Consider the following 223,304-nt stretch of genomic DNA (forward strand, 5'->3'; position numbering starts at 1 on the left):
GCTGTTCCAGAAATAGCCGGCGTCGACATAGTCCTGCGCCGTTGCGCGGTCCGGCTTTTCGACGAAAGCGTCGAGCTTGTAGACCTCGCAACACGACTCAAGCGGCGCGCCGGGGCGCAGATAGCCGTATCCCGTCGCGGGGCCGTCGGGCTTGACGCCGAGCGTGACGATATAGCCTTGCGCCGCCGCGGCGCTCGCGCGCTTGCACAGATCGACGAGGCCCGCCGTGTCGCGAACGACATGGTCGGCGGCGAGCACGACGACGACTGTGTCGGGCGCGCGGCGCGCGGCGAGGCCCGCCGCGACGGCGACCGCCGGACCCGAGTCGCGGCGCGACGGCTCCAGCACGACGTCGGCTTGCGCGCCGATCTCGCGCAGCTGGTCGGCGATGAGGAAGCGGTAGTCGAAATTAGAGACGACGATCGGCCGCTCGAACGCCGGGTCGGCCAGCATCGCCATCGTCGTCTGGAAGGTGGAGCGCTCGCCAATGAGCGGAATAAACTGCTTGGGAAGCGTCTCGCGCGACTCGGGCCACACCCGCGTCCCCGATCCGCCGCACATAATAACGGGCAATATCTTCTTCATAAGCCCCTCTCGCACTCGGCCGCGCCCGCCCCCGGGCAGCCATAATTGTCCGCCCGACTATTGGCAATACGATGGCGAAGCTGAGGGCAGAAGCGCAAGCGCCGCTATTTGCCCTTCTTCTCAAGTTCGGCCTTAAGCGCCGCAAGCTTGGCGAAAGGCGAATCCGGGTCGGGCTGGCGCTCGCGCCGTTCGGGCGCGGCGAATCCTCCCGGGCGACGGGGGCGGGCGTCATCGCGCGGCGGACGGCCCTCGAAACGCGGCTTTCCAGCAGGACGCCCCTCCTTGCCCGGAGCGTTGCCGGGCCGCTGGTCGCGGCGCGGCGGCCGCTGCTGCTGCTTGTCCTCAGCGCCCTGACCGTGCGCTTGCCGATGCGCGCCGGCCTCGCGGGGGCGCGGACCGGAATGCACGTGGCGCTGTGGACGCCAGATCTCGATGGAGTCCGGCTCGGTCGGCGCGGCTTTGGCCGGCGCAGCCTCCGAGGCGGGCTCTTCCTGCGCTTGGGCCGCTGTCGCCTCTTCTTCGCGCGCCTCTGCACCCGCTTCCACGGCGACGGACGCTGGCGCCTCTGTCGTCGGCCCTTCGGCGGCGAGCTCCTCTGCCGGCGCTTCCTCCGAGGCAGAGGGCTGCGGCTCGACAGACGGCTCCGCTTCCGCGGCGGCAGGCGCCTCGGCGGCGGTTTCGGCCTGAATGTCCTCGCTCGCGGCTTCCGCTAGCTTGGCCGCGGTCTTTGGCGTCACGGGCTCCATTGCAGCCGCCGGCACGATCGCAACGGTGATGGCCGGTCCTGGACGCTGCGTCGAAGCATAGCCGAGCGACTTCAGGATCGAGGAAAAAGCCTCGCCGGAACAGCCCGTGAGCGAGGTCATCGCGACGGTGACGACGAAGCCGTCGGCGTCGGCCGCGCCAGGCGGCGGCTCGCCCGCGGTGAGCCCCGGGCGGTAGGCGATCGCCGGCCGAATGAGATCGGCGAGACGTTCAAGAATATCGACGCGAACGACGCGCTCGCCGCAGACTCGAAAGCCGGCTGCGCGATAAAAACCTTTCGGGATCGATGCGTCGGCGGTGAAGGAGGTGCGTCCAGAGGCCGCCAGATGCGGCACGTCCTCAAGCCCCTTCACGTTCTCAAGACCGCCGTGATGCAGCGCCCAAAGCAGCGCCGAAAGCGCGCGCGGCGCCGGCTTGAGAAGCGCGGGCGCATAGATGTGATAGGCCCCGAATCGCACGCCGAGCTTGCGCAGCGCGGCGCGGTCCTCCTGGGAGAACGCCTTCACGTCCTTGGCGACGCGCGCGCGGTCCAGCACGCCCAATTCTTCGGCGAGCTGGAAGGCGACGCCGCGCGTCACCCCCTCCAAACCTTCGCCCTTCTCCAGCTGCTCGAGCGGCCCAAGAAGCTTCTTGACGTGTTGCGCGAGCCAGAGGTCGAGGCGTTGCTTGACCTTCTCCAGAGCCGGTCCTGTCAGCTGCTCGTCGGCAAGCACGCGCGTCGTCGGCGCCAGCGCGCCGGCGCCGGAGGCGATTTTCCCCACAGGTTCGCCGAGCCAGCGAATCAGCCCGTCATTGCCGAGCGCGAAGGCGTCGTCGACCGCGTCGAAGACGCGGGTCGCCCGCGCCTCGAATTCTCCAGCGAGCGCCTTCTGCGCCGCCGCGTTCAACGTCTTGGCCGCTTCGCCTGCCGCGCCGGGGTCCGGCGTGAAGCGAAATCCCTGAAGGCTTCCGACATGCTGGCCTTCGACCAGAACGTCGCCGGCGGCGTTGATTTCGGCTTCAAGCATCGCATTCTCTCTTAAGCGGCGCGCCAGCACGCTGGTGCGGCGGTCGACGAAACGCTGCGTCAGTCGGTCGTGCAACGCGTCGGATATGCTGTCCTCTACCCGACGCGCGACGCTCTGCCAATGCTGAGTGTCGTCGAGCCAGCCGGATCGGTTGGCGATAAAACTTGCGGTACGCACTTGCGCGAGGCGATTCGACAGCGTCGCGATGTCGCCGTCGATGCGGTCCACCGCTTCGATCTGCCCCGCCATCCAGTCCTCGGGGATCTTGCCGCGCCGGGCGATGAACGCGAATATCGCCAGCGCGAGCTCGGCGTGCGCGGCAGGCGAGGTCTTGCGGTAATCGGGGATTTGGCAGGCTTCCCAGAGCCGCGCGACATCGGCTGTCGTCTTGGCGTTGCGCCGCGCGATTTCGTCACGGCTCGCGGCTTCAAGCGCCCTTTGATCGTCTGCGACCCGGGCGCGCACCAGATCCGGATGCGCCGGAACCTGGTCGAGAGAATGCATCAGCGCGTCGATCGAAGAAAAATCGAGGGCGCTGTTACGCCATTGCAGCGTCTTCACCGGATCGAAGCGGTGGTCCTCTAAAGCCTCGATCAATTCCTCGTCGAAGGGCGGGCAGCGGCCGGTCGCGCCAAAAAAGCCGTCGCTCATATGGCGCCCCGCTCTGCCGGCGATCTGCCCGAATTCCGCTGGCGTCAGTCCGCGATGGCGCAATCCGTCGAATTTGCGATCGGAGGCGAAGGCGACATGATCGACGTCGAGATTGAGCCCCATGCCGATGGCGTCCGTCGCGACAATGTAATCGACGTCGCCGCCCTGATAGAGTTCGATCTGTGCGTTGCGCGTGCGCGGCGACAGCACGCCGAGCACGACGGCCGCCCCGCCGCGCTGGCGCTTGATCAGTTCCGCGATCGCGTAAACCTCTTCGGCGGAAAAGGCGACGATGGCGCTGCGCGGCGGCAGCCTGGAGATCTTCTTGTCGCCGGCGAAGGAAAGTTTGGAAAGCCTCGGGCGGGTAAAGATCGGCGCGCCTGGAAAAAGTTCTGTAACGAGCGTCGCCATCGTCGCCGCGCCGATCAGGAGAGTCTCCTGGCGTCCGCGCCAGTGGAGTAGCCGGTCGGTGAAAATGTGGCCGCGGTCGAGATCGGCGGCGAGCTGGATCTCGTCGATCGCGACGAAATCCGCCTGGACGTCGCGCGGCATCGCTTCAACCGTCGCGACCCAATAGGCCGGCGCGCGGGGCTTAATCTTTTCCTCGCCGGTGATGAGCGCGACATTGTCCGCGCCGACGCGCTCGGCGACGCGATTGTAGACCTCACGGGCGAGCAGGCGCAGAGGCAGCCCAATGACGCCGGAGGGAAAGGACAGCATACGCTCGATGGCGTGATGCGTCTTGCCGGTGTTGGTGGGGCCGAGCACCGCCGCCACGCCCCTGTCGAACGGCCTTGCGCGAGGGGCGGCGCGGCTCGCCGGGTAAGACGGCGCGACTGTCATGTTCTTCTTTGCTGCCTGACGCGCGCCGCGGCGCGCCTTCGTTTCATATCGAAACTTCGAGCAGGGCGCGACTTTACCTTCTGAACAGCCTGGGAACGAATCGCGCCCGAATCGCTGACTCTCGCTGAGTCACGCTCTGTTCCAACAATATATGGACGCGCGGCCAAATCGAAACGCCAGAAGTTGCGAGAACGGCTCGTCGATGGCGTAGCGCGCGGCTTTGACGAAAGAGCCGCCGGCGGACTCCTTTCGGCGCTGCTGTCAACGGCCAAGATTAGGCGGTTCGGCGTCTTGCGGTTAAGCTTTGGGATCAACCGGGAACGCAGCAGGCACGAATCAGCGTTCGATCTCAGTTGGCATTGCGTTCCGGCGAATTTGCGCGACCCTCGAGCGCCTCATCCGCTGCGTCGACATGAGGAATGCGGCGCAAAAGAACAAGAACGGTTAACGCCGCGTCCTTCTCTGGGACGCTTGGACGAGGCGGCGCGGCGTTCGCGCGCGTGGCCTCTCGACGTTGCGGCGGCTTTGCGCGGCGCGCCTCTACGCGTAATTGGTAAACGGCAAGGTCGATTCGCGTCTTTGGCGAGACTCTGAAAACGGAGAGAACCGGCGATGCGCGTACGGGAATTCGGGGCCGGAGGAGGCTGCCGCGGCGGGCACGGCGCGGCCGAACGCAAACGAACAGGCGGGCCGCAATCGCTCGCGCTGAAGAAAGCTCACCGGAAGGGCTGGAGCGGGTGAAGGGAATCGAACCCTCGTATTCAGCTTGGAAGGCTGCTGCTCTACCATTGAGCTACACCCGCATGAGGGTGATTCTATGCCAATCTGCGCGGCGCTTGGCAATGGGCGCGCAGACAATGCATTTCCCATTTGACAGCGAGGCGGGACGCCACTAACCGGAGCGCCCAAACAGTCTCTCAATACAGGCGGGGCGTTCCCACGCTGCTTCTCGAGGACCAATCGACCGTGGCAAAACCCGAACTCGGCGCCAAACGCCAATGTCAGTCCTGCGGGACGAAGTTTTACGACTTTAAAAAAGATCCGATCGCCTGTCCGAAATGCGGCGCGATTTATCAGGTGGTGGCGCTGACGCGCGCGGCGGCGCGCGCGCAACAGGAAGAAGAGAGCGAACTCGAAAAGGAGAACCCTGAAACGGTGTCGCTCGAAGAAGTCGAGGAGACGGAGACCGTAGCGGAATCGATCGATGTCGAAGATGATGTGGAGATCGAGGGAGACGACGCCGAAGACGACACTTTCCTCGAGGAGGAAGAGTCTGACGACGATGTCTCCGGATTGATCGACGGCGACATTGAAACTGACGAAGAGACCTGAACCGTCGGGGCGTCACTGACCTGGCGCGATAGCGCGCGCCGCGGCTTTCAGGTCAATTGGAGAAGGCGGCCGTTTGGCCGCCTTTTATTTGCCGCGACGCCGGCGCTGCTGGCCGAGCCCCATCTGCTTGGCGAGATTAGACCGCGCCTTGGCGTAGTTGGGCGCAACCATGGGATAGTCGGCCGGAAGGCCCCACTTCTCGCGATAGTCTTCGGGCGACAGCCCATATTGCGTGCGCAGATGACGCTTCAGCGACTTGAACTTCTTCCCATCCTCAAGGCAGATGATGTAATCATTGGTCACCGAACGCTTGACGGGAATCGCCGGTTTCGGCGGCTCGGCGGGCGCCGCCGCGGAGCCCACGCCAACGCGCAACAGGGCGCTGTAGACTTCGCTGATAAGCCCGGGCAACTCTCCGGCGGGAACGGAGTTGTTGCTCACATAGGCGGAGACGATGTCAGCCGCGAGTTCAATGTTGTTGGCTTGATTCATCGGATTGCTCACCACTTCCTGTTGAGACGGACGCCGCCCCCGCCGCCCTTGATCAATGCTTTGATGCATAGAATCGTCGCCCTGCCGTTACTTGTTGACTGACTAACAGAATAGTGCGACTGCATCAAGAAATATTATGCACTATTGGCGCCGCCCAATTCTGCATAGTTGATCAATCAGAATTTCGCGCTTTACGGCCGTGACGGCCTCATGTTTTCTTATTTTTGTCTTTTTTTCTCCGCGAAAAAGCGCTGGTTTGGCGCAGCCAACGGCTGAGGCGCGGCCATATGACTGACTTCAGAGCCATTCGCATCGACAAAGACAATGACGGCCAACACGCCGATTACGTCATCATGCGTGAGCGCGACCTGATGGAGGGCGATGTCGACGTCGACGTCGCGTTCTCGGCGATCAACTACAAGGACGGTCTCGCCGTCACCGGGAAGGGACCGGTGGTGCGTCGCTTCCCAATGATTCCCGGCGTCGATCTCGCGGGTCGCGTCACGCGCTCCGCGCATCCGGAATTTGCGGCGGGCGACATTGTGGTTGCGACGGCGTGCGGCCTGGGCGAAGCGCATTATGGAGGCTTTGCGGAAAAGGCGCGGCTGTCGGGCGATTGGCTCGCGAAACTGCCGCCGGCGCTGACGCCGGCGCGCGCCATGGCGGTTGGCACCGCGGGACTGACCGCCATGTTCTGCGTGCTTGCGCTGGAGCGCCATGGCGCCCGGCCCGAGGACGGGCTCGCGGTGGTGACGGGCGCGACGGGTGGCGTCGGCTCTTTCGCCGTCGCATTGCTCGCCAAGGCTGGCTGGCGCGTGGCCGCCGTCACCGGACATGCGAGCGAAGACGCCTATCTCAAACGCCTGGGCGCGTCCGAAATCATCGGCCGCGACGAATTGTCCGCTCCAGGAAAGCCGCTGCAAAAGCAGCGCTTCGCCGTCGGCGTCGACACTGTCGGCGGCGTCACTCTCGCCAATCTTCTTGCGCAGACGCGCTTCGATGGCGCCGTCGCCGCCTGCGGTAATGTCGCCGGCATGGAGCTTCCGGCGACTGTCGCGCCTTTCATTCTGCGCGGCGTCTCGCTGCTCGGCGTCGAAAGCGTGCGCCCGCGCATCGGGCTGCGGCGGGCGGCATGGGCCCGAATTGCGCGGGACCTCGATTCCTCCGCGATCGACGCCATGAGCGAAATCATTTCCTTCGACGCGGCGCTGGATCGCGCCCGCTCGATCGTTGGAGGAAAGATTCGCGGACGCGTCGTCATCGACATGGGCCTGCATCTTCCGCTCTAAGATGCAGATTGGTAGGATCGTCGCTCGAACGACGAGGACCGCCCGCGTCGCGACCTCCCCTGCCGCCCTTCACGCTCGAAACCGCGACGCGGAAACCTCGGCCTTTGAGCCGCCAAGCTAAGCCTTCGTAAGCGCGCGCGAATCGTCGCATTGCGGCGTCAATTTCTCGACAAGCGCGCCCGTCTCGGCTCTAATGCCCACGACGACGGCCCGCTTGGGCCGATTATTTTTGTTAAGGACGCTCGCCGCATCGGCGCGGCGAACCAAAGGTCAAAAGCGCATGAGTTCGGCTTTTACGAAAGAACAGGACGACGACAATCCGCGCGAGGACCTGCCTGACCGGCCGGTCAGTCCGCATCGCAATCTGGTCACGCCCGAGGGCCTCGAACAGATTGAAGCCGAGCTTACGCGCCTGCAGAAGGAGATCGAACGCGCGACGGCGAGCGAAGACAATCACGCGCTCGCGCTGGCGCAACGCGATCTGCGCTATTGGTCGGCGCGTCGCGCCAGCGCCGAAGTCATCCGGGCGATCGCCGATCATTCGCATGTGCGATTCGGCCATCGCGTCGTCGTCGAACTCGAGGACGGCGAACGCCGCAGCTTCCGGCTCGTCGGCGAAGACGAAGCCGATCCGACCAAGGGACTCATACCCTATGTCGCTCCGCTCGCAACGGCGCTGATGGGCAAGTCCGTCGGCGACAAGGCGGAGGTTATCCACCACAGCGCGCGAATCGTGGAGATCGGTTAGCGCCCTGCTCTTGCGCGGCGCGGTTCTTTCGCGCGGTTCTCTCAGCTGACGATCAGGCGGCGTTCCTGACCGCCTTCGTCGATTTCGCTGGCGGCGTCTTCGCTGGCGCGATCTTGGCCGCGCTGGCCGGTTTTTTCAATCGGCGCTTGATCGAGGCCCAAAGCTCCCGCATCTCCTCCGCCGCGACGCCGTCGGGGTTATATTCGCCGACCCCGCGCCCGAGCCGCGCCGCTTCCTGATAATCGACGCGCGACGACACGAGCGGCGCGAGAAGACCGCCCATCGCCTGCAGCGCCTTGGCGCCGAGTTCGACGCGCGCGCTCTGTTGCGCGGGCGGACATTGGTTGAGCAGAAAGGCGTAATCCTTGCCTTTCTCCTTTACGCGCATGCGCGTGATTTCCGACGCCCAGAGATCGAAGGCGTTGGGACGCGCCGGAATGACGCAAAGATCGGCGGCGCGCACGGCCGCCGAAAAATAGTCGCCCTCCTGGCCCGGCGCATCAATAATGGCGAGCGTCACGCCCTTTGCGGCGAGCGCGGCAAGCGCCTTGCTCAGCTTCGCCGGCGGCACGTGTTCGACGGCGATGTCCGCGGCGCCGCGCGCTCGCGACCAATTGACGAGGGTTTGCAGCGGGTCGAGATCGATGATGAACACGCGTTCCCCAGCTTGGCGCGCGGCGACGGCGACGCTGCTGGCGAGCGTGCTCTTGCCGGCGCCGCCCTTCTGGGTGACGAAAGCGATTTTGCGCATGTGCGACGGTCCAGTTTTTGGTTGATATCGACGCTTTGCACGCGAAGCCTAACGAATGAGATCCCCGCCCCGAATTCATTCACGGAATCGTAATACTTGCGGCAAGGTTAATCGGCGGTTAACGGCTCCGCTTCAGTAGTCGAGAATCCGATCAGGACAGTCCTCGACGCTGTGATGACTGATCATCAAACTCGGGGGCCGGGAGCGTCCGAGCCATCCACGGCGCACGTTCCGCCCCGTTTGCGGCGCGCTCCCCTTTTCTTCGGCTCCAGAGATTCTCGCAAGCGAGCCGCCTCGCTATGTTAATCAGTAACCATGTCCGATCTGTTCCAAGCCGCGAAGCTCGAAAACGACGCGCCGCGTCCGCTCGCCGACAGGCTGCGGCCGACGCGCCTCGATGAGGTGGCGGGACAGGATCATCTGCTTGGACCGGAGGGCGCGCTGACGCGGCTCGTCCGCGCCGGCGCGCTGGGCTCGCTCATCTTCTGGGGTCCGCCCGGCACCGGCAAAACCACGGTCGCGCGGCTTCTCGCGCATGAAACCAAGCTCGCCTTCGTACAGATTTCGGCGATCTTTTCCGGCGTCGCCGATTTGAAGAAGACGTTCGAGGCGGCGCGCGCCAGACGCGCCGCCGGCCAGGGGACCCTGCTCTTCGTCGACGAGATTCACCGCTTCAATCGCGCGCAGCAGGATTCCTTCCTGCCGGTGATGGAGGACGGCACGATCACGCTCATCGGCGCAACGACCGAGAACCCCTCCTTTGAGCTTAACGCCGCGCTGCTCTCACGCGCGCGCGTGATGACCTTCAAGGCGCTCGACGAAGCGGCGATCGAACAGCTGCTCAAACGCGCCGAAAACGCCGAAGGCAAACCGCTGCCGCTCGAAGGCGACGCACGCGCCGCGCTGATCGGCATGGCCGACGGCGACGGCCGCGCGGCGTTGACGCTCGCCGAGGAAATCTGGCGCGCCGCGAAGCCCGGCGAGATCTTCGATCGGACGGGGCTCGTCGACATCGTGCAGCGCCGCGCGCCGATCTACGACAAGGCGCAGGAAGGCCACTACAATCTCATCAGCGCATTGCACAAATGCGTCCGCGGTTCGGACCCCGACGCCGCGCTCTACTACCTCGCGCGCATGCTCGCCGCCGGAGAAGATCCGCTGTTTCTCGCGCGCCGCATCGTGCGCATGGCGGTTGAAGACATCGGTCTTGCCGATCCGCAAGCGCTCGTCGTCGCCAACGCCGCCAAGGACGCCTATGATTTCCTCGGCAGCCCCGAGGGCGAACTCGCGCTGGCGCAGGCGGTGATCTATGTGGCGACCGCGCCCAAATCCAACGCCGCCTATGTCGCCTTCAAGCGCGCGCAGCGCGTCGCGGAGGAGAAGGGCTCGCTGATGCCGCCAAAGGTCATCCTCAACGCGCCGACGAAAATGATGCGCGAAGAGGGCTATGGCGCGAACTACGAATATGATCATGATTCGCCCGAAGCTTTCTCGGGCCAGAACTACTGGCCTGATTCGCTCTCGCGGCAGAAGTTCTACAGACCGGTCGAGCGCGGATTCGAGCGCGAGATCGCCAAACGCATCGACTATTGGGATCGACTGCGCAAAGAGCGCGGCGATTCATAGTTTGGTCGCGGCCGGCTTTTCTTTTTAAAAACTGCGGCATGTGCGAAAGGGCCGCGAACCGCCGCATGGACCGGGTCAGCCAACTCCTTTAAAGAAAATGAATCAACGCCGGACGCGCGATATCCCCCACTTGCGCCGCGGCGCCAATGGCTCGAGCGGCGCGCCAATGCTACTCCCTTCAGACCGCTCGTGACGGAGCTGACTGCGCGATCATGACCCGTTATAGGTCCGTTCTGGTTCTTGCCGTTCTCGCGAGCCTGGCGCTTGGCGCCGCGCTGCCGTCGCTCTTTAGCGCCCTGCGCAGCCGCATCGCGCCTGACCGCCAAAGCGAGGCGATCCAGCCCGGGCCCGCCGACGGCGAAGTCCGGCTTTCCGCCGCTCAGATCGAAGCCTCCAAGATCGCGACGGCGACGGTCGGCCCTGGCGTCGTTACGCGCCGAATCACGGCGCCTGCGGCCATCAAGCCCGATCCGGACAAAATCGCGCGCGTCGCCGCCAAGGTCGCAGGAGTCGTCGAAGAGATGCGCAAGCGCCTTGGAGACCAGGTCGCGCGCGGCGAAACCATCGCGATTATCGACTCCCGCGAAGTGGCGGAGGCGAAGAGCGAATACCTCGCGGCGCTGGCGAATTTCGACCTGCAGAATGTGCTCTTTCAGCGCGAAAAGGGACTCTTCGAGAAGAAAATCACCGCAGAGCAGCTGTTTCTGAAGGCCAAAGCGGTCTTCATGGAAGCGAAAGTGAAGCTCGATCTTGCGCGCCAGAAACTCGCCGCGCTGGACATGAGCGAGCAGGAGATCGCCGCCCTGCCCTCTCAGCCGATCGCCGATCTTCGCCGCAAGGAGATCCGCGCGCCGATCTCCGGGCGCGTCATCGAGCGTCTGGTCAGCGTCGGACAGCCGGTCGGCGGCGAGGGTCAGGCCAAGGAGCTCTACGTCATCTCCGATCTCTCTGTCGTAGAGGCCGAACTCGCCGTGCCCGCCGCCGATCTCGCCCTGTTGCGCGAGGGCCAGGAGGTCCGGATTTCGAACGCCGAAGGACGCGCCTTCGAGGGCAAGATCACCTACGTCAACGCAATGATCACCCGGGAGACGCGGTCGGGCCAGATTCTTGTGCGCTTTCCCAATCCGGATTTCTCGCTGCGTCCGGGCAGCCTCGTGGAGGCGGAAATCTCCCTCAAAGAGGCGCGGGTGAAACTCAAAATTCCACGCTCGGCGGTGATGGTCATCGACGGCAAGCCCAACGTCTTCGTTCGCACGCCAGAGGGCTTCACCAAGCGCGACGTCGAACTTGGACGGGGAGACGATAACTCGATTGAAGTCGTCTCCGGATTGCAGCAGGGAGAGCAGATCGCCGTCTCCAATGTCTTTTTGCTGAAGGCGGAGCTCGGCAAGCAGAGCATTCCGGAGGAATGATGCGCGGCGGCGGCTTTCCTTCCTCGACGTCATGGACGACGCTTCGACTCCGCCCCCAAACTGTCGTCTTGAGTGCGAGCGGCCGCCGATGATCAAGAATCTCATCGCCTTTTCGGTCCGAAGCCGTTGGCTCATCGTGTTGTTGACGGCGCTCGTCGTCCCGCTTGGCGTCTGGTCGCTGATGCGATTGCCGATCGACGCGGTGCCGGACATCACGAACAATCAGGTGCAGATCAACGCTTTCGCGCCGGCGCTTTCGGCCTTCGAGATCGAGAAACAGGTCACCTATCCAATCGAGAACGCCATCGCGGGAATTCCGGGGCTCGAATATACCCGCTCGCTTTCGCGCAACGGCTTCGCGCAGGTCACCGCCGTCTTCGCCGACAGCGTCGACATTTATTTCGCGCGCCAGCAGGTCGGCGAACGCCTGACGCTCGCCAAGGAGATTTTTCCGCCGGGCGTCGAATCGCATATGGGCCCGGTCGCCACGGGCCTTTCCGAAATCTACATGTGGTCGGTCGACTACGCGCCGCGCGGCAGCGAGAAGCCGGCGCCTGATGGGAAGCCTGGCTGGCAGCGCAACGGCGATTATCTCACGCCGGAAGGGCAGAGGCTGCGCAATTTGCTCGAACGGACCGCCTATCTGCGAACCGTGCAGGATTGGATCATCAAGCCGCAGCTGCGCACCGTGCCCGGAGTCGCCGGCGTCGACTCGCTTGGCGGCTACATTAAGGAATATCACGTTCAGCCGGACCCGGCGAAGATCTACGCTCTCGGACTGTCTTTCGCCGATCTCGCCGGCATTATCGAACGCAACAATATCAGCCGCGGCGCGGGCTATGTCGAACGCAACGGCGAGGGTCTCGTCGTGCGCAGCCCGGGACGGCTCGAGTCGATCGATGACATCGCTAAAGTCGTCGTGTCGACGCGCGGCGGCACGCCGGTGCGACTCGAAGACATCGCGGAGGTCGGCGTCGGACGCGAGCTGCGCATGGGCAGCGCCAGCATGAATGGCGAAGAGGTGGTGATCGGCACGGCGCTGATGCTGATCGGCGCCAACAGTCGCGAAGTCTCGAGCGCCGTCAATGCGAAGATGGACGAGATTCGCCGGCTGCTGCCGCCCGGCGTTGAAGTGCGCACGATCTTGAACCGCACCTTGCTCGTCAACGCCACGATCACCACCGTCGCCAAGAATCTCGTCGAGGGCGCGGCGCTCGTCATTCTCGTGCTCTTCGTCATGCTCGGCAATTTCCGCGCGGCGCTGGTGACGGCGATGGTCATACCGTTGACGATGCTGCTGCTGGGCGTCGGCATGCATGTCGGAAAGATCAGCGCCAATCTGATGAGTCTCGGCGCGCTCGATTTCGGATTGATCGCCGACGGCGCGATCATCGTCACCGAGAACTGCTTGCGTCGCCTGACGCAGCGTCAGAACGCCCTGGGACGCACGCTCACGCTGGAGGAACGGCTGACGACCGTCATCGACTCGGCGGTCGAGATGCGGCGGCCGACGGTCTACGGTCAGGCGATCATCATTCTCGTCTATGTGCCGATTCTGACCTTTTCCGGAGTGGAAGGGAAGATGTTCCATCCGATGGCGATGACCGTCATCATGGCGCTCGCTTCGGAATTCGTTCTGTCGCTAACATTCTTTCCTGCGATGATCGCCATCGCGCTTTCTGGCCGCGTGCGCGAATCCGAAAACATCGTCGTCGAAGGGCTCAAGCGCGCCTATGAGCCGATGTTAAAATGGGCGATGGCCGCGCCTTTGAAGCCGATCGCGCTTGGCGCGGGCGCCTTCATTCTCGCGGCGGGTCTCTATCTGACTTTGGGCGAAGAGTTCGTTCCGACGCTCGATGAAAAAAACCTCGCCATGCAGGCGAATCGCATCCCGAGCGCGTCGCTGACGCAGGCGCAGGCGATGCAATTCGACATCGAACGCACACTGCGCAGCTTTCCAGAGGTCGATTACGTCTTTTCCAAAACCGGCACGGCCGAGATCGCAACCGATCCGATGCCGCCGAACCTGACCGATACTTTTATTATGTTGAAGCCGCGCGACAAATGGCCCGACGCAGGCCTCGACAAGGCGGCGTTGATCGAAAAAATGGAGGCGCGGCTCGCGCAACTGCCGGGCAACGCCTATGAGTTCTCGCAGCCCATTCAACTGCGCTTCAATGAGCTGCTCGCCGGCGTGCGCGGCGATATCGCCGTCAAAGTGTTCGGCGAAAATTTTGACGTTTTGTTGAAGGCGGCCAATCAGATCGCCGGCGTTCTCAATACGGTCAAAGGCGCGAGCGATGTAAAGGTCGAACAGGTGGTTGGTCTCCCGATCCTCGACATCGCCGTCGATAAGGGCGCGATCGCGCGCCTTGGCCTCAGCGTCGCCGCGGTACAGGACGTGATCGGCGCCGCGATCGGCGGACAAAGGGCTGGAGTCGTGTTCGAGGGCGACCGCCGCTTCCCCATCGTCGTTCGTCTGCAGGACAATTTGCGCGAGGACGCGCAGGCTTTGGAATCGATTCCGGTCGCGCTTCCCTCGGCGGCGGGCAACACGCCCGTCGTGCTGCTGAAGCAGGTGGCGAAATTCTCCACCCTGGACGGCCAGAACCAGATTTCGAGGGAAAACGGCCATCGCCGCATCGTGGTCAGCGCCAATGTGCGCGGGCGTGACATTGCGTCGGTCGTTGACGAGGCGCGCGCGAAAATCGAGAAAAAGGTGACGCTGCCGCCCGGCTACTGGATTGCATGGGGCGGGCAATTCGAGAATCTCGCGGCGGCCCGGGCGCGGTTGATGATCGTCGTGCCGGCCTGCTTTTTCTTGATCTTTCTGCTGCTCTACTCGGCGCTCGGCGCGACGCGCGACGCGCTGCTGGTGTTCACTGCGGTGCCGCTGGCGCTATCGGGCGGCGTCGCCGCGCTGTGGCTGCGCGGCATGCCCATGTCCGTCTCGGCCGCCGTCGGCTTCATCGCGCTCTCGGGCGTCGCTGTGCTCAATGGCCTCGTCATGCGCACCTATATTTCCCAGTTGATCGCAGGCGGCATGGCCGAACGCCAGGCGATCTTCAAAGGCGCGATGACGCGACTGCGTCCTGTCGTGATGACGGCCCTCGTCGCGTCGCTCGGCTTCCTGCCGATGGCGCTCGCGACGGGCACCGGCGCCGAAGTGCAAAAGCCGATCGCGACGGTCGTCATCGGCGGCCTGATCAGCGCCACGGCTCTAACTCTTGTGGTCCTGCCTGCCCTCTACGCCTTCTTCTGTCGTTCGCCAGAGTCGACTACCGTGCAGCAAAGCGGAGGTTGACCGGTGAGCATGCGCGGCGTCGCCTCGGTCCTGATCTGCTTCTTTCTGAGCGGCGGCGCAGCGCATGCGGAAACCTTGGCGGGCGCGATGTGTCGCGCCTATAACGCCAACCCGCAGCTCAACGCCGGCAGAGCCGAACTGCGCGCCATCGACGAAAGAGTGCCGCAGGCGGAGGCCGGCATGAGGCCGCGCGTTTCGGGCGACGCCTATCTCGGCGTGCAGCACAATCGGCTTGTCACGAAGCAGCGCGACGTCAACGTCAACGACCCGACCGATACCTCGGTCACGAAGAACATTCAAAACGGCGGCAGCCTTCCCCGCTCCGCCCATCTGACATTCGAACAGCCGATATTCGACGGGTTCAAGACACAAAACCAAACGCGTGCGGCGGAATCGGGGGTCTTCGCCGGACGCGAGCGGCTGCGCCTGACCGAACAGCGCATATTATTCGACGCCGTCACCGCCTATATGAACGTCTTGCGCGACACGGCAGCGCTCAAACTTCAGGAAAGCAATGTCGCGGTCCTGAAGGAGCAATTGCGCCAGACGCGGGAGCGCTATCAATACGGACAGATCACCTTGACGGATGTCGCGCAGGTCGAGGCGCGGCTCGCGGGCGGCAAGTCTCTCGCCGGCGCCGCGCGCGCCACGCTTGACGCCAGCATCGGCGTCTATCGCAAGACGGTCGGCGTCGAGCCGACGAAGCTCGCGCCGGGCGCGCCGATCGACCGATTGCTGCCGAAGTCGCGCGAAGAAGCGGAACGCATCGCGCAAAACGAACATCCGTTCATCCTCGCGGCCCTTCACGAGGCCGACGTCGCCGATCTCGACATCAAGGCGCTCGAAGCCGACTTCATGCCCAAACTGTCGATCGTCGGCGACGTATTCACGCAGACCGATATTTCCGGCATCGGCAACCGCAACGTCGGCGCGAAAGTCCTCGGACATCTCAACGTGCCTATCTACGAGGGCGGGCTGACGTCCTCCCGCGTGCGGCAAGCGAAAGAAACCGCCGGGCAGCGACGGTTCGACGCCGACGTCGCGCGCGCCGAAATTCTCTCGCTGGTGCGCGCCTATTGGGGCGCGCTGCAGGCGGCGAAAACTCAGATTTCAGCCGCGCAAACGCAAATCGCCGCGGCCGAGCGCGCGCTTTACGGCATAAGAGAAGAAGCCAAGGCCGGTCAGCGGACGACGCTCGAAATTCTTATCGCGCAGCAAGAGCTGCTCTACGCCCGCATCGCGCTCGTCTTCGCTCAGCGCGACCGCGTCGTCGCCTCCTATGCCGTGCTCTCTTCGCTCGGGCGGCTTTCTTCGGGCTGGCTCGGTCTTACGCCCGGCGGCTATGATCCGGCGATCCACTTCGAGCAGGTGAAGGATCTCTGGGGCGACCCGACCACGCCCGACCGTTAGAGCAGGTTCCCAAAAAGTCGCATCGATCACATGATTCCATGTGATCGGGAGGCGCTCTTGGATTTGAGACGCGCCGCGATGCTGCGATAAGATGCTATAGTTTAAAAAAGACGCGCCGCCGGGCGCGAAATCATCAGGGCTGAGGGAGAGGACATCATGCGAGGCGCTTTCATCACATTCGCCGCTGCGATGCTGCTGGCGTTGCTTTCGGCGATCCCGGCAAATGCTTTTTGCATGTTCGGCTGCAATCCGACTGAAGCGCATGCGCGGCAGATTTTCGAGAACTTGCTGAAGCAGCGCGTCGACAAGCCGTTCAAGATCGTCGAGTTCAAACAGACGATGGCCGAGCGTCTCGAGATGCACGCCACCGGAGAAAAGGGCTACGAGATCTTCTTCAATGCGCGGGTCGAGTTCCCGGAAGGCGCCAATCTCGAATGCAAGCCCGAGGCCGGAAAATTTCCCGAAGGCTGTTCGCCGAGCAGTCATTTTGTGACTGCGCCGCGCAGTTCCGATCCGGCGGGCAAGCAATATATCGCGCCTGGGTCGACGGTTCTGTTCGACGAGGAATATCGCTTTTATGAAGCGGGCAGCGGCTGGAAAGGCCCAGACGGCAACGTCTATACGGCGGACTGACCAAAAAAACGGGCGCGCATTGAATGCGCGCCCCGTCTCAACCGACCTCACTCGCGAGGCTCGGCTTATTTATCCTTCGTGTTCTGCGGGCAGCCGCAGGCGGCGTCACAGGCCTTCTTATTGGCGCGGACTTCATCCTGGTTGGCGGCATAGTTCATCTTGCGGGCGAGGTACTCGTCGTCGCATTTCTCAGCGCATTTAGCCTGCTTGTCTTCGTCCGCTTTGTGGACGTCGCAATCCGCGAATGCCGGGCTGATCATGCCGGCGACAAGGAGAGCCGCCGTCATAATGGCGTATTTGTTCATTTGGTGGTTTCCTTCACTTGCCCGTTGGGCGTCTAGACTGCGCTTGCGCTCGACCCCTCCCGCCATGGAACAGCAACGGCGTCACATAACGCAATAAGCGGCCGGACGATGTCGTATGTGGCCGCCCATGTCAATTGCGAGTCACGGGCGCGACGTCTTGCGCCGCTTCGTCGGTCTGCGGCGCGGGTCGCGAAAAGCGTATTGTTTCCACGTTCTTGATGAACACGAAGACGCGGCGCGACGGCTGACTTACATTTGATCGGCGCAACGCGAAAAAGGGCGCGCGATGACGCGCGCCCTTACAGCTCGGGCTCAGACTGATGCGAGTCTTAAAGGCCCTTCGAGTTCTCCGGGCAACCGCACTTGTCGTCGCACGCTTTCTTGGCGGACTTGATCTTGCTCATGTCCGCCGTCCAGCCTTGCTGATCCTTGAGATAGGCGTCCTCGCACTTGCTGGCGCAAACGGCCTGATCGTCCTCGGCGTGCGTGTCGCAGCTGATGCGCGTCGCCTGGTTCGGAGCGCGCAGACCGACGCCGCCGTCGAAGGCGAACGACGGCGCGGTCGTCGCCAGGAACAGGGCGGCGACGGCCGTAAGGGCGTATTTATTCATATGTTGATTTCCTCTTCTTCGCGTCGTGAGTTTTTTGTTTTTGTAGAGCGCTGCGTTGAAGACATTGAGATCCGCAACGGCTCGAATTCAACGCAAAGCGCGGGCAACGCTGTCGGAGGACTCACTTTGAGTCAATGGTTTTTTTGGCGATATCTAAGGGACGAGTTGTCGCAACACGTAAGGAAGGATGCCGCCATTCTTGAAATATTCCAACTCGTCGAGCGTATCGATGCGCGCAAGCAACGGCACAGTCTTGGTGGACCCATCCGAGAACGAGATCGAAGCGACCAGAGTTTTGCGTGGCGCAAGTCCCTCGCGCAAGCCATGGATGGTTACGGTCTCATCGCCTTTGAGTCCGAGCGTGTCCCAACCTGTCCCCTCCGCAAAAGTGAGCGGCACGACGCCCATGCCGACGAGATTGGAGCGGTGGATGCGCTCGAAACTCTTGGCGATCACGGCGCGCACGCCGAGAAGCGCCGCGCCCTTGGCCGCCCAGTCGCGTGACGAGCCGTTGCCATATTCGGCGCCGGCCAAGACGACCAGCGGCGCGCCCTCGTCCCGGTAGCGCATGGCGGCGTCATAGATCGACATGATGTCGCCGCCCGGATAATGCTTGGTCAAGCCGCCTTCCGGCGTGAGGCCTTTCGCATCCCGCATGATGTGATTCTTGATGCGGATATTGGCGAAGGTGCCGCGCATCATCACTTCATGATTGCCGCGACGCGTGCCGTATTGATTGAAATCGGCCGGCGCGACGCCATGCTCCATCAGCCATTTGCCGGCGGGCGAAGCCGCCTTGATCGAGCCGGCGGGCGAGATGTGATCGGTGGTGATCTTGTCGCCAAAAAGCGCGAGGACGCGTGCGCCGACGATATCTTCCACAGGCTTGGGCTCGCGCTGCAGACCGACGAAATAGGGCGGGTCGCGCACATAGGTGGACTGACCGTCCCACGCGTAAGTCTCGCTGCTTGGCGCTTCGACTGCGCGCCAATGCGCGTCGCCCGAAAAGACGTTGGCGTAGGTCTCGCGAAACAGATTGCGCGTCACCTGATCGCGAACGAAGGTCGCGATTTCCGCATTCGGCGGCCAGATGTCGCGCAGATAAACCGGCGTCCCGGCGCTGTCATGTCCGAGAGGCTCCTTCGTCAGATCGATCGCCATCGTGCCCGCGAGCGCATAGGCGACGACGAGCGGCGGCGAGGCGAGGTAATTCGCCTGGACGTCGGGATTGACCCGGCCTTCGAAATTGCGATTTCCCGACAGCACCGAGGCCGCGACGAGGTCACGCTCATTGATGGTCTTCGAGATCGCCGGCGGCAGCGGCCCGGAGTTGCCGATGCAGGTCGTGCAGCCAAATCCCACAAGATTGAAGCCGAGATCGTCGAGATATTTCTGCAATCCGGACTTCGCGAGATATTGCGCGACGACCTGACTGCCCGGGGCGAGCGAGGTCTTCACCCAGGGTTTCGCCTTCAGTCCGCGCGCGGCGGCGTTGCGCGCCAGCAATCCCGCGCCGATGAGCACGCTGGGGTTGGACGTATTGGTGCAGGAGGTGATGGCGGCGATGACGACGTCGCCATGGCCGAGATCGAAATTTTCGCCCTCGACGCCATAGCGCTGCCCGAGTCCGTCTTCCTTCTTATATTCGGTCGCGAGCGCGCCGAGAAAGGCCGAGCCGACGTCGGAAAGCGCGGCGCGGCTCTCGGGACGCTTTGGGCCGGCGAGCGACGGCGTCACCTCCGCAAGATCGAGGCTCAGCGTATCGGTGAATTCGGGATCGGGAGCGCCGGACTCGCGCAGCATCCCTTGCGCCTGGGCATAGGCTTCGATCAGCGCGATACGGTCGTCGGCCCGCCCGGACATGCGCAAGTAAGCGAGCGTCTCCTGATCAATGGGGAAGAAGCCGCAGGTGGCGCCATATTCCGGCGCCATATTGGCGATGGTCGCGCGATCGGCGAGGCTGAGATGATCAAGCCCTTCGCCAAAGAACTCCACGAATTTTCCGACCACGCCTTTTTTGCGCAGCATTTGCGTGACGGTCAGGACGACGTCCGTCGCCGTCACGCCTTCCTTCGGCGCGCCGGTGAGCTTGAAGCCGATCACTTCCGGCGCGAGCATCGATAAAGGTTGGCCGAGCATGGCGGCCTCGGCCTCAATGCCGCCGACGCCCCAGCCAAGAACGGCGAGGCCATTGATCATGGTCGTATGCGAATCGGTGCCGACCAGCGTGTCGGGATAGGCGAGTTCGACCGTCTTGCCGTCGATGCGCTCGGTGCGCGTCCAGACGGTCTGCCCGAGATATTCCAGATTCACCTGATGGCAGATGCCGGTGCCGGGGGGCACGACGCGGAAATTGTCGAACGCCGACTGGCCCCATTTCAAAAATCGGTAGCGCTCGCCATTGCGCTCATATTCGAGTTCGACGTTGCGGGCGAAGGCCTGCGGCGTGCCGAAACTGTCGACGATCACTGAATGGTCGATGACAAGATCGACGGGAACCAGCGGATTGATCTTCTGCGCGGTCCCGCCGAGCGCGACGACGGCGTCGCGCATCGCCGCAAGATCGACGACCGCCGGCACGCCGGTAAAGTCCTGCATCAGCACGCGCGCCGGCCGAAAGGCGATTTCGCGCTCCGTCTTGCCTTTCTCCTCGAGCCATTTCGCGAAGGTTTCGATCGACTCCCTGGTGACCGAACGGCCGTCCTCGTTGCGCAGCAAATTTTCGAGAACGACCTTGAGCGAATAGGGCAGGCGGGAGACGTCTCGAAGCCCGTTTTGCTCCGCCGCCCTCAGAGAGAAATATTGATAGGACCGATTCCCGACGACGAGCGTCTGGCAGGCGTTGAAACTATTGAGCGAAGCCATGGAAAGGTCCTTGCGGCGCTGGAAGGCGGAATCTTTCTAGAAAATTCCATGCCATGGGGGCAAATAGAAAAGACGCGAGCAAAATCGACCGTCAGCTGCGTCGCTCGCCGCGCAGCGGCCGCTCCTCCATACGCGTGAGGAAAAGCAGGGACAGGCCCACGCAAACGGCAAGCGCCAGAAAAACGAGGCGAAAGCTCGAAAACAAAGCGGCGCCGTCGACGTCCGTCTTCATCTCCTCAAGCAATTGCGCGCGGCCGCCGCCAATCGCCAAGGCGGCGAAAAGCGCGACGGCCGCCCCGGCCGCGAGCTGCCGAAAGAATTGCATCGAGGCCGTCGCCGTCCCCAAATCGCGCGAATCGACCGCGTTCTGCACCGAAACGGTCGCGACAGGCAGCATCGCGCCGATCCCGAAGGTCGTGACGGTGAGCAGGGCGTTGAGCAAAAGCAGCGAGCGGCCCGAGCCCATCATCGCGGCCGCGCCCAGAGCGGCGAGAGCGCCGGCGCCGAGCCCGAGGAGCGGAGCGGTCTTATAATGCGTCAAACGCCCCATCAATCGTCCGGACACTGTGGCGCCGGCGACGGTGCCGACCATCAGGGGAATAAGCGTCAGCCCCGATTCGCTCGCATTCATCCCGCCGCAGATTTCGTAATAGATCGGCATCACGACCGAAAGTCCGACGAACCCGCCGAGCCCAAAGGAACTCGACAGAATGGCGTCGCGCACGATTCGAAGTCGGAGAATGCGCAGCGGAATGAGCGGCTCCTCGGCGCGCGCCGTGCGCCAGGCGAAAAGCGCCCAGGCGAGAGCGGAGGCGGCAAGGATCCCGACGATCGGAGCCGACCGCCATGGATAGCGCACGCCGCCCCAGCCAAGCGCCAGCACGAGAAGGCCGGATCCGGCGATCAGCAAAAACGCGCCCAGGTAATCGACGCGATGCGGATGGCGCCGCTCCGGCACCCGCTTCAACCTCGAATTGACGATCAGGAGCGCGGCGAGGCCCAGCGGCAGATTGATCCAGAAGATCAGCGACCAATGCCAATATTGCGCAAAAACCCCGCCGAGCGCCGGACCGGCGATGCTGGAGGTGATGAACACCGCGGCGAAATAGGACTGATACCGGCCGCGCTCGCGGGGCGAGACAAGATCGGCGACGATCGTCTGCGCGAGCGATATCAGGCCGCCGCCGCCAAGTCCCTGAATGACCCTCGCGCCGGCGAGCGCCGCCATGCTCGGGGCCAAAGCGCAAGCGACCGATCCGATCACGAAAGTGATCACCCCGACCAAAATGACGCGCCGCCGCCCGTAGACATCGGCGAATTTGCCGTAGAGCGGCGTCACCACCGTCGCCGCGATGAGATAGGCGGTCACGATCCAGGGCAGATCCTGAGGATCCCCGAGGTCCGCCGCAATGGTCGGCATGGCCGTGACCACAATCGTCTGGTCGAGGGCCGAGAGCAGCATCGCGAGGCCGAGCCCGAACATGACCTGTCGCAGTTCGGCGGCGTTTGGCGGCGGGTTAGCGGACATGGCCTCGAGGGAACAGCACGGGGAGCCCTAACTACAGTGTTGCGGCGCCGAACGAAACCCTCACGCCGGCTTTAGAGGGCTTCGCGGATCACCCGCAGCAGCGCCGCCGCGTCTTCGAGCCCCCGCAGCAGCGGGTCGTCGGCGCTGTGCGGCCTTTCGCGCGCGAGGGCGCGCAGCGCCTGTTCGGACGCCACAATTCGCGGCGCCAGCCGGCGCCGTTTTGCGATGGCGAGCCGCTCGGCCTCGAGCGCGCGCAGCAGACGCGCCTCGGCCACCGTCAGCGGCGGCTCCTCCTGCCGCCTCGGCGTGTCGATGTCGATCGGCGCAGGCGCGAGCTCAGGGAGATCGGCATCGTCTTCCGAAAGGTCGGCGCGCGCGGCGAAGCCGCTCGCGAGCGCGGCGCGCCAGCCGAGCGCGAATGATGACAAGCGCCGGGGCCACGCCATCGGTCCGCCGCGGCAATGGTCGCATCTCCCGCAGGGCCCGCTCTCTTCGCCGAATTCGGCGAGGAGGCGCTGAAAGCGGCAGCCCGGCGCCGCCGCGAGCCGCGCCATCGCCTGGCGTCTGGCGTAATCGCCGGCGGCCGCGTCGTCTTCTTGCGCCGCACCCGGAATGCGCCAGCGCAGCGCCAGCTCCGCGGGCGAGAACAGCGTCAGCGCGCGGGCCGGCGCGCCATCGCGCCCGGCCCGGCCGATCTCCTGATAATAGCCCTCGACCGAGGTCGGCAGATCGGCGTGAATGATGAAGCGCACGTCCGGCTTATCGACGCCCATGCCGAAGGCGATGGTCGCCACCATCACCGCGCCCTTGCGGGTAAAGAAAGCGTCCTGGCTCTCCGCGCGCGTGTGGGCGTCGAGCCCCGCGTGATAGGGAAGCGCGTCGAAGCCGAGCCGCGAGAGTTCGCGGGCGAGCGCGTCGGTCTTGTTGCGCGAGTTGCAATAAATGATGCCGCTTTCCTTCGCGCCGCCGCGGCCTTTGCGCGCGAATTCGACGATCTGCCGCAGGCCGGCGCGCTTCTGCGCGAAATCGAGCGCAAGATTGGGCCGCGCGAAGGAGCGCTGGAAGATCTGCGGGGGCCGCGCAAACAGCGTGCGGGCGATGTCCTCGCGGGTGCGCGGACCGGCCGTCGCGGTAACGGCGAGCATCGGCGGCGCGCCGAGCTTTCGCGCAATCTCGCCCAGCGCGCGATAGTCGGGGCGAAATTCATGGCCCCAATGCGAGACGCAATGCGCCTCATCGACCGCGAAGAGTTTTATGCGAATGCTGCGCAATAAATTCTGCGTTCCGTCCTGGGCAAGACGTTCGGGGGCGGCGTAAAGCAGCTTTGCCCGGCCCGACGCGATGGTGTCGATCGCGGCCGCCGCTTCATCGTCCTCCTGCATGGAGTGGAGCGCGACGGCCCCGACGCCCGAATCGGCGAGGGTTCGAAGCTGGTCGCGCATCAGCGCGATCAGCGGCGAGCAGACGAGAACGAGTCCGCCCCCCGGAGCTGCGGCCGGCAGCTGATAGAGGAGCGATTTGCCGGAGCCCGTCGGCATGATGGCGATGGCGTCGCGCCCCGCGAGCACGGCCTCGACGATCTCCGCCTGACCCGGCAGAAAGTCCGCAAAACCGAAAATGCTGCGCAGCAATTCTTGCGCGGACACCCCCGTCATGGCGCCGCTTGAGACAGCAGCGCTTCGGCGATTTCGCGCCATTCGTCTTCGAGCAGGCCTTTGTGGGGCTCTCGCCCGGCGCGGCGGTACCAATAGAAGGCGTTCGAGCGATCGCCCTCCTTGCGATGGAGAAAAGCGTGAACCCACATACTGTCGGGGTCGGATTTGTCGTCGACGCATTTATGCGCCGCGTTCCAGTCGCCTTTAGCGTCGAACCACAGCGCCCGCAGCGGCGGGGGGAGAGCCGGCGCCTCGGATGCCGAAAGCGATTCGAGAAAAGCGTTGAGGGTCATGAGTTCCAGCATAAAATATATCAAAGAGCGTCATGTTAGCCGCAAATACGCCCGACGTTGACTCCCGCGTGCGCCCCGCCTAAACATCGGCGCATATCTCGAAAGAGAACCCTAACACACGCCGAGCCGTCCGAGAGGCGGTAGGCCAACGCCCGGCAGCGCGATGCGCCCCCGGGCGCGTTTTGCTTTGGAGCCTTCGCGCTCGCGGGAGAACAGCATGTTCGAGAGCCTTTCCGATAAGCTCTCCGGCATTTTCGACAAGCTCACACGGCGCGGCGCGCTTTCCGAGGCCGACGTCAACGAGGCGCTGCGCGAAATCCGCCGCGCGCTGCTCGAGGCTGACGTCGCGCTCGACGTCGTGCGCTCCTTCACCGATAAGGTCCGCGACCGGGCGATCGGCGCCGGCGTCATCAAATCGGTGACGCCCGGCCAGATGGTCGTCAAGATCGTCAATGACGTGCTGATCGAGACGCTCGGCCAGGACGCGGAGCCGATCGATCTCGTCGCCGCGCCGCCGCTCGCCATCATGATGGTCGGCCTGCAAGGCGCCGGCAAAACCACAACCACCGCCAAGATCGCCAAAAGGCTCAAGGAGCGCCACGGCAAGCGCACGCTGATGGCCTCGCTCGACGTCAAGCGTCCGGCGGCCCAGGAACAGCTCGCCGTGCTCGGCCGGCAGGTCGAAGTCGACACGCTGCCGATCGTCGTCGGCCAGACGCCGGTGCAGATCGCCAAGCGCGCGATGGAGGCGGCGCGTTTGCAGGGCTACGACATCGTGTTGCTCGACACCGCCGGCCGCACGCATATCGACGAGCCGCTGATGGCCGAGATGGCGGAGATCAAGACCTCCTCCAACCCGCATGAAATCCTGCTCGTCGCCGATGCGCTCACCGGCCAGGACGCCGTCAATCTCGCCCAGAATTTCGATGAGCGGGTCGGGCTGACGGGCATTGTATTGACGCGTATGGACGGCGACGGCCGCGGCGGCGCGGCGCTCTCCATGCGCTATGTCACCGGCAAGCCGATCAAGCTCATCGGCGTCGGCGAAAAGATGGACGCGCTCGACGAATTCTCGCCGACGCGCATCGCCAACCGCATTCTCGGCATGGGCGACATTGTCGCGCTGGTCGAAAAAGCCGCCCAGGCGATCGACGCCGAACAGGCCCGCAAGGCCGCCGAGCGGATGGCCAAGGGCAAGTTCGATCTGCAGGACCTCTGCGATCAGCTCGCCCAGGTGGAAAAGATCGGCGGATTGGGCGGCATCATGGGTCTGCTGCCCGGCGTCGCCAAGATGAAGGATCAGATCGCCGCGTCCGGTTTCGACGACAAAATGGTGAAGCGCCAGCGCGCCATCATCCTCTCGATGACGCCCAGGGAGCGGCGTAATCCCGATCTGATGAAAGCCTCGCGAAAGAAGCGCATCGCCGCAGGCTCGGGCGTGAAGGTCGAGGAAGTCAACAAGCTCCTCAAGCAGCATCGGCAGATGGCCGATCTGATGAAGTCCTTCGGCGCCGGCAAGCGCGGCGGGGGCATGATGGGCAAGGCGGCGCAAATGATGGGGCTTGGCCCCGGCATGCCGACGCCCACCCAGGAAGAGCTGCAGAAACTGCAGGAGAAGCTCGGCGTGCCGCAGCCAAAGGCGTCACCCGGCGGCATTCCGGCGGCGCCGCCCCCCGATCTTCTCGCCAAGCCAAGCCTGCCGGGGCTCGGCGGCGGCTTGTTCAGCGGATTGAACCCCTTCGGGAAGAAGAAATAGCAAACCGGCGATTGTCGTCGCCGGTCCCCTCACTCACCTCAACGCAACAGGAACGAAAACATGTCCCTTAAAATTCGTCTCGCCCGCGGCGGCGCCAAGAAGCGTCCCTTCTATCGTGTCGTCGTCGCCGACTCGCGCTCGCCGCGCGACGGCCGCTACATCGAGAAGATCGGTTATTTCGATCCCTTGAAGGAGAAGGACGCGGCCGACCGCCTCGTGCTCGACACCGAAAAGGCGAAGGCCTGGATGGAGAAGGGCGCGCAGCCGACCGATCGCGTCGCGCGTCTGCTCGATGGTCTCGGCGTGATGAAGCGCGAAGCGCGCAGCAATCCGCAGAAGGCGCAGCCCAAGAAGAAGGCGCAGGAGCGCGCCGCCGCGGCGGCCGAGGCCGCGGGCGCGGCGGAAGCCCCGGCGGCGTAACTGGGGCGCATCTTTGCCTCGCCCTCGAGAGGGAGTTGGCGGAACGCCATGCGCGATATTTCATTCGCCCTCATGCTGAGGAGCGCCCAACGGGCGCGTCTCGAAGCACGAGGGCGGACAGCGCGTGCGGCGATTTCCTCGTCCTTCGAGACGCGTGCTGCGCACGCTCCTCAGGATGAGGAAATCGAATGAAAGGGCCTGCGAAAGGGCGCGTTCTTCTCGGCCGCTTCGGCGCAGCGCATGGCGTGCGCGGCGAGGTCCGACTGCAGAGCTTCACGAGCGATCCGCTGGCGATCGCAGCCTATGACGGCCTCACCGATAAAAGCGGGACGCGCAATTTCAGGCTGCGCGCCTTGCGCCGGCAGGGCAAGGACATGCTCGTCGCGCAAGTCGAGGGCGTCGACGACCGCGCCGGCGCCGAGGCGCTAAACCGCATCGAACTCTACGTCGCACGCGAGATGCTCCCCGCGCCGGAAGAGGACGAATTCTATATCGCCGATCTCATTGGCCTTCGCGCCGAAACGCCGGATGGCGAGGCGATCGGGGTCGTCGTCGCGGTGCGCAATTTCGGCGCGGGTGACATTCTCGAAATTGCGCCAGCCGCCGGCGGCGAATCGCTGCTTTACCCGTTCACCGGAGCCGTCGTTCCGGTAGTCGACATCGCTCAAGGGCGCGTGGTGATCACGCCGCCGGCGGAGGTCTCGGCCGAGCCGGATCTACACTAGGCCCCGCCGCGCATCTCTCGGCTTATTTCGGCGCCAAAAGGCGCAAGTCCTCCTCGCCATTCTTTACGTAAAAGTCCTTAACGTCGAACCACACCGTCTGCGGCCCGTTCGGCGTGTCGTAAACGATGACGTCATAAATTCCGCCCTCTTTGACGAAACGCCGCTCCTTTTTTCGCCAGCCGGGATGCTTCAGCTGGATCCAGAAATCCTCCGCCGGAACCCCTTCGAGGGAACTGGCCGCGCCCACGATCTTCACAGCCATTTCGCGGCTGTGGCCATCGCCGCCGTCGAAACTCACGAGCGGTTTTGATTTGAGCCTTTCGGCGAAGCTCTGTTTGTAACACTGAAGGAAGGCGGCGGCGCATTCCGACGGCGCCGAGTTCGCATTGGATTGGCTGCAGCTTCGCAGTTGCAGGAAGCACTTGAAGCACGCGTTCAAGCAGGTCAAAGTCAGTGAATCGCGCAGCGACTCGGAGCCCTTCGCGCCCTCGCGCACGGCCCAACAGGTTTTCTGACAACTGCCGTGCATCTGCCCGACCGTGAGCGTTGGCGGCGCGTCAATTGGCGTCGCGCGCGCCGCGAAGAGGCCGCCGAAAGCCCACAATAGAAAGCCTATTCGAAGAAAGAATTTCATCGTTGGCCCCAAGCTGTCGCAATGTCTGCGACACTATGGCCGAGGCTTGATCTCAGCAAGAATGAAACTGCTTCTCGCCTCCGCGCAGGCCATGCCATAACCGCTCCATGTTCCGCGCAACGGTCCTCACCCTTTTTCCCGAAATGTTTCCAGGTCCCCTGGGCCTGTCGCTCGCCGGCGACGCGCTTTCGCGTGGCATCTGGACGCTTGAGCCTCGTCAGATCCGCGAGCATGGGCTCGGCCGCCATCGCGCCGTCGACGACACGCCGGCCGGCGGCGGTCCCGGCATGGTGATGCGCGCCGACGTGCTGGCGGCGGCGATCGACGCCGCCGCGCCCAAGGACGATCCGCGCCCGCGCCTGCTGATGACCCCCCGCGGCGCGCCGCTGACGCAGGCGCGCGCACGCGCGCTCGCCCAAGGCCCCGGCGCGATCATTCTTTGCGCGCGGTTCGAAGGCGTCGACGAGCGCATCATCGACGCCCGCGCGCTCGAAGAAATGTCGGTCGGCGATTTCGTGCTTTCGGGCGGCGAGATCGCGGCGCTGGCGCTGATCGACGCCTGCGTGCGGCTCATTCCCGGCGTGATGGGCGAAGAAGCCTCAGGCGTCGAGGAAAGTTTTGAGGCCGGCCTCCTCGAATATCCGCATTACACGCGGCCCCGCGATTTCGAGGGACGCGACATCCCCGAGGCGCTGCTCTCCGGCGATCACGCCAGGATCGCCAAATGGCGCCATGAACAGGCGCTGGCGCTCACCCGCGCCCGACGCCCGGACCTCTTGGCGCCCCAGACAGGCGACGCCGTGCGACGCCGCTGACTCTCGGCGCGCTGCTCTATTTTTCATCTGGTCCGCCAAGGCGCGCGATCTAGCTATTGAGCAGCTCACCCGAGCTTGAGCCTGAAGCGAGGGCGCAAGGAGGTCCGCACATGCAGAAAACAAAAACGCCGATGAATCCCGACACAGAACGTTCGGCGCTGGATACGCCGACCGATCTTGAAAAGCAGTCGACGATGAAGATCGCCGCGGAAATCAACAAGCTCGTCGCCGACGCCCTTTCGCTTTATCTCAAGACCAAGAATTTCCACTGGCACATGAGCGGCCCGCATTTCCGCGACTACCACTTGCTGCTCGACGAGCAGGCGACACAGATCTACGCGACCGTCGACCCGTTGGCCGAACGGGTGCGCAAGCTTGGGCAACCGACGCTGCGCTCGATCGGGCAGATCGCGAAATTATCGCGCATCAAGGACAATAATGAGGAATTCGTTTCGCCTTTCGGCATGCTGTGCGAATTGCTCGACGACAACAAGGGGATGGCCGAGTCGCTGCGCAACGCCCATAAAGTCTGCGACGACAACGAAGACATCGCGACGGCGAGCCTTCTCGAAACTTTTCTCGACGAGACCGAGAAGCGAACCTGGTTCCTGTTCGAGGCGGCGCGCGGCGCCGGCCCCGGCGGCCACTGAGCGCGGACGCGCCTCTCTCGAGACGCTAGCGCGTCGGAACCGGCGTGCCGCTGCGATAATCATAGAAGCCGCGCTGAGTCTTTTTGCCGAGCCAGCCGGCTTCGACATATTTCACCAGCAGCGGGCAGGGGCGGTATTTTGAATCCGCCAGGCCCTCATGCAGCACCTGCATGACCGAAAGACAGGTGTCGAGGCCGATAAAATCGGCGAGCTGCAGCGGACCCATCGGGTGGTTGGCGCCGAGCTTCATCGCCGTGTCAATGGCGTCGACCGAGCCCACGCCTTCGTAGAGCGTGTAGATCGCCTCATTGATCATCGGCAGCAGAATGCGGTTGACGATGAAAGCGGGGAAGTCCTCCGAAACGCTGATCGTCTTGCCGAGCTTGGCGACAAACGCCTTCGTCTCCTCGAAAGTGACGTCATCGGTCGCGATGCCGCGAATGAGTTCGACAAGCTGCATGCGCGGCACCGGATTCATGAAATGAATGCCGATGAAGCGCTCCGGCCGACCGGTGACCGCGGCAAGGCGGGTGATCGAAATCGACGACGTATTGGAGCTGATGATCGCGCCGGGCTTTACGAACTGCGCGAGCTCCGTCAGAATTTTGCGCTTGAGGTCTTCGACCTCGGTCGCCGCCTCGATCAATAGGTCGGCGTCGGCGAAGTCGGCCATTTTTGGCGCGCCGGATATGCGCTCCAGCGCCGGTTCGACCGCCGCGGCGTCGATCTGGCCGCGCTCGACGGCGCGGCGCATCTGCGCGGCGACATCGGCGATGCCGGCGTCGATACGCTCCTGCGAAATGTCGTTCAGGGCGACGTCATAGCCGGCAAGCGCGCAGACATGGGCGATCCCCTTCCCCATCTGGCCCGCGCCGATGACGCCGATCTTGCGAATTTCGAAGCCCATTTTTTACCACCGTCAGCCAAGCTCGCGCCGGATAGCAAGCGGCCCGCCCGCGCTGAGTGCGTGCCGCAGTGCAATATAACTTGCGATCCTTCGCAAAGAAAACAAAGAAAAGAAACTGCGGAGCCCCGAGCGCCGACGCTCCGCCAAACTCACAGCCGCCGCGCCGGACCAAGTGGACCGAAGCGACGGCCGTTTTTCGCGGTCAGCGGCCGATCTTCGCCAGCTCGGCCTCGAGCTCCGGCAGGGCCGTGAAGAGGTCGGCGACGAGGCCATAGTCGGCGACCTGGAAAATGGGCGCCTCCTCGTCCTTGTTGATCGCCACGATCACCTTCGAATCCTTCATGCCGGCGAGATGCTGGATCGCCCCAGAAATGCCGGCGGCGATGTAGAGATCGGGCGCCACCGCCTTTCCGGTCTGCCCCACCTGCAGGTCGTTTGGCGCATAGCCGGCGTCGACCGCGGCGCGAGACGCCCCGATCGCGGCGTTAAGCCGCGTCGCGACCGGATCCAGCACCTTCTGGAAATTCTCCGCCGACCCGAGCGCCCGCCCCCCGGAAAGAATGATCCGCGCCGAGGTGAGCTCGGGGCGTTCGGACTTCGCCAGCTCTTCGCTCTTGAAGGCGGAAACGCCGGGATCGGCGGGCGCCGCAATCGCCTCTATGGGCGCCGAGCCGCCTTCGGGGGCCGCCGCGAAGGCGGTGGTCCGCACGGTGATCACTTTCTTTGCGTCCTTCGCGCGCACGGTCTGGATCGCATTGCCGGCGTAGATCGGCCGCTCAAAAGTGTCGGCCGACACGACCTTGATGATGTCCGAGACCTGCATCACGTCGAGCAGCGCCGCGACGCGCGGCAGCACATTCTTCGTCGCCGAGGTCGACGGCGCGATGATGAGGTCATAAGCGCCGGCGAGCGAGACGATCAGCGCGGCGACCGTCTCGGCCAGGACATGATCGAGCGACGCGTCTTCGGCGACGAGGACCTTCTCGACGCCGGCGAGCTTCGCCGCCTGCTCGGCCGCGCCCTTGAGGCCGGGCCCGACGATGAGGACATGAACGGGGCCGCCGATCTCCTTGGCGGCGGTGAGCGCCTTGGCGGTCGCCGGGGCGATCGCGTCGCCGGCGGTTTCGGCAAGAAGCAGAATCGTCATCTTCAAAGCACTCCCGCTTCCTTGAGCTTGCCAACGAGCTCGACGACAGAGCCGACCTTGACGCCCGCCTTGCGTTTCGCAGGCTCGGAGGTTTTCAACACTTCAAGGCGCGGCGAAATGTCGACGCCGTAATCGGCCGGCGACTTCACGGCGACTTCTTTCTTTTTTGCCTTGATGATGTTGGGCAGCGAGGCGTAGCGCGGCTCGTTAAGACGCAAATCCGTGGTGACGACCGCCGGCAGCTTCAAGCTGACGGTCTGCAGCCCGCCATCGATCTCGCGCGTCACGTCGACGGCGCCCTCAGCCATCTCGACCTTCGACGCGAAGGCGCCCTGGCCCCAGCCGAGCAGCGCCGCGAGCATCTGACCCGTCTGATTGCAATCGTCGTCGATCGCCTGCTTGCCCATGATGACGAGCTGCGGCTGTTCCTCGGCGACGATCTTGGCGAGGATCTTGGCGACGGCGAGCGGCTCGACGGTCTCGTCGGTCTTGACCAGAATGCCCCGGTCGGCGCCCATGGCGAGGCCGGTGCGCAAGGTCTCGTCGGCCTTGGCCGGACCGATCGTGACCACAATGACTTCCGTCGCCTTGCCGGCCTCTTTGAGCCGCAGCGCCTCTTCGACGGCGATCTCATCGAAGGGGTTCATCGACATTTTCACATTGGCGAGATCGACGCCCGAACCGTCCGCCTTCACCCTGATCTTGACGTTGTAATCGACGACCCGTTTGACGGGCACGAGAATCTTCATCGCGCGACCCCTTGGTCCTTCTGACCCCTTTGGCGAGACGGTGTCGGAGCGCCGCTTGCGCGCGCGCCACTCTGGCTAAAGCCGTCGCGCGGTCTGGTAGCGGGGGCGCGCGCGCAAGTCAAACAAAGCGACCGCGGCCCCGCGATTAGGGCCCGTCGTCGCCGGCGTCCGGCGCGCGCGGCGCGGGAGCGAGCGCGCCGCCCCGGTCAAAAAGCCTGTGCCGGCGGCGCTTGAAGATCGGCGTCAGCACCAGACCCGCGGCGATGCCGCCGACATGCGCCATCCAGGCGACCGCGCCACCCTCGCCCATAGAGGCGTTGATGAGCTGCATCAAAATCCAGGCGCCGACGAAGAGCCAGCCCGAGGCGACGAAGGAGAACAGCGGCGCCCGCAGCCCCAGGATCGACCTCGGCCGCGCCCCGGAGAGCCAGGCGCCGAGATAAATCGGCGCGAGCGCCAGCGAGAGCGGCGGAAAGATTCCCGCGACCGTCGCGCGCGGATGGAGCAGCAAAAAGGCCGCGCAGACGCCGGAGATCGCGCCCGACGCGCCGACGAGCGGCAAGATCGAATGCGGCGTGGCGTAGATGTAGAACACGCCGGAGGCGACGCCGCAGGAAAGATAAAACAGCAGATAGTGGAGCGACCCCATGGCGTCTTCGACATTGTCGCCAAAGACGTAAAGGAACAGCATGTTCGAGCCGAGGTGCACCACCGACGAATGAAAGAACAGCGCGGTGACAAGCGTCAGCGCAGCCGGCGGTCCGACAATCCAGTCGGCGAGCTGGGCCTCGCCGAAGAGCACGCGCGGGATGATCGCGAATCCGCGCACGACGGTCAGCGGATCGCCGAAAATCTCGCTCTGCACCACCAGGAATATGACGACGTTGAGCGCGATCAGCATCCAATTCACGATCGGCCGCCGCAAATAGCGCAGCGGCGCGTCGTCATAGATCGGCATCACCATGGCGCGCTCCTTATCAATCGCTAGCCTAACATATGGCGACGCCGACGAGCCGCGTCACGACCGCGCGAACCGCCGATCGAGCCACGTCGTCGCGAGCACGCCCAGCCCGGCGATGTCGAAGGCGACGGTCAGCAGCCCGTAAACGACCGCTCCGGCCAGGATCTGAGCGATGAGCGCGAGAATGCCCGGACTCATCTCGCGCAAGGGCGTGAGCGCGAGCGACATTGCGCCCGTCGCCACAAGCGCAGCGAACATGTCCCAGAACGACGGCCAGACCGGCTGCGTGCGCAGTGCGAAATAGACCGTCGCCACAAGCGCCGCGATGTAGGCGCCGGCTTGCGCGATCGCGAGATTGGAAGCGTCCTCGCCCCAGGGCAGGATCACGAGCAGCGCCAGGCCGAAGGCGACCGCGGCAAGCGCCGCGACCATCAATGGCGCCGTCTTCTTTTCGATCTGAAAGACGGGATTGACGCCGAACAGAATGACGCCCATCGCGAAAAGTCCCGGAAGCAGCAGGCCGAGGTAATGGCCGAAGGGACCGCGATATTGCGCCGGCACGATGAGCGCTTCGATCGACGGCATGACGAACCAGAGGCCGGCGCACGCCGGCAGTAAAAAGGCGACGACGATGCCCATGTTGCGCGCGACTTGCTCCTTGGCGCGGTCGACGCCGTGGAGTTCATGCGCGGCGACGGCGATCTGAAACAAGAGCACGTCGAGCGCCGAGCCGAGCGCCTGCACCGCACGCACGCCAAGATCATAGGCCAGCGCGAACTGGCCGGTTTCGGCGAAACCGAAGACGCTTGCCACGATGGAGCGCGCCACAAGCGGCATCGCCTGATAGAGAAGATGCGCGGTCACGATCGGCGCGCTATAGGCCGCAAGCGCACGCGCATTCTGACTCGAAGCGGCGCGAATGTCGGCGCCGGGATCGAGCAGCGCGCGACGTCCGAGAATGACCGTGCCGAACAGGCTCGCGACGCCGCCAGCGAGCGCCACCGCAGCCGAGTGAAAAATAAAGGCGCCGCCGCCAATCAGGACAAGCGACAGCGCATTCTTGACGAGCATGAGGCGCACATAGGCGTGGTCATGAAAACGCGCGCGCACCAAAGCGGTACAATAATCGAAAAGCCCATTGGCCACCGACGTCAGCAGCGCAAGCAGAATGAGATTGGTTTCGAAGTCGAGCGGCGGCCCGGCAAGCGCATAAATGCCCGTGGCCAATGTGAGGAAGAGCGTGACGCCGATGAAGGCCGCGTCGAGCGTCGAGCGCACCACCGGCTCTTTGTTGCGCGTGCGCTTTGAGTAAAAGCGCGTCGCCGAAAGACGCAGCCAATCATAGAGCGCCGTCTGCACGACCACCGCGATAGAGAAGGCGAGCGCGAAGCGGCCATATTCCTCGGGGCCGAGAAATTTCGCCACCGTGAGGCCGATGACGAAATTGACGATCGTATTGGCGAGAAATGCGAGAAGAACGTTCACTTAGGCGTAACCCCCACCCCAACCCTCTTCCGCTGCGCGGGAGAGGGATTCAGGCTCGGGTCGCGACAAGGAACGCGCGCGCCGCCGATCGCTTGCGTCCCCTCTCCCATCCGAAGTCGGCTGTCGCCGACTTCGGAGTCGATGCGCAAATCTGGAACACCCGATTTGCGAGAGCGGGGGAGGGACAGGGAGGGGGCGACGGGTCGGCGCAATGTCTCTCTTGCCAGGATCACAAAGCGCTCCAGCGGCCGAGCGCGACAAGCTCGCGCAACGCCTGTGCGTCGCGCGGCGTCACGTCGGGATAATCCAAGTCCGCCGTCGCGGGATCGAAATATTTCCACGAGCGGGCGCATTTGACGCCGGCGGCGCGTTGCGAAACCACGCCGACCCCCGGCGCTTCCGGCAGGCGGAAGGCGTCCATCGGCGCTTCTCCCGGCAAGACGCGAATATCCGAGGCGATGCAGATTTCGGCGAGATCGACGCCCTCCAACGCCGCGCGCAACGACTCGTCCGCGATGTAGACGATCGGCGCCGCCTCTAACGAAGAGCCGATGCGCTTTTGCGCGCGCTCGATTTCGAGCGCCCCGGTGACGACCGAGCGGATCTTGCGAATTTTCTCCCATTTGGCTGCAAGCGCGTCGTCGCGCCATGCGTCGGGAATGGTCGGAAAATGCTCGAGATGCACGGACTGCGCGTTCGGAAAACGCGAAAGCCACGCCTCCTCGGCGGTGAAGACGAGAATCGGCGCGAGCCATGTCGTGACGCTGCGGAAGATGCGATCGATGGTCGCGAGCGCCGCCTTGCGTTTGACGCTCGAGGGCGGATCGCAATAGAGCGCGTCCTTGCGCACGTCGAAGTAAAAAGCCGACAGCTCGCTCGTCATGAAATGGGTGAGCAGCGCGACGACGCGCTTGTAGTCGTATGCCGCATAGGACGCGCGGATCGACTCGTCGAGCTGATGCAGACGATGCAGCATGAGACGTTCGAGTTCTCCCGCCTCGCGCATCGCCGCATCGTCATTTGGCTGATAATGCGCCAGCGCGCCGATCATCCAGCGGGTTGTGTTGCGCAGCTTGCGATAAAGCTCGACGAAGGTTTTGAGGATTTCGGGTCCGACGCGCAGATCGTCGGCATAATCCGACGCCGCGACCCAGAGCCGCATGATGTCGGCGCCGGAATCGGCGATGATTTTTTGCGGCGCGACGACATTGCCGAGCGACTTCGACATTTTGCGCCCCCGCTCGTCCAGCACGAAGCCATGCGTCAGCACGGCGTCGTAGGGCGCGCGGCCGCGCGTGCCGCAGCTTTCGAGGAGCGAGGAATGAAACCAGCCGCGATGCTGATCGGAGCCTTCAAGATACATGATCTCGTCTTCGCCGCCGTCGCGCTTGCGGCGGATGCCGGCGAGCATCGGAAAATGCTGCGGGTCTTCGAGCGTGAAGGCGTGGGTCGAGCCTGAATCGAACCAGACGTCGAGAACGTCGGAGATCTTCTCGTAATCCTCCGCCTTGTAATCGGGCGAAAGAAAACGCTCGGCGGCCTTCGCTTCATACCAGGCGTCGGCGCCTTCCTTTTCAAAAGCCTCGATAATGCGGGCGTTGACGCGCGCGTCGACAAGCGGCTCATGCGTCCCCTTCTTGACGAAGACGGCGATTGGCACGCCCCAGGCGCGCTGGCGCGAGACGACCCAATCGGGACGATTCTGAATCATCCCCCGGATACGGTTCTCTCCCGCCGCCGGAGTCCATGTCGTGCGGGCGATCTCTTCGAGCGCAATCTCGCGGAGCGTCGATCGATTTCCACGAACCTCATCCTGAGGAGCATGCGAAGCGCGCGTCTCGAAGGATGCGGCCGCCGAACCCTCGTCCTTCGAGACGGCGCTGCGCGCCTCCTCAGGATGAGGGTTCGATTGAGAGAATGGCCGGTCCATCGCGATGGACCCAGAGGCGATGGATTTATCCATCGCGATGAACCATTGCGGCGTGTTGCGGAAGATCACCGGCTTCTTCGAGCGCCATGAATGCGGATATTGGTGCTTCAATTTTCCGCGCGCGACGAGATTGCCGGCCTGAACCAGCGCGGCGATCACAGCTTCGTTGGCGTCGCCCTTCTCGCCCTTGTCGGTGATGACGCGCTTGCCTTCAAAGCCCGGCGCGTCCTTCGTGTAGAAGCCGTCCTCGTCGACCGTATAGGGAATGCGCGAATCGATGGCGCGCGCCTGCAACGCGCGCGCGTTCGCCATCCAGATGTCGAAGTCCTCGCGGCCGTGGCCCGGCGCGGTGTGCACGAAGCCGGTGCCCGTGTCGTCGGTGACATGCTCGCCATCAAACAGCGGCACGTCGAAATCATAGCCAAGATGCGCCAGCGGATGCGCGCAAATCAGTTCGGCGAGCATCGCGGCGGGCACGTCGTGCAAACGCTCGTAGCCATCGACCTTCGCCGCCTTGAACGCCTCGCTCGCAAGCTTGTCGGCGATGACGAAGGTTGCGCCCGGAAGCGCCCAGTTGCCTGCGGGCGCATGGGTGACGTGATAGAGGCCGTAGTCGATCTTCGAGGAGAAGGAGATCGCGCGATTGCCGGGAAGCGTCCAGGGCGTCGTCGTCCAGATGATGATGCGCGCGTCGCTCAGTTCGCCCTCGGCGCCCCGCGGGATCGGAAACGCCACCCAGACCTGATCGCTCGTATAATCCTCATATTCGACTTCGGCTTCGGCGAGCGCGGTCTTTTCGACGACGCTCCACATCACCGGCTTCGAGCCGCGATAGAGCAGGCCGTTCGCGGCGAATTTCATGATCTCGCGCGCGATCGTCGCTTCCGCCGGAAAAGCCATCGTCGAATAGGGATGGCCCCAATCGCCGGCGACCCCTAAGCGCTTGAACTCCTCGCGCTGAACGCCGAGCCAATGTTCCGCATAGGCGCGGCATTCGCGCCGGAAGGCGATCATCGCGTCTGGATCAGTGAAGTCCGGCTTCTGCTTGCCCTTGGCCCGATAATTCTCCTCCTCGATCTTCCATTCGATCGGCAGGCCATGGCAGTCCCAGCCCGGCACATAGACGCAGTCCTTGCCGGTCATGCGCTGGCTGCGCGTCACCAGATCCTTGAGGATCTTATTGAGCGCATGGCCAATATGAATATTGCCGTTGGCGTAGGGCGGGCCGTCATGGAGCGTGAATTTCGGACGACCTTCGCCCGATTCGCGCATTTTTTGCTCCAGGCCGATGGTCTGCCAGCGCTTGAGGATTTCCGGCTCGCGCTGCGGCAGGCCGGCGCGCATCGGAAAATCCGTGACCGGCAGATAGAGGCTTTTCGAATAGTCGGGCCCTTTCGGGCTGTCGTCGTTCATCGTCGTGAAAACCGGCTGGGGCGGACGCAGGCGCCATAAGCGCCGCTATTGCGCGCTGATTAGAGGATTTCTAGGAAGAGCGCCAATCGCGCCGCACCCGGACCCTGCGCGAGCCTTAGCTCCAAGCGCAGGGTCCGGTAATTCGAAGGGCGCTCAGGAAAGGCATCTGGTCCTTAATAGCAGCGCAGACCGAACGGGAAAAGACGGCCGGCGCCCCTAGCGGGGTCGCCTCAGCCCGAGCAGTCCGGCGAGATAAGCGAAGCCTCCCGCCACAACGGCGATGACCAGCAACACCAGAAATGCGCCGGACAACAGCGTGAACCCGATGAAGAGCAACAACAGCAGCGCCGCGGTGACCATCAGGCTCTGCCATGGCGAGAGCTTGACGACCTTGACGCGACCGGCGCCCGTCGCGACCCAGATCCGCGAGGCGTCCGTCTCCTCGCCCGGCAAGATGATTTCGACCCGTCCCTTGGGCTCTTCGTTCATAACGGCTCCCTCCTGTCGAGGACGATGTCTCCAAGCTAGATCGCGCGCAACTTATGGCAACAGATCATTCGCCCGGCTCAAAGCGCCGCTTTCGGCCAATCGTCTTCGCGCCTCTTCGACGTCGACGCGCATTCTTTCGACGAGCGCCTCGACGCTGTCGAATTTCGCTTCGGCCCGTATGAAGCCGTAGAAGGCCACTTCCACCTGCTTGCCGTAGAGGTCGCCATCGAAATCGAAGAGGAAGACTTCAAGCAGCGGCGCGCCATTGTCAAAGGTCGGCCGGCGTCCGAAGCTGGCGACGCCCTGATGAACCTTCCCATCGACCTCGATCGTCACCGCGTAGATCCCGTGCTTGAGCCGATTGGCGGGATCGAGCGCGATATTGGCGGTCGGAAAGCCGAGCGCGCGCCCGCGTTTGTCGCCGTGGCGCACGACGCCGCGAATGAAATAAGGGTGGCCGAGAAGCCGGCGGGCCAGCGCCGCGTCGCCGCGTTCCAGCGCTTCCCGCGTCGCTGTCGAGGAGACGGCCTCTAAGCTGCCCTCTTCGTCCTGGGTGATGCGGTCGACGATCTCCACGATCATCCCAAGCCGTTCGCCTTCGGCGCGCAGGAACTCCGGTCCGCCTTCGCGGCCGGCGCCAAAGCGAAAATCATAGCCCGCGACGACCGCCGAAAGCTGCAGGCGCTTGTGCAGGATCTCTTGCGTGAAGACGCGCGCCGGGCTCTGCGCGAAGTCCTTGTCGAAGGTGAGCACGACGATCCCGTCGAGGCCGAGCCGCGCCGCCTGCGCCGCCTTTGCGTCGGGCGGCGTGAGACGAAAGATCACCGTCCGCCCCGCGAAAAAATCCGCCGGATGGGGCTCGAAGGTCAGCAGAATGCAGGGACGCGAGAGTTTCGCGGCGAGCGCCTGGGCCCGAGCGATGACGCCGCGGTGGCCTCTGTGCAACCCGTCGAAATTGCCCACCGCCGCGACCGCGCCTTCCAGTCCAGGCGGCGGCGCTTGAGGGTCGCGCGCAAAGATGAAGGAGGCGGACACGGCCCGGGCCGGAAGATCTAAGCTGAGGCCGGCTTCACCTCTGCTGGCGCTGGCGTTGCGGCGCGGATCGCCTGCTCGCGGCTCGGCACCATGACGAAGGCCTCGCCGTCGAGCACGACCTTGCCGTCGACGAGACATTCGCATTTGAGTTTGGCGCGCCGGCCTTTTTCGATCAGCTCCACCACTTCGACAATGACGGTGATGACGTCGCCGATCTTCACCGGCGCGCGAAAATTCAGCGTCTGCGACAGATAGACCGCGCCGGGGCCAGGCAGATACATGCCGATGACCGTCGAAATGAGCGAGGCCGTATAAAGGCCATGCACGATGCGCTCGCCAAAGCGCGTCTTCGAGGCGAAGTGATCCGAAAGATGAATCGGATTGCGGTCGCCGGAAAGATCGGCGAAGGCGATGACGTCGTCGTCCATCACCGCCTTCATCAGCGTCTCGCGCATGCCGACGCTCAGATCCTCGAAATAGTAGATTTTGAACGGCGTCGACATGGAGCCACCGGAAAGTTGTGTTGCGGATCGTGACCGCAGATGAGGCCTGTGCAGCCCCCTTTTACCAGAAAAGCTCGCGAGCCAAAGCCTTGGGACGAGCCCCGGCGCGCGCGAAGAGCGATTCGAGCGCCGCTTCGTCAAGCGCGCCGCCGCCGGGATGCAGCTCGGCGCGATGCACGCCATGGATGATGAAGAGGCAGTCGAGCCCGGCGCGGCCCGCGCCGGAAAGGTCGGTGAAGGCGCCGTCGCCGATCGCCAGCGTGCGCGCCTTGTCGACTTCGCCGCCGCGCAAATTCTTGAGCCGCTCCAGGGCGGCGGCGTAGATCGGGGCGTGGGGCTTGCCGAAGGTCAGAACGCGGCCGCCGATCGCCGCATAGCGTTCGGCGATGGCGCCGGCGCAGTAGACGAGATCATTGCCGATGGCGACGACAATATCGGGATTGGCGCACAGCATCGTCAGGTCGCGCGCCTTCAACGCCGCGAGCTGTTCGTCATAGTCCGAGGGCGTTTCGTTGCGCTCGTCAAAGAGGCCGGTGCAGACGATGTAATCGGCGGCTTGCGGCCCGACGCGCATGATCGGCGCGCCGAGACGCCGCGCGGCCGCCCGGAACAGACCGTCGTCGCGTGCGGGGCCCAGGTGGTAGACCGCCTGTCCGGCGCGCGCGACGATCTCGCGCAGCGCAAGCTCCCCCGCCGAGAGGAGATCGTCGAAACAGTCCTGCGGCACGCCAAGGCCGAGGAGCTGGCGGCGCACTTCTTCGTCCGGGCGCGAGGCGTTGGTGATCAGCACGACAATCCCGCCTTGCGCGCGGAAGCGCCGCAAGGCCTCAGCGGCTTCCGGGAAGTGGCGCCGGCCGTCAATCAGCACGCCCCAGCCGTCGCACAGAATCGCGTCATATCCGTTGGCGATGTCGCGCAGGCCGGCGATGAACGGAATGCGGCCGCGGTCTGCCGAGGCGCCCGCCGTCAAAAGCGCGCCTCGGCGAACGCGGCGGCGTAGGCTCCGTCGCAGACGGGATTAAAAGTCCCGGTCGATTCGTCGAGCAGCAACAATCGCCCGTCCATGATTCGAAACAAGGCGCCGTGCAGCCGCAGATGCCGGTGATGTTCGAGCACCTGGATCATGGGAAAGGAGCGCAAGTTGCGCAGCGTCTGCCTCACCGACTCGAACTCCAGGCGCTCCACATAGTCGGCGTCCTTGGGATTAGGCCGAACGCCCAGGCGATCAGCCGCGGGGCCAAGCATTTTGATCCAGTCGCCGATAAAGTCGCTGTGGCTCAGCCGCGGCGCGTCGGGATCCGCGGCGATTTCCGCATAGGCGCGCACTCCGCCGCATTGCCCATGGCCGAGCACCACGAGGTCTGAAACCTTTAGGGCCATGACGGCGTATTCCAGCGCCGCGGAAGCGCCGTGATAATGATCGTCGGGCTCGTAAGGCGGCACCAGCGCCGCGACGTTGCGCAAGACGAAAAGTTCGCCGGGGCCGGCGCTGAAGATGGTCTCGGGCGCGACGCGCGAATCGCAGCAGCTGATGATCATCGTTTTGGGCGTCTGGCCCCTGACCGCCAACTCTTCGAATCGGTCGTGATCAGCCAGGAAACGCCCGCGAATGAAGGACTCATAGCCCTCAATGAGCGTTTCCGGCAGACCGGCCGCGCCGAACGACTGCTCGTGATCCGCCATTTATCGTTCCCTTCGCGCGCCTCGGCCAGGTCCGCCTCGGCCAGGTCCACCTTGGCTAAGTTCGCCTTGGCCAAGCGGATGGCGGACCCCGGGGTTATTGTGTAGATCACGCGGCGGGGTCAAGAGCAGGCCGGTTCGTTTCGATGCTGGAGTTTTGAATGATTTCCCGACTAAAGCGCAGCGTGCTGGCGATGCCGGGCTCGAACGCCCGAGCGCTGGAGAAGGGCAAGACGCTCGCCGCCGACGTCCTGATGTTCGAACTTGAAGACGGGGTCGCGGAATCCGCCAAGGCGACGGCGCGCGCGCAGGTCGCGGCGGCGGTGGCCGGCGGCGGCTATGGCGCGCGGCAACTCGTCGTGCGCGTCAACGCCCGCGGCTCCGAGTGGTATAAGCCCGACATCGCCGCCATCGCGCCGCTCGGCCCAGACGGCATCGTCATTCCCAAGGTCAGTTCACGCGACGAGATTTTGAAGGCGGCCGCCGATCTCGTCGCCGCAGGCGCCCCGTATAAGACGCGCCTCTGGGCGATGATCGAGACGCCCCGGTCCGTCCTGGACATCGAAAAAATCGCCAGCGCCGCGGACGATCGGGCTTCGCGTCTCGAGGTCCTGGTGCTTGGCCCCAATGACATCGCCAAATCGACGCGCGCGCGGCTCACGCCCGGACGGCCGGCGCTGTTGTCCTGGCTTTCGGCCGGCGTGCTTGCGGCGCGGGTCCACAACATCGAGATCATCGACGGGATTTACAACGACTTCAATGATCTCGACGGCCTTCGCCGCGAGGCGGAGCAGGGGCGCGACTTCGGCTTCGACGGGAAAATGCTCATTCATCCAGGCCAGATCGGTCCGGTGAATGAAATTTTCGCGCCGAGCGCCGAGGAGGTCGATTTCGCCCGCCGCATCATCGCCGTGTTCGACGAGCCGGACAACGCGGACAAGGGCGTGGTGCAGATCGACGGGAAGATGGTCGAACGTCTGCATCTCGACATTGCGCGCCGCACGTTGCAGCTTGTCGAGGCGTCAGGCTGAGGGCCGCCTGTTTTGCGGGCGCCGAACGCATCAACTATAAGGATGCGGGACAGCAAGGATGAGCCAATGGTCTTGCCGAACGACGAAGAACCGAAGCGCGTCGAACCTTCGGAAGCGCCCATCGATTTTGCAGTATCGCCGTCTGACCCGCCGCCTCCGCCGCCGGTCAGACGCAAGCGGCGCTCCTTCTTTGGCCCCCTGGCGGCGACATTGCTGCTGCTCGTGCTCCTCGCGGGCGCAGCTCTTTATGCGTCGATCGCGTTCAAGGACCGGGACGAGCGGCTGAAGATCGTCGCGGACTATGCCCAGCCTTATGTGGATCAGGCGAGCGGCGCCTTAGGCGAGTTGAAGGACCGGGTCCGTTCGCTCATCGGCGAGACCGAACCGACGCAGACGACGACGCTCCCGCTCGAAACCCCGCCAAGCGAGCCTGCCACGACCGTCGCGGAAGCGCCCCGGCCCTCCACCACACCCCCGCCCTCCACGGCGCCCGTGAAATCCGCCGAACCGGCGGTCGAACCGACGCCGCTGGCGCCGCCCACGCCAGCGCCTAACGCCGCTATGGAATCGCAGAAGACGGCGATCGAATCGCAAAAAGCAGCGGTCGCAGCGTTGCAGAGCCGCGTCGATTCGGCCGAAGAGCTCGCGCAACGCGCCTTGCGCGTCGCCGAGGCCGCCGCCAACGCCGCGAAGACCACCGCCGAAGCGGCGGGGAAGGCGAGCCCGGCTCCCGTCGCTACCGCCGAACAGGGTGAACCCGGGGCGCTAACCGCCAACGAGCAGGTGACGGCGCTTGAAGGCCGCATTGACGAACTCGGGAATGAGACTAAGGCGCTGCGTGAGCGCCTCGAGTCTGCGAAGGGCGAGACGCGCGCGGCGCCAGAGGCCACGGCGGCCAAAACTCCGGACGGACCGGCGGCGATCGTCGTCGTCGCCTATGCGCTTCAACGCGAGTTGGAGTCGGGCCGGCCCTATGCTGTCGAGACGAAGGTGCTGACGCGGCTCGGCACCGATCCTGCCGCGTTGGCGGCCCTCTCGCCATTCGCGGAAAAGGGCGCGCCGACCGCGGCGCAACTGAAGGCGGACTTCGCGCCGGCCGCCAAGCGCATCCACGCGCTTGAGAGCGGCGCCTCCGGCGATCTTACAGAGCATCTGATGAAGGGCGCCAGCAAACTCGTGCGCGTTCGTCCCTCCGGTCAAGCGCCGACGACCGAGGCTCAGACGGTGGAAGAAAAAGTCGCTCACATCGAAGCGGCGCTCGCCCATGGCGATCTCGCTCAGGCGAGCGCCGTTTTCGCGGCGCTCCCCGAAGCGGCCCAGAACGAAGCCAAAGACTTCGGCGCGACCTTGCGCGCCCGCGTCGACGCAGGACGGGCGGCCGACGATCTGCTGCATGGCGCGATCGCCGCGCTCGGCGCAACGAAAGAGTAAGCGGGATCCATCGCCATGCTGTTTCTCTTGTTCTTCATTATCGCGCTTGCCGCGGTCGCCTATGGCCTCGAATGGCTGATCGAACAGCCCGGGTCGCTGACGCTGGATTTCGCCGGCTATCAGTTCGAAGCGTCGATACCGGTGGCGGTGGCGGGTCTGCTGCTGGTCATCGCCGCGACGGTCGTCCTCTGGGCGATCGCCATGGCGCTGCTGCGGCTGCCTGGCCGCTGGAGCGGCGGGTCGCGGACGAAGCGCCGGGACAAGGGATTCGACGCGCTTTCGCAGGGATTCATCGCCGTCGGCTCCGGCGACGCCGCCCGCGCCCGCAAGGCCGCGCATGTCGCCGAACGGCTGCTGCCGAGCGAGCCGCTCACACAGGTTTTGAAAGCCCAGGCGGCGCAGCTCGCCGGCGATCGGCGGGTTGCGGAAGAGACCTTCCACAAAATGACGTTGAAGCCGGAGACAAAGCTGCTCGGCTTGCGCGGGCTGCACATCGAGGCGCGCCGACGCGAGGACGCCGACGCGGCGCATCATTTCGCCAAGGAGGCGCATGACATCGCGCCAGTGCCCTGGGCGGGCGCCGCGATGCTCGAACATCTCGCCGCGCAAGGCGACTGGCAGAAGGCGCGCGAAGCGATCGAGGCCAGTTTTACCGCCAAGGCGATCGACGCGCCGACGGCGCAGAACCTTCGCGCCGTGATGGAAACCGCCATGGCGATGGAGAAGGAGCGCGACCATCCCCATGACGCGCTCCATCTCGCACGCCAGGCGTTGAAGCGCCGGCCGGGCTTCGCGCCAGCCGCCGTCGCCGCGGCGCGAGTGCTTGCCCGCCATGGCGACCAGAAGCAGTCGCTGAAGCTGATCGAAACGGTCTGGGCGACGAAGCCGCATCCTGACCTCGCCGCCACCTATCTCGAGGCGCTGTCGGGAGAATCGAATACGACGAAGCTCGCGCGGGTGGAGAGGCTCGCCCGCGCCGCCCCCAACGCGCCGGAGAGCCGGCATATCGTCGCGGAGGTCGCACTGTCGGCGCGCGATTTCGCCAAGGCCCGCGACGCGCTCGCGCCGCTGATCGCCGCCGGCCGTCATCCGACCGCGCACACCTGTCTGATGATGGCGGAGATCGAAGATGGAGAGCAGGGACCGTCAGGTCCGGTGCGCGAATGGCTCGCCCGCGGATCGCGCGCGCCGCGCGATCCTGTCTGGATCGCCGATGGCGTCGTCTCCAAGAATTGGCTGCCGATGTCGCCGGTCACCGGCCGGCTCGACGCCTTCGAATGGAAGCCGCCGCCGGACTCCGCGCAACATCTGACCGAAGAAGGCAAGCCCAACATTCCGGCCGCCTTTTTGACCCGTCCCGCCGAACCCGTGGCGCTGCCTGCGGCCGAGGTCTCGGGCGCGGCCGGGCAGTAGGTTTAGCGCCCACGATCGGCGCGGCGGATGCGCACATAGAGCGCGCCTTCGCCGCCGTGATGGCGGGCGGCTTCGCCAAATCCGACGACAACGTCGCGCAGATTCGGCGCTTCGAGCCACATCGGCACGACGCGCCGCAGCACGCCGCCTTCATCCCGCGTCAGACCCTTGCCCGTCACGATGATCGCGATTCGCGCGCCATTCGCCTGACATCTGCGCAGGAAGGCCGTTAGCGAGCGCTGCGCCTCCGCCTGCCGGAGGCCGTGAAGATCGAGCTTGGCGTCGACTTCAATCCGGCCGCGCTTGATCTTCACGAAGGTGCGCGGGTCGATGTCGATCGGCCGCGGCGGAGGCTTCGGCGCCATTGGGCGATCGCAGGCCACCGAAGGCCCCGAAGGCGGCAAGGGCGCGGGGCCTTCGGCCGCCGGCGTGGGCGACACGTGCTTTTTTGGACGCGCCCGAGCAGGTCGAACGTCAGCCGTCGCAACCATCCAAAGCTCGGCTTCGGCCTGCGACAGCCGGCGCGCATATCGGCGGGAATTCTCCTCGCTCACGGATCGTCCCCAACATCCTTCGGCAGCAACACGATCATTTCGGCGGCGTGCCGGATGTCGCCGGCGCGCCGGCCCGCCGCTTCGCCCGCGCCGAAAAAAAGATCGGCGCGCGCAGGACCAATTATGGCAGATCCGGTGTCCTGCGCGATCATCAGTCGACGAAATGGCGTTTCCGCCTCTCCTTGCCATGGAATTCGCGCCGCAATCCAGAACGGCAGGCCGTAGCACCAGATCGAGCGGTCGACGGCGATCGACCGGAACGGCGTCAGCGGCGCGCCCTGCCCGCCGATCGGGCCGATCCGGCGCCGCTCGGACGCATCGATCTCGAAGAACACATAGGAGCGATTCTCCTGCATCAGCCGGCGACCCGCTTCGCCGGGAGCAACTCCGAGCCGCCGCAACATCTCCTTCATCAGATCGAGCGACATCTCGGCTTTCTTGACGAGCCCACGCTCAATCATCAGCCGGCCCACGGACGTATAGGGCCAGCCGTTGCGCCCCGCATAGGTCAGCGCCATGACGCCGCCGCCGGGCAGCCGCAACCGCGCCGAACCCTGCACCTGGATGAGGAACAGTTCGACTGGGTCGCGAACATAGGCGAGAGGATGCGCGCTCGGCGCCGCGCCTTCTTCTTCGATCGCGCGGCGATCGGGATAGGGCACGAGCGCGCCATCGGCCTGCCGTCGCGCGCTGGTCAGCGTCTCGCCGGAGGGCAGCGAGAGCGGCGATTCGTTCAAAGTGACGAGATCGCGCGGACGCGACAGGACCGGAGTCGTGAAGCCCGGCTCGGGCGCCAATCTGGCGTCGACCTCCACCTCGTAATAGGCGGTCACGAATCCTTGCGCCTTGATGGCGTGAGGGCGAAACCAGTCCTGAAAGAAGCGGCCAGGATGATCGATGGCGCCGAGCGCCGCGCGCGCGGCGGCGAGGAGCGAGGAGGGCGGCGCGACGGCGCTACGTTGCTCTTGCGCCTTGGCGCCGATGATCTCGGCGGAGCGTCGGAAGGCGTCGAATGCGGCGGCGAGATCGTCGGCCGCAAAGCCGTCGATCTCTTCAAATTCTATCTTTTGCAGCAGATCGGAGGCGGAAAACGGCGGCGCATTCCGCGACATGCTCAGTCTTCGGTTTGCGTCGCGACGAGTTTCCAATTGGGATCATTCGCCTTTGCATCGCGCGCGAAGGTCCAGCGCTCGACGACCTTGCGGGTCTGCCCGCCGTCGATGGTTTCGCCGGCCTGGTCACGCCGCACGCTCATCAGCCGAACGACGAAACGCACCGTCACCTCGTTGCGGCCGCCGATGGCGCGGGCGGCGTCGACCGTCGCCGAGTCGATCGCGACCACGGCAGTCTCCATGCTTTCGCCCTGCTGCTCACGCCGGGTGATCTCCGCCGAAAACCCGTCGAAGACGTCCTGCGCCAGCAGCGGCTTCAAGGTTTCCCGGTCGCCCTTGGCGAAGGCCGTGACGATGAGTTCATAGGCGCGGCGCGCGCCGCTGACGAAGGATTTGCCGTCGAAATTGGGGTCCGACGCCGCCACGGCGTCGAGGCCGCTCCAGGCGGAGGCGACGCCTTTCTCGGCCACGCCCTCCCAGCGATCGGCGCCAGTTGGGCGCGACGGCGCTTCAGCGATCGGCGCGACGCCAGGCGCCGCGGCGACTGCCGCCGGGGCCGGACCGCGCGGCGCGAAGCGCGCCGGGGGCGGCGTATCGCGATCCACCCGCATTCCGAGCACCGAGCGCAGTTTCCAGATGACGAAAACCGCGAGCGCTGCGAAAACGATAAGGCTGGGATCGAAGAGATCGCCGGAGGCCGGCATTGGCAACTCCCGAATAAATTTGTCGTCGGCTATCATGTCGCTTCGTACATGTCACGAATCAAGGGGCGGGCGTATCGCCGCGGGCGACGAAGGACCACAAAGATCGGATGATTCGGTGAAATCTAAGCTTGTCGGCGCCGTCCTCGCAACATGGATCGTGCTCGAGATTCTGTGTTTCGCGCTCGTCGTCCGCGCTGTCGGGCTTCTCGCGGCGATTGCGCTCGCCATCGGCGCTTCGCTGCTTGGCCTCTCCGACGTGCGGCGCCTCCTCGATTTTGTCCGCGCCGGATTGGCCGCCAAGGCGAAAGGCGAAAGCTCCGCCATGCTCGACGGGGCCATGCTTGACGGGGCGTTGCAGGCGCTCGCCTCGATCCTGCTCATTCTCCCGGGCTTCGCCTCGGATTTTGTCGGGCTGGCGCTGAAGTCCCCGTCCGTGCGGCAGAGCCTGGCGCGGCGGCTGCGGGCGCGGTCCAGCGACGCAGACCCGCGAATCATCGACCTCGACCCGCGCGAATGGCGACGCGAAGCGCGCAGAGCGCGCCGAAGCGCCGCGAAGTAGAACCGGGGGCGCGCCTTGTTCGCTTCTGACAGACGTGTTAGGCGGGCGCGAATTCTCATGACAACGGCTTTGCTGGAGATCCTACATGACCGACACCAATGGCAACGGCGCGCAAGGAGCGCCGGGCGGCGCTCCGGCCCTCAATTCGCTCGCTCAATATCTGAAGGATTTCTCCTTCGAGAATCCCAATGCGCCGCGCTCGCTCGGCGCGCAGGAGAAGGCGCCAAACATCTCGATTCAGGTCAACGTCAACGCCAAGCAGTTGGCGCCGACCGACTTCGAAGTCAGTCTGATGCTCGACTGCAAGGCCGGCGAGGGAGACGGACTCCTCTTCAAGCTCGACCTTGAATATGGCGGCGTGTTCCGACTGATGAACATTCCCGAAGAGCAGGTGCATCCGATCGTGATGATCGAATGCCCGCGCATGCTGTTTCCCTTCGTGCGCCAACTTGTGGCCGACGCCACGAGCAAGGGCGGCTATCCGCCGCTCTATATCGATCCGATCGACTTCGTCGCGCTCTATCAGCAAAAGGCCGCCGAAGCGGGCGTCCAAAGCGCTACTCAGGGCAATTAGAGCAGGTTCCGAAAAAGTTGGCAGACTTTTTCGATGAGAAAACCTGCTCCAACATTTTTCTTTTGAGCGATTCCTTGTCGATCACATGATTCCATGTGATCGGGAAGCGCTCTAGCCAGCGACGCTCGGCGCCGCGTCTTCGTCGCTTGCGAGATAGCGATCCCAAATCGGCGCTTTGATCGTCGCGACGAAGGCAAGGTGGGCCGTCTCCTCGGCCGCGCTTAACCGCGGCGCCAGCGGCTCGGGGCGGCTGAGCAGCAGATCGTTCGACGCGGCGATGCGCACCGCGTGAACCGTCTGAAGCGACAGCGCCGACTGCCGCCCGCCGCAAAGCTCGGCGTAGACCTCGGCGAGAAGATTGGCGTCGAGCAGGGCGCCATGCTTCTCGCGCCGCGAGTGATCGATCGCGTAGCGCTGACACAAAGCGTCGAGAGAATTGGGGCCGCCAGGGTGGCGGCGGCGCGCCATGGCGAGCGTGTCGATGATGCGCGCGCCGCCGAGCGGCGGCAAATTCATGAGCGCGAATTCGGCGTTGAGAAAGCGCGTATCGAATTCGGCGTTGTGAATGACCAGCGGCGCATCCTCGATAAAGTCGAGAAATTCGGCGGCGATTTCCTTGAAGATCTTGTGCTGCGCCAGAAATTCGCGCGAGAGGCCATGCACCCGGAAGGCCTCGTCCGGCATGTCGCGCTGTGGATCGACGTAGCAGTGGAAATGCCTGCCTGTCGGGATGAGATTGGAAATCTCGACCGCGCCGATCTCGACCACGCGATGGCCGCTCGAGGGATCGAGCCCCGTCGTTTCAGTGTCGAGAACGATCTCCCGCATTTTTCACCCGAGCCGCGCTTCAAGCGCTTTCACGATGTTTCGCACCTCTTGGCGCGCTGCGTCCAGACCCCGGTCGGTATGGACCACGAAATCGGCGCGGGCGCGCTTTTCTGAATCAGGCGTCTGCTTCGACAGAATGGACGCGAATTTCTCAACCGTCATGCCTTCCCGGGCAAGAACGCGCGCTTTTTGCACATCTTCCGGCGCGGTGACGACGACAATGACGTCGAAATCCTTTTCGGCGCCTGTTTCGAACAACAGCGGGATGTCGAAGACGACGATGTGGTCGCCCTGATGTCGACGTTCTTCGATCAGAGCGTCGCGCGCCGCCCACACCATCGGATGCACGATCGCTTCCAGGCGCTTGAGCGCCGCGGGATCGTCAAGCACGCGGGCGGCGAGCCGACGACGGTCGACGACGCCATTGACGACGACGCCGGGAAACGCACGCTCAATCTCGGCCGCCGCCGGTCCTTTATAGAGATCATGCACGAGCTGATCGGAATCGAGAACCGCAACGCCTTCGGCGCGAAACATGTCGGCCGTCGTCGACTTGCCCATGCCGATCGACCCGGTCAGCCCCACGCGCAGCATCTTTGGCTGTCTCATGAGAGGAGCGCCCCCTGGCGCCGAAGCGCCTCGAGGAGCTCCAGCAGCGGAAGCCCCATGATGGTCCAGTAATCGCCTTCGACCTTCGAGAAAAGTTGCGCGCCCAGGCCTTCGATCTGATAGGCGCCGGCCGACGTCAGCGCATTCTCTCCGATCGCCGCCAGATAAGCGGCGATGAAGTCTTCGCTCAGCGCGCGCATAGTGAGGTCGGCAATGCCGACCGTCGCAAAGACCACGGCGCCGTCGCGCGCGAGAGCGATCGCCGAATGCAGGCGGTGCCGGCGGCCGGAGAGGAACCGCAGAAGCGCTTCGGCTTCCCGCATATCCGCTGGCTTTCCGAATATCCTGCCTTCGCAGCTTGCGACCTGATCGGCGCCGAGCACGAGCCGGCCTTCAGCGGAAATGGCGAGCGCCTTGGCGCGCGCCAGCGCTGAAGCGATCGCGTCGGCGTCGGCGCCGTCAAGCCGCGATTCGATCGCCCGTTCGTCGACATCCGCGGGAATTATCTCGAAAGGGACGCCCGAATGCAGCAGCGCCTGCCGCCGGCCGGCGCTCTTGGAGGCGAGAATCAGCGGCGCCGATTCGCGCCAGAAGGTCGATGTTGACTTGCCGGTCATGTCCACAGCCCTCCCGCGTAAGCCGAAGAGCGGGGATAAAGCGCGGTCAAAAAATGCTCCGCTTCGGTTAGCGGGCATAGAGTCCCCAAACGCTCAACAGGAGAAGCCCTGTCGAACGGATTCCCGCCGACGCCGGTACAGAAGGGATTCACAGGCCATCCACAATCGCTTGCGCCGAGAACGACCGATACATCCATGATTCCATTCGCTGTCTGAATTTTTCCCGCTACGGCCCCCACGACCGGGTCTTCGCAGCTCGCCTGTGGGCGACTGGTTAATGAAAATTAACTTTTGTCCGCTACGCGATACAACTGAAGAATCAATTCTTATTAAAATGAATTTTGTTTTAATGGCGTTTCGCGCTACCCCGCTTGTCGAGGACGACAGACGGAGCGAACGCGATGGCGGACGAGAAGGCGCTTCTTTCGGTTCTGCGCAGAGAAGCGCGAAGCGTTCCGCCGCTGTGGCTGATGCGGCAGGCGGGCCGCTATCTTCCCGAATATCGCGACGTTCGGGCGACGACGAAGAGCTTCCTCGATTTTTGCTATTCGCCGCAGAAGGCGGCCGACGTGACGCTGCAGCCGATCCGTCGCTTCCACTTCGACGCCGCGATTCTGTTCTCCGACATTCTTGTGGTGCCCGACGCCATGGGCCAACGGGTTTCCTTCGAGAGCGGCTCGGGTCCGCGGTTGGAGCCGATTGAAACGCCGGAGCAGGCGCAGCGGCTCGGTCAGTTTAAGATCGAGCATCTTTCGCCGGTGTTCGAGACGATCGATCTTGTGAAAACGGCGCTGCCTTCGGACGTCGCGTTCATCGGCTTTTGCGGGGCGCCGTTCACGGTGGTGAGCTATATGATCGCCGGGCAGGGCACGCCCGATCAGGCGCCGGCGCGTCTGTTCGCCTATCGTTATCCCGACGCTTTCGCGCAGCTGATCGATCGCGTCGTTGAGGCGTCGATCGACTATCTTGCGCGCCAGATCGAGGCCGGCGTCGAGGTCGTGCAGATCTTCGACAGCTGGGCGGGCGTCTTGCCGGCAAATGAATTTCAGCGCTGGTCGGCGGAGCCGGTGCGGCGGATCGTTGAAGGCGTCAAGGCGCGCCATTCGCAAACGCCGGTGATCGCCTTCATACGCGGCGCTGACGCGCATCTGCCCAAGCTCACGCAGACGATCGGCGCGGATGCTTACGGCATCGATACGGCGCTCGATCCCGCATGGGCCGTCGCGCAAACCGAATCGAACGTGCCGCTGCAAGGCAATCTCGATCCTCTCGTGCTTGTCGCCGGCGGAGAAGCGCTCGACCGCGAAATCGATTCAATTCTCGCCGCCTTCGAAGGCCGTCCGCATATCTTCAATCTGGGTCACGGCATCTTGCAACAGACGCCGATCGAAAACGTCGAGCGGCTTGTCGCGCGCGTGCGACGGGGAGCCTGACGATGTACGTCTGGATCAAGGCGCTGCATGTGATCGCCATCATCTCGTGGATGGCGGGGCTTCTCTATCTGCCGCGTCTTTTCGTCTACCACGCCAGCGCGGGCGAGGGGACGCTTTCTGAGACGTTCAAGATCATGGAGCGGCGTCTCTATCGCTACATCATGACGCCGGCGATGCTCGTCGCCTGGATGAGCGGCATCTATCTGGCCATTGAGGGCGGCGCTCTCTCGTCAGGATGGTTTCATGCGAAAGCGACGCTCGTCGTGCTGCTGACCGCCGCGCATATTCATGACGGCGCGCTGATGCGCCGTTTCGCGGCAAACGCCAATGTTCATTCGCCGCGCTACTATCGCATCTTCAATGAACTGCCGACCGTGCTGATGATTGGCGTCGTTATTCTGGTGATCGTCAAGCCGTTCTGACTCTCGGGGGCGATCTTCTCCCGGTCGGGCGCGATCGGCTTAGCGACGCCGTTCATCTTGCCTGTGCAGACAGCAGAGATGCGCACCGCGCGGATCGTAAAGTTTCGCCGGGGTTCGCCGGGGGCGGGGCCCTGTTTGGCGCGTTAGGGCCGCTTTAACGGAACTCTTGATTCATGTCTGGAAATTGTCTAAGTGACCTCTATCCCTCTGAGGCCCGTGTCTGCTTATAGCGGCATCGCCGGATTTTTGCCGGCGCTCCGGTAAGGCCGCCTCCCCCGCCCCACCGCTTCTCTCCGGCTCGTTTCCACCTGCGCGCCAGCTAATACCCAAGGTTCCTCCTGAATGCGGGAAATTAAACTTTCGGACTTGAAAGCCAAGTCCGCCGCCGAACTCCTCGCTTTTGCCGAAGAGCACGAAGTCGAGAACGCCTCGCTCCTGCGTAAGCAGGAGCTCCTCTTCGCGATTCTGAAGCAATTCGCCAGTCGCGACGTCGAAATCGTCGGCGTCGGCGTCGTCGAAGTGCTGCAGGACGGCTTTGGCTTCCTGCGGTCGCCCGACGCGAATTATCTCGCCGGTCCCGACGACATTTACGTCTCGCCCTCGCAGATCCGAAAATTCGGCCTGCGCACCGGCGACACGGTCGAGGGCATGATCCGGAGCCCCAAAGAGGGCGAACGCTATTTCGCGCTGTTAAAAGTCAACAGCATCAATTTCGAAGATCCCGAGAAGGTGCGCCACAAGGTGCCCTTCGACAATCTCACGCCGCTCTATCCGGACGAGCGCCTCAAGCTCGAGATCGAAGATCCGACCCGCAAGGATCTCTCGTCGCGCATCATCGATCTCGTCGCGCCGATCGGCAAAGGGCAGCGCGCGCTGGTCGTGGCGCCGCCGCGCACCGGCAAGACCGTACTCCTGCAGAATATCGCGCAGTCGATCACGACCAATCATCCCGAGTGCTATCTCATCGTGCTGCTCATCGACGAGCGGCCTGAGGAAGTCACCGACATGCAGCGTTCGGTGAAGGGCGAGGTCGTCTCTTCGACCTTCGACGAGCCGGCGGTGCGTCACGTGCAGGTCGCGGAAATGGTGATCGAGAAGGCGAAGCGTCTCGTCGAACACGGCCGCGACGTGGTGATCCTGCTCGATTCGATTACGCGGCTCGGGCGCGCCTACAACACCGTCGTGCCGTCGTCCGGCAAGGTGCTGACCGGCGGCGTCGACGCCAACGCGCTGCAGCGTCCCAAGCGCTTCTTCGGCGCGGCGCGCAATATCGAGGAAGGCGGGTCGCTGACGATCATCGCGACAGCCTTGATCGACACGGGTTCGCGCATGGACGAAGTCATCTTCGAAGAGTTCAAGGGCACCGGCAACAGCGAGATCATTCTCGACCGCAAGGTTTCCGACAAGCGGATTTTCCCGGCGCTGGACATCACCCGCTCCGGCACCCGCAAGGAAGAGCTGCTCGTCGCGCCCGACATCCTCAAGAAGATGTACGTGCTGCGTCGTATCCTCAATCCGATGGGCACGGTCGACGCGATCGAATTCCTGCTCGGAAAGCTGCGCGAGACGAAGAACAATCTGGGCTTCTTCGATTCGATGAATACGTAACGGCGATAAGCGTTCGAGCCGAATCATCGGCTCTCGTCTTGTCGCCTATTCTCATCAACGAAACGCAGCGCCATCAGCGTTTCGTCGAGATAATCGCCGTCGTCGTTTTTCGCTGAGCGCTCTTCAACGCCATAGGCGCGAAATCCCCATCGTTCGTAGAAACGCAGCGCGCGAAAATTCGTCGAGACGACGGTAAGCGTGACGATCTCGACGCTGCCGCGCGCCTCGTCGATCAGTCTTTTCATGATCGCGTCGGCGACGCCAGATCCGCGCTCAGCGGCCTTCACATACATGCCGTAGAGCAGCGCCTTGTGGCGCGTCTTCACGCCGTCGCTCCATGCGAGTCCGCCAACGCCAATCAATTGCGAGTCTTCTTCGTTGAATGCGCCGATGACAAAGTCGCGCTGAAGGCGGGCGGCGACCGACTCCGACGGGACATGGACTTCATCTTCGGGCGCGAAGCGAAAGGCTCGGGGCTCCAATGTAAAGCCCTCAAGTCGCAACGCTTGAAAGAGGTCCGCGTCCGCGCCGTTGAGCCGGCGACATATTGCTCGCGTTCGCATATGTCTTTGTGCCGGAGCGGCCTTGCGAATGCCAGCGGCGAAGGAAATAAGCGGCGCGCATGTTCAAGGATTTCGCCAATGTGTGGATGACGGTCGGCGTTGCGCGTGATCGGAAGCGCGACGCCGGCGTGTCCTGTGCGTTCATCGACCGGAGCCCGCCGTTTGTGCGCTGCAGCATTTTCGGTCTCGACCCCTTGAACGGGAGCAGGCGATCGGGAATTTACATAGCTGCGCCGGACTGCCGAGAGGCCGCCGGCCGATGACGGTGACCGACACGATCTTCGCGCTCGGAACGGGCGCCGGTCGCGCCGCGATCGCCGTCATCCGGATTTCGGGGCCGGGGGCCGGCGGCGCGCTCGCGGCGCTCGTCGGCAAGCTCCCCAAGCCGCGGCAGGCGAGTTTTGCGATTCTGCGTGATCCCCAGACCGGGGAAATGCTTGATCGGGGGCTCGCGCTGTTCTTTCCCGGTCCCGCGTCGTCAACGGGCGAAGATTACGGCGAGCTGCAGCTTCATGGCGGCCGCGCGGTCGTCGAGGGCGCGCTCGCCGCTTTGCATCGGCTCCCCGGCTTGCGGCCTGCCGAACCCGGCGAATTCGCGCGCCGCGGCTTCGCCAATGGCAAGCTCGATCTCTCTCAAGCGGAAGCGCTCGCCGATCTCATCGACGCGCAAACCGAGGCGCAGCGGCGGCAGGCTTTGCGGGTGGCGGGCGGCGCGTTGCGCCGGAAGGTCGAGGCCTGGCGGGCGGCGCTGGTGGAGTCGCTCGCGCTTGTTGAGGCCGAGCTCGATTTCAGCGACGAGGCGGACGTCGGCGCGTTTTCGCCGGCGCGGCTCAGCGCGCTGCTTTCGCCGCTTGCCGAGGACATGCGCGCGGCGCTGCAGCTCGCGCCAGCCTCGGAGCGCATGCGCGACGGCTTCCTTGTCATGATCCTGGGGCGGCCGAATGTCGGCAAGTCGACGCTGATCAACGCGCTGACGCGGCGCGATCTGGCGATCGTCTCGCCGATTCCCGGCACGACGAGGGATATGATCGAAGCCCATCTGGATATTGGCGGTTTGCCGGTGACATTGATCGACACGGCGGGTCTGCGCGAGGCGGCCGACGCGATCGAGCGGATCGGAGTCGATCGGACTCTCGCCCGGGTCGAAACCGCCGATCTGGCGCTGTGGCTCTCGGATTCTGCGGAAGCGCCGCCGGAACACGACGTCGAGACGATCCGCGTCGCGACCAAAACTGATCTGACGCCGGCGCTTGAAGGCGCGATAGGCGTCTGCGCCTTGAGCGGCGAGGGGCTCCAGACGCTGGTGGCGGCGATTGAAACGCGCGCCCGGGCGCGCCTAGGCGACGGCGCGACGTCGCTGATCGTGCGAGAACGGCATCGTCACGCTCTGGAGCAAGCCATTGAAAGCATTGACTCTATACTGGTTGGCGGCGAAGCGCTCGAGATTCAGGCCGAGGCGTTGCGCCGCGCCAGCCGTGCGCTCGGCCGGATTGTCGGCGCGGTTGACGTCGAGGAAATTCTCGACGCGGTTTTCTCGCGTTTCTGTATTGGCAAATGATATGTTTCACGTGAAACAGGCCAAGCGATGAATTCCGGGATGAAGCAATTCGACGTCATTGTGATCGGCGGCGGCCACGCCGGCTGCGAGTCTGCGGCGGCAGCGGCGCGTCTTGGCGCGCGCACCGCGCTCGTGACCCAGAACCGTGCGACAATCGGCGAAATGTCTTGCAATCCCGCAATTGGCGGGCTCGGCAAGGGCCAGCTGGTGCGGGAGATCGACGCGCTCGACGGGCTAATGGGGCGGGTCGCTGACGCCGCCGGCATCCAGTTCCGCGTCCTCAACCGCTCCAAGGGCCCAGCGGTGCGCGGTCCCCGCGCCCAGGCCGACCGCAAGCTCTATCGCGCAGCGATGCAGGCGGCGCTGAATGAGACGGAAAATCTGACGATCGTCGAGGCCGACGTCGAAGATCTGCTGATGGAGGGCGAAACTGTTCGTGGCGTCGTCACCGCCGAGGGCGAGATCAGGGCCGCGTCCGTCGTCGTCGCCACCGGCACATTTCTCGGCGGGGTGATCCATATCGGCGATGAGCGCACGCCCGCGGGTCGAATGGGGGACGCGCCGTCGAACGGGCTGAGCCGACGGTTGCGGGACGCCGGCTTTGCAGTCGCGCGGCTCAAGACCGGCACGCCGCCGCGGCTCGACGGGGGCTCCATCCGCTGGGACGCTCTCGAAGTCCAATGGGGCGACCCGACGCCGGAGCCCTTTTCCTATCTGACGACGGCGATCGCGAACCGTCAGATCGCCTGCGGCGTCACCCGCACGACGCCGGCCGCGCATCGGATCATTCTCGATGATCTGCATCGCTCGCCCATGCGCACAGGGGCCATCTCAGGCCCGGGACCGCGCTATTGTCCCTCGATCGAGGACAAGGTGACGCGTTTCGCCGACCGCGACGCCCATCAGATTTTCCTGGAGCCCGAAGGGCTCGACGACGACACCGTCTATCCGAACGGCGTCTCGACTTCGCTGCCGCTCACGACCCAGCAGGCCTTTATCAACGCTATTCCTGGGCTGGAGGACACCCGCATTCTGCGGCCGGGCTATGCGATCGAATATGACTATGTCGATCCGCGCGAACTTTCGGCGACACTCGAGACCAAGCGTTTTCGCGGTCTTTTCTTCGCCGGGCAGATCAATGGCACGACGGGATATGAGGAAGCCGCCGCGCAAGGGCTGCTCGCCGGGATCAATGCCGCGCGCTGCGCCGCCGGTGCTGCCGCAATCGTCTTCGACCGGGCGGAAGCCTATCTCGGGGTGATGGTCGATGATCTCGTCACCCGGGGGGTTAGCGAGCCCTATCGCATGTTCACCTCGCGCGCCGAATATCGGCTGTCGCTGCGCGCCGACAACGCCGACGAGCGCCTAACGCCGCGCGGGATCGAGATCGGCTGCGTCGGCGCTGATCGGGCGTCGCATCACTCAGCCCGCGCCGCCCGCCTCGAGGCTGCGCGCACCATGCTGCAGACAAGCGAATTGACCTCGGCCGCCGCGCGCCGGCACGGGCTGCCGGTCAATCAGGACGGGCTGCGCCGCAGCGCCTATGCGCTGCTGTCCTTTCCGGACATCACGCTGGAGCGCCTGGCGCCGATCTGGCCAGAGTTTAGCGGAATTGATTCCGATACTGCCGAGCGGCTCGAGACCGAGGCGCGCTACGCGGTCTATCTCGACCGCCAGCAGGCCGATATCGACGCGTATCGACGCGACGAGCGCCTGGCGCTGCCGGATGGGCTGGATTATGCGGCGATCGCCGGACTCTCGGCGGAATTGCGCGGAAAATTGAGCTATCTGCGGCCGCGCACGATCGGCCAGGCGCAGCGGATCGACGGCATGACGCCTTCGGCGTTGACGCTGCTGGCGGCGCGGGCGCGGCGGGCGTGAGAGACAGATCTTGCCGGGAAGAGGCGCTCGGTCTTTTCCCGGAACTCAAACCGATTCAAGCGGAGCTTGAGATCTATGAGTCCCTGCTGCGTCGCTGGCAGGCGAAGATCAATCTGGTCTCCTCGGCGACCCTCGACGAAATTTGGCTGCGGCACTTCGCCGATTCGGCGCAGGTTCACGCTGTCGCGCCTCACGTCCGATGTTGGGCGGATCTGGGGTCTGGCGCGGGCTTTCCCGGGCTGGTGACGGCGCTCTTATTGAAATCGACGCCGAATGTCGTCGTGCATCTGATTGAAAGCGACCAGCGCAAAGCTGGATTCCTCCGTGCTGTTTCACGTGAAACAGGAGCGCCAACGGTCATTCATGCCGAGCGGATAGAAAGCGTTCTGCCGAATCTTACCGCCGAAGTCGGCGGCGTCAGCGCCCGCGCCCTCGCGCCGCTCTCTCGCCTCGTGCAGCTCGCCGAGGCGCCGCTACAAAAAGGCGCTGTTGGCGTGTTTTTAAAGGGGGAAGAGTGGCGAGACGAATTGACCGCGGTCGAGGCGCTCGGTAGCTTGAGCTGCGAATCGGCGGACAGCCGCACCCGCAAGGGCGCGCGAGTCGTCGTCGTCAAGCACAAGGTTTCCCCATCGTGACCGCTTCCTCTTCGCCGCGCATTTTTGTGCTGGCCAATCAAAAGGGCGGCGTGGGCAAGACGACCACCGCCATCAATCTCGGCACGGCGCTGGCGGCGGTCGGCGAGGAAGTTCTCGTCATCGACCTCGATCCGCAGGGCAATGCGTCGACCGGCCTTGGCGTCGACCGTCACCAACGAACGATTTCCACCTATGACGTGCTGCTCGGCGAATCGAGCCTCGCCGACGCGATCATCGCCACGGCGGTGCCGCGGCTCTCGATCGCGCCGTCGACTCTGGATTTGCTTGGCGTCGAGCTCGAAATCGCCAATGACAAGGATCGCGCCTATAGGTTGAAGCGCGCCTTCGCCGAGCTGGCGGCCGATCACGATGATGAGCGGCGCTTCAGCTATATTCTGATCGACTGTCCGCCGTCACTAAATCTCTTGACAATCAATGCGTTAGCTAGCAGCGACGCCGTCGTCGTGCCGCTACAGTGCGAATTCTTCGCGCTGGAAGGCCTCTCCCAGCTGCTCTCGACTGTCGAACAGGTTCGGCAGACTCTCAACCATAAGTTGTCCATCCATGGCGTCGTTCTGACGATGTATGACCCCCGCAACAACCTCGCCAATCAGGTCGTCGCCGACGTGCGTCGTTTCATGGGCGAGAAGGTCTATCAGACGATGATTCCGCGCAACGTCAGGGTCTCGGAGGCGCCTTCACATGGCAAGCCGGTGCTGCTCTATGACCTCAAATGCGCGGGCAGTCAGGCCTATCTGAAGCTCGCCTCGGAGGTGATCCAGCGCGAGAAGCGGTTGCGCGCGGCCTAAGAGCCAAGCACCCCAAAAGCCAAGCGGCCCAAGAGCCTAGAAGGAGCCTTTCAAGATGGCGGATGAATCGCGGCGCCGGCTGGGCCGGGGATTGGCGGCGCTTCTCGGCGACGCCGCCGCTGACGCCGCCCCGGCCGAGCGGCCGCGCGGGCCACGAAAGGCGCCGATCGAATTTTTGCGCCCGAACCCGCGCAATCCGCGCATTTCTTTTCGCGAAGAGGATCTGGCCGAACTGACCGCATCGATTCGCGAGAAGGGCGTGATCCAGCCCATCATCGTGCGCGTCATCGTCGGCGTCGCCGACGCCTATGAAATCATCGCGGGCGAGCGGCGCTGGCGCGCGGCGCAGATGGCGGGGCTCTCGGACGTGCCGGTCGTCATTCACGAGGCGAACGACAAGGAAGCGCTCGAACTCGCGATCATCGAGAATGTGCAGCGCGCCGACCTCAACGCCGTTGAGGAGGCGAAGGGCTATGAGCGGCTCGGCGCGGAGTTTGGATATTCCCACGGCGACATCGCGAAAATCATCGGCAAGAGCCGGTCTCACATCGCGAATACGATTCGCCTGCTCGCTTTGCCCGAGGACGCGAAAAGGCTGTTGGGCGAAGGCGCGATTTCGGCCGGTCACGCTCGCGCGCTCCTCGCCGTCGCCGATCCGGCGGCAGTGGCGCGCCGCATCGTCGAAAAGGGATTGACGGTTCGCGACGTCGAGCGATTGGCGAAGGACCACGCCGAGGAGGCTGGCCCGTCGGGACGTTCGCCGCGTTCCGCCAAGAATTCGGCCAAGAATTCCGCCAAGGACGCCGACGCGCGCGCGATCGAAAAGACCTTGAGCGACGCCCTCGGTATGCGTGTCGAGCTTCGCGCCGAGGATGAAAGGGGCGAGCTTCGGATTCGCTATGAATCATTGGAGCAGCTTGACTCGATTTGTGGGCTGCTGACCAAATAGATTTCCCTTGAGCACAACGTCGATGTCAAACTGCGTCCGGCGCCAGGGTCAGATAGAGGGCGAGCGCGCCACTCAGCGATACCCTGGCCAAAAAAACCCCCGGCGTGAGCCGGGGGTTTTTTGTAATCTGAAACCGACCCGCAAGGGCCGGTTTCTCCTTGACTGCTAATTTTAGAACAGCGGCGACAGGAGGCTGCCGCCGAAGCGATAGGTGAGGCCCGCCGAGATGACGATCGGATTGATCGGCAGCGACACCTTGACCGGAATGAAGATCGCACCCAGCGCAGGCACCGCCGGCGCGAAGGAGACCACCGTCGAGTGAACCATCGGGTGCAAGCCGACATATTTGAAGTCGAGGTTCACGCCCCAATGGTCGTTGAGCATATAGTCGAAGCCAGCCTGTCCAACCACGCCCCAGGAAGGAGCAACCGTGGCGTATTGGAAGGTGCTGAGAACTCCCTGGGCGCCCGCAAGCGGCGAGCCAGGGGCGAAGGGAATCGACCAAGTGTCGTTATTGACGCGCGTGTTCCAGAAGGTCGTGAAGTTCACGCCGACGCCGACGTAGGGTTGGAAAGCGCCGAAATTGGTGAAGTGATATTGCGCCATGATGGACGGCGGGAACACCCAGGTGCGAGCGAAGTCGCTGGCGATCGTGCCGGTGCCCTGAATGTGAGCCGGCGCAATGCAGCAAATCGCTTCAATCGCCCAGTTCTTGGTGAGGTAATAGGCCACGTCGATCATCGGGATGATGGCCGACGAAGTGTTGGTGCTCGCGCCGGCAATGACGCCATTCGCGCCGGTCAGGCCCGTGCCCACGCCGATGGAGCCCAAGAGAGGGTGTCCGGCGCCCGAGTCGTAAACCGTGCCATGGCCGTTGAGCGGAATGACGCCGCCAATCTTCAGGCGCACCTGAAACGGCTGGTAGCTGTCGACGAAGGCCGGCGGGGGTCCCTTGACGGACGGAAGAGCGCCGCCCGCGCTCGAAGGCGCCGCGACCGCGAAGGGATCGAAGTGCCAGTTCAGGCCCGCGCGAACCGTATGAAAGCGGGTCGGCGAACTCTGCGTCGCGGCGAAGATCGGAACCCCGGCGGCCAAGCCAGGCAGAGCATTGAGCGGCACGGAATTCGCATTCGTCGAGCCGAGATCGACATAAAGATATTCGGCCTTGAGCGACCACGCCGGGAACATGGAAGGCGACCATTCGAGGCCGCCGCCTGCCGCCCAGCCGACTTTGGTGTTGTCGTAATAGCCGTGGCCGACGGAGCTTATTCCCTGAGTGAGGAAATTATCGGCGAAGCCGGCATTGTGGACGACCTGGCCATAGGCGAAGCCGCCCGTGCCGTAAACCATCAGATTGGGCATGGACGGCAGCGTGAAGCCGACCCGGCCGCGCACCGTGCCGAACCAATCGACCTTCTTCGTCGAATTGACCGACTGCACATGGGGTCCTAGGCCATCGACGATTCCCACCACCGCGTTGCCGTGGGACCCGATATCGGCGGCCTGGATGTCCGCCTCGGCGCCAAGGACGAGCCACGGGTTGAACTGATAATTGTAGCCGAGCTGTCCGCCGCCCACGACGCCTTGCAGATTTTGTCCGGTGGTCCAGGCCGAGCCGAGCGGCGCTACCGGTCCGCCAAACGTTTGCCCGATTGGCGTGACGCCGCTCAGGTAGCCCAGGCCGCCGGTTTCCGAGGAGCTGGCCCCGAAGGCGTAACCGATGTTGACGCCCCCGTAGAGACCCGTCCAGGTGAACACCGGCGGAAGCGGCGGCGGCGGAGCCTTATAGCTGGGCAGGTCGGCGGCCTGGGCGGCGACGCCCACGCTCCCGACCACAAGAGCGGCTAGCGTGCCGCGAACAAAATTCTTCATCGGAACCCCCGGATTAAATCTGCGGTCGACGGTCGACGACGAAGGCGCCGAAGTCCCTTTCACGTTGCTATAAAATTTTTGTAATGCAACTAAGTCTGATGCAAAATTAGGCTGTGGCATGCTCATTCTTGGCCGCTGTGGCTCTCGGGCAACATTCCCTAGCAATTAATGTGAGATAGCGACCATCGCTTTTGCTGCAACCGCTGCCGTGCACAGCATCTTAGATGCGACTTTAGGCATATGCGCGGCTTGCCGCGCCAGACGGCGCGCAGTAATCCTTGCGCTGCCGCAGCGCGGCGAAGACCTTCGAAGCGCGGCCGAGATTTTCACGTCAATGCGAGGTTAAGTGAGCGCGACCGAACCCGCCGTTACGCCGGAGCTCGCCGCCGCGCATGGCCTCAAGCCCGATGAATATGCGCGCATCCTGACTCTCATCGGCCGCACGCCGAGCTTCACCGAGCTCGGCATATTCTCGGCGATGTGGAACGAACACTGTTCCTACAAGTCGTCGCGCGTCCATCTGCGCAAGCTTCCGACCCAAGCCCCTTGGGTGATTCGCGGTCCGGGCGAGAACGCCGGCGTCATCGACATTGGCGATGGCGACGCCTGCGTCTTCAAGATGGAGAGCCACAACCACCCCTCCTTCATCGAACCCTATCAAGGCGCGGCGACGGGCGTCGGCGGCATTCTGCGCGACGTGTTCACGATGGGGGCGCGGCCGATCGCCTGCTTGAACCTCCTGCGTTTCGGCCGCCCTTCGCATCCGAAAACGCGGCGGCTGGTGGCGGGCGTCGTCGCCGGCGTTGGCGGCTACGGCAATAGTTTCGGCGTGCCCACCGTTGGCGGCTCGACGGAATTCGATCCCTCCTACGACGGCAATATTCTCGTCAACGCCATGGCGGTCGGGCTTGCGCGGGCCGACTCGATTTTCTATTCGGCCGCCGCCGGCGTCGGAAATCCGATCGTTTACCTTGGCTCCAAGACCGGCCGCGACGGCATCCATGGCGCCACCATGGCCTCGGCGTCCTTCGAGGAGGACGCCGAGGAAAAGCGCCCCACCGTGCAGGTCGGCGATCCTTTTTCGGAAAAGCTGCTGTTAGAGGCCTGCCTGGAGCTCATGGCGTCGGGCGCGGTCATCGCCATCCAGGACATGGGCGCCGCCGGACTGACATCTTCGGCGGTCGAGATGGGCGCCAAAGGCAATCTCGGCATCGAGCTCGACCTCGACGCCGTTCCCTGCCGCGAAGAGGGCATGACCGCCTATGAAATGATGCTCTCGGAGAGCCAGGAGCGCATGCTCATGGTTCTCAAGCCCGAACTCGAAGAGCAGGCTGAGGCGATCTTCAAAAAATGGGGGCTCGACTTCGCGATCATCGGCAGGACGACCGATACGCTGCGCTTCGTCGTCAAGCACAGGGGCGAGGTGAAGGTCGATCTGCCGATCAAGGAATTGGGCGACGAGGCGCCGCTCTATGACCGTCCCTGGACGCAGACGCCGAAACAGCCGGCGCTTGACGCGGCGTCGATCAAATCGCCCCTGTCGAACCGCGAAGCGCTGCTGAAACTCCTGGCGACGCCAAATCTCTGCTCGAAGCGCTGGGTCTGGGAGCAATACGATCACCTCATACTCGGCAATAGCGTACGGCCGCCCGGCGGCGACGCCGCCGTGGTCCGGCTGAAGGAGGGACCGAAAGGCCTGGCGCTGACCACCGACGTCACCGCGCGCTATTGCGCCGCCGATCCTTACGAGGGCGGCAAGCAGGCGGTCGCTGAAAGCTGGCGCAATATCACCGTGCGCGGCGCGACGCCGCTGGCGCTCACCGACAATCTGAATTTCGGCAATCCGGAGCGGCCCGAATATATGGGCCAGTTCGTCGGATGCCTTCAGGGGATCGGCGAAGCCGCCCGCACGCTGGATTTCCCCATCGTTTCGGGAAACGTCTCGCTCTACAATGAAACCCAGGGCGCCGGCATTTTGCCCACCCCGGCGATCGGCGGCGTCGGACTGATCGCCGACGTCGCCAAGGCGGCGCAAACCGGCTTTGCGAGAGACGGCGACGCGATCCTGCTCATCGGCGAGACGAAAGGCTGGCTCGGCCAGTCAGCCTATGCGCACGATCTATGCGGGCGCACGGACGGCGCGCCGCCGCCGGTCGATCTCGCCGCCGAGCGCCGCAACGGCGACTTCGTTCGGGGGCTGATACTTTCCGGGCGCGCCAGCGCGGCGCATGATCTCTCGGACGGCGGCCTCGCCGTGGCGCTGGCGGAAATGGCGCTCTCCGGCGACATGGGAGCCGAAATCGCGGAGCTCCCAACGGGTCCTGGACACGCGACGCTGTTTGGAGAAGACCAGGCCCGCTATCTCGTCACCATTCCACAGGGCGAGGACGCCGCCGAGGTGGTCCGAGAGGGCGCGGCGGCGGGCGTGCCCATTCTGGCGATCGGCCGCGCCGGGGGCGGCGCCTTGATCCTGCCCGGCGAGGCGCCGATATTGCTGACCGAGCTGCGCAAGGCGCATGAAGCCCCGCTGCCGGCCTTCATGGCCGGAGATGACAACGCGCTTTCGTGCGCTTTCCCGACACAGGTGTCATAAAATGCCCATGCCCTCCGCTGAAATCGAGCGTCTCATCAAGTCCGCCATACCCGACGCGCAGGTGGAGCTGACCGCGCTCGTCAACGATGACGATCATTGGGCGGCGACGGTCGTCTCCGAAAGTTTCCGCGGTCTCACCCGCGTCAAGCAGCATCAACTGGTCAACGCCGCGTTCGGCGACCGGCTCGGCGGCGAATTGCATGCGTTGCAGCTGACGACGCGGGCGCCGGAAAGCGTTTAGCCCCGTTGAAGCGGACTGCGCGTGACATATCTGTGACACGTAGCCTTCGCTCAGCTGGGGAGCTCTCAAAATGATAAAACGCGTGTTGTTGGCGGCAGTTTTGGGAACATCCGCCTTGAGTCAGTCCGCGCTTGCGGATCACAAGCGTCATGTGTCGCCGGACCGCCATCCGAGCCACGCCGCTTGTGAGCGCAGCGGATGGAATCATCGCTCCTGCGCCCATCTCGGCCACTACGGAGACAGCACTCACTACTACTATCACCATGATCGGCGCCGGCATCACGGAATGGCGCTGGACTGATCCGCTTGGGGCGAAGGCGCGCTCAAGAGTCGGAGATAGGTCATGAGGAAGACATTGACGGTAGCGCTTCTCGCCCTTGTTTGCGCGCTCTCAAGTGGCAACGCTTTTGCACAGCGTTGGCGCGGGCCTTGCTGCGCGCCGGCCGCGCCGGCGTGGGTGCAGTATCAGCAATGGGCCAACGGCTATTTTCTGGGCTGCAATTATTTGCGGCAGCTGTACAAATACGGCGATGACGTCGACGCAAGGCGCGCCTGTCAGGGGATGATGTTCGACTGACGGCCGCGCCGACCAGGCCCTGCGAGGAGACAAAGTGAGCACTGCAGACACAAACACGCGCATCAAGAACGAGATCGAATCCTCCGACGTCGTGCTCTTCATGAAGGGCACGCCGCAGGCGCCGCAGTGCGGCTTCTCCATGCAGGTGGTTCAGATCCTCAACCACCTCGGCGTGCCTTATAAGGCAATCAACGTGCTCGCCGATGGAGCGATACGCGACGGCATCAAGGCCTATTCCAACTGGCCGACGATTCCGCAGCTTTACGTGAAGAACGAATTCATCGGCGGCTGCGACATCGCCAAGGAAATGTTCCAGAGCGGCGAGCTCGTCGCGCTGCTCGACAAGGAAGGCGTGCCGCGCGCTCAGGCCAGCAAGGCCTAGCGCGCGTCGCAACACATCTCGGTCGAATACGTCTTTAGAATAATCCGGCGCGCTGGTGGCATGCACGCGCCGGATTTTTTGCGCGTGCGTGGACCTATGAGAATTTCGGGCGGCGCCCCTACCACGGTTTTATGACAGTGATATTACAGTAAGGGTCGAGTATCCGAGCGTCCGGATTTCCGGCGCCTCAGGCGGATGAGCTTCGACGAAGGAGCGCTCCCATGAAACGCATGCTTACGGTTGTCGCGCTGGCGGCTTTCATTGCGCCCGCATCAATCGCGTCGGCCGTCGCCCAAGACAATTATGGCTCCGCTCGCGCTCGTCGCTCTGCCCATCCCAGCCACCCAGCGATCGCGGATCAAAACCCTGCGCAGGGGCCCGCCGCCACTCCGCGCCGCGAGACCTATGCTTGGCCGGATCAGCGTTACTATGGCGTACATGGCATGATGTACGACTGAGCAGTCGGATCAGCGCGTCCTGACGCCGCCAGGACGCGATTTGCGCTGGAACGGATTTGATTTCCTGACTGCATTGCGCCAATTTCGCGCAATGTCTTCTTGTGGCCAATTTGACCTTCGCGCTTCGCTGCGTTTCGCGGCGAGATGAACGCCGTAGCGCCCATCGCCCTCACTCAAGGCGACCCTTCAGGCATCGGGCCGGAGCTCGCGCTCATGGCCTATGTCTTGCGCGAATCACGCGATCTGCCACCGTTTTTTTTGCTCAGCCATCCCGCCTTTATCGCCCGCGTCGCGGCCACTCTCGCGCTCGAAATCCAGATTGAAAGCACAACGGCGGCGCAGGCCCGCGATGTCTTCTCCCGCGCGCTGCCTGTCGTCGATACGGGGCGTCATGTTGTCGCCGGCGCGCCAGGCAGACCCGATTCTCAAGACGCTCAATCAACGATTGGCTCGATCGAGAAGGCGGTGGAATGCGTCGCAAAGGGCGAAGCGCGCGCCGTCGTCACCAATCCGATCGCGAAATCGGTTCTCTATGAAGCCGGATTCAAACATCCCGGGCACACCGAGTTTTTGGCGGAGCTCGCGCATCGCCATTATGGCGGCGATTACCGCGCGGTGATGATGCTGTGGTCGGACGAACTCGCCGTCGTTCCGATCACGATTCACATTCCGCTCGCCGACGCCTCGAAAAACCTGACGCGCAAACTGATCGTCGAGACGGGAGAGATTGTGGCCCATGATCTGCGCGCGCGTTTTCACGTCAGTAAGCCGCGCCTGGCTTTCGCCGGCCTCAACCCTCATGCGGGCGAAGAGGGCGCGCTTGGCCGTGAGGAGATTGACACCATCGCGCCGGCGATCGCCGAATTGCGCGCGCGCGGCGTCAATGCGTCTGGACCTTTTCCCGCCGACACGATGTTCCACGAATCCGCTCGCGCGAAATATGACGTGGCGCTGTGTCCGACGCATGATCAGGCGCTGATTCCGATCAAGACGCTCGCCTTTGAGCGCGGCGTGAATGTCACGCTCGGCCTTCCTTTCGTGCGCACGTCGCCCGATCATGGAACGGCCTTCGACATCGCCGGCAAAGGAATCGCCGATCCGACAAGCCTGATCGAGGCGATCAAACTTGCAGGACGCATCAGTTAAGTGGTCGACGCGCTGCCGCCTTTGCGAGACGTCGTCGCCCGCTACGGACTCGACGCAAGAAAATCGCTTGGACAGAACTTTCTGTTCGATCTCAATCTCACCGCGCGCATCGCCCGCGCCGCCGGGCCGTTCGACGACACGACCATCGTCGAAATCGGTCCCGGTCCCGGCGGGCTGACGCGTGCGCTGCTCGAGCAAGGCGCGCGAGTCATCGCCGTCGAACGCGATCCTCGCTGTCTGCCGGCGCTCGAAGAGATCGCGGCGCATTATCCAGGCCGGCTGACGATCGTCGAAGGCGATGCTTTGGAGATAGACATTGCAGCGCTCGTGCGGACCCACGCGCCTGTCATTCCCGACGCTCGTGAAACGAGCGATCGGGAATCCAGGGCAAATTCCGATAACAACGCCGCTGCTCTGGATCCCCGATCAGACCTGCGGCCCGTTGGGAAGAACAGCCGTCGGTCCGCCCGCATCTGCGCCAACCTTCCGTATAACGTCGCGACGGCGCTGCTGACGAGGTGGATCGCAGCGGAACCCTGGCCCTCGGTCTTCGATCGCTATGTGCTGATGTTTCAAAAAGAGGTCGCATTGCGCATCGTCGCGACGCCGAAAGAGCGCGCCGATTATGGTCGGCTCGCCGTGCTGTGCGGCTGGCGCACAAAGGCGCGCATTCTTTTCGATGTGTCGCCCGCCGCCTTCACGCCGCCGCCGAAAGTGACCTCTTCCGTCATTGAGCTGACGCCAAATCCGAATCCGCTTCACTGCGATCCACGGACGTTGTCGCGCGTCACGCAAGCCGCCTTTGGACAGCGCCGAAAAATGTTGCGGCAAAGTTTGAAGTCGCTTGGCGTCGACGCGGCGGCGCTGCTCGAAGCGGCCGGAATAGGCGAAACCAAGCGGGCGGAAGAGATCGACGTCGCCGGCTTCGTCGCTCTGGCGAACGCGCTTTCGGCTCAGTGACGCTTGCGTAGATCGTCTCGCAGCACGACGGCGTTGTTCATCGATTCATCGTGCGCCGCATAGAGCAATGTGACGCGGCCCTTGCGCGTCAATGCGCGAAGCGACTCGACCTGCGGCTGCGTCTCGGGCGCGGCAAGCTCGGCGCGATAACGCTTTGCGAATTCTTCCCACCGATCAGGTCTATGGCCGAACCAGCGCCGCAGCGTATTGCTTGGCGCAACGTCCTTCGCCCAGAAGTCGATTTGCGCCTTGTCCTTGCGCAAGCCGCGCGGCCAAAGCCGATCGACGAGCACGCGGGTTCCGTCTTCCGCTTCGGCTTGCTCGTAAACGCGCTTGAGAGCAATAGGCGCCATGGTGACGAGATAGCGCGCGGCGCGCGAAGAGCTATTCGCTCAATAGCTTGGCGACGAATTGCTCGATTTCCTTGTCGCGCCTTGGCCGCCTCTGCCGTTCGGCGCGCAGGATCGCGATCAGATCGTCGAAGGCGCGCTGCAGATCGTCGTTGACGATCACATAGTCGTAGTCTTTCCAGCGCGCGATTTCCTTGCGCGCATTCTCCAGACGCCGCGCCATCGCGTCGCGCGAATCCTCTGCGCGCCGCTCAAGTCGGGCGCGCAGTTCATCCATCGACGGCGGCAGGATGAAGACGGTGACGGCGTCAGCGCCCATCTTCTCCCGCACCTGGCGCGTGCCCTGATAGTCGATGTCGAAGAGGCAGTCGCGGCCTTGCGCAAGGATGTCTTCGACCGGCCCGCGCGGCGTGCCGTAGAAATTGCCGTGAACCTCGGCCCATTCCAACAGTTCGCCGGCGTCGCGCATGGCGACGAATCGACGCTCGGGGATGAAGCTGTAGTGGATGCCGTCGACTTCGCTCGAACGTCTTGTGCGCGTCGTTACTGAAATCGACAGCGTCAGATCGAGATCGCGGTCCTGCAGCAGCATTCGCGTCAGCGTCGTCTTGCCCGCGCCGGAGGGCGAGGAAAGGATGAGGACAATGCCGCGGCGGCTGGATGGAGTCGGAAGCATGACTTTTCGAGAGGTAGTAGCCAATAGTGAGTAGCGAGTTAGCGAGTAGCGGCCTCTCTGTCCACTCGCGACTCACTCGATGTTCTGAACCTGCTCGCGCAGCTGCTCGACCTCGATCTTCAGTTCAAGCCCGATCGCCGAGAGTCCAGCGTCGTTCGATTTGGCGCAAAGCGTGTTGGTCTCTCGGCCAAGCTCCTGCGCCAGAAAATCCAGACGACGGCCGATCGGCCCACCCGCGACGAGCAGTTTGGAGGCGCTCTCGACATGCGCCTTCAGGCGGTCGAGCTCCTCGCGGATGTCGGCTCGAACCGCAAGCAGCGCCGCCTCCTGATGCAGTCGCGCCGGATCGAGGGACTCGGCGTTCTCCAAGAGGCGCGCGAGCTGCTGCTTCAGCCGCGCGCGAATCGCTTCGGGCTGGCGCGCCGGCGCCGCGTCGGCCTGCGCGGCGAGGATCGATATGCGGTCGAGCCGCTGACGAAGAACCGCCGCCAGAGCATCGCCCTCCGCGGCGCGCGAGGCGGTCAGCGCGTCAAGAGCTTCATCCAGCGATCCGAGAATATGCGCGTCGAGCTCGGCGCGCTCTGCCTCAGATAGCTCCGGCTCGACGATCTCGACCACGCCGCGCACCGCGAGCAGACCGTCGAGCGTCGCGGGTCCGACATGGGCGGGCGGCGGGCGTTCTGAGAGCGCGGCAAGAAGGGCGTCGAGAGCGGCGCGGTTGAGACGGGCGACCTGGCTCTCGTCTTCGCGCCTTGCGACAAGATTGGCGAAGACCGCCCCGCGGGCGAGCCGCGCCGCGATTTTTTCCCGCGCCTTGATCTCCACGAAGTCGAAATCGGGCGGGGCGCGCAGACGCAGGTCCAGCCCCTTGGCGTTGACGCTCTTGAGCTCCCACGCATAGCGAAAGGCGGCGACGGCGCCTTGAACGCGGGCGAATCCCGTCATGCTGTGAATGCTCATTTGCGGCGGCGACTCCGAGACGGCGAATCGGCGTGAGGCCGACGTGCGCCGCGCCTCACTATCGCCGCGCCGGCCTTACCGCAAATCGCTCGTCATAGGGACAGTCTTAGCTGAGGTGAGATCCCAGCTCTTGTCACGCAGCGGGTCGAGCGGCGTGCCTTCCGAGGCGTCGAAGGCGCGGGGACGAAGGGGCCGACCCGTCGCGGCCAAAGCCGTGGCGCCCGCCGGCGGCGCGGCGTCCTGGGCGAGCCGTCCGCCGAGCGCTTCGCTGGGAAGCTCGTCGGAGCCTGCCGCAAGTCCGAGACGCGCCGCGCGGGCCCTCTGTTCGGCGCGCTGCGCCGGCGAGACGGGATAGGCGGCGATCTCGCCGCCATCGTCAGGCTGAGCGTCAGGATTTTCGCGCGCGATCGTCGTCATATCCGGATTAAGCCGCTCCTCCTCCGCACGGGGCGGCGGCGGGCGGCCGACGAAAAGCATAGGGTCGAACAGCGCCTTGGCGCGCAGCTGCACGGAGTCCTCGGTAAAGAAGGGCCGCGCCCGCCTTAAGGCGGCATATTCAGCCGCCTGGACCTGCGTGCGGTCGCCATGGCCGCCGAGGAAAAAATCGGCTTCGGCGTAACCAAATTTGCCGAGCCGGTGAGTCGGGCCGTCATCGGGCGCCATCGCCCGGTTCGGCGGGAAGTCTTCGTGGCTCTCGGCAAGCGTGACGAGACGTCCGATGGGCGCCTGCGTGCGCTTGTCGGGCTTGGGCGCGGCCGGCGCGGGGACGCCGGGCGTGGCGCGATCAACCGCGCCATCGGTCTTCTCCTTCTCCAGTCGCCGCCAGTTCTGGACGTTGCGCGAATGCTGGTCGAGCGACTCGGAGAAGACATGACCGCCCGTGCCGTCGGCGACAAAATAAAGATCGCGCGTCGGCGCCGGATGCGCGGCGGCTTCAAGCGCTGCGCGGCCAGGATTGGCGATCGGTCCTGGCGGAAGACCGTCGATGGCGTAGGTGTTGTAAGGCGTCCACTTCTCGATCTCGGCGCGCATGATCGGACGGCCGAGCGTCGCTTTTCCGCCGACGAGGCCGTAGATGATCGTGGGATCAGACTGAAGGCGCATGCCTTTGCGCAGCCGATTGACGAATACGGCGGCGACGTGCGGCCGCTCTTCGTCCTTGCCGGTCTCCTTTTCGACGATCGACGCCAGCGTCACCAGTTCGTAGGGCGTGCGCAATGGCAGGTCCGGGGAGCGCTTCGCCCAGATTGCATCGAGCGTCTTGCGCTGATCCTCCTGCATCTTTGTGAGGAGACGCGCCCGAGGGTAGCCGCGCGGGTATTTATAGGTCTCCGGCAGCAGAGCGCCTTCCTTCGGAAGGTCGACGACATCGCCCGCCAGCAGTTCGGCCTCTTTCAGCTTTTGCACAATTTGTTCCGAAGTCAGACCTTCCGGAATGGTCACGCTGTGCATGATCTGGCGGCCGGAGGCGATCTGATTGATCACGTCGCGCAGGCTGATGTTTTTCTTGAAGCCATATTCGCCGGGTTTCAGCTTGCCGAGCTTGCCTTCGAGAACGATCCCGAGCTGCATGAGCGTCGAATTGGCGATGACGCCTTCGCGCTCGAGTTGGGAGATGATCTCAATCAAATCGCTGCGCGGCGGAATATAGACGACCTTGTCGGCCGCGAGCGGTCCGGGCTCTTTCAGTTTGTGCATGGCGGCGATGAGGCCGAAGACGCCGGCGACAAGCGCGACGAGCACGAAACTCAGGAAGCCGCTCGCCACCGAAAGCGTTCCTTCGCGGCGCTTACGCTTTTTTGGCGGAGGCGCGGGTTCTACCTGCTTAGCGCTTTGCGGCGTGGCGCGCCGCCCGAACATGCCGGCTACGGGGGAGGCGTCGGGCTTTTTCGCCGAGGGCTGGCCGGGCGGTTGGAGCGGGGGCGCTTCAGACTTGGCTGTAGGTGACGACGGCGGCGGCGCGGGCTTCGCGATGTCGCCTGATGGCGGTGCGGGAGCTTTCGGCGGCTCGGGCAGAGGCGCTTCAGCCTTCGCTGCGATCGGCGGCTGGCTTGGCGGTTCCGGCGCGGACGCGACCATGGCCGGCCCTTTCACCAAGGCGGCGTCGGACGGCGAAACTTCCGTCGGCGGCGAGCCAGAGTCCTTTGCGGGCGCGTTCAGGGTCGGTTGAACTGCGAGATCTTCGTGTGGCGGGGCGGCGGTTTCGGCGTTTTTGGCCGGGGTCGGCTCGCTCGGCGCCGCTACTGCGGCGTCTGTTGGCTTTTCGGGCGCGCCTTTATTGTCCGCTTCGCTCATCGCACTACGCCCATCAAACGTCGAAGATCTCACGCCGATTATCGCCGAAGACTTACACTATGCCTCATTGTGGCGAATTCAGGAATGCGCCGCTTCCGTTCGCAGGCTCCGGCGTATCGCGAGATAGGCGTTCGAATGCGCCGGCTGAGCGCCCGGGCTCAGGAGGCGCGGCGAAACACCAGCGAGGCGTTCGTGCCGCCAAAGCCGAACGAGTTCGACAAAGCGATATTGATTTCCTTCTCGCGTGCTTTGTGCGGCACGAGGTCGATCGTCGTTGCAACCGAGGGATTGTCGAGGTTGCGGGTCGGCGGCGCGACATTCGCCTGCATCGCCAGGATCGAATAGATCGCTTCGACGGCGCCGGCGGCGCCGAGCAGATGGCCGATCGCAGATTTCGTCGATGACATGGCGAGCTTGGGTTCGATGTTGCCGAGAAGGCGTTCGACGGCCTTGAGTTCGATCTCGTCGCCGAGCGGCGTCGACGTGCCGTGCGCGTTCACGTAATCGATGTCGGTCACGGAAATGCCGGCGCGCTTCAGCGCCGCCTTCATGCAGCGATAGGCGCCGTCGCCGTCGGGCGCCGGGGCGGTGATGTGATAGGCGTCGCCCGACATGCCGTAGCCGATGAGTTCGGCGTAGATTTTCGCGCCACGCGCCTTGGCGTGCTCATATTCCTCAAGCACGACGCAGCCTGCGCCTTCGCCAAGCACGAAGCCGTCGCGGTCCTTGTCATAGGGCCGGGAGGCGGCTTCGGGGCGATCGTTGAAGCCGGTCGACAACGCGCGGCACGCGGCGAAGCCAGCGACGCCAATGCGATTGACGGGCGATTCGGCGCCGCCGGCGACCATCACGTCTGCGTCGCCCACCGCGATGATGCGTCCCGCGTCGCCGATGGCGTGCGTGCCGGTGGCGCAGGCCGTCACCACCGCATGATTCGGGCCCTTCAGGCCATGCATGATGGAGACATAGCCCGCCACGAGATTGATGATTCTGCCCGAGACGAAGAAAGGCGACACGCGGCGCGGTCCCTTCTCCCTCAAGGTGACGGAGGTCTCATAAATGCCGCCGAGGCCGCCGATGCCGGAGCCGATCAGAACGCCAGTCGATTCCTGCTTCTCTGGGGTGTCGGCCACCCAACCGGAGTCTTTTAGCGCCTGCGTCGCTGCGCTCGCGCCATAGATGATGAAATCATCGACCTTGCGCTGCTCTTTGGGATCGAACCAGTCGTCAGGATTGAACGTGCCGTCCGTGCCGTCGCCGCGCGGCACGACCGCCGCGATCTGACATGCGAGGTCGGAGGCCTCGAATGTGTCGATACGTTTGAAGCCGCATTCTCCGGCGGCGAGACGGCGCCAATTGGTGTCCACGCCGCAGCCCAAAGGAGATACGACGCCAAGACCGGTGACGACCACCCTGCGCATGGCTCTACTCTCAACCTTTATGTTGTCGGAAATGGCGGCGTCGGCGAAGCCTCGCGAGAAGATTCGCCGCGCGCTTGGATGTTCAGTTCGTCAGGCGGCCTTCGCCTTTTCGAGAAACTTCACTGCATCGCCCACAGTGAGAATCGTCTCGGCGGCGTCGTCGGGAATCTCGACGCCGAATTCTTCCTCGAAAGCCATGACGAGTTCGACGGTATCGAGCGAATCGGCTCCCAGATCGTCGATGAAATTGGCCTTGTCGACGACCTTGTCGGCTTCGACGCCGAGATGCTCGACAACAATCTTTTTCACGCGCTCGGCGACATCGCTCATCTTCTTTGATCCCTGTCTGCGTTTGGCGCCTCACGCGCCGTGTGGCGATTTGGAGCAGGCCTGCTGGCGTGCTCCATGATCGCCCTTCATCCCTTTAACGTGCAATCGCGCGCTGATCGCCCTGATGTGTGCGAGACGCGTTGCGGCTTGCTCCACCGGGTTTAAATCGCGGCGACGCCGCCCCTCAGCGGCGAGGTCTGGTAGCATACTTCCCTGGGCATGGCGAGAGGCGTCCCCGCGTTCTCACGGACGCGGCGAAAGGTCGCCGCAGACGTGTTTTCCGGGCGATTCGCCTCTCCTAGATCATGGCCATGCCGCCATTGACGTGCAGGGTTTGTCCGGTGACGTAGCCCGCCTCCGCGCTGGCCAGATAGACGCAGGCGGCGGCGACGTCGGCGCCGGTCCCGAGCCGTCCCGTCGGCACCATGCGCAGGATCGCCTCCTTTTGGGCGTCTGTCAGCGCCTCGGTCATCGGGCTTTCGATGAAGCCGGGCGCGACGCAATTGACGGTCACGCCGCGCGAGGCGACCTCGCCGGCCAGGGACTTCGACATGCCGATCATGCCCGCCTTGGCGGCGGCGTAATTGCCTTGCCCGGGATTGCCGGTCACGCCGACGACCGAAGTGATCTGGATGATCCGGCCGAAGCGCTTTTTCATCATCCCGCGCAGCGCCGCGCGCGACAGGCGAAACGCCGACGTCAGATTGACGTTGATGACGGCGTCCCAGTCCTCGTCCTTGAGGCGCATGAACAGCATGTCGCGGGTGATGCCGGCGTTATTGACGAGAATGTCCAGACCGCCCATCGCCGCCTCCGCCGCCGGCACGAGTTTCTCGGTCTCGTCCTTTTGCGAAAGATTGCAGGGCAGAATGTGCGTGCGGCCGTTCAATTCGCCGGCAAGCGCCTCGAGCGCCTCTTTTCTCGTGCCGGAAAGCGCCACGGTCGCGCCGGCGGCGTGAAGCGCGCGCGCGATCGCCGCGCCGATTCCGCCGCTCGCGCCCGTGACCAGCGCAGTCTTGCCGTTGAGATCAAACATATCTCCCCCTCTCCTCCCTCGCGCCGATGAAGCGAGCTTTATAGCTCAGTTCGGGGGAGTGGCCTTTTTTCAGCCGCGGTTCAACTTCAAACGACCGCCTCCACAACGGCGGACGCCACCGATGCCCGGTCGGAAATTGGGAGAAAATGGGCGCCAGTCCGGCTTCGTTTCGCAAGCGACGGATTCGAGACTGAATTGCTCAACGACGCATCGGAATCGGCGTCAAATTTCATTGTGGCGTAACTGCAACAGTCGAAATCTTTTGGGTCTTTTGGGCCCGTTTTTACCTTCTGTTTGTTGTTTCCCGCGCGAAATTTGCGCACAGTCCGCCGTGCTTGGGGGTCAGCGTCCTTAAACGTCCGAGAGAGTCACAGGACTGACGCGCACCTATTAATTTAAGTTGGCTCGAAATGAAGGATAGAGAGATGAAGACAGCGATCTCGGCCCTGGCTCTGGCGACGGCGCTTTTCGCCGGCGCCGCGAACGCCGCCGATCTACCCTCCCACAAGGCTCCTCCGCCGTACATCCCCCCGCCGCCGATCATGACCTGGACCGGGTTCTACGCCGGTCTTAACCTCGGCGGTGGCTTCTTTGCCAGCAATTCCTCCAATCAGGGTTGGAACGGGGGCTGGAACAACGGCAACAACAGCACCGGCGGCGTGATCGGCGGCGGTCAGCTCGGCTATAACTTCCAGGTTACGCCGATGTTCGTCGTCGGCGTTGAGACCGACTTCCAGGGCACGAGCCTCGGCTCGGGCGGCGGCGGCAACAACAACTGGTGGTTGTTGGGCGGCGGCTTCGGCGGCGGCGGCGCAGGCACGGCGCGTCTGAACTGGTTCGGCACCGTTCGCGGCCGCGTCGGCATCACCCTGCTGAGCCCGCAACTGTTGGTCTACGGCACGGGCGGCTTCGCCTATGGCGAAGTGCAGCGCAACAGCTGGTGGAACCAGAACAGCGCCGTGCAGACGGGCTGGACCGCTGGCGGCGGCGCCGAGTGGATGTTCTTCCCGAACTGGTCCGCCAAGGTCGAGTATCTGTATACGCAGATCAGCGGCACCGGGAACAACAACAACTGGGCGTGGGCGTTCAACCCCGGCTGGGGCCTGAACAGCACCAACAACCGCACGCGCTTCCACACGATCCGCGCGGGCATCAACTACCACTTCCACTTCGGCTCCCCGGCGCCGGTGTTGGCCAAGTACTAATCCAAGTACTAATCCTACCGATCGGCCTTACGGTCGAGAGAATGGGCCCGGTCCTCGCGACCGGGCCTTTTCTTTTGGCGCTTCCGTTTCTCTTCCCGGCCTCTATGCGAAGCCGCGATAGGCGTCGAAATCGGCGGGCGCGCCCACCGAAATGCCCGCGGCCTGCGGCGCGATCCGCTTCAATAGCCCCGCGAGAACCTTGCCCGAGCCGCATTCGACGAACTTCGTCGCGCCGTGACTCGCCATATAGGCCACGCATTCGCGCCAGCGCACCGCGCCGGTGACCTGCTCGACGAGCAGTCGGCGAATCGCCTCCGGGTCCCGCGTCGGCTCCGCCGTCACATTGGCGACGACCGGCACGCACGGGGCGCTGATCGCCGCTCCGGCGAGCGCCTCGCGCATGGCGTCGGCGGCGGGCTGCATCAGCGCGCAATGGAAGGGCGCGGAGACCGGCAGCAGCACGGCGCGCTTGATTCCCTTCTCCTTGGCGATGTCGATCGCCTTGTCGACGGCCGCCTTGGCGCCCGAAAGCACCACCTGGCCGCCGCCATTGTCATTGGCGACCTGACAGACGCCGTTCGCCGCCGTCGCCGCCTCCTCAGCGATGGCGCGCGCTTGATCGAGGTCGGCGCCGAGCAGCGCCGCCATGGCGCCTGCTCCGACAGGGACCGCCTTCTGCATCGCGTCGCCGCGAATGCGCAGCAGCCGCGCCGTATCGGAAATCGTCAGCGCGCCCGCCGCAGCAAGAGCCGAATATTCGCCGAGCGAATGTCCCGCGACGAAGGCCGCGTCGCGCGCGAGGTCGAGGCCGCATTCGGCTTCCAGCGCGCGAATCGTCGCGAGCGAAACCGCCATCAGCGCCGGCTGGGCGTTGGCGGTGAGCGTCAGCTCCGAGTCAGGGCCTTCGAACATGAGTTTCGAGAGCGGCTGCGACAGAGCGTCGTCGACCTCAGTGAAAACCGCGCGCGCGGGCGCGAAGGCGTCGAACAGCGCCTTGCCCATGGCGACCGCCTGAGATCCCTGACCGGGAAAAATGAAAGCCTTCTGCATGCGTAACCGTCCCTGCTTTATTATTGTTTGGGTCGCCGCGTGTGGCGCCGGGGGGTTCGCTGTGTCAAGTTGGCGCGTGACGTCGAAACGCGCGCTGGAGCGGGAGATGAGCCAAACGACATGCGGCGGCGACGCCGGCCGCTTCAATCGGCGCGCCGCGCTGGCGACGCTGGGCGCAGGTTTTGGGTTAGCCTTTGGCGCCGCGCCGGCGCAGGCCCATGCCAAGCGCGCGCCCGTCCGGCCGGAGGATGAGAAATTTATGCGGTTAGCGATCGCGGAAGCCGCCAAGGGCGACTTTCCGTTTGGCGCCGTCATCGTACGCGACGGCAAGGTCGTCTCGACCGGACGCAATATGGGCGTGACGAACAACGATCCAACCGCGCATGGCGAGATGGTGGCGATTCGCCGCTTCGTCGCCGACAATCCGGCGAAAGAGCTTAAAGGCGCGACGCTTTACACGTCGGGCGAGCCCTGCCCGATGTGCATGGGCGCGATCGTCTGGTGCGGCATGGGGCGTGTCGTCTATGCGGCGTCGATCGAGCAGCTTGAGAAGCGGATCGGCCAGATCATGATCACGAGCAAAGCCGTGGCGGAGGCCGCGCCGTTTCTGACCGTCGCCATCACCGGCGGCGTGTTGGCGACGGAGGCGTTAGCGCTCTTCGATAAAAAAAGCGGCGGCTAGGCCGATTGCGCCGAGCTTGACCATTTCGGCGATTCGCTAAGGCCCCTCTTTTTGAAAGAGGGGCCCGAGGCTTGGAATGAGCGATGGGTGTTTCGCGAACCGTCACGAACACGCCCTCGCCGCTTATGAGCGATAGATGGAAGACTGACGGGCGGGATCAGGCTCCGACAACGATGCGCGGCCCTTGCCCCATTTCCGTTTCTGCTTGAGGCAGCCGTTGCCGAACGTGCCCCAGGACGCCGGATTCTTCTTGCCGCAGCGCCAAGAAAGGGCGGCGTTTTCGACAGAATCGCCCGGCGCCTTCAGCGAAGCGCCCATCGGCGCGGCGTTCGCGTCGACGCTCAGAGAGCCGGCCGCGATGGCGGCGGCGAGAAACAATGCGGTCTTCATGAAATTTCTCCAAAAATGAGTCTCGATAACGTTTGCGGCGAACACGAAGGTTCTCCGCAAACGCTTGTCTTGCGATTGCAAGACGGGACGACCATACGACTCGAAGGGACGGACGAACGTGCGGCGGCGCACGGGGCCGCGCATGGCGATCCGTCCGGCGGCGCGAGGCGGCGGCGATGAGATCTGCAAGTGGCGCGAAATCCGGCTGAGCGACTCGCATATGCCGACAGGGCGCCTGCAGACTCATTAGAGTCGCGCGCGCCGAAATATAACCGGCGAGGCGGCGGAAGCCTTCGCTAATGGCCGCGCCGCGCTCGCCGGCGACCGTCGTCTCTGCGACGATCTGCGGCGCGTAGTCGCGAATTTCGATGGCCCCTGACGAGGCGACCACCGAATATCGCGCATGCTCCACATCGGAATCCGCGCGTGCGGGGGCAGCCGCGATCAGTCCGACAAGATGGCAAGAAAGCGCCGCATCTCCTGGGTCCTCTTTTCTGAAGAGGTAAGATGCGGTGCGGCAGGGCGTCGGAACAGGCGGCAGGGCGCCAAAGAGGGGCGGTTTTTCGCCATCAGTCCGTTAAGGAAAGCGAATGAGGAACTATTCGCAGGAGTAACACACGTGAGCGACGCTTTGATATTCAGCATACATCCTGAATGGGTGGAGAAGATTCTCTCCGGTGCAAAGCAGTATGAGCTTCGTCGACGGCCACCAAAATTGTCTGGGCCGACCGCCGCGTTCCTCTACGAGACCTCGCCTGCGAGTCGGCTTAGGGTGGTGTGCAAGGTAGGTCCGATAATTTCGGGAACACGTGAAGAAGTTTGGAGGCAGGTCGGTTCTCTGACCGGCCTTAATCGTCACGAGTTCGAATCGTATTTCCGATCTAGGAATATCGCCTATGCGATCAAAATTGATGAAGTTCGAGAGATCCCGCCATGGTCACTCGCCTGTCTCCGGGAACAGTTCCGGTTCGTCCCACCACAAGCTTGGTGTTACGCCCGCGAAGAGCTGATCCGCTCGATTGGAGCTGTAAGATGATTGTTATAGTTTGTGGTTTGTCAGGTAGCGGAAAAAGCTCTCTTACAAAAAATTCAGACTTTCTGTCTCTAGGCTTCGTTCTCGTTAGGGCAAGTGATTTGCTTCGGTCAGCTGGGCTTCCGACAACACAGCTCCGGGCCCGCGACGCCCTCTTGAACCAGGAATATCTCATTGATAAGATTTCGGACCTAGCAGCAGAGAGAGCGTTCATCGTACTGGATGGACACCTGCTGATCGAAACGATAGACGGCCCCCAACTCGTTCCCGATACCATCGTGAGTCGGTTGCCGGTAAGCTACATCCTGTTTGTTGATACAAGTCCCAAAGAGATCATGAAGCGAAGGGCTCGCGAGAACGGTGTGTGCGTTGATGAGCTATCCGATCTTGGGGAGCTTGAACATATTCACGCTCGTCGGTTAGCCAGAAAGGGCAGGGTTCCGTTCGGCTCAATCAAGGACGGCGACGTTGTAGCCTTTGACTTGATCCTCAAAGGCCTTTTAGGAGGGTCTGATTAGACGTCCGTTGAAGACGTGCTCTAGTTTGCCGCTACGGTATACGCCCTCAATAACTTGAGTGCGTTTGAAATGCCATGCCGACACAAGTTTGTCGAATTCACCTATCCGCTCTTCAGGCACTGTGAAGAGGGGACGATTAGTGCCAAGCCATTCAAATGCGCTGGCAGCTAGCGTTCTGCCGATTCCCAGACCCCTGAATTCCGGAACTACCCATAGTGTGCATAGCTTAGTTTCCGAAGGGTCGCGTTTCACGATCGCGACTCCAGCTAAAAAATTTTCACGGTAAGAAAGAAAAGCTTCTCTCGTCCCTAATCTTAAGCCGGGCATCACCTGTGTGTGATACCAGTTCTCAAATCCGGGATAGAAGCATTCCAAGCGGCGCAATGCACTCCAGCAATCACCGTTCTCGGAGCCGATGATCGCTGACAGCCTGTAAGGGTCTGTCCAAGATAAGCGAATCACAGCGAGCCCTCACCACGTCGAAGTGACTTATTGACACGAACCGCCCACGATGTGAATCCCTCGTCGAATCATGAAACGAAAAAGTTTTTTTGCTAGACTCACTAGGGTCGGCAAAGAAAGCAACGTTAAAGCCGCAATCCCGATCTTTAAATGGTTCCAATTAGTTTGAGCGGCGCAATCAGGTCCTGACGGGCTCAGATAAGCATATATTTCCGCTTCAAAGGCCGTAGCCGCCATGCCGATGAGAACAATTGCAAAAATATACAGTGGGATAAGATGGTTTATTGTCCTGAACGACGCAAAAGCAGTGAAATCATCTATATTCTCTGTGGATGCTTTTACACGCCAATGATATAGCATCATCTGTTGTGGCGCTTTCTTGCTTAAAGATGCGAGATAACTCGACCATAGGTGTTTTTCCAACCGCCTTATTTTGTGAAAACCGGTGTGCGATCTAACTAATTCCGCTCTAAAATCCCTGATTAATATGAAATATATGGCCGACAACTTTGGCCAGCGCATCATTGGGTAAGCCTGCAGCAATCCAGCCGGGAAGGTCCGACGTTCATTTAACCGAAATTCAATCATATCAGTCGTATAAAACGAGCTGACGAAGATTCTATCGGCTTGTTTGAAGTTACTTACAAACAATTGGCGAAGCTGCCCGCTTAGCAAAAGCCTAATCCTGATGTAGTAGTCGCCTACCTGACTCATTTTATTGAAAATGCTCTCTTTAAATTGAAGGATGCTTCCCGCCGTCTTATCTCCGTCGTAGATATGCCGGATCTCGACGTCGGATTGCATATCCAATTTCATAACATAAAGGGAAACGCTAGAGTTTGATTTAAGTGCCGCGAAGGCATCATTTGTCTCTCGTCCAATGCGTAGACTCTCGTTAAAGACCGCTGAAAGCGTCTTTTGATCCTTTAGCACCTGAGATAAATCAACGACGTTAGCAGCCTCGATCTTAGCGGGCACAAAAAAATTCAATTTCTCAATCGCGTGCCTCTCCTTGATGCGAAAGCCAACATCAAGCGCGTCCATCTTAGAGCCAGGTAAGTTTCTCCACATGTTAAAGTGGAGTTCAATACATGGCTCGTGACCATCAACTTGCACTTCGTCAGATTCGTACCAAAGCGCGAGACTTCCATCCAACATGGTTGCACCATAACATTTAACCGGTGCCAACTTATTTGATAGACTTGGCCTTTACCAGCTCCTCCACGACCCCCGGATCGGCGAGCGTCGACGTGTCGCCAAGTGCGCCAAATTCGCCCTCCGCGATCTTGCGCAAGATGCGCCGCATGATCTTGCCCGAGCGCGTCTTCGGCAGTCCCGGCGCGAATTGCACGATGTCGGGCGTCGCGATCGGCCCGATCTCATGGCGCACCCAATGCACCAGCTCTTTGCGCAGATGCTCGCTCGGCGTCACGCCCTGATTGAGCGTGACGAAGGCGTAGATGCCCTGCCCCTTGATGTCGTGCGGATAGCCGACGACGGCGGCTTCCGACACTTTCTCATGCGCGACGAGCGCGCTCTCGACTTCCGCGGTGCCGAGGCGATGGCCCGAGACATTGATGACGTCGTCGACGCGGCCGGTGATCCAGTAATCGCCGTCGGCGTCGCGCTTGGCGCCGTCGCCGGTGAAATATTTGCCCGGAAAAGCCGAGAAATAGGTCTGCGCAAAACGTTCGTGATCGCCATAGACGGTGCGCATCTGCCCCGGCCATGAATCCGAGATCACGAGCAAGCCTTCGCATTGGCCTTGGAGGACATTGCCGAGCGGATCGACGATCTCGGGCGCGACGCCGAAGAACGGCCGCGTCGCCGAGCCGGGCTTGAGATCAATCGCCCCGGGGAGCGGCGAGATCAGCACGCCGCCGGTCTCCGTCTGCCACCATGTGTCGACGATGGGACAGCGGCCTTCGCCAACGACGCGGTGATACCATTCCCACGCTTCCGGGTTGATCGGTTCGCCAACGGAGCCGAGCAGGCGCAGCGACTTGCGGCTGGTCTTTTTGACGGGCGCCTCGCCCGCCGCCATCAGCGCGCGAATGGCGGTGGGGGCCGTGTAGAAAATATCGACCTTATGCTTGTCGACGATCTCCCAGAAGCGGGACACGCTCGGATAATTCGGCACGCCTTCGAACATCAGCGTCGTCGCGCCATTGGCGAGCGGGCCGTAGACAATATAGCTGTGTCCGGTCACCCAGCCGACGTCGGCCGTGCACCAATAGACGTCGACCTCGCGATAATCGAAGACGAGTTCATGCGTGAGCGATGTGTAGACGAGATAGCCGCCCGTCGTATGCAGCGCGCCCTTCGGCTTGCCGGTTGAGCCGGACGTATAGAGGATGAACAGGGGATCTTCCGCGTCCATCTCCGCATAGGGACAATCGGCGTGCACGCGCGCGGCTTCTTCCTCGTAGCGGAAGTCGCGGCCGGGCTGCATGTCGATCTCGGCGCCGGTGCGCGTCACGACGATGACCGTTTTCGCGGAAACCTTGTCGAGCGCCGCGTCGACATTGGCTTTCAGCGGAATCTTCTTGCCGCCGCGCAGGCCTTCGTCCGCCGTGACGATGACCTGTGATTCCGCGTCGGCGATGCGTCCCGCAAGCGAATCCGGCGAGAAGCCGCCAAAGACCACCGAATGAACGGCGCCGATGCGCGCGCAGGCGAGCATCGCGAAGGCGGCTTCGGGAATCATCGGCAGATAGATGGTGACGCGGTCGCGCTTCTTGACGCCGTGCCTCTTGAGCACATTGGCGAAGCGGCAGACTTCTTCATGCAGTTCGGCGTAAGTGATATGGCGCGAGACGGAAGGATCGTCGCCTTCCCAGATGATCGCGGTCTTGTTGGCGCGCTCCGGCAGATGCCGGTCGATGCAATTCATCGCGACATTGGTGGTGCCGTCCTCGAACCAGCGTATCGAAACATTATGCGTGTCGAAGCTGGTGCGCTTCACTTTTGAAAAGGGCGTGATCCAGTCGATGCGCTGCGCCTGCTCTGCCCAGAAGCCGTCGGGGTCTTTGATTGAGCGTTCGTAGAGCCGGCGATAGGTCGGTTCATCGATGCGCGCGCGCTTTTTCCAGTCGTCCGGCACGGGGTAGATTTTTTGCGACATTCGTTTCTCCATCGACGCTTTTCGTAAACGCCCGCCCGTCATGGCCGGGCTTGTCCCGGCCATCCACGTCTTTATGGCGACGCAGATTGGGGAACATGGCGCAGTGTCTCGGCGTGGATTCCCGCGACAAGCGCGGGCATGACGCGGAAAGGGGACGCTTACGGGCACGAAATGGGAGCGCTCATCCCTTGCGGGCGCGGGCGAGCTCCACATTATGCTGCATGCGCCGAACCATGAGCCGCATCAGGTAAAAGCCAAATTGCGGAGTCTGCGCCGCGAGCTGCAAGAGATCGTCATAGCGCACGCAAAGAAGCTCGACGTCGGTCGCGGCGACCGCGGTGGCGGTGCGGCGATTTTCATTGGTGAACATGCCCATCTCGCCAAAGAGCGTTCCGGGCTTCAGCGTGACGTCGGGTTCGCGCAGATGGATCTCGCCGTGCACCAAGAGATAGGCTTCCTCGGACAGGTCGCCGATGCGATGCAGGACGAAGCCTTCGGAAAGCTTTATGGGCCGCATATAGGGACGCAGCCATTCGAAATCGAAATCCTCGGAGGCGGCGGCGCGAATATCCTGAACGAGCCGCCGGATCTGCCGGAGCCGCACGATGTTGACCGGGACCAGAAAGGCGTTGAGCGCGAAGAGCGGGTAGAGACCCTTGAGGAAAAAGTAAGCGGCGAACAGCGCATTGGCGAGGATGGCCGCGATCCGCAGGGGGATCATGGTGTTCGACACATAAACGAACACGCTCGCCGCCGCGGCGAGATAGCCGAGGACTTCGATAAGCAGACCGTTCAGCGTGGTGGGCAGCGTCATGGCGAGATCGCTCGGACTTCAGCTTCGCCCAACACCTTTAGCAGAAGACTTTGTAAAAATGCGAGGGCGGAACACGTCTCGGCCCCGGGCGTTGCAAAGGTCTACGGGGTGGAGCAGGAATCGCCATGACGCAGTCCGCCAGCATTCGTCCCGCCCGCGCCGGGGGCGGCTTTCCGACCGCCGCCGCGATCATTCTTGGCGTGGGCCTTGGCATCTTTTTTGACGGCATCGTTCTGCATCAACTCTTGCAATGGCATCATCTGGTCAGCAACTGGAGCCCCGCCGGGACAGTCGAGGGCATGGAATTCAACACCTATTGGGACGGGATCTTGCACAGTTTCGCTTATGTCTGCGTCGGCGTGGGACTGTTCCTTCTGTGGCGCGCCTCGCGCCGCGCCGGTTACATGTGGTCCGGCCGGCGCCTGGCGGGCGCGCTGCTGATCGGCTGGGGCGGATTCAACCTCTACGATGGCGTCATCAACCATCTCGTCCTCGGCATCCATCATGTGAATGAACGAGTCGATCGCGCCCAATGGCCGATCTATGACGCGGGCTTCATCATCTGGGGCGCCGCGATGTTGCTGGCCGGCTTTCTGCTTCTGCGCGGCGGCAAGGCGGAGGCGGGGAGCGAGGCCCAGAGCACGCTCCGACAAAGTTAACATTTTGATTTTGGCGATCCCCGCGTCCCTTCGCGCTTTGCCCTCGCTGCGGCGATTTGGTAAAGGGCGCTAGACTTCCTCGCGCCACACCGAAAGAAACATGGACAAGTTCACCACGCTGACGGGCGTCGCCGCGCCGCTGCCGATCATGAACGTCGACACGGACATGATCATCCCCAAGCAGTATCTCAAAACCATTCAGCGCACCGGCCTCGGCAAGGGCCTCTTTTCGGAGATGCGCTATCGCGACGATGGTTCCGAGAATCCCGATTTCGTCCTGAATCAGCCGGCCTACCGCAATGCCCGCATCCTTGTCGCCGGCGACAATTTCGGCTGCGGCTCGTCGCGCGAACATGCGCCCTGGGCGCTGCTCGACTTCGGGCTCCGCTGCATCATTTCGACGAGTTTCGCCGATATTTTCTATAACAATTGCTTCAAGAACGGCATCTTGCCGATCGCGGTGAGCGAGGCCGAGCTCGAAAAGCTGATGGACGACGCCAAGCGCGGCGCCAACGCCACCCTGACCGTTGACCTCGCCGCGCAGGAGATTCGCGGGCCGGACGGCGGCGTGATCACATTCGACATCGACCCTTTTCGCAAGCACTGCCTGCTGAACGGGCTCGACGACATCGGTCTGACCCTCCAAAAAGCCGACAAGATCGACGACTACGAAAAGCAGGCCGCGGCGAAGCGCCCTTGGGCCTGACAGCAACATTGGCGCCGCAGCCCGGCGGCGCCGAGCTAATGTTTCCGAAGCGGCCTTTGGCGCCCCTGACGGGGCGACGAGCGTCGCTTCCAACCGCTGGACGCCCAGAGCGACGGACAAGGCGCGCTTGAGTTATCTTTCCGCCCTTTCCATGCGTTTTCGCGCCGCCGGCCAGTCGCTGGCGCGGCTCGCTAACGGCGTGAGGCGCTCGCGAAAGCCCGACGACATCGCGGAAGGCCAATGGCGCGACGCCCAAAACTTAGGCGCCGATTCCGACGAGGCGGCGCGCGACGCAAACTTCTGGGGACCCGCGCCGACAAACGAACAGGCTGAGCCGCCGGCCTTCGAGCCCGGCTCCGCCTATCGGGAACCCGCCGGATTCGACGGACAAGGCCTGCTTTCCATTCATAATCTCGCGAAGTCCTATAAAGCGCGCCGTGTCGTCGAAGACGTGAGCCTGCATGTGGCGCGGGGCGAGGCGGTCGGGCTGCTGGGCCCCAACGGCGCTGGCAAAACCACTGTTTTCTATATGATCACAGGGCTGGTGAAGCCCGACAAGGGCATGATTTCGCTCGACGGCTATGATGTGACGCCGCTGCCGATGTATCGCCGCGCGCGGCTCGGAATCGGCTATCTGCCGCAGGAGGCGTCGGTGTTCCGGGGCCTCTCGGTCGAGGACAACATCCGCGCCGTGCTCGAGATCACCCAGCCCGACGTCAAAAAGCGCGAGGAGGAGCTGGAGGCGCTTCTTGAAGAGTTCCGCCTCACGCGCATGCGCCACACGCCCGCCGTCGCGCTCTCCGGCGGCGAACGGCGTCGCTGCGAGATCGCCCGTGCGCTCGCCGGCCACCCCTCCTTCATGCTGCTCGACGAGCCTTTCGCCGGCATTGATCCGATTGCGGTCGGCGGCATCCAGGACCTCGTGCGGCATTTGAAAGCGCGCGGCATTGGCGTGCTCATCACCGACCACAGCGTTCGCGAGACGCTGGGGCTCACCGACCGCGCTTACATCATCTACAACGGCCATGTGCTGACCGAAGGAACGCCTGACGAAATCGTCGCCAATCCGGACGTTCGGCGCATCTATCTTGGCGAAGATTTCCGCATGTAGCGCCACAGGCGCCGCTCGGCGGCGCCCCAGCCAACTGGCGTCGATGCGACAAGGGTCGTCTTCGCCCTGAGAAATCGGGGCAGTTTCACGATCGACGAAGGTTGATTAAGGCTTAGGCGTTTTGCCTCGCCTCGCGCTGCTTTTTTGGCCCTAGGCGCGCTTAGGCGAAGTGATATAAGCAAGAACCGGGCCGCAGAGCGGCGGCCGATCGCGTATCGAGTGGGCCGAGCGACTATGGCGATTTCCACCAAGTTGATGATGCGTCAGGGCCAAGCCCTGGTGATGACGCCGCAGCTGCTCCAGGCGATCAAGCTGCTGCAGTTTTCCAATTTGGAGCTTGCCGCCTTTTTGCATGATGAACTCGAGCGCAATCCGCTGCTCGAAGCGCAGGAAGGCGATGGCGGCGTCGACGCGGCCGATGCTTCCCAGGGCGCGGAGCCGAGCGCGGCGGAGCCCTTTGAAGGGCCGCAGGAGGGCGACTGGGCGCAACAGGATCTCGCCGTCGACTCCGCGACGCTCTCCGCCGATCTCGGCGCCGACATGAGCAATGCTTTTGAGCCCGAGGGCCCTTTGATCGGGGAGCGGGCGCGGGATGAGGCCCCCGACGGCGCCGGCCTTTCGGCGACCTCCTGGACGGGCGCCGCCGGCGGCGGGCCGGCCGACGGCGAAGCGCCCAATCTCGAAGCTTATGTCGCCGATCGTCAGAGCCTCCACGAGCATCTCGCCGAACAGCTGGCGCTCGCCTGCCCCGATCCACGTCACAGAATCATCGGCCAATCGATCATCGATGCGATCGATGACAGCGGCTATCTGCGAGAGGACCTTGGCGAGATCGCCGCCCGTCTCGAGGCGGACATGGCGGAAGCCGAGCGCATTTTGGCGACGATCCAGACCTTCGACCCTTCCGGCGTCGGCGCGCGCGATCTTGCGGAGTGCCTCGCGATCCAGCTCAAGGAGCGCGACCGCTATGATCCGGCGATGCAAGCGTTCGTCGCCAATCTCCCGCTCGTCGCGCGCCGCGATTTTGCGCAACTCGCCAAGCTGTGCGGCGTCGACGACGAAGACGTCGCCGACATGGCGGCGGAGCTGCGCCGGCTGGAGCCCAAGCCCGGCCGGGCGTTCGGCGGCGCCCCGATTCAGCCGCTCGTCGCCGACGTCATTGTTCGCGCCGCTGCGGACGGCGCCTGGCATGTGGAGCTCAACGCTGACGCGCTGCCGCGCGTATTGGTCAATCACAGTTATGCGGCGCAAGTCAGCGCCGTCGCCACCGGCCCCGCGGACAAAAGCTTCATTTCGAGCTGCCTGCAGAACGCCAACTGGCTGACCAAGAGTCTCGAGCAGAGAGCCCGCACCATTCTACGCGTCGCTTCAGAAATCGTGCGATTGCAGGACGCCTTCCTCACGCATGGCGTCGAACATCTGCGTCCGCTGAACCTGCGCACCGTCGCTGATGCGATCGGCATGCATGAGTCGACGGTCTCGCGGGTGACGTCGAACAAATACATGATGACGCCGCGCGGCGTCTTCGAGCTCAAATATTTCTTCTCCGCGTCGATCGCCACGACGAGCGGCGCCGCTGCGCATTCGGCCGAGGCGGTGCGCTTTCGCATCAAGCAGATGATCGATCGGGAAACGCCCGACGGCATCCTGTCGGACGACGCGATCGTCGAACGGCTGAAGGCGAGCGACATTGAAATCGCCCGGCGCACGGTCGCGAAATACCGCGACAGTTTGCGCATTCCATCCTCGGTCGATCGCCGCCGCGCCAAGCTTGCGCAGGCGCGCATGACAACCAATTAATTGTCCTATGTCGTCCTGAGGCTTGAAGCTTCGCCGTTGGGGAAGACTCCATTGACTTCGCACGCCGAGGCTTCTAACGCTGCGCGGAATTTCCGCTCTTTGGTTAGATGGCGGGCGATTCGCTGACCCCTCAGGCGGAGTTCCAGGGCGGATGGGGGCGCGTTGGCGGTTGGTCTGACGGCGGCGCGGCAGGCGCGGCTGGCCCTTTCCGCGCCGAAACTTCGCTCGCAACGAAAGTTCGGATTGCAAAATGTCTCTTAGGGTTTCCGGCAAGAACATCAACATCGGCGAAGCGCTTCGGTCTCATGTGACGCAGAGGCTGGAGACGGCGGCGGCGAAATATTTCGACGGCCGAGTCAGCGGCCACGTCACCATCTCGCCGGAGGGCTCGGGCTTTCGAGCCGACTGCAGCCTGCATCTCGCCTCCGGAATCGTGCTGCAGGCCGACGGCCGCGCACAGGAGCCCTACGCCTCCTTCGACCAGGCGGCGGAGCGCATCGAAAAGCGCCTGCGCCGTTACAAGAGCAGGCTCAAGAGCCATCACGAGCATGGCGACGGCGCTCAGGCCGAGGTCGTCGCCTATCACGTGCTTGAGGCGCCCGATCAGGAAAATGAGGCGTCGGCGGAGTTCAGCCCCGCGATCATCGCCGAATCCACCACGCAATTGCGCCGGCTGTCTGTTTCGGCGGCGGTGCTCGACCTCGATCTCACTGGCGCGCCCGTCGTGGTGTTCCGGCACGCCAACACCGGCCGCCTGAATGTCGTCTATCGGCGCGGCGACGAAAATATCGGCTGGATCGACACCCCCGAGTCGGAAGGCGACGCGCGCTGACAGCAAAAACGTCGTGGGACGGCCATAATAACGGCCTCCTCGGCACGTATCTTGCCATTTTCCCACGTCCCTTCGGGTTTGGCGAAAATAGCGAGACGTTGAAATTTCAAGGATGGTCTGCGCCTTCGGCGGCCCTAGACCTCCCATGAGAAGCAGGATGATCGTCGCATGCGGCCAACGGACTTGGTTTCGCCGGATTCGGTTTGCGCCTCACTGAAGGCGACGACGAAGAAGCATCTTCTCCAGGAACTCAGCGAGAAGGCCGCGAAGATTTGCGGGCTTCCCGCGCGCGAGATCTTCGATGCGCTTCTTCACCGCGAGCGGCTGGGCTCGACGGGAATTGGCGAAGGCATCGCCATTCCACATGGCAAGCTCGCGAAATTGAAGGGGATTTACGGCGTGTTCGGCCGTCTTGACCGGCCTGTCGACTTCGGGTCTCTTGACGGCGCGCCGGTCGATCTCGTGTTCATGATCCTCACGCCCGAGAGTTCGGGCGCTGATCATCTCAAGGCGCTTGCCTGCGCGGCCCGGATGCTGAGGGAGCAAGGCCTCGTGGCGACGCTACGCGGGACGCGCGACGACGATGCGCTCTATTCGCTGATCGCGCAGCGCTCGAAGCCGTTTGCGGCATAAATCGCGCCGCTCCTTAGAGCGGCGCGCTGCGTTTTTGGGCGCCGCCTCCATGCGAAGCGTGTCCGCCTTTGCGGCCGGCTTCCGAAGCGAGCGCATGATCGCGCGAGAAGCTCCGCTTGGCCGGATTCACGCTTTGACCGCCCTTGCGTCCTGCCCGGGCCGCAAGATCGGGGTTCTGCGAGAAACTTCGTTTCTCGTCAGGAACGCTCTGGCCGCCCTTGCGTGCGATGGCCCGCTGCTTTTCGGGATCCATTGACGCAAAACCGCGGCTGGATTTTCTATTCTCGTCCATGGGCCGCCTCACAAAGTTCCCCCAGCGCCTTGGGCTATAACTCGCGGGGTCGGCCAATGTTTCTGGGCGGTGGCGATTTATCTTCGCAGTCCCGAAGGATCCCCCCGCCGGGACGGCGAGGGCGAAAAATTTAATGTTTGCAATAAGATCAGAGATTCACATGCCGACCCGCGGCGCGCTTTGTTCGCGGCGTCCGGCGCGTCGTTCAAAAAACAGCGCCTGGCTGATGACGGCCTTGAGGCTTTCGACGTTGAAGGGTTTGGCGATCAGAAAGGCCGGTTCGGGCGGCTCGCCGGTCAAAAACCGCTCAGGGTAGGCGGTGACGAAGATCACCGGGATGGACAGAGAGACGAGGATCTCGTTTACGGCGTCGAGCCCGGAACTGCCGTCCGCGAGCTGGATATCGGCGAGAATCAGTCCCGGGTTGCCTTGCTGTATGGCCGCCAGCGCCTCGGCGTGAGTGCGCGGCATGCCGACCACCCGATGTCCCAGCTCCTCGACGATGCTCCTCAGATCATGGGCGATCAGGGGCTCGTCCTCGATAATCAGCACGTCGGTCGCGATCTGGTCGGCGATCTCGCCGTTCGCCGCCTCGATCAGGGCGCCAGCCTCGATCTCCGAAACATGTAGAGTCTGACCAATCTGGTCGAGATCGAAGCCTTCGAGCGCCTGCAGCAAAAAGGCTATTCGCGGCTTCAGCGAAATAGCGTCGAGATTGCGTCGGCCGTTTTCCGCCAGCGCGCCGGAGCGATCGGTGTGGGCGTTGATCGGCGACGCCGCCCAGACATCCAGGAACAGACGGTATACAGCGATGCGCAGGTCATCGGAATCTGTGATGCGGCTCGGGTCCGCGACAACGGTTTCGAGAGTGGCCAGCACATAGGCGTCGCCGCCCTCCCGATCGCCGACCAATGCGCGCGCGAAACGTCTCAAATAGGGAATATGCGCTGAAATTTCCTTTGACGCCGACATGTCTTACAACTCCAGCAGCATGGAGCCTCGCAAAGGAGAGGAGTGCGGGCTAAGCAGATTCAAAACTTGGACAATACGTCAAAACTGCTCGGCATTTTAGGGAACCAATCCTTCAGCGGTGCGTTTTGCCTACCGTCCTTGCGGCGCAGTATAACGCGGCGGCTCCAGAAATCATGCATATTAAAATAGAGGGCTCCATGGGGAATAAGAATCCGGAGAATATAGTTGCGCGGGCGAAAGCAGACGACGACGCTTTCGCAGGCGACGGGCGGTATTCTTCGAGACCGGGCCCTCGCAGGGTGGGGACGTTTGCAGGGTGGGTGATGACACGTGACGAATTCGGCGATCGTCGCCGAGGAGTAGGGGAGGCGCACTGCGGCGCACAGCCGGCCCCGCGACCGCGGCCGGTGGAATTCCAGGACTCGATCGGAAAGGAGCTCCGCAATCTCTACGACGATGTCGTGGCTCAACCGGTTCCCGATCGGTTTCTGAAACTTTTGAACCAACTCGAAACGAATGTGCTATCCTCCGCGGCGACATCAAGCGCGCCGAGGAAGAGTGAGTGAAGGCAAGCGAAGAAGCGCATTCGGCAGGACAGGGATTAAAGGCTGATCTGATCTCAGCCATCCCGAGCTTGCGCGCCTTCGCAGTGTCGATTTGCGGAAACTCCGATCGCGCCGACGACCTCGTTCAGGAAACGCTGGTCAAGGCCTGGGGCAGTCTCGCGACCTTTTCGGAAGGCACCAATCTCACCGCCTGGCTGTTCACCATTCTGCGCAACATCTACTACAGCGAATTTCGCAAGCGCCGACGCGAGGCTCCCGATCCCGACGGTCTGATCGCCGGACGATTGGTCGCGCCGGAATCGCAGCACGCGCATATGGATTTTCTCGACTTCCGCGACGCGATGCAAAAATTGCCGCTCGACCAGCGCGAAGCCCTGATCCTCGTTGGCGCCTCCGGCATGTCATATGAGGAAGCGGCTCAAATCTGCGGCTGCGCGCCGGGCACGATGAAGAGCCGGGTGAATCGCGCCCGCAATCGGCTCTCAGACCTGATGTCGGCGCCGCCAAGCGCCGAGCCGCGCGAATGGTCCTCGGCCGAGCAGCTCTCCGCAGCCACGCGCGATTGAACGCTGCTCGGAAATGCCGCATAGGGAGGCGCGCCAAACGCCCCTTTCCATGCGAGCGAGCCGATGACCGACGATCACAGAATTGAACGCGACTCCTTTGGCGACATCGCCGTGCCGTCCTGGGCCTATTGGGGCGCCCAGACCGAACGGTCGCGCGAGAATTTTCCGATCGGCGGCGATCTCATGCCGATCGAGATCGTGCATGCGCTGGCGCGCATCAAGCTCGCGGCCGCCAAGGTCAACGCCAGGAAGGGCCTGCTCGAGCCTAAAATCGCCGACGCGATCGTCGCCGCCGCCCGCGAAGTGATCGCCGGCAAGCTCGACGAGCATTTTCCGCTCGTCGTCTGGCAGACCGGCTCCGGCACCCAGACCAACATGAACGTTAACGAGGTCATCGCCAATCGCGCCAATGAAACGCTCGGCGCGCCGCGCGGCTCGAAATCGCCCGTTCATCCCAACGACCACGTCAATCTCGGGCAGTCGTCGAACGACAGTTTCCCCACCGCCATTCACATCGCCGGCGCCACGACGATCTCCGGTCGACTGATTCCCGCCGTCGAGCGGCTGCATATTTCGCTCAACGCCAAGGCGGTGAAATTCGCCGACATCATCAAGATCGGCCGCACCCATCTGCAGGATGCGACGCCGGTGACGCTCGGCCAGGAGTTTTCCGGCTATGCGGCGCAGGCCGAATACGCGGAAAGGCGCATCAGGACGACGCTCGCCGACCTTCTGGAGCTCGCTCAGGGCGGCACGGCGGTCGGCACCGGCGTCAACACCTTCAAAGGCTTTGGCGAAGAGGTCGCCGCCGATATCGCGGAGCAGACAGGACTGCCTTTCGTCTCGGCGCCCAACAAATTCGAGGCGCTCGCCACGCATGATGCGATCGTCTTCGCCCATGGCGCGCTCAACGCGCTGGCGTCGGGTCTTTACAAGATCGCGAGCGACATTCGCCTGCTCGGCTCGGGGCCGCGCGCCGGCCTCGGGGAACTGAGGCTTCCCGAGAACGAGCCGGGTTCGTCGATCATGCCGGGCAAGGTCAATCCGACCCAGGTTGAGTCGCTGACCATGGTGTGCACGCGGGTTTTCGGCAACAACGCGACGATCACCTTCGCCGCCTCGCAGGGCCATCTCGAACTCAATGTGCTGAAGCCGGTCGTCGGCTTCGCGCTGCTCGAATCGACCATTCTGCTCGCCGACGGCATCAACAGTTTCGTCGCGCGTTGCGTCGACGGCATTGAAGCGGACGAGGCCAACATCAAGCGCTTCCTCGACCGCTCGCTGATGCTCGTCACCGCGCTCGCGCCAAAGATCGGCTATGACGCGGCCTCGAAAATCGCGCGCGCCGCGCACAAAAACGGCACGAGCCTGAAGGAAGAGGCGCTGGCTTCCGGCAAGGTGACGGAAGTCGAGTTCGACGCGATCGTGCGGCCGGAGAATATGCTCGCGCCGAGCGCGTGAGCAACCTCCTTTTGACCTCGTCCTTCGATACGCCGCCTAAAGGCGGCTCCTCAGGATGAGGTCAAGAGAAGCAACAGGGCTTCCTCATCCTGAGGAGACCGCGAAGCGGTCGTCTCGAAGGACGAGGCAGCCCTGTGCCATCGCGCGTCTTCCCCTCGCCATGCATAGGCACTAGTTTCGGCTCCTCACCGAGGAGCTGATTCATGGCCGCGATCGAAGCCGTCCTCAATACGATAGACGCCAATCTCGACGCTTCGAGAGAACGCCTGTTCGATCTCTTGCGCATTCCCTCCGTTTCGACCGATCCGGCCTATAATGCGCAATGCCTGCGGGCGGCGAACTGGCTCAAGGATCAGCTCAACGGCCTTGGTTACGAAGCGCAAGTGCGCGAGACGCCCGGCCATCCGATCGTCGTCGGCCACGCCAAGGCGAAGCGCAAGGATGCGCCGCATGTGCTGTTCTACGGCCATTATGACGTGCAGCCGCCAGACCCGCTGGAGCTGTGGGAAACCGAGCCCTTCGCGCCGCGGCTGACCGAGGGCAAGGACGGCAAGGACATCGTCGCCCGCGGCGCCTCGGACGACAAAGGCCAGCTGATGACTTTCGTCGAAGCGTGCCGCGCCTTCGAGGCGAATGGCGGCCTGCCGTGCAACGTTACTTTTCTGTTCGAGGGCGAAGAGGAGACCGGGTCGCCCTCGCTTCCGGGATTTCTCGCCGCGCATAAGGACGAACTCTCGGCGCCAGATCTCGCGCTTGTCTGCGACACCAGCATGTGGAACGCGTCGACGCCGGCGATCACGGTGATGTTGCGCGGGCTCGCGCTCGAAGAGGTGATCATCAAAGGGCCGAGCCATGATCTGCATTCCGGTATGTTCGGCGGGCCGGTGCTGAATCCGATTCATGTGCTGGCGAAAATCATCGCCGATCTGCATGACATCGAGGGCAAGGTGACGCTGCCCGGCTTCTACGCCAGCGTGCCGGAGATTCCCGAAGACATCGCCGAGCAATGGCGCGCGATCGACTTCGATGAGGCCAAATGGCTTTCGGAAATCGGCCTCACGCGCGTTGGCGGCGAAACGGGCCGCGGAATTATCGAGCAGATCTGGGCGCGCCCGACCTGCGACGTGAATGGAATCATCGGCGGCTACACCGGCGCAGGATCGAAGACGGTGCTGCCCGCGCAGGCGTCGGCGAAATTCTCATTCCGCCTCGTCGGCAAGCAGGACGCCAAAACGATCCTGGAAAGCTTCCGCAGTTTCGTGCGCGAGCGTCTGCCGACGGACGCCAAGGCCGAATTCATTTCACATGGCGCGTCGAACGCTTTGCAACTTCCCTTCGGCTCGGAGGCGCTCAATCGCGCGCGCCGCGCGCTTGCCGAAGAATGGGAGAAGGAAGCGGTGCTCGCGGGTTGCGGCGGCTCGATCCCGATCGTCGGCGCCTTCAAGCGCGACCTCAATATGGATTCGCTGATGATCGGCTTCGCGCATGACGACGACCGCATCCATTCGCCCAACGAGAAATATTCCTACACATCGTTTCACAAGGGAACGCGCTCCTGGGCGCGTGTGCTTGCGGCGCTGGCGGCGGCGTGATCGCAGTGAGAGGAGCAATCTTCTACGGCCACGCTCTTGACTCGTGATGCGATCGGCATTCTATTTTGCAGCAGACGGTTCCTAACGGGATCAAAATGGGAATGCGGTGAGCGCGCTGCTTCGTGCGCAATTCCGCGGCTGCCCCCGCAACTGTAAGCGGCGAGCCGACGACCACTAAGCCACTGGAGCCATAAGGCTCTGGGAAGGCGGTCCGAGGCGACAACCCGCGAGCCAGGAGACCTGCCGTCGCTTCGTGGTCACGCGCGAAAGCGTCGGGCGGGGTGCACCGATGCGGCCGATGCCTCTCGCCTTGTCGGCGTGTGGGCAAAGACCTTCGCAGTGACGGCCCACGTCTCGCTGCGAGTCTACGCGCATGCATATCCACATTCAGAGCCCCGCCTTGCGCGGCGCATTTCTGCTGTCCTTATCGCTCTCCACTTCCGTCGCTTTCGCCCAGCACTCCTTGCCGGTCATCGAGGTCGGCCCTTTAAGCCCGGCGCAGCCGGGTTCACCCGGCGCCGACGTCGAAGACCAAACCGTCGTCACGCCGACGCGCGTTGAGCAGCCGGCATCGAGCACTGGCGCTTCGGTCAGCGTCATTCATGCGCGTGACATTCAAAAGCGCGGATCGCTCGGCTTCAACGACGTTCTGCGGGGCGTTCCGGGACTTGACGTCTATTCGAATGGCGGGCCCGGCGCGCAGACCTCCGTCGCTTTGCGGGGCTCGACGCCAGGTCAGACGTTGGTGCTGATCGACGGCATCCGCATTGGCGATCCGACGAGCACGGACGGTTCGGTCGACTTCGGTCGGCTGCTTCCGACCGACATCGAGCGGATCGAAGTGCTGCGCGGTCCGCAATCGGCGCTTTACGGCTCGGACGCGATGGGCGGCGTGATCAATATCATCACGCGTCGCGGAAAGGGCGCGCCGCAAGGCTGGCTCATGTCGGAAGGCGGCGCCTATGGGACGTCGTCCTCGCGCGCGTCGATCTCCGGCGCCGACGGGCAGGGCTCCTACGCGCTGTCGATCTCCGGCCTGCATGCCGATGGCTTTCCGCGCTACGGCTATCGTCAGCAGCGCCCCATCGTGATCGGCGATCAGACGACGCCGCTGCCGCCGCTGCCCGCCAATGATCCGACGAACAATGTCGGCGTCACCGGGCGCATCGGCTATGAATTCACCGAAGATGCGCGGATCGAGGCGGGCCTTGCCGGCTACGACAGCGCCATTCGCTACGACAATCCCTACGCCTTCAGTCCTTTTAGCGTTTTCGATTCTTTCAATCATCAGCATGCGACATTCATGCAGGGCTATGTGCGGCTCGGCGCCGATATGTTCGACAAGAGTCTACGCAACCGGCTGACGCTCTACGCCAACCGCGGCAATCGCGACGCCTGGATGACGGAAGCCTGTTTCGACATGCAGAGCTTCCTGTCGCAAAACTGCCGCTTTGGCTATCTCGGCGGGCGCAGGGGCGTCGAATATCAAAGCGATATCGCGCTTGGCGCCTTTGGTCTCGCGACGCTTGGCTCGCGCGTCGAAACCGAGACGGCGCAGAATTCGCGCGAAGCCTGGATCGTCGATGATTACGCGCCGACGCACGCCGTCCAGACGACATGGTCGGGCTATGCGCAGCATCAATTCACGCTCTTCGACCGCCTCGATATTTCCTACGGGGGCCGCGCCGATGCGGTGAGCAAGAACCAAACGTTTCTCACCTGGCGGACGATGGCGAATTTCCGCATCGATGAGATCGGCATGCGGCTGCGCGGCTCCGCCGCCACCGGCGCCAAGACCGCTTCGCTCTTTCAGAGGTTTTCCGAATATGGCGATCCGGCGCTCGCGCCCGAACGCGTGCTCGGCTTCGACGCCGGCATAGATCAGAGCTTTTTTGGCGGGCGCGCCACGGCCTCCGTCTCCGTCTTTGCCAATCGCTATGCGAATCTCGTGCAGTTCGGCAAGGCTGAGAGTTGCGCGTCGACGCAAATCTTCGGCTGCTATTTCAACGTCGGACGAGCGGATACGCGCGGCGTCGAATTTTCGGGTGAAGCCAGTCTCGTGCCCGGCGCTCTGCTGTTGCGCGGAAGCTACACGTTTCTCGCCGCGCGAAATCTCGATGACGACGAGAACAGCATCTACGCTGGACGCACGCTGCTGCGCCGTCCGCGTCACAAGGGCATGTGGTCGGTCATTTATACGGGCGCGCCGGGTCTCGAACTCGAGGCGCGCGCCAATATCGTCGGCTCCGCGCATGACGTGGATTTCATCTTCAACAAACGCGTGATGCTCGCGCCCTATGTGCGGCTCGATCTCTTCGCGAATTACAGGCTGACCGACCAGCTGACGCTGCATGGGCGCATCGAGAATGTCGGCAATGCGCTCTACGAGGAGGTCTACAACTATTCCACGACGGCGCGCGCCTTTTATGGCGGCGTGAAATACGCCTGGTGACGAATGAATGGCAGGGAGATCGATATGGAAACCAACGCGGACGTGACGCCAAGTATAACGCCAAGACGCATCGTCGAGCCTGATGGCGCGGCGCTCGATGTCTTCTCGCTGCCGACAGATCCGGCGAGTCTCGAAGAGCTCATTCGTGACCTTTTCGAACATCACTGGCGCGAGATCGTCTTCGGGCCGATCATTCAAGGCGCGGCGTGGGAGATCCACGCCGACCGCGCGCCGACGCGCATCAGGCTGCTCGACGGCTATCTCACGGTCGCCTTCGGCGTCACGCATTTTCACGTCTGCATCGGCGAGAACAAGGGATCGCGCGCGCGGCCGACGTCGCCCGAACTTGCAAAACTCAGGCGCACGTCGCGCGCCGAACTCTATCGCCGGCGAAACATGAGCTGCGTGCCGATGTCGTGGGGACTGCAGCTGTTCAACGGCGCCGGCGAACAGCAGATCACCGTGCTGCTGCCCAATCCCTTCCTCGACGCGGAGACGGACAAAGTCCTGAAGGAACCGGATTGGTCGCGCCTCGCGCTGTGGGACAAATTGCGTGCGCGCTGGTTTGGCCTGCACGAACCCGATCCCATCGATCGTTCAGCAGGGCGGTTGCGCGGCGGCTGACGCGCCGCGCTTATGAATTCACTTCCCCAATGTTCACTTGAAAGGAGAACCTCATGTCGCTGACGCTTTCCACTCTTCCGACGACAAACCGCCGCGCTTTTTGGTTCGCGACCTTCATCGCCGCGAGCATTATTCTGAGCTTCGGTTGGGCTTGCGCCTTGCCGCTCGCGGGTTTCGCCGCCGTCGCCGCGCTTACAACGGCGCGTCGCGAGGCCCTGCTGCTGACGGGCGCAGTCTGGTTCGCCAATCAGGCGGTCGGCTTTCTGTTCCTGCATTATTCGACGGACGCCATTACGCTATTCTGGGGCGGCGCGCTCGGCGTCATCGCTCTGCTCTCCTGTGAAAGCGCCGGACTGATCGCGCGCCGCTTTCATGGGTTTGCTGGAGGACTCGCCGCTTTCCTTGCGGCCTTCGTCGTCTATGAGAGCCTGATTCTGGCGGTCACGGCGGCGACAGGACCCGGCGTCGATCATTTCACCGCGCCGGTCGTGACGCGGATCTTTCTCATCAATCTCGGCGCCTTTGCGGCGCTGTTGATGTTGAAGGCGGCCGCCGCAGTTGCGTATCGCGATGCCGCGAAGACGTTCGCTTCGCGCCCGATCTAGGCGCGAAGGAGCCATGGACGAAGGTGCTCGCGACCCTCAGCGGATGTTTAATGCGGCTTTGGTTGAGTCGCTGACCGGTGAGATCCGGGAAGAAGGAAAGAACAAGGACTAACTCGCGATGGCCTTGTTCTTTTCGCCGAACAGGGAATCGTCGCCAGCGCGTGCGCGTCGCTTCTGACCCTCTCCACAACGCGACCCACACGTCTGAGTTTGCTTCGAAAAATATCTGAACATAAAACAGCCAAGATAAATATGCTTGATACTAGAACAACTTACAGGATTGAGGCATAATCGTTTTGAATGTAGCATCAGACGGATCGCCGGAATTGAGGCGGGAAATAGCCTCGCTGAGAGCGCAGCTGGCCGCGTCGCAGCAGCGCTACGAAGAGATTTGCCATCGGATCAGAAACGAATTGCAGGTCTTATCGGCTCTCTTTGCCGCGCAGCGGAGACAGTGTGGCCATCCGGTACAATGCGACATCTGCGTTTCGCGCATCTGCGCGACCGCGGCGCTCCACGGCGCGCTCGATACGAATGAGCACGAGATTTGCAGCCTCGGCTCTTTCGTTAGGCTTCTCGCCGAAACTCTGCATTCGGCCTTTGACAGTCGTTATGAGAGCATCGTGACCATAGACGGGGATTTCGAAATTGACTGCGCGCGCGCAAAAAGCGTCGGGCTTGTGGTCGTCGAAGCGACGGTAAATGCTCTCAAATACGCCCTCGTCGGTCTCGAGAAGGGCAGGATCGAAACGCGCGTCCGGTGTTTTCGGGGCGAGGTCGAGCTTGTCGTTGAAAACAACGGAGCGCCCTTTCCTTTAAAAACATTGTCCCAGTCGACCAAAATTTCAGGAAAGGGCCTTACGCTCATGCATGATATTGCGGCGCACCTCGACGGAGCCTTGGAGATCACGCCGAGTCCCATGGGAACTGCCCTGCGGCTCACTTTTCGGGTCGCTCCCGCAGCGATGCTAGGGGTTCGATAAGCCACGGCGATTTGCTCAAGCGCGCACTGCGGTCGAACGCGCCAGCGCGAACAAGAGATTCTCAGTCGATTGACAGGCCCGCGGCCCGACGCGGATCTTTGTCGGGCCGTGTTCCTGCGGCGTGTCGATCCTGCGCCTAGGCGCCAGCGCCGACGTTCGCATCGTTGCCGCTGTCGCGGCGGCAGGCCATCCGCACGCGTTCCCGCAGCCACATATGCGCGTGATCTTTTTCGTGGCGCGGATGCCAAAGCATCATCAACGCGTAGCGCGGCAGGTCGATCGGGATCTGCAGGATTTTGAGTGGAGCCAGCTGTACGAACTGCTCGGCCATCCTTTGTGGCAGACAGAGCATGAGGTCGGTCTTCTCGAGAATCCAGGGCGTCGTCAAGAAGTTCGGCAGAACAAGAAAGACGTTTCTACGTAGCCCCAGCTTTGCGAGACTGTCGTCGATCAGGCCCGTCCCTGCTTCCCGCCAGCTGATCAGCACATGCTTGCATTCCAGAAATTGCGCCAGACTGATGTGATCGCCCGGGACTTGCGCGTTCGATTTTCTTGTGAGGCAAACGATGCTCTCGCCCATCAACATCTGCGAACAGACATGCGGCGCGCCGCCGAAGATTGCGTCGAAGCCGATCGCCAGATCGATATTGTCTTTCTCGAGCACGATGTGGGGCGGCCCGGTTATCGGCTGCCGAATATGCACCTCAACATGTGGGGCGATGCGGATCATCGACTCGGCAAGCGTCGGCAACAGGGCGAACCCGACATAGTCGCTTGTGGAGATCACGAAACGCCGGCGACTGGTCGCGGGATCAAATTCTGGCGGGGGTTCGACAATCCTTTCGATCTCCCGAAGCACGGCCGCCGTTGGCTCCAGCAACGCAAGCGCGCGCGCCGTAGGGACCAAACCCGATGCGGACTTCACCAGTATCGGATCGTCGAGCTGGTCGCGCAGCCTGCGCAAAATATGGCTCATGGCGGGCTGGCTCAGGCATAACTTTTCTGCGGCGCGCGACACGTTCTTCTCTTCGAGAAGCGCCTTCAACGCCAGCAACAGATTGAGGTCGAAAGACTTGAGGTTGACCATCCTGTCGCTGCCTCCTGCGAATTGAGACTGCTGTTCCGAACTCGTCGACGGCAGCTCGTCTAGGGGTTTAGTTCCCCGAATGAGTTCATAAGATTTTCGAATTTTACCGCGTCGGCGACAATCGATAAAGCTTCCGACGGCTTGGGCCGGAACAAGATCCAAAAATGAAGGCCGCGAAGCGTTCGACGCTTCCGCGCCGTTGGGCGAGCGGCGCAAGCGTCGAGGAAAGCCGAGGAGGACCGCCATGTCCATCAATGTGCCTGCGGACCGTCCGCCGATCGATCCGCATCCGCTCAGCCCCTATGTTGCGTGGGCCGGGAATCGAAACCGTGATCCGATTCTCAACATGTTCAGAGTGATCTTTCCGAACAGCGGCAATGTGCTGGAACTTGCGAGCGGCGCTGGCAACCACATCAACTATTTCGCGCCGCATTTCCCAAATCTGTCGTTTCAGCCTTCCGACTATGACGTCGAAGTGTTCGATTCGATCAAGAAGAAGCGCGACGAAGCAGGCGGCAAGAATATCTTCGATCCCATCAAAATCGATCTGACTGAACCACAGACCTGGCCCAGCGCCAGCGATCGGCTCTACGACGGCATTTTCGTGGTGAACCTCTTCCAGGTCGCGCCGGTCTCGATCTGCGACGGCATCGCTCAAGTCGCCGACCGCGTGTTGACCAAGAATGGCTTTGTCGCGATCTACGGACCCTTCAAGGTTGACGGCAGTTATACGACCGAGTCAAACGCCGCTTTCGATCAGGAGATCCTCGCGCCCAAGATTGCCGAATGGGGCCTTAAGGACGTGCGTGATCTCGAACGCGCCGCCAACGCACATAATATCGCGCTTAAGAAAATTATGGACATGCCGGCGAACAACTTCATTCTTCTCTTTGGGCGCGCATGACGCGAGCGCGGCCGAAGAGAATTGACGCGCCATGACAGAACCGGCGATGGCGAATAGGGGGGTGGCGCTCGTGACTGGCGTTGGCGCCGAGTCGGGCCTCGGCGCCGCGTTGGCGCGGCGTTTCGCGCGCGAAGGGCTCCGCGTCATGGTCGCGGGCCGCACGCCGGAGCGGCTGCGAATCGTCGCCGAGCAGATTGCCGCCGCGGGCGGCGCGGTCGCGATCAAAGTCGCAGACGCCACGAGCGAAGCCGATGTCGCCGCCCTCTTCGACGAAGCAGACCGCGACGGCGACCTCGCGCTGGTCGCCTACAATGTTGGGAGCAATGTCGCCGCTTCCACTCAGGACACGACGCCCGAACTCTTCGAGCGCCTGTGGCGACAAAACGCTCTCGGCGGCTTCGTCGTCGGGCGGGAGGCGGCCCGGCGCTTCTCCCAGCGCGGACAAGGCACGATCCTGTTCACCGGCGCAACGGCGTCCTTGCGCGCGCGTCCGCCCTTTCTTGCCTTCGCCGCCGCCAAAGCCGCCTTGCGCGCCGTCGCCCAAGGCCTTGCGCGCGAGTTCGGTCCGAAGGGCGTTCATGTCGCCCATATCGTCGTCGACGGCGTGATCGCGGGCGAATATGCGGCGACGAATTTCGCCGACTACGCGCGCTCCAAAGGCGCGGACGGCGTCCTTGCCGTCGACGACATCGCCGACGCCTATTGGGCGCTGCACTGTCAGAAGCGCAGCGCCTGGACTCACGAAATGGACCTTCGGCCCTTCAAGGAGCCTTTCTAGGTCCGCAAATTACCGCCGGGGAGAAAGCAGAAAATGGCGACGCGAACGAAGTGGCGCTTTGTCGGCGACTATCTCGAGAACTGCAATTGCGACATCGTCTGTCCCTGCCTAGTCTCGACCAAGGCCATGATGGCGACTCCGACACAAGGGTGCTGCGACAACATTTTGGCGTTCCACATCGACAAAGGCCATTATGGCGACGTGGCGCTGGATGGGCTGAATGTGGCGCTCGCAGCGCATGCGCCAGGCCCAATGGCGGAGGGCGACTGGACGCTCGCCGTCTATATCGACGAGCGTGCAACCGACGAACAGACAGCCGCTCTGGGCGCAATTTTCGGCGGCGACGAAGGCGGACCGATGGCGGCTTTCGCGCCTTTGGTCGGAACGCATCTCGGCGTCAGGAAGACATCGATCCATTACACGATCGAGGGAAAATCACGCTTCGTCGAAATCCCGGGCATTCTCGCCGTCGCCGTCGATCCGCTCGCGAGCATGCATCCGAGCGGCGAAATCTGGGGCATGACCGGGCATCCGCTCGCGCCGGAGAAAATCGCTTTCGGCGTCGGCCGCACGGGAAATCATTTCAGCGACCACGGCATGGACTGGAATAATTCGGGCCGGAACGGGCATTACGCGCCGATCGAGTGGTCGAATTGACGGATGGCGCCCCCCGCATCGAACAGACGCGCGTGGACCTGATCGCGCTTCAGCGTAACGCGATCCTTGCCTTGCTGATCGCCTTGTCGGTCGCGGCGTGGGCGCTTCTGATCTGGCAAGGGGCACGTCATGACGCCCATAGCAGCATGGCCTCGCCGTCCATGGGCCTCGGCGCGCCGCTCTTCATCGCCGTCTGGCTGGCGATGACGATTGCGATGATGTTTCCGACGGTGGCGCCGATGGCGCTCACTTTCCACAAGACGCAGGCCGCGCGCCGCAAACGGGGACAGGCCTTCGTCGGAACATGGGCCTTCCTCGCCGGCTATCTGCTCGTCTGGATGGCGTCTGGCCTCCTCGCTTATATTGGCGCGCTCGCCGCGGAGGCTGCCGCCGCGCGTCTGGATCTTTCGGCGCCGACGCAAGGGCGCGTCGGCGGGTTGATCCTCATCGCCGCCGGGCTCTACCAGCTCACGCCGTTGAAAGAGCTCTGCCTGACCAAGTGCCGCACGCCGATCGGCTTCATTATGACCTCCTGGCGCGAGGGGACGCTCGGCGCCCTGCAGATGGGCGCGCATCACGGCGCCTGGTGCCTTGGCTGCTGCTGGCTGCTTTGCGCGATCATGTTTCCTCTTGGCATGATGAACGTCGCCGCGCTTGCGAGCGTGACGGTGATCGTTTTCGCCGAGAAGACCTTGCCGTGGGGTCCCGCCGTGGCGCAGGCCATGGGCATTATCATCTTCGTCTACGGCCTCTTGATCCTGATCCAGCCTCAGGCGCTTCCGATCATCCATGGATGATGGGGCATCGCTGGGCCGCGCATGTCCGCTTTGCTGATCGGCAAGTCGCGTCAGCGCGAACAATAAATCGCTTAGGCGATTGAGATGGCGAGCGCGCTCTCGGGCGCGGGCGACCGCTTCGAGCGCCGCGGTCTCGGCGTCGTCAGAGGCAAGATCGAGCTGCCGCGCTTTCGCGCTGACGATGGCGCTGATTTGTAGTCTCGCCGCCACAGAATGACCGGAATTTCCGGTCAAAGCCGACGTTCTTTACTTTCCGAAAAGCAAGTGATGGCAAGGTCTCGGCTCAGCAAAGACGTTCAGCGGGTTCGGGCCGGAGTATTCTTTGGTCGGCAACTGGACATGGGAACTCCAAAATCATGATTAAGGACGATGGGATAGCCGACGCCGGCGAAACAAACGAGGAAGCTCGACTTGGGCTTGCGTCGGGGCGTCTCAACCGCCGGTCGTTTCTGGTCGGCTCCGCCGTCGGTCTCGGCGCGGCCGGGCTCGCCGGTTGCGTGTCGTCCGACGACATGATGCGCGCCGAGGCGGCGAAGCTTTACGGGCCGGTTCCCAACGACAAATTCGCGATCCCCGCGGTCGATATCAGCAAGGTCGATCCGAAATATTTTCGCCAGAAAGTGCGCTACGCCTCCAAGGAAGCGCCCGGCACGATCATCATCGATCCCGGCAAGTTCCACCTTTACCGCATCGAAGGCGACGGAATGGCCACCCGCTATGGCGCCAATGTCAGCCGCCCCGGGTTCCTGTGGAGCGGTGAAGTTTATATCGGGCGCAAGGCCGAATGGCCCACCTGGACGCCACCCAAGGAAATGATCGCGCGCCAGCCGGAGGCGCGCAAATATGCCGGCGGCATGCCGGGAGGTCTGGAAAATCCGCTCGGCGCCCGCGTGCTGTATCTTTACAAGAACGGCGTCTACACGGTCTACACGATCTATAGCACCAGCGACCCCGAGACGATCGGGCAGGGCATCACGAGCGGCTGCACCGGCCTCCTCAGTCAGGACATGATCGACCTCTACTCCCGGACGCCGGTCAAGACGAAGGTGGTCATGCTGCCGGCATAGCGGACCGACCGGAATCGGTCGGGAGCTCCCGTTGGCCTGCCGTTCGATAGCGGCCACGGCAAGACCGCCGCGAATGTCCGGCATATGCGCGCAGGTCAACGTCGGCTCACGGCGCTAACCCGCCGCCCAAAACCTCACCCGCCGAGCATTCGATCCGCGTGTCCGCTGTGCAGGTCCGCGAGCCGCGCCAGCGCGAACAATAAATCGCTCAGGCGATTGAGATAGGCGAGGGCGCTCTCGGGCGCCGGCGGTTCTTCGAGCGCGGCGACGCTGCGCTCGGCCCGCCGGGCGATGGCGCGCGCCATATGGAGACGCGCGCTCGCCTCGGCCTCTCCCGGATAGATGAAATCGCGCAACGGCGGCAGAGCGTCGGTCGCGCGATCGATCTCGGCTTCGAGCGCCGCGGTCTCGGCGTCGTCGAAGGCAAGATCGATCTTCCGCGCTTCGGCGCTGACGATGGCGCTGATTGTGTAGAGCGCCTTTTGCGCGCCGCTCAAAAGATCGTTCGCCTCGGGGAAGACGACGCGCGCCAGACCCAGGCTCGCCGTCAATTCGTCGAGATCGCCGACCGCCGCCACGCGTGGATCGAACTTCGCCGCCCGCCGGCCTGAGAAGAGACTCGTCTGGCCTCTGTCGCCTTTTTTCGTATAGAGCTTCATCGCCGTCACGCGCACCCCCGTCTCTTCGTTACCTCACGCGAGGCCGGATGGTCATCCCATAAACGCTTCTGACGAAAAAGCCTCGGTGACGGCGGAGCCAGGCAAGGCGCTGCTTTGACGCCGCCGGGCGGCGCCGACAATGCGTGGCGCCATTGTTTTCATTGGCGGTGGCCCGGCGTTGCGCAAGAAAAGAGGCGCGGGCGCGTCATTCGGCCACTCGCCTTTCAGGCGCGGATCGGCTATGTAAGAAAACGTCCAAACTAGACGGCGGGCAGGACGGGGGCCTTGTCGTCGGTTTCGGGGGCAAAGAGAAAAATCAAAGGGTTGGAGCATGGTCTATCGGCGTTACTTCGAGGCCGCCGTCTCCCGTCTAAAGGACGAGCGCCGCTACCGCGTCTTTGCGCATCTGGAGCGCGACGTCGAAGCTTTTCCACTCGCCAATTGGCATCGCGACGACGGCTCGGTCGAGCCCGTGACCATATGGTGCTCCAACGACTATCTCGGCATGGGTCAGCACCCCGACGTGATCGCCGCGATGGTCGACACGGCTGGCAGGGTCGGCGCCGGCTCCGGCGGCACCCGCAACATTTCCGGCACCAGTCACGCCATTGTCGAGCTTGAGCGCGAGCTCGCCGATCTGCACGGCAAGGAAGCCGCGCTCGTCTTCACCTCCGGCTGGATTTCCAATCTCGCGGCGATTTCGACGATCGCCGACCTTCTGCCCAACTGCGTCATTCTATCGGACGCCTCGAATCATAATTCGATGATCGAAGGCGTGAAGCGCTCGCGCGCCGAGAAGAAGATCTTCCGGCATAACGATCTTGCGCATCTCGAAGAGCTGCTAATCGAAGCGGGCGATCGGCCCAAGCTGGTCGTCTTCGAAAGCCTCTATTCGATGAACGGCAATATCGCGCCCGTCGCCGACATCGTCGCGCTGGCGGAGCGCTATGGCGCGATGACCTATGTCGATGAAGTGCATGCGGTCGGCATGTATGGCGCGCGCGGCGGCGGGATCTGCGAACGCGAAGGCGTGATGGGGCGCGTCCATGTGATCGAGGGCACGCTCGCCAAGGGCTTCGGCACGATGGGCGGCTATATCGCCGGCGACGCCGTCATCATTGACGCGATCCGGTCCTACGCGGCCTCCTTCATCTTCACGACGGCGCTGCCGCCGGCCGTCGCGGCCGCCGCCTGCGCCGCGGTGCGCCTGCTCAAACGCCGGCCGGATTTGCGCGCGGCGCATCAGCGCGCCTCGCATATCACCAAACACGCCCTCGCCGCCGCCGGCCTGCCTGTATTGGAAAACGGCTCGCATATCGTGCCGGTGATGGTGCGCGACGCCGAGCTCTGCAAGGCTGCGAGCGACATGCTGCTCGATCGCCACTCGATCTACATCCAGCCGATCAACTACCCGACGGTGGCCAAGGGAAGCGAGCGGCTGCGCGTCACGCCGACGCCCTGCCACACGTCGGCGCATATCGCGAACCTCGTCGAGTCGCTCGTCGACGTCTGGCACACGCTCGGCATTCCCTTCGTCGAGCCGCCGTCGCATCTCCATGTCGAGGAGAAGAGCGACGGGAAGTGCAGCTATCCCGAGATCAAACTCGCGGCGCAGTAGGCGTCGTTCACAAACGCAAAAAAGCGCCGGCCCATGGCCGGCGCTTTGTTCTTTGTGAGGACGCCGCTTGTTATTGCGGCTTGCGCGGCGGCGCGAGACGCCAGGTCACGCGGCCGACTTCCTCATCGCCATACATCTGCCGCGCGTAGATCTCGAACTCCTGCTTGCGCATGTCCTCGGGAATTTTCACGAGGAGTCGCATCGCAATTCGCGCTTTCGCCGGGAAGACGACGTCGGCGAACGCCGTGCGTCCCGCCGACTTGATGGCGACGACGCCCCGCCGCTCGCGGTCGGCGCCTTTGACGGGCCGCGCGGCGATCTTCACGAGTTCAGCCCACTCCAAAGGCATCTCGAGCATCGCTTCCGCCTTGGCTGGCAGACGGCTGGCGATCTCCAGCCGCATGCGGCGGGCCTTGTCCGGCGCGCCGGCCATAAGGAAGGGCATTGCCACGAAGCCCGGAGGCTGGGCGCCCGCCGGCGGCGTATTGTTCACGACGTTGAAGTTACGCCAGGTCACATTGTTGTTGTTGCGGATGAAGCTGCGGAAATTATCCCAGTCGAGGAAATCCGCGGGGGCCGGCGCCGGATCGCCCGTCGCGCCGATCAGCGCCACGAAGCAATAATGTCCGGGCGCCGGAATGTCGGCGGCCTGCCACTGGATCGCATCCGAAACCGTGAGCTGATCGCCGGTCGGAACGGACGGCAGAGTGGTCGATCCCAGCGGATTCCATTGGTCGGGCGTCAGCAGCGTCGAGGGCGGCGCCCAAAAGACTGTCGCCTCGACGTTGTTCGCCGCCGAGCCGCCGCGATTGCGCATGCGGACATAGACGAAATTGTCCTGGCCCGCCTCCGCCTCATAGCCGAGCGCGGCGCTGTTCTCGACGCCGCTGCCTTGGCCGAAGGCGGCTTGCGGATCGGCGACGGCGTTCTGACGCAGGATGACGTCGGGGCTCGCCGAGATCGCGCCCATATGGGCGTCGCCGCTATCGCCGACGAAATCGCGCAGATAGACGTCGGGCGCCAGACTGAGCACGTCGCCGTCGATGATCGCGCGCAGATTGGGCATGACGCCGATGCGGTCGACCGCAGGAGTCTGCGATGGCGTGCCATTGGCGGGATGACTCAATATCTGGCGCAACTGCCACGGGGCGAAGCGATGGCCCAGAGCGGCTTGCGCCAGACCCTGTACGGCGAGCGCCGCGCCCGTCACGATGGGCGACGCGCTCGACGTGCCGTTGAACCCGGTCGTATAGAGGTTTGTCGCGACGTTAGAGTTGTCGGAAGAAAGCGTATCGACGTTCTCTCCCCAGCCATAGCAGTCGATGCGGCTGCCGAAGCAGGAGAAGCCAAGGCGCGTATGCGGCGCGGTCGACGATCCTGCGCCGACGATGATGGCGCCGGAATCTTTGAAGTCGGCGCTGGCGCGATTGAAGACGAGTTCTCCGCTCACACTGACCGTATCGAGATCGACGCCGCCATTGCCGCCGGCTTCGACGACGACGACGCCCAGCGCCGTCGCCAGCCGAATGACGTCGAACACCGCGGGCTCGATCTCCACCGGCACTTTGACGTAGCCGGCGAAGCTCGTCTGCGCCTCGAGCAGAAGCACGTCGCCGAAATTCATGACCGCGACGGCGTCGAGGATGGGCTGAGATGTGCTGTAGCCGCCGCCCGAAAGCCACTGACCGACGACGCGCACGGAGCCGAGCTTCGGCGTGACGCCGACGCAGCCCACCATATTGTCGACCGCGCAGATTTCTCCGAGCACGCCGCTGCCGTGGAAGAAGAAGGAATTGTTCAGCCCGGAAATGATCGAGATGTTATGCGCCGTGAGATCTTCGTGATTGAGCGTCCAGCCCCATTCGAGATCGACCAGCGCCTGATTGGCGCCGTCGCCGCCGGCGAAAAGCCATGCGTATTCCGCGTCAATGCCGTCTGGCGCGGCATCGAGATAACCCTGATTCATGCTGCGCGGATCGTCGGCGGCGTTGACCAGCGGCGGCTCGACGGGCTTTGGTTCGACATAGGCTTTTTCGACGGACGGCCACTGCGAAACGATCCTCGCGACGGTCTCCGGCGCCGTGTCGTCCGGAACATTGAGCACGAAATAGCCGAGGAAATCCGGGGCGTGATAGCTCGGATCGCTGACTTCGGCGCGCGCCATCAGGTCGCGAATCTCGTCCGCTTTCTTCGAAGCGAAGAGAGGGACCATGGAAATGCCCTTGAACTGCTCGGCAAGGCGCGTCCACGCGCCATGAAACCGCCGCTCGATTTCCTTCTCCACCGTGGCGTCGTAGGGCAGTTCTATGCGATCGCGGAATTTGACGACGACTCGCGGATGGTAGCTTCCGACGCGCGCGTCTTTTGGGGCAACTTGCTTAGCCATATAAACCTCCATGAAAAAAATGCGCCTGGCCACATCGCGAGCAGGGCGATGCAAACTCGCTTAGGCGCGCGCCGCACGCTGTGCGCCGCCGCACAATGGTTGGAGGTTGGCGCGGCAGTCGATGGAGATATGGGCGGGGTGTCTCTCCTTAACGTCTTGCGACGCGAGGCCCTTTCTCGACCCGCCGTCGCATGTCGAGAAAAGGCGCGACGGGACGTGCAGCTATCCCGAAATCAACTCGCGGCGCAGTAGCTGCGCGAAACGACTGTTGCAAATCTTTTCGGCTCAGGATTTTTCCGCAGCCAAAAGATTTGCGTCTCTGGCCAGCCGCCATCGCCCATCGGCTTCCTTGCGTAGAATCGTCAACGTATTTCCGGTCCGATGCAAAGGCGCGCCTCCGTCTCTAGGCGTCGCCGTCATCTCGATGTAACTGCGCATATAGGCCCAGTCGCCAAAAATGCAGAGCTCCTGGATTTCGCTGCGTGCCTCGATCGCGACGTTCTTCATGTTTTTCGACGCGGCGACGAAGGCCTCCTTGCCGAATGGCTTTCCCCCCGGCGTCAAAAAAATCACGTCATCCGTCATCAGATCGATCAACGCTGTCAGGTCGCCCGCTTTGCTGGAGACCATCCACGCATCGACCAATTCGCGAATGGCTCTTTCGTCGTCCGTCATTTCGCAAATCTCCGCGTGATTCTTCTCACGTCCGTCCGACGCTCACATAGGTGAAGCCGCGCTTGCGCACGTCGCCGGGGCGATAGACGTTGCGCAGATCGACGATGATCGGCTGCTTCAAGAGGCTCCTGACCCGATCGAGATCAAGCGCGCGAAAAGCGTCCCATTCGGTGACGATGGCGAGCGCGTCGGCGCCTTCCAGCGCCGAATAGGCGTTGTCGTGGAAGGTGACCTCCGGCATCAGCGGACGCGCCTGCGCCATGCTCTCGGGGTCATAAGCATGCACCTGCGCCCCGTCGCCGGCGAGTGAAGCGACGATGGCGAGCGAAGGCGCGTCGCGCATGTCGTCGGTGTTGGGCTTGAAGGCCAGTCCCAGGAGCGCGATCTTCTTGCCGCGTACCGAGCCGCCGAGCGCGTTGATCACCTTGCGCGCCATCGCCCGCTTGCGCGCGTCATTGACGGCGACCACCGTTTCGACGATGCGCAGCGCCGCGCCTTCGTCCTGTCCGGTTTTGATCAGCGCCAGCGTATCCTTGGGAAAGCAGGAGCCGCCATAGCCTGGCCCGGCATGCAGGAATTTCCCGCCGATGCGCTTGTCGAGGCCGATGCCGCGCGCGACCTCCTGCACGTCGGCGCCGACCTTTTCGCACAGATCGGCGATCTCGTTGATGAAGGTGATCTTCGTCGCCAGAAAAGCGTTGGCCGCGTATTTGGTGAGCTCCGACGTGCGCCGCCCGACGAAGACCAGCGGCGGCGCGTTGAGCGACAGCGGACGATAGATTTCCTCCATCACTTCTCGCGCGCGCGGATCTTCGACGCCGATGACGACGCGGTCGGGGCGTTTGAAATCCTCGATCGCCGCGCCTTCGCGCAAGAATTCAGGATTGGAGACGACGGTGAAATCGGCGTCCGGATTGACTTCGCGCATGATGCGCTCGACTTCGTCGCCGGTGCCGACGGGGACGGTCGATTTGTTGACGATGACCGTGAATCCCTCGAGCGCCTTGGCGACGGTCTGTGCGGCGGCGTAGACGAAGGACAAATCCGCATGACCGTCGCCGCGCCGCGATGGCGTGCCGACCGCGATGAACACCGCGTCGGCGCCTTTGACCGCCGGTTCGAGTTCGGTGGTGAAGGAAAGGCGGTTCTGTTCGACGTTATTGGCGACGAGTTCGTCGAGGCCGGGCTCAAAGATCGGAATCTCGCCGCGCTTCAGGCGCTCGATCTTGGTCGCGTCGGCGTCGACGCAAATGACGTTATGGCCGAAGTCGGCGAAACAGGCCCCCGAGACCAGACCTACATAACCAGAGCCAATCATCGTAATGTTCATCAGCGTCAGTCTCTTGCTTCATGTGCGATCGCCTCCCAAGGGAGGTCGCGCGGGGAAGCCGCGCGGGTGGGGGTGAGCAGGGTGCGGGACGCGCGGTTCACCCCACCCCGCGCCTACGGCGCGACTCTACCCATCAAGGGGGTGGGTCATCCGCCGACGCCGAAGGCGGCGAGCGCCGCCATATTGACGATCTCCGTGTCCGTCGCGCCGAGTTGGACGATTTGAACCGGTTTGTCGAGTCCGACGATCAGCGGACCCATGACGGTCGCGCCGCCCAGTTCCTGTAACATTTTTGTCGAAATAGCCGCCGAATGAAACGCTGGCATGACAAGGACGTTCGCCGTATCGGTGAGTCGCGAAAACGGATAGGCGCTCATGAGATCCTTGTTGAGCGCAATGTCCGCGCCCATCTCGCCCTCATATTCGAAATCGACGCGCCGTTGGTCGAGAACGTTGACCGCCTGGTGCACGCGCGCCGTGCGCTCGCCCGGCGGATAGCCGAATGTCGAAAACGCCAGCATGGCGACCCGTGGCTCGAGTCCGATGCGGCGCGCGACGCCGGCCGCCTCGATGGCGATTTCGGCCAGCTCGTGGGCGTCGGGCATTTCGGTGATCGCCGTATCGGCGACGACGACGACGCGGCCGTTGGCGAGAATGATCGACGCGCCGATGACGCGGTGGCCGGGCTTGTGGTCGATGACGCGGCGCACGTCTTCAAGCGCGTGGGAGAAATTGCGCGTCACGCCTGTCACCATGGCGTCGGCGTCGCCCTGCGCCACCATCGCTGCGGCGAAATGATTGCGGTCCTGATTGATCAGCCGTTGGCAGTCGCGCATCAGAAAGCCCTTGCGCTGCAGGCGCTCGAACAGGAACTGCGCATAGACCGCGTTACGGTTCGAGAGTTTGGCGTTGTGGATTTCGATCTCCGCGGGAAGTTCAAGGCCGGCGTTTTCCGCCGCCTCCTTGACGCGATCCTCCCGGCCGACAAGCACGGCGCGTCCAAAGCCCTGGTTGACGAAAGCGAGCGCGGCGCGGATCACCTGCTCCTCTTCGCCCTCGGCGAAGACGACGCGCTTGGGATCACGCCGCACGCGTTCGTGAATGGTCTGCATCAGCCCGGCGATCGGATCGCGACGCGCCGATAGCTCGGCGCGATAGGCCTTCATGTCGACGATGGGGCGGCGCGCGACGCCGCTGTCCATCGCCGCCAGCGCCACGGCGGGCGGAATGATGGAGATGAGGCGCGGGTCGAACGGCGCCGGGATAATATAGTCACGGCCGAAACGCGGCCGGGCGCCACGGTAGGCGTTGGCGACTTCGTCCGGCACGTCCTCGCGCGCGAGATCGGCGAGCGCCTTCGTCGCAGCGATCTTCATCTCCATGTTGATCGTCTTGGCGCGCACGTCGAGCGCGCCCCGGAAAATATAGGGAAAGCCGAGGACGTTATTGATCTGGTTGGGATAGTCCGAACGCCCGGTGGCGATGATCACGTCGGCGCGCGTGGCGCGCGCTTCTTCCGGCGTGATCTCCGGGTCGGGATTGGCCATGGCGAAGACGATCGGATTGTCCGCCATGCCGCGAAGCATGTTCGGCGTCAGGGCGCCCTTGACGGAGAGGCCGTAGAAGATGTCGGCGCCTTCCAGCGCCTCGGCGAGCGTTCGCGCTGTGGTGTCGACGGCGTGCGCGCTCTTCCACTGGTTCATCCCCTCCTGGCGGCCGCGATAGACGACGCCCTTGGTGTCGCACAGGATGACATTGCGCGGATCGAAACCCATGGCTTTGGCGAGATCGAGACAGGCGATGCCGGCGGCGCCGGCGCCGTTGCAGACGAGTTTCGCCGATCCGATGTCGCGGCCTGTCAGCAGCAGCGCGTTGAGCATGCCGGCGGCGGAGATGATCGCCGTGCCGTGCTGATCGTCATGAAACACCGGAATGTCCATGAGGTCGCGTAGCCGCTCCTCGATGACGAAACACTCCGGCGCCTTGATGTCTTCGAGATTGATGCCGCCGAATGAGGGGCCGAGATACCGCACGGCGTTGACGAATGCGTCGACCTCCTTCGTATCGATCTCGAGATCAATGGAATCAATGTCGGCGAACCGCTTGAACAGCGCGGCCTTGCCTTCCATCACTGGCTTCGCCGCCAGCGCGCCGAGATCGCCGAGCCCGAGGATCGCGGTGCCGTTGGTGATGACGGCGACCATGTTGCCGCGGGTCGTGTAATCGAACGCCGCTGAAGGATCCTTGGCGATGGCGAGCACCGGCGCGGCGACGCCCGGCGAATAGGCGAGCGACAGGTCGCGCTGAGTCGCCATCGGCTTCGAGGCGATGACGGCGAGCTTGCCGGGCCGGCCGCGCGAATGAAACAGCAGCGCCTCCTTGTCCGATATCGTCGCGCGCTGTTCCCCTTCCGCCCGATTACCCGCCATGTCGTCGGCCATCTCCGCCCCTTTGCTGTTGCGACGCAACACGCCGACCATAACCGGAGCGTGGCTGCGTCCACAAGCGTTTGCCGATCAGGGCGGCCGCGCAAAGCGTCACGGAACAATGACGAAGCGTCAGCGGTTTAGGGCATGCGCGGCTGTCCAGCGGCGGCTTAGGTCAGGATTCCGGGCAGCAGCGGTCGAAGCGGAGGTTTCAAAATGAATGGCATCATTTATCTCGTCGGACTCATCGTCGTCGTCCTGGCGATTTTATCATTTCTTGGCCTGCGCTGAGGAGACGGCAGATGACTGACTACGTGCAAACGGGGCTCAACGTCAGGCCGTCGCGCGGCGAAGCCGCCGCCGTGGCGGCCGCCGAAGACATGTCTGGCCGGTCGACCAACACCGATTGGGCGGCCATCATCGCCGGCGCAACGATCGCCGGAGCAATTTCCTTCATCATGGGGGCGTTCGGTTCGGCGATCGGCCTGTCGATGACGTCGCCTTATGGCGGCGCGTCCTTGATCGTGCATCTGATCGCATTGACGCTCTGGGTGCTCTGGATCACCGTTTCGAGCTTTGCGGTCGGCGGCTACGTCACGGGACGGCTGCGCCGGCGCGCCGGAGACGTTACGCCAGAAGAGGTGGAAGTGCGCGACGGCGTCCATGGTCTGGTGCTCTGGGCCGCGGCGATCGTGGTGTTCGCGCTGATCGCGGGCGCTTCAATCTTCCAGCTCGCAAAGACTGGCGTTTCCGCGGCGGCGTCTGCAGAAGGCGCGAGAACCGAGACGTCAGCGCTTGCGCCCACGGTTACGCCGGTCGAAGAGCGGGTCGATTTTCTGATGCGCGGCGATGGCGACGTGAGCGCACGGGGCGTGACGATGCCGGCCGAATATCCGCGCGCGATCGTTAAACGCATCGTCGAGCGCGGCTTGGCGACAGGCGAAATCTCCGGAGAAGATCGCGCCTATCTCGTCAATGTTCTCGCTTCTCGCTCCGGCCTCGCCCCGCAGGAAGCGGAAAGGCGCGTGGATCTGAGCGCCGAACGCCTGCGTGAAGATCAGGCGAAGGCGAAGGAGACGGCCGAGACTGCGCGCAAGACCGGCATCCTGCTCGCCTTCCTTTCTGCAGCGACGATGCTCATCGGCGCGGTGGCGGCGTGGTACGGCGCGACGCTTGGCGGACGCCATCGCGATGAAAACGTCGGCGTCGCGGCGTTCTCTCGCTTCTAAGTGGAGGTATGAAATGTTCCGGTCTGTCTTGCTGTGGATGCTCGGGATTCCGATACCGATCATCATCCTGCTGGCGCTGTGGCGCTAATCCGATGCGATGAGAAAGCCCCGGAGGCGCGTGCGTCCGGGGCTTTCTCTTATGGCCTGCGGGGAATGTTGAAGACCAGCGGCGCGCCGTCTTCGCCTCCATCCGAGAGCACGAGCAGGCGATAGCGTCTCGGGTTCAATTCGAGCAGGGCAAGGGCTTCCGGCTTGATAGGTGCGCCTTTCTTCCCTAGCGGAGCATTCTGCAGGTCGAGCGTTGCGAGTTCTTTTGGCTGCACCGCCACGCCAGTCGTCAGTCCGCGCAACTCGACGATCGAATAGTCCGCTGACGATTCGGCGTCGCTGGGCCCAACAAGAGCGAGCGCCACGCCGTCCGCGATTGCGAGATCTCGAAAGCCCTTGTTGGCGCCTAAAGGAACCGTTGCGAGAGAGGGTCTAAGATCGCCCCCCTCGAAAAGAGCCCTTGCATCGACGCTGACGATGTAACCGTTTCCTTCCACATTCGGCGCGCGCAAGGCGAAAAGCAGCCGCCCATTCGCCGCCGCCATGCCCTCGATGTCGATGCGGTTGCGACCCGGCGCCTTGTCGCAGCGGCAGTCGCCGGGAACGGCATAGGACGCAAGTTCGGGAAGGCCGCGCATCGCGTCCCATAAGCGCTCGCTGTGCGCCATCGTTCCGATATGGCCGTTCTCGTCGGTCGTCAGCCGGTAGACACGTCGGCTGTCAGAATTGTCGCAGCATGTTTGGCGCTTTGCGGCGTGAGATCCGGCCACGTAAAAATAGCCGCCGTCGACGGCGGCAGATTCGGCGTCGAGCTCCTTCTCCACGCCATCGAATTCGAAGGGCTCCCCGACATAGACCAGCCGCTCGCCGTTGATGCGCATGAAGGCGCCCTGGCGGCCTTCATCGACGGCGAGCACACATATGCCGCTCGTTCCGCAGGCAAAGCCGCTGAACGCTTCATTCGCCCTTTTCGCCGCAAAGGGGTGTTTGTCGACCTGCCACGGGATTGGCGATTCTGGCGCGACGCGCTGCGCGGCGAAAGCGGCCGAAGAAAGCCAAGCGGCGGCGGCGGCAAGCACAATAGGGCGATAGATGGCGGCGATCATCGACGTCCCCAATCCCAATCAGACAAACAAGAGCCGAATCTAGGCCCGGGCGGACGCGTCGTCCACATGCAAGCGCATGCCGCGCGTGGCGCTTGCGCCGCGACGCCGTTACACTGGCTGGATGAAACACGCAGCGCCCGTTCCTGCTCAAAATCTCAATATCGAGGCGCAGACGCGCGTGACCCCGATGATCGCGCAATATATCGAGATCAAGGCGGCGAACGCCGATTGCCTGCTCTTCTATCGCATGGGCGATTTCTACGAACTGTTTTTTGAAGACGCGCAGACAGCGTCGCGCGCGCTCGGCATCATGTTGACAAAGCGTGGCAAGCATCTTGGCGAAGACATTCCGATGTGCGGCGTGCCGGTCGAGCGCGCCAACGACTATCTGCAAAAGCTCATTGCGCTCGGACATCGCGTCGCCGTCTGCGAGCAGATCGAAGACCCGGCGGAAGCCAAAAAGCGCGGGGCGAAATCGGTGGTGCGGCGCGACGTCGTACGGCTTGTCACGCCCGGCACGATCACCGAAGACGCGCTGCTTGATCCCACGAGGCACAACGCCTTCTTGGCGATGGCGCGCTTGCGCGGGGAGGACGGGCGCTGGCGATACGGCCTGGCAAGCGTCGATATTTCGACGGGCGCCTTTACGGTCTGTGAGCGCGAAGAGAATGCGCTCGGCGCCGAGATCGCGCGTCTGGAGCCTCGCGAAATCATCGCCGTCGACGCGCTGTGCCGAGACCCATCGCTTTCGACGCTCTTCGAAGGCGCCGGCGCGCCCATCGCGCCGATCGGCCGCGACATCGGCGACGGCGCCGACGCGGCGCGACGCCTCATGGCGTTCTACACTGTGGCGACGCTCGAAGGTTTTGGCGCCTTCAGCGACTGTGAGCTCGCCGCCGCCGCGACGGCCATTCTCTATGTCGAGCGCACGCAAAAGGGACAGCGCCCGGCGCTTTCGCGCCCAACAAGTCTGCGCGCGCTGACGGCACTTGAAATCGACGCGGCGACGCGCGCCAATCTCGAACTGACGCGCACGCTGTCCGGCGCGCGCGAGGGCTCGCTGCTTTCGGTCGTCGACCTCACCGTCACGCCTGGCGGCGCCAGGCTCTTGGCCGAGCGGATCGCGGCGCCCTTGACTGACGCGCGATTGATCGCGGCGCGTCTCGACGCCGTCGCCTGCTTTTTCGAAATGCCGGATCTGCGCGCCGCGCTTCGCGCGAAGCTCGCGCGCGCGCCGGATCTTTCTCGCGCCTTGTCGCGTCTTTCGTTGGAGCGCGGCGGCCCGCGCGATCTTGCTAGCGTCGGCGTCGCGCTGGACGCTGCGCGGGACATCGCGGGTCTTTTCGCGCAGCTCGATCCCCCAATGGAGATCGCTGCGGAGGCCCAAACGCTTTCTCAAGCCGACATCGCGCTGGCCGGCGAAATCGCCGCAGCCTTGAAAGATAGCCTGCCGCTCGACAGGCGCAACGGCGATTTCATTCGCGAAGGACGCGACTCCGAGCTGGACGAAGCGAGACGGTTACGCGACGCAAGCCGCAAGGTGATCGCCGAGCTGCAGGGGCGATATGCCGAACTCACCGAGACGAAGCTCAGGATTAAGCACAATAATTTTCTCGGCTTTTTTCTCGAAGTTTCGCTGGCGAACGGCGAAAAGCTGCTGCGGCCGCCTTTCGACGCGACCTTCACGCATCGCCAGACCATGGCCGACGCGATGCGTTTCTCGACGCGCGAACTCGTCGAACTCGAAGCGAAGATCGCTTCGGCCGCCGATCGCGCTCTGGCGCGCGAATTGGCGATCTTCGACGCGCTGGTCGCAGACGTTTGCGCGCGCGCCGACGACCTGCAGCGTCTCGCCGAGGCGTTCGCGCGGCTCGATCTCTACGGCGCGCTCGCCGAAGTTGCAGAGAAGCGCGGCTGGACGCGCCCGCTGATCGACGCCTCGCTGCATTTTGAGATTGTCGGCGGACGCCATCCCGTCGTTGAAGCTTCGCTGCAGTCGCACGGCAAGGCATTCGCCGCGAATGACTGTGATCTTTGCGGAACGGAGGGCGGCCGAATCGCTGTCGTCACCGGGCCGAACATGGCCGGCAAGTCGACCTATCTGCGTCAGAACGCGCTCATCGCGCTCCTGGCGCAGACGGGCTCCTACGTTCCCGCGCAGTCCGCGCGCATCGGCGTCATCGACAGGCTGTTCTCGCGTGTCGGCGCCTCTGACGATCTCGCCCGTGGTCGCTCGACCTTCATGGTCGAGATGGTCGAAACTGCGGCGATCCTGAACTGCGCGAGCCCGCGTTCGCTCGTCATTCTCGATGAAATCGGTCGTGGCACGGCGACATTCGACGGACTTTCTATCGCCTGGGCGACGATCGAACATCTGCACGAAGTGAATCGCTCGCGCGCGATCTTCGCCACGCATTTCCATGAATTGACGCAGCTTGCGAAGCGGCTGCCGCGCCTCGTCAATCTGACGATGAAGGTGACCGATCACGCCGGCGATGTGGTGTTTCTGCATGAGGTGATCAAAGGCGCGGCCGACCGCTCCTATGGCGTGCATGTCGCGCAGCTCGCGGGATTGCCGGCGAGCGTCGTCGCGCGTGCGCATGCGATCCTCGCAGAGTTGGAAGCGGCCGATCGACGCGCGCCGGTCGAGACCTTGATCGACGATCTGCCGCTCTTCGCACGCCTCGCTGAGGCGTCGGCGCCGAAGGACGCATTGCGCGACGCGCTTCAAGAGATTGATCCAGACCAGATGACGCCGCGCGAAGCGCTCGCCGCGCTCTATGAATTGAAGAAGAAGCTTTGACGCGTCTTTGTGGTTTGAAGCCAAGCTTCAAGGCTCGTGACTAAGTCGCAGACCGCGCTGCGTTCGAAGCACACACTCAAATCCATCGAGCCTCGTTGCGTTCTTCCATCGACGGCGAAGCATGTCGAACGAAGGCGCAAGGATCGGGGCTATACGCCGGCGCCGCCTGCGGCCTTTGCTCAGCATGTCCGTCTCTGATCCGACGGCGCCATCAAACTACTCTGACATCGGAGAACCAGTCATGATTCTCGTGTTGATCTTCGTCGGCGTCGCTTTGGCGGCAGGCGGCGTGCTCTCATTGCTCGACGGACAGTTCAGGGTCAGCAAGGTGACGGCTGTCATGGCCTTCGTCGGCGGATTGATCATGGTCGTTGGCGCTGAAGCCGGACTGATCGGCTCCAGCTCGTCCTTCTTCAAAGCGCAGCAGATTAAAACGTCGGCCTGCGAATTGGACGGCGAGTCGGCATATCCCGAAAATCGCCGCTTGGATCCAAATCACCTGATCCGCAAATATATTTTGGGTTGCATGGCGCAGTCAGGCTATGCCTGGACAAGCGCTCACGAGCACTGCAAGGAAGCGCCGCTCGCAACAAATCCGCTGTGCTATTTGCCAACCGGCCTTTTCGATCGCGCGGTGACGAAAGTCCAAGTCGCCTTTGAGTGATTCAAAAATCCGTTTGAACGGAACGGCTGTCATTCCCGACGCGCGCGAAGCGCGTGATCGGGAATCCAGCGCACGACCAGCATTCTTGGACCGGCTCTGGATTCCCGGTCAGGCCTTCGGCCTGCCGGGAATGACAAGGTCCAAGCGACGGATCAGCCCGAGTCCATATGAGAGTGTAGCGCTTCCTTTGAGCGCTAACGAATATAGCGCGCGAAGACGAATTGCGTGTCGCCGTAGCGGCGTTCGTCTTCGCGCAGCAAATTCGGCGGCAGGTCGACTTGCGCCTTGGCGCTTTCTTCGACGACGACGATCGCGTCCGGCGCAAGCCAGTCGCCATCGACAAGCGCGATAAGCGCTTGCGTCGCGAGATCCTTGCCGTAAGGCGGATCAAGAAAGGCGAGCGAAAACCTTTCGCCCGCCGGCGCGGCGCCGAGCTTGGTGGCGTCCCGGCGAAAGATGCGCGTGACGCCGCCAAGTCCCAGCGCTTCGATATTGGCGCGCAGCAACGCGCGCGCCTCCGCGCCGTCGTCGACGAAAAGCGCTCGCGCCGCGCCGCGCGACACGGCCTCGAGTCCGAGCGCGCCGGCGCCGGCGAAGAGATCGACGACATTTGCGCCCGCAACCGGATCGCCGAAGCGATGCGCGAGAATGTCGAAAACGGATTCGCGCAGCCGTTCGGACGTTGGTCGAATCGCCTGCGAACGTGGTCCCGAAAGCGCTCGACCGCGCAGGGCGCCGCCAACGATGCGCATGGTCTATGCGCCGCGCGGCTTGCGTGGTCCCTTCGGCGGCCCTTTGCGCGGTCCCTTGAAGGGCCCTTTGGGCGGTCCTTTGCGCGGCGCGCCTCGACCGCCAGCGGGACCTCTGCCTGGTCCGCTGCGTGGACCTTTGTGCGGGCCCCGAGATGGTCCGCCGCTGCGCGAGGGCCGCGCATCTCCGCCCGAGCGGGGCTGATCGAATTTGCGTTCGCGAGTGGCGCGGTCGCCAGCTGAAAATTCGCGCTCGCCGCTGCGCGCCGGGCGCTTGTCGAATGTCCGTGGCCGCTCCTGGCGCGTCGCGCTGGCGCCGCGCGTGTCCCGTCGCGCCTCGTCCCCGTCGCGACGCGGCGGACGCTTTTCGAACCGCGCGTCATCGCGATTGGCCGCGCGATAATTTCTCTGACCGCTCGCGCGGTCGTCCGGCCGCTTCTCGAATCGCTGCGTGTTGCGCGGGCGTTCGTCTCGCCCCTCGGCGTTCCGCTCGCGCGGCGCTCGCGTCGCCGGACGCGCCCCGCGCTGTTCGTCGAAGCGCGGCGTACGGCGCTGTTCGGGCGCGGCCCGCTCATCGCGGCGGCGCCCGTCCTCGCGCAGGAAACGCTCGCCGCGCGGCTTGCTGTCGCGCGATGGGCGTTCGGATCGCGCCTTCGGCTGGTGCGGCGCGCCATCGGCGCGCATCGCATCGAAGCGTCGGGCGTTGCGCGAAGGCGCAGCCGTCTCGTCGCGCCGCCGCGTCGGAGTCACCCGCTCAACGGCGACGGCGCGGCCCTTGCGATCGGCGACCGCGCCGCGCGTCACGCGCGCCCGCGGTCCGGCGTCGCGGCGCTCGTCCTGCTCTTTGCGCAGCGTGGAGACATGTTTGCGCGGACGCTTCTCGGCGCGCGCACGAATCTCCTGCTGCTCCGCCGGCTCCTTCTCGCGCAGCGGCGCGGCGAAATCGACGCCGGCGAGTTCAGCAAGCGATTTGCCCAGTTGCTCGCGCAGCATTTTCAATCGCACTTCTTCGACAGCGCCTTCCGCGAGATCGCCGAGCTGGAAGGGTCCGTATGAGACGCGAATGAGCCGCGTCACGTCGAGCCCGAGATGCGCCATGACGCGCTTGATCTCGCGGTTCTTGCCTTCGGTGAGGTTCATCGCGATCCAGACGTTGGCGCCTTGCTCGCGTTCGAGCCGCGCCTCGATCGGCGCATAGTGGATGCCGTCGATCGTCACGCCGTCGCCCAATGAATCGAGCTGCGCCTGATCGATCGCGCCATGCGCCCGCACGCGATAGCGCCGCGTCCAACCGGTCGCGGGCAATTCGAGCGTGCGCGCGAGGCCGCCGTCATTGGTGAGCAGCAGCAGCCCTTCGGTATTAATGTCGAGCCGGCCGACGCTGACGAGCCGCGGCAGGTCCGGATGGCGTTCCTCAAGATAAGAGAACACCGTGGCGCGGCCTTCTTCGTCGCGCGCGGTGGTGACATAGCCGGCGGGCTTGTGGAACAGAAAGAGTCGCGTGCGCTCGCGCGCCTGCATTGGCGCCCCGTCGACCGTGATCTTGTCGCTGTCGCTCACATTGAAGGCGGGACTCGTTTGCACGCGACCATTGACGGCGACGCGGCCTTCCGTGATCCAACGCTCCGCGTCGCGGCGCGAACAGACTCCGGCGCGCGCCATAACCTTGGCGATGCGATCGCCTTCAAAGGCGCCTTCGCGGGGCGCGGGCGCAGGCGCAGCGACGCGCTGCTTGGCAGGGGACTTGGCAGGGGACTTGGCGGGGGACTTGGCGGGGCGCTTGCCGCGCGCGCTTTCGGGGTCGCGCGCGGCGGGTTTGTCCAAGCGAGGTTTGTCGAAGCGAGGTTTCTCAAGGCGAGGTTTGTCGAAGCGTGGCTTTGCTGGCCTCGAGTCTTCGCGCCCGGCGTGTGCGGCCGGCGTCTTCTTGGCGGGCCGGCGCAAGGGCCGATCGCCGCCGGGGGAGCCGGCGCGGGTATTTCGGTTCTTTTCAGTCATGGGTTCTGATAGCAGGCGGCAAGCGCGCTTTGAAGCGCGATCGCTGAAGAGATACAAATGAATGGCACGGACCCTTTCAGCGCCGCCTTCGAGCAGGCGCGCGCTGCGGCGGCGGCAGGCGAAGTCCCGGTCGGCGCAGCGCTTATGCGCAATGGCGAAATCATCGCCGCCGCCGGAAATCGCGCGCTGCGCGATCGCGATCCGACGGCGCACGCCGAAATGCTTGTGATTCGCCAAGCCTGCGTCGCACTCGGCTCAGAGCGCCTCGTCGACTGCGACCTCTATGTGACGCTCGAGCCTTGCGCCATGTGCGCGGCTGCCATTTCCTTCGCGCGCATTCGGCGGCTCTATTATGCGGCAAGCGATCCGAAGGGGGGCGCCGTGGAGAACGGGCCGCGGTTTTTCTCGCAGCCGACCTGCCATCATCGGCCGGAAGTCTATGGCGGCATTCGCGAAAGCGAGGCGGCGCAGCTCCTTCGCGAATTCTTTCAGGCGCGGCGCTAGAGCGTGGCTCGCGAAAAAGTGGAATCTGGTTTTTCGCGTAAAGCGCGCTCTGATTTAAGGGATGGAGCAGGATTCACGTTTGAGGCGGATCGCATCTGCGATCGGCTTCAAACGATCTTGCTCCGAGCCTCTAATCGCAGCGCCGCCTGCGCCAGTCCCTGGCGCAGCGTGTCGCGGCAGGCGTCGCCGGCGGCGAAAATGCGCGACGCCTTGAAGAGGTCCAGCGCGAGATATTGATGCACTTCCGGTCGGATGAGCACGTCGGGCGGCCGCTCGGCTATCATGCGCGAGCTGATCGCGTTCATCATGATCTGGCTCGCGACGATCATCGTCTCGAAGGCGGACGGCGGCCCCTTGCCAGTCTCGACGCCGAAATTGCCGGAGACGTCGACGGCGATGACAATGTCGGCAAGGCCCCAGAGATGGTCATAAGGAAGAGGATTGACCAATCCGCCATCGACGAAATAGCCGTGATCGCTCGTGGCGGCGCGCACGATGCCCGGAATAGCCATCGACCCAGCCACGGCGGGACGCAATGGTCCCGTGGCGAAGACCGCCTCGACTCGGCGACGAAAATCGGTGGCCACGACCTGCAGCGGAATGCTTAGATCCTCGAACCGTTCCGGCATGCCTTCGGGCCAGAAGGCGTGAAGAAAGCGCTCGCCGTCGAACAGCAGCGGATGCGCGACGCGGGAAAGAAGCCGCTTTCGCCCCCGCGCCCGAGCGTGAAGCAGCCGGCGCGCGAGTCCGATGCGGTTCTTGAGAATCGCCTGAGTGTGGGCGCGCAGCGCCGCGCCCGAGAAGCCCGCGGCGTAAGCGGCGCCGACGATGGCGCCGATCGAGGCGCCGGCGATGGCCACCGGCCGCACGCCCAGTTCATCGAGCGCTTCGAGCACGCAGATATGCGCAAGGCCGCGCGCGCCACCGCCGCCAAGGGCGAGCGCGACGGTCTTGCCGCGATAGAGGCTCACAGGAAATTTTCCAGGACGGCAAGCGTCTCCGCCGGCGCCTCTTCCATCGGATAAAGGCCGGACTCGACGCGCGCCTCGGCGATATCGTCGCCCCATTCGCGCCACGCGTTGAGAAGCGAAGGGCCGTCCGCCCGGAAGCTCGCGGCGCCGGCGACGATGAGCGTGGGCATGGCGAGGTTCTTGCCATCCGCCTTGTCGGCCGCAAGATGCTCGCGATCGATCGTGGCGCCGGCGCGAAAATCCTCGCAGAAGCCGTGAATGCGCGCCGGGTCGTTGAAGGCCTGGCGATAGGCGGCGAGCGCGTCCGCGCCGAACGGCTCCAGCGACTTCGCCTTGGTTGCGTTCATCAGCGCGTCATCCAGAAAGCCAATCGGATCGAGCCCGATCAGCTCTTCCGGCTTGGGCGCGTCAGCCGCCAGGAAACGCGCGCGTCCGACCCGCTGCAAATCCGCGTCGCCGAAATCATCGTCGATCGGCGCGATATTGATGAGCGCCATCTTATCGAGCCGACCGGGCTGATCGAGCGCGAGGCGTTGGCCGACGCGCGCGCCCCTGTCGTGGCCGATGAGCGCGAAACGCACATGGCCGAGCGACTCCATGACCGCGACGACATCGGCGGCCATTTCGCGCTTCGTATACTGCTCGCCCTTCTCGCTCGCAGGAACCGCCGACCAGCCATAGCCGCGCAGATCCATCGCAACGACGCTGAAGCGCTTAGCGAGCGCCGGCGCAATTTTGCGCCAGGCGACATGCGTCTCGCCGAACCCATGCAACAGAACCACGGGACGGCCCTCGCCGTGGACGCGGGCGAATATCTTTCCAGCCGGCGCATCGATCCAATGCGAAGCGAAACCAGGAAAAAAATCTGCGGAATCGGACATGCGTTACAATCATCTCCCTTAGACCTGCGCATCTGCGTGAACGTTATACAGTATCAGCGCAGACGCTCTCGGAATATATATCGCTGATCGTCAAGCGACTATGTCACGAAGATCGTCCGCCTTGTCTGCTTGAAAAGGAAGCTGAAGCGCTTCAATGTTGAGGAAGGTCAAAAAGCTTCGAAACAACACGGGCAACGGGAGAGACACATGGCAAGCCAGATCGTCAACGAGGTTGTAACGGCGAACAATGCTTACGCCGCCAATTTTGGAAGCAAGAGCGAACTTGCGCTGCCGCCGGCGCGCGGTTTTGCGATCCTGACCTGCATGGACGCGCGTCTCGATCCCGCGAAATATGCCGGCCTGTCGGAAGGCGACGCGCATGTGATCCGCAACGCCGGAGGGCGCGCATCTGATGATGCGATTCGCTCGCTCGTCATTTCTCACAAGCTGCTCGGCACCAAGGAGTGGTTTGTCATTCACCACACCAATTGCGGCATGGAGCTCTTCTGCGACGAGATCATGAGCGACTTGCTGGATGATAATCTCGCGACGGCGAGTTTCGACGGCGAGAACTGGTCGAACCCGCAACATGGCGGCGGCTGTTCAGCCGGCCATTTCATCAAATGGCACACGATCGAGAATCAGGAGGAAAGCGTCGCGCAGGACGTCGCGCGCATCCGTTCGCATCCGCTGGTGCCGAAAAACATCCCGATCTACGGCTACATCTATGATGTGAAGACCGGCAAGATTAACGAGGTCACGGAAGCGACCAAGGTCGGGAAGGCGGCGTAACCCGCTTCAGGCTGAGTTCCGACGCTTCGCTTGGCGAAGCGATCGCGACTTACGTGATATCTGGATCCCCGATCGCGCTACGCGCGTCGGGGATGACAGTTCGTGCAGGTCAACCCGCCGGGTTGCCTATTCCACCGCGCCGCCGCGGGCGCGCCAGCCGCCAGTGCCCGGCGCGTAATGGCGAAGATCCTTTCGTCCGGCGCCCTGCGCCTGCGCGAGCGCCTTTGCCGAACGCCCGCCCGCCTGGCAAATGAGGACAACGTCGCCCTTCGGAAGCTTCGTCGGATCGAAGCTCGACAGCGGCATGTTCTTGGCCCCCGGCACATGCCCGGCGCCATATTCATGCGGTTCGCGCACATCGACGATGGCGCAGGATTTGTCCGCCACGACGCGGCAGAAATCATCATGCTCGATCGTCGGCGTCGCGCCGCCGTCCCCGAGTTTCGATAAGAGAGAGCCCAGAGCCATTGTTCGTTCCTTTCTTCTCAGGCCTGCTGTTCGGCGTCGAACTGTGCGAAGGCGGCGAGCGCGTGGCTCGCATACATCACCGACGGTCCGGCGCCCATGTAGATGCTCATAGCGAGCGTCTCCATCACCTCCTCGCGCGTCGCGCCACGCTGTGACGCGGCTTTGGCGTGGAAAGCGATGCAATCGTCGCAGCGAACCGCGACGCTGACCGCAAGCGCGATCAGTTCCTTTGTCTTGGGGTCGAGTGCGCCTTGGGCGCCCGCAGAGATCGCCATCGCCGAAAAGGCTTTCATCACCTCGGGCGAGCCGACGCGCAATTCTCTTATGTCGGCGGAGAGCTTCTTGGCGAGCGCCGCCCAGTCTTCGATCATGAGGCCCTCCTTGTGAGTTCGTCGTCGCGCAAGACGACATAGATCGCGGGGATGACAAGCAGGGTCAGCGCCGTCGATGAGGCGAGGCCAAAGACCAGCGAAATGGCGAGGCCCTGAAAGATAGGGTCGGTGAGGATAAAGGCCGCGCCGATGATCGCCGCGGCGGCGGTGAGAAATATCGGCTTGAAGCGGACGGCGCCCGCCTCGATCAGCGCCGCGCGCAAGCTCATGCCGCCGGCGCGCAAATGCCGGATGAAGTCGACGAGCAGGATCGAATTGCGCACGACGATTCCGGCGAGCGCGATAAAGCCGATCATCGAGGTGGCGGTGAAGGCGGCGTTGAACAAGATATGGCCGATGACGATGCCGACGAGCGTCAGCGGCACCGGCGCAAGGATCACGAGCGGCAGTTTGAACGAGCCGAACTGCGCGACGACCAGAAGATAGATGCCGAGCAGCGCCACCATGAAGGCTGCGCCCATGTCGCGGAAAGTGACATAGGTCACCTCCCACTCGCCGTCCCAGAGCAAAGTGGGTTTGGAATCATCGAGCGGCTGGCCGTGATATTTGATCGTCGGCGGACCTGAGGCGCCCCAATCGATTTTATTGATCGCGTCTTCGACCGCGAGCATCCCATAGATCGGCGCTTCGAAACGTCCGGCGACCTCGGCGCTGACCATTTCGGCGAAGCGGCCGTTATGCCGGAAAATCGGATAGGAGCCGAGTTCGCGCGTCGCCTTGACGACGTCGCCGAGCTCGACATTAGCGCCCTGACGCGCCGTGCCGCCGGCAGGCAGCGGCGTCGACAGGATGCGTTCGCTCGGCGTCATGGCCCCTCGCGGCAGCGCCACGGTAATATCGATGGGCTTCGCGCCGCCGCCCTTTTGCGAAAAGCCGATCTTCACGCCGCCGACCAGAGCGCCGATCGTGTCGTAGACGGCGCGCTCTTCGACGCCGTGATATTCGAGCGCTTCCTGATCAATCTCGAAGCGCAGGCGCTCGGCGCGCTGGCCGAAGCTGTCGTCCGTATCGACGACGAAATCGACCGCGTCAAAAGCCTTGCGCACTTTCGCCGCAAGATCGCGCCGCGACTGCGCGTCCGGACCATAGACTTCGGCGAGCAGCGTCGACAGCACGGGCGGGCCCGGTGGCACTTCGACGACCTTGATCGCGGTATGCTCCGGCGCGGGCAGGCCTTCGAGCCGCTTGCGAATGTCGAGCGCGATCGCATGGCTCGCGCGGCTGCGCTCGGCCTTCGGCTGCAGATTGATCGCCAGATCGCCCATCTCCGGCGCCTTGCGCATATAATAGTGCCGCACCAGACCGTTGAAGTTGAACGGCGCGGCCGCGCCCGCATAGGATTGAACCGAGGTCAGCTCCGGAATGTCCTTCAGGCGATCGGCCGCCGCCGTCAGCACCCGATCCGTTTCTTCGAGCGAAGCGCCGCGCGGCAGATCGACGACGACCGCGATCTCCGACTTGTTGTCGAACGGCAGCAGCTTTACGCGGACGGTTTTCGTCACGAAAAGCCCCATTGAAAGAAGCGTCGCGATGCCGACGGCCGCAAGAAACCATTGCGAGCGCTTGCGGCCCTTCAGCAAGGGCGTCGCCACGCGCACATAGAAATTGCCCATGGGGCCGCGTTCATGCGCATGATCGACGCCGTCGCCGCGCTCCTGCGCGAAACGTTTGCCGGCGACTTTGAGCAGAAGCCAGGGCGTAATGGTCATGGCGACAAAAAAGGAAAAGATCATCGCGAGCGAAGCGTTCGCGGGGATGGGGCTCATATAGGGCCCCATCAGACCCGAGACGAACATCATCGGCAGCAGCGCGGCGACGATGGTGAGCGTCGCGACGATGGTCGGATTGCCGACTTCCGCCACGGCTTCCACAGCCGTGTCGATCAGGCTGCGGGAGCCGCGCATATGCCAGTGGCGCACGATGTTTTCAACGACGACGATGGCGTCGTCGACCAGAATGCCGATCGAGAAGATGAGCGCGAATAGACTGACGCGATTGATCGTATAGCCCATCAGCCATGAGGCGAAGAGCGTGAGCAGAATGGTCGTCGGGATGATGACGAAGACGACGACGCCCTCGCGCCAGCCGACCATCACCACGATGAGCGCGACAATCGAGACGGTCGCAAGCGCGAGATGGAAAAGCAGCTCGTTGGCCTTCTCCGTGGCCGTCTCGCCATAGTCGCGCGTCACCGCGATCTCGATGTCGTCGGGGACGATGCGGCCCTTGACCGCCTCCAGCCGATGCATGATCTCGTCGGCGACGATCACGGCGTTGGCGCCCTTGCGCTTGGCGATGGCGATGCTGACGGCGGGACGCTTATCAAGGCCGCCGGCGGCGTTGCGGGTCATTGTCCAGCTGAGCCGGTCGGGCTCGGCCGCGCCGACGCGCACATCGGCGACGTCTTTTACATAGACCGGTCGCCCGTCTCTTGTGGTGAGGAGCAGCAGGCCGACATCGGGAACGCCCTGCAAGGTTTGGCCGGCGACGACCGGCACGGCGCGATTGGCCTCGCGAAACGCGCCGACGAGAAAGGAGCGGTTGGCGTTGGTCAGCTTGTCGATGAGCTGATTGAGCGTCATCCCATATTGCGACAGGCGTTCTGGATCGGGCTCGACGCGGATCTGATTGGGGCTGCCGCCGACGATATAGCTCAGGCCGACGTCATTGACCTTGGTGAGGTCGTGCTGCAATTCCTCGGCGACCTGATAGAGGCCGTTGTCGGTCCATCGATCGGCGCGCTCCGGCTTCGCCGACAGCGTCAGCACGACGATCGCCACGTCATCGATGCCGCGGCCGATGATCAGCGGCTCGGGAATGCCCTTCGGCAATTCGCCGATATTGGCGCGTATCTTGTCGTGAATGCGCAGCACGGCGTTGTCCTGCGGCGTGCCGACAAAGAAGCGCGCCGTGACGACCACATTGTCGTCGCGCGTCTGCGAATAGACATGCTCGACGCCGTTGACGCCCTTGATGATGTCTTCGAGCGGGCGCGTGATGAGTTCGATCGCGTCTTCAGCCTTATAGCCGTTGGCCGACACCATAATGTCGACCATCGGCACGGAGATCTGCGGCTCCTCCTCGCGCGGCAGCGAGCGCAGCGCGATCAGTCCGACGAGGATCGAGGCGAGCAGCAGCAGCGGCGTCAGCGGCGAATTGATGAAGACGCGCGTCAGCGTTCCCGAAATGCCCGGGCGAAACTCTGCGCTCATGGCGTCGACACCACGTCGCCGTCATGGAGGCCGGAAAGAATCTCGACGCCGTCGCCGTGCGCTTCGCCAAGCTGAATGACGACTTCTTCGCCGGAGGCGAGTCGGACGAAATCCACGCCGGCGCGTCGATAGACCGCGTTGCGCGGGATGATGATCGTGTCACGCTTGCCCGTCGTGACGTAAACCCGCGCCCGTTCGCCGACGAAATAGTCGCCGAGCCCTACGACGTCGACGTCGGCGATGACGCGGCCGCCCTGAATTTCGGGATAGACGATGCGCACGCGACCCTGCTTGCGTCCGCCGCCCGCCTCTTCGTGCAAGCCGCGCGCGCCGATCTCCACCTTGTCGCCGGCGCGCATGAAACGCGCGTGACGTTCGGGCAATTGCAGACGCAGGATATATTTGTCTTCGGCGATGGTCGCGATGGTTTCGCCCGGCATGACAACGCGGCCGACGGAAACCGGAATGGAGAGGATGCGGCCAGGCCCCGGCGCGCGCACCGAGCCTTCCGCCGCCTGCTGTTCGATCACGCTGCGATCGGAGCGCAGGGCCGAGAGGTTGCGGTCGGCGACGTCGAGCGCGGTTTTCGCGTGATCGAACAGCGCCTTGGTATAGACTCCGCGCCGAAACAATTCCTGCGCGCGATCGAAATCGCCCTGCGCCTTGTCGCGCTGCGCCTGCTGAGAGCGGATGCGCTGATCGAGCGCCTGAACCTGCAGAAAAAGTTTCTGATCGACGATGGAAGCGATCTCCGCGCCGCCGGCGACGTCATCGCCCTCTTTGATCTTGAGTGCGCTCACGGTGCCGCCGATGCGGGCCCGCGCCGTCAATTGATGCGCCGGCTCCACCGAAGCGACGACCGCCTTGAGGTCATCCACCGGGGCGACCCGGATCACAACCTCTCCGGCGTTCGCGCCCGAGGAATAAGTCAGCGCTGCGAGGAGCGCCGTCGGCGCGAGATAAGAGCGGCCCATCTGTCCCATGCGCCTATTTATATGCATAAAACGTAAATTAGCAACTGCGAATTTATGCGCGTGCGGATCTTGTCGCTATAAAAGCGGAAAGGGCGGCGCGCCGCCCTCGAACTCTCCGTGTGAAATTTTGTCAGCCCCAAAGGTTGCACCAGCCGCGCGCGCTGACGGGGCCGCTCACTACGCCGCAGCCCGAGGGCGCGTTGAACCAGGAGCAATTGGCGCAGCTTTGCCGGCCGTTCGGCGCACCGCGGTAGGCGGCCGCCGATTTGCTCGACTTCGCTTGCGCGCTCGTTGTCCTCAGTCCAGCCGCTGCCGCGCCCAACAGCAACATCAAGGAGCGGCGCGTCGGCGCAAGACATTCAGCCATTTCACTCTCCCTTCGCAATTTGTCCGTTCTCGGACGATTCCATTAAATTAGATGAACGTAATATACTGGATTTCTGTCGGCTTGAATGCGACATAAGCGCTCTTCGGAGGCGCCTCTGGCGCTCTTGACAATTATATTCAATATTCGTAATTTAGACATCATGAATGTAAATCTGCTTGCTCTGGCGCCGAAAGCTGCGGAGGCCGAAAGCTTTCTCAAGGCGTTGGCCAACCGCCATCGGCTGATGGTGCTCTGCCAGCTGCACGGAAGCGAGCTGTCGGTGACAAAGCTGCAGGAGGCGATTGGACTGAGCCAATCGTCGCTCTCGCAGCATCTTGCGCGGCTGCGCGAGGACAAGCTCGTCAAGACCCGCCGCGAGTCGCAGACGATTTACTATTCCTTGTCCGATGGGAACGTCTCGCGGATCATTGGACTGCTCTATGAAATGTTCTGCGCCGAGCAGTGCGGCAAGCCAGCCAAACCGCGCGCGCGCGTCAAATCGAAGGAACTCACCCGATGAGCATTGATCGCATCATCATGGCCTTCGCCGGGACCATGATCCTCCTGAGCCTGCTCTTGGCGCAGTTGTTCAGTCCGTGGTGGCTCGTGCTCACCGCTTTCGTCGGCGTCAATCTTCTGCAGGCCGCCTTCACAGGCCTCTGCCCATTGGCGATGGCGCTGAAGCGGTACGGCGCCAAATCAGGCGCGGCCTTCTAGACGTCATCGGCGTTCAGCATGGGTGCGTTAATCGTTCGCGGCGCGCTTAAGTGAAGACTTTGGATCGTGAGCGACGAAGGGCAGATGATGGCGTCCGATTGGGTCGACGAAACGCCTTCCTTGCGCAGCCTTGACGCTGCGACGAAGACGCTTTTGCGCGACTCGGTCGTGCGCAAGCAAATACCGCGCGGCGCGGTGCTGTTTCGGCCGGGCGATCGATGCGTCCATTTTCCGCTGATCGTCTCGGGCTCCGTGCGCGTGCAGCGGGTGACCGAATCGGGCCGGGAAATCGTGCTCTACCGGGTCGGCGCGAACGAAACCTGCATTTTGACGACAGCCTCGCTGCTCGCGGACGACGCCTACGCCGCCGAGGGCGTGGCCGAAACTGACGTCATCGCCTATGTGGTGCCCGCCGATCGTTTCAACGCGCTGATGAACGCGTCCGAAGGTTTCCGTGCGCTAGTGTTCGACGGTTACGGCAAGCGTCTTGCCGCGCTGATGTCGCGCATCGAGGAGATTGTCTGCACACGCATCAATGTTCGCTTGGCCGAACGTCTTCTCGCGCTACGCGGCGCCGGCGGTAAAATCGCGGCGACGCAGCAGGCGCTCGCCGCCGATCTCGGCACCGCGCGTGAAGTTGTCGGCCGTACGCTGAAAGCGTTCGAGCGCTCAGGCTGGGTGAAATTGTCGCGCGGCGGCGCCGAGATCGTCAATCTGGCGGCCTTGCGATCGCTTTGCGACGCGCAGCGTGACTAAGTCGCGGACATGCACGCGACAAGCGCGCATGTCGTCACCGATGAGCGCAACCGTCAGCGCGAAACTTAATGCGCGCAAAGCGCAAAAGGGAGACTGAAATGGCTCATATCGTCGTCATGGGCGCGGGGATCGGCGGCGTCGCCGCCGCGATTGAAGTCCGCGAGGGACTTGCCAAGCAACATCAGGTCACTGTCGTTTCGGATCTCGAGAATTTCCAGTTCACGCCGTCCAACCCGTGGCTCGCGGTGCAATGGCGCAAGCCGGAAGAACTCAAGGTTCCGCTCGCGCCGGTCTTCAAGAAGAAGAAGATCAATTTCATTCCGGTGGGCGCGAAGCGCGTTCTGCCTGACGAAAACCGTCTCGAACTTCAGAATGGCGAGAGCGTCGCCTACGACTATCTCGTTATTGCGACCGGTCCGAAGCTCGCCTTCGAGGAAGTGCCAGGACTTGGACCGCATGGCGGACATACGCATTCGGTCTGCACGTTGCAGCATGCCGAGACGGCGTCGAAGGCCTATGAGGAGTTCTGCAAGGATCCTGGTCCGATCATCGTCGGCGCCGCGCCCGGCGTCTCCTGTTTTGGTCCCGCCTATGAATACGCCATGATCCTTTCCACCGATCTGCGTCGGCGCGGCATCCGCGACAAGGTGCCGATGACGTACATCACGTCCGAGCCCTATGTCGGGCATTTGGGTTTGGGCGGCGTCGGCGATACGAAAGGGATGCTCGAATCGGCGTTCCGCGATCGCGACATCAAATGGATCGTCAACGCCAAGACGACCGCCATCGAACCGGGCCTTCTCAAATGCGCCGAGCTCGACGACCAGGGGCAGGTCAAGAAAGAGCACGAAGTGCCGTTCAAATTCGCCATGGTGATGCCTGCGTTCAAAGGCGTCGACGCGCTGATGGGCGTCGAGGGACTGGTCAATCCGCGCGGCTTCGTCATCATCGACAAGAATCAGCGCAATCCGAAATACCGAAATGTCTTTGGCGTCGGCGTCTGCGTTGCGATCCCGCCTGTCGAGGCGACGCCGGTGCCGACGGGCACGCCGAAGACCGGCTATATGATCGAGTCGATGGTCACGGCGACGGCGCATAATATCGCCGCGCTGATCGCCGGGCGTGAAGCAAAGGAAGAAGGCACGTGGAATGCGGTTTGCTTGGCGGATTTCGGCGACAAGGGCGTCGCCTTCGTCGCAAAGCCGCAGATTCCGCCGCGCAACGTCAACTGGTCGAGCGAGGGGCGGTGGGTGCATCTCGCCAAGATCGCCTATGAGAAATACTTCCTGCGCAAGGTCCGCAAGGGACAGAGCGAGCCTGTCTATGAGCGCTACATCATGAAACTGCTCGGCATCGAACGGCTGCGTCGCGCACTGTCATAAGGCGGCGCCGCAGCCATGCAAAGCTAGGGCATGCAACGCTAGGGGATGAGTCGATGCGCACAAGGCCATTAGGACGCGAGATCGCCATCGCGCTTGGGTTCAAGTTGCTGGCGCTCGTCGCGCTCTACGTTGTGTTCTTCGGCCCCGCGCATCGCATTAGGGTGACGCCGGCGCAGATGGTGGAAGCGCTGTCCGCCACTGCGCCGCGTTGACATCGATCAGGAGCTCAAAATGTTCGAATTCGACGTCGTCACGCTCTCGCGCCTGCAATTCGCGCTGACGGCGATGTATCACTTCCTGTTCGTGCCGCTGACGCTCGGCCTTGCGCTGCTGCTCGCCATCATGGAGAGCGTCTATGTGATGACCGCGCGCACCGTCTGGCGCGAGGCGACGCAGTTCTGGGGCACGCTGTTTGGCATCAATTTCGCCATGGGCGTCGCCACCGGCGTCACCATGGAATTCCAGTTCGGCACCAACTGGGCCTATTACTCGCATTATGTCGGCGACATTTTTGGCGCGCCGCTCGCCATCGAAGGCCTGATGGCCTTCTTCCTCGAGGCGACCTTCGTCGGCCTGTTCTTCTTCGGCTGGAAACGCTTAAGCAAGGTGCAGCATCTCATCGTCACCTGGCTCGTCGCGCTCGGCGCGAATTTCTCGGCGCTCTGGATCCTCGTCGCCAACGCCTGGATGCAGAACCCGGTCGGCGCGGCGTTCAATCCGCAGACGATGCGCATGGAGCTCACGTCCTTCGCCGAGGTGTTGTTCAATCCCGTGGCGCAATCAAAATTCGTACACACGGTCAGCGCTGGCTATGTCACGGGCGCGATGTTTGTCATGTCAATCGCCGCCTATTTCCTTTTGAACCGTCGTCATGTCGCTATCGCTCGCCGCTCGCTGACGGTGGCGGCGAGCTTCGGGCTCGCTTCCGCGCTTTCGGTCGTCGTGCTCGGCGACGAGAGCGGCTATACGGCGGGCGAGAACCAGAAGATGAAGATCGCGGCGATTGAAGCGATGTGGGAGACGGAGCCGCCGCCGGCGTCTTTCACCCTCTTCGGCATTCCAGATCTCAAGAGCGAAACAACGAAATACGAGATCAAAATTCCTTGGGTCTTGGGCCTGATCGCGACGCGTTCGCTCGATAAGCCCGTCGAAGGCGTCAAGGCGCTCGTCGAACGATCCGAAGAGCGCATCCGCAACGGCATGGCCGGCTATCAGTGGCTGACGAAAGAAGGCGGTCGTCCCAACGCCGCCGTTCCGCCGGAACTCGAAGTATCGATGCGCGACGTCGGGCATTCGCTGCTGGTTAAGCGCATCAGGCCCGATATCGAGAATGCGACCGACGCTCAGATTCATGAAGCGGCGCTGTCGACGATCCCCGACGTGCCGGTGCTGTTCTGGTCTTTCCGCATCATGGTGGCGCTGGGGTTCTATTTCATCGCGCTCTTCGCCGCCGCTTTCTATCTGTCGAGCCGGCGACGCTGCGGGAAGCCCTGGTTCCTGCGCATGACCATGTATAGCCTGCCGTTGCCCTGGGTCGCCGCCGAACTCGGCTGGATCGTCGCCGAATATGGGCGGCAGCCGTGGATCATCGACGCGACGATGCCGACGTTCCTCGGCGTCTCCAACGTCCCCGCGTCGAATGTCGCGGCGAGCCTCGCGGCCTTCGTGCTGTTCTACAGCGCGCTGGCCGTCATCGATGTTGGGCTCATCGTCAAATATGTCCGCATTGGCCCGCGGGAGGAGACCGAGCCGCAGCGCTCAGGCGCGCCCGTACTTCCCGCGCCGGCGCCGGCGCAAACGCGATAGGAAAGGCGAAAGCGATGTTCGACTATATGACGCTTCGCCTCATCTGGTGGGCGATTCTCGGCGTCCTGCTCGTGGGCTTCGCGGTCATGGACGGCTTCGACATTGGCGTCGCCATGCTGCATCCTTTCGTTGCGCGCAATGACACGCAGCGGCGCGTGACGCTGAACACGATCGGTCCCGTCTGGGAAGGCAACCAGGTCTGGTTCATTCTCGGCGGCGGCGCCGTCTTCGCGGCCTGGCCGCCGCTTTACGCGGTGTCCTTCTCCGGCTTCTATCTTGCGATGTTGCTGGTGCTGATCGGCCTCATTCTGCGGCCGGTGGCGATCACCTTCCGCGACAAAAGACCCGAGACCGGCTGGCGCGAAACCTGGGACTGGCTCTTCTTCGTCTCCGGTTTTGTCCCCGCGCTGATTTTCGGCGTGGCCTTCGGCAATCTTCTGCAGGGCGTTCCCTTCCATTTCGATCAGGCGCTGCGCGCGACCTATGAGGGCGGCCTCCTTGGTCTGCTTAATCCATTCGCCTTGCTCTGCGGCCTCGTGAGCGTGGCGATGCTCACGATGCAGGGCGCCGCCTGGCTGAGCGTGAAAAGCGAGGGTGAGGTTTCCGTCCGCGCCCGCCGATATGGCGCGCTCGCGGCGCTCCTGCTTGTTCTGCTCATTTCCGCCGCGGGACTGTGGATCATGCTGGGCGTCGAAGGATTTCGCATCGACGGCGTCATCGAACATGCAGGGCCTTCGAATCCGCTGGCGAAGTCGGTGACGCGAGAAGCCGGCGCCTGGCTCGACAATTACCGCGCCTACCCCTGGATGATCGCTGCCCCCGCGCTGGCGTATACGGGCGCGCTCGTTGCGGCGTTGGCCTTCGCCTTCTCGGCGGGCAGGATCGCGTTTCTCGCCAGCAGCCTTTCGGTCGCGGGCGTCGCAACCATGGCGGGCTTCAGCATGTTCCCCTTCCTGCTGCCGTCCTCGACCCACCCGAGCCAAAGCCTGACGGTCTGGGACGCGTCGTCGAGCAAAGCGACGCTCTCGCTCATGCTCATCGCGGTGATCGTCTTTCTGCCGATCGTCCTTGCCTATACCAGCTGGGTCTACTACGTGCTGCGCGGCGCAGTGAGCGAGGCGGCGATCCGTCGCGGCGACGATTACTACTATTGAGCGGGAGAAAACGCGGCATGTGGTATTTTTCCTGGATCCTAGGGCTGGGGCTCGCCTGCGCCTTCGCCATTCTCAACGCCATGTGGCTCGAGCTCGACGACGACGACAGGCAGAAATAGCAGCCGCGCCTCAAGCGAGACTTAGTCGCTGTGCGATCTCACGCGAGGCGATAGCCTGACATTACGATCGCCGCGGGAGAAGGGAGATTAGTCATGGTCGCCAATATCGGAAGGACCGATCGGATCATCCGCATCGTCGCCGGACTGCTCTTGCTCAGCCTCGTCTTCATTGGTCCGCAGTCGCTATGGGGCCTTGTCGGGCTCATTCCGCTGACCACGGCCTTCGTCAACTTCTGCCCCGCCTATAAGCTTCTGGGCATGGATACGCTCGGCAAGTAGCTCGGCAAGTAGCTCGGCAAGTAACTCTGCACGTAAATCCGTCTCGCGCCGGCCACGGCGCGAAGACGGAATAACGCAATGCGGCCGACGCTGGAGCGCCGGCCGCGGTCAGACGCTGCGCGGCGAGGCGTAACCTGGATGAACGAAACGGCGATCACGTTTCACGCCCGCGGCATGCATTGCCACGGCTGCGAGCATGTCATCGAGGCGGCGGTTAGAAAGCTCGCCGGCGTGCGCGGCGTTTCGGCCAGCTATCCGACCGAGACGGTCGTCGTCGACTATGACGCCGATGCGACCAATTTCAGCGCGATTCGCAACAGCGTCGAGCAGAACGGCTATCGCGTCGTTCTGACGGAAGAGGCGCAGCGCCGGCGTTCGCCTTTCATCAGACTGGCGATCATCGTCGCCGCCCTCGCCGGACTCGCCGCCTTAATCCTGTTCGATACGCGCTGGATCAGCGCCGCGGGCGAGCCGGACATCGCTCAGCATATGAGTCTCGGCCTCCTGTTTCTTCTGGGCCTGCTGACAGGCTTCCATTGCGTGGGCATGTGCGGCGCTTTTGTCGTGAGTTACGCGACAGCCGATGCGCGCGCGGGACGCTCGTCCTTCGTCTCGCACCTCTCCTATGGCGCCGGAAAGACGCTGTCCTACACGGCGATCGGCGCCGCCTTCGGATGGCTCGGCGCCTTCATCGCGTTCACGCCGATGCTGCGCGGCGTCGCCGGTGTCGCGGCGGGCGCTTTCCTTCTCATCTTCGGGCTCAATATGCTGGGGCTGTTCGCGCCGCTGCGCCGCTTCCGGTTCGGACTGCCTGGCCCGCTGCAGAACTGGGTGAACCGTGAAGCGGGCGGCGCCAGACATCGACCGTTCGTGATCGGTCTTCTCAACGGGCTGATGATCGCCTGTGGACCGTTGCAGGCGATGTATGTGATGGCGGCCGGGACCGGCAGCCCCGTTGAAGGCGCGAAGACGCTCTTCGTCTTTGGCGTTGGAACCTTGCCGGTGATGCTCGCCTTCGGCGCGCTGACGACAGTGCTTTCGGGGGCGGTGACGCATCGCCTGCTGACCGCGTCCGGCGTGATCGTCGTCGCGCTCGGCGCGGTGATGATCAATCGCGGATTGATCCTCACAGGCTCGGGCGCCGATCTCGCGTCGCTGACGACGAGCTGGCGAAGCCCGGCCCCCGTTGAACGCGTCCAACCACAGCAGGATTCCGCCGCGCCGAAGACGCAGACGATCGAGATGGAGGCCAACGGCCTTGGCTTTACGCCCACCCGCTTCACGCTGCTGCGCGGCGTGCCGGTCAAATGGGTGATCAACGCGACGCAAGTGACGACCTGCAATAATCGTATCCTGGTTCCATCCTTGAAGCTCGAATTCGACGTCAAGCCGGGACGGCAGACGATCGAATTCACGCCCGAAAAGACAGGCGTCATTCCCTGGAGCTGCTGGATGGGAATGTTGCGCGGGGAGTTCGTCGTCGTCGATGCAGCGCCGGCCGCGCCTCAGCCTTCCCACCCTGTCGACTCGGCGGTCCAGGGCGCGCCTCAAGCGACGCAAAGCCCGCCAGCGTCGGCCGCCGTGCAGAAGACCTATACGGTGCGGCGCGGCGACACGCTGCGCGCGATCGCCAAGCGACTCTATGGCGACGAAAAGCGCTGGCGCGACATCGCCGCCGCCAATCCGGCGCTCAATCGTAAAAAGTTGCGGCAGGGCCAAATCATCACTCTGCCCGCCGACGCGCAGCCGTGACGATTCGTCTCGTGCGTCACGGGGCGCTGCGGGTTACGTTCGACCCGCTCACATGAAAAGGGGGAGGCCATGATTGGAAGATTTCTCTTAGCCGCGGCATGCGGGCTCTCGTTGTTTGCCGCCGCCGCTAACGCGGGCGACGATACGGACGATCACGGCGCGCATATGAAGCAAATGAACATGGAGCATATGAAAATGTCGCCGAAGATGCGCGACACGCGCCAGGAGGTCGACCTTCCGGCGCCGATGCGCGCGCATATGCTCGCCAATATGCGCGGACATGCGGAGGCGGTCGCCGAGATCCTGGCGGCCTTGGGCAAGGGCGACGGCGCGGGCGCAGCGAAAATCGCCGACACGCGGCTCGGCATGGCGTCGTCCGGCGCGGCGGCGTGCAAGCCAAACGCCAAGAGTGGCGACCTCGGCGATATGCCCGCGATGATGGCGCATCACATGCCTGACGAGATGCGCGCGCTCGGTCTGACGATGCATGAACAGGCGAGCAAATTCGCGCAGGAGGCGGCCAAGATCGGGCCCGGCGGCGACATGCGTCCCGCGCTTGCCGAACTGTCGCAAGTCGTGCAAGCCTGCAACGCCTGCCACGCCACCTATCGCCTCGACTAGCGCGCGTGCGGCGCTAGAGCGCGCTCGCGAAAAAGCGGACGCTGGTTTTTCGCGCAAAGCGCGCTCTAAATTTATGTGAACGATCACGTCATCTGGATGTGGGCGAATTCGCCCAAATCCAGCGTGATCCAGGAGCCGACGGTGCGCATCGCGACTTGGAACGTCAATTCTGTCAGGCAGCGCCTCGCGCCGCTTCTCGCCTTTCTGCGCGAGGCCGCGCCGGACGCGCTGTGCCTGCAGGAAACGAAGTGCGAGGATCACGTTTTTCCGCGACTCGAAATCGAAGACGCCGGATATAACGTCGCTGTCCACGGGCAGAAGGGATTCAACGGCGTCGCAATCCTCTCCAAGTCGCCGCTTCAGGACGTCACTCTCGGTCTGCCGGGCTTCGACGGCGAGGCGCAGTCGCGCTACATTGAGGCGATCATCGCCGACGGCGCCGGCGGCGTCATGCGCGTCGCCTCGATCTATGCGCCGAACGGCAATCCGCCGCACACGCAGAAATATCTCTACAAGCTCGCCTTCATGGAGACGCTGACGCGCCACGCGGAGGCGCTGCTTGGCCTCGAAGAGCCGACGGTTCTCGCCGGCGACTACAATGTCATTCCGGAGGCGCGGGACGTCTATGAGGCGTCGGCCTGGATTGGCGACGCATTATTCCTGCCGCAGACTCGCGCCGCCTATCAGCGCCTGGTCAATCTCGGCTATGCGGACGCTTTGCGAGCGACGTCGGATGAAGGCGGGCTTTACACGTTCTGGGATTATCAGGCCGGCGCCTGGCAGAAGAACAAGGGACTTCGCATCGATCATCTTCTGCTCTCGCCGCAAGCTTCTGATCGGCTGGCGCGCGTAGAGATCGTCAAATCGATGCGGGCCGGCGAGAAACCTTCCGATCACGTCGCGATCTACGCCGATTTCGCCGCGTGATCGAGTAGTCCGAGCGCGCCGCCGCTGCGCCAGAGCACATAGAGCGCCACCGCGAAGATGACCGTTGCAAAGACGGCGCTCAGCGCCCCGCGCATCTTCGACAGATGTCGCGCCGCCGCGGCGCCGATCAGCCCGCCAAACGCGCCGCCGAGCACGAGCGTCCCGGCAAGCTCCCAGTCCACGAGGTCCGAAAAGGCGTAGTTCGCCGCCGTTGTCACCGCGAAGGCGGCGACGGCGACGAGCGACGAGCCGATGGCGTTCAAGATCGGCATGTCGGACGCAAACATCAGCCCCGGCACGATCAGGAAGCCGCCGCCGATGCCGAAGAAGCCCGAAAGCGCGCCGGCCGTAGCGCCTGCGCCGACGAGCCGGGGGAAATTCTCGCGGTTGAGCCGGACTGCTGGATAGCCCAGCGCGCCCCGGCGCCGCAGCATCAGATAGGACACGACGACCATCAGCAGCGCGAACAACGCGAGCAGCTTTTCGCCGTCGATGATCTTGCCGAGCGTCGAGCCGCCGAATGCGCCGGCAACCCCGAAGACTGCGAAGACAGAGGCGCAGCGCCATTTGATGGTCCGTGCGCGCGCATGATTGGCGAGACTCATCAGGGCGTTGACAGCGACGGCCGCGGCGCTTGAGCCGATCGCGATATGTGGATTGGGCACGCCGACAAGATAGACAAGAAGCGGCACGGCCAGCACCGAGCCGCCGCCGCCGACGAGCGCCAGCGTAAAGCCGACGATTCCGCCGGAGATCAGACCAAGCACGGCGTCCAGAGGAATAGCCGTCAGCATGTCGCTCCTTCGCGCGTATAATATTAGCTATTGCTTATTTAGCTATAGCGCATATATCTGACGGCGCAAGCAGGAAAAGGCGAAAGCACGAACGAAGAGAAGTGCTTGAGCGCTGCAAGAAGGAGAGATCGATGCCGCAGGCGCCGTCCGTGAGGGCCTTCTTTGACGAGTCCACCAACACGATCACCTATATCGTCAGCGACCCCGCCACGAAGCGCGCGGCGATCGTCGATCCCGTGCTCGATTATGACCCGGCGAGCGGAGTCGCCGATTCGCATTCCATCGACGCCATCCTCGCCGAGGCGGCGCGGGCAGGATTAACGATCGATTGGGTTCTCGAAACTCATGCGCATGCCGATCATCTGACCGCCGCCCAGATCGTCAAAACGGCGACGGGCGCGAAGATCGGCATCGGCGAACACATCGACAAGGTCCAGGCGATCTTCAAGCCGGTGTTCGGCGCTGAGGACGTCAAGGCTGACGGCGGCTGCTTCGACCACCTCTTCAAGGACGGCGAGCGGTTCAGAATCGGCGAACTCGAGGGCGAAACGATCTACACGCCCGGCCACACGCCGGCCGACGTCGCCTATAAGATCGGCGATGCGGTGTTTGTCGGCGACACGCTGTTCATGCCCGACTATGGGACGGCGCGCGCGGATTTCCCCGGCGGCGACGCGCATGCGCTTTACCAGTCGATCCGCCGCATACTTTCGTTGCCCCCGCAGACGCGGCTCTTCATGTGTCACGACTACAAGGCGCCGGGACGAGAATTCTACGCCTGGGAGACGACGGTCGCCGAGCAGCGCGCCAAGAACGTGCAGATCAAGGATGGCGTCAGCGAGGAAGACTTCGTGGCGGGACGACACAAGCGGGATCAGGAGCTTGCCGCGCCGCGGCTGCTGCTGCCCTCAATTCAGGTGAACATTCGCGCCGGCAAGTTTCCGCCGCCGCGCGGGGATGGCGCGCGCTTCCTGAGCATTCCGGTGAAGTTCAAAGGCGCCGCGGCGCAAGCCGGCTGAAATCTGAACGTCAGTTGCGTTCGCGCAGATAGCCTTCGAGCATGGTGACGGCCGCGCTACGGTCGGCGTCGCTGGCGGAATTCAGCGCTTCGGCGTGCAAATCCGCGATCCATTGGTCGTGGGTCGCGCCGCCAGCTGCGTCGCGCGCCAGCGTCAGAAACATGAGTCCGCGCGCGCGTTCGGGTTCGCCGCTCGCCTCGCCGGTGAACATCAGCCGGCCGAGCATCGCCTGCGCCTGCGGATGGCCCTTGCGCGCCGCGAGCTCCAGCCAATTCACGCCCTGGCGGACGTTCTTCTTGACGCCGGTCCCTTCGAGATACATTCGCGCCAGATTGTACTGCGCGTCGGCGTTGCTGAAATACGTCGCCGCATAACGGAACAGATCAAACGCGCGATCGAGATCGGGCTTGATCTTTCCGCTTGGAGCGCCGTCACGCAGATAAATGCCCACGGCGACGAAGGCGCTTGCCGCCATCGAACGCTCGCGCGGATCCGGCTCGTCGTCGGCGTAGTGGTCGACGATTTGCGCGAAATATTCATAAGCCTTGGCGTCGTCGCGAACGACGCCGTCGCCTTCGGCGTACATTCGGCCAAGCTTCCATTTGGCCAGCGGCTCGCCGCCCTCGGCGGCGTAGCGCAGCGCGGCGATGGAGGTCGCGGCGTCGCCGGCATGGTAGCTTTCAAGTCCAGCGCGGAGCGCCGCGCGCGGATCCTTGAACATTGGTAGAGGCTGCGACTCGGCTCTCGTGGCCGTTCGAGGCGCGTCAAGAGCGGGCGCCGGCGCGACAAAAGCCGTCACCAGCATGCCCAGGCTCGTCGCGAAAAGGCAGAGCGGCAAAGCCGCGCGCTTGCGCGTAAAGGCTGAGTTCACGCCCGCATGAACGCTTCCGACCATAATGTTCCGACTTTCCTCACCCCAAGAAGACGCCCGACGCCTTTAAGGCCATACGCCAGCCGTCACCGCTGATCAGCGAGAGGGAAAGAAGGAACCTGCGGCCGAAAGCGAAATCTTTCGGCGCCTGTCTCCGCATCTCGAATGAGCTTGTGACCGGATCACCTTAGCTCAGCTTTTGTGTCTGAAAAGGGGCTGCCGCAGCTCCAATCGTGGGCAAGATGCTAATCCGCCACACTGTTGCAATCAGATCACATGAGTGTTGCAAAAATGCAGCAACCCTCGAGGCCGCGCGTCGTCCTGACGCAAGCTCGCGTGAGAGGCGCCGATACCCAGCGGGCCGCGCTTGTGCTTTGATGCGAAGCGAATCGACGGCTCCCGCTTAAGGAAAACCACATGCAGCTTCGACGCCTTACGCTCGCAATGGCCCTCGTCGGCGGAAGCGCCGCTTTCGCAACTTCGGCGCTTGCGGCGGGCGACGCCCAGCGCGGCGCGATCGTCGCGAAGCGATGGTGCGCATCCTGCCATGTGGTGACGTCGGATCAGACCAGCGCCTCGGCCGACGCGCCGTCCTTCTTCGATATCGCCCAGCGCCGAACCGACAGGAAGAAGCTTGGCCATTTCCTGATGGATCCGCATCCGCCGATGCCCGACATGCATCTCTCGCGCAGGGAGATCGACGATATCGTCACCTATATCCGCAGCCTCGACCCGCGTCCGCAGCCCGCGCCCGAGCCTGAGGGCAAGGACAAGGAGCTTCCCAAGAACGGGTAAGCGTCTTGCCTCGCTTTACGTCGCGCGGCGTCCGCGCTAGAGCGCGGCTCGCGAAAAAGTGGATGCCGGTTTTTCGCGTAAGCGCGCTCTAGAACTTTGAGATCGATCACGTTACTGCATTTGGGCGATTTCGCCCAAATGCAGCGTGATCTAGAGCGGGCAATGGCCTACATCGTCAAGGAAGCCTTCAAAACCCTGCAGGGCGAAGGCGTTAACGCGGGTCGCGCCGCGGTCTTTTGCCGCTTCGCCGGCTGCAATCTGTGGAGCGGGCGCGAAGCGGACCGCGCCGCCGCGCAGTGCCAGTTCTGCGACACGGACTTCGTCGGCTTCGAGGGCGAGGGCGGGGGAAAATTCGCCGACGCGACGGCGCTTGCCGGCCATTTGGCGACGCTGTGGGGCGAGGCCCGCGAGCGGCGCTTCGCCGTGCTGACCGGCGGCGAGCCGATGCTGCAGATCGATGAGGCCTTGGTCGCGGCGCTTCACGGGCAGGGCTTCGAGATCGCCATCGAGACGAACGGCACGCTGCCCGTCGTCTTTGGGATCGACTGGATCTGCGTGTCGCCCAAGGGCGGCGCGCCGCTGGCCCAGACGCGCGGCGCGGAATTGAAGCTGGTCTACCCCCAAAAGGGCGTCGATCCCTCCGCCTATGAGCGGCTCGACTTTACGCATTTTCTGCTGCAGCCCATGGACGGGCCGGATGTTTCGCGCAATACGGATGCCGCGGTCAGCTACTGCCTGGCGCATCCGCGCTGGCGTCTGTCTTTGCAAACCCACAAGGCGATCGGGGTGAAGTGACGGTGTCGAGTTTCGAGATCTTTCGGGAGTTTTATTTCGAGGCGGCGCACGCGCTCTACGATCCCGAGGCTCCAGAGGGCGGCAAATACCGCAATCTGCATGGCCACTCCTTTCGCGTGCGCGTCACCCTGCGCGGCGAGCCCACCCTCGAAGAGCAATGGGTGATGGACCTCGGCAAGCTTGGCCGCAGGCTCGCGGAGCTGCGCGAACGCCTCGACCACTCGTTTCTCAACGACCTTGAAGGGCTGGGAAAACCGACGCTCGAAAATCTCTGCGCCTATATCTGGCGCGACCTCGCGCCCACATTGCCGGGTCTTGCCGAAGTCGGCGTCTTTCGCGACAGCTGTTTTGAGGGCTGCGTCTACCGCGGCGACTGACGGCCAATCTCCCGCGCGTTGGCGAGGTTGCGGCCGATCTGCGGCGCATCGCCGCTATTGCGCGAGGGCGGCGCGGTCTCTACGGTTGAGCGCTCATTTTGAGCAAAACGCCCACCAGAGCGGCGACGTCAACGGTCCGCAATCAAAGAGTGGGGAGCGAGGGAACCCTGAGGACATGGCGAACAATAAGGTCATTACCGCCGACGAGGCGATTGCGCTCATTCGCGACAATGACGTCGTAACCACCACCGGCTTCGTCCAGAGCTGCATTCCCGAGGCTTTGCACGCCGCTTTGGAAAAGCGCTTCGTCGAGAGCCAGCATCCGCGCGATCTCACGCTGATCATGACCGCGGGCGCCGGCGACTCCAAGGGCCTCGGCACCGGGCGCTTCCATCACGAAGGATTGCTGCGCCGGGTGATCGCCGCCAATTTCGGCCGCATGCCGAAGGTCGCCCAGGCGGCGCAGGAGAACAAGATCTGCGGCTACAATCTCCCGCAGGGCGTCATCTCGCAGCTCTACCGCGCCTGCGCCTCCGGCCAGCCGGGTCTCTTCTCCAAAGTCGGCCTCTACACCTATGTCGACCCGCGCTTTGGCGGCGGCAAGGTGAACGACCGCACCAAGGAGGACATGGTCAAATACCATAACATCATGGGTGAGGAGTGGCTGTTCTATATCGCCACCAAGATCGACGTCGCCTTCATTCGCGGCACCTCGGCCGATCCTTCCGGCAATATCTCGATGGAGCGCGAGGCGCTCGTGCTCGACAATCTCGCTCAGGCCATGGCCGCCCATAACAATGGCGGGCTCGTCATCGCGCAGGTCGAGCGCATCGTCGAACAGGGCTCGATCAAGCCGAAAGACGTGCATATACCTGGCATTCTCGTCTCGGCCGTGGTCGTCGCCGATCCGCCGGAAATGCACCGCATGAACTATGGCGTGATCCACAATCCGGCGCTTTCCGGCGAAATCCGCGTGCCGGTCGAGAAGTTCGCCAAGATGCCGCTCGACGAGCGCAAGGTCATCGCGCGGCGCGCCAGTTTCGAGCTGCCGCCGAACGGGGTGGTTAATCTTGGCGTCGGCGCGCCGGAAGGCATCGCCGCCGTCGCCAACGAAGAAAAGATGACGCCCTACATCACGCTGACGACGGAAGCCGGCGCCATCGGCGGCGTGCTCGCGGCCGGTTCGAGCTTCGGCGCCGCGACCAACGCCGACGCGATCATTCAGCAGAACCAGCAGTTCGACTTCTATGACGGCGGCGGTCTCGACATGACCTGTCTCGGCATGGCCGAGTGCGACCTGCAGGGCAACGTCAACACGTCGAAATTTGGCGGACGCCTCAACGGCTGCGGCGGCTTCATCAACATCAGCCAGAACGCGCGCCTCGTCGTCTACGCCGGCACCTTCACCAATGGCGGACTGCGCGTCGAAATCGCCGACGGCAAGGTGAACATTCTGCAGGAAGGCAGGAACAAGAAGTTCCTCAACGCCGTCGAGCAGATCACCTTCTCCGGCAAATTCGCGCAAAAGCGCAAGCAGCCGGTCTATTACGTGACCGAGCGCTGCGTGTTCAAACTCGTCGACAAGGGGCTTGAACTGATCGAGGTCGCGCCGGGGATCGATATCGACAAGGACATCCTGGCGCATATGGATTTCAAGCCCATCATCGAACACGCCGAACTGATGGATAAGCGCATCTTCATCGACGAGCCGATGGGGCTGCTCGCCGACCTGATCAATCTCAACATGTCCGATCGCGTCACTTACGACGCCGACCGCAACATTCTTTTCGTCAATCTCGAGGGCTGGCACGCCCGAACCAAGAAGGACATCGACGATCTGCGCAAGACGCTGATCGAGGCGTCGGACAAGGTCGGCAAGCGCGTCAACTCGGTCGTCAATCACGACGGCTGGAAGATCAACGAGGCGCTCTACGACGATTACGCCGAAATGATCGACTACATGAGCCAGCGCTATTATCTGACGACGACCCGTTATTCGACGAGCGCCTTCGCACGCCTGAAGATGAAGGAGGCGCTCTCCAAACGCGGTCTGCAGCCGCATGTCTTCGAGCGGCGCGAGGCGGCGGAGAGCTTCCTCGAGGTCGTCAGCAAGGAAGAAGAGAAGGCGCCGGCGTAGCCGGCCAGCGCTGGTTCCGAGCCTTGAAAGGCGAAGGGCCGAACGTCGCGTTCGGCTTTCGCCCGGGACCGTGCTTTTTAGCGATGGAAATAAAACAGGCCCCGTGGCGCAGAGCTCACGGGGCCATTTGCTTCTCTTGGAAGCTAGTCTGGATTGTCCAGTCTGTGAACGGGCGTCCGACGCTTGGCCTTTGCCTTCGGCCGCCCGGAAGATTGTCGATTGTCTCGGAGGATGGACAGATCAGGCAGCTGCTCCTGATCGCCCAGTGACCGGAACCAAACGCCGGTCAAATGGTATGACCCGGTGGCGTCATGCTCCTCTCGCAACAATGTTGCTCGGTTCGGCCCATCAACAGGGGGTTTTTGAGCCTATCCTGGATCGCGTTCGCGTCGAGGTCCCGCCCGAGCGAGCCTGCCGATCATGCTGTCAGATCGACAGGTGCGATGTAACAAAAGATGAACCTGGTTTGGGATTCGGTCAAGAGCATTCCCTCGTCAAAAAACGGCGACCGTGGTTGCGCCCGGTAAATTTGACGTATATAGATATCTTTATATCTAGCGGAGCGCTCATGAAGTCCGTCGCCAAATTGGCCCTCGACCCGACGCTTGCGGCGTTGAACGCCGCCGGAGAGGAGACGCGCCTGCGTCTTCTGGCGTTGCTCGCCCAGTCGGAGCTGACGGTCAGCGAGGTTGTGGCGATCCTGGGCCAGTCTCAGCCGCGCGTCTCGCGCCATCTTAAGCTCCTCGTCGAGGCTGGCCTCGTCGAGCGCCGCCGCGAAGGGGCGTGGGCCTTTTTCCGTCTGTCGCCGGCCGGCCCGGCGGGCGCCCTCGCGCGCGCCCTCGTCGGTTGGCTCGAGGCTGACGACGCGCTTCTCGCCGGCGACCGCGCGAGACTCGCCCAGGTGCGTCACGCGCGCGCCGAGAACGCCGCGCGCTACTTCGCCGCGCATGCCGAGGAGTGGGACCACATCCGCGCGCTGCACGTCCCCGAGGAGCGCGTTGAAGAAGCGATGCGCCAGTGCGTCGGCGACAGACCGGTGCGCAACCTTCTCGATCTCGGCGCCGGCGCCGGCCGGATGCTCGAGCTGTTCGCGCCCCAGGCCGAGCGCGCCGTCGGCGTCGATCTTTCCTCCGCCATGCTCGGCGTCGCGCGCGGCCGGCTCGAAGAGACCGGCTTCGACAATGTGCAGCTGCGTCAGGGCGACATCTATGCGCTGCCGATCGAGCGCAACTCCATCGACCTCGCGATCATGCATCAGGTTCTGCATTTTCTCGACGATCCGGGCCGCGCGCTGCGCGAGGCGGCGCGGGTGCTCGCCCCCGGCGGCCGTCTGCTCGTCGTCGACTTTGCGCCGCATCAGGAAGAGGCGCTGCGCGATAAGCACGCGCACCGCCGCCTCGGCTTTTCCGACGCTGAAATCACCGGACTGCTCGCGCAAGCCGGCCTCGACATTATTCAACACCGGCAATTGGCGCCCGACCCCAGCGAAGGCGCCAAGCTCACCGTGTCCTTGTGGCTGGCGCGCGATCCGCGCGTCATCGCCGATCCCATTCCCACAGTATCTTATGAGACAGCCTGATGTTTAACGCTCTTCATCCCACGGCGTCGCCCAACCAATTTGCGATCTCCTACGAATTCTTCCCGCCCAAGACGCCGGAGATGGAGACGCAACTCTGGCAGACGATCAATCGGCTGGCGGCGCTCAAACCGCATTTCGTTTCCGTCACCTATGGCGCCGGCGGCACCACCCGCGAGCGCACGCATTCGATCGTCGCGCGCATCGTGCGTGAGACCGAAATGAAGCCAGCTGCGCATCTCACCTGCGTTTCCGCCGCGCGCGAAGACGTCGACGCGATCCTGCGCGACTATTGGGACGCCGGCGTTCGCCATATCGTGGCGCTGCGCGGCGATCCGCCGACAGGCGTGGGGTCGAAATTTGAGGCGCATCCGAAAGGCTACGCCAATTCGACCGATCTCGTGAGCGGCATTCGTCGGATCGGCGATTTTGAGATTTCAGTGTCGACCTATCCCGAAGGCCATCCGGAAAGCGCCTCGATCGAACAGGATCTAGACGCGCTTCAGGCGAAGGTCGACGCCGGCGCGACGCGCGCCATCACGCAGTTCTTCTTCGACAATGACGTCTACTTCAAATTTCTCGACAAGGCGCGCGGGCGGGGAATCACGATTCCGATCGTGCCCGGCATCATGCCGATCCGCAATTTCAAGCAAGTCGCGGGTTTTGCGCAAAAGGCCGGGGCGAGCGTGCCGCGCTGGCTCGCCGAGCGCTTTGATGGACTGGACGAGGATCCGGAGACGCGCGCGCTCATCGCCGCGACGACCGCCGTCGAGCAGGTGATGAGCCTGGCGCGCGCCGGCGTCAATGAATTCCACTTCTATACCAATAATCGCGCCGACCTCGTCTTCGCCATTTGCCATTTGCTTGGCGTGCGTCCCGTTCGTGAAAGGGCCATCGCATGATTTTCGACAAAGCTTACGGCCCCAATATTCTCCAGACTTTGGAGGAGGCCGCCTCGCGCCGGATCCTCATTCTCGACGGCGCCATGGGCACGATGATCCAGCGCCACAAGTTCGAGGAGGCCGATTTCCGCGGCGCGCGCTTCACAGATCACGCCAAGGATCTGCGCGGCAACAACGACCTGCTGACGCTGACGCAGCCCGACGCGATCAAGGCGATCCATGTCGCCTATCTCAACGCCGGCGCCGACATCATCGAGACCAACACATTTTCGTCGACGACAATTGCTCAGGCCGATTACGGGCTCGAGCATCTCGCCTTCGAACTCAATTGCGAGGGCGCGCGGCTGGCGCGCGCGGCCGCCGACGAAGTCGCGGCGAAGACCGGCGTGCGCCGCTTCGTCGCCGGTTCGCTCGGCCCGACCAATCGCACCGCGTCGATCTCGCCCGACGTATCCAATCCGGGCTTTCGCGCCGTCACCTTCGACGAACTGCGCGCCGCCTATAAGGAAGCCGCGCTTGGCCTCATCGAAGGCGGCGCCGACATTCTTCTCGTCGAAACCGTTTTCGACACGCTCAACGCCAAGGCGGCGCTCTATGCGCTCGAAGACGCGTTCGACGAGGTCGGAACCCGTTTTCCGATCATGATCTCCGGCACGATCACCGATCTTTCGGGCAGGACGCTCTCCGGTCAGACGGCGGTCGCCTTCTGGAATTCGCTCGCCCACGCCAAGCCGTTTTCGATCGGCTTCAACTGCGCGCTCGGCGCCCGCGAGATGCGTCAGCATATCGCCGAGATCGGCCGCATCGCCGATACGCGCGTCTGCGCCTTCCCCAACGCCGGCCTCCCCAACGAATTCGGGCTTTATGACGAAAGCCCCGAATATATGGCGGAGCTCGTCGGCGAATTCGCGACCGCCGGTCTCGTCAATGTGCTTGGCGGCTGCTGCGGCACGACGCCGGACCATATCGCCGCGATCGCCGGCGCCGTGAAGGGCGTCGCTCCGCGCGCGATCCCGACGATCGAGCCGATGCTGCGTCTTGCTGGATTGGAGCCCTTCACGCTGACCAAGGACATTCCCTTCGTCAATGTCGGCGAGCGCACCAATGTCACCGGATCGGCGAAGTTCCGCAAGCTCATCACCAATGGCGACTATGCCGCGGCGCTCGACGTCGCGCGGGATCAGGTGGCGAACGGGGCGCAGGTCATCGACGTCAATATGGACGAAGGCCTGCTCGATTCCGAACGCGCCATGGTGGAATTTCTCAATCTCGTCGCCGCCGAACCCGACATCGCCCGCGTGCCGGTGATGGTCGATTCATCTAAATTCGCCGTGATTGAAGCCGGCCTGAAGTGTCTGCAGGGCAAGGGCGTCGTCAATTCGATTTCGATGAAGGAAGGCGAAGAAAAATTCATCGCCGATGCGCAAAAGGTGCGCCGCTATGGCGCCGCCGTCGTCGTCATGGCCTTTGACGAAAAGGGCCAGGCCGACACCTTCGCCCGCAAGACCGAGATTTGCACGCGGGCCTATAAAATCTTGACCGACATCGTCGGCTTTCCGCCCCAGGACATCATTTTCGATCCCAATATTTTCGCGGTCGCGACCGGCATCGAGGAGCATGAGAACTACGGCGTCGATTTCATCGAAGCCACGCGCGTCATCAAGCGCGATCTGCCGCATGTGCATGTGTCGGGCGGCGTCTCGAACCTGTCCTTCTCATTCCGCGGCAACGAACCCGTGCGCGAAGCGATGCATTCGGTGTTCCTCTATCACGCCATTCAGGCGGGGATGGATATGGGCATCGTCAACGCCGGCCAGCTTGCGGTCTATGGCGAGATTGATCCCGAATTGCGCGAGCTTTGCGAAGATGTCGTCCTGAATCGCCGCAAGGATTCGACCGAGCGCCTCGTCGAACTTGCTGAAAAATTCAAGGGGGCGGCTGGCAAAACCCAGGAAAAGGACGCCGCTTGGCGCGAGAACACCGTCGAGAAGCGTCTCGAATATGCGCTGGTGAACGGCGTCACCGATTACGTCGAAGCGGATGTGGAAGAGGCGCGTCAGCGCTCCACGCGGCCGCTTGACGTGATCGAAGGCCCGCTGATGACCGGGATGAATGTCGTCGGCGATCTCTTTGGCACGGGCAAAATGTTTCTGCCGCAGGTGGTCAAATCGGCGCGCGTGATGAAACAGGCGGTGGCCTATCTCATGCCCTTCATGGAGGCCGATAAGAGCGAGCGCTCCACTGCCGGCAAAATCCTGCTGGCGACGGTGAAGGGCGACGTTCATGACATCGGCAAGAACATCGTCGGCGTTGTGCTCGGCTGCAATAATTTCGAGGTGATCGACCTTGGCGTCATGACGCCCTGCGCGAAGATTCTTGAAGTCGCCAAGAAGGAAAAGGTCGATCTCATCGGTCTTTCCGGCCTCATCACGCCGTCGCTCGACGAGATGTGCTTCGTCGCCTCTGAGCTCGAGCGCGAAGGTCTCGACACGCCGCTCCTCATCGGCGGCGCGACGACAAGCCGCGTGCATACGGCGGTGAAGATCAGTCCCAATTATCGTCGCGGCCAGGCGGTCTATGTCACCGACGCGAGCCGCGCCGTTGGCGTCGCGCAGGCGCTCGTCTCCGAGAGGACGCGTCCCGATTATGTGGCGCAGACGCGCGCTGAATATGAGCGCCTCGCGGAGGCGCATGCGCGCGCGCAGGCCGACAAGTTGCGGACGCCGCTCGCGCAGGCGCGCGCCAACGCTTATAAAATCGACTGGGCCGCCTATGAGCCGCCGAAGCCCTCCTTCAGCGGCGCGCGGGCCTTTGCGAGTTATGACGTCGGCGAGCTTGTTCCCTACATCGACTGGACGCCGTTCTTCCAGACCTGGGAATTCAAGGGGCGCTATCCGTCGCTGCTCGACGATCCCGAGCGTGGCGAGGCGGCGCGCACGCTGTACGACGACGCCCGCGCCATGCTGAAGCGGATTGTCGAGGAGCGCTGGTTCACGCCGAAAGCCGTCATCGGCTTCTGGCCGGCGAATTCCATCGGCGACGACATCGCGCTCTACAACGGCGAGTCGCGTAATGAAAAGATCGCCACGCTGCATACGCTGCGCCAGCAATTGCAAAAGCGCGACGGCAAGGCCAATCTCGCGCTCGCCGATTTCGTCGCGCCCAAGGAGAGCGGCAAGGGCGATTATGTCGGCGCCTTCGTCGTGACCGCCGGCGCGGAAGAAGAAAAGATCGCCGCCCGCTACGCCCGCGCCAATGACGACTATGGCTCGATCATGGTCAAGGCGCTCGCCGACCGCATCGCGGAAGCTTTCGCCGAGCGCATGCATGAGCGCGTGCGCAAAGAGTTTTGGGGCTATGCGCGTGAAGAGAATTTCGCGCCCGAAGCGCTGACGACCGAGCCCTACGCCGGCATTCGTCCGGCGCCCGGCTATCCGGCGCAGCCCGATCACACCGAAAAGGCGACGATCTTCGATCTGCTCAATGTCGAAAAGCGCACCGGCGTGAAGCTGACCGAAAGTTACGCCATGACGCCGGCCGCTTCCGTCAGCGGGCTCTATCTGGCGCATCCGAGCGCGCATTATTTCGGCGTCGCTAAAATCGAGCGCGATCAGGTCGAAGATTACGCCCGCCGCAAGGGCATGGAGGCGCGCGAGGTCGAACGCTGGCTCGCGCCCATTCTCAACTACGCGCCCGTCGCCGCGGAAGCGGCGGAGTGATATCGAATCGATTGGCCTGTCATTCCCGGCGGACCGGAGGTCCGACCGGGAATCCAGAGCCAATTGAATGTTGGTCTTGCTCTGGATTCCCGATCGCGCGCGTTGCGCGCGTCGAGAATGACAGCGGAGTTGATCAACGGATTTGGTCATGACCGCCGCCGCGGACGATCCTTACGGTCTCGCCCGCTTCGTCGCGGCGCAGGAGCCTGTTTACGCTCAGGCGGCGGCTGAGCTCGCCGCCGGCCGCAAGCGCAGTCACTGGATGTGGTTCGTTTTTCCGCAGCTCGAAGGGCTGGGCGCGAGCGCCATGGCGCAGCGCTACGCCATCCGCTCGCTGGCCGAGGCGCACGCCTATCTCGCGCATCCTCTGTTGGGGGCGCGGCTGAAGGAGTGCGTCGGACTGGTCAACAGGGTCGAGGGACGCAGCGCGCATGAGATCTTCGGCTCTCCCGACGATTTGAAGTTCCATTCGTCGATGACCTTGTTTGCGGCGGCGGCGCCACAAGAGCCGCTTTTCGGCGAGGCTCTGCACAAATATTTCGCCGATCGCCGCGATCCCTTGACCCTCGCAAAATTATAAGTTTCGTTGAAATCGATGCGCCGAGAGTGGGCGCTATTCGGAGTTCTAATGTCGATCATCAACATCGCCGACAGCCGTCAGACATTGAAGCTGTTTCCCTGGGCGCTCGTGTTCGCTCTCGTGCTGTTCTCGCTTTACACGCTCGCGGTCTCGCGCGGCGAGAACGTCAACGCCATGTGGCTCGTCACGGCGGCGATCGGAACCTACGCCATTGGCTATCGCTTCTATTCGCGCTTCATCGCCGAGCGTGTGCTGGGGCTCGATGCGCGCCGCCGCACCCCCGCGCTTCGCCGCAATGACGGGCTCGATTATGTGCCGACCGACAAATGGGTGCTGTTTGGCCACCATTTCGCGGCCATCGCCGGCGCAGGACCGCTCGTCGGCCCCGTGCTTGCGGCGCAGATGGGCTATCTACCGGGAACATTGTGGCTCTTAACTGGCGTCATCTTTGCCGGCGCCGTGCAGGATTTTCTCGTCCTGTTCATCTCGACGCGGCGCGACGGCCGCTCGCTCGGCGATCTCATTAAGACCGAGATGGGGCGCGTGCCCGGCGTCATCGCCATGATCGGCATTCTCACCATCATGATCATCCTGCTGGCGGTGCTGGCGCTCGTCGTCGTTAAGGCGCTCGCCGATAGTCCCTGGGGCGCGTTCACCGTCTTCGCGACGCTGCCGATCGCCGTCTTCATGGGCGTCTATGGCCGCTATCTGCGGCCCGGACGCATCGGCGAAATGTCGGCGATCGGCTTCGTTCTGCTGCTCCTGAGCATCGCCTTCGGCCGCACCGTCTCGGAGAGCGCGCTGCTCGCGCCGCTCTTCTCCTTCCAGGCCGAGACCCTCGCCTTCATGCTCATCGGCTATGGCTTCGTGGCTTCAGTTTTGCCGGTGTGGCTGCTGCTGGCGCCGCGCGACTATCTGTCGACCTTTCTGAAGGTCGGCACGATCCTGTCGCTCGCGATCGGCATTTTCATCGTCTGGCCCGACCTCCAGATGCCGGCGGTCAGCCGCTTCATCGACGGCACGGGCCCGGTCTTCGCCGGCAGCGTCTTCCCGTTCCTGTTCATCACCATCGCCTGCGGCGCGGTGTCGGGCTTTCATGCGCTTGTGTCCTCCGGCACGACGCCGAAGATGATCGCCGACGAGACGCAGACGCGCTTCATCGGCTATGGCGCGATGCTTATGGAATCCTTCGTCGCGGTCATGGCGCTCATCGCCGCAAGCGTGCTGGAGCCCGGCGTCTATTTCGCCATGAACAGCGCGCCGGCGCTGATCGGCGCGACGCCCGATTCCGCCGCGGCGGCGATCTCCTCATGGGGCTTCGCGGTCACGCCGGAGACGCTTTCGGGCGTCGCCGCCGAGGTCGGCGAGAAGACCATATTGTCGCGCACCGGCGGCGCGCCGACGCTCGCCGTCGGCATGGCGCATATCCTCTCTTCCGCCATCGGCGGCTCGGCTGCGAAAGCCTTCTGGTATCATTTCGCGATTCTTTTCGAAGCGCTCTTCATCCTCACCACGATTGACGCCGGCACGCGCGTCGCGCGCTTCATGATCCAGGATCTCTTCGGCGCCTTCTTTCCGGCCTTCGGCAACACAAGGGCCTGGGCGCCGAACCTCGCCGCGACCGCGATCGCCGTGAGCGGCTGGGGCTATTTCCTCTATCAGGGCGTGATCGATCCGCTCGGCGGCATCAACACGCTGTGGCCGCTGTTCGGCATCGCCAACCAGATGCTTGCGGCGATCGCGCTGACGCTATGCGTCGTCGTGCTCTATCGGATGAAGCGCGAGCGTTACGCCTTTGTCGCCATCGCGCCGACGGCGTGGCTCTATATCTGCACGCTGACGGCGGCCTTCGAGAAAATCTTCCATGAGGATCCGCGCATCGGCTTTCTGGCGCATGCCAGAAAATTCGCAGCGGCCGCCGATAAGGATCAATTGCTGGCGCCGGCGAAGACTCTCGCCGAGATGCAGCGCGTCATCTTCAACGACTATGTCGACGCCACGCTTTGCGCGATTTACGTGACGCTGGTTCTGGCGATGCTCGGCTTCGCGATTCGAGCCATCCGCGCCGCGCGCGCCGCTGAGCATGTCACCACGCGGGAGACCGAAGATGAATTGCACGATCTGCAGCCTGCCGGGGCTTGATCTCAATCGTCTCGCGCGCAAACTGCGCGACGGCGCCAAGCTGATGGTCGGGCAGGGCGATTACGACGTCTATGTCGCGCATGTCCGCGCGCTTCACGACGGCGAGGCGATCATGACGCGCGACGAATTTTTCCGGGCGCGCGAGAATGCGCGTTTCGGCGCCGGCGGCGCGCGCGCGTTTCGCTGCTGTTGAAATTCGTCGCGAGCCCGATTCACGCCGCCGCGTCGTCGCACAACAAATCAGCGACGAGGCGGATGTCCTCCGGCGTAAAGGGTTTCTCTACGATCGGACAGCCCGAACGCGCGATGAAGCGATCTGCGCCGGGACCCAAAACGTCGCCGGTGACGAAGGCGATACGGTTGGTCATCTGCGGATGTTCGACGCTGAGCCAGTCGTAGAAAGCCGGGCCGTCGCCGTTGGGCATACGGATGTCGCAGAGAATGAGGTCCGCCGGCCGCGCGGCGATCGCTTGTTTCGCGTGGTCGCCGCTCGTCGCGATCTCGCAGTCGAAGCCTAGCCGTCGCAAGATTTCGCCGAGCAAGCCTGCGATTTCGACTTCATCGTCCACGATCAGCGCACGCCTCTGCTTGATCCGCTGCGCTGCCGTCGCTGTATTCTCGGCGACGGCGACGCTTTCGATGCCCACTGCGTCGATCGGCAGCCTGATCGCGAAAACAGCGCCCGCGCCCGGCTGCGGCGGCTCCAGAGTGAGCGAACCTCCGTGCGACTCGATGAGACCGCGCGAAACGGCAAGTCCGATTCCGGTTCCCACCCCCTGCGGCTTCGTCGTGAAGAAAGGATCGAAAATGCGGTTGCGGATCGCGTCTGGAACGCCCGGCCCATTGTCGGAAATGTGGACATCGAGCTTCTGGGCCGCTTGATCGGCGCGCGCGACGATCGAAATCCGCCGTGGCGCCGGCTGCGCTTCCAGCGCCTGCTTGGCGTTCACCACCAGATTGAGCAGCACCTGATGCAACTGGTCGCTGTCGGCCAAGAGCGGCGGCAGGTCCGCAGGGACGTCTTTGGTCACCTCGATGCCGGCCGTCCGCAATCCATACGAAAGCAGTTCGAGCACGCGCTCGACGAGATCGGGAATCTCCACTCTTCCGCGTTCCGCCTCGCGCTGACGGGCCATGGCTAGGAAAACCTTGACGATTCGCGCGCAGCGGTTGGCGGCTGTCTCGATTTTCGCGCCGCGTTCCGCAAATTCCTCGAAATGCGTGTCGAAACTCGCATGCGACTGAGCCGCCTCGCGCAGCATGAGCGCCTGTCCGATGACGATGGAGAGCGGATTGTTGAGTTCATGCGCCACCCCGGCGAGGAGCGACCCAAGGGCTGCAAGCTTTTCGTTTTGGTAGAGCGCTTCTCTTTGACGTTCGATTTGCGTCTGCGCTTCTCGCGCCGGACGTAGGTCGCGAAGATGCGCAGTGAAAAGAGCGCTTGGGCCCGAACCAACCGCCGTGATCGCTAATTCGACGGGAATGCGCGAACCGTCGGCGCACATCGCCTCCAATTCGACGCGCTGCCCGATAACAGAGGCCGGCCCGCCCGCTCGAAAGCGCTCAAGCCCGCTGTTGTGATGTTCGCGCATTTCCACCGGGACGATCAGTTCGGCGACGGTCCTGCCGATCGCGTGCTCGCGCGAATAGCCGAACGTCGCCGAAGCCGCAGGGTTGAACTCGACGACACGGCCCTGTGCGTCGATGACGACGATACAATCGAGAGCGGAGTCGACCACCGCCGCATGAATCGCCTCCCGCGTCCTGTGCGATTCAAGCAATTCCAGCCGATCGCTTTCGCACTGCTGCTCGGCGTCGGCCAGCGGACGCGCGACGCAGACGACGCCCTGCATGACCCCGCCCGGCGTGAACGGCCTGAGCTCCTCTTCGATCCAACGGGCGCCGCTGGCGTCGTCAACGAAACGGCGCAGGCGTTGCGGCGCGTTCGCCGAAAGATTTTGAATCGCTGCTTTGTAAAGACTGGCCGCCTGGGCGCCAAAAACGTCCTCGACGAATTTCCCGATGACGCAATCTTCTGTCGCTCCGAGCGCCAAGAGAAACTCGCGATTGACGTAGCGATAGCGTAGCTCCACGTCGAGAAAGGCGGCGCGGCCTGGCATAGCGTCGAACAATGCCTGCAGTAGCGCGCCGCCGGTCACCGGCGCTTGCGTCGCCCCTTGCTGGATATTCATTTGAGGCGCTCTCTCAATTTGATGCGCGCTCATTGAGCGCCGCGCTGGAGGTCTCGTGCAGCCACAACTGCATCGGCTCGGCGATGTTTTTGAGCGCGTGCCGTCGCGCCACGAAGTCCTTGCGTATATTCCCGCGCGTCATAGCGTGCGCCACATCCGAAATCATCACCGAACCGGCCGGCGCGGCTTCCTGTATGCGCGCGGCGAGCGCCACGACTTCGCCGAAGCGGTCTCCGTTTCGAACGATCACGTCGCCAACCGCCACGCCGATGCGCAACTGCAGCGTTTGCGCGTGCCCATGCGCCGTCGCATAAGCGCGCGTTTCCGTCTGGCATTCTACGGCCCATTCGATCGCGTTGTGCACACTGGCGAAATCGATCAGCGCGCCGTCGCCGAGCATCTTGAATAAACTTCCGGAGCGGCGAGGAAGCGATTGCGTGACGACATCGCGAAAGAACCGGTCGATGAGCGCCAATCCGTTATGCTCGTCGTATTGAATCAAGCGCGTGTAGCCGACGACGTCGATCGACGTGATCGCCGCCAGCCTTTTGCCGGCGAGGGCCGCGCGCACCATCTTTCTGCGCCGCAGCAGGCCGCGGATACGCGCCAGCATTTCGCGCATGTGATAAGGCTTGGTGACATAGTCGTCGGCGCCCGATTCGAGCCCAACGATGCGGTCGATCGCCGAATTGACCGCTGTTGCGAAGATGATGCCCGTGGAGCCGCGCGCATTCAGCCATCTCGCAAGCGACAGCCCGTCTTCGCCCGGCATGTTGATGTCAAGAATGGCGAGATCGATCGCCTCGAATTCCACCATGGCGCGGAATTCCGCGGCGCTCGACGCCGCGAGAACGCGATAGCCGTTCGTCGATAGAAACTCGGCGAGCAGCTCACGCAAGTCCTGTTCGTCTTCGGCAATCGCGACGGTCTCGAGCATCGGCCGATCTGTCTCATTGAGAAAGAGCTTTGATTTGGCGCAATATAGATTGCGCAAATCGCCGCCGCAAAATGTGCGGCTCCACACCGCTTCGGTTGATCTCGCGCCAGCTTCGTTTAGTCTCAATGTCATGCGCGCCGACCTTCCGGAAAATGCTAACGCCCTCAGGGCCTTGCTCGACTGGTACGTTCAAAGCGGCGTCGATCTCGCGCTCGACGAGGCGCCGCACGACCGCTACGCGGACAGCGCGCGCGCGGTCGCGGCGTCGCTGACCGAGCCAGCCGAATCGATGGCGATGCTTCAAACCTTGCCGCAGCCGACGGCCGCCGAACGCCCGCGCCGCGCCGCGGCGCCGATCGCCGCGCCGGATGAAGCCATTCGCGCCGCGGAGCAGGAGGCGTCCAGCGCGAGCGATCTTGACGAGCTCGCGGCGCGTCTGGCCGATTTTCCGCACGCGCCGTTTCGCGACATGGCGCAGCATTTTCTGTTCGGCGCCGGCGCGCCCGCCGCGCGTCTCATCGCCTTCGATGCCGCGCCGGGCGTGACGGAAGAAACAAGCGGCGAGGCGTTCAGCGGGCTTTCGGCGAAACTCCTCGACAATATGCTGGCGGCGATCGGCTTTGATCGCTCCAGCGCCACTCTCGCCTATGTCTCGCCCTGGCGCCCGCCTGGCGATCGCGCGCTGAGCCCGCATGAAGCGGCGATCTTCGCGCCATTCGCGCGCCGCAGGGTCGAATTGGCGCGGCCGGACGTTCTGCTGATTTTTGGCGAAGCGCCGGCGCGGATCATGCTGACGACGAACGAGCCGGTGGGAAAGCTGCGCGGCAAGGCGTTCGAAGCGCGTTGCGGCGCGCATGTCGCGCGCGCCTTCGTTTTTTCCAGTCTCGAGGCGATGCTGAAAAGCGCGGCGTTGAAGCCCGCCGCCTGGCGCGATCTGCGAAAGGCGGCGGAGGCGCTCGAATCGGCGTCAAACGGCGCGCAGCTTTGACATTTCGCGCGTCATGCCCGCGCTTGTCGCGGGCATCCACGTCGTCATCGCGCTTCTTTGCGTGGATGGCCGGACAAGCCCGGCCATGACGCGCGCGAGAGACGACGGCGTAGCCTACTCCGCCGCTTCGCCTTTCGCGCCGCCGCCGAAGCGGCGCACGATATAATCGTCGACGATGCGGGTGAACTCCTCGGCGATGCCCTCGCCGCGCAACGTCATCGCCTTCTTGCCGTCGATGAAGACGGGCGCGGACGGAGTCTCCCCGGTGCCGGGCAGCGAAATGCCGATGTCAGCGTGTTTCGACTCGCCGGGACCGTTCACGATACAGCCCATCACCGCCACATTGAGCGTCTCGACGCCTGGATATTGCGCGCGCCAGGCCGCCATCCGCTCGCGGATATGCGCTTGGATGTCGCGCGCGAGTTCCTGAAAGACGGTCGAGGTGGTGCGCCCGCACCCGGGGCAGGCCGCGACGAGCGGCACGAAGGTGCGAAAGCCCATGGTCTGCAGAATTTCCTGCGCGACGCGCACTTCGAGCGCGCGGTCGCCGCCGGGCTCCGGCGTCAGCGACACGCGGATCGTATCGCCGATGCCGTCCTGCAGCAGCACGCCGAGCGCGGCCGAGGACGCGACGACGCCCTTCGAGCCCATGCCGGCCTCGGTGAGGCCAAGATGCAGCGCATAGTCGCTGCGCTGCGCGAGCATCCGGTAGCAGGCAATGAGATCCTGCACCGCCGAGACCTTCGCCGAAATGACGATGCGGTCCTTCGCAAGGCCGATCTCCTCGGCGCGCTTCGCCGACATCAGCGCCGAACGGGTCAGCGCCTCGCGCATCACGGCGCGCGCGTCGAGCGGCCTGTCGGAAGCGGCGTTGACGTCCATCAGATAGGTGAGCAGCTCCTGATCGAGCGAGCCCCAATTGGCGCCGATCCGCACCGCCTTGCCGTGCTTGGCGGCAAGTTCAACGATCGAGGCGAACTGCTTGTCCTTCTTTTCCTTGAAGCCGACGTTGCCCGGATTGATCCGGTATTTGGCGAGCGCCTCGCCGCAGGCGGGATGATCGGCGAGCAGCTTGTGGCCGATGTAGTGGAAATCGCCGATGAGCGGGACGTGGCATCCCTTCTGCGCGAGCTTCTCGAAAATATGCGGCACGGCCGCCGCCGCCTCGTCGCGATCGACGGTGATGCGCACCAGCTCCGAGCCCTGCTGCGCCAGCGCCAGAACCTGCGTCACGGTCGACTCGACATCCGCCGTGTCGGTGTTGGTCATGGACTGCACGACGACCGGCGCGCCGCCGCCGACGATCACCGCGGCGGGGCCCGCGCCAACAGCCACCGCGCACGTGCGGTGGCGGGGCGCCGGTTCGGCGACGACCGGGTCGGGCAGACGGGTCTCTGATGCGGCTTCGTTCATGGGGGGTCGTTTCGGCGGTCGTTGCGGACGCCGATAGGTCGCCCGTAACGGGTTTGAGGTCAAGCCGCCCAATGCCGAAGGGCGATCGCGGCAACGCCCACGACGACAGCGGCCAACGCTAGGAGTCGAACATTCAGTTTAGCCCTTAGCGCAAGGGATGCCCGACCCAGAGAACATTCCAATTTGAAGGAGGCTCCGCCAAATAGATGTAACATTTTCCACGGCTCCGATTCGCTGGTGGTGGCAGCGTAAGCGATCGGGCGTTTGCGGCTTGTGACGTGGCATCCGCTACCTTGTGAAGGTAATGACATCGTCGTTACGTCATGCTAAAAGTAAGCGAATTGCTGGAGAAAACCGTCATGGCGGCCAACCCTGATGCGAAGCGCGAAACGCTCAATCTTCGAGTTAAGCCTGAGGACCGCGAACTCATCGCGCGCGCAGCGACGCTTCTCGGCAAGACGCGCACGGATTTTCTGCTCGACGCCGGCCGCCGCGCCGCCCAAGACGCGTTGCTGGACCGCACGCTGTTCAATGTCAGCTCGGAAGACTATGCGCGCTTCGTCGAACGCCTCGATGCGCCGCCCGCGCCGAACGAGAAATTGCGGCGCATGATGACGACCAAAGCGCCGTGGGAGTGAAGCCCAGTCCACCCCGCCCGATATCCGACGCCGACGAACTCTCTGCTTTCGACTGCGGCGTTTCCGCTCTCGACGACTGGCTGAGACGCCGCGCCCGCGCCAATCAGGCGAGCGGCGCGTCCCGAACTTACGTCGTCTGCGAGGGTTCTCGCGTTGTCGCCTATTACGCGCTCGCCTCCGGAGCGGTCGCAGTTATCACGGCGTCGCCAAGGCTTCGGCGCAATATGCCCGATCCTGTTCCGGTGGCGGTGCTTGGCCGGTTGGCGATCGATCGCGCACGCCAGAACCAGGGTCTTGGTCGCGCGCTCGTCCGCGACGCCGCCCAGCGCGTCATCCACGCAGCCGAGGCGATCGGAATCAGAGGCGTCTTGGTTCACGCCATATCCGCTGAGGCCGCCGCCTTCTATCTGGCGGTGGGCTTCGAGCCTTCGCCATTCGAAGCCTTAACGCTCATGGCCCCGCTTTCTGATCTTTGCGCGGCGAGCATGCCCTAGACGGCGATGAGGTCAGACCTTCCGCCTAGGCGCTCGGCGGCTTCGGCGTCATCCAGGCGACGAAGGCACCGCCCGGCTGCTGCAGCACGGCCATGCGGCCGACGCCGGGGATCTCGAAGGCGTCCTTGCAGATCGTGGCGCCGGCGGCCTTGGCCTTCTCCAGGCGGGCGTCGACGTCATCGACGCCGATATAGGTCAGCCAGTGTTCTGGAACGCTCGCCAATTCCGGGGCTTTCATCTCGAACATGCCGCCGACCTGCGCGCCCTGCGAACTGATGATCCAGTATGTGGCGCCGTCCATGGGCATTCCCTCGAAGCTCCAGCCAAGAGTTTCGCTGTAAAACTTCTTCGCCCGCTCGACATCGTGGACATTGAGTTCGCTCCAGCACACCGCGCCATGTTTTTGCGGCGCGCCACAGTCATTGGCGTTGGACATAGCCTCTCCTTTTCAGCTCAACATCGTTGCGGACGATCGGAAGGATCGTCCCAAGGGGGTCGCCTATTTCGGCAGCAGGCCGAGCCGGCGCGCCGTCAGCCAGTCGACGAACCGCGCCGGCAATAGGCTGCGTAGCGTGTAGTCCGTAAAGCGATTCCTGACGATTGGGATGCGGATGGGCGGGCGCGGCGCCGTCAGCGCCCGCAACACTTCCCTCGCCACGGCTTCTGGGCCTGGCGCGCGGCGGCCTGCCTCGACAAGCCATTTCAGCATCCTCCGGCCTGGCGCGGCATAGGCTGTGCCCTCGAACAGAGCGAGATCGGTCTCTTCGGCTTTATCCCAGATCGGCGTCGCGATCATCCCCGGCTCGATCAGGACGACGTCGACGCCATAGACCATCAGCTCGCGGCGCAGCGCGTCCGACATGCCCTCTAACGCGAATTTCGAGGCGGCGTAGGCGCCGAGAAAAGGCGCGGCGAAGCGACCGGCGACCGAACTCATATTGACGATGCGGCCGGGCGCGCCGCGCCGCTGCGCGCCAGCGCCGAGCAGGGGCGCGAAGGCCTGAATGATTCGAAGCTGGCCGATCAGATTGACGTCGATCTGGCGCCGAAAGTCGTCGATCGGCAGATGCAGCAGCGGGCCGGGGACGGCGACGCCGGCGTTGTTGACCAGCCCGGCGAGCGTTTCGTCGCCGAGCCGGGCTCCGACGTCGCGCGCGGCGGTCGCGATGGATTGGGCGTCGGTCACGTCGAAGAGGAGCGGCGCGACGGACGCGCCATGACGCGCAATGAGCGCCGCCGCGTCGGAGTCCTTACGGACCGATGCGAAGACGAGAAACCCGTTCTCGACCAACAGGCTGACGCAGGCCGCGCCGATCCCGGTCGAGGCGCCCGTCACGACGACGGCCTTCATACGCGTTCTCCGAATGTCGCGAGGAGGTTCGCGAGCGCCACGCGCGTGTCGCCGTCGGCGCGGCCGTCGACCTTCGCGCGGCGGAAGTGGCGCTGAAACGCCTCCACCGCCTGGACGGTCTGGACGTCATAGACGCCGGTCGGCTCGACGCCATAGCCATAAGCCGCGAGGTCGCGCTGGAGCGAGGCGACCTTGGCGCCCGCGTCGCCAAGCGAGATCGTCGTCGCGCCAGCGCCGAGACTCTCATCGGCGACCCGCCCGACGCCGCGGCGTGCGAGCTCCTCCCAGGGAAAGAACTCGCCGGGGTCCCGTTTGCGGCCCGGGGCGATGTCGGAATGCGCCAGAACGCGTTCGGGCGGTATCGCATGGCGCCGGCAAATGTCCTTGGCGAGCGCGGCCGTCGCCTCGATTTGCGCCGCCGAATAGGGACGTGGGTCGTCGTGGCCGGGATGAACGATCTCAATTCCGATCGAGGCGGAGTTCATGTCGGTTTCGCCGGCCCAGACGCTTTTTCCGGCATGCCAGGCGCGCCGCGACTCCGGCACGAGCTGCAGCACGCGACCATCCTCCTCGACGAAATAATGCGCCGAGACCTCCGAGCGCGAACTGCAGAGCAGGGCGAGCGCCGATTCCGCCGTCGGCATCCCCGTATAGTGAAGCACCAGCGACGAAATCGGCCGCAGCCGCGCGCCATGATTGGGCGATGGACACACGCTCGCGCCGTTGTAGTCGGGCGCGAAAAAGCCCTCGCGCTCACGCCATGGTTGCGTCGCGGAGAGCCATTCCCGCGCGCGCGCCTCTGGTTCGGCGTTGCGCAAAATGTCGGTGACGACGCAGGCGCTGTCGGCGCCCGCGGCAAGCGCGGCGATGGCGCGTTGCGGCGTCAGTCCGCCGATGGCGACGAGAGGCGGCGCGCCGATCTGCGCCTTCCAGGCGCCCAGCCGGGCGAGGCCCTGCGGCGCAAAGGCCATTTGTTTCAGAAGCGTAGGATAGATCGGGCCGAGCGCGACATAATCCGCCTCGAGCGATAGCGCCCGGCCAAGTTCGGCTCCGTCATGCGTCGAAACGCCGATCCTGACGCCGGCGCGGCGCAACGCCGGGATGTCCGCCGCGTCGAGATCGCCCTGGCCGAGGTGGACGAAGTCGCAGCCTTCCTCCATCGCGAGCCGCCAGTAGTCGTTGACGACGAGCTGCGCGCCATGTCGCGCGCACGTCTTCCGCGCTGTCGCGATCTGCGCCCGCACGTCAGCCTCGGAGCGGTCCTTCACCCGCAGCTGTACGAGCTTAACGCCCTGCGGCAGCAGGCGGGAAAGCCAATCGGCGTCGTCGACGATGAGATAGAAGGGATCGAGCCTCAGCGCCGCCACTGGCTATTCCTACGCCAGTCTGTCGAAGGGACGGCCAATGATGGGCGTCGAAGGCTCCGCCATGTCGCGCGGCGTCATCGGCTGCGCGCGAAAACCGGCGCGGCCGGCTTCGATCGCGAGGGCGAAGGCCCGCGCCATCAAAACGGGGTCGCCGGCGCGGGAAACGGCGGTGTTGAGCAACACCGCGTCATAGCCCATCTCCATAACGAGCGCCGCGTGAGACGGCGCGCCAAGACCCGCGTCGACGATGAGCGGGGTGTCGGGAAAATGCGCGCGCAGCGCCCGCAAGGCGAAAGCGTTGTTGACCCCGCGCCCGGAGCCGATCGGCGCCGCCCAGGGCATCAGCACGCGGCAGCCGGCGTCGAGCAGCTTTTCCGCCACCACCAGATCGTCGGTCGTGTAGGGAAAGACCTTGAAGCCGTCATCGGCGAGCGCGCGCGCCGCCTCGACCAGCCCGAAGACGTCAGGCTGTAACGTGTCCTCCTCGCCGATGACTTCGAGCTTGATCCAGTCAGTCGCGAAGACTTCGCGCGCCATTTGCGCGGTCGCGATCGCCTCCTTGGCGGTGCGGCAGCCGGCGGTATTGGGGAGCACGCGCACGCCGACGTCGCGGATGAGGCTCCAGAAAGCCTCGCCCGCGCGCGCCCCGCCGGCCTCGCGCCGGAGCGAGACGGTGACGATCTCGCATCCCGATGCGCGAATGGCCTCGGCGAGGATGGCTGGCGAGGGATAGCGCGCAGTGCCGAGCAGCAGCCGCGAGGCCACCGCGCCGTCGTAAAGCGTCACCGGGTCATTCATGCATCAAACTCGCTCACCCGCCCTGTCTCGGCGTCACGATCTCAACGGCGTCGCCTTCGCGAAGCCGCGTCTCGGCGCGGTCCCTGGCGCGCACGAACTCCTGATTCAGAGCGGTGCCGACGGTCTTTTCATCATACCCCAGTTCGTCCAGCAGCATTTGCAACGTCGTCGCGCTCACATCCTGCGGCCGCCCGTTGATTTGAATCAGCATCCATCACCTCTGGGAAATGTCCGTCGTTTACAATGACCTCAGCCGCGCGGCGCGCCAGCGCCGGCGCAAGCAGGAATCCGTGGCGGTAGAGCCCATTGATATAGAGAGTGCGACCCCGCTTCAAAAGACGTGGCAGATTGTCGGCGAAAGCGGGTCGGAGGTCCGAGCCGGTCTCGACAATTTCGGCCTCGGCGAAGGCCGGGTGGACCGCAAAGGCGGAGTTGATGAGTTCGACGACCGACCGCGCGGTGACCCGCGCGCGCTCCTCATTCTCGATCATCGTCGCGCCGACCATGAACAGCCCGTCGCCGCGCGGCACGACATAAACCGGCCGGCGCGGATGCAGCATGCGCACCGGACGCGCCAGGGAAATCTCCTCGCTGCGCAGGATCAGCATTTCGCCCTTCACGCCGCGCAGGCCGGGAAGCGCGTCGCGCGCCGCGAAGCCGCGGCAGTCGATTATCCAATCCGGGATCGTCTCCAGTCCGGCGGCGTCCTGCTGAAACTGCAGCGTCACATTCGGCAGTTTCGCGAGGCGCTCGGTCAGCGCGATGAGCGCCGCCCGGGGATCGAGATGCGCTTCTTGCCGAAAAAACAACGCGGCGTCGAAGCGCCCGGTGAGATCTGGCTCAAGCGCCGCGATCGCCTTTGCGTCCAGCGATTCGAAATTGCGCGTGCGTCGGGCGAAGTCGGCGAGCTCTGCCCGCTCCCGAGCCGGCGTCACGACAAGACTGCCGGCGACCGTCGCGACGCCGAGCTCGCGCGACCAGAAGTCGAGCGCTTCTTCGCCGAGCGTCGCGACCAGGGGCTCGGCGCTTTCCAGTTCGCACCAGGGCGCGATCATGCCGCCGGCGAAGCGCGAGCAGCCGAGGCCCGGCGCAGACTCGCGCTCGACGATCTCCACGTCCACGCCTTTCCTGGCGAGCGCATAGGCGGCGCAGAGTCCGGCGACGCCGGCGCCAATCACGCGCGCGAGCATGAGCGCCGCCTTTCGGGAAATTTCGCTGACACCATCCCTCCGCCAGTCTCAACTGGATCAGGTTCGAAGGGTCGCCGCCCCCCGCGTTTTCGCGCGTCTTGCGGCCTCTCAGCCCCGTGGCGGCGTCGTTGGAGCGCCGCCGGGCGGGCTCCCCCGGCGGACGTAGGCTGGCGCGAAGCGCAGAGGCAGTCAAGCGCGGCGCGCGACTCCTTTAGGTCGCCGCGCCGCGCCGGGGCTTGCCAGACGTCATATGATGGCTCAGTTTGCGCAAAGAAAAGCGCGCGAAAAAAGCGCAGCATAGCGGGAGAAAATCATGAGCTTCATCAGCAAAACGGTTAGCGTCCGCAGGACGTTGGCCGGCGCCGTTCTCTGTGGCCTGCTCGCCTGCGCGATTTCTGCGGCGCCGGCTGGCGCCGCGCAGCTTGGCGAATATTTTCCCATTCCGAATTCGCTGAGCCTCAGCGGGGTTCCGCGCGACTCGCTCCTGAAGATCCAGTCGAAATGGCTGCAGAACGGCCTCGACAATCTCAAGAAGGCGCGCGCTGACGCCGAAGCGGCGCTCGAAAAAGCCAAGTCCGACGCTCCGGACCAGGTCGCGGCGGCGGAGGAGAAGGTCAAGAAGCTCGATGCGATGATCGCCGAAACTCAGCAAGAACTCGCGCTGTCCGAGAACAATGATTCGTCGCACGACATTCAACGAGAGCGCAAACGCAACTTGCTGCTCGCTCTCAACCAGTGGATCAATGAGCTCAATCGCCTCGCCACAGAGCAGATGAAGATCGCGATCCTCAAGGACGGCGCCGAGGCCATGGCGGCGCAAAACCGGAATTATCAATTGTCGGAACAGGCGGACAATCTCGAAAAAGCCAAGCGCGACCCGAGTTTCGAAGATTGGGGCGTGACGAAGTAATCTTAAGCGGGCAATCCGGGGTCAGGACTCATTGACCGAGTGTGCCGTCGATGAGTTGAGGAGACGGGCGGCTGTCCGTAGGGCTTTCCAATGACCCCACAATTACCGCCTTTGAACGGTCGCCCGATGGCGGCAAGGGATTGGCGCGGGACATGCGCGTTCGGTGGGCGCTCGAAGAAGTGGGCCAGCCCTACGACGTTCGTCTTCTTTCATTCAAAGCGATGAAGGAACCGGCGCATCTCGCGCTTCATCCTTTCGGGCAGATTCCGACCTATGAAGAAGGCGGTCTCGCCCTATTCGAGTCGGGGGCGATCGTGTTCCATATCGCGGAGCGCCATGCTGGCCTGCTGCCAGACGATGCAAATGCCCGGGCGCGCGCGATCACATGGATGTTTGCGGCGCTCAGCACGATGGAGCCGCCAATCATTGATCTTGCAATCGCCAGGCTTCTGGAGCGCGAGGAGGCCTGGTACGAGCAGCGTCTGCCTCTCGTCGAGGATCGCGTCCGTGATCGGCTGGGCCAACTTTCCCTTCGCCTTGGCGATGCCGACTGGCTCGATGGTCCGTTCAGCGCCGGCGATCTGATGATGGCGTCGGTGCTGCTCAGGTTGAAAGCGTCGGGTCTGCTGGACCAATACCCGAACCTCTCCGCCTATGTCGCCCGCGGTGAAGCGCGGCCCGCATACAAGCGTGCCTTCGAGGCTCAACTGGCGGTTTTCAGCGCCGCATCCTGGACCTAGAGACCATCGTCCGGCGATGCGGCGGGCGGCGACAGTTCGCCATTGAGCTTCACGATCCGACGCGTCGCGTCGCCAAGCGCCTTGGCGGCGCGCGCCGACGCCGCGTCGCTCGCCTTCCGCGCGGCGTCGAGCTCAGCGCGCAGCGCAGCGAACTCGGCTTCCGTCGCCTGCGCTTTGGCGCGTGCGTCCGTCGCCTCGTCGGCGATTGCGAGCGCGGCCATCACGATGATGCGCTGCTCGCCGATCTCGCCGAAGCTCTCGCGCATCGACTGGATCTTGCTTTCCACGTAACGCGCGAGCTCTTCGATGCGCTGCTCTTCGCCCTCCTCGCAGGACATGCGATAGGTGCGACCGGCGATGGCGACGACGACGGCGGCCATGTCAATCCTCTTGGGTCGAGGCGAGGCCCGCCGCGCCGAGCGCCGCGGCGACGCCTTCGCTCGCGGCTTCAAGCCTTCGCAGCACCTCGTCGCGGCTCTTCTCCAGGGCGTTCTGCCGCGCTAACGCGGCGTCGAGATCGAGGGCGAGACGCGACCGATCGTCTTGCATGACGGCGAGTTCTTCTTCGAGTTCGGCGCTGGACAGCTCGTCTTCGAGCTTTGCGGTGACAGTGCGCTCCAGCTGAGCGAGCGCCGTCTGCAGCTCGGCGACGGCGGCCTCGAGCCTCTTGGCGTTTTCTTCGTCGCGCTTATCTGAATGGGTCATCGCCGGTCGCAGAATGTGCATGGCTTTGCGGCGCGGCGACCGCGCCGAACGATTCGCTTGCCAGCCTGTTCCTAGCATGAATCGCGCAAATCGAAACCGCGCCAATTGGCGCGACCTTGGCGCGTTGACAGGGGGGCGCGAGGTGCTATCACACGCTCGCCTCCAGAGCCCACAGGCTCGATGGCGAGGGCCGCGGAGTTCCGGCGGCGCAAGGAGATTTTCCAAATGACCGTGAGAGTGGCGATCAACGGGTTCGGGCGCATCGGCCGCAACATCCTGCGCTATATCATCGAGACCGGACGCACGGACCTCGAAGTCGTCGCCATCAACGATCTCGGCCCGGTCGAGACCAATGCGCATCTGTTGCGATATGATTCAGTGCACGGCCGCTTTCCGCATGAGGTGAAAGTCGCCGGAGACACGATCGACGTCGGCCGCGGCCCGATCCAGGTGACCGCCATCAAGAATCCGGCCGAGCTCCCCTACAAGGACCTCAAGATCGACATCGCGCTGGAATGCACTGGGCTTTTCACGGCGCGCGACAAGGCGAAATTGCTGCTCGACGCGGGCGCGAAGCGCGTGCTGGTTTCAGCGCCCGCCGAAGGCGCCGACATTACGGTCGTCTATGGCGTCAATCACGATAAGATCACCAAGGATCATCTCGTGATCTCCAACGCGTCCTGCACGACGAACTGTCTCGCGCCGGTCGCCAAGGTGCTGCATGATGCGATCGGCATCGAGAAGGGGATCATGACGACGATCCACGCCTATACGGGCGATCAGCCGACGCTCGACACGATGCATAAGGATCTGTACCGCGCCCGCGCGGCGGCGCTGTCGATGATCCCGACCTCGACAGGCGCGGCGAAGGCCGTCGGACTCGTGCTGCCGGAGCTGAACGGCAAGCTCGACGGCTACGCCATTCGCGTGCCGACGCCCAACGTCTCGGCGGTCGATCTGAAGTTTGTCGCCAAGCGGGCGACGACGAAGGACGAGGTGCACGCCGCGATCAAGGCCGCCGCCGACGGCCCGCTCAAGGGCGTGCTCGGCTATACGAGCGAGAAGCTCGTGTCGATCGACTTCAACCACAATCCGCTCTCGTCCTGCTTCCATCTCGACCAGACCAAGGTCCTGGACGGCAATCTCGTGTCGATCCTGTCCTGGTACGACAATGAATGGGGCTTCTCCGGCCGCATGACCGATGTGGCGAGCGTGATCGGCAAGCTTCTGTAAGCATTGTTCCACCATGCCGGCGCGGACCTTCGGGTCCGCGTTTGCCTTTCCAAGCCGCGATTGGACGCCCGACATGACCGCTTTCCACACTCTCGACGACGTCGACGTCAAAGGAAAGCGCGTGCTGCTGCGTGTCGATTTGAACGTGCCGATGGAGGATGGGCGCGTCACCGACGCGACGCGCATCGAGCGTGCGCTGCCGACGATCAACGAGATCGTGGAAAAAGGCGGCAGGGTCATTCTGCTTTCGCATTTCGGCCGACCGAAGGGCCAGCGCGTCGACGCGGATTCGCTGCGCCAGGTCATCCCGACGCTCGAACATTTTCTCAAACGCAAGATCGCTTTCGCCGACGACTGCGTCGGCGACGCCGCAGCGAAGATCGTCGACGGGCTCAAGGACGGCGACGTCGCCTTGCTCGAGAACACCCGGTTCCACAAGGGCGAAGAAAAGAACGCCGCCGACTTTATCGACGCGCTCGCCAAGAGCGGCGACATCTTCGTCAGCGACGCCTTTTCGGCGGCGCACCGCGCGCACGCGTCGACTGAAGGGATAGCCCACAGACTGCCGGCCTATGCCGGCCGCGCCATGCAGGCGGAACTCGAAGCGTTGCAATCCGCGCTCGCCAATCCGCAGCGGCCGGTCATGGCGATCGTTGGCGGCGCGAAAGTGTCGACGAAGCTCGAACTCCTGGGCAATCTCGTCGCGAAGGTCGAATATCTCGTCATCGGCGGCGGCATGGCGAACACCTTCCTTGCGGCGCAAGGCAAAGCTGTCGGCAAGTCGCTGTGCGAACATGATCTCGCGGGGGCCGCGCGGGAAATCCTCGTCAAAGCAGAGAAAGCCGGCTGCGACGTCGTGCTGCCGATCGACGCCGCGGTTGCGCAAAAATTCGAGGCGCATGCGCCGTCGCATATCGTCTCGGTCGATCATGTCGGCGAAAACGACATGATCCTCGACGTCGGGCCGAAATCGATCGCCCATGTCGAATCGCTGCTCGCTGCGTGCAAGACTCTGGTTTGGAACGGCCCATTCGGCGCGTTCGAACTGCCGCCCTTCGACGAAGGCACCAACGCCGTCGCGCAGACCGCGGCGCGGCTCACCGTCGAGGGCAAGCTGCTCTCGATCGCCGGCGGCGGCGACACCGTGGCGGCGCTCAATCAGGCGCATGTCGCGCAGGAATTTTCCTATGTGTCGACGGCCGGCGGCGCCTTTCTCGAATGGCTCGAAGGAAAGACGCTGCCGGGCGTCGCGGCGCTGATGCAATCTTCACAGCGCTGAAATCGCGGCCGCTTGGTCCGCGTTTCTTGGGAAGGAACGCCTAGAGATGGGCGAGCGTGGCTTCGGCGGTCGAGACCGTCGCTTCGCTCGAATTCTCCTCGACATTGATCCATTTGACGACGCCGTCGTCGATAAGCGCCGAATAGCGCTTGCCGCGCACGCCAAGCCCCGCGTCGGTCAGATCGAGTTCGACGCCGAGCGCTTTGGCGAAGGTCGCCGAACCATCGGCGAGCGCGTCGATCTTGTCGCCGCCGCCCGACTCCTTCACCCAGGCGTCGAGCGCGAAAATGTCATTGACCGCTGTGACCGCCACGGCGTCCACGCCTTTGGATTTGATTTCATCCGCCTTGGCGATGAAGCCGGGCAGATGTTTCTTGTGGCAAGTCGGCGTATAGGCGCCGGGAACGCTGAAGAGCGCCACCCTGCGTCCCGCAAAATAGTCTTTCGTGGCGACCGGCTCAGGTCCATTCTTGCCCATGACGGTCAGCTTCACGTCGGGGAGTCGGTCTCCAGCTTTAATGGTCATGCACGATCTCGCTCTGATTTGGGGTAAGGCCCAGACTAGATAGCGCGCTTCCTGGCTTTGTGTCGCCTGCGCGGCGGACTTGCTTGCAGCGCACTTGTGAGCTTCGCCGAGGCGAGGCAACATGCGCAAGCGGCCGGCGCAGACGATTCGCTTCTGGAGGACGGGCCAATGTCGGATTCTCGAAATGGAGGAGGCGGCGAGACGCCGCCTTCCGCATGGGTATGGAGCCAGTATCGCGCCGTGTCGCCTGATTCGCCCGATTCGTCTGCGCGACGCGCGCCGGTCCTCACAAAGAGGAGCGTGCAAACGCCGCCGCCGCGGCCCGCATCCGATCCGCCGCCGCCACGACGCTCCGGCGGGGGTGGGGGCGGGATCGCCTTTTTGGTGGCGCTCGCGATTTTGACTCTCGCCGCAGCGACGTGGTGGTTCGCCGCCTCGCGGTCCCAGCCGCCGGCCGCGCCCGATGCGCAGCCCGTCGAAGAGAGCGGGGCGCCGAGCGCGCCGCCGCCCGAACCCGAGGTCGCGCCGCCGGCTGAATCCGCTGCGCCGTCTTCACCGCAGGAGGCCGCCCCGCCGGCGCAGCCTTCGCCGCCGGCCGCGGCGCCGGCCGAGCGGGGCGCTGAGCCCCGCGCCCGGACGGAACCCGGCGCGAAGCGGAAAAAGCCCAAGAACCGGCCTCACTAACGAGGGCGGTTCAGGTGCGCCAGGGATGCTCGGGAAGATCCCAAACGCCGAGCGTCTCGACGCCCGCCTGCGCGACCGCATGATCATTCTCGACGGCCGAACCGCTGACGCCGATGGCGCCGATCATCACGCCGTCAGCATCGACGATGGGGAGTCCGCCGGGAAAGGTGATGAGCCCGTCATTCGAATGCTCGATGCCGTAGAGCGGTCCGCCGGGTTGCGACAGCTTGCCGATCTGCCCGGTCGGCATGCCGAAGAAGACGGCGGTCTTCGCCTTTTTCATTGCAATGTCGATGCTGCCGACCCAGGCGTCGTCCATCCGCTCGAACGCCTTTAGGACGCCGCCGGAATCCACGACGGCGATGCACATCTGTGTGCCGAGCTCGATGGCCTTCCGGCGCGCCGCGGCGATCGCCTTGTCGGCCTGTTCAATCGAAACATGCATTCGCCGATCTCCCTTTTGAAAAAACAGCGGCCCCTAGGGGGCGTCGATGACGAAAGTAGAGTGGTGGCGGCCCGAGCGACCCGACTGCGCGATCAGTTCGGAGGCGTCTCGAGCGCGCGGGAGATCAGCGCCTTGGCGTCCGCGCTGTCCCAGGCGGCGGGACCGTTCATCAGCCCGATCTGGCAGCCGTCGGGGCCGATCAGCAGCGTGGTGGGGAGACCCAGGGCTTTGCCCGATTGCTTCAGCTCATAGAAGAGGTTGGCCTTTGGGTCGCCGTAATAGGTCAGCGACTTGACGCCGGTCTCGGCGAGAAACGCCTTCGCCCTTTCAAGACGGGTCGTATCGACGTTGACGGCGACGACTTGAAAGTTCTGCCCGGCGAAGGCCTCCTGGAGCCTGTCGAGCGCCGGCATCTCGGCACGGCAGGGCACGCACCAGGTCGCCCAGATATTGAAGAGCGCTGTCTTGCCTTTGAAAGAGCCGAGCGAAACCGGCGCGCCGTCGGGCCCGTCGAAAGCATAGTCCGGCATCGGCTCCGGCTTAGTGGCGATCGTCATCGCCGCGACCTCGCCCTTGGCGAGATCCTTCACATTGGCGGCGATTTTCGCCGAGGCGGCGCATGCGGCGTCGCCCTCAGCCGGGGCGGCAGCGCTCTGCTGAGCCTCGCCGGCGGGGCCGACGCCCTCGTCAACCGCGCCGGCAGGCGGTTTCTTGCCGCCCATGCTGCCGATCACGTATAGAAACGCCACGCTTGCCGCGATTGTTATCGAGGCCGCCTTCACGACAAGTAGGAAAGATCGCGGGGGCGGCGGCGGTTTGGCCATGAGGCGTGGGCTCCGAGGTTAAAAATGTCGAGCAAGATATGGGGCGGGCGCTTCAAAAGCGCAACCGACGCGGTTCTGGAGGCGATCAATGTCTCGATCGACTTCGACAAGCGCCTCGGCCTGCAGGACGTCCGCGGCTCGCTCGCCCATGTCGCCATGCTCGGCGAAACGGGGATCGTGTCGCGCGACGACGCGGCGAAGATCGCCGATGGATTGGAGCGAGTCAAAGCGGAAATCGAGAACGAGCGCTTCGATTTCTCGCGCGCGCTCGAAGACATTCACATGAACGTCGAGTCGCGCCTTGCCGAGCTGATCGGCCCGGCGGCGGGGCGCCTGCACACGGCGCGCTCGCGCAACGACCAGGTGGCGACCGATTTCCGACTCTACATTCGCGATCAGATCGACGCGCTCGATGCCGAACTCGCCGATCTGCAGCTGGCGCTGGCGACCCGTGCGCGGGAAGAGGCGGCAAGCGTCATGCCCGGCTTCACGCATCTGCAATCGGCGCAGCCGGTGACGCTCGGCCATCATCTCCTCGCCTATGTCGAAATGATCGCCCGTGATCGCGGACGTCTTCGCGACGCGCGCGCGCGCCTGAACGAATGTCCGCTCGGCGCAGCGGCGCTCGCGGGGACGAGCTTTCCGATCGACCGCGCGATGACGGCGCGCGCGCTTGGCTTCGATCGGCCGACAGCGAATTCGCTCGACAGCGTCTCAGATCGCGACTTCGTTCTGGAGACGCTGAGCGCGGCGGCGATCTGCGCCACGCATCTGTCGCGCTTCGCCGAAGAGATCGTGCTGTGGACGACGCCGCAATTCGGCTTCATCGCGCTGTCCGATAAATTCACCACCGGCTCGTCGATCATGCCGCAGAAGCGCAATCCCGACGCCGCCGAACTCGCGCGCGGCAAATCGGGCCGCGTCATCGGCGCGCTTGTCGCGCTGCTCGTCGTCATGAAGGGCCTGCCGCTCGCCTATTCGAAGGACATGCAGGAGGACAAGGAAGGCGCCTTCGACGCGCTCGACACCTTATCGCTCTGCATCGCCGCCATCGCCGGGATGGTCCGCGACATGCGCGTCGACCGCGCGCGGATGAAGGCCGCGGCCGGCGCGGGCTATGCGACCGCGACCGACCTCGCCGACTGGCTGGTGCGGGCGCTGTCGCTGCCGTTTCGTGAGGCGCACCACGTCACCGGGCGCATCGTCGCGCTTGCTGAAGCGCGCGGGGTTGGTCTTGAGGATTTGACGCTCGAGGAGATGCGGAGCGTCGAACCGCGCATCAACGCCGATGTTTGCGACGTGCTCGGCGTCGAGAAGTCGGTGCAGAGCCGCAGGAGTTTCGGTGGAACGGCGCCCGACAATGTGCGCGCCGCCGCGCAAGTCTGGCTCGACAGATTGAAGGACAAATGAACGATATTTCGCCGCGACTCTACCTCGCGACCCCGCCGCTTGCCGACGCGGCGGCTTTTGCGCCCGCGCTCAACGAGGCGCTCGCGGCGGGCGACGTCGCGAGCCTGCTCATTCGTTTCGCCGATGCCGACGAGCGCAGCCAGGAAGCGATCGTGCGCGCTCTGGCGCCCGGCGCGCAGGATAAGGGCGTCGCGGTCCTTGTCGCGGCGGCGCCCAATGTCGCGCTGCGCGCCGGCGCCGACGGCGTCCATGTCGCCGGCAGCGGCGAAGCGCTTGCCGAGGCCATCAAGAAACTCTCGCCGCGCTACATCGTCGGCGCCGGGGATATCGAGACGCGCGACGACGCCATGCGCGCGGGCGAGTTGAGCGCCGACTATGTGATGTTTTCGGATCTTGACCGTGAAGCGCTCATCGAGCGCGTAGCTTGGTGGGCGGAGCTTTTCAACACGCCTTGCGTCGCTCGCGCGGAATCGCTCGACGATGTCGCGCCGCTCGTTCAGGCGGGCGCCGACTTCGTGCGGCTCGACGACGCCATCTGGAGCGACGCGCGCGGTCCGGCGGCGGCGGTGGCGGATGCGCAGGCGAGGCTTAAGGGAGAACGCGGATGATCGCCGCCCAAAGCCGTCCTCGTCCCTCAGGGAGGACCGCGTCATTGCGAGGCGCGCCGCGCCGAAGCAATCCAGGAGCCGAACGATGCCTGCCGGATGGCTTCGCTTCGCTCGCAATGACGGCGTTTATCGCAAGTTGCATGCTCTTTCTCGCGCCTGCCGCCCACGCCGCCAATGATGCGCCGCCCGCGCCAGACTTCGCCTTCGGCGCCTATCAGCGCGGGGATTATCTGGTCGCGATGAAGGAGGCCAAGAAGCGCATCGCCGCCAATCCGAAGGACGCGGCCGCGCTCGCTCTCGTCGGCCAGCTTTACCTCGAAGGCGCGGGCGTGGGTCGCGACCTCTCGACCGCGATGGAGTGGTTCAAGCGGGGCGCCGACGCCGGCGATCGCGAAGCCGCCTATCTCTATGGCGCTGCGGCTCTCAATGGCGCCGGCGCGCCGAAGAACCGCGCCGTCGCCCGCGTCTATCTCGAAAAGGCCGCGACGCAGGATCATCCCGCCGCTCTCCATCTGATCGGGGAACTCGCCCTCGAAAATGAGGGCGCGCCTTCCGACTTCGGCAGAGCGGCGGACTATTTCCGTCGCGCGGCGGCGAAGGGCGACGCCGACTCGCTCTACGCGCTTGGGCTACTTTACAAAACCGGCAGAGGCGTCCCGAAGGACGAGCGCGAAGCCGCGGAGTGGTTCAGGCGCGCCGCTGAACTGGACTTCGCGCCGGCGATGGTCGAGTTCGCCGTTCTCCAGTTCAATGGCGTCGGCGCGCCACGCGACCGCGCCGCCGCCGCGCAATGGTTTCGCAAAGCGGCGGCGAAGGGCAACGCCGTCGCGCAAAACCGTCTCGCCCATATTCTCGCCGAAGGCCTCGGGGTCGAGGCCAATCTCGCCGAGGCGCGCGAGTGGCGAGACAAATCGCGCGAAGCGGGATTGAACGATCCCTCGCTCGATTATCTCTCGAGCGCGTCCGCGCCGGCGAAGCCGACCGCCGTAAAATGAGCGCTGGCGGCGCGAGCGCGGCGACGCGGCGGACCGTTGCGTTCCTTCGCCGTTTCGTTAAGCCGCGCATCTTGGCGCTGACGGCGCCTTTGCGCGGCCTCCAGCAGCTCGTCGAGACGCTGTCTCCCGAACGGCGCGCGCCTTTCGCGGCACAGATTCCTGGCGATTGGACTCCTGCTTCAGGGAGCGCGATTGCGACGCTGCTCTATCTTCACGGCGGCGCCTTTCTCATCGGGTCGCCGCGGCTGTTTCGCTATGCTTCGCGCGCGTTCGCGCGCGCGGGCTTCGATGTCTTTGCGCCGGCCTATCGGCTCGCGCCGGAGCATGTTTTTCCGGCCGCGCTCGAAGATGTCTTGCGCGCCTATCGGACCCTCATTGAGACGCGGCCGGGACCCTTCGTCATCGTCGGCGATTCGGCCGGCGGCGGGCTTGCGGTCTCGCTGATGCTGCGCATCCACGAGGAAGGCTTGCGGCCGCCCGTCGCCGCGGCGCTGTCCTCGCCCTGGGTCGATCTCGCCGCGACCGGCGCCTCGATGCGCGAGAATGAAAATCGTGACCCGCTGTTCACGCGCAAGGACATTCTGCTCGGCGCTCGCGCCGTGCTGGGACGCCAAAGCGCCAGAAATCCGCTTGCGTCGCCGATCTACGCCGATCTCTCCCGCCTGCCGCCGATGCTCGTTCATGTCGGCGCGGACGAAGTGCTGAGAGATGATTCGACGCGGCTCGTCGCGCGCGCGCGGCAGGCGGGGGTCGACGCGCAGCTCGAGATCTGGCCTTGCGCGCCGCACGCCTGGCAGCTGATGAGCTTTCTCCCTGAAGCGCGCCAGTCGCGGGCGAAAGCGATCGAATTTTTGAAAACGCGGGTCGCTCAGGCGACCGTCAGCACGGCCGGCTGATCAGGTCTGGCGCCGGCCCAGTCCCATCATTCAGCCGCCAGAGGCAGGTCCTCCGGCATGCCCCGGCCCGAACGCGTGAGGAAGCGGCGGCACTGCTGCTCGCGATCGTAGCCGAGCAGCGTGCCAAGCATGAAGTCTTCCTCCGCCGTGAGCGCGTTGAGCGGACGCGTTACGATGGAGCGCGCCACGGCGATGTAGGCGGGCCGGCCAAAGAAGAGGTTCACCTTGACCGGATTGAGCTCCTGGACGAAGCGATGGATGCCTTGCCTTTCTAACTTGCCGAGCGTCAATTCCAGTTCCCGACGGCTAAGAGTCATCAGAAACAAGCCGCGAACGCCCCGCCCATATTCGTAGATGTTGTGATGAAAGAGCCGCAGCACCGGCGCTGCATCGGCACAGCGACAGCGCGTCGACGACAGAGGCGGAACGCCCTCGTCGATCAAAGTAACCGGCTCAGCCATGCGGTCACTCTTTTTTCGGTCTTGCCGGACTGGGTGTCCTGGTCGAGGGCGAGGCCCACGAACTTGCCATCCCGCTCGGCGGTGGAGCCGACATAGTCATAGCCTGCGGTTTCGGTGAAGCCGATCACCTGGGCGCCGAGCGCCGACACCTCATCATAGAGGATGCCCATCGCGTCCACGAAGGAGAGCGGATAGGTCTGCTGGTCGCCAGTGCCGAACAAGGCGACTTTCTTGCCCTTCAAATTGGCGCCGCGCAGCTTGTCGATGTTCTCTTCCCAATCCGTTTGCAAGGTGCCGTCGCCATAGGTCGGAGAACCCAGGATCAACAGATGGCAATTTTCGAAGTCGTCCGGCGTGGCGTCCTTGATATCGACCGACCGCCCCTGGCACTTCTTTGAAATCTTGGAAGCAACTCCTTTCGTCGCGCCGCCGTCGGAACCGAAGATGACCGTGATGCTCATGCCCGCGCCTCTTCCGCGAATTGGACGATGAAGTCAGCGGTTAAGCCAAGAAAAGCCGAAAGAGCCGCTCTCACTAAGCACACGCTGCTGATGAGCAGTGTATAGCGCAAATCTATTGCTCATAAAATTCATATATTTTGGAATATATGTAACTATAGATAGTGTTACTTTGTATTTATTGTAATTATGAAACGAAGTCTCATGGCCGACGCGGCGTCGCCGAAAAGACGGCGCTCTTGAAGCTTCGCTTCGAGCCCGTGAGGCGCGCGCTGCTCAGCGCCTGGCGCTGCCCCAGGGACCGCGCGGCGGCCAGAGCGGATGGCGTCCGTCCTTGGGCAGGAAGGCGGCCTCGTCCTCGCGCGGCGCATCGATCGCCTCGCGTTCTTCTCCTAAAGCCGCGACCGACACGTCCCGGCCGCCGCCGAATTCGACGAGGGCCGCGACACGCGCGTCGACGCTCGGATGGCTCGCAAGCCAGCCGAACTCCGGATGCAGCGCCGGCGTTTCGATGAAGAAATATTGCATGCGCGAGGGCATGTTCGGAATCGCCGCATGCGCTTCGATCTTGCGCAGCGCCGAGATCATCGCGTCGGGGTTCTTCGTCAGTTCGACGCTGCCGGCGTCGGCGAGGAATTCGCGCGAGCGCGACAGCGCGAAGCGGATCAGCACGGAGGCGCCCCAGCTCAGCGCGATGATGAACAGAGCGATGAGAATGGCGAGCGCCGCGCCGCCATTGCCTCTCCGGCCATTGTCGCTTTCGGGGCGATGCGGCGAGAAGCCGAAAGGAAAATCCCAGCGTCGGATCGTCAGATCGGCGACGAAGGCGAAAATGCCGGCGAAGATCACGGCGATCACGAGAAGCTGAACGTCGCGATTGCGAATATGGGTCAATTCATGCGCGAGAACCGCCTCGAGCTCGGCGTCGGTCAGATAGCGTGTCAGACCACGGGTCACCGCGATCTTGTACTCCCCCTCTTTGAGCCCGGAAGCGTAGGCGTTGAGCGCGTCGCTCTCAATGAGCTGCAAGGCGGGAATCGGCACGCCGCGGGAGATGCAGAGATTTTCGAGCAGATTGTAAACGCGCGGCGATTCGGCGCGCGACAGGTTCGCGGCCCCGGTGGCGAAGTCGATCATCTTCTGATGGAAGAGATAGGCGATGACGAACCAGACGCCCGCCGCGATGACGCCGATCGGCCAGCCGCGTTTCAGATCATCAACCGCAAGCGCCAGGATGTAATCGAAAGGCGCGCCAGGCCGCGCGCTCATCGCCTCGATCAGCAGCGCGAAGGAGAATATCAGCGCGAGAAGCAGAACGACGAAGCCGGCGAGCAGAAAGGCCGAGCGCAGTTCGTTGGCGCGAATGTGGGAGTAAAGGCCGTAGGCTTTGAACATTGTGTTCCCGCTGCTGTCATTCCCGACGCGCGGTGGGCGCGGTCGGGAATCCAGGCATTAAAATTGCGCTTTGCTAGATCTGAATTCCGGATCAGGCCTTAGGCCTGTCGGGAATGACAACCTGCGCGGCGCCGCGCGCGCCTAAAACTCCACCTTCGGCGGGGTTTCGATCGCCTTCTGCTGCGCTTCGTCCAACTCGAAATAATCGAGCGGCTCGAAGCCGAAGCGCTGCGCAATCAGGAAACCGGGAAAGCCCTCCCGCGTGGCGTTGTATTCGGCGACGGTATTGTTGAGGAAGCGCCGCGCCGCCGAAATCTTGTTTTCGATGTCCGAAAGTTCGCTCTGTAGCTGCTGGAAATTCTGGTTCGCTTTCAGGTCCGGATAGGCTTCCGACAGCGCGATCAGCCGCGAGAGCGCGCCGGTCAGCGCGCCCTCGGCCGCCCCGATCTGCGCCGGGCCTTGCGCGGTCACCGCGGCGTTGCGCGCCTTGACCACGTCATCAAGCGTGCTTTTCTCATGGGTGGCGTAGCCCTTCACCGTCTCGACCAGATTGGGCACGAGGTCGTGGCGCTGCTTGAGCTGCACATTGACGTCGGAAAAGGCCTGCTTGCCGCGCTGGCGCAACGACACGAGGCCGTTGTAAACGCTGACCAGCCAGAAGGCGACGGCGGCGACGAGGCCCAGAAAAATCAGCAAAGACATGGCGCGCGCTCTCCAAGCGCCGCGCCGCTCCGCGCGGCGGCGATAATTTTTGCCCCTGCATGTTAGCCGCCTTTGGCGCCTAGGCAAAGACGCGCGGCTCGCTTTCGATTTGACGGACGCGCCGGTCGCGCCTATCTCATGGAAACGCAAAGAGCCACGGCGAAACACAATGGCCATTCTGCCGATCATCACCCTTCCGGATCCGCTGCTGCGAAAGATTTCCGAACCCGTCGACCGTGTCGACGCGGAGGTGCGGCGTCTGCTCGACGACATGCTGGAAACGATGTACGAGGCGCCGGGCGTCGGCCTCGCGGCGATCCAGGTCGCGGTGGCCAAGCGAATTGTCGTCGTCGACACTGGCAAGACTGAGGAGACGCGTTCGCCGCTCTTCCTGATCAACCCGGAAATCGTCTGGGTGTCGGAGGAATTAAGCGTCTATCAGGAAGGCTGCCTGTCGGTGCCCGACTATTTCGAGGACGTGAAGCGGCCGGCGCGGGTGCGCCTGCGTCATCTCGACCGCGACGGCGCGGTTCAGGAATTCGACGCCGAAGGGCTGCTCGCGACCGTGGTGCAGCACGAACTGGATCACCTCGAAGGCGGCCTTTTCATCGACCATCTCTCGCGCTTAAAGCGCGAGCGCGTGGTCAAGAAGTTCAGCAAGGCGGCGCGCCACGACGAGATCGCCGCCCAGCATCGCGCCGCCACGGAGCGTCAGTCGGAACAAGCCGGAGCCTGACGATTGCGCGACAGAATGCGCGTCGTCTTCATGGGCACGCCGGACTTCGCAGCCCGCCTGCTCAAGGAAATCATTTCTTGCGGCCACGAGATCGCGGCCGTCTATACGCAGCCGCCGCGACCGGCGGGACGCGGCATGGCGGAGAAAAAGTCCGCCGTCCACCTCTTGGCGGAGAGCCTCGGCCTTCCCGTTCGCACGCCGAAAAGCCTGAAAAGCGCCGACGCGCAGGCGGACTTCGCCGCGCTTGACGCCGACGTCGCCGTCGTCGCCGCCTACGGGCTGCTGCTGCCTCAGCCGATCCTCGACGCGCCGCGATACGGCTGCCTCAACCTGCATGGGTCGCTGCTGCCGCGTTGGCGCGGCGCGGCGCCGATTCAGCGCGCGATCATGGCGGGCGACGCCGAGAGCGGCGTCATGGTGATGAAGATGGAGGCCGGTCTCGACACCGGCCCCGTCGCATTGACGGCGAAAACGCCGATCGGCGCCGAGATGACGGCGGGCGAGCTGCACGACCGACTCGCGGAACTCGGCGCGCCGCTGATGGCCGACGCCCTCGATCTGCTCGCCAAAGGCGAACTGCGCTTCACGCCGCAGGCCGAAGACGGCGCCTGCTATGCGCAAAAGATCGAGAAGGCCGAAGCCCGGATCGATTGGCGCCGATCGGCGCAAGACCTTCATGATCTCGTGCGCGGCCTCTCCCCCTTCCCGGGCGCTTTTTTCGAAGCCGATCTCGGCCGCGGCTTCGAGCGTGTGAAGGTTTTGCGCGCGCGGGTCGAGAAGGGAGCGGGAGCGCCGGGCGCCGCGCTCGACGACGCCGGGCTCATCGCCTGCGGCGCGGGCGCGCTGCGGCTGCTGCGCGTGCAACGCGCCGGCAAGGGCGAAATGGGATTTGAAGAATTCGCGCGCGGCCGCAGGCTGACGCGCGGCGTGGCGTTGGTATGATGTTGATGCGCGACGAGCGCCTATCACCCTCCCCTCGAGGGGGAGGGTCGGCCCGCTATGCGGGCCGGGGTGGGGTGAACTCCACGTTCATTCGGCCGTCACGCCCACCCGGGCGCCTTCGGCGCCCGACCTCCCCCCTCGAGGGGGAGGTGAGGTCGCGCCATGCGCGAGCGCATTGAATGCCCCGCTTCGCGCTGACGATCGAATATGACGGCGGCCCTTTCGTCGGTTGGCAGCGGCAGGCGAATGGCGTTTCCGTCCAGCAGCGCCTTGAAGAGGCCGTGGCTGCGATCAATGGCGGCGCGCGCGCCGTCGTTCATGGCGCGGGCCGCACCGACGCCGGCGTGCATGCGCGGGGGCAGATGGCGCATGTCGATCTTGCGCGCGACTGGCGCGTCGATCGGCTGCGCGACGCGATCAATGCGCATCTGAAGCCGGACCCGATCGCGGTGCTCGCCGCGCGCGCGGTCGGCGAGGAGTTCGAGGCGCGCTTTTCCGCGATCCGCCGCCATTATCTTTATGTCATCGACAATCGCCGCGCGCCCTTGGCGCTGAACCTCGGCCGCGCCTGGCACGTCAAGCGGCCGCTCGACGCGCAAGCCATGCATGAAGCCGCGCAATCTCTCGTGGGCCGTCACGACTTCACGACCTTTCGCGCCTCGGAATGCCAAGCGAATTCGCCAATGCGCACGCTGGAGCGTCTCGACGTGCGCCGTGATGGCGAGCGCATCGAGATCGTCGCTTCGGCGCGCTCCTTCCTGCACAATCAGGTGCGCTCCATGGCCGGCTCGCTGGAGCATGTCGGCAGCGGCAAGTGGCGCGTCGAGGACTTGGCGCTGGCGCTTCTGGCGAAAGACCGTGCGCGCTGCGGACAGGTCGCGCCGCCGCACGGTCTTTACCTTGTTGCCGTCGATTATTAGCGATTTGCGCGAGGGCGCCCGCTACGGCTTGTCGCCCGCGCCTCCCTGGTCGTCCGGCGTCGGTTTGCTCGCGTCCTGCTTCGGCGCCGGCGGCTTCGCCGGCTTCTTTACTGCATGTTTCGCGGCGCCGGGCGCGTTCGCGGATCTGTCTTCCTTCGCAAGCGCGCCGTGAATGGGAAGGAAGCTCGCCGATAGCACGGCAGCCAATATGCCGTTCACGCAGGGTCGCTGATTCATCACTGGATGGTCCCCTCGAAGTGAGAGCCCCCCGCCGAATCAACCGGCCCGCCCCGCAGACATCAGGCCGGTCAACGATGATGAAGTTGGGTCGCCGCCACGCCTACGCTGCGGTGATTTCATGACGGAATTCGCGCAGTTAGCGTCAGTTTGACGAATTGGTTAATGAAGTCATAAAAAAATTGCGGCGTCATTCGCCGTCGGCTGCTTCCGTTTCCTCCGGTTTGACCGCCTCTCCCGCAGAGACCTCGTTCTTGACCGGCAAAGAGGCGGGAAGTCTCACGGCCGGCCGCTGTGCGGTCGGAGTTTTCTCCTGCGCGAGCGCGCCGTGAAGCGGGATAACGCTGGCGGACAGGACCGCCGCGAGAATGCCGTTAACGCAGGGTCGACGATTGGTCATATATCCTCGCTGTCAGCGTGCCGACTCAGCTGCCGCCGCGGCCATAGAGCGTCAAAAAAGTGGCGAGAAAGCGTCGAGCTTAGGTGTGCTGGCCTCGGCGCAGGTCAAGAGCCGCTGAACCAATTGTAGCCCTTGTCCTCCCAGTAGCCGCCCGGATCGTCGTTCGTCACGAAGATCTCGCCGATGAATTTCGGATTCTTGAAGCCGAGTTTCGTCGGAAGGCGCAGGCGCAGCGGATAGCCGTATTTGGCGTCGGCGAAGTCAAGCGCCAGAAGCGTTTGCGGATGCAGCGCGCTCGGCATGTCGATGCTTGAGTAATATTTGTCGGCGCATTTGAAACCGACGTAACGCGCCGTAAGGTCGGCGCCGATCCGCTCAAGAAAATGGCGGAAGGCGACGCCGCGCCATTGGCCAATCGCGCTCCAACCCTCGACGCAGACGAGGCGGGTGATCTGGCTCGACTGCGGCAGCGCGCGTAATTCGCTTAAGCTCCAGGGGCGCCTGTCGGCGATGAGGCCGGAGAGCTGCAGTCGATAGCTCTGGCCGTCAACGAACGGAACGTCCTTTTCCTCGTAATAGGCGTTGAAGGGGAAAGGCGTCGTGACGTCCGCCTCAGAATAGGTCGGCGCGAGCTTCGCGGGATCAAAAAGCGCCGCCTGGACGCGGTCGTTAAAGCGCGACATCGTCAAAAGCAGCCGATCGACGGCGTCGTCGTCCTTCAATGTGCAGCCCGAAAGGAGCGACAGCGCGCCAAGCGACAGGCCTTGCTTGAGAAAGAGACGGCGTTCGAGCCGCGCGATCTGCGGCTGAACGCCTCTCAGGCCGATGCGGCGCGAGCGCGTCATCGCGGAGCCTCGGCGCGGCCGGTGAACATCGGCGCCAGAATGCCTTTGACGCTCACGGCGAGTCCGATGTGAACGACAAGAAAAGCGACAATCATGGCCATGGCGAAGAAATGCACGTGGCGCGCGGTCTCATAGCCGCCCATCAACGCCGTCAGCGCTTGGAGTTGCACAGGCTTCCAGATGGCGAGGCCCGACAGAATGGCGACGATCACGGCGAGGATGACGCCAACGTAAAGCAGACGCTGCGCGGCGTTGTAGCGGCCGGGCGCATGATTGAAGTGGCCTCGCATCGCGACCAATAAGTCGTCGAACGCGCCGCGGAGCGAGATCGGCATGAAGCTTCTTCGGAAGTGGCCCGAAACCAGGCCGTAAGCGAGATAAGCGAATCCGTTGAGCGCCAGGAGCCACATCGCCGCGAAATGCCAGGCGAGCGCGCCCGCGAGCCAACCACCCAAAGTGAAATCCTTAGGAAACTCGAAGCCAAAGAGCGGCGAGGCGTTGTAGATGCGCCAGCCGCTCAGCACCATGACGAAGATCGCGAAGGCGTTCACCCAATGCGTCACCCGGACAAAGAGCGGGTGGATCGTCCTTCGCTCGTCGGCTCCGGAGGCGGCAACCATGACGGTTTCTCCTGTTCAAGGGCAAAACATATGGCTTGCGGGACTGGAAGCGAAGGGCCGCTCGCGGCCGCGTTGACAGGCGGGTCGCCTTCGCCCATGACGGCGAAGCTTTCATCACGCGGGAATATGGCGGCTCATGCGCGTCTTCGTGACCGGCACGGCAGGCTTCATCGGCTTCCACTTGGCCAAGCGCCTGTTAGAGGCCGGGCATCTGGTGGACGGCTACGACGGCATGACGCCTTATTACGATCCGGGTCTCAAGGAGGCGCGGCGCGCCATTCTGCTGCGCAGCAACGGCTTTCGCGACACGATCGCCATGCTGGAGGATATGGAGGCGCTGACTCGCGCCGCCGAACAGGCCGCGCCGGACGTCATCATTCATCTCGCCGCGCAGGCGGGCGTGCGCTACTCGCTGCAAAATCCGCGCGCCTATGTCGACGCCAATCTCGTGGGCGCCTTCAACGTCATGGAGATCGCGCGACTGCTGAAGCCGCGGCATTTTCTCTGGGCCTCAACAAGCTCGGTCTATGGCGCGAGCCCTACCGTGCCATTTCACGAGAGCGATCGTACCGATTTCCCTTTGACCCTTTACGCCGCGACGAAGAAAGCCGGCGAAGCGATGGCGCATTCCTATGCGCATCTGTGGTCGATCCCGACGACGATGTTTCGCTTCTTCACCGTTTACGGTCCGTGGGGCCGACCGGACATGGCCCCGTTGAAATTCGTCGACGCCATCGAGAACGACCGCGTCATCGATATCTATAATCATGGCGACATGTCACGCGATTTCACCTATGTCGCAGATCTCGTCGAAAGCGTCGTGCGGTTGATCGACTGCGTTCCCGAGCGCGATTCAAGCGACGATAGCGTGTCGCCCGTGGCGCCGTTTCGTATCGTCAATATTGGTCGCGGCGCGCCGGTGCAGCTTCTCGACTTTATCGAGACGATCGAACGAGCGCTCGGCAAAAAGGCCAAGCGCAACTATCTCGACATGCAGCCCGGAGACGTGCCGCGCACCTTCGCCAGCGCCGATCTCTTAGAGCGGTTGACCGGCTATCGCCCGCATACGTCGCTCGATGAGGGAGTCGCGGCGCTCGTGGAATGGTATCGCGACTATCGCCGCGCTCATGGAGAATTGTCGTATTAACCGGCGGCAGCCGCTCGGCGCCCTGCGTCGCGGCCTTCCCGTCGTAGCCCTCGGCGAGCGGGCGCCCTCCGCAGCGTGTCTGTTATTTCTTGTTGGCTGAGAGGAATCTGTGCGCGGCGTCTTCGTCGAAGACCGGCGTGATGTGATTGACGTTGAGGTCTGTCCAGGATTGGAAGAGCTTGCCGAGATCGGCGATGTCGTTGGCTTCGACGATGCTCCAACCCTCGAGCAGCGTGACGGAAAGCCAGTTTCCGACGACTTTCATACCCTTTGGCGCGGCGTCGCCGAATTTCTGAAAGCGCTTGAGAACCTCGTCGCGACGTTCGGGCGTCATCTCATAATAGATTGCAAACAACATCGGCGTTTCTCCCTGCGGATTGGAAAGCGAAAGACGATTCAGCGCGTTTTTTCAAGGTTCCTGGCTGCCCGCGCTCAAGGCTGCCCCAATTCGAAATTCCATACAAGGGCTTGGTCATTGTCGCGCGCGGAGCTTTCGTGCGCCGCCGCGGTGTCCGGGGATGACGTCAGGAAAATTGCCCAAGCCCCTTCAGGCCAGCGTCCTTCTCGCGCCGCTGCGTCGACTGTCATATTGGCGCGCCTTCACCGATGAGAGAGAGCGCATCATGTCGCAGTTTACCTTCAACGACGGCAATATTCCATGGAAGCGCCTCGATGGAATCGATCATCTGCTTTTTTCGGTCCTGGATATCGACGATCGAAACGTCCTCCATGTGCTGTTCAAGCTTTCGGCCAATCAGCGGATCGTGCTTCACCGACATTGCGCGCTCAACAAGACATTCGTCATTCAGGGAGAACATCGGCTCTATCACGCGAACGGCGAACTCAAAGACGTCCGGCCGGCGGGCAGTTACACCGTTAGTCCTCCCGCGGACGAGCCGCATCGAGAAGGCGGCGGCGATCAGGACGTCGTCGTGTTGTTCACCATCTATGATCGTGAAGGCCCGCTCTATGAAATTCTCGACGACGATTCGAATGTTGTCGCAACGCTCTCGACGAATGATTTCGTAAGCTTTTACGATCGCAAACCATAGGCGCGCGCTACGAGAGCCACGCCGGCACATGATCCTGCGCAATGAGCGCGGCGACGCTTGGGCGGGGACGGATCACCGCGAAGCGGTCGCCGTCAACCAGGACTTCCGGGATAAGAGGCCTTGTGTTGTAGGCGCCCGACTGCACGGCGCCATAGGCGCCGGCCGTCAGCACGCAGAGCAATTCGCCGGCGCGCGGCTCCGCAATCTCGCGTCCATGCGCAAGATAGTCGCCCGTTTCGCACACGGGTCCGACGACGTCGGCGACGATCTTTGGCCGATCGGCGCTCTGGCGCACCGGGATGATGTCGTGCCAGGCGTCGTAGAGCGTCGGACGGATGAGATCGTTCATGCCGGCGTCGACGATCACGAAGGTCTTGGCGTCGCCATGCTTCACATAGATGACGCGCGTGACGAGTATGCCGGCGTTGCCGACGATGAGCCGTCCCGGCTCCAGCACCAGTCTGCAGCCGAGTCCGCCGAAATGGCGGCGCACGATCTCGGCGTATTTGTCGGGATGGTAGGACTGCGGATCGTCGCCGTCGTGATAGGGAATCCCCAACCCGCCGCCGAGATCGACATGCGAGATATCGTGCCCGTCGGCGCGCAGGTCGCGCACGAGTTCGGCGAGCAGCGAAAAGGCCTCGTCGAAGGGCGCGAGGTCGGTGAGCTGGGAGCCGATATGCATATCGGCGCCGGCGAGTTCGATTCCCTTGAGCTTGGCGGCGAAGGCGTAGACCTCCCGCGCCCGCGACAGCGGCACGCCGAATTTGTTTTCGGCGAGGCCGGTGGAGATCTTCTTATGGGTGCGGGCGTCGACGTCCGGATTGACGCGGAGCGACACGCGCGCCGCACGCCCGAGAGCGACCGCCGCTTGCGACAGGGCTTCGAGCTCGGGCTCGGACTCGACGTTGAAACAGAAGATTCCGGCGTCAAGCGCCGCCACGATCTCCTCACGCGTCTTGCCGACGCCGGAAAAGGTGATTTTTTCAGGCGCGACGCCGGCGGCGAGCGCCCGCGCCAGCTCTCCGCCGGAGACCACGTCCATTCCTGCGCCCTCGCGTGCGAGGAGACGCAGCACGGCCTGATTGGAGTTGGCCTTCACGGCGTAGCAGACCAGGGCGTCGAGACCGGCGAAGGCCTGCGAAAAAACCCGATAGTGGCGTCGGATCGTCGCCGCCGAATAGCAATAGAAGGGCGTGCCCACCTCATCGGCGAGCGTCGCCACGGCGACCTCCTCGGCGTGGAGCGCGCCGTTTCGATAGTCGAAAAGATGCATCGGCTTACAGCAGCGGGTCGAGCGGGAAGGGATATTGCTCCGGCGGTCGATTGCCGATGGTGCCCGGAATCGGCGGCGGCGGGAGAGAGGTTTCAGGATCGCCGGCCGCCGGCCGGGGCGCCCCGCGCGCCGCTCTCGCTTCCGCCTCCGCCCGCAGAATCGCCCCGCGCGCCTGAGTTTCGGGCGGCAGCTCCACAGGCCCGCGCCGGCCGCAAGCGCCCAGGCTCGCGGCGACGAGCGCCAGCGCAAGAACCGCCAAGGGGCGGCGGGTGAGGAGCGGCAATGGAGGCGTCACGGCGATTCGTCCCAGGGAGAGCCGGCGCACTATAGCGATGAAGCAAAAAAAGGCGAGGGCGCAGGCGTGACGAAGATCGGCTTCTTTGCGGGCGAGGGAAAGTCCGGCGGCCCGCGCAGGCGCTTTGGGACGCGTCACCCGTAAGAGCACGAGCTCTGCTGTTCCAAATTGGAACGGGGCAGGGAGTTAATGATTGCCGTCGACGTGACCACAACTCAGCTGCGCTGGACGCGGCGCTCGAAGGAGCCAAATTAACCGAAAAGCGCCAAAAGCCGGGCCTTCCATCGGCGCGCCTTTACGATTTGGCGTCTGCGTGTTTAGGTCAAGCATGGTCAGCGTTCCGCGTTTATTCGCAGCTCTTGCTGCGGCTGTTTTATTCACGGCGGCCCCTGCAGGCGCCGCGGTGCGCGTCCGCATCGACCTTGCCGCGCAAAGGCTCGAGGCGGTCACGCCGCAGGGCGAGACCGTCAACTGGAAAATCTCCAGCGGACGACCAGGATATGAAACGCCGTCCGGGACTTACAGCGTCATGCGCATGGAGGCCGATCATCATTCCGACGAATATGATCAGGCGCCGATGCCCTACGCGATGTTCTTCTCGCCGCGCGGCCTCGCCATCCACGGGAGCTATGAGCGCGGTTTGGGCCGTCCGCTCTCCCACGGCTGCGTGCGGCTCGCGGTTCCGAACGCGCGGCAGCTCTTCGATTGGGTCGAAAAATACGGGGCGACGATCGAAATCACCGGCGGCGCCCGCCGCGCGGCCGGTCGCCAGGAGGCGGAGCGCCAGGAGGCGGAGCGTCCACGCGTGACGCGGCGATCGCGCCCGATTTACGAAGAGCCCTCCTTCGGCTCCGGCATGGAGAGCTTCCTCCCCTACTAGGTCCGGATCCCGCAGCGTCCGGCGTTGCATCTGGGCAACACTCACCGACTGAATCGAAATGGATGCTGCGGCGCGTTTGCCGGGCTTCTTATTAACGGGTAATGCTCGGATTTCTGGCGCTTGTTGTTGACGAGCAGAGTAGAGACATTGACGACATCCAAAACACCCCTTCTCGATCGCATCGCCTCCCCCAAAGATCTGCGCAAGCTCCGTCCCCACGAGCTCAAGCAGGTCGCGGAGGATTTGCGGCGCGAGACGATCGACGCCGTGTCCGTGACCGGCGGCCATCTTGGCGCGGGCCTTGGCGTCGTCGAGCTGACGGTCGCCCTGCACTATGTTTTCGACACGCCGCGGGACAAGGTGATCTGGGACGTCGGCCACCAGACCTATCCGCACAAGATCCTCACCGGCAGGCGCGACCGCATCCGCACGCTGCGCATGGGCGGCGGACTGTCCGGCTTCACCAAGCGCGCCGAAAGCGAATATGACGCCTTCGGCGCCGGCCATTCCTCGACGTCGATCTCAGCGGGACTCGGCATGGCCGTGGCGCGGGATCTCGGCGACGGCGACAATCACGTCGTGGCGGTGATCGGCGACAGCTCGATGTCGGCCGGCATGGCCTATGAGGCGCTGAACAACGCCGGGGCGCTGCACTCTCGCCTGATCGTCATTCTGAACGACAATGACATGTCGATCGCCCCGCCGACGGGCGCCATGTCCGCCTATCTCGCCCGTCTGGTTTCGGGCGGCGCCTACCGCTCGATCCGCGAGGCCGCCAAACAGCTCGCCAGCCATTTGCCGCGCTTCATCTACGACAAAGCCCGCAAGGCCGAGGAGTTCTCGCGCAGCTTCATCACCGGCGGCACGATGTTCGAGGAACTCGGCTTCTATTATGTCGGGCCGATCGACGGCCACAATCTCGACCATTTGCTGCCCGTGCTCAAGAACGTCCGCGACAAGGACGACGGGCCTGTCCTGGTTCACGTCGTCACGCAGAAGGGCAAGGGATTTGGGCCGGCGGAGGAATCGGCCGACAAATGCCACGCCGTCAATAAATTCGACGTCGCGACCGGCATCCAGATCAAGCCCAAGGCCAATGCGCCGACCTATACGAATATTTTCGCCAAGGCGCTGGTCGCCGAAGCCGAACATGACGACAAGATCGTCGCCATCACGGCGGCGATGCCATCGGGCACCGGCCTCGATATTTTCGGCAAGGCCTTCCCGCATCGCACCTTCGACGTGGCCATCGCCGAGCAACACGCCGTCACTTTTGCGGCCGGCCTCGCCTGCGAGGGCTATAAGCCCTTCTGCGCGCTGTATTCGACCTTCCTGCAGCGCGGCTACGATCAGGTCGTTCACGACGTGGCGATCCAGAACCTGCCGGTGCGCTTCGCCATCGATCGCGCCGGCCTCGTCGGCGCCGACGGTCCGACGCACGCCGGCGCTTTCGATCTGGCCTATCTCGGCTGCCTGCCGGGTTTCGTCATCATGGCGCCCTCCGACGAGGGCGAGTTGATGCATATGGTGGCGACGTCGGCCGCCTATGACGACGGCCCGAGCGCCTTCCGCTATCCGCGCGGCGAGGGGCTCGGCGTCGACCTGCCGGAACGCGGCGAAATTCTCGAGATCGGCAAGGGCCGTATCTTGCGTGAGGGTTCGAAGGTCGCGATCCTCTCGCTCGGCACGCGGCTCGCCGACTCGATGAAGGCGGCGGCGGAGCTCGAAAGTTACGGCGTGTCGACCACCGTCGCCGACGCCCGCTTCGCCAAGCCCATCGACCGTGACCTGCTGCGCCGGCTCGCCGCCAATCACGAGGCGCTTATCGTCGTCGAAGAAGGATCCATCGGCGGTTTTGGCTCCCAGGTCTTTCAGGCGCTCTCCGAAGATGGGATGCTGGACGGCGTGCGCGGCGCGTTCAAATTCCGCAGCATGACCCTGCCGGACGCCTACATCGATCATGACAAGCATGAGCTGATGATCGCCAAGGCGATGCTCGACAGCAAGGCGATCGTCGGCAAGGCGCTGGAGCTCCTGGGCGACGAAAAGGCCGCGGCGCGGGTGATGATCGCCTAAGGCGCGCGCACCGCGCTTGCGGGGAAGTCTTCTCCCCAACAAGAATTGGCCGCTCCCGCGCGAACAGCGGCGCGCGCCAACCCTCTCGCTTTGGGAGAGGGTGGCGCTCGGGATTTTTCATTGAGTACGCCGATGAATTTTGTCGCCTCCGTCGCCGACGCGCCGTCGACGCCCGGCGGCTATGCGCTGGCGTTGCGTCTCGACGCGCCGCTCGACATTCGCGTCGGGAAAATCTCAGCGACGCTTCCCGTCGGCGATTATCTCTATTGCGGCTCGGCGCGAGGCCCGGGCGGAATGCGGGCGCGACTGGCGCGGCACATGCGGAAAAACAAGCGCATGCATTGGCATATCGACCAGCTCACCGCTGGGGCGAGCCTGCTCGGCGCCTACATCGTCGAAGGCGGCGACGAATGCGCCCTCAACGCCGCGCTCGCCGATCTGCCAATCCCGATCGCCGGCTTCGGCAGTTCGGATTGCCGTCGCTGCGCCGCGCATTTGCGATTCTGGCCGGAAGGCGCGGCGCTTCCTTCCGACTGGGAAAATGCTAGGAAGGCGGCCCACCTCCCCCTTGAGGGGGGGAGGTCGCGCGGCGTAGCCGCGCGGGAGGGGGTGGATTCCCCGATCGCGGGCGCTCACCCCACCCCGCGCCTTCGGCGCGACCCTCCCCCTCGAGGGGAGGGTGGCGCGCGCATCGGAACAGGTCTGAATGTCAAAAGAAGAAATCAAAACCAAAGTTGAAGCGCGCACGCCGCGCGGGCTCGCCGACCGCGAGGCCGGCGAACTCGCCGCCACGGCCCGGATGCTCGACGTCATCCGCGAGGTCTACGAGCTCTACGGCTTCGAGGCGCTCGAGACGCCGGCGATCGAATACACGGACGCGCTCGGCAAGTTCCTGCCCGACCAGGATCGGCCAAATGAGGGCGTCTTCTCCTTTCAGGACGACGACGAGCAGTGGCTGTCGCTGCGCTACGATCTGACCGCGCCGCTGGCGCGTTTCGTCGCGCAGAATTTCGACCGGCTGCCAAAGCCTTACCGCTCCTATCGGGTCGGCCCGGTCTATCGCAACGAGAAGCCGGGGCCGGGGCGGTTTCGCCAGTTCATGCAGTTCGACGCCGATACGGTCGGCTCCGCCTCGCCGGCCGCCGACGCCGAGATCTGCATGATGGCCGCGGACGCCATGGAGCGCCTGGGGATCGCGCGCGGCGACTACGTCATCAAGATCAACAGCCGCAAGGTGCTCGACGGCGTGATGCAGTCGATCGGCCTTGCCGGCGAAGAGAACGCGGGCCGCCGCCTCGTCGTGCTGCGCGCCATCGATAAGCTCGACCGGCTGGGCCCCGACGGCGTCCGGCAGTTGCTTGGCGAGGGCCGCAAGGACGACAGCGGGGATTTCACCAAGGGCGCGGGGCTCCCTCTGCCGGCGATCGACACGATCCTGTCCTTCAGCCTCGGGGGACAATATCGGGACGGCGCGCCGGCTTTCGATCTCTTCGGCCTGCTCGGCAAGAGCGAGGTCGGCGCCCAGGGCGCGGAGGAGCTTCTGGAAATCGAGGATCTCGCGCGCGACGCGGGCTTTGGGCCGGATCGCATCCGCGTCGACCCTTCCGTCGTGCGCGGCCTCGAATATTACACGGGCCCTGTTTTCGAGGCCGATCTGACCTTCGAGACCCGCGACGAGAAGGGCAATGCCGTGCGTTTCGGCTCGGTCGGCGGCGGTGGCCGTTACGACGGCCTCGTGGGGCGTTTCAGATCGGAGAACACGCCCGCGACCGGCTTCTCGATCGGCGTTTCGAGGCTTTTCGCGGCCTTGAAGCTGATCGGCAGCCCGATCGTCTCAGCGCGTCCGCATGTCGGCCCAGTGGTGGTGCTGGTCCTCGATCGCGAGAGGCTCGCCGACTATCAGCGGATGGCGGCGCAGCTGCGCAACGCTGGCGTCGCCGCCGAAATCTATCTCGGCGCTTCGGGCATGAAGGCGCAGATGAAATACGCCGATCGGCGCAACAGCCCGCTTGCGATCATCCAGGGCTCCGACGAAAAAGCGCGCGGTGAGGTCACCATCAAGGATCTCGTCGCCGGCGCGAAGGCCGCCGCCAATATCGCCACCAACGAGCAGTGGAAGGCGCTTCGTCCCGCCCAATTCGCCGTGCCGGAAGCCGAACTGGTCGAAGAGGTCCAAAAGGCGCTTAAGGAACAAATTTAACCTGCGGCGAAGCGGATCATTGCCACGCGCGCGGGCGCGTATAGTTTTGCGAGGGGATAGAGGAGCAAACGCAGATGAATGGCGACACGCCCAAATCAATCGTCCATCCCACCGATCTCTCCTTCGCAAGCCAGGACGCTTTCGCACATGCGCTGCGCATCGCCGTGGCCTGCAAGAGCATGTTGCACATTCTGCATATCGAAGCGCCCGAGACTGAGGAGGACGATTGGGATCGCTTTCCCCAGGTACGCGAAATGCTGGCGCGCTGGAAGATGATCTCGCCGACCGCGACGCGCGCCGAGGCGGCCGAACAGCTCGGCGTCAAAATCGTCAAGGCGTCGGTCGAATCGGAATCGGCCGTCGTCGGCGTCACCGCCTACGTCGAGCGGCACCTGTGCGATCTTCTTGTGATGATGACCCGGCCGCGCAGCGCTCTGGAGCGTCTGCTCGCCAGTTCGGTCGCCGAGGAAACGGCGCGCGAGACGCATGTGCCGGCGTTGTTCCTGCGCGAGGACCAGAAAGGCTTCGTCGACCGGGAGACGGGCGCCGTCTCGCTCAATACGGTGCTGATGCCGGTCGAGGCGACGGTCTCGCCGCTCGCCGCCTTCCGCCACGTCGCCGCAGTCGCGCATTGTCTCAACCCGGCCGCCGACGTCATGCTGCTGCATGTCGGCGAAGATCTGCCGCTTTTTGAAGGGCTGCTGCCGCATATCGAGTTGCGCCGCGGCCCCGTCGTCGAAACCATTCTCGCTTACGCGCAGGAGATCAAGGCCGACATGATCGCCATGCCGACGCGTGGCCGAAAGGGCCTGCTGGAGGCGCTGCGCGGCTCGACGACGCAGCGCGTGCTGCACGAGGCGCCCTGTCCGCTGCTCGCGTCGCCGGTGAAATAATCGCCGGCGCATCGCCGCTCAATCCCGACAGGCCGAAGGCCTGATCGGGACGCCAGAGTCGCGGTCCGAATTTTGGGAGCCTATTCGGGAATCTCGCTCAACGCGCGAGCGTCGGGTCGCTGTCGCGCCAGCTTTACAGCGAGCGCTGGAAATGCAGCACGCCGCCCTGCGCGCCCTTCAGGATGAGGTCGTCGCCCTTCGTGTCCCAATAGGGGCCCGAGAGCAGGACCGCCCAATAGTCGCGCTCGAAGGCGGCAAGCGGGCCTTCACATTTGCGTTCGTTGACCGCCGGCATGGTGCGCGGTCCGAGCCGGTTGGGGCCGATGATGAAGATGCCGGACCAGTTCTTGCAGCCCGAAAAACCGTTGGCGCGGCCGGTTGAGTCGATGGAGATCCACATCTCCACCGGCGGCGCTTTGCCGTTGATCTCCTTGAGCACGAAGTTCTGATTGTGCGGGAACGGCTGATAGCGCGGAATGCCGCCCGTCTCCTTGTTTTCGTCTTCCGGCTGCTTCTGCTCTGCGCCCTGAGGCGGTTTTGCGCGGCTCTTGGCGACGGCTGGCGCGGCGAGCGCAATGGCGCAGAGCGAGGCGGCTAAGGCGAGCAAAATCCTGTTCATCGCGTCAATCATCCTCCCCATAAGGCGACTCGCGCCAGTCGGTCCCGGGCCCGCGGCGCAGCGCCTTATAGCATGCTCGGCAGGACGCGGTCAGGCGGCCGGTGGCCGTCCATGAAGGTTTTGATGTTGATGATCACTTTCTCGCCCATATCGATGCGGCTTTCGATGGTCGCCGAGCCCATATGCGGGAGCAGCGTGACTTTCCCGGCCTTGGCGAGCTTCAATAATTTGGGAGAGACGGCGGGTTCGTGCTCGAAGACGTCGAGCCCGGCGCCGGCCATTTCATCCGCTTCAAGCATGCGCACCAACGCGTTCTCATCGACGATTTCGCCGCGCGCGGTATTGATCAGAATCGCGTGGGAACGCAGATGCGCCAGTCTGCGCGCGGAGAGAAGATGATAGGTCGCCGGCGTATGCGGACAGTGGATCGACACGACGTCGACTCGCGCCAGCATCTGATCGAGCGACTCCCAATAGGTCGCCTCCAATTGCTCTTCGAGATCGGCCGAGACTCGCCGACGATTATGGTAATGGATTGAAAGTCCAAAGCTTTTCGCCCGACGCGCCAAGGCTTGGCCGATCCGGCCCATGCCGACGATGCCGAGCCTCTTGCCGGTGATCCGGTGGCCGAGCATCCAGGTCGGCGACCAGCCCGCCCAAGCGCCGTCGGGAATGGCGCTCGCGCCTTCGACGAGACGACGCGCCACCGAAAGGATCAGCGCCATCGTCATGTCGGCGGTATCTTCGGTCAGAACGCCGGGCGTGTTGGTGACGGTGATGGAGCGATCGAGCGCCGAGGCGACGTCGATATTGTCGACGCCATTGCCGAAATTGGCGATCAGCTTCATTTGCTCGCCGGCCTGGGCGATCAGATGGGAATCGATACGGTCGGTGATGGTCGGCACCAGCACGTCGGCCGTGCGCATGGCCTCGACGAGTTCGTCATGAGTGAGCGGCTTGTCGCTTTCGTTGAGGCGCGTGTCGAACAACTCGCACATGCGGGTTTCGATGACATCGGGCAGCCGGCGCGACACGACAACGAGCGGCTTCTTTTTCGGCATATCCCTGGTCGTGCCTCCGCGTTCATGTTGTGTTGCAGCAGCGTTTCTGCGATTGCGCTATGATCTGCGCCGCGTCGCCGCAGCGGATGAAAAGACGCCGGCGAGTTTCGCCGGCTTCAACCGGGTCTTAACGACGGTCAGCGACAAAACCAATACGCCTCCTCGGCGGACGCATTCGACTTCCTAGCAGATGACGGGCCAAAGACAAGCGAGCGATCAGTCCATCATGTCGCGAATAAATACAGAATCTGCGCCAATTTCGGCCGCTTTCTCAAACGCTCAGGAACTTTTCCAAAAGCGTCGCCGCGCGGCTTTCGCCGCGCTCGTATGTGCGCTTTTTTGCGCAGCGCACGCCGACGCTCAGGAGCCGCAGAAGGGCCCGGTGAGCGGCCTGCCCTTGCCCCGCTACGTCAGCCTCAAATCGGATCGGGTCAATGTTCGCGAGGGGCCGAGCAAGGAACATCCGACTCTGTGGATCTACGAACGCGCTGCGCTCCCCGTCGAGATCACCGCCGAATTCGAAACCTGGCGCAAGATCCGCGATTCCGAAGGCGCCGAAGGCTGGGTGCTGCACTCGCTGCTCTCTGGACGGCGCACCGCCTTGGTTGCGCCGTGGAAAAAGGAGCCGCAACTGCTCGTCGCCGCCGATCATTCGACGCCCGCGGCCAAGCTCGGCCCCGGCGTCATCGGCAATTTGCGCAGCTGCGACGGCAAATGGTGCCGCATCGCCGGCAAGGGCTTTGACGGCTATATGGAGCAGGAAAATCTCTGGGGCGTCTATCCGGGCGAGAAATTTGAATAGTCAGCCGGATGGACCGCCCGGCAGGCGGCTCTTGAGTTTCTCCAACGCCGTCGAAACGGCGTCCCGACTGAAGGGCTTGGCGACGACCGGCGCATCGGCATGCGCCTCAAGCACGCCCTGTTCGCCGTAACCGGTCACGAAGGCGAAGGGCTTATGCCGGCGCTCCAGAACGCCGGGGAGAACATGAGCCTTCTGGCCATTGAGGTTGACGTCGAGAAAGGCGATATCGAAATCTTCGCTCGTCGCCTTTTGCAGCGCCTCCTGCACATTGCCCGCGGTGGCGACGACTTGCGCGCCAAGCTCCTCGAGAAACATTTCGAGCGCCATGGCGATCACGGCCTCGTCTTCGACGATCAGGACGCGAGGCGTGTTCATTTGAGCACTTCCACGCCAAGAGGAATGTCCATCTCGCAGCGAAATCCTTCGGAGGGGAATTCGACCGCGATCCGCGCGCCCGCTTCGGACGCCAGCGTTTTCTCGATCAGGCGCATGCCAAATCCTTTGACCGATGGGGGCGAGATCGGCGGTCCGCCGTATTCGCGCCAGACGAGATGGAGCTTAGGCGTGCGTCCTTTGGCGTCAATGCTCCACTCGACGGCGACTCGTCCGCTCGGCGCCGAGAGCGATCCGTGTCTGACGGCGTTCGTGCACAATTCATGCAGCGTCATCGCCAGGGCCGCCGCGATGCGCGGGCAGACGTCGACAGGCGCTCCTGAAACGTCGAAATTCTCCTGGCCCGCCGGGGCGATCGCAGTACGCACGAGTTCGTCGACCTGCGCCTTCGTCCAGTTTTCGCGGGTCAGCACGTCATGCACGGCGGCGAGCGCCAGCAGACGATTCTCAAAGAGCTCCACCGAATTCTGCTTCAACTCGCGCAACGAATGCAGAGCGATCGAGTGAACCGTCGCAAGCGTATTCTTGACGCGATGGTTGAGCTCGTGGATCAGAAGCTGCAGGCGTTCGCGGTCGCGTTCCTGTTCGGTGACGTCGGTGTTCGTGCCGAACCAGCCGACGACCGCGCCGTTCTCGCGCAGCGGTTCGATGCGCGTCAGAAACGGCCGGTAGAACCCGTCGGCGCCTCTGAGCGGAAAGATCATTTGGAAAAATTCGCCGTGCTGGATCGCATGCGTCCAGCGCTCCAGCATCTTGGGCAGCACGTCCGGATGATGTACCGATTGCCAACCCCATCCCGCCATCTCCTCGGGAGTCGCGCCGGTATATTCGTACCACCGGTCATTGTACCAAAACACCCAGCCATCCGGTCGCGCCATCCAGGCAAGATTCGGTATGGAATTGGCGAGCGCCTTGAACTGCGCGTAGGTGATCTCGGATTCCTGTTTGGTCGCCCGCTGCGACATTGCTCCCGCCCCGCCCTGGTTTTCGAAGAGGTCTCGACGGCCCTGCGGCGACGTCGAGCTGCTTCGAAATGTGTCGTCTCCCGGAATATAGGGCGGGCTTAGGCGCGGCGAAGACGCACCACGACATCTACGCGTGCGACGCGCAAACCGTCGGGCGGCTCGGGAAGATCGGAGACCGAGACATTCGCGCCGGCGATGTCGTATAGCTCTCCGTCGTCTTCGAGAAGAAAATGATGGTGATCGGCGGTATTGGTGTCGAAATACACCCGGGCGCCGTCGACGGCGATCTCCCGCAGCAAGCCTGCCTGGGTGAACTGGTGGAGCGCATTGTATACGGTCGCGAGGGATACGGAGAGATTGGCGGCGAGCGCCTCTTCATAGAGCCGCTCCGCCGTCACATGACGATCGCCGCTCTGTCCAAACAGCAACTCGCCGAGCGACAGCCGCTGACGGGTCGGCCGCAGCCCGGCGTCGGCCAGCAACTCTGCGACGCGCTTGCGCGGCGCACAGTCTGGCGGAACGGTCGAATTCGGCTCGGCGTCCATTGCAGCGGCTCGCGGTTTTCCACTCTCGCGGTTTTCTACATGGCATCATAGGGGGAATGGCGGGAAATTCAACGCCGCCCGGCTGTTGCGATCCCGCTTGCGACGGCGCTTCCGGCCCGGGCGAGGCTATGTTACGGATCGCTTCGCCCAAAAGCGGATAAGAGCGGCGCCGCCGCCGGCGCCAAAAAGATAAGGGCGCGCCCTTTAGGGCGCTTGGGGAAGAATGGGCCTTCAAAGGCTCCAACGCGAGGAACAAAGGACGATGGGCGAAAGGCGCTCCTCATTCGGCTACGAGGATTTACTGGCATGCGGCGAGGAAAAGCTGTTCGGCCCGGGCAATGCCCAGCTGCCGCTGCCGCCGATGCTGATGTTCGACCGGATCACCGAGATCTTCGAAGACGGCGGCGAGCACGGCAAAGGCTACATGCGCGCCGAACTCGACATTAAACCGAGCCTTTGGTTCTTCGACTGCCATTTCAAGGGCAATCCCGTAATGCCGGGCTGCCTTGGCCTCGACGCTCTATGGCAGATGGTCGGCTTCTATCTCGCCTGGCTCGACAATCCGGGACGCGGCATGGCGCTGGGCGTCGGCGAGGTGAAATTCAGCGGGCAGGTTCGCCCGACCGTCAAAAAGGTGACCTACGGGATCGACTTTAAGCGCGTCTTCAAGGGCAAGCTTGTGCTCGGCATCGCCGACGGCTGGGTCGCCGCCGACGGAGAGCGCATCTATGAGGCGAAGGATTTGAAGGTTGGGCTCGCCAAGGCCGAGGCGCCGGCCGCCGCCTGAAGCGCACAGCAAGGCGCGGGAAAGCGCCGCCAAGGAGTTGGACAATGAGACGAGTCGTCGTCACCGGCATGGGGATTGTGTCGTCGATCGGCAACACCACCCAGGAAGTGATCGCTTCGCTGCGCGAGGCGAAGTCGGGCATCGCCCGCGCCGAGAAATACGCCGAACTCGGCTTCCGTTCGCAGGTGTACGGAATGCCGTCGCTCGACCCCTCGACGCTCGTCGACCGCCGCGCCATGCGCTTCCATGCGACGGGCACGGCGTGGAACCACGTCGCCATGGATCAGGCGATCGCCGACGCCGGCCTGACCGAAGCGGAAATCTCCAACGCGCGCACCGGAATCATCATGGGGTCCGGCGGCCCCTCGACCCACACGCTTGTCGAATCCGCCGACATCACCCGCACCAAGGGACCCAAGCGCGTCGGTCCCTTCGCCGTGCCCAAATGCATGTCTTCGACCGCCTCGGCGACGCTTGCGGTCTGGTTCAAGATCAAGGGCGTCAACTATTCGATCTCGTCGGCCTGCGCCACGTCCAATCACTGCATCGGCAACGCCTACGAACTGATTCAGTATGGCAAGCAGGACATGATGTTCGCGGGCGGTTGCGAAGAGCTGGAGTGGGAGCTGTCGGTCCTCTTCGACGCGATGGGCGCCATGTCCTCCTCCTACAATGATCGGCCGGCGACGGCCTCGCGCGCCTATGACAAGAATCGCGACGGATTCGTCATCGCCGGCGGCGCCGGCGTGCTGGTGCTCGAAGAATTCGAACACGCCAAGGCGCGCGGCGCGAAGATCTACGCCGAAGTCGCCGGCTATGGGGCGACCTCCGACGGCCATGACATGGTGGCGCCCTCGGGCGAGGGCGCGGTGCGCTGCATGCAGCAGGCGCTCGCGACGGTGAAGTGCCCGATCGACTACATCAACCCCCACGCCACGGCGACCCCGGTCGGCGACGCCAAGGAAATCGAGGCGCTGCGCGAAGTGTTCGGCGTCGGCGACAAATGCCCGCCGATCGCCGCGACCAAATCCCTGACCGGCCATTCGCTCGGCGCGACGGGCGTGCAGGAGGCGATCTATTCCTTGTTGATGATGCAGAACGGCTTCATCTGCGAAAGCGCCAATATCGAGGAACTCGACCCCGATTTCGCCGACATGCCCATCATGCGGGCGCGCCGCGACAATGTGAAGCTTGGCGCGGTGCTGTCCAACTCATTCGGCTTCGGCGGCACCAATGCGACATTGGTGTTCAAGCATCCAGACGCCTGACGCCGATCCCTCGCGATAGTCATGGCCGGGCTTGTTCCGGCCATGGACGTCGAGACATCCAGCCGGCGTTTAGGAGAAGGCGATTCTTCCAGCGGATGGATTGCGAACGAGCGGCGCTCGTGGCTAGAGGTATCGCCGATACGGCCCACAGCGTCGTTCTTCTTTGCTGTCTGCGTCTCCGATAGGGCTTAGGCCCAAACTTTCGATCTCTCCTATGATGACAATCGCCATATGACAGTTTCAACCGGTCTCATGCAGGGTAAGCGCGGCCTCATCATGGGCGTCGCCAATGATCATTCCATCGCCTATGGCGTCGCGCGCGTTCTTGCGCGCCACGGCGCGACGCTCGCATTCACCTATCAGGGCGAGGCGCTCGGCAAGCGCGTCAAGCCGCTCGCGCAGGAGCTCGGGTCGAACCTTGTGCTGCCGTGCGACGCCGAGGATATTTCAACGGTGGATCAGGTGTTCGCGCGTCTCGAACACGACTGGGGCGATATGGATTTTCTCGTCCACTCCATCGCCTATTCCGACAAAAGCGAATTGAAGGGACTCTACGCCGACACCTCGCGCGAGAATTTCATTCGCACGCTTGTCATTTCCTGTTTTTCCTTCACCGAAGCCGCGCGCCGCGCCGCCACGCTGATGAAGAACGGCGGATCGCTGCTGACGGTCAGTTTCGGCGGCGGCACGCATGTCATGCCGAATTACAACGTCATGGGCGTCGCGAAGGCGGCGCTCGATTCATCGGTGCGCTATCTTGCCGCCGATTTCGGCGATCGCGGCATTCGCGTCAATGCGCTGTCGCCCGGCCCGGTGCGCACCATGGCGGGCGCCGGCATCACGGGCGCGCGGGCGATGGGCGCGTTTCAAAAAAAGCATTGTCCATTGCGTCGGATGATCACGCTTGATGAAATCGGCGGCTCGGCGCTTTATTTGCTGTCGGAGCTGTCGGGCGGCGTGACGGGCGAAGTTCATCTTGTCGACGCCGGCTATAATATCATGTTGCAGCCACGTCCCGAGGATCTCAACGGCGAGGAGTAAGGCAATGAGGATAGCGCTGTCTTTAGGCTTGGTCTTCATTGCGGCGCCGGCGATGGCCGCGAGCGCGGATCCGACGACCGGCGCGCGGATCGCCAAAGCCGAATGCGCCTCATGCCATGCCGTTGGACCCGACGCAGAGGCCAAGAGCCCGGATCCCAAGGCGCCGCGATTTATCGATGTGGCGAAGATGCCTTCGGCGACGGAACTGTCGCTCAAAGTTTTTCTGCGCTCTTCGCACAAGAACATGCCCAACATCATTCTCGCCCGCGAAGAGATCGACTCGCTGGCGAGCTATATTTTGGGGCTTGGCGGCAAATAGCCGCCAAGCTGATTGCAAGCTGTTCCGCGCGGATTTATGCGGCCATCTTGCGTCCGGACATCCTGCGGCATTCCTCGGCGCAGCGACGGCATTCGTCGGCGCATTCCTTCATGTCGGGAATCGGATCGCACTCCTTGGCGCAGGCTTCGCAAGCCTCGGCGCAGAGCGCGCACATCTGTTTCGCCAGCGGTGAATTCATCAGCATCATTTGCGTGCTGTTGCGGCACATATCGGCGCAGGCGATCATCGCCTGGAAATGTTTGGGCTTCACATGCTCGCCGCCTTTCTCAAGGCAATGGGTCATCGCCATGCCGAAGCACATCTGATAGCAGTTCAGGCAGGCGTCGATGCAGGCCTGCATTTCCTTCGGGATCATGTGCATGATGGATCGTTCCTCTTAAAGGCTTCCGCCTCGCCGCCCAGCAGGCAGCTAGTTCGCCCGCCTCGCAGGTCAAGATTTGTGACGAAGGCGCAGGACTGGCAGTCAAGCTTCGGCCTTTGGGCTTCGATCGCAGAGGGGCCGCGATCTCGCAGAGGGGCGAAGAAATCAAATCCGCTGGCGGCTATTTGCGGGTTCTGTCCGTTAAGGCGCGGGCAGGGGAGTTTTCGCTCGGACCTGTGCTGATGGCGCTGCTGCGCGGCAAGGCCCAAAGGCCGCGCGTGAACGGCGGCAAGCGGGATGATCAATCTTGCCGGAGGATTTCCTTGCCGTGAAATTGGCGATTATCGTCGGGGATCGAAGGAGCGCGGACGCCATGACCGATACGATGACCCAGCTCGCCATCCTTTCCGATGCGCTGGTCAAAATCATCGAGCTTGGCCCAATGGCCGCGGAAGGGAAGGCGTCGCCCGCCGATCTTTGACCCGGTCGGGCGACATCGCCGCGCAGGCGCTGACCGCCGCCGCCACCTATGGCCAGTTGCCGCCGTTCTCTGAGTCCGTCGAGGGGCAACAGGATACGCATCCTCAGAGCTAAAATCTCAGAGCTAAAATTGCCGACGGCGAGGGCTGAGCAATGGTGGCGGTGGCGCGCCTCGACATTCCATCGCTCCGCTTCCAATTTGGTAACGTATATGATACCTCTCATAGAGATTGAAGAATACCTTACCGAGAAAGGCGCGAGCCCCTTCGCGGAGTGGTTCAACGCCCTCGATCCCCAGGCCGCAGCGATCATCACTGTTGGTTTGGCGCGGCTGGCTGATGGAAACGCCTCGAAAGTCGAACCAATCGGCGAGGGCGCGTCCGAACTAAAAATCAATCGCGGTCCCGGCTATCGGGTCTATTTTGGAAGGGATGGCAAGGCGCTGGTGATTTTGCTGGGAGGCGGCACGAAGCGCCGTCAGAGCGACGACATCGCCGATGCTTTGGCGCATTGGCGAAACTACAAAGCGCGTAAGGCGAAGGCAAAAAAATAGGTGAGGGTGACGTGATGGCGCTGACCCGGAGTTTCAAGGAGACTGTGCAAGCGCGGGCGACGAATGACGCGGCGTTTCGGCAGGCTCTGTTTCAGGAGGCCGTGCAACTTCTCCTCGCGGGAGAGATCGGCGCCGGCCGATCGATCTTGCGCGACTATATCAACGCGACGATCGGATTCGAGGCCCTGGCGGAAATCACGCAGACGCCGCCGAAAAGTCTGATGCGCATGTTCGGGCCCAACGGAAATCCGACAGTGACGAATCTGTTTGCGGTCATCAATGCGCTGCAAAACCGAACTGGCGTGCACCTTGAAGTGAGAGCAGTCACCGAGGCGGCGTGAACTCGGTCAGGCCCCGCCTTGTGGGAGTTTAGATCCGGTCGCAAACTACGGAATTTCCGCTTGTGTTGGCGCGGTGCCTCGCGTGGGAGGCGCCGCTTCCTCTTTTGGCGACGACGATCGCGCATCCGTCAATGCGTAATGCGACTGGACGCCGGCCGCGCCCGAGCGTTCCGGATTGGCCTTCGAGCGTCGCGCATGGTTACGCGCGCGCGGCGCAAGACGCGTATGCGCTGGCAGAACTGTCGCGGCGTTCCAATTTACTGTTGAGCTACGCGCCAAAATTGCGCGCCAACAGGGCTGCGTGCGCGTCGATTTGTTGCTCGCCGTCGATTTGCGTTTCCGCGGCGCGGGCGGCGGGACTCTCGGATCGCGCCAGTCGGCAGTCCTTTTTTAGCGCCTCATCGAAAAGGCGCGCTTATTCGCGCTGGTCGCGCCTGCCATCTTGAGCTCAGCGCCGCGGTCGACGGAGGCGTTGCCGTGACCGAAGGAACCGCCGTTTTTGGGGGCGCGGCGGCCGTATTGCCGAGCGGGCGACGACGGTCGACGATGCGCAAGGGACGCCGAGATCGATTAGGATGCCGTTCTGATGGCGCAAAAGAAGGATGACCCGCGTGGGCCACGAGCATCGGCATGATCACGCCTCGCATGAGGAATCGAGATCGGCCCGCGACGACGCTGCGACCGAAGATGCGGCTCACGGCGATCCGCACGCGTCGAACATCATCTACACCTGCCCGATGCATCCGCAGATTCGCCAGATCGGCCCCGGCAATTGTCCGATCTGCGGCATGACGCTCGAGCCCCTGGTCGCTTCAAATGAAGCCGAACCGAACGCCGAACTCGTAGATATGACAAGGCGGTTCTGGATCGGGCTGGCGTTGGCGGCGCCGGTGCTGGTCTTGGAGATGGGCGGTCATTTATTCAATCTGCATCACTTGCTAGCGCCGCAGGCGTCGAACTGGCTTCAGCTCATCTTGGCGACCCCGGTCGTGCTCTGGGCTGGCTGGCCGTTTTTTGTTCGAGGCGCGCAGTCGCTCGTGACACGCAATCTGAATATGTTCACCCTCATCGCCATGGGAACTGGCGTCGCCTGGATTTACAGCGTCGCCGCAACATTCGCGCCGTCTCTTTTTCCACCTGCATTTCGCAACATCGACGGCTCTGTCCCGATCTATTTCGAGGCGGCGGCGGTGATCACGGTCCTTGTTCTGCTTGGACAAGTCCTTGAATTGCGCGCGCGGGAACAGACCGGCGGCGCCATACGCGCGCTCCTCGATCTCGCGCCAAAAATGGCGACTCGGATTAACGCTGACGGATCCGACGAAGAGATTGTGCTGGATCTTGTGAAGGTCGGCGAGCGCCTGCGCGTCCGTCCAGGAGAAAAGGTTCCTGTGGACGGCGAACTCGTCGAGGGCCGCAGTTCGGTCGATGAGTCCATGGTCACCGGCGAATCCATGCCGGTGACCAAGACTGCAGGCGACAACGTCATTGGCGGCACGCTCAATCAGACTGGCGGCTTTGTGATGCGCGCCGAGAAGGTTGGCCACGACACCGTGCTCTCGAGGATTGTCGAGATGGTCGCATCGGCGCAGAGAAGCCGCGCGCCAATACAACGCCTCGCCGATCAAGTGGCGGGATGGTTCGTGCCCGTCGTCATTCTCATCGCCGTTCTTGCATTTCTTGCCTGGGCGATCTGGGGACCGGAACCCCGCATGACGTATGGGCTTGTTGCGGCGGTCTCCGTTCTCATCATCGCCTGCCCCTGCGCGCTCGGTCTTGCGACGCCGATGTCGATCATGGTCGGCGTGGGACGCGGCGCGCAGTCGGGCGTGCTGATAAAAAGCGCCGAGGCGCTGGAGCGCTTGGAAAAAATAGACACGCTGGTGGTGGACAAGACCGGGACGCTCACCGAAGGCAAGCCGCGCGTCACGGCCATCCGCGTCGTTGCGGGCATAGCAGAGAACGATCTATTGGCGACGGCGGCGAGTCTTGAACGCGCCAGCGAGCATCCGCTGGCGTTGGCGATCGTTCAGGCGGCAGCCGAGCGCGGGCTCGCGCTCAAGGGCGCGACGGATTTCGATTCCCCCGTGGGCAAGGGCGTCATCGGCCGGGTCGAAGGCAATGCGGTCGCGATCGGCAATCGTCGATACCTCGTGGAGCTCGGCGTCGATGCGACGCCGCTCGATAGCGACGCTGAACGCCTGCGGGAAGACGGCGCGACAGCGATCTTCGTGGCGATCAACGGAAAGATTGCTGGCGTCATCGCTATCGCCGACCCAATCAAAGCGACGACGGAAGCTGCGCTGCAATCGCTGCGCGACGATGGCGTCGCCGTGGTGATGCTGACCGGCGATAACTGGACAACGGCGCGCGCCGTCGCCAAACGCTTGGGGATCGGCGAGATCGAAGCTGAGATCCTCCCGGAGGACAAGAGCAAGGTCGTGACCCGCTTGCGCGAGGCGGGTCGAATCGTCGCCATGGCGGGAGACGGCGTGAATGACGCCCCTGCCTTGGCCGCCGCCGATGTCGGCATCGCCATGGGAACCGGAACCGATGTCGCGATCGAAAGCGCGGGCGTGACTTTGCTGAAGGGCGATCTCGGAGGCATCGTGCGTGGCCGGCGCCTCTCCAAGACAACGATGCGCAACATCCGCGAGAATCTGTTCTTTGCATTCATTTATAATGCCGCGGGCGTGCCCATTGCGGCTGGCGCGCTCTATCCGATCTTCGGGCTACTCTTATCGCCGACGATCGCCGCCGCGGCGATGGCGCTGTCATCAGTCAGCGTCGTCGTTAATTCCCTGCGACTGAGACAAGCCGAACTGGATCCCGAAAGAAAAATTGAGATGCCGCCGTTCTCCTATTAGCCAGCAGGTTGCGATGACGCTCATACCGTGGCGCAAAAGCGGCCAGCGCCGCGCCACAATAGCTTTGACGCGGCGGACGACGATCTTTGCACGCTCGGCCAACGGAAATTGGACAACCAGGGGCGGGCGTGTGATGGTCGCCGCCTGCACGCCGGCACGTCACCCTCTCCGCCACTCCCGATAGGGGGCAGCGCACTATTCATGAGCTTTTGCCGGCCGCGCCGCGCTCGCGCGCCGCATCGATATTAATCTCCAACTAGCGAAAGGGCTACGAAACCGAAATGACCAAGCTGAAGAAGGAGACTAACCAGCCCGCGCCCGCCAATTCGATCGCAAAGCAAGACTCCGACCGCCAACACATTTGCAATCAAAGGCAAAGCGGGAATTTGAGGCCATTGGTCGCATCGGCTCCTATTCAGTTCATGCAGATCCGAAATGGAAGGTGCCGCTGGCCGATCGGCGATCCGCACCATTTCGACTCGTTCCGGTTCTGTGGCTGCGCGTGCGCGCCAGAGGCCATTTATTGCGATACGCACAAGAATATGGCTTTTGCTCCGAACCGGGCGAGGACGTTCGTTCCAGGAAGAGCCGTTCTACTGCCGGCGACCAAAGTCTCTTAATGAACAACCGGGCTCCTTGCGAAATCGCTTGGCGCGCAGGTCGAGAATTTCGATGGGTCCGCTCGTCCTGCGCGCCAGTCGATGGCGGCTAGGCTTTTCTGACGAACTCCGTCCGCAGCACGAGCCCTTTTACTTTCTCAGCGCGGCAATCGATCTCGGCCGGATCATCCGTGAGCCGGATATTTTTGATCAAGGCGCCGCGTTTCAGGACGACGGACGAGCCCTTAACCTTCAAGTCCTTTATCAAGGTCACGGAATCGCCGTCCTTGAGTTCAACGCCATTGCTGTCTTTCACAACTACCGTCATCAGGCACTCCGAGCATTCCATAGCTGATCTTGCGCATCGTTATATTCGCCGAGGAGCCCGTTTGCATATCCCAGGCGATCATTCGCTCATTCAGAGGCCAATCGGCCATCCGCCTCGGGGCTTCGTCCGGTCGTGCCGACGCCTTATTCCGCTTCTTCGTCTGGATCAAGACGTCCAGAACTTCTCCTTCCGCCAAGATGGCGCGCGATGCCGGCGACCATTTTCGAAGACGGATCTGCCGAAGAACCTCCTTGATCACTGATCTCGTAATATCTCCTGGAGTATTTCCTCGACCGAGCGCGGCGAAATTCCGAGATCTTCAAATCCTGGCATCTCTGGCGACCACACAGTGTCGACCTGCATCAGCTCCACTTGATTGCGGGTGATGGGCGGGCTCGGGAGCATTTCCGCGAACCACGCCAGCGTGCGCCAAACGGCAAACGGGATAGGAACGAACATAGGCTTAAGGCTGGCTTCGCGGGCGATGACCCTGAGCAATTCTTCATACGAGTAGACGCGAGGTCCGCCAAACTCGAAGGTGATCGCATGCACGTCCTTCCGATCCAGCGCCCGAGCGATTGCTTCCGCCACATCTTCCACATACGCGGGCTGCAGTCTCGTGCGACCGCGCCCGAACATCGGATAGATTGGAAGCCGGCCGAGGAGTTTGAGGATGGAGGTGAGAAATGAATCGTCAGGTCCGAACATCACCGCCGGGCGAATGAAAATTGTATCTGCGAACGCGGCGCGAACCGCCAATTCGCCTTCGCCACGCTTGCGGATGTAGAGCGATGATGAGCCGGCATCGGAGCCGATTCCCGAGACGTGCGCGAGCTGCTCAACTTGGGCTCGACGCGCCTGATCGGCTAATCGTTGAGCAGCCTCAACGTGCACAGAATGAAAAGTCTCGCGGCCATGCTCGACGTATAGGCTTACCGCATTCACAACGCCGTAAGCGCCAGCAAGCGCATCGGCGATTGACTGCTCATCGTGAATGTTGGCTTCGATCGAGCGAAGTTGCGGATCATCAAAACCAAACAGGCTATGAGCCCGATCCGGATGCCTCGACGCAACCCGAACAAAAAACCCAGCCTTGCGGAGGCGCCAAACGACGCGGCGACCGAGAAACCCGGTTCCGCCGAACACGACAATGGAGCGCTCGTGCATGGTCGCCATGGCTCAAATTGGCCTGCTTACGTCGGGAGCAGCCCAAGTTCGTATAGATAGCGTCGGCGCCATGGCGCACCAACTGCATGCGTCTCGCGTGGATCGGATCAGCAAGCCTGCACAAGTCTGCAGAGGCGCCTCTGAAGCTGGGGAGTTTACGTCCGGCGCTCAGAGAGTAGCTCGCCTTAAATACCGGTGCTTAGAGGGCTGCGCGTGCTCTAGAAAGCGCGCGGTGCGCTCGTCTCCTCGCATAAGCTACGCACTGTCTACACCCGCGATATCGTTGTGCGCTTTAGCCTCGCACCGATCCAAATCTCTTCCGACCGGAGAGGGCCCTCCAAACATCGAAGGCTCGATGGATAGCGTCGCTTCGATGTTGATGCTAACCTTTGCGTGCAAGCCGTTTTCCCGTCTGACACGCGTACCGCGAAATGAGAGAACGATCAAACTCCGAGTGGTTATTGGCCCTACGGGCAGGCGATCAGAGTCAGGCCGTTGCGCTGGCTGAGCTGCGTGAGCTTTTGCTCGGTGCGATCATCAAATTTCTCTCGCGAAATGAAACGCCCGGAGGTTCATGGCTCGGCCAAGATTTGCATCAAACGGCGGAGGACTGCGCCCAGGAGGCCATTATCCTCATCCAGTCGAAACTCGAACAATTTCGTGGCGAGAGCAAATTTACGACGTGGGCCTATTCGATCGCTGTTCGCGTCACTCTTGGGGAGCTTCGGCGACGGCGCTGGCGGAAGGCGGCAGTGAATCGTGCGCGTCTTGGCGAAGATATGCCGGTCTGGCCGACTGATGCTCCAGAACCCGAGCGTAGTCTGGAACGGCGACAAGCGTGGGCTTTGTTGGTCCGCCTTATCGAGAGTTCTTTGACGCCACTCCAGCGAAAAGCGCTTGTTGCTCACGCTTTTCAGGGCATGCCGCTTGATCTTGTCGCCGAGTGGCTCGGCGGCAATCGCAATAGCATCTACAAGCTTATTCATGATGCACGAAAACGCCTCAAGGCCGCGCTACTTTCCGAAGGCGTTACGCATCAGGATATCATAGCTACGTTCGACTCGCCCCAGCGCAAAACTTATCTCAGCGATGATGGTAAGATTTTCCCGTCTCAGAGCGTCTCAAATACGGTTGAGTCCGGAAGCTAGGAATGAAACAAAAGGAATTTGCCCGCCTGCTCGATACGATCTTCGCCGCCAAAAGCGGGGAAGAGATGTCGTGTACGGATTATTTCGATAGTCTACCGCGCTACGCCGAGTTGGAAGCCTCCGGCTTGGACGCCGCCGCCACCCTCCCCGAGGTTCGTCACCACATGCATCAATGTTCCGAATGCGAAGAGGTGTATCTCGGATTGCTGGCGCTTGTGCGCGCCGAAAAGGCAGCGGATCGCGCGTGAGCGGGCGCTCGTCCCCGGGCTTATCGATCGAGTCAGCGGCGACAGAACGAATTTCGTCACGCTTTTCTTATATGATTTGAATTTCCTGCGGGAGGCATTTCTCCGAGCGAAAAAATCTCGCCGGTCCAGGTAAGATTCTCCACGCCGCGGCGTCTAAGAGACGTCCGAGCCGAAAAAGTTGGCTCGCTAAGGTCGGCAAAAGGGAGAACGCAAGGCATGTCAAATCTCTACGAGCGCCTCGGGGGCGAGAACGCCGTTAATGCGGCAGTTGAGCTTTTTTATCGCAAGGTTCTTGCGGACGGTCGCATCGCGCAGTTTTTTGATGGCGTCGACATCGATCAGCAAATCGCCAAACAGAAATCATTCCTGACCATGGCGTTTGGGGGCCCAAATAATTACACGGGAGCCGACATGCGCAATGCGCACAAGCGTCTTGTTGCGAAGGGCCTCAATGATTCGCATGTCGACGCGGTAATCGAAAATCTGAACTACACGCTCCGTGACCTTGGCGTGCCGGAAAAAGAGGTTAAGGAAGTCGCGGCGATTGCAAATTCCGTTCGTGATGACGTATTGAACCGTTGATCCGATGCTGACGTTCGAGGATCGTTCGGTCGAACTCAGGCCAGGTGAAACTGTGCTTGAAGCGCTGGAGCGCGCCGGCATCGACGCGCCTTCGTCGTGCCGGTCCGGCAATTGTCAGACGTGTCTGCATCGCGTGGTCGAAGGCGTTCCTCCGCCAGAGTCTCAAGTTGGCTTGACAGAGGGTCAGAAGGCGCTCGGCTTTTTTCTTCCCTGTGTCTGTTTGCCGACGTCGCCGCTGACGATTACGCGGCCGGACGATGTCGGAGCGCGTCGGGATGCAGTCATTCGAGCGATTGAGCCGCTCGCGCCGGATGTGATCCGACTGCGTGTCGACGCAGATGATTTTGCGTATCGGCCAGGTCAGTTCCTCGAACTTGTCGCGGATGGCGATTTAAGACGTCATTACTCGCTCGCGAGCCATCCCGAGGACGATCCATTTCTTGAGATGCATATCCGACTGCATGAAAATGGCCGAATGAGCCGACGGCTTGGAGAATTCAAGCCGGGCGACCGCTTGCATGTCGCGGGTCCGTCCGGGACATGTTTTTACGAAGGCGTTCACCAGGATCAGCGTCTGCTGCTGATCGGCGCCGGTACGGGTCTCGCGCCACTCTATGGCGTGTTGCGAGACGCTCTGAAGCGGGGCCATCTCGGTCCAATCCGTCTTTACCACGGCGCACGCAGCCGTGACGGTCTCTATCTTGATGAAGAGCTGAAAGCGCTGAGCCGGACGCGGGCGCATGTCGACTACCGACCATGCCTGCTTGATCCAGATGCTCCGGCCGGAGGAGACGTTGCGGCGACAGCCCTGCACGCCGAGCAAGACGTCAAGGACAGCGCAATTTTTCTATGTGGCGGCGAAAATCTGGTGAAACGGTTGAAGCGTGATTTCTTCATGCGCGGAGCCAGCATGAAAAACATCCGATCGGATGCGTTCACGCCGTCGGGGTAACGATCCTGTCATTCAACGGGTATGACCTTGACTTCTGTCGTCACGGAGTTGGCAATGAAGCATTCTCGGTGCGCCTTATCGTGTAGCCATTCGAGATCTGCCTGCGTCGGCTGCTTGTCCCCACTGCAAATAATTCTCGGGCGCAATTCGATGTGCGTGAGGGCGAGCTTGCCGCTGGCGTTCTTTTCAAGGCGCCCGACGGCGTTGTCCTGATAGCTGTCGACAACGAAGCCCTTGTTCGACGCCAGCGCCAGAAAGGTCAGCATATGGCAGCTCGACAGCGCCGCGACAAAAGCCGCCTCTGGATCGACGCGCTGTGGATTGCCCAGATAGGCGGGCGCGGCGGAAGCTGGCGTCTCGACGCCGCTATCGAACCGCCAGATATGGTCGCGGCTGTAATTCTTGTAGCCGAAATCGGCGCCATTGCGCGCCCATTTGATCGTGGCTTTGTGTTCGGACATTGTGACCTCCCTCGTCTTACGCATGTCTTCCTTCAACGCAACCTGGATGCCCGTTGAGCGCGGAGGCCACGCCTGACTGCCTATATGGTTCAGTCTTTAGATGAGAAACATTCCCAGTGGCTCATTGGATTGGACGGCTCTTGCAGAGCGCTCGAACCCCCTGGCGAACAGAAGCGATCCGCTGCGTGTGGGTTGGATCTTGCAGAACGCGATCTATCCAGCCCCTGATGGATTCAAATTACGAACCGCCAAAGCCGCGCGTCGTTCCTGCGTTGCGCGTGACGTCTTTGCTTTTCTAGCCACCGTGCCGAACAATGTGGTTGGTTCGATTCACCCAAGGGCGTGGCCCGTTATCTTGACGACGCGCGAGGAAATCGACCTCTGGATGACAATGCCTCTCGACGACGCGGTCAGGCCTAGCGACCGCTTGCCGATGACGCTCTCGGGATTGTTGCGAGGGGCGGGAAGAAAGACGAGGGAGGCCTCGCGGCCTGACGATCATGCTGACGCCGAACGAAATTTTAGACTCGGAAAAGAGCAACGTCGAAAGGCGAGATAGCGACATCGCCGTCGCACCTCCTCAGCAACGCAAGATCATCCACATCGATATGGACGCCTTCTACGCCTCCGTCGAACAGCGCGACAATCCGGAGCTGCGCGGCAAGCCGGTCGCCGTCGGCGGATCGCGGGAGCGCGGCGTCGTTGCGGCGGCAAGCTACGAAGCGCGAAAGTTCGGCGTGCGCTCCGCCATGCCGTCGGTCACCGCGAAGCGAAACTGCCCCGAGCTTATTTTTATGAAGCCGCGCTTCGACGTCTACAAGGATGTGTCGCGGCAGATTCGTTCGATTTTCGCCGAATACACGCCGATCATCGAGCCGCTGTCGCTGGACGAGGCCTATCTCGATGTGACCGAGAACCTAAAGAGGATCGCCTCCGCGACACAGATCGCCGAGGACATACGGGCAAGAATTCACACTGAGACCGGCCTTACCGCTTCGGCGGGTGTTTCCTATAACAAATTCCTGGCCAAGCTCGCCTCCGATTACAGGAAGCCCGACGGCCTCTTCGTCCTCACGCCGAAGATGGGGCCTGCCTTTGTCGGGGCCCTTCAGGTCGGGAAATTCCATGGCGTCGGGCCGGCAACGACGACGAAGATGAACCGGCTTGGGATCGAAACCGGGCTCGACCTCAGAGCGCAGACGCTTGCTTTCCTTCAGCACCATTTCGGGAAATCGGGGCCGTACCACTATTGGATTTCGCGGGGCGTCGACGACAGGCCGGTCCGCCCTGACCGCGTGCGCAAGTCGATGGGCGCCGAAAACACCTTTGTCGAGGATCTCTTCTCCATCGCAGCGGCGCGCGCCGCGCTCCAGCCGATCATCGAAAAAGTCTGGCGCTACTCCGAGAGCGCGGGAATACGTGGGCGCACCGTCACATTGAAGGTGAAATATGCCGATTTCCGCCAGATCACGCGCAGCCGCACGGGCGCCGCGTCGATTGCAACACAAGCGGAACTTGCTCAGCTCGTCTTCGCTCTGCTCGGTCCCCTGTTCCCGGCGACAATGGGAATCCGGCTGTTGGGCGTAACGCTATCGTCTCTCAGTGAAGAGCAATCGGGGCGCGACGAGCAATTCAGCCTGAGCATTTAGCGCAAGCCAAATCACGCCCGATGTTAGGGCGAATTCGCTTAAGAAGCTCTCGATATCCGCCGTTTCGGCATTATTGCGACCTGTACGAAGTTTTGCGTTCAGAGATGGGCTATGAAACAAGAATCACGCCGACCGGAGCCGACGGGGTCCAAGCCACCCACGTCGGGGCGAGCCGTCGACGCCCTGCGATAGATTCGCGCCTTGTTTCTGGCTTTCGCCCAAGCGAGTGCGTAAATTTTTCAATGCCGCTCGTTACGGGCCGTTATAAAATGAATCCGCTCTAATCACTACGTTTGTTCAAGGCCTGTTTTTGAGCTGATTGCGCTCATTAAAAGGATATGTTCGTCCATGTGACTCGAAGCTCCGGCAACGTCTGCTACGGTTATTACACTTCTGTTCTGAGACAAAGCCAATAGAGCGGCATACTTGCCGATTACCTGGCAGTAATAAGGGAGCCCGCAACTTAGTTCCACAGCGAGGGACATAGCATCGTCCATTATCTCGAGTCCGCACCGTCGCCAGCGACTCACCAGGATTTCCTGTGCTTTTACTGGTTGAAGCCTGTTCAAGGTAATTATTCGCAAATGTCTTTGAATAAGTATGTAGGTTCTCTTGAAGAGTGTTGCGGCTCCCGGCGAACCAACCATTATAAAGCTAATGTCCATAGCATTGTCGGAGACTACCTTCATCAATGTAGCAAACTGTGCGAGCTCTGTATGATTTAATATTTCATCAAAGTCATCTAATACAATCAATAATGGCGTTTTCACGCTGACCAATTCGAATTCCACGTCAAGATCCGAGATATCTACCTTATCAAATTGCGTCGACGCCATTCCCAGACGTGCTAGGATTCTTCTTAAAACCTTACTCCAGATTGCCTTAAAACTTGAGTTTTCACAGTTCGTGCGAACGCATGTGATTTGAGGGGCTGCTCCGCTCGCACAGTCTAAAAAGCAGCTGACCAACGACGTTTTGCCGGTTCCTCGTGCGCTGGCGATGAATGCATGCTCTCCCGGACTCGCAACGATATTGAGCAGTTCACGTAAGCTGGCTTCGCGGCCAACCAGTTCTGCTAGGGAAGAAACAGGTGTTCCAGGGGTAAATGTTTTTACGACAGTATGTATTCTAGCGCGAAAATCTTCTTTGGTTGGAATTGCCACTGCGGTTCCGGTTGGCACAGGCGCGACCTTGGCGGCATTGCGCTGCCCATAGGAGAGGCTTCGCAGCCGTCCAGCACCGCAGCGCAAAAAATAGGTGAACAATGGTCAAGCTATAGCAATTTCGCGTGCGCAGCAATGGTTTTCCCCGTGACTGCTAGCGTTGCTGCCGCAGGCAACGGAGCTATGACGTGGACCCCGCTTCTTGAAATGCAGCAGGGCTTGGATTGCCCCCGCAATTAAATGTCGGTCCCGGCCCAAGTGGGCGACTTTCTCGCATTTTCGGAAGCTTTCGCACGGCGCCGGCCGGCCAATTCCGCTCAATATCCGCATGCTGCCAGGCTTCCCGCGCCTGAGGCCCTCGACCGAGTGCAGCGCAATAACGGGATTGCCGTCGTGCAGTCGAACCTGCGCTGATTGGGGTAGGCCTCGATAAGGCGTCCGCTCCGCGACGTTCAAACGCGACAGCGATTGTTTCGCGAACGGCTTCATTAGTCATGTTCTTGGGCATAGCGCCTGCCCCTGGATCGCAGCGGGAACCTTGAGGCCTGTTGCGCGTTTTCAGTGAGGCACAAGTTGCGTGTCGTATATGCGCTCCGATTGACGCGGGAGCCGCTCGCAAGAGGCCGACAAGGAAAGAAGAAAATGGCGCTCGCAGAAAGGTTCCTCCTCACGACAAGGCCCGCCTTTCCACGAGGCAGGACGCTGGACGTCGGCAGGCTCGCTTTCGTGGCGTCAGCGCTTGCGGCTGTAGCGGCTATCGTTCTCCGGATTTTTGCACTTGGCCATCCGGTCATGGCGTTGTGGTTGGCGGCCGCTTTTTGTGCGTGGGCATTTATTTTTGGGGCCGCCAGAGCTTCAGAGACGCCGGGTCGCCCACGTAGAAGCGGACCGTGAGTTCGCCTCGCGTTAGAGATCTCGTCGGTCGTTGCGACTCAACGCCGCGCAATCGTAAGGCCTCCGATCACGCTTAACAGGGCGTTAGTCGCCCGAGGTCTATGAGACCTGCGCCGCGCCCCGGCGGATTGCGCGCACGAATGTAAGAGAGCGCCCCCGCCGGGCAGTGAATGTGACGATCGTGACGCGTCTGACTTTAACTATGTGCGACGCCGCCGCGTCCGTCCAACAGCGCCCGTGCCTGGGCTTATGGACAGCGCCGCTGATCTCTTCCCTGCGCCGCCTACCTCTCCCCTCAAGGGCTTGCTGCTGGGGCGGCGATGCAAAGGCGCCACTTGGGCGTCAGAGCGCATTAGAAATTCGCTTACCGGTAACCAATCGGGATCATAAATGGATCAGGCGGTTCGATCGGCGTGCACCGTTTTGCCGCAATTGAGGCATATTAAGTGAGCGATAAAGTTGCATATTTGACGGAAAGCTTATCATGCGCATGCACGTTCCCACGTCTAAGGCAGGCTTTTCGAAACTGGCGCCGCTTGATGTTTTCTGGGCGATTACAGCCCCAATCATCGCTTTGGCGCTGCGCGATCCGAACTTTCTCGACGCTCGCGATTTAACGGAAGGCATTCCTGCGAGCTATCTATATGTGCTTGTCACAATCATCTGTGCGATCCCCGCCTTCTTAGTGTTCCGGATCAGCGATGGAATGAACCATCTGTTTTCCGTTCACGACGCTTTCGCCGTTTGTGGCGCTGTCGCAGCGACGGTCGCTTCCAGCAGCCTTTTCCTGTTCGTTTTGACTCGCCTCGATGGCGTGCCGCGCTCTACGCCGCTCATTTGCGGACTGGTCCTGGGCGCTGGCTTGATTGTCGATCGGGCGATCGCGAGAGTTTATCATCAGAATCTCAATGCGCACAAAGCAAAGCGCTGCGCCATTGCAACGCCGCAAGACTTACGCCGCATCGTCCTGATTGGAGCCGATCGCTTTTCGGCGTTGACGATAAAGTTGCTGGAGCATCAGCGTCCGCGGACGACCCAGGTCGTCGCCGCACTTGATCCGCGGGACGCTTTAATCGGACGCGCTATCGCTGGGGTAAAGATCGTTGGACTGGTCGAAGATTTCGAAGCCATCGTGGACGAATATGGCGTACACGGCATTGAGATCGATGAGGTCTGGCTCTCGGATGACGTTACGAGTTTGTCCGATGACTCTTTAGAGAGGGTGAGCGAGCAATGTGGGGAGCGAGGGCTTAAGTTTACGCGAATCTCCGAGGCGTTGAATTTAGCGCCTTCGATCGTTCGCGCTTCCGGTGCCTGGCGTAGCGATGCCGATGACGCGATGAAACTCGGCGGTTATTTCAAGTTGAAGCGTGTTATCGATCTCGTAGGAGCCGGCGCACTGCTCCTAGCGCTTATGCCGCTGACGTTAATGGCCGCATATTTGGTTCTCGTCGATGTCGGAGCGCCAATCATTTTTTGGCAACAGAGAATCGGCCAAAATGGGCGTAGGTTTCTCCTCTACAAGTTCCGCACGTACCACGCGCCTTACGATCGGCAAGGCAGAAAGATTCCGGAAGACCAGCGTCTCTCCAGAATTGGCCGTGCAATCCGCGCCGCGCGACTCGATGAAATTCCACAACTGTTGAACGTGCTGATTGGCGATATGTCGCTCATTGGCCCACGTCCGCTCCTCCCTCACGACCAGCCGAGCGATCCGCGTCGGCGCCTCTTGGCGCGGCCAGGCATTACTGGATGGGCGCAGCTCAACGGCGGAACAATCGTGACGCCTGACGAAAAAGATGCGCTGGACATTTGGTACATCCATCATGCCTCGCTATGGCTGGATCTCAAGATCGTGGTGGACACGTTCTTGTTCGCGGTCCAGGGCGGCGAGAAGGTAAATGATCGCATTTTGCAACAGGCGATGCGCTGGCGCGACGAGAACGCGACCGTGAAGAGGCTCGTCCAGGCCGAGCAGCTCGCGCCAGAGACCTTGCTTGAGGCGCGTTCTCGGTACTGAAGAATGTAGCAGCTCGAACCTGTCAGGGGACGTCATACGCTTTTACCAAGAAGCCGGTCTGCGGATTGCGGGATGGTTCAACGCCGGCGTCGAACGGAACATCCAGTTGTGATCGACCCGATTCGTAAACAAATAAATTGCTGCGCGACAAACGTTGCCGGCCGGCAACTCTCGCGCGCTCCACAATTCCTAAGGCAGCGCAAGAAAGACCCGCTACCCGCAATTGACGGCGCTCACGGCGGTGCAACGTCAAACCGCCAGACCGGAATTCCCATCTTGCGCGCCTTGTCGGCGAGCTTCTCGACAATCCACGAGCCGGGGAAGGCGATCACGCCGATCGGTGCCGTTTCGAGCAACACATCAATGCGTTTAAAGGGCGCAAACTGATTGTGACGGCTCCAGTCCGCTTGAGCGCGACATGGGGAACTTTGGGATTATCCGCCGAGCAGGCGCGATCCGTGCGTCTCTCTAGGATGCTTGACGTGGACCTTATCGAGAGCATCGCAGATGATCATTGCAATCAACTCCGCCGGCGAAGGCGATCCGATGTCCGCTGGCCAAAAGCAATTGCGTCTCAGCCAGCTTCTTGGCGTTGAGGAAGTCCCGACTGTCGAATCGCAGCGGTGAGGGCGCGGTGATTGACCTTTGAACCGGAGCGCGTACGCCAGGCGGAACCGATCTGGGACGTATAGAGCTCGCCGGGATGGTCGCGATAGAATTCGAAAGCGTTGCGACGTTCGGTGAGCGTCAGTCCTTACGCAATCAACTCGACGGCGCTTCGAGCGCCAAGATGAGGCGTCAGAAGGGGGCGTGGCTCCGGTTCGTCTTCGAGAGGGCGATAGCCGCGCCATTAGTTCGAGACTTCTCGAATGTCGTCCATGGGCTGGCCGGATTGCGCCTCAGTCTCGAACCGTAGGAGGTCGGCGAGGGTCGACGACGTGCCCTCGATTCGGAGGAAAGAACGGCCTCCTTGCGCACATACATATAGAGGAGAAAAAGCTCCCGCCGCGGCAGCAGGACCGAAGCGCCATCGAGCCGGACCAGCGCCCGCTCCACGGCGCTCGGGCGACCGAGAAGGGACAGAGGTCGGTTCCCGGGCTTGGCTGCAGGGGATGGGGACGAAGGCGCGCACGACTTCCCCGCCGACGGGCGTTTCCACATAGCTGCCGAGGCGGGCGGCTTTGGGCGCTTGAAGAGGGGCGAGCGCGGACGCGCCGCAGCCGCGCTGTTATTGACGACCCATGCCCATGGTTCGATGCCCGCACGGCGCAAATCCGCCTGAAGAGATTTGCCGTTTCAAGAACAGGTGCAAACGACTCTCCAGCAACTAATCGAGGCCTTGTCGCCGGTGCAGAGAAAGAGGACGTGAAATATTTTCCGCGTTGGACGGCCCGTAAGGGATGATTTGCAGGAACCCTGTCGAGAGCATCGCAAAATTCGCCCATGATCATCGCGATTGAGTCCGCTCGCGAAAGGTATGCCGCGCGGCAAACGCATGCGCATCACGGCAGGCTAGTTGGCGTCGGGACGTCGCGACCGTCCATCATCACAGGCTTCGCACCGTGTGCTGAGAAAGAGCTTTGAAAACGGTTCCACGGCGGATTCAAAGGGCGGTGAGCGCTCTTGCATC

220 protein-coding genes, 1 tRNA gene, 3 pseudogenes and 2 riboswitches are annotated in these 223,304 nt (G+C 63.3%); of the genes and pseudogenes, 124 read left to right on the top strand and 100 right to left on the bottom strand.

Going from position 1 to position 223,304, the window contains the following annotated elements; translation table 11 throughout:
- From IYW40_RS07925 to IYW40_RS07935, 3 genes are all read right to left on the bottom strand, one after another.
- Positions 1–585: sugar phosphate nucleotidyltransferase (locus tag IYW40_RS07925; RefSeq protein ID WP_196400154.1), on the bottom strand; the 585-nt coding region annotated here is incomplete at its 3' end.
- A 104-nt stretch (positions 586–689) separates the two neighbouring features.
- A complete protein-coding gene (locus tag IYW40_RS07930; RefSeq protein WP_196400155.1) occupies positions 690–3,851 on the bottom strand; it encodes a helicase-related protein in 3,162 nt (1,053 codons plus the stop codon).
- 729 nt (positions 3,852–4,580) lie between these two features.
- Positions 4,581–4,654, bottom strand: a tRNA-Gly gene (locus IYW40_RS07935).
- 163 nt (positions 4,655–4,817) lie between these two features.
- On the opposite strand from IYW40_RS07935, the gene IYW40_RS07940 reads away from it, so the two are divergent.
- A complete protein-coding gene (locus IYW40_RS07940; RefSeq protein WP_175093847.1) occupies positions 4,818–5,183 on the top strand; it encodes a TIGR02300 family protein in 366 nt (121 codons plus the stop codon).
- Positions 5,184–5,267: 84 nt separating this feature from the next.
- On the opposite strand, the gene IYW40_RS07945 is transcribed toward IYW40_RS07940, so the two are convergent.
- Entirely contained in the window at positions 5,268–5,675 is a 408-nt protein-coding gene (locus tag IYW40_RS07945; protein ID WP_196400156.1) for a MucR family transcriptional regulator, read from the bottom strand.
- Positions 5,676–5,962: 287 nt separating this feature from the next.
- On the opposite strand from IYW40_RS07945, the gene IYW40_RS07950 reads away from it, so the two are divergent.
- Both IYW40_RS07950 and greA read left to right on the top strand, forming a co-directional pair.
- Positions 5,963–6,964, top strand: a complete 1,002-nt coding sequence (locus IYW40_RS07950) for an MDR family oxidoreductase (protein WP_196400157.1) — start codon at positions 5,963–5,965, stop codon at positions 6,962–6,964.
- A gap of 280 nt (positions 6,965–7,244) precedes the next feature.
- Positions 7,245–7,712 carry a transcription elongation factor GreA gene (gene greA, locus IYW40_RS07955; RefSeq protein ID WP_196400158.1) on the top strand — a complete coding sequence of 156 codons (468 nt, stop codon included), beginning with the start codon at positions 7,245–7,247 and terminating at the stop codon, positions 7,710–7,712.
- 52 nt (positions 7,713–7,764) lie between these two features.
- On the opposite strand, the gene IYW40_RS07960 is transcribed toward greA, so the two are convergent.
- On the bottom strand, positions 7,765–8,463 hold the full coding sequence (locus tag IYW40_RS07960) for an AAA family ATPase (protein WP_196400159.1): 699 nt from the start codon (positions 8,461–8,463) through the stop codon (positions 7,765–7,767).
- A 315-nt stretch (positions 8,464–8,778) separates the two neighbouring features.
- On the opposite strand from IYW40_RS07960, the gene IYW40_RS07965 reads away from it, so the two are divergent.
- From IYW40_RS07965 to IYW40_RS07985, 5 genes are all read left to right on the top strand, one after another.
- Positions 8,779–10,089, top strand: a complete 1,311-nt coding sequence (locus tag IYW40_RS07965; RefSeq protein ID WP_196400160.1) for a replication-associated recombination protein A — start codon at positions 8,779–8,781, stop codon at positions 10,087–10,089.
- A gap of 212 nt (positions 10,090–10,301) precedes the next feature.
- The gene (locus tag IYW40_RS07970) at positions 10,302–11,501 is read left to right on the top strand and encodes an efflux RND transporter periplasmic adaptor subunit (RefSeq protein WP_196400161.1); all 1,200 of its coding nucleotides are present in this window, start codon (positions 10,302–10,304) and stop codon (positions 11,499–11,501) included.
- An 88-nt stretch (positions 11,502–11,589) separates the two neighbouring features.
- On the top strand, positions 11,590–14,805 hold the full coding sequence (locus IYW40_RS07975) for a CusA/CzcA family heavy metal efflux RND transporter (RefSeq protein ID WP_196400162.1): 3,216 nt from the start codon (positions 11,590–11,592) through the stop codon (positions 14,803–14,805).
- Between the two features lie 9 nt (positions 14,806–14,814).
- Positions 14,815–16,215, top strand: coding sequence for a TolC family outer membrane protein (locus IYW40_RS07980; RefSeq protein WP_210327237.1), 1,401 nt, complete (start codon positions 14,815–14,817; stop codon positions 16,213–16,215).
- Positions 16,216–16,371: 156 nt separating this feature from the next.
- On the top strand, positions 16,372–16,848 hold the full coding sequence (locus IYW40_RS07985; protein ID WP_196400164.1) for a hypothetical protein: 477 nt from the start codon (positions 16,372–16,374) through the stop codon (positions 16,846–16,848).
- Between the two features lie 65 nt (positions 16,849–16,913).
- Here IYW40_RS07985 and IYW40_RS07990 read toward each other — a convergent pair whose 3' ends face one another.
- The 6 genes from IYW40_RS07990 to IYW40_RS08015 form a co-directional block, all read right to left on the bottom strand.
- Entirely contained in the window at positions 16,914–17,153 is a 240-nt protein-coding gene (locus IYW40_RS07990) for a hypothetical protein (protein ID WP_175093837.1), read from the bottom strand.
- 329 nt (positions 17,154–17,482) lie between these two features.
- Complete coding sequence (locus tag IYW40_RS07995) at positions 17,483–17,764, bottom strand: hypothetical protein (protein ID WP_196400165.1); 282 nt, start codon at positions 17,762–17,764, stop codon at positions 17,483–17,485.
- Between the two features lie 153 nt (positions 17,765–17,917).
- Complete coding sequence (gene acnA, locus IYW40_RS08000; RefSeq protein ID WP_196400166.1) at positions 17,918–20,629, bottom strand: aconitate hydratase AcnA; 2,712 nt, start codon at positions 20,627–20,629, stop codon at positions 17,918–17,920.
- A 91-nt stretch (positions 20,630–20,720) separates the two neighbouring features.
- Entirely contained in the window at positions 20,721–22,157 is a 1,437-nt protein-coding gene (locus tag IYW40_RS08005) for an MDR family MFS transporter (RefSeq protein ID WP_196400167.1), read from the bottom strand.
- Between the two features lie 71 nt (positions 22,158–22,228).
- Positions 22,229–23,812, bottom strand: a complete 1,584-nt coding sequence (locus tag IYW40_RS08010) for a RecQ family ATP-dependent DNA helicase (RefSeq protein ID WP_196400168.1) — start codon at positions 23,810–23,812, stop codon at positions 22,229–22,231.
- A complete protein-coding gene (locus tag IYW40_RS08015) occupies positions 23,809–24,105 on the bottom strand; it encodes a hypothetical protein (protein ID WP_196400330.1) in 297 nt (98 codons plus the stop codon). Before IYW40_RS08015 ends, IYW40_RS08010 begins: the two co-directional genes overlap by 4 nt.
- Before the next feature lie 217 nt (positions 24,106–24,322).
- Between IYW40_RS08015 and ffh the strand changes: the two genes are divergently transcribed.
- The 3 genes from ffh (at position 24,323) to rimM (ending at position 27,006) form a co-directional block, all read left to right on the top strand.
- A complete protein-coding gene (gene ffh / locus IYW40_RS08020; RefSeq protein WP_196400169.1) occupies positions 24,323–25,861 on the top strand; it encodes a signal recognition particle protein in 1,539 nt (512 codons plus the stop codon).
- A gap of 60 nt (positions 25,862–25,921) precedes the next feature.
- The gene (gene rpsP / locus IYW40_RS08025) at positions 25,922–26,281 is read left to right on the top strand and encodes a 30S ribosomal protein S16 (RefSeq protein ID WP_018406465.1); all 360 of its coding nucleotides are present in this window, start codon (positions 25,922–25,924) and stop codon (positions 26,279–26,281) included.
- A gap of 188 nt (positions 26,282–26,469) precedes the next feature.
- Positions 26,470–27,006, top strand: coding sequence for a ribosome maturation factor RimM (gene rimM / locus IYW40_RS08030; protein ID WP_196400170.1), 537 nt, complete (start codon positions 26,470–26,472; stop codon positions 27,004–27,006).
- Positions 27,007–27,028: 22 nt separating this feature from the next.
- On the opposite strand, the gene IYW40_RS08035 is transcribed toward rimM, so the two are convergent.
- Positions 27,029–27,640: a hypothetical protein gene (locus IYW40_RS08035; RefSeq protein WP_232365972.1), complete on the bottom strand. Its 612-nt coding sequence runs from the start codon at positions 27,638–27,640 to the stop codon at positions 27,029–27,031.
- 107 nt (positions 27,641–27,747) lie between these two features.
- On the opposite strand from IYW40_RS08035, the gene trmD reads away from it, so the two are divergent.
- The gene (gene trmD / locus IYW40_RS08040) at positions 27,748–28,455 is read left to right on the top strand and encodes a tRNA (guanosine(37)-N1)-methyltransferase TrmD (protein ID WP_196400172.1); all 708 of its coding nucleotides are present in this window, start codon (positions 27,748–27,750) and stop codon (positions 28,453–28,455) included.
- Positions 28,456–28,565: 110 nt separating this feature from the next.
- A complete protein-coding gene (locus IYW40_RS08045) occupies positions 28,566–29,105 on the top strand; it encodes a DNA starvation/stationary phase protection protein (protein ID WP_196400173.1) in 540 nt (179 codons plus the stop codon).
- 25 nt (positions 29,106–29,130) lie between these two features.
- Here the strand turns inward: IYW40_RS08045 and IYW40_RS08050 are convergent, their stop codons facing one another.
- The 11 genes from IYW40_RS08050 to IYW40_RS08100 form a co-directional block, all read right to left on the bottom strand.
- Positions 29,131–30,012, bottom strand: coding sequence for a 3-hydroxybutyryl-CoA dehydrogenase (locus tag IYW40_RS08050; protein WP_196400174.1), 882 nt, complete (start codon positions 30,010–30,012; stop codon positions 29,131–29,133).
- 202 nt (positions 30,013–30,214) lie between these two features.
- The gene (locus tag IYW40_RS08055) at positions 30,215–31,159 is read right to left on the bottom strand and encodes an FAD-binding protein (RefSeq protein WP_196400175.1); all 945 of its coding nucleotides are present in this window, start codon (positions 31,157–31,159) and stop codon (positions 30,215–30,217) included.
- 2 nt (positions 31,160–31,161) lie between these two features.
- Complete coding sequence (locus IYW40_RS08060) at positions 31,162–31,908, bottom strand: electron transfer flavoprotein subunit beta/FixA family protein (RefSeq protein ID WP_196400176.1); 747 nt, start codon at positions 31,906–31,908, stop codon at positions 31,162–31,164.
- Between the two features lie 145 nt (positions 31,909–32,053).
- Positions 32,054–32,872, bottom strand: a complete 819-nt coding sequence (locus IYW40_RS08065) for a rhomboid family intramembrane serine protease (RefSeq protein WP_196400177.1) — start codon at positions 32,870–32,872, stop codon at positions 32,054–32,056.
- A 54-nt stretch (positions 32,873–32,926) separates the two neighbouring features.
- Positions 32,927–34,354 carry a lipopolysaccharide biosynthesis protein gene (locus IYW40_RS08070; RefSeq protein ID WP_196400178.1) on the bottom strand — a complete coding sequence of 476 codons (1,428 nt, stop codon included), beginning with the start codon at positions 34,352–34,354 and terminating at the stop codon, positions 32,927–32,929.
- Positions 34,355–34,583: 229 nt separating this feature from the next.
- Positions 34,584–37,697 (bottom strand): isoleucine--tRNA ligase, encoded by a 3,114-nt coding sequence (gene ileS / locus IYW40_RS08075; protein WP_196400179.1) that lies wholly within the window; start codon positions 37,695–37,697, stop codon positions 34,584–34,586.
- 216 nt (positions 37,698–37,913) lie between these two features.
- The gene (locus IYW40_RS08080; protein ID WP_175093820.1) at positions 37,914–38,186 is read right to left on the bottom strand and encodes a hypothetical protein; all 273 of its coding nucleotides are present in this window, start codon (positions 38,184–38,186) and stop codon (positions 37,914–37,916) included.
- Between the two features lie 51 nt (positions 38,187–38,237).
- Positions 38,238–39,221: a bifunctional riboflavin kinase/FAD synthetase gene (locus IYW40_RS08085; protein WP_196400180.1), complete on the bottom strand. Its 984-nt coding sequence runs from the start codon at positions 39,219–39,221 to the stop codon at positions 38,238–38,240.
- A 17-nt stretch (positions 39,222–39,238) separates the two neighbouring features.
- Positions 39,239–39,724: a MaoC family dehydratase gene (locus IYW40_RS08090; protein ID WP_123174465.1), complete on the bottom strand. Its 486-nt coding sequence runs from the start codon at positions 39,722–39,724 to the stop codon at positions 39,239–39,241.
- Positions 39,725–39,785: 61 nt separating this feature from the next.
- On the bottom strand, positions 39,786–40,694 hold the full coding sequence (locus tag IYW40_RS08095; RefSeq protein ID WP_196400181.1) for a TIGR01459 family HAD-type hydrolase: 909 nt from the start codon (positions 40,692–40,694) through the stop codon (positions 39,786–39,788).
- Complete coding sequence (locus IYW40_RS08100; protein ID WP_196400182.1) at positions 40,691–41,407, bottom strand: carbonic anhydrase; 717 nt, start codon at positions 41,405–41,407, stop codon at positions 40,691–40,693. The genes IYW40_RS08095 and IYW40_RS08100 overlap by 4 nt, the downstream gene beginning before the upstream one ends.
- A gap of 158 nt (positions 41,408–41,565) precedes the next feature.
- Here IYW40_RS08100 and IYW40_RS08105 point away from each other — a divergent pair, with 158 nt between their 5' ends.
- From IYW40_RS08105 to IYW40_RS08115, 3 genes are all read left to right on the top strand, one after another.
- Entirely contained in the window at positions 41,566–42,435 is an 870-nt protein-coding gene (locus tag IYW40_RS08105; protein WP_123174468.1) for a CoA ester lyase, read from the top strand.
- Between the two features lie 66 nt (positions 42,436–42,501).
- On the top strand, positions 42,502–43,866 hold the full coding sequence (locus IYW40_RS08110) for a hypothetical protein (RefSeq protein WP_196400183.1): 1,365 nt from the start codon (positions 42,502–42,504) through the stop codon (positions 43,864–43,866).
- Between the two features lie 15 nt (positions 43,867–43,881).
- On the top strand, positions 43,882–45,279 hold the full coding sequence (locus IYW40_RS08115) for a heme biosynthesis HemY N-terminal domain-containing protein (RefSeq protein WP_196400184.1): 1,398 nt from the start codon (positions 43,882–43,884) through the stop codon (positions 45,277–45,279).
- Positions 45,280–45,281: 2 nt separating this feature from the next.
- Here the strand turns inward: IYW40_RS08115 and IYW40_RS08120 are convergent, their stop codons facing one another.
- The 3 genes from IYW40_RS08120 to IYW40_RS08130 all read right to left on the bottom strand — a co-directional run bounded on the left by IYW40_RS08120 (position 45,282) and on the right by IYW40_RS08130 (position 47,649).
- The gene (locus IYW40_RS08120) at positions 45,282–45,644 is read right to left on the bottom strand and encodes a Smr/MutS family protein (RefSeq protein ID WP_246720718.1); all 363 of its coding nucleotides are present in this window, start codon (positions 45,642–45,644) and stop codon (positions 45,282–45,284) included.
- A gap of 185 nt (positions 45,645–45,829) precedes the next feature.
- Positions 45,830–46,945 (bottom strand): MltA domain-containing protein, encoded by a 1,116-nt coding sequence (locus IYW40_RS08125; protein WP_196400186.1) that lies wholly within the window; start codon positions 46,943–46,945, stop codon positions 45,830–45,832.
- A gap of 2 nt (positions 46,946–46,947) precedes the next feature.
- Positions 46,948–47,649 carry a Tim44/TimA family putative adaptor protein gene (locus IYW40_RS08130; protein ID WP_196400187.1) on the bottom strand — a complete coding sequence of 234 codons (702 nt, stop codon included), beginning with the start codon at positions 47,647–47,649 and terminating at the stop codon, positions 46,948–46,950.
- A gap of 115 nt (positions 47,650–47,764) precedes the next feature.
- Between IYW40_RS08130 and IYW40_RS08135 the strand changes: the two genes are divergently transcribed.
- Positions 47,765–48,208, top strand: a complete 444-nt coding sequence (locus IYW40_RS08135; protein WP_196400188.1) for an FxsA family protein — start codon at positions 47,765–47,767, stop codon at positions 48,206–48,208.
- A gap of 85 nt (positions 48,209–48,293) precedes the next feature.
- Positions 48,294–48,782, top strand: a complete 489-nt coding sequence (secB, locus tag IYW40_RS08140) for a protein-export chaperone SecB (protein ID WP_196400189.1) — start codon at positions 48,294–48,296, stop codon at positions 48,780–48,782.
- Positions 48,783–48,893: 111 nt separating this feature from the next.
- Here the strand turns inward: secB and dnaQ are convergent, their stop codons facing one another.
- From dnaQ to IYW40_RS08155, 3 genes are read right to left on the bottom strand one after another with little or no spacing between them, the layout of a single operon-like run.
- Entirely contained in the window at positions 48,894–49,610 is a 717-nt protein-coding gene (dnaQ, locus tag IYW40_RS08145; RefSeq protein WP_196400190.1) for a DNA polymerase III subunit epsilon, read from the bottom strand.
- Between the two features lie 3 nt (positions 49,611–49,613).
- Positions 49,614–50,204 (bottom strand): dephospho-CoA kinase, encoded by a 591-nt coding sequence (gene coaE, locus IYW40_RS08150; RefSeq protein WP_196400331.1) that lies wholly within the window; start codon positions 50,202–50,204, stop codon positions 49,614–49,616.
- An 11-nt stretch (positions 50,205–50,215) separates the two neighbouring features.
- Entirely contained in the window at positions 50,216–50,842 is a 627-nt protein-coding gene (locus IYW40_RS08155; RefSeq protein WP_348644256.1) for a Maf family protein, read from the bottom strand.
- Positions 50,843–51,237: 395 nt separating this feature from the next.
- Here IYW40_RS08155 and hemE point away from each other — a divergent pair, with 395 nt between their 5' ends.
- From hemE to rho, 3 genes are all read left to right on the top strand, one after another.
- The gene (gene hemE / locus IYW40_RS08160) at positions 51,238–52,269 is read left to right on the top strand and encodes a uroporphyrinogen decarboxylase (protein ID WP_196400192.1); all 1,032 of its coding nucleotides are present in this window, start codon (positions 51,238–51,240) and stop codon (positions 52,267–52,269) included.
- A 2-nt stretch (positions 52,270–52,271) separates the two neighbouring features.
- Positions 52,272–52,691, top strand: a complete 420-nt coding sequence (hemJ, locus tag IYW40_RS08165) for a protoporphyrinogen oxidase HemJ (protein WP_196400193.1) — start codon at positions 52,272–52,274, stop codon at positions 52,689–52,691.
- 342 nt (positions 52,692–53,033) lie between these two features.
- Complete coding sequence (gene rho / locus IYW40_RS08170) at positions 53,034–54,299, top strand: transcription termination factor Rho (RefSeq protein WP_018406432.1); 1,266 nt, start codon at positions 53,034–53,036, stop codon at positions 54,297–54,299.
- Positions 54,300–54,322: 23 nt separating this feature from the next.
- On the opposite strand, the gene IYW40_RS08175 is transcribed toward rho, so the two are convergent.
- Positions 54,323–54,781 carry a GNAT family N-acetyltransferase gene (locus IYW40_RS08175; RefSeq protein ID WP_246720719.1) on the bottom strand — a complete coding sequence of 153 codons (459 nt, stop codon included), beginning with the start codon at positions 54,779–54,781 and terminating at the stop codon, positions 54,323–54,325.
- Between the two features lie 140 nt (positions 54,782–54,921).
- On the opposite strand from IYW40_RS08175, the gene IYW40_RS08180 reads away from it, so the two are divergent.
- From IYW40_RS08180 to IYW40_RS08205, 6 genes are read left to right on the top strand one after another with little or no spacing between them, the layout of a single operon-like run.
- Positions 54,922–55,125, top strand: a complete 204-nt coding sequence (locus IYW40_RS08180; RefSeq protein WP_175093803.1) for a hypothetical protein — start codon at positions 54,922–54,924, stop codon at positions 55,123–55,125.
- Positions 55,122–56,420, top strand: a complete 1,299-nt coding sequence (mnmE, locus tag IYW40_RS08185) for a tRNA uridine-5-carboxymethylaminomethyl(34) synthesis GTPase MnmE (RefSeq protein ID WP_196400195.1) — start codon at positions 55,122–55,124, stop codon at positions 56,418–56,420. Before IYW40_RS08180 ends, mnmE begins: the two co-directional genes overlap by 4 nt.
- Positions 56,421–56,459: 39 nt before the next feature.
- Positions 56,460–58,301, top strand: coding sequence for a tRNA uridine-5-carboxymethylaminomethyl(34) synthesis enzyme MnmG (mnmG, locus tag IYW40_RS08190; RefSeq protein ID WP_246720720.1), 1,842 nt, complete (start codon positions 56,460–56,462; stop codon positions 58,299–58,301).
- A complete protein-coding gene (locus tag IYW40_RS08195; protein WP_196400197.1) occupies positions 58,298–58,936 on the top strand; it encodes a 16S rRNA (guanine(527)-N(7))-methyltransferase RsmG in 639 nt (212 codons plus the stop codon). The genes mnmG and IYW40_RS08195 overlap by 4 nt, the downstream gene beginning before the upstream one ends.
- A complete protein-coding gene (locus IYW40_RS08200) occupies positions 58,933–59,745 on the top strand; it encodes a ParA family protein (protein ID WP_196400198.1) in 813 nt (270 codons plus the stop codon). Before IYW40_RS08195 ends, IYW40_RS08200 begins: the two co-directional genes overlap by 4 nt.
- Before the next feature lie 55 nt (positions 59,746–59,800).
- The gene (locus IYW40_RS08205; protein WP_196400199.1) at positions 59,801–60,694 is read left to right on the top strand and encodes a ParB/RepB/Spo0J family partition protein; all 894 of its coding nucleotides are present in this window, start codon (positions 59,801–59,803) and stop codon (positions 60,692–60,694) included.
- Positions 60,695–60,865: 171 nt separating this feature from the next.
- On the opposite strand, the gene IYW40_RS08210 is transcribed toward IYW40_RS08205, so the two are convergent.
- Positions 60,866–62,566: an OmpW family outer membrane protein gene (locus IYW40_RS08210; RefSeq protein ID WP_196400200.1), complete on the bottom strand. Its 1,701-nt coding sequence runs from the start codon at positions 62,564–62,566 to the stop codon at positions 60,866–60,868.
- A gap of 346 nt (positions 62,567–62,912) precedes the next feature.
- On the opposite strand from IYW40_RS08210, the gene purL reads away from it, so the two are divergent.
- From purL to IYW40_RS08250, 8 genes are all read left to right on the top strand, one after another.
- The gene (gene purL / locus IYW40_RS08215; protein ID WP_196400201.1) at positions 62,913–65,159 is read left to right on the top strand and encodes a phosphoribosylformylglycinamidine synthase subunit PurL; all 2,247 of its coding nucleotides are present in this window, start codon (positions 62,913–62,915) and stop codon (positions 65,157–65,159) included.
- Between the two features lies 1 nt (position 65,160).
- The gene (locus IYW40_RS08220) at positions 65,161–65,400 is read left to right on the top strand and encodes a BolA/IbaG family iron-sulfur metabolism protein (protein WP_196400202.1); all 240 of its coding nucleotides are present in this window, start codon (positions 65,161–65,163) and stop codon (positions 65,398–65,400) included.
- A gap of 115 nt (positions 65,401–65,515) precedes the next feature.
- Positions 65,516–65,701 carry a hypothetical protein gene (locus tag IYW40_RS08225; protein ID WP_196400203.1) on the top strand — a complete coding sequence of 62 codons (186 nt, stop codon included), beginning with the start codon at positions 65,516–65,518 and terminating at the stop codon, positions 65,699–65,701.
- A 42-nt stretch (positions 65,702–65,743) separates the two neighbouring features.
- Entirely contained in the window at positions 65,744–65,977 is a 234-nt protein-coding gene (locus IYW40_RS08230; protein ID WP_196400204.1) for a hypothetical protein, read from the top strand.
- A 34-nt stretch (positions 65,978–66,011) separates the two neighbouring features.
- A complete protein-coding gene (grxD, locus tag IYW40_RS08235) occupies positions 66,012–66,359 on the top strand; it encodes a Grx4 family monothiol glutaredoxin (protein ID WP_175093792.1) in 348 nt (115 codons plus the stop codon).
- 221 nt (positions 66,360–66,580) lie between these two features.
- Entirely contained in the window at positions 66,581–66,817 is a 237-nt protein-coding gene (locus IYW40_RS08240; protein WP_196400205.1) for a hypothetical protein, read from the top strand.
- Positions 66,818–66,961: 144 nt separating this feature from the next.
- Entirely contained in the window at positions 66,962–67,963 is a 1,002-nt protein-coding gene (pdxA, locus tag IYW40_RS08245) for a 4-hydroxythreonine-4-phosphate dehydrogenase PdxA (protein ID WP_196400206.1), read from the top strand.
- The gene (locus IYW40_RS08250) at positions 67,964–68,923 is read left to right on the top strand and encodes a 16S rRNA (adenine(1518)-N(6)/adenine(1519)-N(6))-dimethyltransferase (RefSeq protein WP_196400207.1); all 960 of its coding nucleotides are present in this window, start codon (positions 67,964–67,966) and stop codon (positions 68,921–68,923) included.
- Here IYW40_RS08250 and IYW40_RS08255 read toward each other — a convergent pair.
- From IYW40_RS08255 to fabG, 7 genes are all read right to left on the bottom strand, one after another.
- On the bottom strand, positions 68,917–69,276 hold the full coding sequence (locus IYW40_RS08255) for a DUF488 domain-containing protein (protein ID WP_196400208.1): 360 nt from the start codon (positions 69,274–69,276) through the stop codon (positions 68,917–68,919). The two genes, IYW40_RS08250 and IYW40_RS08255, sit on opposite strands and share 7 nt — an antisense overlap.
- 31 nt (positions 69,277–69,307) lie before the next feature.
- Positions 69,308–69,949, bottom strand: a complete 642-nt coding sequence (gene gmk / locus IYW40_RS08260) for a guanylate kinase (RefSeq protein ID WP_196400209.1) — start codon at positions 69,947–69,949, stop codon at positions 69,308–69,310.
- Between the two features lie 72 nt (positions 69,950–70,021).
- Positions 70,022–70,909: a YicC/YloC family endoribonuclease gene (locus IYW40_RS08265; RefSeq protein WP_196400210.1), complete on the bottom strand. Its 888-nt coding sequence runs from the start codon at positions 70,907–70,909 to the stop codon at positions 70,022–70,024.
- 75 nt (positions 70,910–70,984) lie between these two features.
- Positions 70,985–72,769, bottom strand: a complete 1,785-nt coding sequence (gene mltG / locus IYW40_RS08270; protein ID WP_348644262.1) for an endolytic transglycosylase MltG — start codon at positions 72,767–72,769, stop codon at positions 70,985–70,987.
- A 593-nt stretch (positions 72,770–73,362) separates the two neighbouring features.
- Positions 73,363–74,625 carry a beta-ketoacyl-ACP synthase II gene (gene fabF / locus IYW40_RS08275; protein ID WP_196400212.1) on the bottom strand — a complete coding sequence of 421 codons (1,263 nt, stop codon included), beginning with the start codon at positions 74,623–74,625 and terminating at the stop codon, positions 73,363–73,365.
- 90 nt (positions 74,626–74,715) lie between these two features.
- Positions 74,716–74,955 (bottom strand): acyl carrier protein, encoded by a 240-nt coding sequence (locus tag IYW40_RS08280; RefSeq protein WP_014891668.1) that lies wholly within the window; start codon positions 74,953–74,955, stop codon positions 74,716–74,718.
- 298 nt (positions 74,956–75,253) lie between these two features.
- Positions 75,254–75,991, bottom strand: coding sequence for a 3-oxoacyl-[acyl-carrier-protein] reductase (fabG, locus tag IYW40_RS08285; RefSeq protein ID WP_196400213.1), 738 nt, complete (start codon positions 75,989–75,991; stop codon positions 75,254–75,256).
- 425 nt (positions 75,992–76,416) lie between these two features.
- Here fabG and IYW40_RS08290 point away from each other — a divergent pair, with 425 nt between their 5' ends.
- The gene (locus IYW40_RS08290) at positions 76,417–77,196 is read left to right on the top strand and encodes an outer membrane beta-barrel protein (protein ID WP_196400214.1); all 780 of its coding nucleotides are present in this window, start codon (positions 76,417–76,419) and stop codon (positions 77,194–77,196) included.
- A 102-nt stretch (positions 77,197–77,298) separates the two neighbouring features.
- Here IYW40_RS08290 and fabD read toward each other — a convergent pair whose 3' ends face one another.
- Positions 77,299–78,246 (bottom strand): ACP S-malonyltransferase, encoded by a 948-nt coding sequence (gene fabD / locus IYW40_RS08295; RefSeq protein WP_196400215.1) that lies wholly within the window; start codon positions 78,244–78,246, stop codon positions 77,299–77,301.
- A 106-nt stretch (positions 78,247–78,352) separates the two neighbouring features.
- On the opposite strand from fabD, the gene IYW40_RS08300 reads away from it, so the two are divergent.
- Positions 78,353–78,928, top strand: coding sequence for a nucleoside deaminase (locus tag IYW40_RS08300; protein ID WP_246720721.1), 576 nt, complete (start codon positions 78,353–78,355; stop codon positions 78,926–78,928).
- 123 nt (positions 78,929–79,051) lie between these two features.
- Here the strand turns inward: IYW40_RS08300 and IYW40_RS08305 are convergent, their stop codons facing one another.
- Together IYW40_RS08305 and IYW40_RS22230 are read right to left on the bottom strand one after the other, a co-directional pair.
- Complete coding sequence (locus IYW40_RS08305; RefSeq protein WP_196400348.1) at positions 79,052–79,318, bottom strand: hypothetical protein; 267 nt, start codon at positions 79,316–79,318, stop codon at positions 79,052–79,054.
- Between the two features lie 316 nt (positions 79,319–79,634).
- Positions 79,635–79,730: pseudogene (locus IYW40_RS22230) on the bottom strand (heme-binding protein); the annotation flags it as partial.
- 207 nt (positions 79,731–79,937) lie between these two features.
- Between IYW40_RS22230 and IYW40_RS08315 the strand changes: the two are divergent.
- Together IYW40_RS08315 and IYW40_RS08320 are read left to right on the top strand one after the other, a co-directional pair.
- Positions 79,938–80,354: a hypothetical protein gene (locus tag IYW40_RS08315; protein WP_196400216.1), complete on the top strand. Its 417-nt coding sequence runs from the start codon at positions 79,938–79,940 to the stop codon at positions 80,352–80,354.
- Positions 80,351–80,869, top strand: a complete 519-nt coding sequence (locus tag IYW40_RS08320) for an AAA family ATPase (protein WP_196400217.1) — start codon at positions 80,351–80,353, stop codon at positions 80,867–80,869. The genes IYW40_RS08315 and IYW40_RS08320 overlap by 4 nt, the downstream gene beginning before the upstream one ends.
- Positions 80,870–81,358: 489 nt before the next feature.
- On the opposite strand, the gene IYW40_RS08330 is transcribed toward IYW40_RS08320, so the two are convergent.
- From IYW40_RS08330 to IYW40_RS08340, 3 genes are all read right to left on the bottom strand, one after another.
- A complete protein-coding gene (locus IYW40_RS08330; RefSeq protein ID WP_196400219.1) occupies positions 81,359–82,375 on the bottom strand; it encodes a hypothetical protein in 1,017 nt (338 codons plus the stop codon).
- Positions 82,376–82,520: 145 nt separating this feature from the next.
- A complete protein-coding gene (gene acs, locus IYW40_RS08335; protein WP_196400220.1) occupies positions 82,521–84,455 on the bottom strand; it encodes an acetate--CoA ligase in 1,935 nt (644 codons plus the stop codon).
- A 181-nt stretch (positions 84,456–84,636) separates the two neighbouring features.
- Positions 84,637–85,269: a cyclic nucleotide-binding domain-containing protein gene (locus IYW40_RS08340; protein ID WP_196400221.1), complete on the bottom strand. Its 633-nt coding sequence runs from the start codon at positions 85,267–85,269 to the stop codon at positions 84,637–84,639.
- Positions 85,270–85,394: 125 nt separating this feature from the next.
- On the opposite strand from IYW40_RS08340, the gene IYW40_RS08345 reads away from it, so the two are divergent.
- The 6 genes from IYW40_RS08345 to IYW40_RS08370 all read left to right on the top strand — a co-directional run bounded on the left by IYW40_RS08345 (position 85,395) and on the right by IYW40_RS08370 (position 91,010).
- A complete protein-coding gene (locus IYW40_RS08345) occupies positions 85,395–85,928 on the top strand; it encodes a DUF2243 domain-containing protein (RefSeq protein ID WP_196400222.1) in 534 nt (177 codons plus the stop codon).
- Positions 85,929–86,028: 100 nt separating this feature from the next.
- Positions 86,029–86,634, top strand: coding sequence for a 3-isopropylmalate dehydratase small subunit (gene leuD, locus IYW40_RS08350; RefSeq protein WP_196400223.1), 606 nt, complete (start codon positions 86,029–86,031; stop codon positions 86,632–86,634).
- Positions 86,635–86,761: 127 nt separating this feature from the next.
- On the top strand, positions 86,762–87,745 hold the full coding sequence (gene lptB, locus IYW40_RS08355) for an LPS export ABC transporter ATP-binding protein (protein WP_196400224.1): 984 nt from the start codon (positions 86,762–86,764) through the stop codon (positions 87,743–87,745).
- Between the two features lie 234 nt (positions 87,746–87,979).
- Positions 87,980–89,545, top strand: coding sequence for an RNA polymerase factor sigma-54 (gene rpoN, locus IYW40_RS08360; RefSeq protein ID WP_196400225.1), 1,566 nt, complete (start codon positions 87,980–87,982; stop codon positions 89,543–89,545).
- A gap of 250 nt (positions 89,546–89,795) precedes the next feature.
- The gene (gene raiA, locus IYW40_RS08365; RefSeq protein WP_196400226.1) at positions 89,796–90,377 is read left to right on the top strand and encodes a ribosome-associated translation inhibitor RaiA; all 582 of its coding nucleotides are present in this window, start codon (positions 89,796–89,798) and stop codon (positions 90,375–90,377) included.
- Between the two features lie 168 nt (positions 90,378–90,545).
- Positions 90,546–91,010: a PTS sugar transporter subunit IIA gene (locus IYW40_RS08370; RefSeq protein ID WP_014891684.1), complete on the top strand. Its 465-nt coding sequence runs from the start codon at positions 90,546–90,548 to the stop codon at positions 91,008–91,010.
- A gap of 13 nt (positions 91,011–91,023) precedes the next feature.
- Here the strand turns inward: IYW40_RS08370 and IYW40_RS08375 are convergent, their stop codons facing one another.
- Positions 91,024–91,302 carry a general stress protein gene (locus IYW40_RS08375; RefSeq protein ID WP_175093773.1) on the bottom strand — a complete coding sequence of 93 codons (279 nt, stop codon included), beginning with the start codon at positions 91,300–91,302 and terminating at the stop codon, positions 91,024–91,026.
- Positions 91,303–91,458: 156 nt separating this feature from the next.
- The gene (locus IYW40_RS08380; protein WP_196400227.1) at positions 91,459–92,274 is read right to left on the bottom strand and encodes a response regulator; all 816 of its coding nucleotides are present in this window, start codon (positions 92,272–92,274) and stop codon (positions 91,459–91,461) included.
- Between the two features lie 323 nt (positions 92,275–92,597).
- On the opposite strand from IYW40_RS08380, the gene IYW40_RS21755 reads away from it, so the two are divergent.
- The 8 genes from IYW40_RS21755 to IYW40_RS08420 all read left to right on the top strand — a co-directional run bounded on the left by IYW40_RS21755 (position 92,598) and on the right by IYW40_RS08420 (position 101,123).
- Complete coding sequence (locus IYW40_RS21755; RefSeq protein ID WP_246720722.1) at positions 92,598–92,840, top strand: NepR family anti-sigma factor; 243 nt, start codon at positions 92,598–92,600, stop codon at positions 92,838–92,840.
- Complete coding sequence (locus IYW40_RS08390) at positions 92,837–93,406, top strand: sigma-70 family RNA polymerase sigma factor (RefSeq protein WP_123174513.1); 570 nt, start codon at positions 92,837–92,839, stop codon at positions 93,404–93,406. Before IYW40_RS21755 ends, IYW40_RS08390 begins: the two co-directional genes overlap by 4 nt.
- A 63-nt stretch (positions 93,407–93,469) precedes the next feature.
- Entirely contained in the window at positions 93,470–94,867 is a 1,398-nt protein-coding gene (gene fumC / locus IYW40_RS08395) for a class II fumarate hydratase (protein WP_196400229.1), read from the top strand.
- A 203-nt stretch (positions 94,868–95,070) separates the two neighbouring features.
- Positions 95,071–96,459, top strand: a complete 1,389-nt coding sequence (locus tag IYW40_RS08400) for a M20/M25/M40 family metallo-hydrolase (protein WP_196400230.1) — start codon at positions 95,071–95,073, stop codon at positions 96,457–96,459.
- Between the two features lie 58 nt (positions 96,460–96,517).
- A riboswitch (cobalamin riboswitch) is annotated at positions 96,518–96,722 on the top strand.
- Positions 96,723–96,832: 110 nt separating this feature from the next.
- Entirely contained in the window at positions 96,833–98,911 is a 2,079-nt protein-coding gene (locus IYW40_RS08405; RefSeq protein ID WP_196400231.1) for a TonB-dependent receptor, read from the top strand.
- A 24-nt stretch (positions 98,912–98,935) separates the two neighbouring features.
- Positions 98,936–99,535: a hypothetical protein gene (locus tag IYW40_RS08410; protein WP_246720723.1), complete on the top strand. Its 600-nt coding sequence runs from the start codon at positions 98,936–98,938 to the stop codon at positions 99,533–99,535.
- A 53-nt stretch (positions 99,536–99,588) separates the two neighbouring features.
- Positions 99,589–100,140: a hypothetical protein gene (locus IYW40_RS08415; protein ID WP_196400233.1), complete on the top strand. Its 552-nt coding sequence runs from the start codon at positions 99,589–99,591 to the stop codon at positions 100,138–100,140.
- 326 nt (positions 100,141–100,466) lie between these two features.
- The gene (locus IYW40_RS08420; RefSeq protein WP_196400234.1) at positions 100,467–101,123 is read left to right on the top strand and encodes a sensor histidine kinase; all 657 of its coding nucleotides are present in this window, start codon (positions 100,467–100,469) and stop codon (positions 101,121–101,123) included.
- Between the two features lie 136 nt (positions 101,124–101,259).
- Here the strand turns inward: IYW40_RS08420 and IYW40_RS08425 are convergent, their stop codons facing one another.
- Entirely contained in the window at positions 101,260–102,210 is a 951-nt protein-coding gene (locus IYW40_RS08425) for a LysR family transcriptional regulator (protein WP_196400235.1), read from the bottom strand.
- Between the two features lie 244 nt (positions 102,211–102,454).
- On the opposite strand from IYW40_RS08425, the gene IYW40_RS08430 reads away from it, so the two are divergent.
- The 5 genes from IYW40_RS08430 (at position 102,455) to IYW40_RS08450 (ending at position 106,413) form a co-directional block, all read left to right on the top strand.
- Entirely contained in the window at positions 102,455–103,114 is a 660-nt protein-coding gene (locus IYW40_RS08430; protein WP_196400236.1) for a DUF938 domain-containing protein, read from the top strand.
- A 31-nt stretch (positions 103,115–103,145) separates the two neighbouring features.
- The gene (locus tag IYW40_RS08435) at positions 103,146–103,892 is read left to right on the top strand and encodes an SDR family NAD(P)-dependent oxidoreductase (RefSeq protein WP_196400237.1); all 747 of its coding nucleotides are present in this window, start codon (positions 103,146–103,148) and stop codon (positions 103,890–103,892) included.
- A gap of 33 nt (positions 103,893–103,925) precedes the next feature.
- Positions 103,926–104,549: a DUF1326 domain-containing protein gene (locus IYW40_RS08440; protein ID WP_196400238.1), complete on the top strand. Its 624-nt coding sequence runs from the start codon at positions 103,926–103,928 to the stop codon at positions 104,547–104,549.
- Entirely contained in the window at positions 104,537–105,346 is an 810-nt protein-coding gene (locus IYW40_RS08445) for a DUF2182 domain-containing protein (protein ID WP_348644257.1), read from the top strand. The genes IYW40_RS08440 and IYW40_RS08445 overlap by 13 nt, the downstream gene beginning before the upstream one ends.
- 356 nt (positions 105,347–105,702) lie before the next feature.
- Entirely contained in the window at positions 105,703–106,413 is a 711-nt protein-coding gene (locus IYW40_RS08450) for a L,D-transpeptidase (RefSeq protein WP_175093758.1), read from the top strand.
- A 134-nt stretch (positions 106,414–106,547) separates the two neighbouring features.
- Here IYW40_RS08450 and IYW40_RS08455 read toward each other — a convergent pair whose 3' ends face one another.
- Positions 106,548–107,087: a cob(I)yrinic acid a,c-diamide adenosyltransferase gene (locus IYW40_RS08455; RefSeq protein WP_348644258.1), complete on the bottom strand. Its 540-nt coding sequence runs from the start codon at positions 107,085–107,087 to the stop codon at positions 106,548–106,550.
- Positions 107,088–107,403: 316 nt separating this feature from the next.
- On the opposite strand from IYW40_RS08455, the gene hemA reads away from it, so the two are divergent.
- Positions 107,404–108,690, top strand: a complete 1,287-nt coding sequence (hemA, locus tag IYW40_RS08460) for a 5-aminolevulinate synthase (RefSeq protein WP_196400239.1) — start codon at positions 107,404–107,406, stop codon at positions 108,688–108,690.
- Positions 108,691–108,760: 70 nt separating this feature from the next.
- Here hemA and IYW40_RS08465 read toward each other — a convergent pair whose 3' ends face one another.
- From IYW40_RS08465 to IYW40_RS08480, 4 genes are all read right to left on the bottom strand, one after another.
- The gene (locus IYW40_RS08465) at positions 108,761–111,076 is read right to left on the bottom strand and encodes a S8 family peptidase (protein WP_196400240.1); all 2,316 of its coding nucleotides are present in this window, start codon (positions 111,074–111,076) and stop codon (positions 108,761–108,763) included.
- Between the two features lie 285 nt (positions 111,077–111,361).
- A complete protein-coding gene (locus tag IYW40_RS08470; protein WP_196400241.1) occupies positions 111,362–111,751 on the bottom strand; it encodes an SgcJ/EcaC family oxidoreductase in 390 nt (129 codons plus the stop codon).
- A 25-nt stretch (positions 111,752–111,776) separates the two neighbouring features.
- A complete protein-coding gene (locus tag IYW40_RS08475) occupies positions 111,777–113,081 on the bottom strand; it encodes a UDP-glucose/GDP-mannose dehydrogenase family protein (protein ID WP_196400242.1) in 1,305 nt (434 codons plus the stop codon).
- 146 nt (positions 113,082–113,227) lie between these two features.
- Positions 113,228–115,522 (bottom strand): NADP-dependent malic enzyme, encoded by a 2,295-nt coding sequence (locus IYW40_RS08480; RefSeq protein WP_196400243.1) that lies wholly within the window; start codon positions 115,520–115,522, stop codon positions 113,228–113,230.
- A 287-nt stretch (positions 115,523–115,809) separates the two neighbouring features.
- On the opposite strand from IYW40_RS08480, the gene IYW40_RS08485 reads away from it, so the two are divergent.
- Complete coding sequence (locus tag IYW40_RS08485; RefSeq protein ID WP_196400244.1) at positions 115,810–116,736, top strand: hypothetical protein; 927 nt, start codon at positions 115,810–115,812, stop codon at positions 116,734–116,736.
- A 137-nt stretch (positions 116,737–116,873) separates the two neighbouring features.
- On the opposite strand, the gene IYW40_RS08490 is transcribed toward IYW40_RS08485, so the two are convergent.
- Positions 116,874–117,890, bottom strand: a complete 1,017-nt coding sequence (locus IYW40_RS08490; protein ID WP_196400245.1) for a DUF3616 domain-containing protein — start codon at positions 117,888–117,890, stop codon at positions 116,874–116,876.
- A 121-nt stretch (positions 117,891–118,011) separates the two neighbouring features.
- Between IYW40_RS08490 and mutS the strand changes: the two genes are divergently transcribed.
- A complete protein-coding gene (mutS, locus tag IYW40_RS08495) occupies positions 118,012–120,693 on the top strand; it encodes a DNA mismatch repair protein MutS (RefSeq protein WP_196400246.1) in 2,682 nt (893 codons plus the stop codon).
- A gap of 241 nt (positions 120,694–120,934) precedes the next feature.
- The gene (locus IYW40_RS08500) at positions 120,935–121,357 is read left to right on the top strand and encodes a hypothetical protein (protein ID WP_196400247.1); all 423 of its coding nucleotides are present in this window, start codon (positions 120,935–120,937) and stop codon (positions 121,355–121,357) included.
- A 194-nt stretch (positions 121,358–121,551) separates the two neighbouring features.
- Here the strand turns inward: IYW40_RS08500 and rsmD are convergent, their stop codons facing one another.
- Both rsmD and IYW40_RS08510 read right to left on the bottom strand, forming a co-directional pair.
- Complete coding sequence (gene rsmD, locus IYW40_RS08505) at positions 121,552–122,109, bottom strand: 16S rRNA (guanine(966)-N(2))-methyltransferase RsmD (RefSeq protein WP_196400248.1); 558 nt, start codon at positions 122,107–122,109, stop codon at positions 121,552–121,554.
- Between the two features lie 3 nt (positions 122,110–122,112).
- Entirely contained in the window at positions 122,113–123,930 is a 1,818-nt protein-coding gene (locus IYW40_RS08510; protein ID WP_246720724.1) for a pseudouridine synthase, read from the bottom strand.
- Between the two features lie 228 nt (positions 123,931–124,158).
- On the opposite strand from IYW40_RS08510, the gene IYW40_RS08515 reads away from it, so the two are divergent.
- Positions 124,159–124,605, top strand: coding sequence for a nucleoside deaminase (locus IYW40_RS08515; RefSeq protein WP_196400250.1), 447 nt, complete (start codon positions 124,159–124,161; stop codon positions 124,603–124,605).
- Positions 124,606–124,712: 107 nt separating this feature from the next.
- Here IYW40_RS08515 and IYW40_RS08520 read toward each other — a convergent pair whose 3' ends face one another.
- Together IYW40_RS08520 and IYW40_RS08525 are read right to left on the bottom strand one after the other, a co-directional pair.
- The gene (locus IYW40_RS08520) at positions 124,713–125,576 is read right to left on the bottom strand and encodes a patatin-like phospholipase family protein (RefSeq protein ID WP_196400251.1); all 864 of its coding nucleotides are present in this window, start codon (positions 125,574–125,576) and stop codon (positions 124,713–124,715) included.
- Positions 125,573–126,457: an alpha/beta hydrolase gene (locus IYW40_RS08525; protein WP_196400252.1), complete on the bottom strand. Its 885-nt coding sequence runs from the start codon at positions 126,455–126,457 to the stop codon at positions 125,573–125,575. The genes IYW40_RS08520 and IYW40_RS08525 overlap by 4 nt, the downstream gene beginning before the upstream one ends.
- A 207-nt stretch (positions 126,458–126,664) precedes the next feature.
- On the opposite strand from IYW40_RS08525, the gene IYW40_RS08530 reads away from it, so the two are divergent.
- Complete coding sequence (locus IYW40_RS08530; RefSeq protein ID WP_175094991.1) at positions 126,665–127,249, top strand: carbonic anhydrase; 585 nt, start codon at positions 126,665–126,667, stop codon at positions 127,247–127,249.
- A 126-nt stretch (positions 127,250–127,375) separates the two neighbouring features.
- Here the strand turns inward: IYW40_RS08530 and IYW40_RS08535 are convergent, their stop codons facing one another.
- From IYW40_RS08535 to IYW40_RS08550, 4 genes are read right to left on the bottom strand one after another with little or no spacing between them, the layout of a single operon-like run.
- Positions 127,376–127,717 carry a rhodanese-like domain-containing protein gene (locus IYW40_RS08535; RefSeq protein WP_196400253.1) on the bottom strand — a complete coding sequence of 114 codons (342 nt, stop codon included), beginning with the start codon at positions 127,715–127,717 and terminating at the stop codon, positions 127,376–127,378.
- 17 nt (positions 127,718–127,734) lie between these two features.
- Positions 127,735–128,088, bottom strand: coding sequence for a carboxymuconolactone decarboxylase family protein (locus IYW40_RS08540; protein ID WP_175094993.1), 354 nt, complete (start codon positions 128,086–128,088; stop codon positions 127,735–127,737).
- Entirely contained in the window at positions 128,085–131,321 is a 3,237-nt protein-coding gene (locus IYW40_RS08545) for an efflux RND transporter permease subunit (RefSeq protein ID WP_196400254.1), read from the bottom strand. The genes IYW40_RS08540 and IYW40_RS08545 overlap by 4 nt, the downstream gene beginning before the upstream one ends.
- On the bottom strand, positions 131,318–132,295 hold the full coding sequence (locus IYW40_RS08550) for an efflux RND transporter periplasmic adaptor subunit (protein WP_196400255.1): 978 nt from the start codon (positions 132,293–132,295) through the stop codon (positions 131,318–131,320). Before IYW40_RS08550 ends, IYW40_RS08545 begins: the two co-directional genes overlap by 4 nt.
- A gap of 527 nt (positions 132,296–132,822) precedes the next feature.
- Here IYW40_RS08550 and IYW40_RS08555 point away from each other — a divergent pair.
- The 12 genes from IYW40_RS08555 (at position 132,823) to xth (ending at position 142,175) form a co-directional block, all read left to right on the top strand.
- Positions 132,823–133,182 carry a metalloregulator ArsR/SmtB family transcription factor gene (locus tag IYW40_RS08555; protein WP_196400256.1) on the top strand — a complete coding sequence of 120 codons (360 nt, stop codon included), beginning with the start codon at positions 132,823–132,825 and terminating at the stop codon, positions 133,180–133,182.
- Positions 133,179–133,379, top strand: coding sequence for a DUF2892 domain-containing protein (locus IYW40_RS08560; RefSeq protein ID WP_196400257.1), 201 nt, complete (start codon positions 133,179–133,181; stop codon positions 133,377–133,379). The genes IYW40_RS08555 and IYW40_RS08560 overlap by 4 nt, the downstream gene beginning before the upstream one ends.
- Positions 133,380–133,445: 66 nt before the next feature.
- A complete protein-coding gene (locus tag IYW40_RS08565) occupies positions 133,446–134,135 on the top strand; it encodes a Crp/Fnr family transcriptional regulator (RefSeq protein WP_196400258.1) in 690 nt (229 codons plus the stop codon).
- A gap of 98 nt (positions 134,136–134,233) precedes the next feature.
- The gene (locus IYW40_RS08570) at positions 134,234–135,517 is read left to right on the top strand and encodes an FAD/NAD(P)-binding oxidoreductase (protein ID WP_196400259.1); all 1,284 of its coding nucleotides are present in this window, start codon (positions 134,234–134,236) and stop codon (positions 135,515–135,517) included.
- Between the two features lie 53 nt (positions 135,518–135,570).
- Positions 135,571–135,729, top strand: coding sequence for a cytochrome oxidase putative small subunit CydP (gene cydP, locus IYW40_RS08575; RefSeq protein WP_175094999.1), 159 nt, complete (start codon positions 135,571–135,573; stop codon positions 135,727–135,729).
- Positions 135,730–135,748: 19 nt separating this feature from the next.
- Complete coding sequence (locus IYW40_RS08580; protein ID WP_196400260.1) at positions 135,749–137,323, top strand: cytochrome ubiquinol oxidase subunit I; 1,575 nt, start codon at positions 135,749–135,751, stop codon at positions 137,321–137,323.
- Positions 137,324–137,337: 14 nt separating this feature from the next.
- On the top strand, positions 137,338–138,477 hold the full coding sequence (gene cydB, locus IYW40_RS08585; protein ID WP_196400261.1) for a cytochrome d ubiquinol oxidase subunit II: 1,140 nt from the start codon (positions 137,338–137,340) through the stop codon (positions 138,475–138,477).
- A gap of 17 nt (positions 138,478–138,494) precedes the next feature.
- Positions 138,495–138,596 (top strand): cytochrome bd-I oxidase subunit CydX, encoded by a 102-nt coding sequence (gene cydX, locus IYW40_RS08590; RefSeq protein WP_018406347.1) that lies wholly within the window; start codon positions 138,495–138,497, stop codon positions 138,594–138,596.
- 93 nt (positions 138,597–138,689) lie between these two features.
- Complete coding sequence (locus IYW40_RS08595) at positions 138,690–138,875, top strand: DUF2892 domain-containing protein (RefSeq protein ID WP_018406346.1); 186 nt, start codon at positions 138,690–138,692, stop codon at positions 138,873–138,875.
- Between the two features lie 138 nt (positions 138,876–139,013).
- A complete protein-coding gene (locus IYW40_RS08600; RefSeq protein ID WP_196400262.1) occupies positions 139,014–140,627 on the top strand; it encodes a sulfite exporter TauE/SafE family protein in 1,614 nt (537 codons plus the stop codon).
- 69 nt (positions 140,628–140,696) lie between these two features.
- Complete coding sequence (locus tag IYW40_RS08605; RefSeq protein ID WP_210327235.1) at positions 140,697–141,248, top strand: cytochrome c; 552 nt, start codon at positions 140,697–140,699, stop codon at positions 141,246–141,248.
- 141 nt (positions 141,249–141,389) lie between these two features.
- A complete protein-coding gene (gene xth / locus IYW40_RS08610; RefSeq protein ID WP_196400335.1) occupies positions 141,390–142,175 on the top strand; it encodes an exodeoxyribonuclease III in 786 nt (261 codons plus the stop codon).
- On the opposite strand, the gene IYW40_RS08615 is transcribed toward xth, so the two are convergent.
- Complete coding sequence (locus tag IYW40_RS08615) at positions 142,154–142,969, bottom strand: sulfite exporter TauE/SafE family protein (RefSeq protein ID WP_196400263.1); 816 nt, start codon at positions 142,967–142,969, stop codon at positions 142,154–142,156. The two genes, xth and IYW40_RS08615, sit on opposite strands and share 22 nt — an antisense overlap.
- Positions 142,970–143,100: 131 nt before the next feature.
- Here IYW40_RS08615 and IYW40_RS08620 point away from each other — a divergent pair, with 131 nt between their 5' ends.
- On the top strand, positions 143,101–143,988 hold the full coding sequence (locus IYW40_RS08620) for an MBL fold metallo-hydrolase (RefSeq protein WP_196400264.1): 888 nt from the start codon (positions 143,101–143,103) through the stop codon (positions 143,986–143,988).
- A gap of 10 nt (positions 143,989–143,998) precedes the next feature.
- Here IYW40_RS08620 and IYW40_RS08625 read toward each other — a convergent pair whose 3' ends face one another.
- On the bottom strand, positions 143,999–144,883 hold the full coding sequence (locus IYW40_RS08625; RefSeq protein WP_196400265.1) for a tetratricopeptide repeat protein: 885 nt from the start codon (positions 144,881–144,883) through the stop codon (positions 143,999–144,001).
- 393 nt (positions 144,884–145,276) lie between these two features.
- Between IYW40_RS08625 and IYW40_RS08630 the strand changes: the two genes are divergently transcribed.
- The 10 genes from IYW40_RS08630 to IYW40_RS08675 all read left to right on the top strand — a co-directional run bounded on the left by IYW40_RS08630 (position 145,277) and on the right by IYW40_RS08675 (position 158,075).
- Complete coding sequence (locus tag IYW40_RS08630; protein WP_196400266.1) at positions 145,277–145,654, top strand: cytochrome c; 378 nt, start codon at positions 145,277–145,279, stop codon at positions 145,652–145,654.
- A gap of 162 nt (positions 145,655–145,816) precedes the next feature.
- Positions 145,817–146,449, top strand: coding sequence for a 7-carboxy-7-deazaguanine synthase (gene queE, locus IYW40_RS08635; protein ID WP_196400267.1), 633 nt, complete (start codon positions 145,817–145,819; stop codon positions 146,447–146,449).
- Positions 146,446–146,826: a 6-carboxytetrahydropterin synthase gene (locus IYW40_RS08640; protein WP_348644259.1), complete on the top strand. Its 381-nt coding sequence runs from the start codon at positions 146,446–146,448 to the stop codon at positions 146,824–146,826. The genes queE and IYW40_RS08640 overlap by 4 nt, the downstream gene beginning before the upstream one ends.
- 175 nt (positions 146,827–147,001) lie before the next feature.
- Entirely contained in the window at positions 147,002–148,963 is a 1,962-nt protein-coding gene (locus IYW40_RS08645) for a CoA-transferase (protein WP_196400268.1), read from the top strand.
- Positions 148,964–149,531: 568 nt separating this feature from the next.
- On the top strand, positions 149,532–150,542 hold the full coding sequence (locus tag IYW40_RS08650) for a metalloregulator ArsR/SmtB family transcription factor (protein WP_196400269.1): 1,011 nt from the start codon (positions 149,532–149,534) through the stop codon (positions 150,540–150,542).
- Positions 150,542–151,441 (top strand): methylenetetrahydrofolate reductase [NAD(P)H], encoded by a 900-nt coding sequence (gene metF / locus IYW40_RS08655; RefSeq protein ID WP_196400270.1) that lies wholly within the window; start codon positions 150,542–150,544, stop codon positions 151,439–151,441. Before IYW40_RS08650 ends, metF begins: the two co-directional genes overlap by 1 nt.
- Positions 151,438–155,160 (top strand): methionine synthase, encoded by a 3,723-nt coding sequence (metH, locus tag IYW40_RS08660; protein WP_196400271.1) that lies wholly within the window; start codon positions 151,438–151,440, stop codon positions 155,158–155,160. Before metF ends, metH begins: the two co-directional genes overlap by 4 nt.
- A gap of 148 nt (positions 155,161–155,308) precedes the next feature.
- Entirely contained in the window at positions 155,309–155,740 is a 432-nt protein-coding gene (locus IYW40_RS08665) for a DUF1810 domain-containing protein (RefSeq protein ID WP_196400272.1), read from the top strand.
- Positions 155,741–155,788: 48 nt separating this feature from the next.
- Positions 155,789–157,882: a carbon starvation CstA family protein gene (locus IYW40_RS08670; RefSeq protein WP_196400273.1), complete on the top strand. Its 2,094-nt coding sequence runs from the start codon at positions 155,789–155,791 to the stop codon at positions 157,880–157,882.
- A complete protein-coding gene (locus tag IYW40_RS08675) occupies positions 157,848–158,075 on the top strand; it encodes a YbdD/YjiX family protein (RefSeq protein ID WP_196400274.1) in 228 nt (75 codons plus the stop codon). Before IYW40_RS08670 ends, IYW40_RS08675 begins: the two co-directional genes overlap by 35 nt.
- 19 nt (positions 158,076–158,094) lie before the next feature.
- On the opposite strand, the gene IYW40_RS08680 is transcribed toward IYW40_RS08675, so the two are convergent.
- Together IYW40_RS08680 and IYW40_RS08685 are read right to left on the bottom strand one after the other, a co-directional pair.
- Positions 158,095–160,074 (bottom strand): PAS domain S-box protein, encoded by a 1,980-nt coding sequence (locus IYW40_RS08680; protein WP_196400275.1) that lies wholly within the window; start codon positions 160,072–160,074, stop codon positions 158,095–158,097.
- Between the two features lie 13 nt (positions 160,075–160,087).
- A complete protein-coding gene (locus IYW40_RS08685; protein ID WP_196400276.1) occupies positions 160,088–161,011 on the bottom strand; it encodes a response regulator in 924 nt (307 codons plus the stop codon).
- A gap of 34 nt (positions 161,012–161,045) precedes the next feature.
- Between IYW40_RS08685 and IYW40_RS08690 the strand changes: the two genes are divergently transcribed.
- The gene (locus IYW40_RS08690; RefSeq protein WP_246720726.1) at positions 161,046–161,999 is read left to right on the top strand and encodes a uracil-DNA glycosylase; all 954 of its coding nucleotides are present in this window, start codon (positions 161,046–161,048) and stop codon (positions 161,997–161,999) included.
- Positions 162,000–162,113: 114 nt separating this feature from the next.
- Here the strand turns inward: IYW40_RS08690 and ispG are convergent, their stop codons facing one another.
- Complete coding sequence (ispG, locus tag IYW40_RS08695) at positions 162,114–163,412, bottom strand: flavodoxin-dependent (E)-4-hydroxy-3-methylbut-2-enyl-diphosphate synthase (protein ID WP_196400277.1); 1,299 nt, start codon at positions 163,410–163,412, stop codon at positions 162,114–162,116.
- Positions 163,413–163,771: 359 nt separating this feature from the next.
- On the opposite strand from ispG, the gene IYW40_RS08700 reads away from it, so the two are divergent.
- Together IYW40_RS08700 and IYW40_RS08705 are read left to right on the top strand one after the other, a co-directional pair.
- Entirely contained in the window at positions 163,772–164,050 is a 279-nt protein-coding gene (locus IYW40_RS08700; RefSeq protein WP_196400278.1) for a DUF1778 domain-containing protein, read from the top strand.
- Positions 164,051–164,070: 20 nt separating this feature from the next.
- Positions 164,071–164,544 (top strand): GNAT family N-acetyltransferase, encoded by a 474-nt coding sequence (locus tag IYW40_RS08705; RefSeq protein ID WP_348644263.1) that lies wholly within the window; start codon positions 164,071–164,073, stop codon positions 164,542–164,544.
- Between the two features lie 25 nt (positions 164,545–164,569).
- Here the strand turns inward: IYW40_RS08705 and IYW40_RS08710 are convergent, their stop codons facing one another.
- The 6 genes from IYW40_RS08710 to IYW40_RS08735 all read right to left on the bottom strand — a co-directional run bounded on the left by IYW40_RS08710 (position 164,570) and on the right by IYW40_RS08735 (position 169,250).
- Positions 164,570–164,980, bottom strand: a complete 411-nt coding sequence (locus tag IYW40_RS08710; RefSeq protein ID WP_196400280.1) for a VOC family protein — start codon at positions 164,978–164,980, stop codon at positions 164,570–164,572.
- Positions 164,981–165,043: 63 nt separating this feature from the next.
- Complete coding sequence (locus tag IYW40_RS08715) at positions 165,044–165,895, bottom strand: SDR family oxidoreductase (protein ID WP_196400281.1); 852 nt, start codon at positions 165,893–165,895, stop codon at positions 165,044–165,046.
- Complete coding sequence (locus tag IYW40_RS08720; RefSeq protein WP_196400282.1) at positions 165,892–167,262, bottom strand: thiamine phosphate synthase; 1,371 nt, start codon at positions 167,260–167,262, stop codon at positions 165,892–165,894. Before IYW40_RS08720 ends, IYW40_RS08715 begins: the two co-directional genes overlap by 4 nt.
- 9 nt (positions 167,263–167,271) lie before the next feature.
- The gene (locus IYW40_RS08725) at positions 167,272–168,060 is read right to left on the bottom strand and encodes a thiazole synthase (protein ID WP_196400283.1); all 789 of its coding nucleotides are present in this window, start codon (positions 168,058–168,060) and stop codon (positions 167,272–167,274) included.
- 13 nt (positions 168,061–168,073) lie between these two features.
- Complete coding sequence (gene thiS / locus IYW40_RS08730) at positions 168,074–168,217, bottom strand: sulfur carrier protein ThiS (RefSeq protein WP_332310760.1); 144 nt, start codon at positions 168,215–168,217, stop codon at positions 168,074–168,076.
- The gene (locus tag IYW40_RS08735; protein ID WP_196400284.1) at positions 168,192–169,250 is read right to left on the bottom strand and encodes an FAD-dependent oxidoreductase; all 1,059 of its coding nucleotides are present in this window, start codon (positions 169,248–169,250) and stop codon (positions 168,192–168,194) included. The genes thiS and IYW40_RS08735 overlap by 26 nt, the downstream gene beginning before the upstream one ends.
- A gap of 17 nt (positions 169,251–169,267) precedes the next feature.
- Positions 169,268–169,401, bottom strand: a riboswitch (TPP riboswitch).
- Between the two features lie 162 nt (positions 169,402–169,563).
- Between IYW40_RS08735 and IYW40_RS08740 the strand changes: the two genes are divergently transcribed.
- Both IYW40_RS08740 and IYW40_RS08745 read left to right on the top strand, forming a co-directional pair.
- Positions 169,564–170,160: a hypothetical protein gene (locus tag IYW40_RS08740; protein WP_196400285.1), complete on the top strand. Its 597-nt coding sequence runs from the start codon at positions 169,564–169,566 to the stop codon at positions 170,158–170,160.
- A 152-nt stretch (positions 170,161–170,312) separates the two neighbouring features.
- A complete protein-coding gene (locus IYW40_RS08745; protein ID WP_246720727.1) occupies positions 170,313–170,900 on the top strand; it encodes a glutathione S-transferase family protein in 588 nt (195 codons plus the stop codon).
- Here IYW40_RS08745 and IYW40_RS08750 read toward each other — a convergent pair.
- Together IYW40_RS08750 and IYW40_RS08755 are read right to left on the bottom strand one after the other, a co-directional pair.
- Positions 170,897–171,280 carry a cell division protein ZapA gene (locus tag IYW40_RS08750; RefSeq protein WP_196400286.1) on the bottom strand — a complete coding sequence of 128 codons (384 nt, stop codon included), beginning with the start codon at positions 171,278–171,280 and terminating at the stop codon, positions 170,897–170,899. The genes IYW40_RS08745 and IYW40_RS08750 overlap by 4 nt on opposite strands.
- Position 171,281: 1 nt before the next feature.
- Complete coding sequence (locus IYW40_RS08755) at positions 171,282–171,605, bottom strand: DUF4164 family protein (RefSeq protein ID WP_196400287.1); 324 nt, start codon at positions 171,603–171,605, stop codon at positions 171,282–171,284.
- A gap of 225 nt (positions 171,606–171,830) precedes the next feature.
- Here IYW40_RS08755 and gap point away from each other — a divergent pair, with 225 nt between their 5' ends.
- Both gap and IYW40_RS08765 read left to right on the top strand, forming a co-directional pair.
- Complete coding sequence (gene gap, locus IYW40_RS08760) at positions 171,831–172,838, top strand: type I glyceraldehyde-3-phosphate dehydrogenase (protein ID WP_196400288.1); 1,008 nt, start codon at positions 171,831–171,833, stop codon at positions 172,836–172,838.
- Positions 172,839–172,911: 73 nt separating this feature from the next.
- Entirely contained in the window at positions 172,912–174,117 is a 1,206-nt protein-coding gene (locus IYW40_RS08765) for a phosphoglycerate kinase (RefSeq protein ID WP_196400289.1), read from the top strand.
- Positions 174,118–174,157: 40 nt separating this feature from the next.
- On the opposite strand, the gene IYW40_RS08770 is transcribed toward IYW40_RS08765, so the two are convergent.
- Positions 174,158–174,643, bottom strand: coding sequence for a peroxiredoxin (locus IYW40_RS08770; protein ID WP_175095029.1), 486 nt, complete (start codon positions 174,641–174,643; stop codon positions 174,158–174,160).
- A gap of 168 nt (positions 174,644–174,811) precedes the next feature.
- On the opposite strand from IYW40_RS08770, the gene IYW40_RS08775 reads away from it, so the two are divergent.
- The gene (locus IYW40_RS08775; protein ID WP_196400290.1) at positions 174,812–175,327 is read left to right on the top strand and encodes a hypothetical protein; all 516 of its coding nucleotides are present in this window, start codon (positions 174,812–174,814) and stop codon (positions 175,325–175,327) included.
- A 10-nt stretch (positions 175,328–175,337) separates the two neighbouring features.
- Here the strand turns inward: IYW40_RS08775 and IYW40_RS08780 are convergent, their stop codons facing one another.
- A complete protein-coding gene (locus tag IYW40_RS08780) occupies positions 175,338–175,772 on the bottom strand; it encodes a heme-binding protein (protein ID WP_175095031.1) in 435 nt (144 codons plus the stop codon).
- Positions 175,773–175,864: 92 nt separating this feature from the next.
- The gene (locus tag IYW40_RS08785; RefSeq protein WP_196400291.1) at positions 175,865–176,596 is read right to left on the bottom strand and encodes a TlpA disulfide reductase family protein; all 732 of its coding nucleotides are present in this window, start codon (positions 176,594–176,596) and stop codon (positions 175,865–175,867) included.
- A gap of 24 nt (positions 176,597–176,620) precedes the next feature.
- Here IYW40_RS08785 and argH point away from each other — a divergent pair, with 24 nt between their 5' ends.
- From argH to IYW40_RS08805, 4 genes are all read left to right on the top strand, one after another.
- A complete protein-coding gene (argH, locus tag IYW40_RS08790) occupies positions 176,621–178,006 on the top strand; it encodes an argininosuccinate lyase (protein WP_196400292.1) in 1,386 nt (461 codons plus the stop codon).
- Entirely contained in the window at positions 178,003–178,614 is a 612-nt protein-coding gene (locus tag IYW40_RS08795) for a thiamine phosphate synthase (RefSeq protein ID WP_196400293.1), read from the top strand. Before argH ends, IYW40_RS08795 begins: the two co-directional genes overlap by 4 nt.
- A gap of 140 nt (positions 178,615–178,754) precedes the next feature.
- A complete protein-coding gene (locus tag IYW40_RS08800) occupies positions 178,755–179,609 on the top strand; it encodes a tetratricopeptide repeat protein (protein WP_246720728.1) in 855 nt (284 codons plus the stop codon).
- Positions 179,606–180,505, top strand: coding sequence for an alpha/beta hydrolase (locus tag IYW40_RS08805; protein WP_196400295.1), 900 nt, complete (start codon positions 179,606–179,608; stop codon positions 180,503–180,505). Before IYW40_RS08800 ends, IYW40_RS08805 begins: the two co-directional genes overlap by 4 nt.
- 26 nt (positions 180,506–180,531) lie before the next feature.
- Here the strand turns inward: IYW40_RS08805 and IYW40_RS08810 are convergent, their stop codons facing one another.
- The 4 genes from IYW40_RS08810 to IYW40_RS08825 all read right to left on the bottom strand — a co-directional run bounded on the left by IYW40_RS08810 (position 180,532) and on the right by IYW40_RS08825 (position 183,521).
- Positions 180,532–180,966 carry a DUF2023 family protein gene (locus tag IYW40_RS08810; protein ID WP_246720729.1) on the bottom strand — a complete coding sequence of 145 codons (435 nt, stop codon included), beginning with the start codon at positions 180,964–180,966 and terminating at the stop codon, positions 180,532–180,534.
- Positions 180,945–181,427, bottom strand: coding sequence for a flavodoxin FldA (fldA, locus tag IYW40_RS08815; RefSeq protein WP_196400296.1), 483 nt, complete (start codon positions 181,425–181,427; stop codon positions 180,945–180,947). Before fldA ends, IYW40_RS08810 begins: the two co-directional genes overlap by 22 nt.
- A 273-nt stretch (positions 181,428–181,700) precedes the next feature.
- On the bottom strand, positions 181,701–182,819 hold the full coding sequence (locus IYW40_RS08820; RefSeq protein ID WP_196400297.1) for a M48 family metallopeptidase: 1,119 nt from the start codon (positions 182,817–182,819) through the stop codon (positions 181,701–181,703).
- A gap of 141 nt (positions 182,820–182,960) precedes the next feature.
- A complete protein-coding gene (locus IYW40_RS08825; RefSeq protein WP_196400298.1) occupies positions 182,961–183,521 on the bottom strand; it encodes a LemA family protein in 561 nt (186 codons plus the stop codon).
- Positions 183,522–183,690: 169 nt separating this feature from the next.
- Here IYW40_RS08825 and def point away from each other — a divergent pair, with 169 nt between their 5' ends.
- The 3 genes from def (at position 183,691) to truA (ending at position 186,119) form a co-directional block, all read left to right on the top strand.
- Positions 183,691–184,257 carry a peptide deformylase gene (gene def, locus IYW40_RS08830; protein WP_196400299.1) on the top strand — a complete coding sequence of 189 codons (567 nt, stop codon included), beginning with the start codon at positions 183,691–183,693 and terminating at the stop codon, positions 184,255–184,257.
- Positions 184,258–184,272: 15 nt separating this feature from the next.
- A complete protein-coding gene (fmt, locus tag IYW40_RS08835) occupies positions 184,273–185,199 on the top strand; it encodes a methionyl-tRNA formyltransferase (RefSeq protein ID WP_196400340.1) in 927 nt (308 codons plus the stop codon).
- A 179-nt stretch (positions 185,200–185,378) separates the two neighbouring features.
- Positions 185,379–186,119: a tRNA pseudouridine(38-40) synthase TruA gene (gene truA / locus IYW40_RS08840; protein WP_196400300.1), complete on the top strand. Its 741-nt coding sequence runs from the start codon at positions 185,379–185,381 to the stop codon at positions 186,117–186,119.
- A gap of 21 nt (positions 186,120–186,140) precedes the next feature.
- Here the strand turns inward: truA and IYW40_RS08845 are convergent, their stop codons facing one another.
- From IYW40_RS08845 to IYW40_RS08860, 4 genes are all read right to left on the bottom strand, one after another.
- The gene (locus IYW40_RS08845) at positions 186,141–186,356 is read right to left on the bottom strand and encodes a hypothetical protein (RefSeq protein WP_196400301.1); all 216 of its coding nucleotides are present in this window, start codon (positions 186,354–186,356) and stop codon (positions 186,141–186,143) included.
- Positions 186,357–186,546: 190 nt separating this feature from the next.
- A complete protein-coding gene (locus tag IYW40_RS08850) occupies positions 186,547–186,756 on the bottom strand; it encodes a hypothetical protein (RefSeq protein WP_196400302.1) in 210 nt (69 codons plus the stop codon).
- A 104-nt stretch (positions 186,757–186,860) separates the two neighbouring features.
- Positions 186,861–187,601, bottom strand: a complete 741-nt coding sequence (locus tag IYW40_RS08855) for a molybdopterin-dependent oxidoreductase (protein ID WP_196400303.1) — start codon at positions 187,599–187,601, stop codon at positions 186,861–186,863.
- Positions 187,598–188,221, bottom strand: a complete 624-nt coding sequence (locus IYW40_RS08860) for a cytochrome b/b6 domain-containing protein (RefSeq protein ID WP_196400304.1) — start codon at positions 188,219–188,221, stop codon at positions 187,598–187,600. Before IYW40_RS08860 ends, IYW40_RS08855 begins: the two co-directional genes overlap by 4 nt.
- Positions 188,222–188,357: 136 nt before the next feature.
- On the opposite strand from IYW40_RS08860, the gene IYW40_RS08865 reads away from it, so the two are divergent.
- On the top strand, positions 188,358–189,368 hold the full coding sequence (locus tag IYW40_RS08865; protein WP_196400305.1) for an NAD-dependent epimerase/dehydratase family protein: 1,011 nt from the start codon (positions 188,358–188,360) through the stop codon (positions 189,366–189,368).
- An 82-nt stretch (positions 189,369–189,450) separates the two neighbouring features.
- Here IYW40_RS08865 and IYW40_RS08870 read toward each other — a convergent pair whose 3' ends face one another.
- On the bottom strand, positions 189,451–189,726 hold the full coding sequence (locus tag IYW40_RS08870; protein ID WP_123174597.1) for a DUF3303 family protein: 276 nt from the start codon (positions 189,724–189,726) through the stop codon (positions 189,451–189,453).
- A 175-nt stretch (positions 189,727–189,901) separates the two neighbouring features.
- Between IYW40_RS08870 and IYW40_RS08875 the strand changes: the two genes are divergently transcribed.
- Entirely contained in the window at positions 189,902–190,420 is a 519-nt protein-coding gene (locus IYW40_RS08875; protein WP_246720730.1) for a regulator, read from the top strand.
- Between the two features lie 7 nt (positions 190,421–190,427).
- Here IYW40_RS08875 and lysA read toward each other — a convergent pair whose 3' ends face one another.
- Together lysA and IYW40_RS22235 are read right to left on the bottom strand one after the other, a co-directional pair.
- Positions 190,428–191,696, bottom strand: a complete 1,269-nt coding sequence (lysA, locus tag IYW40_RS08880) for a diaminopimelate decarboxylase (RefSeq protein WP_196400306.1) — start codon at positions 191,694–191,696, stop codon at positions 190,428–190,430.
- Positions 191,697–191,700: 4 nt separating this feature from the next.
- Positions 191,701–192,129, bottom strand: coding sequence for a lipoprotein (locus IYW40_RS22235; protein WP_348644260.1), 429 nt, complete (start codon positions 192,127–192,129; stop codon positions 191,701–191,703).
- A gap of 265 nt (positions 192,130–192,394) precedes the next feature.
- Between IYW40_RS22235 and IYW40_RS08890 the strand changes: the two genes are divergently transcribed.
- The 5 genes from IYW40_RS08890 (at position 192,395) to IYW40_RS08910 (ending at position 198,040) form a co-directional block, all read left to right on the top strand.
- On the top strand, positions 192,395–192,871 hold the full coding sequence (locus tag IYW40_RS08890) for a L,D-transpeptidase (protein ID WP_348644261.1): 477 nt from the start codon (positions 192,395–192,397) through the stop codon (positions 192,869–192,871).
- A gap of 147 nt (positions 192,872–193,018) precedes the next feature.
- Positions 193,019–194,947, top strand: coding sequence for a 1-deoxy-D-xylulose-5-phosphate synthase (gene dxs / locus IYW40_RS08895; protein WP_196400307.1), 1,929 nt, complete (start codon positions 193,019–193,021; stop codon positions 194,945–194,947).
- A 132-nt stretch (positions 194,948–195,079) separates the two neighbouring features.
- Positions 195,080–195,685: a GIY-YIG nuclease family protein gene (locus tag IYW40_RS08900; protein ID WP_196400308.1), complete on the top strand. Its 606-nt coding sequence runs from the start codon at positions 195,080–195,082 to the stop codon at positions 195,683–195,685.
- Complete coding sequence (gene hisS / locus IYW40_RS08905; protein WP_196400309.1) at positions 195,654–197,147, top strand: histidine--tRNA ligase; 1,494 nt, start codon at positions 195,654–195,656, stop codon at positions 197,145–197,147. Before IYW40_RS08900 ends, hisS begins: the two co-directional genes overlap by 32 nt.
- Before the next feature lie 74 nt (positions 197,148–197,221).
- Complete coding sequence (locus IYW40_RS08910; protein WP_196400310.1) at positions 197,222–198,040, top strand: universal stress protein; 819 nt, start codon at positions 197,222–197,224, stop codon at positions 198,038–198,040.
- A gap of 133 nt (positions 198,041–198,173) precedes the next feature.
- Here IYW40_RS08910 and IYW40_RS08915 read toward each other — a convergent pair whose 3' ends face one another.
- Both IYW40_RS08915 and IYW40_RS08920 read right to left on the bottom strand, forming a co-directional pair.
- Positions 198,174–198,659, bottom strand: coding sequence for an META domain-containing protein (locus IYW40_RS08915; RefSeq protein ID WP_232366090.1), 486 nt, complete (start codon positions 198,657–198,659; stop codon positions 198,174–198,176).
- A 65-nt stretch (positions 198,660–198,724) separates the two neighbouring features.
- Entirely contained in the window at positions 198,725–199,720 is a 996-nt protein-coding gene (locus IYW40_RS08920) for a D-glycerate dehydrogenase (protein WP_196400311.1), read from the bottom strand.
- A gap of 190 nt (positions 199,721–199,910) precedes the next feature.
- On the opposite strand from IYW40_RS08920, the gene IYW40_RS08925 reads away from it, so the two are divergent.
- Positions 199,911–200,522, top strand: coding sequence for an SH3 domain-containing protein (locus IYW40_RS08925; RefSeq protein ID WP_196400312.1), 612 nt, complete (start codon positions 199,911–199,913; stop codon positions 200,520–200,522).
- On the opposite strand, the gene IYW40_RS08930 is transcribed toward IYW40_RS08925, so the two are convergent.
- From IYW40_RS08930 to irrA, 3 genes are all read right to left on the bottom strand, one after another.
- Complete coding sequence (locus IYW40_RS08930) at positions 200,523–200,897, bottom strand: response regulator (protein WP_175095052.1); 375 nt, start codon at positions 200,895–200,897, stop codon at positions 200,523–200,525. It abuts the gene before it with no gap.
- Positions 200,894–201,880, bottom strand: a complete 987-nt coding sequence (locus IYW40_RS08935; protein ID WP_196400313.1) for an HWE histidine kinase domain-containing protein — start codon at positions 201,878–201,880, stop codon at positions 200,894–200,896. Before IYW40_RS08935 ends, IYW40_RS08930 begins: the two co-directional genes overlap by 4 nt.
- A 98-nt stretch (positions 201,881–201,978) precedes the next feature.
- A complete protein-coding gene (irrA, locus tag IYW40_RS08940; protein ID WP_246720731.1) occupies positions 201,979–202,425 on the bottom strand; it encodes an iron response transcriptional regulator IrrA in 447 nt (148 codons plus the stop codon).
- A 262-nt stretch (positions 202,426–202,687) separates the two neighbouring features.
- Here irrA and fabA point away from each other — a divergent pair, with 262 nt between their 5' ends.
- The 4 genes from fabA to IYW40_RS08960 all read left to right on the top strand — a co-directional run bounded on the left by fabA (position 202,688) and on the right by IYW40_RS08960 (position 205,840).
- A complete protein-coding gene (gene fabA / locus IYW40_RS08945) occupies positions 202,688–203,212 on the top strand; it encodes a 3-hydroxyacyl-[acyl-carrier-protein] dehydratase FabA (RefSeq protein WP_014891799.1) in 525 nt (174 codons plus the stop codon).
- A gap of 44 nt (positions 203,213–203,256) precedes the next feature.
- On the top strand, positions 203,257–204,480 hold the full coding sequence (gene fabB / locus IYW40_RS08950; RefSeq protein WP_175095055.1) for a beta-ketoacyl-ACP synthase I: 1,224 nt from the start codon (positions 203,257–203,259) through the stop codon (positions 204,478–204,480).
- Between the two features lie 231 nt (positions 204,481–204,711).
- Complete coding sequence (gene fabI / locus IYW40_RS08955) at positions 204,712–205,521, top strand: enoyl-ACP reductase FabI (protein WP_196400314.1); 810 nt, start codon at positions 204,712–204,714, stop codon at positions 205,519–205,521.
- A gap of 4 nt (positions 205,522–205,525) precedes the next feature.
- The gene (locus tag IYW40_RS08960) at positions 205,526–205,840 is read left to right on the top strand and encodes a cytochrome c (RefSeq protein ID WP_196400315.1); all 315 of its coding nucleotides are present in this window, start codon (positions 205,526–205,528) and stop codon (positions 205,838–205,840) included.
- A 34-nt stretch (positions 205,841–205,874) separates the two neighbouring features.
- Here the strand turns inward: IYW40_RS08960 and IYW40_RS08965 are convergent, their stop codons facing one another.
- Positions 205,875–206,222, bottom strand: coding sequence for a four-helix bundle copper-binding protein (locus tag IYW40_RS08965; protein ID WP_196400316.1), 348 nt, complete (start codon positions 206,220–206,222; stop codon positions 205,875–205,877).
- A gap of 137 nt (positions 206,223–206,359) precedes the next feature.
- Here IYW40_RS08965 and repC point away from each other — a divergent pair.
- The 4 genes and pseudogenes from repC to IYW40_RS08990 form a co-directional block, all read left to right on the top strand.
- Positions 206,360–206,523 (top strand): annotated as a pseudogene (repC, locus tag IYW40_RS08970) (replication initiation protein RepC); the annotation flags it as partial.
- A 402-nt stretch (positions 206,524–206,925) separates the two neighbouring features.
- Positions 206,926–207,255 carry a type II toxin-antitoxin system RelE/ParE family toxin gene (locus tag IYW40_RS08975; protein ID WP_196400345.1) on the top strand — a complete coding sequence of 110 codons (330 nt, stop codon included), beginning with the start codon at positions 206,926–206,928 and terminating at the stop codon, positions 207,253–207,255.
- A 14-nt stretch (positions 207,256–207,269) separates the two neighbouring features.
- Complete coding sequence (locus IYW40_RS08980) at positions 207,270–207,596, top strand: transcriptional regulator (RefSeq protein ID WP_196400317.1); 327 nt, start codon at positions 207,270–207,272, stop codon at positions 207,594–207,596.
- A gap of 602 nt (positions 207,597–208,198) precedes the next feature.
- A complete protein-coding gene (locus IYW40_RS08990; RefSeq protein ID WP_196400319.1) occupies positions 208,199–210,463 on the top strand; it encodes a copper-translocating P-type ATPase in 2,265 nt (754 codons plus the stop codon).
- 708 nt (positions 210,464–211,171) lie between these two features.
- Here IYW40_RS08990 and IYW40_RS09000 read toward each other — a convergent pair.
- The gene (locus tag IYW40_RS09000; RefSeq protein ID WP_196400346.1) at positions 211,172–211,390 is read right to left on the bottom strand and encodes an alkylphosphonate utilization protein; all 219 of its coding nucleotides are present in this window, start codon (positions 211,388–211,390) and stop codon (positions 211,172–211,174) included.
- Positions 211,391–211,645: 255 nt separating this feature from the next.
- Positions 211,646–212,566: a complex I NDUFA9 subunit family protein gene (locus IYW40_RS09005; RefSeq protein ID WP_196400321.1), complete on the bottom strand. Its 921-nt coding sequence runs from the start codon at positions 212,564–212,566 to the stop codon at positions 211,646–211,648.
- Between the two features lie 422 nt (positions 212,567–212,988).
- Here IYW40_RS09005 and IYW40_RS09010 point away from each other — a divergent pair, with 422 nt between their 5' ends.
- From IYW40_RS09010 to IYW40_RS09025, 4 genes are all read left to right on the top strand, one after another.
- The gene (locus IYW40_RS09010) at positions 212,989–213,705 is read left to right on the top strand and encodes an RNA polymerase sigma factor (RefSeq protein ID WP_246720732.1); all 717 of its coding nucleotides are present in this window, start codon (positions 212,989–212,991) and stop codon (positions 213,703–213,705) included.
- A gap of 2 nt (positions 213,706–213,707) precedes the next feature.
- Complete coding sequence (locus tag IYW40_RS09015) at positions 213,708–213,953, top strand: hypothetical protein (RefSeq protein ID WP_196400322.1); 246 nt, start codon at positions 213,708–213,710, stop codon at positions 213,951–213,953.
- A gap of 216 nt (positions 213,954–214,169) precedes the next feature.
- Positions 214,170–214,535 (top strand): group 1 truncated hemoglobin, encoded by a 366-nt coding sequence (locus IYW40_RS09020; protein ID WP_124740550.1) that lies wholly within the window; start codon positions 214,170–214,172, stop codon positions 214,533–214,535.
- Between the two features lie 4 nt (positions 214,536–214,539).
- Positions 214,540–215,487: a 2Fe-2S iron-sulfur cluster binding domain-containing protein gene (locus IYW40_RS09025; RefSeq protein WP_196400323.1), complete on the top strand. Its 948-nt coding sequence runs from the start codon at positions 214,540–214,542 to the stop codon at positions 215,485–215,487.
- Between the two features lie 8 nt (positions 215,488–215,495).
- On the opposite strand, the gene IYW40_RS09030 is transcribed toward IYW40_RS09025, so the two are convergent.
- A complete protein-coding gene (locus tag IYW40_RS09030) occupies positions 215,496–215,948 on the bottom strand; it encodes an OsmC family protein (protein ID WP_196400324.1) in 453 nt (150 codons plus the stop codon).
- A gap of 608 nt (positions 215,949–216,556) precedes the next feature.
- On the opposite strand from IYW40_RS09030, the gene dinB reads away from it, so the two are divergent.
- The gene (gene dinB, locus IYW40_RS09035) at positions 216,557–217,597 is read left to right on the top strand and encodes a DNA polymerase IV (RefSeq protein ID WP_246720736.1); all 1,041 of its coding nucleotides are present in this window, start codon (positions 216,557–216,559) and stop codon (positions 217,595–217,597) included.
- A 287-nt stretch (positions 217,598–217,884) separates the two neighbouring features.
- On the opposite strand, the gene IYW40_RS09040 is transcribed toward dinB, so the two are convergent.
- Complete coding sequence (locus tag IYW40_RS09040) at positions 217,885–218,862, bottom strand: AAA family ATPase (protein WP_196400326.1); 978 nt, start codon at positions 218,860–218,862, stop codon at positions 217,885–217,887.
- Positions 218,863–220,138: 1,276 nt separating this feature from the next.
- Here IYW40_RS09040 and IYW40_RS09045 point away from each other — a divergent pair.
- Complete coding sequence (locus IYW40_RS09045; RefSeq protein ID WP_196400327.1) at positions 220,139–221,674, top strand: sugar transferase; 1,536 nt, start codon at positions 220,139–220,141, stop codon at positions 221,672–221,674.
- 233 nt (positions 221,675–221,907) lie between these two features.
- Here the strand turns inward: IYW40_RS09045 and IYW40_RS22065 are convergent, their stop codons facing one another.
- Together IYW40_RS22065 and IYW40_RS21760 are read right to left on the bottom strand one after the other, a co-directional pair.
- Positions 221,908–222,030: a hypothetical protein gene (locus IYW40_RS22065; protein ID WP_281432872.1), complete on the bottom strand. Its 123-nt coding sequence runs from the start codon at positions 222,028–222,030 to the stop codon at positions 221,908–221,910.
- A 497-nt stretch (positions 222,031–222,527) separates the two neighbouring features.
- A pseudogene (locus IYW40_RS21760) lies at positions 222,528–222,833 on the bottom strand (Fic/DOC family N-terminal domain-containing protein); the annotation flags it as partial.
- Between the last annotated feature and the right edge of the window lie 471 nt (positions 222,834–223,304).

The organism is Methylocystis sp. H4A, assembly GCF_015709545.1.
Taxonomy (GTDB): Bacteria; Pseudomonadota; Alphaproteobacteria; order Rhizobiales; family Beijerinckiaceae; genus Methylocystis; species Methylocystis silviterrae.

Excerpts from the sequence above, each read along its gene's own strand:
- IYW40_RS07930 (WP_196400155.1), bottom strand. The coding sequence starts at position 3,851 with ATGACAGTCGCGCCGTCTTACCCGGCGAGCCGCGCCGCCCCTCGCGCA.
- IYW40_RS07945 (WP_196400156.1), bottom strand. The coding sequence starts at position 5,675 with ATGAATCAAGCCAACAACATTGAACTCGCGGCTGACATCGTCTCCGCC.
- IYW40_RS07950 (WP_196400157.1), top strand. The coding sequence starts at position 5,963 with ATGACTGACTTCAGAGCCATTCGCATCGACAAAGACAATGACGGCCAA.
- greA (WP_196400158.1), top strand. The coding sequence starts at position 7,245 with ATGAGTTCGGCTTTTACGAAAGAACAGGACGACGACAATCCGCGCGAG.
- IYW40_RS07960 (WP_196400159.1), bottom strand. The coding sequence starts at position 8,463 with ATGCGCAAAATCGCTTTCGTCACCCAGAAGGGCGGCGCCGGCAAGAGC.
- IYW40_RS07965 (WP_196400160.1), top strand. The coding sequence starts at position 8,779 with ATGTCCGATCTGTTCCAAGCCGCGAAGCTCGAAAACGACGCGCCGCGT.
- IYW40_RS07970 (WP_196400161.1), top strand. The coding sequence starts at position 10,302 with ATGACCCGTTATAGGTCCGTTCTGGTTCTTGCCGTTCTCGCGAGCCTG.
- IYW40_RS07975 (WP_196400162.1), top strand. The coding sequence starts at position 11,590 with ATGATCAAGAATCTCATCGCCTTTTCGGTCCGAAGCCGTTGGCTCATC.
- IYW40_RS07980 (WP_210327237.1), top strand. The coding sequence starts at position 14,815 with ATGCGCGGCGTCGCCTCGGTCCTGATCTGCTTCTTTCTGAGCGGCGGC.
- IYW40_RS07985 (WP_196400164.1), top strand. The coding sequence starts at position 16,372 with ATGCGAGGCGCTTTCATCACATTCGCCGCTGCGATGCTGCTGGCGTTG.
- IYW40_RS07990 (WP_175093837.1), bottom strand. The coding sequence starts at position 17,153 with ATGAACAAATACGCCATTATGACGGCGGCTCTCCTTGTCGCCGGCATG.
- IYW40_RS07995 (WP_196400165.1), bottom strand. The coding sequence starts at position 17,764 with ATGAATAAATACGCCCTTACGGCCGTCGCCGCCCTGTTCCTGGCGACG.
- acnA (WP_196400166.1), bottom strand. The coding sequence starts at position 20,629 with ATGGCTTCGCTCAATAGTTTCAACGCCTGCCAGACGCTCGTCGTCGGG.
- IYW40_RS08005 (WP_196400167.1), bottom strand. The coding sequence starts at position 22,157 with ATGTCCGCTAACCCGCCGCCAAACGCCGCCGAACTGCGACAGGTCATG.
- IYW40_RS08010 (WP_196400168.1), bottom strand. The coding sequence starts at position 23,812 with ATGACGGGGGTGTCCGCGCAAGAATTGCTGCGCAGCATTTTCGGTTTT.
- IYW40_RS08015 (WP_196400330.1), bottom strand. The coding sequence starts at position 24,105 with ATGACCCTCAACGCTTTTCTCGAATCGCTTTCGGCATCCGAGGCGCCG.
- ffh (WP_196400169.1), top strand. The coding sequence starts at position 24,323 with ATGTTCGAGAGCCTTTCCGATAAGCTCTCCGGCATTTTCGACAAGCTC.
- rpsP (WP_018406465.1), top strand. The coding sequence starts at position 25,922 with ATGTCCCTTAAAATTCGTCTCGCCCGCGGCGGCGCCAAGAAGCGTCCC.
- rimM (WP_196400170.1), top strand. The coding sequence starts at position 26,470 with ATGAAAGGGCCTGCGAAAGGGCGCGTTCTTCTCGGCCGCTTCGGCGCA.
- IYW40_RS08035 (WP_232365972.1), bottom strand. The coding sequence starts at position 27,640 with ATGAAATTCTTTCTTCGAATAGGCTTTCTATTGTGGGCTTTCGGCGGC.
- trmD (WP_196400172.1), top strand. The coding sequence starts at position 27,748 with ATGTTCCGCGCAACGGTCCTCACCCTTTTTCCCGAAATGTTTCCAGGT.
- IYW40_RS08045 (WP_196400173.1), top strand. The coding sequence starts at position 28,566 with ATGCAGAAAACAAAAACGCCGATGAATCCCGACACAGAACGTTCGGCG.
- IYW40_RS08050 (WP_196400174.1), bottom strand. The coding sequence starts at position 30,012 with ATGGGCTTCGAAATTCGCAAGATCGGCGTCATCGGCGCGGGCCAGATG.
- IYW40_RS08055 (WP_196400175.1), bottom strand. The coding sequence starts at position 31,159 with ATGACGATTCTGCTTCTTGCCGAAACCGCCGGCGACGCGATCGCCCCG.
- IYW40_RS08060 (WP_196400176.1), bottom strand. The coding sequence starts at position 31,908 with ATGAAGATTCTCGTGCCCGTCAAACGGGTCGTCGATTACAACGTCAAG.
- IYW40_RS08065 (WP_196400177.1), bottom strand. The coding sequence starts at position 32,872 with ATGGTGATGCCGATCTATGACGACGCGCCGCTGCGCTATTTGCGGCGG.
- ileS (WP_196400179.1), bottom strand. The coding sequence starts at position 37,697 with ATGAACGACGACAGCCCGAAAGGGCCCGACTATTCGAAAAGCCTCTAT.
- IYW40_RS08080 (WP_175093820.1), bottom strand. The coding sequence starts at position 38,186 with ATGAACGAAGAGCCCAAGGGACGGGTCGAAATCATCTTGCCGGGCGAG.
- IYW40_RS08090 (WP_123174465.1), bottom strand. The coding sequence starts at position 39,724 with ATGTCGACGCCGTTCAAAATCTACTATTTCGAGGATCTGAGCGTCGGC.
- IYW40_RS08100 (WP_196400182.1), bottom strand. The coding sequence starts at position 41,407 with ATGGCGGATCACGAGCAGTCGTTCGGCGCGGCCGGTCTGCCGGAAACG.
- IYW40_RS08105 (WP_123174468.1), top strand. The coding sequence starts at position 41,566 with ATGATTTCCCGACTAAAGCGCAGCGTGCTGGCGATGCCGGGCTCGAAC.
- IYW40_RS08110 (WP_196400183.1), top strand. The coding sequence starts at position 42,502 with ATGGTCTTGCCGAACGACGAAGAACCGAAGCGCGTCGAACCTTCGGAA.
- IYW40_RS08115 (WP_196400184.1), top strand. The coding sequence starts at position 43,882 with ATGCTGTTTCTCTTGTTCTTCATTATCGCGCTTGCCGCGGTCGCCTAT.
- IYW40_RS08120 (WP_246720718.1), bottom strand. The coding sequence starts at position 45,644 with ATGGCGCCGAAGCCTCCGCCGCGGCCGATCGACATCGACCCGCGCACC.
- IYW40_RS08125 (WP_196400186.1), bottom strand. The coding sequence starts at position 46,945 with ATGTCGCGGAATGCGCCGCCGTTTTCCGCCTCCGATCTGCTGCAAAAG.
- IYW40_RS08130 (WP_196400187.1), bottom strand. The coding sequence starts at position 47,649 with ATGCCGGCCTCCGGCGATCTCTTCGATCCCAGCCTTATCGTTTTCGCA.
- secB (WP_196400189.1), top strand. The coding sequence starts at position 48,294 with ATGACCGACACCAATGGCAACGGCGCGCAAGGAGCGCCGGGCGGCGCT.
- dnaQ (WP_196400190.1), bottom strand. The coding sequence starts at position 49,610 with ATGCGGGAGATCGTTCTCGACACTGAAACGACGGGGCTCGATCCCTCG.
- coaE (WP_196400331.1), bottom strand. The coding sequence starts at position 50,204 with ATGCTGCGCGTGGGGCTGACCGGGTCGATCGGCATGGGCAAGTCGACG.
- hemE (WP_196400192.1), top strand. The coding sequence starts at position 51,238 with ATGGCGGACGAGAAGGCGCTTCTTTCGGTTCTGCGCAGAGAAGCGCGA.
- hemJ (WP_196400193.1), top strand. The coding sequence starts at position 52,272 with ATGTACGTCTGGATCAAGGCGCTGCATGTGATCGCCATCATCTCGTGG.
- rho (WP_018406432.1), top strand. The coding sequence starts at position 53,034 with ATGCGGGAAATTAAACTTTCGGACTTGAAAGCCAAGTCCGCCGCCGAA.
- IYW40_RS08180 (WP_175093803.1), top strand. The coding sequence starts at position 54,922 with ATGTTCAAGGATTTCGCCAATGTGTGGATGACGGTCGGCGTTGCGCGT.
- mnmE (WP_196400195.1), top strand. The coding sequence starts at position 55,122 with ATGACGGTGACCGACACGATCTTCGCGCTCGGAACGGGCGCCGGTCGC.
- mnmG (WP_246720720.1), top strand. The coding sequence starts at position 56,460 with ATGAAGCAATTCGACGTCATTGTGATCGGCGGCGGCCACGCCGGCTGC.
- IYW40_RS08205 (WP_196400199.1), top strand. The coding sequence starts at position 59,801 with ATGGCGGATGAATCGCGGCGCCGGCTGGGCCGGGGATTGGCGGCGCTT.
- IYW40_RS08210 (WP_196400200.1), bottom strand. The coding sequence starts at position 62,566 with ATGAAGAATTTTGTTCGCGGCACGCTAGCCGCTCTTGTGGTCGGGAGC.
- IYW40_RS08220 (WP_196400202.1), top strand. The coding sequence starts at position 65,161 with ATGCCCATGCCCTCCGCTGAAATCGAGCGTCTCATCAAGTCCGCCATA.
- IYW40_RS08230 (WP_196400204.1), top strand. The coding sequence starts at position 65,744 with ATGAGGAAGACATTGACGGTAGCGCTTCTCGCCCTTGTTTGCGCGCTC.
- IYW40_RS08240 (WP_196400205.1), top strand. The coding sequence starts at position 66,581 with ATGAAACGCATGCTTACGGTTGTCGCGCTGGCGGCTTTCATTGCGCCC.
- pdxA (WP_196400206.1), top strand. The coding sequence starts at position 66,962 with ATGAACGCCGTAGCGCCCATCGCCCTCACTCAAGGCGACCCTTCAGGC.
- IYW40_RS08255 (WP_196400208.1), bottom strand. The coding sequence starts at position 69,276 with ATGGCGCCTATTGCTCTCAAGCGCGTTTACGAGCAAGCCGAAGCGGAA.
- gmk (WP_196400209.1), bottom strand. The coding sequence starts at position 69,949 with ATGCTTCCGACTCCATCCAGCCGCCGCGGCATTGTCCTCATCCTTTCC.
- IYW40_RS08265 (WP_196400210.1), bottom strand. The coding sequence starts at position 70,909 with ATGAGCATTCACAGCATGACGGGATTCGCCCGCGTTCAAGGCGCCGTC.
- mltG (WP_348644262.1), bottom strand. The coding sequence starts at position 72,769 with ATGTTCGGGCGGCGCGCCACGCCGCAAAGCGCTAAGCAGGTAGAACCC.
- fabF (WP_196400212.1), bottom strand. The coding sequence starts at position 74,625 with ATGCGCAGGGTGGTCGTCACCGGTCTTGGCGTCGTATCTCCTTTGGGC.
- IYW40_RS08280 (WP_014891668.1), bottom strand. The coding sequence starts at position 74,955 with ATGAGCGATGTCGCCGAGCGCGTGAAAAAGATTGTTGTCGAGCATCTC.
- fabG (WP_196400213.1), bottom strand. The coding sequence starts at position 75,991 with ATGTTTGATCTCAACGGCAAGACTGCGCTGGTCACGGGCGCGAGCGGC.
- IYW40_RS08290 (WP_196400214.1), top strand. The coding sequence starts at position 76,417 with ATGAAGACAGCGATCTCGGCCCTGGCTCTGGCGACGGCGCTTTTCGCC.
- fabD (WP_196400215.1), bottom strand. The coding sequence starts at position 78,246 with ATGCAGAAGGCTTTCATTTTTCCCGGTCAGGGATCTCAGGCGGTCGCC.
- IYW40_RS08300 (WP_246720721.1), top strand. The coding sequence starts at position 78,353 with ATGAGCCAAACGACATGCGGCGGCGACGCCGGCCGCTTCAATCGGCGC.
- IYW40_RS08305 (WP_196400348.1), bottom strand. The coding sequence starts at position 79,318 with ATGAAGACCGCATTGTTTCTCGCCGCCGCCATCGCGGCCGGCTCTCTG.
- IYW40_RS08320 (WP_196400217.1), top strand. The coding sequence starts at position 80,351 with ATGATTGTTATAGTTTGTGGTTTGTCAGGTAGCGGAAAAAGCTCTCTT.
- IYW40_RS08330 (WP_196400219.1), bottom strand. The coding sequence starts at position 82,375 with ATGGACGCGCTTGATGTTGGCTTTCGCATCAAGGAGAGGCACGCGATT.
- acs (WP_196400220.1), bottom strand. The coding sequence starts at position 84,455 with ATGTCGCAAAAAATCTACCCCGTGCCGGACGACTGGAAAAAGCGCGCG.
- IYW40_RS08340 (WP_196400221.1), bottom strand. The coding sequence starts at position 85,269 with ATGACGCTGCCCACCACGCTGAACGGTCTGCTTATCGAAGTCCTCGGC.
- IYW40_RS08345 (WP_196400222.1), top strand. The coding sequence starts at position 85,395 with ATGACGCAGTCCGCCAGCATTCGTCCCGCCCGCGCCGGGGGCGGCTTT.
- leuD (WP_196400223.1), top strand. The coding sequence starts at position 86,029 with ATGGACAAGTTCACCACGCTGACGGGCGTCGCCGCGCCGCTGCCGATC.
- rpoN (WP_196400225.1), top strand. The coding sequence starts at position 87,980 with ATGGCGATTTCCACCAAGTTGATGATGCGTCAGGGCCAAGCCCTGGTG.
- raiA (WP_196400226.1), top strand. The coding sequence starts at position 89,796 with ATGTCTCTTAGGGTTTCCGGCAAGAACATCAACATCGGCGAAGCGCTT.
- IYW40_RS08370 (WP_014891684.1), top strand. The coding sequence starts at position 90,546 with ATGCGGCCAACGGACTTGGTTTCGCCGGATTCGGTTTGCGCCTCACTG.
- IYW40_RS08375 (WP_175093773.1), bottom strand. The coding sequence starts at position 91,302 with ATGGACGAGAATAGAAAATCCAGCCGCGGTTTTGCGTCAATGGATCCC.
- IYW40_RS08380 (WP_196400227.1), bottom strand. The coding sequence starts at position 92,274 with ATGTCGGCGTCAAAGGAAATTTCAGCGCATATTCCCTATTTGAGACGT.
- IYW40_RS21755 (WP_246720722.1), top strand. The coding sequence starts at position 92,598 with ATGACACGTGACGAATTCGGCGATCGTCGCCGAGGAGTAGGGGAGGCG.
- fumC (WP_196400229.1), top strand. The coding sequence starts at position 93,470 with ATGACCGACGATCACAGAATTGAACGCGACTCCTTTGGCGACATCGCC.
- IYW40_RS08400 (WP_196400230.1), top strand. The coding sequence starts at position 95,071 with ATGGCCGCGATCGAAGCCGTCCTCAATACGATAGACGCCAATCTCGAC.
- IYW40_RS08405 (WP_196400231.1), top strand. The coding sequence starts at position 96,833 with ATGCATATCCACATTCAGAGCCCCGCCTTGCGCGGCGCATTTCTGCTG.
- IYW40_RS08410 (WP_246720723.1), top strand. The coding sequence starts at position 98,936 with ATGGAAACCAACGCGGACGTGACGCCAAGTATAACGCCAAGACGCATC.
- IYW40_RS08415 (WP_196400233.1), top strand. The coding sequence starts at position 99,589 with ATGTCGCTGACGCTTTCCACTCTTCCGACGACAAACCGCCGCGCTTTT.
- IYW40_RS08425 (WP_196400235.1), bottom strand. The coding sequence starts at position 102,210 with ATGGTCAACCTCAAGTCTTTCGACCTCAATCTGTTGCTGGCGTTGAAG.
- IYW40_RS08430 (WP_196400236.1), top strand. The coding sequence starts at position 102,455 with ATGTCCATCAATGTGCCTGCGGACCGTCCGCCGATCGATCCGCATCCG.
- IYW40_RS08435 (WP_196400237.1), top strand. The coding sequence starts at position 103,146 with ATGACAGAACCGGCGATGGCGAATAGGGGGGTGGCGCTCGTGACTGGC.
- IYW40_RS08440 (WP_196400238.1), top strand. The coding sequence starts at position 103,926 with ATGGCGACGCGAACGAAGTGGCGCTTTGTCGGCGACTATCTCGAGAAC.
- IYW40_RS08450 (WP_175093758.1), top strand. The coding sequence starts at position 105,703 with ATGATTAAGGACGATGGGATAGCCGACGCCGGCGAAACAAACGAGGAA.
- hemA (WP_196400239.1), top strand. The coding sequence starts at position 107,404 with ATGGTCTATCGGCGTTACTTCGAGGCCGCCGTCTCCCGTCTAAAGGAC.
- IYW40_RS08465 (WP_196400240.1), bottom strand. The coding sequence starts at position 111,076 with ATGGCTAAGCAAGTTGCCCCAAAAGACGCGCGCGTCGGAAGCTACCAT.
- IYW40_RS08470 (WP_196400241.1), bottom strand. The coding sequence starts at position 111,751 with ATGACGGACGACGAAAGAGCCATTCGCGAATTGGTCGATGCGTGGATG.
- IYW40_RS08475 (WP_196400242.1), bottom strand. The coding sequence starts at position 113,081 with ATGAACATTACGATGATTGGCTCTGGTTATGTAGGTCTGGTCTCGGGG.
- IYW40_RS08480 (WP_196400243.1), bottom strand. The coding sequence starts at position 115,522 with ATGGCCGACGACATGGCGGGTAATCGGGCGGAAGGGGAACAGCGCGCG.
- IYW40_RS08485 (WP_196400244.1), top strand. The coding sequence starts at position 115,810 with ATGACTGACTACGTGCAAACGGGGCTCAACGTCAGGCCGTCGCGCGGC.
- IYW40_RS08490 (WP_196400245.1), bottom strand. The coding sequence starts at position 117,890 with ATGATCGCCGCCATCTATCGCCCTATTGTGCTTGCCGCCGCCGCCGCT.
- mutS (WP_196400246.1), top strand. The coding sequence starts at position 118,012 with ATGAAACACGCAGCGCCCGTTCCTGCTCAAAATCTCAATATCGAGGCG.
- IYW40_RS08500 (WP_196400247.1), top strand. The coding sequence starts at position 120,935 with ATGATTCTCGTGTTGATCTTCGTCGGCGTCGCTTTGGCGGCAGGCGGC.
- rsmD (WP_196400248.1), bottom strand. The coding sequence starts at position 122,109 with ATGCGCATCGTTGGCGGCGCCCTGCGCGGTCGAGCGCTTTCGGGACCA.
- IYW40_RS08515 (WP_196400250.1), top strand. The coding sequence starts at position 124,159 with ATGAATGGCACGGACCCTTTCAGCGCCGCCTTCGAGCAGGCGCGCGCT.
- IYW40_RS08525 (WP_196400252.1), bottom strand. The coding sequence starts at position 126,457 with ATGTCCGATTCCGCAGATTTTTTTCCTGGTTTCGCTTCGCATTGGATC.
- IYW40_RS08530 (WP_175094991.1), top strand. The coding sequence starts at position 126,665 with ATGGCAAGCCAGATCGTCAACGAGGTTGTAACGGCGAACAATGCTTAC.
- IYW40_RS08535 (WP_196400253.1), bottom strand. The coding sequence starts at position 127,717 with ATGGCTCTGGGCTCTCTCTTATCGAAACTCGGGGACGGCGGCGCGACG.
- IYW40_RS08540 (WP_175094993.1), bottom strand. The coding sequence starts at position 128,088 with ATGATCGAAGACTGGGCGGCGCTCGCCAAGAAGCTCTCCGCCGACATA.
- IYW40_RS08545 (WP_196400254.1), bottom strand. The coding sequence starts at position 131,321 with ATGAGCGCAGAGTTTCGCCCGGGCATTTCGGGAACGCTGACGCGCGTC.
- IYW40_RS08550 (WP_196400255.1), bottom strand. The coding sequence starts at position 132,295 with ATGGGCCGCTCTTATCTCGCGCCGACGGCGCTCCTCGCAGCGCTGACT.
- IYW40_RS08555 (WP_196400256.1), top strand. The coding sequence starts at position 132,823 with ATGAATGTAAATCTGCTTGCTCTGGCGCCGAAAGCTGCGGAGGCCGAA.
- IYW40_RS08560 (WP_196400257.1), top strand. The coding sequence starts at position 133,179 with ATGAGCATTGATCGCATCATCATGGCCTTCGCCGGGACCATGATCCTC.
- IYW40_RS08570 (WP_196400259.1), top strand. The coding sequence starts at position 134,234 with ATGGCTCATATCGTCGTCATGGGCGCGGGGATCGGCGGCGTCGCCGCC.
- cydP (WP_175094999.1), top strand. The coding sequence starts at position 135,571 with ATGCGCACAAGGCCATTAGGACGCGAGATCGCCATCGCGCTTGGGTTC.
- IYW40_RS08580 (WP_196400260.1), top strand. The coding sequence starts at position 135,749 with ATGTTCGAATTCGACGTCGTCACGCTCTCGCGCCTGCAATTCGCGCTG.
- cydB (WP_196400261.1), top strand. The coding sequence starts at position 137,338 with ATGTTCGACTATATGACGCTTCGCCTCATCTGGTGGGCGATTCTCGGC.
- cydX (WP_018406347.1), top strand. The coding sequence starts at position 138,495 with ATGTGGTATTTTTCCTGGATCCTAGGGCTGGGGCTCGCCTGCGCCTTC.
- IYW40_RS08595 (WP_018406346.1), top strand. The coding sequence starts at position 138,690 with ATGGTCGCCAATATCGGAAGGACCGATCGGATCATCCGCATCGTCGCC.
- IYW40_RS08600 (WP_196400262.1), top strand. The coding sequence starts at position 139,014 with ATGAACGAAACGGCGATCACGTTTCACGCCCGCGGCATGCATTGCCAC.
- IYW40_RS08605 (WP_210327235.1), top strand. The coding sequence starts at position 140,697 with ATGATTGGAAGATTTCTCTTAGCCGCGGCATGCGGGCTCTCGTTGTTT.
- IYW40_RS08615 (WP_196400263.1), bottom strand. The coding sequence starts at position 142,969 with ATGCTGACGGCTATTCCTCTGGACGCCGTGCTTGGTCTGATCTCCGGC.
- IYW40_RS08620 (WP_196400264.1), top strand. The coding sequence starts at position 143,101 with ATGCCGCAGGCGCCGTCCGTGAGGGCCTTCTTTGACGAGTCCACCAAC.
- IYW40_RS08625 (WP_196400265.1), bottom strand. The coding sequence starts at position 144,883 with ATGGTCGGAAGCGTTCATGCGGGCGTGAACTCAGCCTTTACGCGCAAG.
- IYW40_RS08630 (WP_196400266.1), top strand. The coding sequence starts at position 145,277 with ATGCAGCTTCGACGCCTTACGCTCGCAATGGCCCTCGTCGGCGGAAGC.
- queE (WP_196400267.1), top strand. The coding sequence starts at position 145,817 with ATGGCCTACATCGTCAAGGAAGCCTTCAAAACCCTGCAGGGCGAAGGC.
- IYW40_RS08645 (WP_196400268.1), top strand. The coding sequence starts at position 147,002 with ATGGCGAACAATAAGGTCATTACCGCCGACGAGGCGATTGCGCTCATT.
- IYW40_RS08650 (WP_196400269.1), top strand. The coding sequence starts at position 149,532 with ATGAAGTCCGTCGCCAAATTGGCCCTCGACCCGACGCTTGCGGCGTTG.
- metF (WP_196400270.1), top strand. The coding sequence starts at position 150,542 with ATGTTTAACGCTCTTCATCCCACGGCGTCGCCCAACCAATTTGCGATC.
- metH (WP_196400271.1), top strand. The coding sequence starts at position 151,438 with ATGATTTTCGACAAAGCTTACGGCCCCAATATTCTCCAGACTTTGGAG.
- IYW40_RS08665 (WP_196400272.1), top strand. The coding sequence starts at position 155,309 with ATGACCGCCGCCGCGGACGATCCTTACGGTCTCGCCCGCTTCGTCGCG.
- IYW40_RS08670 (WP_196400273.1), top strand. The coding sequence starts at position 155,789 with ATGTCGATCATCAACATCGCCGACAGCCGTCAGACATTGAAGCTGTTT.
- IYW40_RS08675 (WP_196400274.1), top strand. The coding sequence starts at position 157,848 with ATGAATTGCACGATCTGCAGCCTGCCGGGGCTTGATCTCAATCGTCTC.
- IYW40_RS08680 (WP_196400275.1), bottom strand. The coding sequence starts at position 160,074 with ATGAATATCCAGCAAGGGGCGACGCAAGCGCCGGTGACCGGCGGCGCG.
- IYW40_RS08685 (WP_196400276.1), bottom strand. The coding sequence starts at position 161,011 with ATGCTCGAGACCGTCGCGATTGCCGAAGACGAACAGGACTTGCGTGAG.
- ispG (WP_196400277.1), bottom strand. The coding sequence starts at position 163,412 with ATGAACGAAGCCGCATCAGAGACCCGTCTGCCCGACCCGGTCGTCGCC.
- IYW40_RS08700 (WP_196400278.1), top strand. The coding sequence starts at position 163,772 with ATGGCGGCCAACCCTGATGCGAAGCGCGAAACGCTCAATCTTCGAGTT.
- IYW40_RS08710 (WP_196400280.1), bottom strand. The coding sequence starts at position 164,980 with ATGTCCAACGCCAATGACTGTGGCGCGCCGCAAAAACATGGCGCGGTG.
- IYW40_RS08715 (WP_196400281.1), bottom strand. The coding sequence starts at position 165,895 with ATGAAGGCCGTCGTCGTGACGGGCGCCTCGACCGGGATCGGCGCGGCC.
- IYW40_RS08725 (WP_196400283.1), bottom strand. The coding sequence starts at position 168,060 with ATGAATGACCCGGTGACGCTTTACGACGGCGCGGTGGCCTCGCGGCTG.
- thiS (WP_332310760.1), bottom strand. The coding sequence starts at position 168,217 with ATGCTGCTGGACGAACTGGGGTATGATGAAAAGACCGTCGGCACCGCT.
- IYW40_RS08735 (WP_196400284.1), bottom strand. The coding sequence starts at position 169,250 with ATGCTCGCGCGCGTGATTGGCGCCGGCGTCGCCGGACTCTGCGCCGCC.
- IYW40_RS08740 (WP_196400285.1), top strand. The coding sequence starts at position 169,564 with ATGAGCTTCATCAGCAAAACGGTTAGCGTCCGCAGGACGTTGGCCGGC.
- IYW40_RS08745 (WP_246720727.1), top strand. The coding sequence starts at position 170,313 with ATGCGCGTTCGGTGGGCGCTCGAAGAAGTGGGCCAGCCCTACGACGTT.
- IYW40_RS08750 (WP_196400286.1), bottom strand. The coding sequence starts at position 171,280 with ATGGCCGCCGTCGTCGTCGCCATCGCCGGTCGCACCTATCGCATGTCC.
- IYW40_RS08755 (WP_196400287.1), bottom strand. The coding sequence starts at position 171,605 with ATGACCCATTCAGATAAGCGCGACGAAGAAAACGCCAAGAGGCTCGAG.
- gap (WP_196400288.1), top strand. The coding sequence starts at position 171,831 with ATGACCGTGAGAGTGGCGATCAACGGGTTCGGGCGCATCGGCCGCAAC.
- IYW40_RS08765 (WP_196400289.1), top strand. The coding sequence starts at position 172,912 with ATGACCGCTTTCCACACTCTCGACGACGTCGACGTCAAAGGAAAGCGC.
- IYW40_RS08770 (WP_175095029.1), bottom strand. The coding sequence starts at position 174,643 with ATGACCATTAAAGCTGGAGACCGACTCCCCGACGTGAAGCTGACCGTC.
- IYW40_RS08775 (WP_196400290.1), top strand. The coding sequence starts at position 174,812 with ATGTCGGATTCTCGAAATGGAGGAGGCGGCGAGACGCCGCCTTCCGCA.
- IYW40_RS08780 (WP_175095031.1), bottom strand. The coding sequence starts at position 175,772 with ATGCATGTTTCGATTGAACAGGCCGACAAGGCGATCGCCGCGGCGCGC.
- IYW40_RS08785 (WP_196400291.1), bottom strand. The coding sequence starts at position 176,596 with ATGGCCAAACCGCCGCCGCCCCCGCGATCTTTCCTACTTGTCGTGAAG.
- argH (WP_196400292.1), top strand. The coding sequence starts at position 176,621 with ATGTCGAGCAAGATATGGGGCGGGCGCTTCAAAAGCGCAACCGACGCG.
- IYW40_RS08795 (WP_196400293.1), top strand. The coding sequence starts at position 178,003 with ATGAACGATATTTCGCCGCGACTCTACCTCGCGACCCCGCCGCTTGCC.
- IYW40_RS08800 (WP_246720728.1), top strand. The coding sequence starts at position 178,755 with ATGCTCTTTCTCGCGCCTGCCGCCCACGCCGCCAATGATGCGCCGCCC.
- IYW40_RS08805 (WP_196400295.1), top strand. The coding sequence starts at position 179,606 with ATGAGCGCTGGCGGCGCGAGCGCGGCGACGCGGCGGACCGTTGCGTTC.
- IYW40_RS08810 (WP_246720729.1), bottom strand. The coding sequence starts at position 180,966 with ATGGCTGAGCCGGTTACTTTGATCGACGAGGGCGTTCCGCCTCTGTCG.
- fldA (WP_196400296.1), bottom strand. The coding sequence starts at position 181,427 with ATGAGCATCACGGTCATCTTCGGTTCCGACGGCGGCGCGACGAAAGGA.
- IYW40_RS08820 (WP_196400297.1), bottom strand. The coding sequence starts at position 182,819 with ATGTTCAAAGCCTACGGCCTTTACTCCCACATTCGCGCCAACGAACTG.
- IYW40_RS08825 (WP_196400298.1), bottom strand. The coding sequence starts at position 183,521 with ATGTCTTTGCTGATTTTTCTGGGCCTCGTCGCCGCCGTCGCCTTCTGG.
- def (WP_196400299.1), top strand. The coding sequence starts at position 183,691 with ATGGCCATTCTGCCGATCATCACCCTTCCGGATCCGCTGCTGCGAAAG.
- fmt (WP_196400340.1), top strand. The coding sequence starts at position 184,273 with ATGCGCGTCGTCTTCATGGGCACGCCGGACTTCGCAGCCCGCCTGCTC.
- truA (WP_196400300.1), top strand. The coding sequence starts at position 185,379 with ATGCCCCGCTTCGCGCTGACGATCGAATATGACGGCGGCCCTTTCGTC.
- IYW40_RS08845 (WP_196400301.1), bottom strand. The coding sequence starts at position 186,356 with ATGAATCAGCGACCCTGCGTGAACGGCATATTGGCTGCCGTGCTATCG.
- IYW40_RS08850 (WP_196400302.1), bottom strand. The coding sequence starts at position 186,756 with ATGACCAATCGTCGACCCTGCGTTAACGGCATTCTCGCGGCGGTCCTG.
- IYW40_RS08855 (WP_196400303.1), bottom strand. The coding sequence starts at position 187,601 with ATGACGCGCTCGCGCCGCATCGGCCTGAGAGGCGTTCAGCCGCAGATC.
- IYW40_RS08860 (WP_196400304.1), bottom strand. The coding sequence starts at position 188,221 with ATGGTTGCCGCCTCCGGAGCCGACGAGCGAAGGACGATCCACCCGCTC.
- IYW40_RS08865 (WP_196400305.1), top strand. The coding sequence starts at position 188,358 with ATGCGCGTCTTCGTGACCGGCACGGCAGGCTTCATCGGCTTCCACTTG.
- IYW40_RS08870 (WP_123174597.1), bottom strand. The coding sequence starts at position 189,726 with ATGTTGTTTGCAATCTATTATGAGATGACGCCCGAACGTCGCGACGAG.
- lysA (WP_196400306.1), bottom strand. The coding sequence starts at position 191,696 with ATGCATCTTTTCGACTATCGAAACGGCGCGCTCCACGCCGAGGAGGTC.
- IYW40_RS08900 (WP_196400308.1), top strand. The coding sequence starts at position 195,080 with ATGAATTTTGTCGCCTCCGTCGCCGACGCGCCGTCGACGCCCGGCGGC.
- hisS (WP_196400309.1), top strand. The coding sequence starts at position 195,654 with ATGTCAAAAGAAGAAATCAAAACCAAAGTTGAAGCGCGCACGCCGCGC.
- IYW40_RS08910 (WP_196400310.1), top strand. The coding sequence starts at position 197,222 with ATGAATGGCGACACGCCCAAATCAATCGTCCATCCCACCGATCTCTCC.
- IYW40_RS08915 (WP_232366090.1), bottom strand. The coding sequence starts at position 198,659 with ATGAACAGGATTTTGCTCGCCTTAGCCGCCTCGCTCTGCGCCATTGCG.
- IYW40_RS08920 (WP_196400311.1), bottom strand. The coding sequence starts at position 199,720 with ATGCCGAAAAAGAAGCCGCTCGTTGTCGTGTCGCGCCGGCTGCCCGAT.
- IYW40_RS08925 (WP_196400312.1), top strand. The coding sequence starts at position 199,911 with ATGACGGGCCAAAGACAAGCGAGCGATCAGTCCATCATGTCGCGAATA.
- IYW40_RS08930 (WP_175095052.1), bottom strand. The coding sequence starts at position 200,897 with ATGAACACGCCTCGCGTCCTGATCGTCGAAGACGAGGCCGTGATCGCC.
- IYW40_RS08935 (WP_196400313.1), bottom strand. The coding sequence starts at position 201,880 with ATGTCGCAGCGGGCGACCAAACAGGAATCCGAGATCACCTACGCGCAG.
- irrA (WP_246720731.1), bottom strand. The coding sequence starts at position 202,425 with ATGGACGCCGAGCCGAATTCGACCGTTCCGCCAGACTGTGCGCCGCGC.
- fabA (WP_014891799.1), top strand. The coding sequence starts at position 202,688 with ATGGGCGAAAGGCGCTCCTCATTCGGCTACGAGGATTTACTGGCATGC.
- fabB (WP_175095055.1), top strand. The coding sequence starts at position 203,257 with ATGAGACGAGTCGTCGTCACCGGCATGGGGATTGTGTCGTCGATCGGC.
- fabI (WP_196400314.1), top strand. The coding sequence starts at position 204,712 with ATGACAGTTTCAACCGGTCTCATGCAGGGTAAGCGCGGCCTCATCATG.
- IYW40_RS08960 (WP_196400315.1), top strand. The coding sequence starts at position 205,526 with ATGAGGATAGCGCTGTCTTTAGGCTTGGTCTTCATTGCGGCGCCGGCG.
- IYW40_RS08965 (WP_196400316.1), bottom strand. The coding sequence starts at position 206,222 with ATGCACATGATCCCGAAGGAAATGCAGGCCTGCATCGACGCCTGCCTG.
- IYW40_RS08980 (WP_196400317.1), top strand. The coding sequence starts at position 207,270 with ATGGCGCTGACCCGGAGTTTCAAGGAGACTGTGCAAGCGCGGGCGACG.
- IYW40_RS08990 (WP_196400319.1), top strand. The coding sequence starts at position 208,199 with ATGACCCGCGTGGGCCACGAGCATCGGCATGATCACGCCTCGCATGAG.
- IYW40_RS09000 (WP_196400346.1), bottom strand. The coding sequence starts at position 211,390 with ATGACGGTAGTTGTGAAAGACAGCAATGGCGTTGAACTCAAGGACGGC.
- IYW40_RS09005 (WP_196400321.1), bottom strand. The coding sequence starts at position 212,566 with ATGGCGACCATGCACGAGCGCTCCATTGTCGTGTTCGGCGGAACCGGG.
- IYW40_RS09010 (WP_246720732.1), top strand. The coding sequence starts at position 212,989 with ATGAGAGAACGATCAAACTCCGAGTGGTTATTGGCCCTACGGGCAGGC.
- IYW40_RS09015 (WP_196400322.1), top strand. The coding sequence starts at position 213,708 with ATGAAACAAAAGGAATTTGCCCGCCTGCTCGATACGATCTTCGCCGCC.
- IYW40_RS09020 (WP_124740550.1), top strand. The coding sequence starts at position 214,170 with ATGTCAAATCTCTACGAGCGCCTCGGGGGCGAGAACGCCGTTAATGCG.
- IYW40_RS09025 (WP_196400323.1), top strand. The coding sequence starts at position 214,540 with ATGCTGACGTTCGAGGATCGTTCGGTCGAACTCAGGCCAGGTGAAACT.
- IYW40_RS09030 (WP_196400324.1), bottom strand. The coding sequence starts at position 215,948 with ATGTCCGAACACAAAGCCACGATCAAATGGGCGCGCAATGGCGCCGAT.
- dinB (WP_246720736.1), top strand. The coding sequence starts at position 216,557 with ATGGACGCCTTCTACGCCTCCGTCGAACAGCGCGACAATCCGGAGCTG.
- IYW40_RS09045 (WP_196400327.1), top strand. The coding sequence starts at position 220,139 with ATGCGCATGCACGTTCCCACGTCTAAGGCAGGCTTTTCGAAACTGGCG.